Source organism: Streptomyces sp. MUM 2J (assembly GCF_022414535.1).
In the GTDB taxonomy this organism is placed as follows: Bacteria; Actinomycetota; Actinomycetes; order Streptomycetales; family Streptomycetaceae; genus Streptomyces.
Genome location: NZ_JADWYM010000002.1, coordinates 54,887 through 283,745, shown reverse-complemented (window position 1 = coordinate 283,745; position 228,859 = coordinate 54,887). Strand labels below are relative to the sequence as shown.

Genomic DNA, 228,859 nt, shown 5'->3' with positions numbered 1-228,859 from the left:
AGGGGTCCCGGCCGGCGCCGGGGTGTCCGGCGCCGGCGGAGGAAACGCGGTCATCGTCCTGCTCCCTCACAACGTTCCGTGGAAGGTGCGGTTGATGACGTCGAGCTGCTGCTCACGCGTGAGACGGATGAAGTTGACCGCGTAACCGGAGACCCGGATGGTCAGCTGGGGGTACTTCTCGGGGTGCTCCATCGCGTCCTCGAGGGTCGCCCGGTCGAGCACGTTGACGTTCATGTGGAAGCCACCGGCGTCCATGAAGCCGTCCAGTACGCCGGAGAGGTTGGCGATCCGGTCCTGAGGGGTACGCCCCAGTGCCTCGGGCGTGATGGTGTTCGTCAGCGAGATGCCGTCCTCCGCGTCGTCGTAGGAGATCTTGGCGACGGACAGCGCCGAGGCGACGTAGCCGTGCTGGTCGCGGCCGTTCATGGGGTTGGCGCCGGGCGCGAAGGGGGTGCCGGCGCGTCGGCCGTCCGGCGTGTTGCCCGTCTTCTTGCCGTAGACGACGTTGGAGGTGATGGTCAGGACCGACTGGGTGTGCACCGCGTCGCGGTACGTCGGGTGCCGGCGCAGCTTCTCCATGAACTCGTGGACGATCCAGCGGGCGAGGTCGTCGGCCCGGTCGTCGTTGTTGCCGTACGCCGGGTAGTCGCCCTCGACGGCGTAGTCGACGGCGAGGCCGGTGTCGTCGCGGATCACCTTCACGCGGGCGTACCTGATGGCGGACAGCGAGTCGGCGGCGACGGACAGGCCGGCGATGCCACAGGCCATGGTGCGCAGGATCTCGCGATCGTGCAGAGCCATCTCCAAGCGCTCGTAGGCGTACTTGTCGTGCATGTAGTGGATGACGTTCAGCGCGTGGACGTAGGTCTTCGCGAGCCAGTCGAGCATGGCGCCGTAGGCGGCCAGGACGGTGTCGTAGTCGAGGTACTCGTCGGTGATCGGCTCGAAGCCCTCGACGACCGTCTTGCCGGAGATCTCGTCGCGACCGCCGTTGATGGCGTACAGCAGGGCCTTGGCGACGTTGACACGGGCTCCGAAGAACTGCATCTGCCGGCCCGTGGCCATGGCGGAGACACAGCAGGCGATGGCGGTGTCGTCCCCGTACTTGGGACGCATCAGCTCGTCGGACTCGAACTGCAGGGCACTGGTGTCGACGGCGACCCGGGCGGCGTACTCCTTGAACGGCTCGGGCAGGCGCGGGGACCAGAAGACGGTCAGGTTGGGCTCGGGCGCCGGGCCGAGGTTGTAGAGGGTGTGCAGCGCGCGGAAGGTGGTGCGGGTGACCAGGGGGCGCCCGTCCTCGCCGATGCCGGCCATCGACCAGGTGACCCAGGTGGGGTCCCCGGAGTACAGCTCGTTGTACTCCGGGGTGCGCAGGAAGCGCACGATGCGCAGCTTGATGACGAAGTCGTCGATGAGTTCCTGCGCCTGGGACTCGGTGAGCAGGCCACGGTCGATGTCGCGCTGGAGGTAGATGTCGAGGAAGGCGTCGATGCGGCCGATGGACATGGCCGCGCCGTTCTGCTCCTTGACGGCCGCGAGGTAGGCGAAGTAGAGCCACTGGACGGCTTCGCGGCCGGTGCGGGCGGGGCCGGAGATGTCGTAGCCGTAGGAGAGGGCCATGGTCCTGAGTTCTTCGAGGGCCCGGATCTGCTCCCGGGTTTCCTCGCGTTCCTTGATGACCTGCTCCGTGGGCCACTGGGCATCGAGGGAAACCTTGACCGCCTCTTTGGCCGCTATGAGCCGGTCGACGCCGTAGAGGGCGACACGGCGGTAGTCGCCGATGATGCGTCCACGACCGTAGGCGTCGGGCAGCCCGGTGATGATGCCGGAGGAGCGGCAGGCACGGATCTCGGGGGTGTAGGCGTCGAAGACACCGTCGTTGTGGGTCTTGCGGAGCTTGGTGTAGATCTCCCGGACCGCGGGGTCGGGCTCGTACCCGTACGCCCTGAGGGCGTTCTCGACCATGCGCCAGCCGCCGTTGGGCATGATGGCCCGCTTGAGCGGGGCGTCGGTCTGGAGGCCGACGACGAGGTCGAGGTCACGGTCGATGTAGCCGGGCGCGAAGGCGTCGATGCGAGAGGGCGTGCTGACATCGACGTCGTGGACGCCGTGCTCGATCTCGGCGGGGAACATCGCCAGGAGCTTGTTCCAGACCTTGGTGGTGCGCTCGGTGGGCCCGGCGAGGAAGGAGCCGTCCCCTTCGTACGGGGTGTAGTTGGCCCGGACGAAGTCCCGCACGTCGCTGGTGTCGCGCCACAGACCGCCGCGGAAGCCGGTCCAGGCGTCACCCGGCGCCGACGTCTTGTCAGCCGTCTGCTCGGCAGGAGTGACGGTCGTGGTTTCCGCAGGAGTGGCAGTCATGTCCGACACCTTCCGCATCGCTTCACCGGTACGGCCCCATTGCACTCCCGCGCCGAGCGCCACGGGCGCCGCGTTGGTCCCCGATCAGGGCCCGAAGGTCCCGCCCGTGGCCGGCGAGAGGGCCTCCCATATCGCTTGACCTGGCCGTTTCACGTGATCGCCACCCCCTCCTCTGTTTGTGAATTCCTTCACAAGATTTTTGGGCGGTTGTCTGCTGTGCTAGGAGGCATGACGTCCGCTTCGAGCCCGCCGCCTGCGCCGTCCCGTCCGGACACACGTTCCGGTCCACTGCGCAAGCTCACCGCGCCCGGCCGGGACGAATCCCACCGAGTGGCCTCGCCCCTGGAACTCTTCTTCGACCTGTGCTTCGTCGTCGCGATCGCGCAGGCCGTGTCCAGCTCGTGCACGCGCTCGCGGAGGGGCAGGCGGGCGAGGGCATCCTCAACTACGCGATGGTCTTCTTCGCCATCTGGTGGGCCCGGATGAACTTCTCCTGGTTCGCCTCGGCGTACGACAACGACGACACCCTCTACCGGGTCGTCACCCTCGTGCAGATCGCCGGCGTCCTGGTACTGGCGGCGGGGGTGACACAGGCCTTCGACGAACACGACTTCCTGGTGGTCTGGTTCGGGCTACGTGATCATGCGGCTGGCGATGGCGGGCCAGTGGCTGCGGGTCGCGAGATCGGCCCGTGCCGCGGAGAGGGCCATGGCTCTGCGCTACGTCGGCGGCGTGCTGCTGTGTCAGGTGGGCTGGCTGGGCCTGGTGCTCCTTCCCGAACCCGCCCGCCCCTGGCTGTTCCTGGCGATGGCGGCCGCGGAGCTGTGCCTGCCCGTGTACGCGGAGAAGAGCTGCTCCACCTCCTGGCAGCCGCATCACATCGCCGAGCGGTACGGCCTGTTCACCATCATCGTGCTCGGCGAGTCGGTCGCCGCGGCCACGATCGCCGTCAAGTCGGCCGTCGACGAGCACGATGCCCTCGGGGAACTCCTGCCGATCGCAGCCGGCGGCCTGCTGATCGTGTTCTCCGCCTGGTGGATCTACTTCGTGGTTCCCATCCACGGACACCTGCGCTCCAACAAACAGGCGTTCCTGTGGGGCTACGGCCACTACCTGGTCTTCGCCTCCGCGGCCGCGATCGGCGCCGGCCTTGAGGTCGCGGTCGAGCAGACCGTGGGCACGTCGCAGATCTCCACGATGGCCGCGTCGGCCGCGGTGACCCTGCCGACGGCCCTCTACCTGATCAGCGTCTGGGCGCTGCACTCGCGCCATTTCAAGGTCGGCATCACCCAGCAGACGGTGCTGCCGACGACGGCACTGCTCGTCATCTGCTGCACCTTCCTGGGCGACTGGGCGGTTCTGGCAGCAGGCCTGGTCTCGGCGCTCGCCGTGGCGGTGGGGGTGACGTTGACGGCGCGCATGGCGGCCGGGGACGGCGCGAGGCGGCAGGCCGCTCGGGCGGCATGACGCAGCGACCACCAGGCACCGGCGCGCAGCTCTCCGGCCCGCCGTGGTCCGGGCGACACTTCGTCCATGACACTCAATGCTTTGACGGAAGTCGCCGGAGTGCGGGTCGGACATGCGACACGGGCCGGCGGCGGCTGGCTCACCGGCACCACCGTCGTGCTCGCCCCGGAAGGCGGGGCCGTTGCCGCCGTGGACGTGCGTGGAGGCGGTCCCGGCACCAAGGAGACCGACGCCCTCGACCCGCGCAATGTCGTCCAGAAGGTCGAGGCGATCGTACTGACGGGCGGCAGCGCCTACGGACTGGACGCGGCCTCGGGCGTCATGGCGTGGCTGGAGGAGCAGCAGCGGGGGGTGCGGGTCGGTACGGACCCGGCGCACGTCGTTCCGGTGGTGCCCGCCGCCTGTGTCTTCGACCTGGGCCGCGGCGGCAGCTTCCGGGCCAGGCCGGACGCGGCCACCGGGCGCGCGGCGATCGAGGCCGCCGCAGCGAGCGCGCCCGGTTCAGCCGTGCCGGAGGGGTGTGTGGGCGCGGGGACGGGGGCCGTGGTCGGGGCGATGAAGGGGGGCGTCGGCACGGCCGGCAGCGTGCTCGACTCCGGCATCAGCGTCGCGGCGCTGGTGGTGGCCAACGCGGCGGGATCGGTGGCGGATCCGGAGACGGGCGTCCTGTACGGGGAGTTGTTCCAGGGGCGCGTCGCCTACCCGCCGAGGCACGTCCACGAGGCGGCACAACGGCGCCTGGCGGCGGTCGCCCAGAACAACGCGCCCCCTCCGCTCAACACCACACTGGCCGTGGTCGCCACCGACGCGGCACTGTCGAAGGCGCAGGCGCAGAAACTGGCGGGCACGGCGCACGACGGGATCGCGCGCGCCGTGCGGCCGGTGCATCTCCTCCACGACGGAGACACGGTGTTCACGCTGGCAACGGGCACGCGCCCACTCGACGACGGCAGCCCTCTGGCGCTGAACGACCTGCTGGCGGCCGGCGCGGATGTGGTGACACGGGCCATCGTACGCGCCGTGCGCGCCGCCGAGTCGGTGGACGGGGCAGGGGGGTCCTGGCCGTCCTACGAAGAGTTGTACGGCAGTACCGGAGGCTAGGGCGGCGCGAAGGCGCGGTAGCGGCTCCGGGGCGCGACCCGAGGCACCGTCCGGCGATCCGCCCGGGGCGCGTGGGCGGTCGGCCGCTTCCGCACGTGCGGCACGAGTGGTGAGGACGCGTGCGCACCACGTCGCGCCACTGGGGGGGTGAGGTGGGGTGGTGCCACGCGCTGCGCCCCGGCCGAGCGCCGCGCGCCGCGCGCAGCCGGGGCGCAGCGCACCCGGCGACAGACGCGAACCGGAAGCGGCCGGCGCTGATCCGGCCACGCTCCGGCGAGCGGCACGGCGTTGGTCCGGTGGGTGGTCCGGGTGTGGTGCGGCGGCACGCGATTGTCCCGGTTCTGTCACGTGACGCCGTGGACGGCGGGCGGATGGAACCCCTCCGGCCGCCGTTCCCCTCCTTCATCACGAACCGGAGCGGAGAACGCACATCACACGAATATGGAGCAGCTTGTGATAACGCCGGACATAGCAGTGCGGCGCGCATTGGGGGCATGCGCCGTCCTGGCGGTGGGCGCTCTGACCCTGACGGCGTGCGGGGGAAGCGCCACGGCCCAGAGCGGCGACGCGAAGAGCGGCACGGGCGGCTCGAACACCACCAAGACCTCCACGGCGAAGATCGTCATTTCGGCCGAGGACGGTTCGACCGACGCATCGATCAACACGACCGGCGTACGGGTGAGCGACGGCAGGCTCACCGAGGTGAAGATGACGGTGGCCGGGACCGGGCGGTCGGTGGCCGGCTCGATGTCCGCGAACGCCCGTGCGTGGAGGCCCGCGGAGCAGTTGGAGCGGGGGACGAAGTACAGGATCTCCGCGGCGGCGGAGGACGGCGAGGGGCACGCCACAACCGCGAACTCCGCCTTCACGACGGTCACGGCGGAGCACAGCTTCATCGGGACCTACACGCCGGACGGCGGTACGACGGTCGGGGTCGGGATGCCCGTGTCGTTCAAGTTCGACAAGGCCATCAGTGACAGGAAGGCCGTGCAGTCGCACATCACCGTGACCTCCAGCAGCGGGCAGAAGGTGGTCGGGCACTGGTTCGGCGCACAGCGGCTCGACTTCCGGCCCGACACGTACTGGAAGGCCGGCTCTAAGGTCACCATGAAGATCGACCTGGACGGCGTCGAGGGCGCGAACGGCAGCTTCGGGGTACAGAGGAAGACGGTCACCTTCACGATCGGACGGTCGCAGGTGTCGACCGTCGACGCGAACACGCAGACGATGACGGTGGTAAAGGACGGCCGGACCATCAGGACGATCCCGGTCTCGACCGGCAGTGCACAGTTCACCACGTACAACGGGCAGATGGTGATCTCCGAGAAGTTCACCCAGACCGGCATGGACAGCCGGACCGTCGGTCTCGGCAACGCGTACAACATCTCGGACGTGCCGCACGCCATGCGCCTGACGAAGTCGGGCACGTTCATTCACGGCAACTACTGGTACAGGGCGGACAACCCTCCCTTCGGTCGTTACGGCAGCAGCCACGGCTGCGTCGGGCTGAGGGATGTGCGGGGGGCGCAGGGCGACACGCCCGCGAAGTGGTTCTACGACAACTCGCTCGTCGGCGACGTGGTGATCGTGAAGAACTCCGCGGACCGGACCGTGGCGCCCGACAACGGCCTCAACGGGTGGAACATGCCGTGGAACCAATGGATCGCCGGAAGTGCCACATGACTCCTCAGAGTCCCTTCTGACCAGCGGATTCTGCCGGGAGGCCGGGCTGCGCGGGAACTTCCCGCGCAGCCCCCGCGTTTTCTCGGCGCACGTTTTCCCGGTTCCCGGACATGATGTCCTGCCGAGGGACTACGGTATGCACCCACTAGGTGACATGCAGCAACGCCGGGAGAAGCCTTGAGCGTTCCGTACGAGACCGCACCGTACGAACCAGCCGAGTCGCCCGAGTCTCCGGAGGAGCACCTCGCGCGGCTGCTCGGCCGCGCCCTGAACTCCTTCGAGCTGCCCGACGAGACGATACGGCGGCTGGACAGCGCACTCGCGCACGACAGTTCGCTGTACTCCGCCCACCACAGCGCGGGCCTGCACCGGGAGACCTACCGGCACACGTGGCTGCTCGCCGACGGCTCGGCGCTCACCCTGTGGGAACTCGTCCACAACACGACGCGGGGCGGAGAGCCCCAGCACGAGGTGTACGTGGACGAGGAGGAGCTCGGCACGGCGACGGCGCGGCTGCCGTTACCGCCGGACGTCTCCGATTTCGAACTGCCGGTCGTGGTGGAGTTGTCGCCGGTCACCCGGCCACGACACGTGTACGCGCCGGACGACTCCTCCGATCATGCGCGTCGGCTGCTGCGCCGTGCCGAGAACCCGGACCGGCCGGGGGCGGACACGGCGGCGCTGCTGACCACCGCGGTCGCGCACCAGATCACGCAGGCCTTCGGCCGACCGTGCCGCGCGGGTCGCGCCGGGCTGTGCTTCTCGCTCTACGAGCATGCCTTCCTGCTGCGGGACGGGCAGGAGGTCGCGTTCTGGGAGGTCGAGCACACGGTCACCCCGGACGGGCGGCACATGTGCGAGGTGTACCCCAGCGAGGAGGAGGCGCGTGAGGCGATGGAGCGCCGGGCGGCGCAGGTCTCCTGAAGCGGGGCACGCCGGTTTCGGGGACGCTCCGTCTGCGGTCGCCTATGACCTGGGGCTTCGCGAGCGAAACCCGTGCCGACGGCCACCGCCCCCGGCCGGGGCCTCTGCCCCGGAATCGCTCGGGGCGGCAAGGGCGGTGACGGCGAAAGCGCCAGCGCCAGCGGGAACGAGAGACCCCGCGCCGTTCGAACGCGGGGCCTCCCTCTCCCGAGGACCTGGAGCACCGAGCACCGAGCCCCGGGCGCCTCAGGGAACGAGCTCCGGATGCTTGCCCCCGGTCTCACCGGCCCGACCGTCCTCTACGGCCTTCCCGGCGCGCTCGGCCTTCCCGGCGCGCTCGGCGTCCTCGGCGCCGGTGCCGGCGCCGGTTCCCTCCACATGCTGTGCCGGGCGACGCGGCAGCGCGAACATCAGCAGGAAGATGACGGCCATGACCGCGGCGACCCAGACCAGCGCGTGCTGGAAGGCGTGCACGAAGGCGGGCCCCACCTGCTCGGGCCGCAACCGGTCGCCGATCTCGCCGAAGAAGACCACGGACACCAGCCCGAGCCCGAGCGCGTTGCCCATCTGCTGGACGGTGTTGATGAGTCCGGACGCCGATCCGGAGTGCTCACGCGGCACCTCCGACAGCACGGCGTCCGTCAGCGGGGCGACGATCAGTCCCATGCCGGCGCCCATCACCACCAGCGGCAACGCCATCTGCCAGGAGGCGATGCCGAGGCCGTAGCGGTGGGCCTCCCAGATGTAGAGCAGCACGCCCACGGCCATCACCAGCGCGCCCGCCTGCAGCACCCCGCGGCCGAAGCGCGGCACCAGCTTCTGCACCGACATCCCCGCCGCCGTCGACACGGCGAGGGAGAACGGCACGCCGGTCAGCCCGGCGCGCAGAGCGCTCCACCCGAGGCCCACCTGCATGTAGAGCGTCCAGACCAGGAAGAACACCCCGAGCGCCACGCCGAAGACGGTCTGCACGGCGATGCCCGCCGCGAAGCTCTTCACACGGAACAGGGACAGTTCGACCAGCGGCGAACCGTCCCGTGCGGCCTTGCGCCGCTCGTACGCCACGAGCGCTCCGAACACGACGAACGCGCCGGCCATCGAGACGTACCCCCACAGCGGCCAGCCCAGCTCGCGACCGCGAGTCAGCGGGTACAGCAGCATCAGCAGGCCCAGCGTCACCAGGGCGACGCCCACGAGATCCAGCTTCAGGGCGCGTGGGGCCCTGGACTCGGTGATGAACCGGCTGCCGAGGACGAGTCCCGCGATGCCGACGGGCAGGTTGATCAGGAAGATCGGCCGCCAGGCGAGGCCGAAGAGGTCCCACTCCGTCAGCAGGGCGCCCAGCAGCGGTCCGGACACCGCACCCAGTCCGACGACCGCTCCGAACAGCCCGAACACCTTGCCGCGTTCGTGCGCGGGGAAGGTGGCGTGCACGATCGACAGGACCTGGGGGACCATCATCGCTGCCATCGTCCCCTGAAGGATGCGGGAAGCGACCAGCATCTCGGGGTTCGCGGCGAAGCCGCACAGCGCGGAGGCGAGGGTGAACCCGGCGATGCCGGCGAGGAAGAGCCGCTTGCGGCCGTGGATGTCGCCGAGCCGTCCGCCGGTGATGAGACCGGCGGCGAAGGCGAGCGCGTAGCCCGCCGTGATCCACTGGATCTGGCTGAAGGAGGCGCCGGCCTCCCGTTGGATGGACGGGATGGCGATGTTGACGATCGTCACGTCGACGAGGTCCATGAAGGCCGCGGTCATCACGATCGCGAGGGCGAACCAGCGACGCCGGTCACCCGCAGAGGGCGGCGCCGACGCGGCGCCCGGTGCGCTGAGAGAGGTCTCGGTGGAGGTCATGCCCTCACGCTAGGAGCCGACTAGGTCAGATCATGTCCTACTACTGCGGCATGCTCGGACGTATGACGACGGACACCCCGGCCCGGCTCCTGCAACTCCTCTCCCTCCTCCAGACGCCCCGCGAATGGCCGGGCGGCGAGCTTGCCGACCGGCTCGGCGTCTCCCGGCGCACGGTCCGCCGGGACATCGACCGACTGCGGGAGCTCGGTTATCCCGTGCAGGCGACGAAGGGCGCCGACGGCGGGTACCGGCTGGTCGCGGGCAAGGCGATGCCGCCGCTCGTCCTGGACGACGAGGAGGCGGTGGCCATCGCGGTGGGGCTGCGGGCCGGGGCCGGGCACGCGGTGGCGGGCGTCGACGAGGCGTCCGTGCGGGCGCTGGCCAAGCTGGAGCAGGTCCTGCCGTCCCGGCTGCGGCACCGCGTGTCCACCCTCCAGGCCGCGACGACCCCGCTGACCAGCGGGGACGGTCCGAGCATCGCACCCGAGACACTCACCGTGATGGCTTCCGCGGTCGCCGGGCGGGAGCGACTGCGCTTCGCCTACCGGGCGAGGGACGGCGCCGAGTCGCGGCGGGTGTGCGAGCCGTACCGGCTGGTGTCGGCGGGGAAGCGCTGGTACCTCGTCGCGTACGACCTCGACCGCGCCGACTGGCGGACGTTCCGTGTGGACCGGGTGAGCGAGCCGTTCGCGACGGGTGTGCGGTTCGAGCCGAGGGAGCTGCCGACGGGGAGTGCGGCGGAGTTCCTGCGCCGGTCGATGCAGCGTCAGCAGGCCTCCTACGCCTTCGAGGTGACGTTCACAGCGTCCGCGGAGGCGGTGGCGACCCGCGTGCCGGGGTGGCTGGGCGTGCCGGAGCCGGAGGAGGGGGGCGGGTGCAGGCTGCGCGGGGTCGTGGCGGACCAGGTGGAGTGGCTGGCCGTGCGGTTGGCGATGCTCGGGTTCGAGTTCCGGGTACGGGAGCCCGCGGAACTGGTGGATTCCGTGAGGGAGTTGAGCGGGCGGCTGCGCCGGTCCACGGGGGACTGAGCCACGGCGCCGGTGCGGGTCCGGACCCGCAAGGCCGGGGTTCGGACCCGCACGGCCGCGACCGCACGCACCCCACCGGCTGCACGCGGACCCACCCGGTGGACGTGCGCCACCGCGCCGGGTCCTACCGGCCGCGCACGGACCCGACGGATGATCGGCCGACCGTCACCCCGGATCCTCCGCAGCGAACCTTCGTCCCGGCTCCCCCTTCTCGCTCGCCCACCCGTAGCCCACGCTCCCCCTTCGTCTGCACCCTTACGTCTCGTTCCCGCTCCTCCACGTCTCGTCCCCCTTTCCTCCCCCTCTCCCGCAGCCGCCCCCGCCCTCGATCAGCTGCCTCTCTCGTCCTCGCTCAGCGCCACCGCGCCCAGGAATCCACGCACCGCCCCCAGGTTCCGCACCGCCATGTCCGCGGGCCCCTGAGCCCCGGGCCCCTCCGCGGTTCCGGCCGCCCACGCCTCCACGGCGACCCGGACCGCCGCGCCGGCGACGGCTGCGGCGAAGCGGAGGCAGGGTGAGGCGGCCAGGTCGGCGGCAACGTTGTCGTCGCCGTCGGGCGTGGCGTCGGCACCACCGGCGAGCTCGTCGCCCACCATGCCCTGGGCAGCAGCGTCCCCGCTGTCGCCATCGGCCCCGCCCCGCGCCAACACGCCCTGGTTCTCGCCACCGACCGCTCCCAGCCCCACAACCCCCCTGCCGGCACCGCGGGCCAAGCGGTGGGCCAGGACGTCGGCCAACTGGGCCTCGGCGGCGTGGCAGGCCTCGGCCCAGACGCGCCGCAGCGCCGGGCTGGAGTCGGCGAGGCGGATCAGGGTGCGGACCCATTCCCAGGAGGCCGCCGATACCCCGGTACCCGGCGTGAGCGTGTTCCGTGCCGCGTGTTCGAGGGCGTCCGGCGGTGCGAGGTCTGCCGGAGCGTCACGCACGGCGTCCGTCCAGCGCCGGGCGCCCGCCGCGTACAGCGGGGAGACGGCTTCCTCCTTGGCGGCGAAGTAGCGGTAGAAGGTGCGGGGGGCGACACCGGCGGCCTGGGCGATGTCCTCGGCACGGGTGGCCCGCAGGCCGTGGGTGACGAACAGCCGGGCTGCGGCGCGGGCGATCTCCATCCGGGTCGCCGCCTTGCGCCTCTCGGTCAGCGAGCCGGAGGCGGGGCGGGAGGCGGAGGCGGAGGGCGTGCCGCTGGAAGGGGTGGTGCTCATGTTGGGCAGGCTATGCCGATGTGACACAATCTGCCATCCAGCGGGTCACCCCGTGGTTCAGGTACGGGGTGACCCGCTCCTCCGGTCGGCCCGGCCCCATGGGTTCGGCCCGGCAGTCGCACCGGCCTGCCGGCTCCCGCCGATCAAGCCGACGGCGCCCGTCCGTCGCGGGCCACACGCAGAAGAAGCCGGGCCCCGGCACCGGGGGGAGGGCGCCGAAGCCCGGCTCGGGAAAGTCCCGGCACCGGGGGGAGTGCGTCGGGACTTGGCTCTGCCGAGGGGGTCTGCATCCGGGCCGAGTCCCGAACGACCGTTCCCTGAAGTCTTGTTCCCTGGGCAGTATCGGTTGAAGCGACGTTACATCGCCATGTTTGCGCGGGCTTTCGCCACCCCGCGTACGCGGTGACCGCAGGGCGCACACCCCCACCGGGAGGTTCACATCGTCCGGAACCGACCGGAGGCGACCGGTACGGCGCCGCCCGCCCACCGGCCAGACTCCCGGACGACCGCCCCGGTTCGCCACCCGTCGCGCTGCCCGGCGTGCCGGGCGGCGCGACGGGCCGGTGCGTCCCCTCGGCGCCGCCGGGCACCGGCAGGCGGGCGCACCAGCGGCCGTTCCCGTCGTCGGCGGGGTTACGCCGCCGCGTCGAAGCCGGTGTCGCGGGCCAGCTTCTTCAGCTCCAGCAGGGCGTGCTTCTCGATCTGCCGGATCCGCTCGCGCGTCAGCCCGTGCTCCTTGCCGACCTCGGTGAGCGTGCGCTCGCGGCCGTCGTCGATGCCGTACCGCATCTTGATGATCGAGGCAGTGCGCTGGTCGAGTCGGCCGATGAGACCGTCCAGTTCCTCGCTGCGCAGCAGCGTGAGCACCGACTGCTCCGGAGACACCGCGGAGGTGTCCTCCAGCAGGTCGCCGAACTGCGTCTCGCCCTCGTCGTCGACCGACATGTTCAGCGAGACCGGGTCGCGAGCCCAGTCGAGGACGTCGGTGACGCGCTCCGGCGTGGAGCCCAGTTCCGCGGCGATCTCGGCGGGCTCGGGGTCGCGGCCGTTCTCGCGGTTGAACTCGCGCTGGACGCGGCGGATGCGGCCGAGCTCCTCCACGAGGTGGACGGGAAGCCGGATGGTGCGGGACTGGTCGGCTATCGACCGGGTGATCGCCTGGCGGATCCACCAGGTGGCGTACGTCGAGAACTTGAATCCCTTGCGGTAGTCGAACTTCTCGACCGCGCGGACCAGGCCGGCGTTGCCCTCCTGGATCAGGTCCAGCAGCGGCAGACCGCTGCGGGGGTAGCGGCGGGCGACCGCGACGACCAGGCGCAGGTTGGAGCGGATGAAGACCTCCTTGGCCCGTTCGCCCTCGGCGATCACGGCCTCCAACTCCTCGCGGGTGGCATCCGCCGTGGACTCCTCGCAGCCGTCGAGGACCTGCCGCGCGAACACACCCGCCTCGATCATCTGTGACAGCTCGACCTCCTTGGCGGCGTCGAGCAGCGGTGTCCGCGCGATCTCGTCGAGGTACATGCCGACCAGATCGCGGTCGGCGACGGCGCCGGTGGTGCGAACACTGCTTGCCGCGTCAGCCGTCTCGCCGGTGGCGGACTGACGACGGGCGACGGCACGGGTTGCCATGCGTGCTCCCTTGCGATGGTGGGTCAGCGGGTGGTCCTTCGGACGCCGCACACTTGCTCGAGCTCTTCCTCGGTTGCCCCCGAACTCCGTTTCAAGCCCTCTCCGGACTCTCCTCGGGTGCCCTGCATCCGATGGAAACAACGACTGGAATCCGGACAGAATTCCCAACCCGCCCCTCAATTTTTATGATCATGCAGTACCCTGTGCGGCCACACAAGGAGGCGCGATGCCGCCGGAACGCGCAGAGGTGCAGGTCAGGCCGGGGGCCGAGAGCGACCTGGAGGCCCCCACGGACATCTACAACCACTATGTGCGTGAGACGGCCGTCACATTCGACACCGCGGTCCTCACTGCGGAAGAGCGTCGTCCCTGGCTGCTCTCCCACCCGGAAGACGGCCCGTACCGGCTGATGGTTGCCGCGGAGACGGCCCCCGAAGGGAACTCACAGCGGATTCTGGGGTACGCCACATCCAGCCCGTTCCGCGCCAGGCCCGCGTACGCGACCTCCGTGGAGGCGTCCGTCTACCTCCGCCCGGGCGCCGGCGGTCACGGCATCGGCACGCTCCTCTACAAAGCCCTGTTCGAGTCCCTGGCCGACGAGGAGCTGCACCGCGCCTACGCAGGCATCGCCCAGCCGAACGCGGCGTCCGCCCGGCTGCACGAACGCTTCGGCTTCAGGTACGTCGGCACGTACCGCGAGGTGGGCCGGAAGTTCGGCCGGTACTGGGACGTGTCCTGGTACGAGAAGGAGCTCCGGACCGCGGGGGCGTAGAAACCGCCGGGGCACCTGGAGTCGACCGCGGGAACCGGAGCGGGAGGTACCGCTCCCGGGGAGCCCCGACCCCGAGGAGGCACCCCGAGGCGTCCGCGGCCCGGCGGGACCCGCGCCCCGAGGGCCGGGCCGCCGACGTGAGGACTCGGCGCACGCATCGTTCCGGTGCGCTGGAGACCCGGTGGACGGCCGGGCGGCCACCGCGCACCGGCCGGACCCCCTCCCGGCCCCGGCCGGTTCACCCGAACTGCACGGACCGCTTCGCCAGCCCCATCCAGAACCCGTCGATGACCGACCGCTGTTCCGCGAGTTCACCGGCGGCGTCCGCCGCACCCATCGTCACGAACAGGGGCGCGAAGTGCTCGGTGCGCGGGTGGGCCAGGCGCCCGGCCGGGGACTTGCGGGTGAAGTCGAGCAGCGCGTCGGCGTCGCCGTCCTCCAGCGCCCGCCGGCCCCAGTCGTCGAACTCGGCGGACCAGCCCGGCACTCCCTCCCCGGTGTGCCGCAGGGCGGCCAGGTTGTGGGTGAAGAAGCCGGAGCCGACGATCAGCACGCCCTCGTCGCGCAGGGGCGCGAGCCTGCGGCCGATCTCCATGAGCCGCACCGGGTCGAGGGTGGGCATGGAGACCTGGAGGACGGGGATGTCGGCGGCCGGGAACATCTCGACGAGCGGAACGTACGCACCGTGGTCCAGGCCGCGGTCGGGGATGTCCTGGACGGGCATGCCGGGAGCACGCAGCAGCCGGCGCACGGCGTCGGCGAGTGCGGGAGCGCCGGGAGCGGGGTACCGGACCCGGTAGTAGTGCTCGGGGAAGCCCCAGAAGTCGTGGACCAGCGGGACGGCCGTGGTGGCGCCCAGGGCGAGCGGGGCCTCTTCCCAGTGGGCGGAGACCATGAGGATCGCGGTGGGCCGGGGCAGCCGGGCGGCCCAGGCGGAGAGCTGGCCGGGCCAGACGGGGTCGTCGGCGAGGGGCGGAGCGCCGTGACCGAGATAGAGGGCGGGCATGCGCCCACGCGGAACGCGCCCCCCGGGCGCAGGCGCCTCGGGTCCCCGTACCCGCTCCTCGAAGACCTGCTCCTCGGGCACTCGCTCCCGGGGCGTGCGACCCTCGGGCGTGGCGGCGGTCATGGCGGCGGCTCCCTCCGGGTACGCGACGGCTTATTGCTTGAACTCTAAAGCGAATCGACCTCCTCGACTCTAGTCCATTTTGTTTAAACTTCAAGAAGGGCTCTCGTAGAGTGGAGCACATGAACACGGCACCCGACGAGCACCGCTGGCTCACCGACGAGGAGCAGCGCGTCTGGCGCGCCTACCTGCACGCCACCACCCTCCTCGAGGACCATCTCGACCGCCAGCTCCAGCGGGACGCCGGCATGCCCCACGTCTACTACGGCCTGCTCGTCGGTCTCGCCGAGGCACCGCGCCGCCGGCTGCGCATGACCGAGCTGGCCATGCGGGCGAAGATCACCCGCTCCCGCCTCTCCCACGCGATCGCGCGCCTGGAGAAGAACGGCTGGGTCCGCCGCGAGGACTGCCCCTCCGACAAACGGGGCCAGTTCGCGGTGCTGACGGACGCCGGCGAGGAGGTGCTGCACCGCACCGCACCCGGTCACGTGGCGGCCGTGCGCCAGGCCCTGTTCGAGCGGCTCAGCCCCGAACAGCAGCAGGCCCTCGGCGAGATCATGCGGATCGTCGCCGAGGGCCTGGAGCCCCGGGAAGCGGGTGCGGACCTGCCCTGGCTGCGCTGAGCCGCTCACTCGGCGCGACCGGGGCAGGCCCTGGGGGCGTGCGCGGGAAGCGTCCCCTTCCTCCCGCGCGGCCCGGCCCGAAGGGGTGCCGCTCAAGGAGTGCGGCGCGCGCGGCGTACCGCACGAAGACGCACTCGAAGGCGTACCACCCGAGGTGCACGGCCCTGCGGCCACCGTGGGCCGACGGCCGCCGCGGACCTGCGCCCGCGGCAGCGTCACCGCACCTCTCCGGCCTTGCCGGACGCCGTCAGTGGGCGACGACCGGTACGGCCACCTCGTCCTCGGCGCCCTCGCCCGCGCCGGAGGTGATGGTGGTGTCGTCGGGGCGACCGGCGTTGACGAAGGTCACCACGATGGCCGCGGCGAGGACCAGGATGCCGACGGCGAACCAGATGGCGTTGGTGTAGCCGTGCACCATGCCCTCCAGCTGGACCAGCTGCTGCTGGGGCCGGGTGGCTGCGGAGGCGATGTGGTCCTTGATGTAGGACGTGGTCGCGGAGGCGGCGATCGTGTTCAGCAGGGCCGTACCGATCGCGCCGCCGACCTGCTGCGAGGTGTTGACCATCGCGGAGGCGACACCCGCGTCCCGCGGCTCGACCCCGGTGGTGGCCAGGGACATGGCCGGCATGAACGCGGTACCCATGCCCAGACCGAGCAGCAGCATCGCCGGCAGCAGCAGGGCGGCGTACGACGAGCCGATCTCCAGCCGGGTCAGCAGCAGCATGCCGAGCGCGGCGACCAGGAAGCCCGGACCCATCAGCAGCCGTGCCGGGAGGCGGGTCATCAGGCGGGTACCGATCTGGGTGGAACCCGTGATCATGCCCACGATCATCGGCAGGAAGGCGAAGCCGGTCTTGACCGGGGAGTAGCCCTTGACGACCTGGAGGTAGTAGGTCAGGAAGAGGAACAGGCCGAACATGGCGATGATCGCCAGACCCAGCGAGAGGTAGATACCGCCGCGGTTGCGGTCGGTGACCACGCGCAGGGGCAGCAGCGGGGCCCTGACCCTGGACTCCACGAGCACGAAGGTCAGCAGCAGCACCCCGGAGGCGATGAACATGCCGATGGTGACGGAGTCGCTCCAGCCGTCGGACTCGGCGCGGGTGAAGCCGTAGACGAGCGCGACGAGACCGAGGGTGGACAGGACGACGCCGGGTATGTCGAGCGGGGAGCGGTTGCGGCCGCCCGCGGGCTCACGGATGACGAAGTAGGCGCCGGCCGCGGCGATCACGGCGAAGGGGATGTTGACGAAGAACGTCCAGCGCCAGTCGAGGTACTCGGTGAGGAAGCCACCGAGGATCAGGCCCACGGCGCCGCCACCACCGGCGATGGCGCCGTAGATGCCGAACGCCTTGGCACGCTCCTTGGCGTCGGTGAACATCACCGCGAGCAGCGACAGCGCGGCGGGGGCGAGCAGGGCGCCGAACGCACCCTGCAGGGCACGGGCACCGAACATCATCGCGCCGGTCGTCGCGGCACCGCCGAGCGCGGACGCCGCGGCGAAGCCGGTCAGGCCGACGACGAAGGCGCGCTTGCGTCCCCACAGGTCGGCGACCCGACCGCCGAACAGCAGCAGACCGCCGAAGGCGAGGGCGTAGGCCGTGACGACCCACTGGCGGTTGCCGTCGGAGATGCCCAGGTCCTGCTGGGCGGAGGGCAGCGCGATGTTCACGATGGTCGCGTCGAGAACGACCATCAGCTGGGCCAGCGCGATGAAGACGAGCGCTTTCCAGCGGTTGGCGTCACCGGACGCCGCTGGCGCGCCGGGAGCCTTCGAGAGTGCTTCAGACATGGGTGTACCCACTTCGGGACTTCGTGACGGAAGGAACGTGAAGGTCGGGAGGTGTCGGGAGGTGTCGGGAGGTGTCGGGAGGGGACGGTCCGCCCTGGCGGCGGACTGTGGACGTCGGTTGTCGTGACTGCCCCGGTGCCGCGAACTCATCGGTCGGCGCCCACCGGTCACCACGTGCTGGGGCTTGACTGCGTGGACTCGGCCGCTCGGGCTCGACCGCTCGGATGCCGCTGCCCGCGGGCGGTTGCCCGGGGGCGGCGGCCCGACGGTGACGGTTCGCTCACGGCTGCCGGATTCCGGCTGCTCGCGCACGACCGCTCGATCCGAGCCGGTCGGTCCGAAGGGCGCTACGGAGCGCGGCGGGACTGCTCTATCAGGGCTGGCGCAGGTCCTCCACGGTCGGGGCCGTGCCCGGCAGGTCGGAGCGGGCGGGAGCCCGCAGCCCGTCGAGGAACAGCTGCAGATGGCGGTGGGCGAAACGATCGATGCTGAGGCACCCGGTCCCGGCCGGGGGACGGCTCAGCTGGGCGGCGGCGATCAGCACGTCGCCGACGCCCACGTCGGGGCGGAGCTGGCCGGCCGCCTTGGCACGGTCCATGACCTCGGCGACGAGGCCCTCGCACCGTTCACGTACGGCCTCCAGGTCCGGGTGGTTCTGATCGAAGGTGCTGGAGACCATGGGGCACAGCGCGCTGATCCGCTCGTCCGCGACGGCGTGCACGAAGCGCTCCAGGGCCTCGAACGCGTCCCCGGTCTCCGCGAGCGCGGCCTGGGCCGCGGCCACGGTGCGCTCCATGACGGAGCAGACGACCTCGCGGACGAGGGCGTCGCGGTCGGGGAAGTTACGGTAGACCGTGGCGTTGCCGACGCCGGCCCGGCGGGCGATCTCGTCGAGCGGCACGTCGGGGCCGTGCTCGACGAACATCTCCCGGGCGGCGGTGACGATCCGCTCCCGGTTGCGCAGGGCGTCGGCACGTGGCCGGGTCGCCCTGCGGGGCGCGGGAAGGGTGGTCGGCACGGCTTCCTCCACGGTGGGATGGTCGGTGACCGCGATCCGGGGATCGTCTCCCCGTTTCGCTCGGACACAGTTCCAAACGGGGAAAGGATCCCCGGTTATTTCCCCGTTCCGAGATTCTTGATGTGATCCGGCTCACATCACATCCAGGGCCGCCCCACGCCGCATCCCACCACCGCCCTCGCCTCCACCGCCGTCCCCGGGCCCCGGCCGCCTCACCGGCCGCAGGCGCCTCCCCGGACCCCGCCGGGCGCCCGGCACCGCCTCCCCGCCCCGCCGGAACCACCGTCGCAGCCACGCACCGGTGACCCCCGCGGGCCACCGGCCGGGCCCCAGCCACCTGGACGCCGTCCGCGGCGCCCCGGACCCGGCCGCCCCGTGATGGTCCGAAGCCGGGCCTCGCCGCTCCCCGAAGACCCACGATCGGCCCAGGCCAGCGCGCGCACGCGGGCTCCCCGACCGAGGGTGATCGCAAGGGTGCAGCCGGGGAGTGGCGGCTGCCCGGACCGAGAGGCCCCGCATGCAGCCGCAGCCTGAGCGATCCCGGAAACGCCGTCGAATACGCCCACGCCGCGTGGCCGCGTTCGCCTCCGTCTCCGCGCTGACCCTCGCGGTGAGCGCCTCGGCCGGCACCGGGCACCCGACCCCGGACAGCACGCCCGCCGGAGCCGGGCCGGCTGCCGGACTCGCCCACTCCTCGGCACTCGGCCCCTGCATGATCAACGGCGATCCGGCCGTGCAGATGTCGGAGGGCATCCCGACGCTCGGTGGTTACGCCCGGTCGACCGGCACCGTCCACGCCCTCACCGTCATGATCGACTTCCCGGACGCGCCGGGGACGGGCAAGGCACTGGACCGCTACCGCGAATTCCTGCCGCAGACCCGGCAGTGGTTCCGCACCAGTTCCTACGGCCGCCTCGACTACCGCCCCGAGGCCCCCATCACCCACTGGCTGCGCATGCCGAAGCCGTTCCCGGCGTACGGGATAGGCCGCGGCGCCCCCTTCGACCCGGGCTATCGCGAGCTGGTCCAGGACATCGTCTCCGCCGCCGACCCGAATGTGGACTTCCGCTCCTACGACCTCCTGAACGTCCTGGTCACACCGAACGCGGGCCCCTCCGCACTGGACACGGTGCTGTCGGTGACCTTCGCCGGCAACGCCGAGGCGCCCGTCGCCGACGGGGTCCCGGTGGCCAACGCCTCGTTCGTCTACTCCCGCCAGGACGACGGCTCCGGCGCGTACGACCGCACCGGCTACCGGGTCCTGCCGCACGAGAACGGCCACGTCTTCGGCCTGCCCGACCTCTACACCCAGCAGGGCGGAGGCGCGGTCGGCCACTGGGACATCATGAGCGAGGACTGGGGCGCCAACAACGACCTACTGGGCTGGCACAAGTGGAAACTGGGCTGGCTGGACGCCGACCAGGTCGGTTGCGCGACAGCCGAGGGCACGACGGAGTTCACCCTCACGCCGCTCGCCCGACCCGGCGGCCCGAAGCTGGTCTTCGTCCCCTTGGACGGGCGTACCGGCTACGCGCTGGAACTGCGCACCCGCGAGGGCAACGACGAGACGGTGTGCCGGCCCGGCATCCTCATCTACCGGGTCGACGCCGACGTCGACACGGGCCTGGGGCCGGTCACCGTCTACGACTCACAGAAGGACAGCGGCGGCTGCACCCGGAGCCCGAACGTGCAAGCGGAGCTCTCGGACGCCGCGTTCGTCCCCGGCGAGGTCTTCAAGGACCCCCGGCGGAAGATCCGCATCGCGGTGGCCTCGGCGGACCTGACGGGGAACTACCGGGTCCGGGTGACACGCGGGTAGTCCCGCCGGGCGGCGAACCACACCGCCCCCTCCCCGGGACAGCCCCACCCGCGCCGTGCCGCACCCGCCCCGCCCCGGTCGGTTCCGAGCGCCCCCCGGGCCGACAGACTCCGGTATCGCCTCCGACCGGCTCGGCCGCCAGCCCGTGCTGCCGCCCGCGCCGGCGCTCGTCCTCGCCGCCTGCCCGCTGCTCCCGACCGCCTCCGTCGGCAGCCGCGCCGAGCGCGGCACGACTGCCCACCGGGATCGCGGTCGGCGCCGTCGCCTCGGCGGGCATGGCGGCGGTGGCCGATGTCGCCGGCCCAGGACGCGGACGGCTCGCAGCGCTACCGGCCTCCTGCGCCACGGTCTTCGGCACGGGACCCGGCCCCTGCTCTCCGGTGTCCTCTCCGAGATGGCACCCGGACCCACCGGCACCGTCTTCGCCGCGGAGGCCGTACTGCTGACGGGTGCCACGCTGACCAGCTGCGGATGCCGCCCAAACCCCCTCACCCGAACCCAGGCGCCCGGCACAATTCGCAGCCCCGGCACCCGAGACACAGGCCCCGGGGATCACACCGGCACCGAAACGACCGACCCGCTACACTGTCGGCGGTGGCCCGGACCTCACCGGCCTGACCACCGCAACCCTGTCGGCAACAGGCCTGAAGCCCACCGCGCCGCGCTTCGGACCCGCCCTCCGACAGAGCCCCGCCTTCGTAGCTCAGGGGATAGAGCACCGCTCTCCTAAAGCGGGTGTCGCAGGTTCGAATCCTGCCGGGGGCACTGCGCCTGACCAGGCGCGGAGCATCGAACACCCCCTCCGGAATGATCTCCGGAGGGGGTGTTTTCATGTGTGCGGGGACAGATCGGGGACACGGCGCATCCAGCGGGGACGCCAGCCCGCTTCCGCTACGCCGCCGCCTCACCGGACTCGACGGGGCGGATCAGCGGGCGGACGGGCGCCTGCTCGCCGGAATGGGAGCTGGGCTCGACAGCGGTCTCGGCGTCGCCTGAGGCCGCGGACCTGTTCTGCGGGACCGGCTGCGGCCCCGGCGGCCGCCCGTCGTCAGCCGCCCCCTCCTCGCCCTCCTGCTGATTGGCCTTGCGCGGTACGAGCGCCACGGGCGCGTCGGCGGCCTCGAGTTCGAGCTGCGGGAGGACGCTGGTGTACGTGTCGGCGGTGAGCTTGTAGGAGGAGTGACCGAGCAGGACCTGGATGGTCTTCATGTGGACGCCGGCCGCGAGGGAGAGCGTCGCGGCGCAGTGGCGAAGGTCGTGCAGCCTGATCGTCGGAAGGCCGAGCTTCTGAACGAGCCGGTTGAAGACCTGGGAGAGGTACTCCGGGTGGTACGGGCGCCCGTCCTCCCAGGTGAAGACGCGGCCGGAGTCGACGTAGGGGTCGTACTTCTTGGGCTCCTTGCGGTGCTTCTCTTCCCACTCCGCGCGCTCGGTCTGCTGGCGTCGCCGCCAGAACAGCAGGAGTTGGTGCGTCTGGCTGTCGAGGCGGACGGTGCGGGCGCCGCTGTCGCTCTTCGGGGTGTCCTCCCAAACGTCGTAGGAGGCCGCGACGAGCTGTTCGCTGATGTGGACGGTGCCGGCGGTCATGTCGGTCTCGCGCCAGGGCAGGCCGCAGGACTCGCCCCGGCGTGTTCCCCGGAAGACCATGAGGTGGAACATCGGGTAGAGCCGGTGCTCCGCCACGGCGTCGAGGAACGCTCCGGTCTGCTCGGCCGTCCACACCATGACCGGCCCGGGCTTGTCGCCCGTCTCCTGCCAGTGGGCAACGCGTTCGTCGGTCCAGACGAGCGGCTTGGGTGGGGTGTACTTGGGCAGGACAAGGTCTTCGGTCCAGTTCTCGCTGATCAGCTTCTCGGTGTTCTTGGCGTAGTCGAGCGCGGCGCTGAGCTCGTTCTTCATCTTGAGCTGGACGCCGGGGCCGGTGATGTACCGCGGCTTCCTGCGGGCCTGGCGCAGCTTCTCCCTGGCCTCGTTCCAGCGCTGGCGCAGCTCGGGCGGGCGCGGCCTGGCCGCCTGCTTCCAGGCCCGGCGGGCCGCTTCGCACCCGGCCTTCGCCAGGTCGGCGGCGTCCTGGTTAGCGGCGTGCCGCTCGTTGTCGCGCCAGATCTGCTCGAACATCTCCTGGAGGTGCCGTGTGCGCAGGTCGCGCATCTTGAGGTGGCCGAGGTGCGGGACGAAGACCCGGTTGATGTGGTCTTCGTAGGTGCTCCGGGTGGACCGCTTGAGGTCGACTCTCTTGCTGAACCAGCGCAGGAGGAACTGCTCGACGGTCTCGTCCGAGAGGACGTCGACGCCGTCCTGCGCCTGGTCCCAGATCTTCTGCGCCGCCTCCTCAGCCTTCTTCTTGGTGAGGAAGCCGCCCTTGCGAGGTCGGCGCCGCTTGCCCCGGGGCCCCGGCGGCAGCTCAACGTAGTAGTACCAGCTGCCGTGATCACGCTTCCCGAGATCAGGGCAGGCGGAACCCAGCTCCCTCAACTTCGGCTTCCCGTTGGTGCCGAGGACCGGCTCCCCGTCCTCGTTGGCCATCGGCGCCTTGCAGGTGCAGCGCCTGTAGACCGAGCCCTTGAACACATCCCCTCCTGTGTGTCGTGCAAGCAGCCACGCAGGGTGATCATATGTGGAGACAGGAACACTGTCGCCCGATGAATCGAGGCGGCATACGTGCCAGAGAAGCCGGACCGAGTCGGACTTGATCACGAAACTTCGCGGCTGATGATTCAGCGGCCAGCCGAACAGGTGCTGCCACATGTGTGGGAGCAAAACTTGATGATCACATCCGATGGCGTCGAGTGCGATCTTGTTCGGCCGCCCGGTGAGAACTTAGACTGCGTCGGGACTTCCTGGGAGGCGCGGGGGCGGAACAGGAGAGCCTGACCATGCGAGATCGAAACGATCCGGCCACCTCGAACACGACGGCGGCGGTGCACCCATGACGCGGGATGAGGCACTGGCCCTGCCCGTCACGGTCGACGTCCTGACAGCCGGCAAGGCGTTCGGCTTCAGCAGGAACACGACGTACGAGCTGATCAAAGCCGGGGAGTTCCCCGTGCCCGTGCACCCGTACGGCAAAGGCAAGCGCCGGGTGCTGACGTCGGAGCTGTGGGCCGCACTGGGGGTGCACCCGGAGTAGCAGCGGGGCACCCGAGGGGGGAACCTCGTCGGCGCTCACTGAGCACTTTCAGCGAATCCGGCAGCCCGAGCCCGAGGCACTTGTCGCGATGAAGGCCCGTCTCGGCATCTCCGTGACCGGCTGACCCCAAAATTCCCCCACGGGGAGCCCGCCACCGCCACTCAGGGTGGCGAGCTCCTCCTGGTTGTGGTGAATGATGACCTCATAGCGCTTGCCGACAAGGGGGGTAACAGCGATGATACGAAACGACTTCGAGGTCATGATGGAGTTCTTCCGGGCCCGTCTTCGTGAGGATGAAACTGCTGCACGAGCACTGAAGCCTGGCAAGAACCAGGACGTGGCAAGGTTGCGGGACCGGGTCCTCGCCGACGTCGAGGCGAAGCGCAGGCTCATGGACTGGGTGGACGAGTATCCGCGGAGGGCAGAGGACAGCGGGGAGCGCGTCCGCTGGCAGAAGTTGGCCGGGGACTTGGTCGCCGGAATCTCGCGGGACCGCCGTAGCCCAGTGATTTGCGAACTCGTTGCGGCGTACGCCGACCACCCCGATTTCCGGCCTGAGTGGCTGCCGATCGAGGACGAGTGGGAGCTGGACGAGGAGTACGAACCCGGCGCGCACGAGAGCAGCACCCGCAGGCAGGGGCGCACCGTCTGACCCGCAGAGGTACAAGGGCCCGTCACTGAGCGCTTTCAGCGTGGGCACGGATCGGGTGACGCCGGCGTGATGGGGCGGGGGCCGCAACACACGAGGATCCCGTGCCGGTGAGGAAAGTGTTCGACGTCACAACCCACTGGCACAGGAGCCTCATTGGCTCCCTATCCTGCCGCACTCGACCTCCCGCACACCCTGGTCGAGTGGGTCACGATGCTCATCGTCACCCGCGAGACTGACCGGCGATGCAAACTCCGGTTTTTTCGACGCCGACGACGACCATCGACGCCCCACGCAGGCCGCTCATCTGCGATTTCAGCCCCCAGAGCCCTCCAGCCGTCTCCCAACCAGCGATCGCGCCGGTTGTAGGCCAACTGCAAGTTGGCATAATGCGCACTGCAGATCGAACCCAATACGTAAGCAATGGGTGGCAGACTTCACATGTAGGGGTGACAGTGCTGCGCCTTCGCATACCATATGGGTTACACCGGGGGATTTTGGGCTGGAGAGAGTATGAGGGCATACGGCCACGAAACGGACGGAGTGACTGCCGTCCCTGATGAGGCTGCCCACTTGGCGGCGGCAGCCAGGCGTCTTCTCGATGAGAGGAAGACGCTCGCGGAAACCGCGAACTGGATGACGGAGAACGCGGGACCAACGGTCTCCGGTCGACCATGGGCGCCAACGACACTGCGGCGCCGACTGCGCAACCCGGCGATCGCCGGCCTCAAGGAGAACGCCGACGGGGAACTGATCCCGGGCCCGGCCGAGCGGCTGATCGACCGCGAGACGTTCGACGCCCTGCAGGAGCTGTTCAGCGAGAACAGGAAGGGCCAGGGCACCAAGCCGAAGCACGTCCACTACCTGTCGGGCGGACCGGCGACGTGCGGTCTGTGCAGGCAGCCGCTGGTGTCCCGGTCTACAGCGAACGGCGGGCGGGGGTACGTCTGCGAGACCGAGGGCTGCGGGAAGGTGCGGATCTCCGCCGAGCCGCTCGACGAGTACGTCGGAGAGCGAGTGGTCGCCCGCCTGCAAGGTCCGACGCACCTCAAGCGCCTGGCCACACTGCGTGACAAGTACGTCAACGAGGCTCGCGAGGCGGAGCGGTTCCTGAAGGAGCAACTGAGCGACCGCAAGAGCGAGTTGGCGCGCGCCTACGGGGCGATGGAGCTGAACCTGGGCGAGTACAGGACAGCCAAGGCCGCGCTGGAAGGCCGACGCACCGAGGCGATGGCGGCGGTGCGCCGCGGCAAGGCCCTTGAGCAGCTTCCGGAGTTGACCCCCAAGGGTGTTGAGACCTGGTGGCACGAGACCGCCGGACGCGAGCAGCGCCGGAACCTCGTTCAGCTCGTCGTACGGGAAGTGCGCGTGGGACCGGCCACCGTGAGGGGCTCACGGAAGTTCGACGAGGCCCGCTTCGAGATCTTCTGGAGGTGGGAGTAGCAACCGGCAACCGGATCACAGAGGTTCGGCTTGTCGGGTCAGACGCCCTCTGCCTGGACATTTGTTTGCGACTGACGGGTAACCGGCATACGCTGACGATCTCGCTCTCTGTGGAATGCTTCGTCACCGCTTGTGGCGCACCTTGGCGGCGTCCCGTGGGGAGCGAACAGGGGGTGCGGCAGGAGGACGCCTGCGCCATGGCTCAAGGGGAGCAGCATGAACCGGCGCGACTCGTCGCAGGCGGGTAGACGGACCGGCGAGGGTGACATGGACCGGACAGCGGACGACGATCCGCTGGGCAAGGGCGGCTGGCTCGATGAGGAGATCCTCAAGGTGCTGATGGGGGCCGACGTCGAATTTGACCCTGAAGATTTGTGGTCAACATGTGTCGAGGAAGAGTAGAGACGCCTAAGCAAGTCCATTTACCCGTGAGCCCCGACCGTCCACTGCAGGCGGGCGGGGCTCGCTTGGTTCAAGTTCCATCGCGCACGAGGCATTCCCCAGCGATCCGTGATCAAGAATACTTGACGGTCAAGATCGTTTGATCATAGCATTTAGTCATCACCTCACAGGAACCCATCCTGCGAGACCGAGAGTGCGAGGAGTCAGCGACATGAACGTCAGCGAGGCGAACATCGAGGTCATCGCGATCCCGCTCGCGGACATCGAGCCCAACCCGGACCAGCCCCGCAAGTTCTTCGACGAGACCAAGCTGGAGGAGCTGGCAGCCCAGTTCCGCTCGGTCGGCCAGCTCCAGCCGATCGTGGTCCGCCCGGCCGGCGACACGTTCCAGATCGTGATGGGCGAGCGCCGCTGGCGGGCCATGCACCTGGTGGAGGGCGCCACCACCATCGAGGCCAAGGTCGTCTCGAGCGTCGACGACGAGAACGCGTTCATCATGGGCATCTCCGAGAACATCGGCCGCGCGGACATGACCCTCATGGAGGAGGCCCAGGCGTACGCGGACCTGGTCGGGTTCGGATACAAGGCAGAGCGCATCGCGGAGATGTTCGGCAAGACCACCGACTACGTGAAGTGGCGGATGGACCTGCTCAACCTCACCACCGACATCGCGGAACTCGTCGCCGAGGGCAAGATCAAGGCCGACTTCGCCTGGTACCTGTCGAAGCTCACGCCGGCGAACCAGAAGGTGGCCGTCACCCGGTACATGAAGGGCGACTTCAGGACGGAGACCGACGCCTCCACCTTCGCGCAGGCCCTGCGGATGAAGGAGAACCAGGAGGGCTTCTTCTCCGAGAAGGAACTGTCGGACAAGGAGAAGGAGGACAAGGCCAAGGAGCGCAAGCAGGCCAAGTCCAAGGTGGACCAGGTCGAGCGCGCCGGGGCACTCCTGGAGGAGCTGGCGAAGCTCACGCCGACGGAGCTGGCCGAGCTGTTCGAGGGCGAGGTGGGCAAGCAGCTGGACGCGGTGGAGCGGGTGCGGAAGGCGGCGGCCGAGGCGGTGAAGAAGCTGCGGAAGGCGAAGGCGATGTCCGAGGCGAAGCAGCTGACGGTCCGACCGGAGCTGGAAGTCGAGCCCGAGACGGAGGACGCCGAGGTCGAGCAGGAGCCGAGCGAGACCGAGATCGCCGAGGCCGCCGCCGAGGAGCCCTCGAAGACGGAGCTTGAGGCCGCGGCCTGAGCTGACGTTCGATCGTGCGCGACAGCCGGGATCCCGAGGCGGGTCCCGGCTGTTTCGCGTCTCCGGGAGGCCCGGGCGACGCGTGGGCGGCATGGGGTGGTGATGGGGTGCGAGTGGGGTGGACCTCAGCCCGTCGACGATAAAACAATATTGGCGAGCGAGGCCAATTGACGATAGAATGTTATTTGACGATCACTCGCTTCGCATCAGGCGCGGGGGAAGGACAGGGAATGTTAATGACCACGAACGAGGGCGGCACACTGTCGCCCGATCAGGCGGCGGCACTGCTGTGCTCTGGGGTGGTGGCGCCCGGCGGCGGATGGGTTGCGCCCGCCCTCGCCACGAAGATCCCGTGCCGGGTGTGCGGGCGGCGACTGCGGGTGGTCCCGGTACGCGGCACGGACGGCAGCGTCGCAGTGGACGGCGAGGGCTGCCTCGTGTTCGGCTCCGGCAGTGTCTCGCGGGACGCGCTCGGCGTGCGGCTGTGCGACAGCTGCTACGAGCTGGCCGGGTGGGAGAACGCCCACAACGACGAGGGCCACAAGGAAAGGCCGGACCCGGGCTGCCCGCTCTGCGGCGGCACGGAACCGGCGTGAGGGAGGACGATGTTCGAGCTGTTCACGCACAGGTACCAGGGCTTCGAGCCGTCGATGGGCGTACCGGTGCGCATCACCTTGGGTGCGCCACGGTGGACGCTGCCGTACGCACTGGAGCACCAGGTACGGGAGGCCGCGCCGAGCCGCGACTACTTCGGAGCGGCACGGCCGGCGTACGAGACGGCGTATGTGTCCCAACTGGACCGGCATGGGGTGGACTTCTTCGCGTCGCGGTTCCAGGAGATCGCGGTCGCGGCCGGGGATCTGCGGCTGGTGCTGCTGTGCTTCGAGGACTTGGCGAAGCCGGATCAGTGGTGCCATCGACGGATGTTCGCCGCGTGGTGGCAGGAGAAGACCGGGGCGAAGGTGAGGGAACTCGGGCCGCTGGGACCCGGGTACGAGCAAGGGACGTTGCTGTGACCGAGGAGCGCAGGCCCAACTGGGTCGAGATGAGACGGGAGGACTTCGAGGCTCCGCCGCGGTCTAAGCCGGCGCCGCCGGGACAGATGGAGCTGTTCGAGCCCGGGCCCGGGAGAGCGAAGGCGAAGTCGCGACTTCCGGAGGAGTGCCCGATCGGGACGATGAGCCTGCTGGACCTGCTCCAGCCGGACCGGTGACAGTCACCGCGTGGGCCTGACCGCGGCTCCATGCATGTGGCGGGTGCGCGATCGCATCCGCCACATGTGTTGTGACAATACTTCGTCTGATACGGTTCGATTGTTGGCGGGTGATCTTCCCGGATCGGCCCCGCCACGCGCCGGTAGTGCACCTGGCAGCACGCCCCGCCCCCGGTGGGGAGGAGCCCGTTCGAGTCGGGCCCGGCGCTCAAGGACGCGTCCGCACAGGCATGTGGTGCGGAGCCGACCAGCCAAGGAACCACCCCCTCCAGGCGTCCCCCGCGCCTCCTGGTTCCCCGGCGGCCCGGCACGGCAGGACCAGCCCCCTGCCCCTCCGGACCCGCGTCCTTCTCAACCAGATCCGCGCAGGGGAGGCAGCGTTGTTCCACGGCTCGATCCCCGCGGACCTCCGCGCGATCATCCACGAGCACGCCACCACCTGGCGCGGCCAGGCGGAGGACATCTACGTCGGCTGCTCGGGCAACTTCACCATCGAACGCGTCCTGCACGACGCCGGGTTCCAGCTCCACGGCTGCGACGTGCAGCTGTACTCGTCGGCGATCGGCTGGTACCTCGCCGGGCAGGAGCTCCCCATCACGATCCGTCCCGAGTCGGCGGACGAACTCGGCTGGCTGGCCCCGTACATGGACGGCCGGGCCGGCACGCTCGCGGTAGTGCTGCTTGGCTCCCGTTTCTTCCAGTGGCTCGGACGCGGGGACCATCCGTACTACGGCCGGATGCTGGCCGCGTACCGGCAACAGTTCCCGCAGCTGTACGCGAAGACGGTCGCGAAGATCGAGGCGCTGCCACTGCGGCTCGCCTCGTACGCGCCGATGGACGTGAACCAGTGGCTCGCCGAGCAGGTACCGGCCGAGGCCCCGGTCGTCGCCTTCCCTCCGTTCTACGCGGGTGACTACGAGGGCCAGTTCGCGGCCCTGGACAAGCACTTGGACTGGCCGGCACCCGAGTACCCGACGCTGGACGACGCCGCGAAGCAAACCCTGATCGAGCGCATCACCGACCGGCCGCACTGGGTGCTCGGCCTCCACTTCGACGTCGAGGAACTGCGCGGGCACCTACGCGGCCAGGTACAGACGGCCAACCGCGGACTGCCGATCAACGTCTACGCGTCGGTCCCGCGCTCACGGATCGTGCGCCCGAACCAGCGCCTTGAACCGGTGCGCGCACCGCGGCTCGTACCGGGCCGGGAGCTCGGCGGGACACTGACCCTCGCGCCGCTGTCGATGGGGCAGTTCGCGACCCTGCGGTCGCAGTACATGAACCACAACATCCGCCCGGGCACGCCGACGATGGCGCTCGCTGTCCTTGTCGACGGGGTCGTGGTGGGCGCGTTCGCGTTCTCGACGCCGAAGTACGACCCGCACAACGTGTACCTGCTGTCCGACTTCCCAGTCGCGCCGACGTCGTACGGGCGGCTGGCCAAGCTCGTGCTGTACGCGGCGCTGTCGACCGAGGCGCAGTTCCTCGCGCAGCGCGCCATGAACACCCGCCTGACCCGGCTGAACACGACGGCGTTCACGCAGCGGCCTGTGTCGATGAAGTACCGCGGGCTGCTGCGGCTGAACTCGCGCAAGGACTCCGCCGACCCCGCCTACCGCTACCAGCTCGACTACGGCTCCGAGCTGGGCCGCTGGTCGCTGGCCGAAGGGTTCGCGCACTGGAGGAGCAAGCACGGACAGGCCCAGGGACTCAAGGAGCCGACGGAGGAGGAGGAGACGGCGACATGACCCCCGCCCCGCTCAAGCCCCGCATGGTCGAGGGCGACCCGCGCGAGCTGACGCTGCTGGACATCAACGCGCGCTTCATGCGGCACGAGCAGTTCCAGCGCCTGGTCGCGAACATCCGTGACGACGGCGCGCTGACCTCGACGCCGCTCGTGTGGAACGACGCGGAGACCGGCCGTCGCATCGTCCTGTCGGGCAACCACCGCACCAAGGCGGCGATCGAGGTCGGCCTGGAGCGCATCTGGTGGATGGAGATCACCGAACCGCTCCCCCGGCAGCGGCAGATCGCGCTCCAGCTCGCCCACAACGCGATCGCCGGCGAGGACGACCCGGCCACCCTCAAGGCCCTGTACGAGGAGCTGGAGGACGTATCCATGCGCCTCTACTCCGGCCTTGACGACAAGACCCTCGAACTCCTCGACGAGGTCACCGTGCCGAGCCTCGCGGAGGCGAACCTGGACTTCGCGACCGTGCAGATCGTCTTCCTGCCGGACGAGAAGGAGACTGCGGAGAAGGCCCTGGAGGCCGCCCGGAAGGCGGCTTCCGCCGACGCCCGCTGGCTGGCCCACATCGAGCAGTACGAGGGCGTGCTGGACACCCTCGACACGACGAAGGGCGCGCACAACATCGGCAACGTCGCCGCCGCGTTCGCGATCATCCTCGCGGTCGTGGAGCGGCATCTCGGAGCGCTCGCCGAGGGCTGGTACGACCCGGACGAGCAGACCGCCACCCGCAAGGGCACCGCCCCGATCGAGACAGTGCTCGCCACCCGCACCATGCCGGCCGACGCCGCGGCCGTCGTCCAGCGGGCCATCGACCGCATGGAGCGGGACGGCGACATCGAGACGGGGCAGCGGTGGCGGGCCCTGGAGCTGTGGGCCGCCGACTACCTGGCAGGTGCGGCGTGACCCAGCCCGACGTGCGGGTCGGCCAGGTGTGGGCCGACAACGACAAGCGCAGCGAGGGCCGCACCGTACGCGTAGACGAGGTCGACGTCCGCTACGCGCACTGCACGGTCCTCACTTCCGCTACTCCCGGCAGCCGAACCGGGCAGCGGACCCGGATCGCGCTGGAGCGGATGCGGCCGACGAGCACCGGCTACCGGCTGCTGGACGGTGCCCCGTGAACGGGGAGCTGTGCCGCAAGCTGCTCACCGAACGGTACGGGCCACTCGACCGACTGGAGGCCGAGCGCTTCCCGGTGGCCGTCGACCGGGTGGAGCCGGTGACCGGTGCGAGCGAGGAGCAATGGCGACGCAAGGTCCGTGAGATCGCCGCTCAGTACGGCTGGCGGCTCCAGTACCACACGGCGGACTCCCGCCGCTCCGACCCGGGCTGGCCGGACGAGGTCTTCGGGCACCTCGGCCAGCGCCGCACGCTGTTCGTCGAGTTCAAGACCGACACCGGGCGGCTCCGTCCTGCCCAGCGCGAGTGGCTGGCCCATCTGGCCGACAGCGGGTTCGAAGTCGCCGTCTGGCGGCCTCGCGATCTGCGCACCGTACTGCGCGTGCTCGGTCCCGAGCGGCAGCGCGCCACCCTCCCGCCGAACTTCCGGAGGCCCACGCCATGAGCGGCTCACCCGCCGACGAGCTGAACCGGCTCCACGCCGAGATCGACCACCTGACCACGGTCCACCGCACCGCCGCTGGCATGGCCCGGGCCCTGACCGAGCATCTCGCGGACGAGCCGTTCCGCCTCGCCTGCCAGCTCGCCCGCCTCCTCGACGGCGACCTCGAACCCGACGACGTGACTGAAGGAATCGCACAGTGAACCTAGCCAAGGACTCCTCGTCTTGGGAGCGCACGGTCTCCGTCACCCCCCTGCCCGACTCGGTACGCCGCAAGGCCGCCCTCCAGGTCGCCGCCCGCGCATCCGGTCGGAACGAATGCCGCGACCTCCTGGAGCACCTGGGACTGCGGGATCCGGTGTTGCGCAGAATGACGGGATGACCGGCATCGTGGAAGCGCAGTGGCAGAAACTCCTGGCGGCACCGGAAGGGCCGCACTGGCTCAAGGAGAGCTTCGCCGAGCTCGCACAAGCAGCGTACGAGCAGCCGCAGCTCCGAGAGCTCTACCCGTGGACGGGGATGTGGGAGCTGCACTTCAGCAGGTGCACCGAAGCGCCCTTCAGCTGGGACATCCCGTACGCCGGCCCGTCACGCGACGGCGGTTACCGGGTCGACGGGCCATCGCGCAGCGAGCAGGTCGGCGAGGCCGCGACCGCACGCGAGGCGATCGCCATGGTGCTTGAGTACCTGCCTCCCGGCTGCGGCCCGGCCTTCGACGGGAATGCGATGGAACTCGCCGCGTACGAGAGGACGCAGGAATCCAGGTAGGAGCACGACGATCGGATGGCGGACAGCGCCGAGGCATGGGAGCGGCAGTCGGGCGAATCGTCCGCCGCGTGGGAGGCGTTTGCCTGCTATCGCGATCTCGGCCTGTCCCGCAGCATCGGCAAGGTCGCGGAGCGACTGGCGAAGTCCCGCACCCTGATCGAGCGCTGGTCGACGGCCCACCGCTGGGTGCTGCGCGCCGAGGCTTGGGACCGGGAGCAGGACCGGCTCTGGCGCGCCGAGCGGCACCAGGCGGCCCGCGAGGTCGCGCGTCGGCACGCCCGCCTCGCGTCCGCCGCGCAGTCGAAGATCGTCGCCCAGCTTCAGCAGCTCGACCCCTCGCGTCTGAGCCCGTCGGACGTGATCCGCTGGCTGGAGGTCACGATCCGCATCGAGCGCCAGGCATACGGCATGGACCTCGCCGACGTCCCCTCGACGTCCACCGGCCCGCAGACGGCGGACGTCACCGGCCTGACGGACGAGGAACGCCGCGCCCGCATGGAGCAGCTGCGCCGCGAACTGGAGGCCCGCATCGGCACCCTGGGCGGTGAGCCATCGTGACCCTGGACCCGACGGGCCCGCTTCCGGAGCCGGCCGGCATGTCTGACGCCGAGCTGCACGCGGAGATCACCGCGCTGATCGAGGCCGACGCCGCCTCGTCGCGCCGCTGGGCCTGCGACCGCCCCGGCTGCGACGGCCTGCCCCACGAGGGCTGGTTGCACCACCACGCTCGCGCCGCCCAACGCCTCCCGCAGGGGGCCTGGGCGGCCTGGATGATGCTGACGGGCCGAGGCTGGGGGAAGACGAAATCCGCTGCCGAGGCCGTACGCGAGTGGACGAGCACGCCGGGCACGATGATCGCGGTCGTCGCGAAGAACGCCACGCTCGTGAAGGAGATCTGCTTCGAGTCCCCCAAGTCCGGCCTCCTCGCGGTCATCCCGCCCGAGGACATCCGCCGCTACAACCCCGGCAACGGCCTGACCACCCTACGCATGAAGAACGGCTCCGCGATCTACGGCTTCGGCGCCGAGACACCCGACAACCTCCGCGGCTTCGCCTTCGACAAGGGCTGGCTCGACGAGTACGCCGCCTGGAACCGGCACACCGCCCAGTCGGTGTACGACATGCTGTGGTTCTGCCTGCGCGAAGCCCCGACCCCGCAGGTCGTCGTCTCCACCACCCCCAAGCCACTCCCCCACGTCAAGCGCCTCGTCGAGCGCGGCCGCCGCCCTGGGTCCACCGTGATCCTGACCACCGGCCGCACCGAGGACAACCGCGCCAACCTCTCCCCGGCCGCGCTCGCCGAACTCGACTCCGAGTACGGCGGCACCCGCCTCGGCCGCCAGGAACTCAACGGCGTACTCCTCGAGGACGTCGAGGGCGCGCTGTGGAAGCAGTGGATGTTCGAGGTCGAGGGCTTCCGCATCGCCCGCACCACGGTCCCGCCGCTCGACCGCCTGGTCGTCGCCGTCGACCCGGCCGTCACCACCACCGACTCCGCGGACCTGACCGCCTTCACCGTGGCCGGCCGCTCCTACCCGCTGGAGCAGATGTACGGCGACCGCCGCCCCCGCGGCTACGTCCTCCACGCCGAACAGGACCGCCACACCCCGACAGCCGCGATGCGCCGCGCCGCCGCCCTCTACCACGAGCACCAGGCCGACTGCGTGGTCGTCGAGGCCAACAACGGCGGCGACTACCTCCCCGCCCTCCTCGCCGAGGTCGACCCGGCCGTACCGTGCCGCGTCGTCCACGCCACCCGCGGCAAACGCGCCCGCGCCGCCCCGGTCGCGATGCTCTACGAGCAGTCCCGCATCACCCACGCCGGCCCGCCCCGCACGTTCGCAGTGCTGGAGGAGCAGATGACGACGTACGTCGGCGCCTCGGAGGTCCAGGAGAAGTCCCCGGACCTCCTCGACTCCTGCGTCTGGGCGCTTACCGATCTCCTCCTCGACGCGTCGGCTCTCGGAGCTCCCTCACGTCCTTCCGACGGCCGCCTCTCGGGCCGTCGCTGATGTTCTCCGCGCATGCCTTAGGCTGCGCCGCCTTGTAGCGGACTGACCAGGAGTACGACATGCGGCCTTTGCGGAATCTGATCGTCGATACGTGGGGTGCCCTGTCGTACAAGCCGGCGTTCCAGAGGGCCTCGGAGGGCCGTCTCTCGGGGCTCCCTGGGCACGCGGGCGAAACCTGGGTGCCCAAGGCGGACCGCCGACGGCTCGCGGCGTACACGCTCCTCGCCGCGTACGATACGAACCAGGCGGCTGCCCTGCTGGGCGAGGGCGGTGCGGACCGGCGCGAGTACGGGGATCCGGCGCTGATCGTCGACCAGACCTTGACGCACCTCATCGGTGAAACGCAGCAGATCGTCGTCGGCGGCGCGGACGACAGTGAGACGGCGCGGGCGGCCGAGTCCCTGCTGAGGGAGTGGGCGGAACGCGAGCATCTGTGGATGCGGATGCAGCACGCCGAGCGCAACGCTGTCCTGCTTGGCGACACCGTGTACCTCCTGGCGTGGTCACGGGCGAAGGGACGGCCGACTCTGAAGACCATCGACCCGGGTTTCTACTTCCCTTTGTTGTCCGACGACGCCGTCGACTCGGACGAGTACCCGACGCGGGTCCACCTGGCGTGGGAGACACCGGCCGATCCGGCGTCGGGCCGGAAGGGCACGCTGCGCCGTGTCACGTACGAGCTCGGGCCGGTCGATGCCGACTCCGGCGCAGCCCGCGCGTATCCGTGGTCCGCACGGCCCACCGACGTCACCTGCTATCTGACGGACGCCGAGTGGGACCTGGAACAGGTCGACCAGACGGGTGCCATCGACGCGCTCTCGCTACGTCGAGCCCGGTTCCGCACCAACGCGGACGGGGAGGTACTCGACCGGCTTGACCTGCACATCGACTTCATCCCGATCGTCCATGTACCGAACACCATCAACGGCGCCGAGCACTTCGGCCAGTCAACGCTGCTGAAGGCCACGCAGCTCCTCGACGATCTCGGGGCTGCCGACACGGACAGTCAGCGTGCTTCGGCAACCACTGGGTCACCGATCATCGGTCTCTCCGGCGCCCGGCTGCCGGTCGACCGTACTTCGGGCCGGCCACTGCCGGTGCAAGTGGAGCCGGGGATGGTCTGGCCACTCGGGGAGACCGGCCAGCTCACCACGGTGGACACCTCCGCCCAGCTGTCCGAACTCCGCGCCTATGTGGAGGCACTACGCGACCGGCTGTCAGTGGTCACCCGGCTTCCGGCCAGCGTGCTCGGCACCATGGACGCCTCGCAGGCGGCCTCCGGCTACGCAATGCAGCTGAGCTTCGGCCCGCTGGACGCCATGGTCCGCTCCATGCGGCTCGCGCGGGCGGCCAAGTATCCGCTGCTGCTGAAGATGGTGCTGCGCCTCTACCAGGCTGCCGGTGTGCTGCCGCCGGGGCTACAGCCCCCGGCGTCCATCGCCTTCGGCTCCTATCTGCCGAGCGACCAGGCCAGCATCCTCGATCTGGTGGTCAAGGGCGTTACCGCCGGTGTGCTCGCCCTGGAGACAGGAGTGCGCATGCTGGTGGATGCGGGCTTCCCCATCGACGACGCGGCGGAAGAGGTCGCCCGTATCGGAGAGCAGCGCCGCGAGGCGGAGCTCAGGGTCGGCGGGAGCATTAACGAGATGTAGTCGGCCCAAGACCTCGCCCTCCCGGTCCCCGACGGGCGTCACCGCACGAGGCACTGACGGCGCCTGCGCGGCGAGGGTTAGACTCCGCCCGACGCGGGGGCGTCTGGGCGAGGAGTCTGCCCATGACCGTACGAACACGACCGCCGCTGCCGCTCGCACCGCTCGGCTACCGCCGCGACGGCCGTCCCATCTTCCCCATCCTCGGCGCATCCCCCGACGACCCTGGGAACTCGCCAACCGGCGAGACGTCGCCAGAGGGCACTGACACCGCGGTGGTGACCATCCCGCAGGAAGAGCTGTCCCGTCGCTTCGCCCGCGAGAAGGATCAGGGCCGCCGCGCCGGTGTACGCGACCTCCTAGGCCAGCTCGGGTTCGAGTCGGCGAAGGCCCTGCCGGAGTACGTGCAGAGCCAGCGCCAGACCGAGCAACAGGAGAAGGATGCTGAGCAAGCGCGCCTCTCGGAGGTCGAGCGCCGCGAGCAGGCCGCCGCCGAGCGCGAGCGGCAGGCCCAGGAACGCGAGACCGCAGCGGTGGCCCGGGAGCGGGATGCCGCACGCCGCGCTGTCCTGGTCGGCCTGGGCGCCACCGGCACCGAACTGGAGGACGCCGTGGTGCTGCTCAACCGCCTCGCCGACCCCGACGCGGACGACAGCGCGCTGGCCGGGGCAGCCGAGGAACTGAAGGAACGCCGCCCAGAACTCTTCGGCCAGCGGCCTCCGCAGCCGCCGACAGCGCCACCTTCGGGCAGCCCCTCCAACATCCCCGGACGCTCAGGAGCCACCGCGCCCCGCCCCGGCCAGGTCGGCCTGGACATCGCCCGTCGCCGCGGCCACATCAAGAGCGCCTGACCCAGCACGCCTTCGGGGACCGCGCCCCCTCACTTCCTCGCGGACGACGGCACCAACCGGTGACCGTTCGGACTCGCCGCCCGCACAGCCCGACCGGAGGCGCCTGCCGTGGATCTCCAACCGATCACGTACTCCGAGTCCGCCACCGCCGACCGCCCATGGCTGGCGTCCCGGCACGGACTCGACACCCCGCTCACCATCACCCTCGACACCGCCCTGTTCACACAGGGCACCCACTACACCCCGCCCACGCTCGGCCAGCCCCGCAACGTCATGACAGCCGGCATCCCCCTCGGCCGCGTCACCGCCACCGGCCTCTACGGCCCGTGGGACGCGGCCGCCACGGACGGCCGCGCCACCTTCACCGGCGTGCTCCTCGCCGATGTCCCCTTCGCCCCGGGCAGCGGCCGCGCAGGCGCAGCTCTGCTCTGGCACGGCGTGATCGCCACCGCCCACATCCCTGGCGGTCTCGACCCGACCGCCATCACCGCCTCGACCACGCAGATCCACTTCATCTGACCCCGCTGAGGAGCCCAGCTCACCATGCTCGACACCTTGCTGCGCGACATCGACGCGGCCGACCTCAACGCGTTCGCCCGAACCATGACCACCCCGGCCGACTTCGAGCTGAGCCGCACGGTCATGCCCGAACGCCGTCTCAACTCCGTCAAGTTCCGCATCAGGTCCAGCAAGCGGCGCGTGAACGCCGCCAAGTTCCGCGCGTACGACGCCGAGACCGCTGTCGCCCGCCGCCAGGCCGAGAAGATCATCACCGAGGGCATGCTGCCCCCGCTCGGCCAGAAGCTGATCGTCGGCGAACTGGAGCAGATCCTCCTCGACACCACCCGCGGCGCCGACTCCTCCGAGTTCATCGAGCTCCTCTACGACGACATCGAGCGCCACGTCGAGTCGATCCGCAACCGCATGGAGCTTGCCGCCGGCGACCTCCTCGTGGACGGCAAGTTCAGCCTCAACGGTGAGAACGGGCTCACCCTGGAGGCCGACTTCGGCGTCCCGGCCGCCAATATGCCCACGGCCGCCAAGCCCTGGTCCGACCCGACCAGCGACCCCATCGCCGACGAACTGCGCTGGATCGAGTACCTGCGCTCGATCGGCGCCCCGCTCCCGGCCCGCGTCATCACCTCGTTCAAGGCCCGCGCCACGCTCGCCGCGAACGACGCCTACCGGGCGGCGTACTACGGCAGCGTCAACGGCTCCTCCACCCCCACCGCGGTCCTCGCCCCGAACGAGGTCGAGGTTGTACGCGCCCGGTACAACCTGCCCCCGATCACGGTCTACGACGTCCAGATCTCCGTCGATGACGCCTACCAGCGTGTGATCCCCGAGGACCGCTGGATCCTGATCCCCCCGAACCCGGAGTCCTGGGCGGAAACGCAGTACGGCGTCACGGCCGAGTCCCTGGTCCTGTCGGCAGGCTCGAACCCGGCGATCCTCCGCGAGGACGCCCCGGGCATCGTCATCACGTCCGGGCACCAGGACGACCCGGTTCAGGTCTGGACGAAGGGCGCGGCGGTCGCGATGCCCGTCTTGTACGTGCCGGACATCCACATCACGGCGAAGGTCCTGTGATGGCAGCGGCACGGAAGCTCGCGGAGACGGTGTTCGTCAACGATCCGAAGGCGAACGGGACGCTTGTCCTGACCGCAGGGACGGAGATCTCGGACCCAGCGGTCATCCAGCAAATCACCCACCCCGACGCCTGGGAACCCATGGTCGAGGTTCCCCAGAACACGGTGTCCAAGTCGGCTCCGCCAGCCCGTCGCTCGAAGTCCGTCGCGCCGTGACCTTCACTGAGGACGATCTGGCCTATCTACGGTCGGAGCTCGGGGAGATCGACCCTGCGGACCTGGAGCGGCGATTGCGACGGCATGCCTCGGTGACCGACGTTGTCGTCGAGGTTCTCCGAGAGCGCCGTTCCGCTCTTATCGGGGACCCCCTCATGGTCACGGTTCAGGGGGTCTCCACCGTAAACAACTCCGAGAACGTGAAAGCGATCGAACGTCGTGTGACTGAGCTCACAGATGCGACGGCTAAGGGGGGTGAACTCCTGCGACCAGCGACGATGCAGGTTCGCCGCAGCAGGTGAGTGCGGTCTGGAGCCGTGCGCGACTCTCTCGGAGGGGAGCAACTCATGTGGCAGGTGAGGGAGTTTGGCCTCTACCTGTCCCAGTGTAGATGTGACCACTTCACCGGCGGTTGTCAGTGGGGTGGGCTACGTTTTTAGGGACTTGCTCATGCCCGAGTCGACTGGATGGCGACGAGGGCGAACAGGGGAGCAGGTCACACATGAGTGGGCCCGCCGTACAGCCGTCGGGTACCAGGGGAGGAGCATCAGTGCTCCAGCTGTGCATCGTCCGTATCCAGGCCATGTCCATGCTGTACGAGATGCAGAAGGACGGCTCCGGGAACGCAAAGTTCCAGAACCAGATCGACACGGCGCTGAACCTGGCGCTCGGAGAGAAGCGCACCGCTGAGAACGCGGAGTACCTCTGCCGGAACCTGCTCAGGGACGCCCGGCGTACGAGTGACCGTTCCCGGCAGGCAGCGCGTAACGCGGCGGCGGGTCGGCCGCTTGCTGATGCACGGCACCGCAGGCTGGTGGAGCACCGCGCTGATGGGTCCGTGCACGCGGAGATGATCTCCTGCGTGACCCCTGAGGAGCAGGTCATCGCAAATGAGATCATCTCGGATCTTCGCAGCTTCGCAGAGACGATGGGCAGCCACGGGCCGGGCTGCCTCCAGGGAATGCTGATGGGCGAGACGGTGGCGGCTACCGCCAAGGCGGTCGGAGTGTCGAGGGCGACTGTAGAGCGGGCGCGCCGGGCGCTCCGTGACTTTGCCGAGGAGCTGATCGTGCCGCAGTAGCGGGAACTGCGGCACGTACGCCGGCAGAACTTTGATGAGGGCGGGCGGGACCAGGGGACGATGCCTTGGTCCCGCCCCGCTGAACAGTCAGCTAGGGCTGGCCACAACGAACTTGCGGGACCGGCAGGGAGATTGCTCGTAGAGCGCCCCTGGCCGATGAGCAATCGGAGGAGAAAGAACAAGATGAGCGAGAGTAGCAATCAGGCAATTCCGGTGGTGCTTTCGGGACAGGCGCTGCTGAGCCTTCGGGAGTCCGGGCACAACTTCCCCTCAGCTGTTGGCGAAGTCATCGACAACAGCATCGAGGCCAAGGCCAACAACGTTGAGATCCTCACTGAAGTGACGAAGCGTGGCCGCAAGAACGTGATCTCGGAGGTTGCGTTCTTCGATGACGGCCAGGGGATGTCGGGGCACATCCTTCAGCATTACCTCCAGCTCGGATTCTCGACGCGCTTCATGTCGAACGACACGATCGGCAAATTTGGCGTAGGGGCGAAGATGGCCGCACTGAGCGTGGCAACGCGCATCGATGCATGGTCGCGTGTTGCGGAGAGCGACCGCATCATGCACGTCCACTTCGACCTGGACGATGCGCTTGAGACAGAACGCTCCGGGGGCACGGTGGGGATTGCGCCGCCGGACGAGGAGCCGTTGCCAGCCCACTTGGTTCCCTACTTCCCTGAAGGAACCGGAACTTTGGTGAGGTGGTCGGGGATTGACCGAGTCGCAGATAGCCATGGCCGGAATACCAGTGACCACGTCCGGAGCGAGCTCAACAAGGAGCTCTCGCGGATCTTCCGTGAGTTCCTTAAAGGCGGCATCAAGATTGCTGTTGATGGTGTTCCCCTTCGCCCGCACGATCCGACCTTCCGTGCAGAGAACACGTGGGTGGATCACGCTCTGAACGAGGAGAGGCGACGCAGCGCCAAGCAGGACGCCCATTCCGGCGACGTCCACTTCGCCCCGCAGGTCTTCTTTGACGATGAGGTGCTGGTCGAGGGAACTGGGCACAAGATTCAGGTGACCATCACGCTTGCACCACCGGAGGTACTACGGCACAGAGGGTCTGGCGGCGATGCCATGGCAAAGAAGCTGAGGCTGCCCGAGAACGAAGGCGCCGTGAGTTTCCTCCGCCTTGATCGAGAGATCAGCTACACCAATGTGGCGAAACTTTTCCCGGGGGGAGTTGAGACCCCGGACCGGTTTATCGGGTTCGAGGTCAAGTTCACTCCGGAGCTGGACCGCTTGATGGGAGTGCGCAACGTCAAACGAGGTGCGGTTCCGTCCGACGAACTTCGCAAGACCATTCGCGACATTGCCTATCGGGTAATCCCTGGAGCGCGTTTGGAGATTCAGCGTATCTGGGGCGAGCAGAAGCGGGAAAAGGCGGAGCGGTCTGGAGAACATTCGCCCCTGGCTCGGGCGGTGAAGGACGTCAACCGGACGATGAGGAAGTCCCAGATCAAGAGGGTTCCTACCCGGGCTGAAAGGGACATCGCGTACTCTGACTTGGCGAAGGACGCCGGCCATGCGCAAACCGCAGAGGAGAAAGAGGCGTACTTCGAGAACATCAAGGACCTTCCGTTCGTCATCGAAACGGTCGACTTCCCTGGTGGCCAGCTTTTCGAGATCACGCACCTCGGAGACCAGAGCATCATCCGGCTCAATGAGCGGCATACCTTCTACCGGGAGATGTACCAGCCGCTCAAGGAGCTTGCTGGACAGCCGCCGGGCCCAGGAACGGACGGGGATGCCTCTGCCACCGCGAAACGTGCGCTGGAAGCAATCACTCTCTTGATTGTTTCCTACGCGAAGGCAGAGACACAGCACGAGACCCCGGATGACCAGTATGGAGAACTGCGAAAGCATTGGGGCGACTTCACGCAGCTCTTCATGAGCAAGATCAAGGACGTGCTTTAGCCAGGAGACCTGGTGCGGAGCTCAGATGATGCGTTCCACGGACCGCGAGACCCTTCTCCCGTTGCAGGAGAGGAGCCCCGCAAGGGCCATTCGACCTGAAGAGCCAAGGGCCATCCGGCCCTACGGTCCTGTCCCTACGCTGTGCGAAGTAGCATGATCCGGCACTATCGCGAGGTTAAAGAAGAATGTCTGTACAGGGGGCGTCAATGACCGGCGGGACGTGGGGAGATCTGTATCCGTGGATTGCCGAGATCTCAGAGCGTGACCGAGATGAGCTGCGAGGGCTCGCCGACCCTTGCCTCAAATTCGATGAGTCCCCCCGAGAGACGGCGCAGTGGCGCCCCTATCTGGATGATCTGTTTGACGCGCTGGGATTGCTCACTGTCGCGGATGAGGTGCTGAGGCACCGGCCGATAGCGACGCTCGTGCCTTCGCTGCAGGGCGGCGACGTACTGCAGACCTTCCTCTCTGGCCAGGAGTGGTTGACAGAAGCGATCCTTTCGGCGGTTGGCGGATCCTGCGACTTGACGGAAATGAGTCCCGCTCAAATCGAGTCGCCCGTCGGGCTTTCACGTTCTGTAACCACTGAACTAATGGTGACGCTTCTTCGGGTGTCGGCATTTGGAGTGAGCGGAGCGACTCGGGTCGATTTGACGACGCCGCTGGCTGATTGGTTCGACCAGCTCGACGGCAGTGACAAATACTTCCTGCGAACGATTTACGCGGAAGGTGCCCTTCGGTGGCTCGGCGAACCTTCCGTGCGGGAGCGAGCTTTGCGCACCCGGATGATCGATGCTCCCGATAAGATCCTTGACGAATTTGATTCCGCAGCAGAGGGGTCGCTGCGCTATGTGGTCAGCGCATTTGAGGAATCAATTAAGTCTCCCGTCCGCAAGGAAACCTTGCTCGCGCGTCACGCCTGGTTGGGTAGTGATCTCCCGGGCGAGGAGTTCGACGCGCTTGCGCTTCTTCACGGTATGAGGAAATGGTGGAGAAGCCAGGATGGATGGTTCTCGACGCGGACGTTGTCCCGGTTGCAAAGCGAGACGCTCGAGATCTTGGATCTTGAGCAGGGTGAAGTGATGACGCTGCAGACAGCAGATCGGCTGCTGCGCGCGCAGCGAGTCCAACTGCATGCCGAAGATCTCGAGGCATGGCTTGAATATTGCAACACCATGGATAAAAGCAGCGGCTTGGTCTCGCGTTTGGAGCGAGTGGGACCGAGCGAGGAGCTGCAGCCGACGAGCCTCACCTCGCCCGAGGTGCGCACAGCCGCAGCGGGTTCGGTGTCTTCGGCGAAAGTTTCGAGCGGTTCAAGTTCGAGCGGAATGTCGCTGCAGGCTTCCGAGAATATGAATTCAATCATTCGCAGTTGGGCTCGGTCGCAAGGCTACGAGATTGGCGACCGAGGGCGCATCCCTGCTTCAATCCGCGAAGCTTTCGAGGCGGCACTGAGAAGTCCGGATGGGGTGCTGGTTCAGGACGGCAATCGGCTCAACATGCCTGCTCCTCGCATTCAAGAAAATGGGCGTGGGCAATCGGTCGTAGACATTATGATGGCGCTCTCGAAGCTCGCTACGGTGTCATTTCCTGAGGATACACTCGGTTCTCTGCTGCTACGGTCAAGCGAGCTCGAAGGTGAAATTTGCAGCCTAGTTGAGCAGCTACTTTCCGCCACGATAGATCCGCAGAGCGAGACTGGATGGGTGATTCATGAGGGGGCCCCTGAAGAGCTTGATTCTGTTCACCCTTCGGGTTACGTGACATTGAAGGAGAGAGCACTGAAGGCTTTGCAGAGCGCGCAATGCCCTCTCTCTCTGCGGCGTCTAGCGGAAAATATGGAGGGGGACGTGAAAATCAACTCGCTTCGCGTGCAGATCGCAGCGGACGATCGTTTCGTGCGATGCGATGTGGATGCCTGGTCGTTGGCAGACTGGGGAATGCGCCCCTATCGGTCGATCAAGGAGCTCGTCTCTGAAGAGGTTGACCTGGCTGGCGGTGAGATTGCGACCACGGAACTCGTAGATAAGCTCACAACCCAGTTCTCGATCAAGGAGACCACCTTGCGGCAGGTAGTCTCCAGCCCGCCGTTCACTTCGCGTAATGGGACTGTTCGCCGCACCATCGATCTTGATGACCAGCGACCGGCGGGCGAGCAGGCCGAAGGCGAAGGGCACAGTAATCCCTCCGCCGTTGATTTGGTGAGAGATATGGGGCTGGACTTCTGATGACTGAGTCTCAAGGGCTTCGCTCCGCAGGAGTCGAGGGTGAATATCGCAGTGACCGCTGTGACGTGGTCAAAGATTTCTATGTCCCTGCGCTACGGCAGGCTGAGAAGTATGACCGTGCAGTGGGCTACTTCACGGCATCCGTCCTCGCTGTCATCGGCAGGGGGATCGACGAGTTCATTCGGCGCGGCGGACAGATGCGCATCGTGGCATCGCCGTACCTGACCGCGGAGGACATCGCGGAGATTGAGGCTGGGTACGAGCTGCGAGCCGTGATGGAGAAGGCGGCTGTCCGAGACCTGGAGCGGGCTGCGGAAGATCCCCGCGCGGCGCGAGGGCTCGGGAAGCTGGGGCGGCTCGTGGCCGAAGGCCGACTGGACATCAAACTGGCGTACGTTGCGTCAGGTAACCGGGTCGGTATGTACCACGAGAAGATCGGGGTCTTCCGCGACGGTCAGGACCTCGTGGCGTTCAAGGGGAGCGCCAACGAGACGCTGTCCGGGCTGGTCGGGAACTTCGAGTCCATTGAGGTGTTCCGGAGCTGGGACGAGTGGGACCGGGTACGGGCGTTGCGGATCAGTAGGGACTTCGAGGACCTGTGGGAGGACAGGACGTCGATACTGCGCGTCATGCCCTTCACTGAGGCTGCAAAGAAGGTCATCGAACGGACCGCTCTGACGGGGGAGGAAGCAGGCGAAGCGGCAGAGGTTCCCAGCGGCGGGGCCCCGATCGTGGTTTCGCCGGCGGATACCGCTGGCATGTTGACTATCCCCGCAGGGCTCAAGGTCCGTGACTATCAGAAGCAGGCCGTGGGGAACTGGTTCAACGAGAAGGGGCGTGGTCTCCTCCGGATGGCCACAGGGACGGGGAAGACACTCACGGCGCTGTCGGCTGCCGCACAGATGACCAAGGTGCTGCACCAACGGGACGAGCCGCTTCTCACCGTGGTGATCGCTCCCTACCAGCACTTGGTGGACCAGTGGGCCAAGGACATTGAGTGGTTCGGCGTCACTCCGATCATGGCCTACGAATCAACAGCAGGCTGGTTTGGTCGCGCGTCCCACCTCCTGGATGCGCTCGCGCTGAAGGCAGCCCGTGGTGGCGTGATCATCACGACCAACAAGACCTTCGGAGACGCTGCCTTCCAAAGCGTCCTCAACCGCTACAAGGGCCGGCTCCTGCTCATCGCGGATGAAGCTCACAACCTTGGTGCGAGGCACATCAGGACGAAGCTTCCCGAGAACGCAGAGTTCAGGCTCGGCCTGTCCGCCACTCCTGAGCGCTGGTTCGACGATGAAGGCACCGACGCGCTCACGGGGTACTTCGGGGAGATCGTTTTTGAGATGGGCATCGGCGGCGCCATCAAACTGGGCGCGCTGTGCCGCTACACGTACACGCCGGTAGTCGTCGAGCTCGACTCGGAAGAGACCGAGATGTACGTGGAAATCACTACGAAGATCGCTAGGATCATCGCGGCACAGCAGGGTTCGGACCGAGTGGATGAGGACAGTCCTCTTGGCGCGTTGCTCCGGAAGCGATCGAACCTGTTGGGGCATGCGCGGGCCAAGCTGCCTGCGTTGAGGCGGGAGATCGAGAAGCGGGGCGAGGACTGGTACCAGCTCCTCTACTGTGCCGAGGGTCGGCACCCGCTGTCGTATGAGGACGGAGCACCCGAGGAGCCCTCCCAGCTGGATCAAGTGCTGGACCTCGTCGGCAACCGGATGCACATGCCAGCAGCCCGGTACACCGCGGAGACTAAGCGCCCAGAACGCCGGAAGGTGCTCCAACGCTTCGCCGATCGGGAGCTGCAGGCAATTGTGTCGATGCGGTGCCTCGACGAGGGTGTCGATGTTCCCGCAGCCCGGACGGCGTACCTGCTTGCCAGCTCTTCCAACCCGCGCCAGTTCATCCAGCGTCGAGGACGTGTGCTCCGTCAGTCGCCCGGAAAGACAATGGCGGACATTGTGGACTTCATCGTGGTCCCGCCGGAAGAGGCATCCGATCTGCAGCCGGAGAGCGAGCGGAAGATGGTCGCTCGCGAGCTGGCTCGTGTTACTGAATTCGCGCACCTCGCGGACAATGAGGCGGAAACCCTCGATACTCTCCGTCCGCTGCGGCTGCGTTACGACCTGCAAGACATCTGAAAGTCCGAATGTGTGATGGGAGTCCAGGAGTTCTCGTGAGTGAGAAGAAGACTGCTCAGCAGGTGATGGAGCAGCTGTCACCGGACGGCGTCAAGCTCGCCAAGCGTGTGATCGAGTTGGAGCGGGAGAACCTGCACATCAGGAACTCGACACGGGTCGTCGACGAGATAGTGGCTGCAGTGAAGGGACTCATCAAGTGAAGCTCCTCAAGCTCACGCTTGACAATTTCCGGGCGTTCTACGGACGCCAGGTACTCGACCTCGGCGTCGACGAGGGCAAGCCGGCGGTTCTCATCTTCGGCAACAACGGGGCCGGTAAGACAACGCTCCTGAACGCATTCGCCTGGTCTCTGTACGGGAAGTTCTCGGACGATGTCGAGCAACAGCATCGTGTGATCCATGACCAGAAGTGGGCGGAGACAGCGTTGGGTGCGCCTGTCAACGCTTCGGTGGAGCTGAAGTTTGAACACGCTGGGGTCGTCTTCCACGCGCGGCGGGAGGTGGCGACGACTAAGGAAGCGGAGGAGCAGGCCGCAGTCGCGGCGTCGCTCACGCTCACCGAGATCAAGGACGGGGAAAGTAAGACTGTTCCGAACGGGCAGGACCGTATTGAGAAGATCCTTCCCGAAGGTCTGCGCCGGTTCTTCTTCTTCAACGGTGAGCGCATGGAGAAGATGTTCACCGGCGAGGAGAACAACGGTGAGGTCAAGCAGGCCATCAAGACTCTGATGGATCTCGAGCCGATGGAGCGGGCGATCTCGGAGCATCTCCCCGCGGCGGCGAAGCGTTTGGCCAAGGAGATCGCCAAGGGGGGCAACAGCCGTCTTCAGCAGCTGGCGGAGCAGCAGGAGGCGCTGGAGCAGCAGCAGGCGGACGCACGCAAGCAGGCTCTGAAGATCTCCAGGGACACTGCCAGCTACGAGCGGGAGATCCGTGATCTGGAGCGCTCGCTGCGTGACCATGAGGTCTCCAAGCCGCTGCAGAACGCCCGAAAGAAGCTTGAGTGGCAGATCGGGCAGAAGAACGACCTGCTCAAGGAGAGGTACGCGAACAAGCGTGAAATCCTCTCCAAGGGAGGCTTCCTCGCCTTCACGGCCGGCATCGACCAGCAGGTCGTCAACCTGGCTGAGGAGATGAGGCAGAGGCGTGAACTACCGGCCGGAATCCAGCGAGACTTCATCGAAGGGCTGCTCCAGGACGGCGAGTGCATGTGCGGAACCCCCGTCCCGGAGGGCAGCCCCGCCTACGCCGAACTTGACAAGCGCCGGTACAACGCGGGGCTTGCCGACGTCGAGGCGCGCTGGATGTACGTCAGTGGCCAGATGATGCACCTGGGCGACGAACGGCAGAAGCTGCTAGAGAGCCTGAGGCAGGCAGCCGTCGAGATCCAGAACTGCCAGGACGAGATCAAGCGGTTGGAGGAGGAGAAGAGCGACGTCGATCGTCAGCTCCAGGGAGTGAACGAGCAGGACGTTCAGCGCCTTGAGCAGAAGCGCAAGGAATTCGACGAGAAGCGGATCGACGGGCTCACCGAGCACAAGCGGCTTGAGGAATCAATCGCGCGCTTCGATTCTGAGATCGAGAAGGTAAAGCGCCTATTCCGCGGCGCGGAGACGGCGGACGCGGCCTCCCGCAAGGTGCAGCGCCAGGTCAACCTGGTCAACGAGGTGCTGGAAGTCTTCCGCGAAGCACTGGAGCTGAAGACGGAAGAAGTTCGCGAGGAGCTCGATGCGAAGCTCAAGGAAGTCTTCAAGCGCATCTTCCGCAAGTCCTACGTCCCCGAACTTACCGATTCCTTCGACCTGTTGCTGAACTCATCGGCTGGCATCGCTATCCGCAGCACGGGCGAGAACCAGGTGCTCGGACTGTCGTTCGTGGGAGCTGTCTCCGAGGTCGCCCAGCAGATTCACCAGCGCAAGTCCAAGAGCAGCGACGAGATTCTAGGTGAAGGTGGCATCTATCCCGTCGTCATGGATGCACCCTTCGGCAGCCTCGATCTCACGTACCAGGAAGAGATCGCCCAGGCACTGCCCAAGCTGACCTCCCAGATCGTCACGATGCTCTCGAACTCGCAGGCACGTGGCAAGGTGATGGACAACCTGCAGGGATCGGCGACGCGGATGTACGTCCTCCGCAGCGTGACACCACCCGACGCCGGCGACGAGGAAACGATCGAGATCAACAACAGGGCAGTTCCCTTTGTCTCGCACGGCGAGTTCGAACACACCATCCTGGAAGAGGTGACCGTCTGATGGCGCGTGAAGATCGGCTCCGGAGGCCCGCGGAGCACGAACCGTTGATCGGCGCTCTCTCCGGTAAGGACGGCCCGTTCAATGCGATGGTCGACGTGCTGATGTTCTCGGCGCTGCTCGGTCGGAACAAGGGCAAGCGGGAACCTTTTGACAGAGCCGGTGAACCCATCCGTCTTTCGATCATGGAAGGGCGGCAGTACGGCGACGTCCTCATCGACATGGTGGCGGTCGCTGAGACCCCGGATGACCCGAAGATCCTCTCCGACGAACGACAGCCCGAACGGGTAAAGATCTTCGAGGAGTACGCGAACGGCGGCCTCAACTACATCCAGGGCGAGGTCAACGCGAGCGGTGGGCAGAACTATGTGTCCATCATCAGCAATCTGGTGATGGACACGCTGACTGCCCCGGACGAGCACGACAGCGACGTGACGGACCTGCTGAAGGCGACATCCCTGGACTGGTAGCGCCACCCATTACGCACAAGGGGCGGGGAGAGATGGCAGTCGACCGTTCTCTCCCCGCCCCTTGTGCGGTGGGAGTCTTTACGTCAGACCACCGTAGCGACCGAACCCACAAGACCCTCGATGACAGTCAACTCCTTGTGTCCACCGAGGTAGCCGATGCCCCGATGCAGGTGCACCGTCAGTGCCTCTGCGACGTTCTCGTCGGTGGGCTCGTCCCCATCGGCGACGCAGCGTTGCTTGAGCAGTGCCAGGTAGATGTCACCGTGCTGGCCAGCGAAGGTCTTCCAAGACATCTCGACGTTGGAGTCGGTGATGATGTCCTTCACCAAGGGAGTGGAGGGGTCCTTGAGCGAAAGGGCCAGGGCCCAGCGGCACAGGACGTTCCACTGAGTGATGCCCGTGGTCCGCTTCAGCCGGATGAGGCGGTCGCGTGCGGGCTGAGAGAGCCGGACGTTATCAAGCGACATGCTGTGCTCCTGAGCCCCACCAGTAGCCCTCGACGACGCTGGTGGTGAACTCGGTGTCGTCGTGAACCAGGGTGTAGGTGTGGGCGACAGACTTCTTCAGGCGGCCCAACAGGTACTCGTCGATCTCCTCGTCGGTGGACAAGAGGAGGACCTGGTCACTGGCGTGCGGGAAGTATCGGTCCACGAGATGTTCGCGGTGGTGGCTGTCGAGACGACCGAGCGGGGTGTCGATAACGCTGGGGAGGCGGTTACCCGCGACCTTCATCAGCCCCCAGAGAAGGGAGACCGCCAAGAGTTGACGCTCGCCGGCGCTGAGACGGCCCGGGTCGATCGGCTCGCCTTCGGAGTCGGTCAGGGTCAGCCTGAACTTGTCGGTGTCGATGCGGATGTCTTGGACCAGGCCCTGCTTCCGCATGAGCTCCTTGAAACTCTGAAGCATGGCGACTTCGAGTCGGCTGATGTGTCGCTGGAGCAGTGCTTCACCGAAGCGCTCCAGGGTGCCACGAGCCTTCTCGGAGTACTTGATGATCCGCTCGACTTCTTCGGCCTTGACCTTGGTCCGTACGAAGTCGTTGTGGGCTCGCTCGAGGGCGGCGGTGACGTACTCTCGGCGCCGCTTCAGGTCTGCGATTCGCTCGGTGTCGCGGGCGACCGCAGCCTGGATGCGGGCGAACTCCTGGAGCTGCTCCTCACGCGCGATCTGAATGGCCTCTACCCTGCTCTGCTCCGGGACACCGGCCAGCTGCCGGTCCAGCTGGTCCAGCTCTTCGGCGGCGGCAGCAGCAAGCGTTAGGAGTTCCGTAGCCCGCGCCTTGTCTCGTACGAGGACTTCATCCAGCACTGTGAGCTGGGCCAGGGCGTCGCGGGGAAGGCCGAAGTCCACCTTCAGGGCAGTGGACTTGGAGCGCTTGGTCCGGTCTTCCTCCAACTTCCTTATGACTACATCCCGAGCGTCCTCGGGGAGGATGTCGAGCAACCACTGGTCGCGCTGTTCCAGGACGTTGAGGACTTGGCCGGCTTCGGCGGCCGATTGCTCGCGCTTGGCCTGCCTACGTACGTCCTTCAGCTGCGAGCCCATCATCAGCAGGGGAAGCGGGCCGGCGGCGATCTGGTTCAGGGAGGCGCGGAGCTCAGCAAGCCGCTCGACCGCCCGCTTGCGTTCCTGCTCGATCTCGATGCGGCGCTCGAACAGACCGCCGCCTTCCTTCTCAAACTCTCGCTCCAGAAGCTCGAGCGCGCGCTCCGCCTTGCCTAGTTCGACCTTTCGCTGTGCCAGCTCCTGTGCAGCCGCCGCCAGCTCCTCCTGTACGGAGTCACGCTCTCGCTCCTGGGCATGGATGTTGTCCATCAGGTGCTGTTCCTCGTCGGACAGCTTCTGACGCCGCTGGAGCACAAGCAGGTCGGTACGGAGCTGCTGCACAGTGCTTACACCGAGCAGGGAGTGCACTGCTGACTCGATGACCGAAGCCGCGCGCTCGGGATCAGCCAGGGACTCGATCTTCTCGCCGTCGAAGAAGGACAGTGAGGCGACCTCGAGTGGGAGCAGGTCCTCGACATGGTCTGCCCAGCTCTCGCTGAGTAGCTTGCTGAACTTGGTGTCCGGCTGGGCGCGGCGGGCGGGCTTGGCATTGTCGCCGTACTCCTCGTCGACGAAGACATTGAGGAACTCCTTCAACGTCTTGCCGCTTGTGCGCCAGCTGCGCATAACCTTGTAGTAGTGCTCCTTGCCGTCCACCGTGACGGTGAACTCCAGGGTGACCGCGGAGCCTCGGGTGGGATCGCGCTGTCGGTTGATGCTCTCGCGCAGGTAGGTGTCGTACGACTTGCCGCCCCGGCCGCTGCACCTGGCACGCGGGCCGTACAGGGCCAGTTGGATGGCGTCAAGCAGAGTCGTCTTACCGCAGCCGTTCAGACCGCCGATCAGGATAATCGGCTTGTTCTTCTTCACGGTGAGGTCAAGCGACTGCTTGCCCCGGTAGGCCCCGAACTCTTCGAGGGTGATCTTACGCAGGAGCATCGATGTCGGTCTCTTCGTCCAGAGTCGGGTTGGTCGCTACGTCATCGCGCCACTTCTTCTTGCGCTGCGCGAACGAAACGGCGTCGTCGTGATCGTCGTAGAAGCCCTTCTGGACAGCGGCTTCGAGCGCCTTAAAGAGGCCGGAACGCCGTGTCATTGTGCGGTACTTACGCTCGACCGACAGCAGCTCACGCACCATGTCGTAGTGCAGCTCGTCCTCGCCACAGAGCTCCTTGAGGAGTTCCATCTCGTCGGCGCCCATGACGAGCTGTTCGTCGAGCGGGCCGCCAGGGAAGTCCTCGCCGGTGGCCCGCCTATAGATCTGCGGCAGCGTGTCCTCGACCTCGTGCTTGTCGAAGACCCAGATGCGCCGGATCTCGTGCAGCTCGTCGAGAGTGATCAGCTCGATGTTGCGGACGTGCTCGGGGGCGTGGGCTCTGATCCAGGTCTGCGCGGAGAGTAGCTCCTCAAGCCATTCCTGCCGGAACTTCTGAAGGTAGGGACCGTGAACAGCGACATCCTTGCCATCGCTGCGGCGAGTGAAGAGATTCACCTGGCCGTTCATCCGGCGGAAGTCGCGAGCGGCCCTATCGGGCCGCGGGTGGGGCAGCTTCTTGCCGGGCTGGTAGTCAGGGTCTTCCTTGTCTTCCACAAGCCCGAAGGGGGAGTCCAGCTTGTCTCGCAGCTCCAGGAGCGGGAGCATCCACTCCTTCTCATCATCGTTCTGGATCATCGCGCTCATGGACTTGTCCTGCTCAACCAGCGTGCACGTCCAGCAGCCGAAGCGGCTGGAGCCACACGACGGGGTGGTCGAATCGACGACCAGCGGGCACTCGCCGTCGGCGGAAGCGCCCTGGTACATGGTGAGGAGGTCCTGATTGTTGTAGCCCCAGGGATTGGGCTTCTGCATCAGGTACTCCCACACGTCGTCGTTGGTCCAGTCCTCGACGGGGCTGTAGACGAGCGAGTTGGGGAGGTTCGCGTTCGGGGAGAGGCGGTCGCGGACGCGGCGCTTCTCGTGCTTCTCCATCGCGCGGGCCCGGGCCTGGCTCTCGGTCTTGCGGATGCCGAGGACCATGATGGCCTCGCCGTGGGCAGCGACGACGTTGCGGATGAAGGAGTTCGAGGGCTTGATCTTCAGACGCTCGGTGCACCAGCGGAACTTCGGGCGGGGCGCGGGGTAGCCGCGACCGATGAGATTGACCCAGAAGGTGTCCTTGATCTCCGGTGTCAGCCGGTGGGGCTGGATGGGCAGGCCCTGTTCGGCAGCTGCCTTCTCCATGGTCTCCAACGACGTGGTGACCCATGCGGCGACAACGGGGTTCTCGACCAGAGTGTCTGTGCTGATGACATGAACCGGCTTGTTGAGCTTCTCGGCCGGCAATTCCCTGAGGGCTGTCCAGACCAGCTGAAGGACGGCAGTGGAGTCCTTGCCGCCGCTGTAGCCGATAACCCAGGGGACCTCATCCGCGGTGTAGAGCTCGCGGACCTCGTTGGTCAGCTCGGTGGCTACCTCGTCGAGCGAGCGGCCGTCGAACGGCAGCCGCCGGACAGAGGGGATGCCGAGAGGCAGAGGGGTGTTCATGCATCGCCTCGCAGGTACGCGTCTTCCACTCGCCGCTCCTCGGGGCTGAGCCCGAGGCCGAGGTGGTTACGCAGGTAGTTCACGGTCAAGGTCACGTTCTGGTGGCTCTTGGAGACACGGCCGCCGACGATGGCACGTCCCTCCCAGTCGGTATTGGAGCGGGTCCAGTCCACCTTCTTGAGGGGGGTGAGCCGCTTCTTCCACCTGGACGGTGCGGTGGACTCCCTGAGGAGGGAGTTCCCGATGCGCCCGAGGGCGTGCAGGGCGATGCCGTGGCTGTGGATGAAGTCTCGGCGCATCTCGGTGGCAGATAGTGTCCGGTTGCGCACCATCGCCCATTCCGGGAGTGTCTTGTCGATCGCCTCCCAGTATGACTGGGCCAGGTCTGTCGCCTCGCCCGGCTTGACCTCCAGACCCTGGAGAAGCGCTTGGGTGCCGTAGTAAAGGGCGCTCAGGGTAAACATCATCCGGGAGCGGGGCGAGAGATTACTCTTCTCCATCTCGACGTAGCCCTTGAAGACCGTCGACCGGCCCGCCATAACGCGCACGACCTGGGCAGAGGTGTCGCGATGGTCATAGAGGACACCGATGGAGCGAGCCGGGCGGACCGCGTGCTTGTTGAGGTCGGCGAACATCTGCTGTGAGCGGGCCAAGCCAGCGTCATGGAAGAAGACGACAGCGATCGTCTCCTCGCCGAGGTCAGGGTTCTCTTTGAGTGCTAGCTCGATGGCGGCGCGGCGGTGCTGCCCGTCGTTGATCAAGAACCGGGATTCCATGGGGATGCGGAGCTGACCGGTTCGGAAGCCGGTGCCATCGGAGCTATGGCTGTCAAAGTCCATGTCGCCGTCAACGGAGGCGGTCAGGGCACTAAAGACGTAATCGTCTGGATTGTCCAGAATGTACTTGCTGAGAGCGGGGAGCCGTCCCTTGTTGAGGAGGCGCTGAGCCCGCAGCTCAGGGGGCAGTTCATCCTCGTCAAAGATGAAGATCTTGGGGATCAGCCGCAGCGGACACATCGAGACGTAGAACTCTCGACCTGCCTGGATACCGCGGATGGCAGGGAAGGTGTACTCGAACCCTGCGGATGCGCGTGGGGGGACGATTCGGGTCATAGGTGCCACGGCTTCGCTCTCCACTCCGGCAACTTTAACGTACTCACGCTGACTGGCGTCCCTCGTTTGACGTACCAAGGCGTCCTCCTCGTGCGTGCAGGTCACGATGGAGGCAGTGCACGAGATTAAGCGCGCGTTCGCCGCCATCCCGCCGGATTGCCACTCGGCGGGATGACGTACGGCACAGTCGGTGTTGACGGACGCGTCGGCACTCCGCTGCGCGTTAACGCGTTGCGCGTGTACGTTAACCGACTGACGTACACGATGGCAGGGAAACGTCTCAGAAGTGGGTGGCAGTTGTGGTGGCGTATCTAGATGTGGCGGCGACGACCCGCGTCGACCCCCGGGTAGCGGACGTGGTGCTCCACTGGATGACCGAAGACTTCGGGAACGCCGGCAGTCGCACCCATGAGTACGGGACGCGTGCCAAGAAGGCGGTTCAGGAAGCCCGGGCGTTCCTCGCGGGAACAGTCGGTGCCAAGATCGAAGAGGTCATCTTCACGAGTGGGGCGACCGAATCCAACAACATCGCCCTCCTCGGCATGGCGCCGTATGGCGAGAAGCACCAGCGTCGGCACATCATCACCTCTGCCATCGAACACAAGGCGGTCATCGAGCCCCTGCTGCACCTGCAGGGCAAGGGCTTCGAGGTCGACTTCCTTGAGCCTGGGCCGTCTGGCCGGATCACCACTGAGGCCGTGCTCGAGAAGCTGCGCCCGGACACCCTCCTGGTCTCCCTGATGCACGTGAACAACGAGACCGGCGTCATCCAGCCCGTCGCCGAACTCGCCGAGGAGCTACGCAAGACGCCGACCTTCCTTCACGTGGACGCTGCGCAGGGCTACGGGAAGGTTCCGCAGGACCTCAAGGCCCCCATCGACATGATCAGCATCAGCGGCCACAAGATCGGGGCCCCGAAGGGAGTGGGTGCCCTGGTAACCCGCCGCCGCGGCTGGGACAAGGCTCCGCTGGAGCCGATCATGTTCGGAGGTGGCCAGGAGCGGAAGCTTCGCCCTGGCACGCTCCCTGTACCCCTGATCATGGGACTCTACGAGGCGGCGAAGATCTTCCAGGAGGGACAGGCACGCTGGGAGCGAGAGGCTAATGCGATGCGTGAGCGCATGCTCACCGCCCTCGGGAAGACCCGATTCCACATCAACGGTGACGCAGATCACGCCGTGCCACACATCCTGAATGTGACCTTCGACGGGCTCAACGCGGAAGCACTGATCGTACGGCTGAAGGACCAGGTCGCCGTCGCCACGGGTTCGGCGTGCACCAGCGCCTCGTACACGCCGAGTCACGTCCTGACCGCCATGGGTCTGCCGGAGGAAGTGGCCACCAACGGGCTTCGCTTTTCGTGGTTCCCCAGTCAGATCGCCGACTTCGATCCGGAGGACCTCGCGGCGACGATCGCACGGATGCAGCCGGCCGCCTCCGAGTAGATGAAGGTCAGTCTGCTGCGCGGCGCACCAGCCGGTGCCCGCGCAGCTCGCGCCCGCACCTGATCAGCTCGGCTGCCCAGCCGTCCTCGGTGCCGATGAGGTGGGGATTCGCGTAGAGCCCGGCTTTCAGCTCGGACTCGGTGAGGCGGCGGTAACGGGGCACGTCTGGATCGTCGGGTGCGAGAAACTCGTGCTTACGGTGCAGGAGTGGCCGGTTCTTGGACTTCGCGTACGACATGTGGGACGTCTCCAGCGACTGGAGATCCACCATGTACGAGGACTGGATGCGCGGGTGCGGGTCCTTGTCGAAATCCGGGTAGTCGAGCCAAGAGACAGCACGCCCCTGGTGCTTCAGCTTGGCTACCGTCCACTCCTGCGGGCGGCCGGCTGCGATCGAGGCGCAGTGCTCGTACAGCCGTAGCACGGTGGGCATCCGGTCCAGTGCGCGCCGGTGCACGTACAGCGCTGTTGGCGTCACCTTCCCGACCTGCGACGCGTTCATCGCGCCGCGCACGTATCCGTCGTCGCGGAGCTTGAGCAGTAGCCGGTCTGAACGCCGGCAGGCTTCTTTGTACGAGGAGAAGAACGTGCGCACGTCTAGCTGAACGCTGAACGGGAGACTGCTGAAGGGCCCGCGGCCGTTGAACAGTTCGACGGCGAGGAAGAGCAGGGTATTGAGAGTCGTGTGCTTGGCTCCTTCCGAGACCTTCTCGGGGTCGGCGGAGTCGCGAACGAGCCGCTTGAGGTCGTTCGGTTTCAAGTGCGCCAGGAGCTCTGCCACTGGTCGCGGCATTTCTTCGACGCGGGGCTGGCGCCCCCGGCGTTCTACGTGATCGATGACGGCGGCAATAGCCGAGGTCGTGTCCTCAGAGGCCAGCCATTCAGCATCTGGGACGATGCGGTGGGCGAGGTAGCTGAGCCGCGCCGAGTCGTCCTTGAAGGCGTAAACGACGCCGGGGGACGCTGAGACACAGCGAGTGCCGGTGACTTCCTCAACGTAGTCGCGCAGCTCGCTGGCACCAAAGAGGTGCTGGAAAGTCTGCCGACTGGTGATGAGGCCATCTCCGAACTCTTGGCCCCGAACTTTGGACTTCTCCCAGGTGAGTCGTGCGGAGGTGATGAGCACAGTCCTGGCCAACTGCCATGCCCGCATGAGGGTGTTGCGGCGTTCCTCGGGATCCTCGATGACGTTCAGGACGTAGGTGAGGAGCACAACGTCAGCCCGCTCCAGCTTCGTCTCCGGGCGGTAATACGGATCCCAACCGGTGACCCGGCAATCCAACCGCTCGAGCGAGCGCACGTCGCCGCCTCGGCCACATCCGTAGTCGAGGATCGTCCGCTCCGGGCCGAGCTGCCTGTCTGCAAACGCCTGGCGAGCGGGGACAGATAGCGCAGCTCGTCCGATCGCGGTGAGCCGGCGTTCGCTGTTCCAGGTCTGCTGCATGACGTCCTCGCGGGTGCGGGGAGTTGGGACGGTCGCAGAGTAGTGGCAGATGAGGTGCCGTGAAGGCCGATCACCCCAACCGTCAGCGGATCGAGTGGGATGGGCCGCTCTCTGACGATAGGCTCCTGGAGCTCCGGGCTGCAGGTAGAGGCCGAACCATTGCTCGGCCGCCACCGAGCGGGAGCACGCGCGAGCAAACCAATCAGACTGGCTCGTGCAGCGGGAAGTGGCGCAGAGGCGACCTTGACCAATCCCCATGTCGACTGATCCGCTTGGCGAGTTGAGACACGGAGAACTCGGGGGCGGCGTGACCAGAACTGGGTACAGGCGGCGTATGCACACGGGGACAACCCGCATATGAGGCTGCGGCGGGGGGTCGCGATCGCTGTCGTCGCTGGCGGTGGTGCGGTCATCACGATGCTCATCGGGCTCGTCACAAACGCGGTGTCCGAGCAAGCGCGGTGGCCCGGCCTCCTGGGGTGGGTCCAAGAGCACGCCTGGTTCTCGTTCGTCATGCTCGGCGTGGCGCTGGTTGGGATGACCGCCTTGCTTGCCGCGTTGTCGGAGCCCCGGAGGCCCGTACAGAGCACGGAACCGCCACGGCCGGAGGACGAGTCGGGACCTCCGGGGGCCGCGCTCGTGCTGCGGGCGCTGCCGCGGGACACCGCGGCGTTCACGAATCGGGCCGCGGAGCTGGCATCGCTCGTGCGGTCGGTGCGCGTGGCTCAGGAGAGCGGTGACGCTCTGCCCGTGCACGTCATCGACGGGATGCCGGGGGTCGGCAAGACGGCCTTCGCGGTGCGCGCCGGGCACGTCATGGCGGACCAGTTTCCCGACGGGCAGCTCTTCGTCAATCTCAACGGACATACGGCGGGGCGCAGTCCCGTGCAGGCCGGTGAGGCGTTGGCCTCGTTGCTGGCCGCCACGGGGGTGCCCACGGGGCAGATACCCGTGGGGGACGACGCCGGCGCGGTCACGGAGGCTCGGGCCGCTCTGTGGCGGACACGGCTCGCGGGGAAGAAGGCGCTGCTCATCCTCGACAACGCGGCCAGCTACCGGCAGCTGGAGCCCCTGCTCCCGGGAGGGTCCGGCTGTCTGGTGCTGGTGACCAGCAGGAAGCGGCTAGCGGCGCACGAGGAGGTGGTGCTGCCCGTGGAAGCGCTGCCGCTCGATCACGCTGTCGACCTGTTCGTACGGCTCAGCGGACGGCCGGCGGACGCGCTCGGCCAGGACGCGGTCGAGGAGATCGTCGGGCTGTGCGGGCACCTGCCGTTGGGGGTGTCGCTGCTCGCGGCCCGGCTGCGGCACCACCCGTCGTGGAGTGCGGAAGACCTGCGGGAGCGGTTGGTGGCAGCCCGGGACCGGCTGGGCGAGCTGCGCGCCGGAGAACGCGCCGTCGCTGCGACGTTCGAGCTCTCCTACCTGGATCTCGAACCGGAGCGGCAGCGTTTCTTCCGAGGGCTTGGCTTCTACCCTGGGACTGACCTCGATGCGTACGTCGGTGCCGCGCTCGCCTCGGTTTCCATGGCCGAGGCCCGCCGTCAGCTCGACGCGCTCTACGACGCCCACATGATCGACGAACACCCGGGAAGCCGGTACCGGCTTCACGATCTCTTACGCGACTACGCCCGCGGGCTCGCTGACGAGGGAGGCAGCAACATGGAACACGCCCAGGCCGTTCAACGTGTGTGCGCCTACTACCTGGCCGCTCTCGCCGTCGCGAACAGGCACATCCTCCGCCGCGGAGCCGTGGTGCCGGCAGCACCGGACAGCGCCTCGTCCGTGGAGACGCCGCCGATGGAGTCCCGTACCGACGCCCTGGGCTGGCTGGAGAACGAGCGGGCCAATGTCCTTGCCTGTATTCGGCGGGCGAACAGCCTCGCCCTGTACGAGCCGGTGATCCGACTCGCCGCCGCCATGGCCCCGTTCCTGCGGCAGGCCGGCCCCTGGGACCAGGCCGTCGGGCTCCACCGGACCGCGGCCGAGGCGGCCAGGCACACCGGCGACCGGCGGGCACTGGCGGACGCGCTCGCCGAGCTCGGAGTCGTACGGCGCTTCATGGCGGCCTACCCCGAGGCGATCGAGGCGCTGAACGAGGCGGTCGCGCAGTACGACGCCGTCGGCGAGCGGCGCGGCAAGGCCGACGCGCTCAACCAGGCGGGCATCGTCTGGTACCTCACCGCCGACAACGACGCCTCCGCCCGCGCCCAGACCGAGGCACTCGCCCTCTACCGTGAGGTGGACGACCGCCTCGGGCAGGCCAACGCGCTCGCGGACCTCGGCATGGTGCGTCGGCAGACCAGCCGGTTCGACGCCGCCGTGCATGCGCAGAGCGAGGCGCTGTCCATCTACCGGGAGCTCGGCGACCGGTACGGAGAGGCCAACTCCCTACGGGACCTGGGCGTCGTGCACTACCTCATGGGCGAGTACGAGGCCGCGGCGCGGCGCCACCGCGAGGCGTTCGACATCTACGCGGAACTCGACGACCGGGCGCACCAGGCGTACGCCCTCAACGAGCTGGGTGTGGTGCGCAGGCTGACAGGAGACCTCGTCGGGGCGCGAGAGGCCCACGACCAGGCGCTGGAGTACTTCACCGAACTCGGCGAGCGGTTCGGCCGCGCCAACAGCGTCCGCTACCTCGGTGCGCTGGAGCGCGCCTCCGGGAACGCCACGGAGGCGGTCCGGCTGATGGAGGAAGCCCTGAGCGCGTACCGCGATCTCGGCAGCCGCAGTGGCGAGGCCGCCTCGCTGGGCGAGCTGGGCGCGGCCCGCGGGATGGTCGGGGAGCGGGAGGGCGCCGTCGAGGCGTTCCGGAGGGGCCTGGACATCCTGCGTGAGCTGGGTGACCGGTGCGGTGAGGCGGAGGTGCTCAACCACTGGGCCACGCTGCTGCGCACCTCCGGTGATCCGGACGCGGCGCGGGAGCACTTCGGACGGGCCCTGGCGCTGGCACGGGACATTCGCTGTCCGCTGGAGGAGGCACGGGCTCTGGAAGGGATCGGACGCTGCGACTGGATCACGGGCAGGCCGGCCGCCCGGGCCGGGTCCTCGCTGCGTGACGCGGTCGTGGTGTACCGGCGGCTGGGGGTGAGGGCGGCGGCCGAGGAGCTCGAACGGCTACTGGCCTCGCAGGCCGGGTAGTTCTGGTAGTCCGGCAGCTGGCCGGTTTCCGTATCCCGGCGCGGGCGGCGGGCTGCTACGTTTTCGAGCCGTCTGTCGCTTCAACCCGCCGTCGCACGGTGCCGGTCCGACGCCGGCGCCTCCCATCACGAGGAGCGTTGATTGTCGTCACGTACGCCCGTGCTCGCACCGCCCACAACAGGCTTGGTCCGCCCCACGAACGCGCAGGGGAACGATGTCCTGGAACGAGTCGCGGCACGCGTCCAGCAACGGCTCGCAGCCGAGACGTCCAGAGAGGGACACCACGCGGAGGGGCCTCACGCGGCGTCGCTCGTCCTGCCGTGGTGGTTCTGAGCGCTCCTGCTTGATGACGCCCCTCGATGACGCCCCTCGAAGACAGCGCACCCTTCCGGACATTCATCCTCAAGGTCGCGAACCGCTGCAACATCGATTGCGACTACTGCTACGTCTTCAATTCCAAGGACCAGGCGTGGCGGCACCTGCCGGTCCGCATGAGCGTGGACGTGGCCCGGGCTGCCGGCCGACGCATCGGCGAGCACGCAGCGGCGCACGGCCTGCCGTCCGTACACGTCGTGCTGCACGGCGGTGAGCCGCTGCTCGCCGGTCCCCGGCACATGGACGACCTGCTCGGGGCCGTCCGCGGGGCCGTCCCGCCGGGTACGGACGTCCACTTCGAGCTGCAGACCAACGGGACACTTCTCACGAAGGCGTGGCTCGACCTCTTCGAACGGTACGGGGTCGCCGTGGGCGTGAGCCTCGACGGGCCGCCGGTCGCGAACGACCTGCATCGGCTGACACAGGCTGGTCGGTCCAGCGCCGCCTCCGCCGTACGCGGCATCGAACTGCTGCGGTCCCGGCCGCACCTGTTCGCCGGCCTGCTCGCCGTCGTGGATCTGGCCAACGACCCCGCGGAGGTCCACGACTACCTGGCGTCCTTCGAGCCGCCGGTCATCGACTTCGGCCTGCCGCACGCCACCCACGACGACCCGCCGCACCGTGACGACCCCGACAACCTCGACGTGCCGGAGTACGGGCTCTGGATGACCCGCGTGTACGACGCCTGGCTCGCCCGGTCCGAGTACCGGCACAGCGTCCGGATGCTGGAGGACATCGTGGCGCTCAGCTCCGGCGTACGCGGCGCGGTGGAGACGCTCGGTCTGACCCCGCCGACGAGCGTCGTCATCGAGTCCGACGGGACGATCGAGGGCGTGGACACACTGCGGTCCGTCGAGGAGGGCGCCTCCTGGCTCGGGCTCGACGTCTTCGCCCACACCTTCGACGAGGCGTTGCGCCATCCGAAGCTCCAGCACCGGCAGTACGGCAGGGCCGCCCTCGCCGAGAAGTGCCAGAGCTGCCCGCTGCTGGAGGTCTGCGGTGGCGGGTACTTGCCGCACCGCTTCAGCACCGCCCGCGGCTACCGGAACCCCTCCGTCTACTGCGCGGACCTGGAGTACCTCATCCGACATGTCCAGGACTCTCTGCGGCAGCACGGCTGGAACGCGTACGCGTCGGCTGTTCCGCCCCCGGCCGTATAGGAGCACATGCCGTACCGCCGTAAGGGGTTCACACGTTGGAGTGAGAGAGCCGAGCGACCCGAAGCGACCGAGGAACGACGGGAGACAGACACCGATGACCGTGACCATCCGCCCCGCAGAGAAGCGCGACGTCCTGGCGGTGGCCGAACTGATCGAGGAGATCGAGCGGCACTACGGCGCGACCGATTTCCAGCCGCTTGAGGAACGGCGGTCGCAGGTGGAGGAGGCTCTGTTCGGCTCGCCGCCGCTGGCGTCCGCGCTCCTGGTCGAGGACGAGGCCGGCGACATCGTCGGGCTCGCCGCCTACTCCTTCCTCTGGCCGGCCGCGGGCTCCTCGCACTCCCTCTTCCTCAAGGAGCTCTACGTTCGCGACACCCTGCGTCGGCAGGGCGTCGGGGCCAGACTCATGGAGGAACTCCGTAGCCTGGCCGCCGCGCGCCCGGGATGCAGTCGCCTGGAGTGGATGACAGAGCGCGACAATCCGGGAGCCCGGGCCTTCTACAAGGCCCTCGGGTTTGCCGAGTTCAATGGCAAAGTCGTCTATCGCTTCGATAGTGGTACGGCGTGAGGGGACACACGGGCTGTGAAAGAGGAACGGTGCGAGCGATGCGACTGCATCGTCGGGTTGGGGTGTTCCTGTCCGCGTGACGGAGCGGTGCCGCGGTCGCGTGCCTCGTCCCCGGCAAGGGCAGAGTGGCGACGCTTCCCCGCAGACACCATCCTGATCTCGCCCACGCGGTACGCGCACCTGCCGGGCGCCTGCACGCACGTGGAGGAGGAGTACGTCAGGGCTCCTCGGTGGGGCTGGATCCCCGATCCGGCACCTGGGCTCTGGGACCGGCTCAGCAACAACTCCCCGGCGACCGCGACAGCGGGCAACACCGCGCGGACGGCGGTTCGGCGGTGTGAGGAGTGCCAGACGACGCTGTCGTGACCGACTGAGCCCGGTGTGTCATACGGCGACGCCCAGCAGCACGTCGGTCAGACGGTCCGCCGCGTCAGGGCGGCCGAGGGCGCGGGCCTGCACGGCCATCTGCTCTCGGCGCTCCGGTGCGGCCAGGATCGGGGCGACGGCATCGCGCAGGCCCTCGGGAGTGACCGCGTCCTTCAGCAGGGCCACGGCGGCGCCGGCCTGCTGGAGGTGGAGGGCGTTGTGCTCCTGCTCGTTGCCGGCCGAGGTGGCGAGCGGGATGAGCACGGACGGCTTGCCCAGGGCGGTGAGCTCAGCGATCGTCCCGGCGCCGCTGCGGGAGATGACGACGTCGGCGAGGGCCAGGACGTCGGGAAGCTCCGGTCCGACGAAGTCGGTGACGAGGTAGCGGTGCCGGAGGTCATCCGGGAGCTGGGTGGCGTACTGGCGGGACTCCTCGATGGACGTGGCGCCGCACTGGTGGACGACGTTGGCCTGGGTGAGCAGCCAGGGCAGGACGGCGCGGACGGTGGTGTTGATCTGGACCGAGCCCTGGGCGCCGCCGGTGATGTAGACGGTGGGCCGGGTTCGGTCGAAGCCCGTGAGGCCCAGGGCGGCGATGGCCTTGTCAGGTTCGCCGGTCAGGACCTCGGGGCGTACGGGGTTGCCGGTGACCACCGCGGAGGCGCGTACCGAGTCGGGCAGCAGGGGCAGGGTCGACTCGGAGGACACAGCGACGCGGGTCGCGGCCCGGGCCAGGGCGCGGTTGGCCAGCCCGAGGCGGACTGTCTGCTCGTGGATGACGAGCGGGCGGCGGCAGAACTTGGCCGCGAGCCCGACCGGGACGGCGACGTAGCCGCCGGTGGAGAGCACCACGTCGGGCCTGAAGTCGGAGACGATCGAGCGGGCCTGGGCGGCACCGAGTGGGACGCGGCCCATGTCCTTGATGTTCGCCGGGGAGGCCAGCTTGAGCGGGTTGCTGGAGCGGCGGATCTTGCCGGTCGCCACGGTCTTGAACGGGATGCCCTCGCGTTCGGTGACGCGGGCCTCCAGGCCGGTCGCTGTGCCGACCCACAGCACGTCCAGGCCGACGCCCAGGCGGTCGAGCCGGGCGGCTGTGGTGCGGATGGCGGTGAGGGCGGGGTAGGTGTGGCCGCCGGTCCCGCCGCCCGTGACGATCAGCCGGAAGGGCCGGCCCAGGGCGGCGAGACGACGGTCGAGGTCTGCGCTGGTCACGTGCTGGGCGCTTCCGTTCCGGCGGGCGCCGGGGCGGTGCCCGGGCCGGGGGTCATTCGGACGTGCCGGACGATATCAGCCAGCCGCACCTTGGTGAGGAGACGTCCGACGCCCCACGGGGTCGTACCGAACTGACCCATGTACGTGCTGAGGGTGCGCCGCTGTTCCGCGGTGAGGACGAACTCCCGAACCTTTCCCTCCGTAAGGCGGAAGTGGCGGGGATCGCGGATTCCGTCCCGGTGCCGCCCGGCGGCCAGGAGCGCGTCGAGGTCGAACCGCGCCGGCTGCCGGAGTACCTCGGGCGGTTCAGTGCGAAAGACGTCAGCGAGGGTGAGTCGGTGGTACTCGGCGGCCTCGCGTACGAGCGCCTCGATCAGACTGCCGCCGCCCACTCCTACGCCGGCTTCGCGGAGTACGGCGAGGCAAGCGCGGGCGGCAAGGTCGGCGGTGTCGTCCAGCGCCTCGGAGAGGATGCGGGTCCGGTAGGTGTAGAGCAGGTTGTTGCCCAGGTGGCCCTCAATGTACTGGTCGATGTTGCCGGTGGCGTACGACAGGAGGTCGGCTCGCTCTTCCCACAGCTGCTCGTCGGTCTCCGCCGAGAACTCCTTCAGGACAGCGGCCAGGGCCGGGCCGTGGGCCATGGTCCGGGCCCGCTCCAGCCAGGTCATGGGCGAGATCTGGCTGGAGCGCTGGACGGCCAGGAGGACGGCGAACAGCCCGTCGTTGTAGAGGGAGGCCAGGAGCAGGTTCATCACCCGGCACTCGCGGTAGTCCTCGTACGCCATGTCGGGCACGGTCACGCACACCTCGTCCACCTCAGCGGCGCGCAGTTCCTCGCCGAGCACGGTGTACGAGCCGTAGCAGCGCGGCATGACGCGCCACTTGGTGACCAGGCCGTGCTCGCGGCGGTAGGCGTCGGTGCACATCTCACTGCCTGGCAGCAGGGTGAGCTGGAACATGTTGAGCCGGTTGAAACCGGCGTCCACGAGCTGCCGCAGAGTGCCGAGGTGCCTGGCTTTGGAGTCGCCGGGCAGGGCGAGGATGACCTCGCTGTACGTGCCCGTGCCGGCGTCGGCCGCCGCGAGGGCGATCTCCATGAGCTTGGCGGCGTCGATGTTCGTACGGGCGATGTCGCGCAGCACGCCTGGGTCGAGGGACTGGACGGCGCCGGACAGGCTGATCGCGCCTGGGACCTGGGCGACGGCGGACAGGACTCGGTCGCGCTGGTTCTTGCCGGTGGTGACGTTGACGACGCGGGGCCAGCCGTAGAGCTGCTGGCACTCGGCGATCACCCGGCAGGTCTCATGGTCCTCCGGGTACATGCCGAAGTTGCTGTCGGTGATGAGCAGTTCGTTGCGCGCGGTCCCGGCCTCCACGAGCGGCTTCATGCGGCGGCCGATGTAGTGCAGCTCGCTGCGGATGTGCTCGGTGTTCTTCTTGGCGACCTTCTGGAAGTAGGCCGTGCCTTCCTGGCAGAACGTGCACTTGAACGGACAGCCCCGGTTGGTCTGCACGGTGGGGACGAGCTTGCCGTCGAAGAACTCGTCCATCAGGCCGAGCGTGTACGGGGAGGGCACGTCGGACAGGTCGTGGATCCGGGGACGCGGTGGCGGGGCGTACAAGGTTCCGTCGCTGTCCAGGTGGTGCACGCCCGGGAGGCTGCCGCGCACGTCATCGCGGCTCGTGCGGCTGAGGGCGATGAGAAGGTCGGCGAAGGCGGCCTCCCCCTCCCCATCGACGTAGAAGTCCACCCGGCCGGCCAACCGCTCGCGCCAGAACACCGTCTGCTCCGGGAGGCGGAGCGGATAGTGAGGGCCGCCGAAGACGACTGTCGTACGAGGGAACCGCTCCTTGATCAGATCGGCGAAGGCGAGCGACAGCTGGCTGTTCCAGATGTAGTGCGAGAACCCGATCACGTCCGGCGGCCCGTCCTGCTCCAGGGCGGCCGCCAGGACCTCGGGGTATTTGAAGATCCGTACCGGATGGTCCAGTGCCACCCGCGTCGCCGCGTAGGTGGCGATCCCGGCCACCGCCTGCGGCATCGTCTCCGCCGAGATCGCCTGCTGGGTGTACGTGAGGTCCGCCAGCCACACCGTGAGCGTGACCCGCGGCCGCGCGTCCGGTGCCACGATGGGGAGCGGCACCAGCACGGGCGTCGCCGTCATGCCACGACCTCCCGCTCCGCCGTATGCCGCACCTGACCGCGCAGGAAGATCTGCAGCAGGAGCCGGCGCTCGTCCTCGGGCACGTCCTCCTGGCCGCCGCCGAGCGGCTCCCGTCCGTGGCAGCACAGGTGCTGGTTCGCGATGAGCATGTCGCCTCGGCCGAGCAGGAACCGGCGCTGCCCGGTGATCAGCTCGCGCTCCAGGGACCGGGCCGCCTTGATGTAGGGGTCGGCGGGGTCGGCGTCGGCGAGCATCTTGGCCGTGAACCGTACGAAGCCCTCCGTCGGCGGCTGTCCGTCGAGGATCGGGAACGGCTTCCACTCCTCCCCGACGCCCGTCAGCTCGAAGAACGCCCCGTCGACGTACTTCGGATGCGTCAGCAGCTCGGCGTCGGAGTAGCCGAGCCGGTCCACGGCGCGCCGGACCTGCGAGACCAGGCTGTGACCCTGTCCTCTCGGGTCGGGACGGACGCACAACAGGGCGCTGTAGTCCGGCGGGAAGGTGGAGTTCACGACGTCAATGTGCATCGGGTTGTAGCCGGAGCCCGTGGCCCGCATCGGGTCGATGGTGAGGTTGGTGCCCAACGGCTTCCACAGAGGCCAGCGGTCGAAGGCCCGTAGCGGCGTCGCGATCAGGGAGACCAGCGCGGTTACCGCCCGCATGCCGGCCTCCTCGGGACCGGCCGCGTCGAACAGCTCGGCCAGCTCCAGGACCGCGAAGCCCTCACCCTCCGGGGCGTCGAGCAGCCGGTGGCAGGTCGCGGTGAACTCGCCGATGCGAGGGAGCCCGGCCAGCACCACGTGGTACCGCGCTGCGGTCTCGGGCGAGAGCAGCCCGTCGTCGCCGAGCCGCCACTCGGGCAGGTCGGCGGCCCGCTGGGCGAGCTCGGCGACGAGCTCCTTGGGCAGGGCCACGCGGTACTCGGGCACGGAAAGGGGCGTCATGAAGCACTCCTCGTGCTGTAGGGAGGGGTTGGATTCAGGGAGTGGGGCTACGAGCGCAACAGGTTGGTGGGGTCGATGGCGGCCCAGACGGTCAGCAGGACGGGCACGACAAGGACCGCGAACTGGAACCAGCCGAAGCCGTAGCGCTGGAGCAGCCGGAACGGGTGCCGGAGCGCCCAGCGCAATCGGGCGAGCCGTCGCCGACGGAGGATCGTGTCTGTGGGCGTCGAGGTCATCGGCACCTGCGCTTCGATCCGGTCGCGAGCGGAGGGGCGGCTGCCGTCTGTGTGCGAGGGGAGCCGCCCGCGCGGCGCCGCCCCGGATCCGTGTGCGTTCCGGGAGTCGAGACGAACGCCCCGGTCGCGTTCAGCCAGTTCGCGAGCGAGTCCCGATCTTCCTGGTGGAACCAGAGCATCACCATCGACGGCGACACGATCCCCTCGGCCCGCCCCTCCTCGACTGCGGCGAGCGCCCTCGGCCACTCGGGGCGGTCGGCCCGGCTGGAAAGCACCGCCGCCCGGTCGACGAACGTCGCCACGGGGATCCAGCCGCGCTCGTCCACGTACCGGAGCACGCCGCGCAGCCCCTGCTCCGGCGCTGCCGTCGGAACGGCCTCGGGTGAGAGGCACGCGTACACGACGACCCGAGTGCCGGGCGGGACTCGCTGCGGTCGCGCTTCGACCACATCGCTCACGCCGTCCGCCTCCCGTTCTCACGCGAGGACGCGGGCCCGACGGGAAAGACGCACCAGGCGACCGTGCCGTCAGCGGTGAAGCCCCAGCTCCCGTCGAGCTCGTCGACGAGCGCTTTCACCAGCCACAAGCCGCGCCCCCGCTCCGCCCCGACCCCGGCCTGCTGGGGACCGGGTACCGCGGACGGGGAGCGGTCGTCGACCTCCAGACGGACCTGACCGGCCGTGCGCCTCATCCGTAAGCCCACAGTCCTGCCTCGCCCGTGGACGATCGCGTTGCTGACCAGCTCCGAGATCACCACCTCGGCGGAGTCGACACGGCCCTGGGGCACACGGCACACGTTGCGCAGCCATGCCGCCCCGATCCGCCGGGCCTGAGCGACCCGCGAGGCTTCACGTACGAAGGCGACGTCGACGGGCGACGGCGCTATGCGTGCCCCATCCGCGGAAATGGCGCGGGAGCCCGTGAGGCTCGTGGTGAGGATCGAGGAGGGAACCGAGGACACCATCGTCCAGCCCTTCCGGACGTCGGGACTTGGGACCACAAGGCGGGCTGTGAGGCCACGCGTTCGCGGTCACCGAACGATGACGGTGGGCCGACGGACTTTCCTACGGCCCCGATCTGGTCGTTCTGGACCCCGATGAGCCTTGCCGTGGTCTTCTGGGACTTGAGTGCGTCCTGCGGGGCCACGAGGTGGGTAGGTGATCGACAATCGCCGCATACGGGCGCAGGGCCCGGCGGTGTCCATGCGAAGGGGGCACGGTGGGCGACAGACAGCTGACGGTGTTCGGCATGTTGGTGCGGGAACGAGGCTGGGGTTACGCGCGGTTCACCCGCGAGTTCCGGAAGATCTGCACCGACCTGCGCCTGGACGACGTGACCCCGCAGCGCAAGCAGTTCGATCGGTGGCGCCTGGGGCAGATCAAGGGCGTGCCACGCTCTGAGGCGTGCGAGGTCCTCGAGCGCATGTTCCCGGGCTGGACCGCCGAGAAGCTGCTTGTCTTAGCGGAGTCCTCACCGCTTCCTGTGACCGACGACGTCACACCGGCACGCACCGAGGAAGAACAGGAGCACGCGCCTGAAGCGGTGGCGAACGTGCTCTTGGAGGAGGACGAGATGAAGCGGCGAACCCTGATCAGGGGGCTTGTCGTCGGAACGAGTCTTGGCATCACCGAGTCCGCACTGGAGGTCATGGCTGCCGCCCGGCAGCGCATGGACCTGGCGCTGGAATCGTCGGTCATCGGGCCTGCGACCCTGGAGCGCTGGGAGACCACGGCCTTGGAGTACGCGCATGCTTACCAGACCGTGCCGCCGCACCGGCTCCTCGCCGATGTCCTCGCCGACTTCACCGAGGTACAGCGGCTCCTTGAGCAGCGACAGCCCATCCGCTACCGCCGCCGCCTGTGCCGGGTCGCCGCCCAACTCGCGGCGCTGGCAGGGATCTTCGCCTCCGCTCTCGGTGCCCGCCGAGAAGCCCGCGGATGGTTTCACACCGGACGCCTCGCCGCCTCGGAGGCCGGCGACAACCAGCTCGAAGGAGCGCTCACCGTACGCTCGGCCATCGTCTCCCTCTACTACGGGACTCCGGCCTCCGCCCACGAGCAGGCGGCCAGGGCGCGCCACATCCTGGGCGACACCGTCAGCCCCGCCACCACCCGGGGCCTGCTTGTCGAGGCCCGCGCGCTCGCCCGCCTTGGGCGGGGAGACGAGGCTCTGCCGCTGCTGCGCCGGGCCGAGGACGCGTTCGGCCGGCTCACCGCCGAGGACCGCGACGACCCTTCCTTCGGCCACACCGAGCGCCAGTTCCTTTGGCACCTCGGCAACGCGTGGACGCACCTGGGACGCACCGAGGACGCCTGGCAGGTCCAGCGCCGAGCGCTCGACCTGTATCCGCCCACCGAGTACCTCGATCCGACCCTGCTCCGCCTGGACCGCGCGGTGTGCCTCGCGCGGGACGGCGAACCGGAGGAGGCGTACCGCACCGCCGCACAGGCTCTGACGTCGCTGCCGGACGAACATCGCACCGGCATGGTCATGAAGTATGCCACCGACTTCAGCCGTACCGCCGGACACTCCCAGCTCCCCGTCGGCAGGGAGTTCGCCGAGCTGCTGCGGGCCTGAGTGGAGCTACCGACCGGCCACGGGATTGACCAGGGAACCGATGCCGGAGATGCGCACGGCCACCTCATCACCCGGAACGACGGGCCCCACCCCTGCGGGCGTGCCGGTGAGGAGCACGTCCCCCGGTTCCAGGGTGACCGCCGCCGTGATGTACGCCAGCAGGGAGGCGACCGGATGCAGCATCGTGTCCGTCCCGGCTGACTGCCGTTCGGTGCCGTTGACCTCGCAGCGCACGTCGAGCTTCGTCGGGTCGAGGTTGGTGGTGATCCACGGGCCGAGCGGGCAGAACGTGTCGAACGCCTTCGCCCAGGACGGCTGCCCGTCCGCCCGCTGGATGTCCCGGGCGGTCACGTCGTTGGCACAGGTGTAGCCGAAGACGTAGTCCAGTGCTTGCTCGGCGGGGACGTCACGCGCCGTACGGCCGATGACGACGGCGAGCTCGGCCTCGTAGTGCACCTCGCGTGACTGAGCCGGGTAGCGAATCGGCTCTCCGGGGCCGATCACAGCGGACGGCGGCTTGAAGAAGAGCCGGGGTGCGGCTGGCGTGTCGAGGCTCAACTCGGCGATGTGATCGGCGTAGTTCCGGCCGACAGCGACGATCTTCCCGGGCGTGACGGGGGCGAGTAGACGTACGTCCTCGAGGGGGAGGCGGCGGCCGGTGGGCTCCACCGCGCCGCTCAGCGGATCAGCGGTCAGCACTTCCAGGACATCATCGCCATTGGTGGTGGTTATGAGGCGCCCGTGAAGGACGTCCCCCCGCCACTCGAACCTTGCCAGCCGCTGCGATTCACCCGTCAGCCTCATGACTGAACCGTACCTTCGGCCCGGAAGGCTCTGGTTTCCTTGTCACGCAATGGACGCGATCACGGCACCCCTCCCTCGCCGCCTGGTCAGCTCCAGCCATGCGTAGGGTCAGCAGCGTGGATCACCGCATAGAGAAGATCGTGAGCAAGCTGCCCGAGACCCGGGACGTCAACAGCGTGTGGGCAGAGCTGGACCACCGCATGGCTGACGGAGATGTCTCGTTCCTTGGAGACCTTGGGGCGGAACTGGTCCGGCGGTCGGTTTCCGGTTCCGCTCGGGTGTGGCAGTACGAGAGCGTCCTGGACCGCGCGATTCGGCTGTTGGCCCTGGCTCCGGGAGGCAGTGGGGTCGAGCAGCTCCTGCGCGTGGTCAGGGGTGAGGACCGGTCGGCGCGGAAGCGGGCGCGCTATGTGGCGTCCCTGATCGCGTCGGCACAGGACGCCGACGGTCTTCGTCCGCTGTTCCGCGGTGCGCGCTCGGGTGCGGGAGCCTCCGATGAGCTGAGGGCTTGCACGGTTCACGAGCTGGTGGTGAGGGGGTTCGAGCTCGCCGATCTGCCGGAGGCGCTGTACTGGGCTTCCGGCCCGGGGATCGGCCGGCATCCGCTTGCCTGGCTGCCGTTGCGGCGCTCGGTGCTGGAGTCCGGTGCCGACCTGCCCAGCTACTCGGTTCAGGGAAGCACGTCCTCGCTCCCTTTCGGTCCCGTCAACGAGGTCGTCCAGCCCCTTCCATTGCGCTCTGGGCAGTTCGCGGTGCACGAATCGGCAGAGGCCGACCTGAGTTCGGTACCCGCCGCTGTGGCCAACTGGGCTGACGAGTCCAACGGCCGGATCGAGGCTCGCGCATTCGACCTGGAACATCCCCTGGACGAGCCGGACGTACCGCGGGCCCTGCTCGGCCTCGGCCTCGACTGCCTCGCCGGCCACACCCACCGTACGGACTTCTCGGTGGCCCGGTCCACCGCTGGAGCCGCGTGGAGCGTCCTCTTCGCGGCGGCCTCGTCAGGCGGGGCATACAGCCATGGCCTGTACGGTGCCTACGGACGTCTCGCCGCCTGGCGCTCCCTTGGCGGGCTCGCCGGGACGGGGATGGACGCGACGGCCCCGGAGGCCGAGGAGCGCGCTGCCGCGTGCGACTGGTACCGCTTCGGCGCTGCGACTCCCTGGTACCACCACGTTGCCTGGGACATCGGGCTGGCCACCCTGAACCGGGACCGAACCCGGGTCACGTTGCTGGCCGCTACGGACACCGACTGATGCCGCCGCCGGTCGTCGGCGTGAGCCTGAAGGGCTTCCTGGGGCTCGTCGGTTCCCAGCCCAGAAGACGCGCGCGCCGGATGCTGTCAGCGACCTCGGCAGGAAGCACGGGGGTCGTTTCGGCCCCCACCCAGTTGCGGGTGTGAGCGCGGTTTGTCTCGACGATGAGGACCGCACCTGGACGCTCTGCGTGCTCGACGGCGTACGTCATGGACGACCACGCCATCCCCTGACAGTACGTGGGCCGGCCACGCACGTACCAGCGGTACGGCATCCCGTCCACAGAAATGGTGCGTGAACGCTTCTTCGGCAGAGCCATGTTCCCCCTCCTCGTCTGCCGGACGCTATCGGGCGAACGCGGTGTCGGCCCATGGGTTTAGGCTCCGCCGGTGACGACGGCAAATCGCTTCCAGATGACCTTCGACGGGCGCTCGTACGCCCTCACTGTGGGCGGCAGGGACGTCAGCAAGCACGTCGCTGCCGTGGACCTGCACGCTGATGCTCACGATCTGCCACGCGTCGTGCTGCATCTGCGCCCGACCGGGACCTGGCCCGCCGAACTGGATCTCCTCGCTCGGGTCGAGGTCGGCGCGCCCCAGGACCCCGGTCCGGCCGCCGCCGCGTTCCTGGAGGCGCTGGACCCGTTGGAGGTGGAGCGCGCGGCGCTGGCACGGATGGACCTGGAGAACGTTCCGGGCGGCGGGACGGCGGCGGTGATGCGGCAGTTGGTGGAGTGGGCCCGTGGCGCTTGACCTGTCGGGGGTGCGGCGGGTCGTGGAGGGGCTGCTCGACGATGAGCTCCAGCTGTGGCGGGATGCGGACGGGGCAGCCGGCGACGACCTCGACGAGGCGACGGGCGAGCTGCGGCCGGACGGAGCGGCTCCCGTCCTGGTCTGGGAGGGCCTGGGTGCGATCACGCGGCCAGGGCAGCTCGTAGGCGTGCCACCCTTCGGCGGAGCGGTCGCGGCCCTTCCTGCCCCGACCGCGTACCAGGCGCTCCTTCCTCTGTCCCTGCCAGCAGTACAGGTCGATGACGTGGTACGGGTATCGCGCTCGGTGCGGGACGCGCAGTTGACTGACCGCAGGTTTCGCGTCACCGACATCGGTGTTGGGACCTACGCCGTGGTCCGAGTCGTCCAGTTGAAGGCCGTCACGTGATCCTGGCGACCGTGAACGTTTCTGCTGGTCAGCCCACTGAGCACCTCGATCGCTCGTGCTGATGAGATCGGCCGGCTTCCTGCAACCAGCCCACTGAAGGCGCAGTTGTCCCTGGTGATCATCAGGAGTTCATTCGGAAGGAGAGCCGCCTTGGCCATGCAGTACGTCACACGCCTCACCGCCGCCTTCGCCGCGGTAGGAGCCCTCCTCTTAACCTCCCCCACAGCCGCCCACGCCAGTGCTGTCGGCTCGACTCCCGTCCAGACCTTCGAGTACAGCGTGGGGGGCGCGACGATGAAGGTCCCGACCGGCTGCATGTTCACACACATCATCCGGGGAGACGGCAGAAAGATCACGTACCAGAACGCCGGCGTCGACTGCGGGTTCGTCGCCGCGCTCGGCAGCGGCTTCTGCAACTGGCGCATCGACTTCACGTACGCCGACACGAACAACAAGACCTACCGCACTTCGCGCGGCAAGACGCACAGCGAGTGCAAGATCGACCCGATGCGGAACAACCATCCGCAGACGCTGCCTCGTTATGGCAAGGCGTGCGCCCACCTCCACGTCAACGGGGTGCGCCGCGTGAGCCAGTGCCACCACATCACGAAGTGAGTTCGCTCATGACCGAGCAGCAGCAAGAACCGGGGCCGGACCAAGCAGAGGAGACGCGACGTCGGCGGGCCGGGATCGCCGCGTTCCTCGTTGGGCTTGTCGCGACTCTCGCCTTCTTCGCCTTCTTCCCAGGGCTACCTCACGTCATCGACTGGGGCGCCATCCTCGTGTCCCTCGTCGTCGGCGGGCTGGCCCGATGGGCCTGCCAGTCCTGGATGAACAGGTCGGCGAAGAAGACCGAGCGTATGTGACTGCGGCGGTGGAGCCCTTAGGCTCCACCGTGCGCTCCCCGAACCAGCATCCCAACGCCCACCCGGACGCTGCGGCGTTCCGCAACCCGATTGAGCTCGCTGCTGCTCTCACGCGCCTCGGGCCAGCTGTCCGGGCCCGGACGCGGGCGATCACCCGGCACCACGCGATGCTGTTGCGGGTGCGGATCCAGAAGAACGCCTCCGGGCGGCCGGGGCCGAACGTGATCACTGGCCAGTACCGGGCTTCCTGGGACGTGAAGGTGACCGGGGGTGGAGGGCGCATGAGTGCGGTGGTGTTCACGGACGCGCCGCAGTCGCGGCGGTTGGAGTACGGGTTCGTCGGCGTCGATCGGCTTGGAAGAGCGTTCAGGCAGCCGCCGTATCCGCACATCGAGCCCGCCTTTCGGCAGACCGAGCCGGCCTTCCTGGAGGCCCTGCGCAAGGGGGTGCTGCCGCGGTGAGCCCGCCTCGGCTGCCGCTTACGCGAGCGCTCGTCGACGTGCTCGCCGCCGGCACCGGTCGGCCGTGTGGGCTCGGCGTGCTGCCCCGGGGCCCGGATGGGCAGCCCACGGCCTTCCCGTATCTGATCCTCGACAGCCTGCCCGGCGAGTTCTCCGGTCCGTCGTTCGGCGACTGGCAGGCCGACGCGGCGTGGACGTACCAGGCGACGAGCGTTGGCGAGCGGGCCGATCAGGTGCAGTGGCTCGGTGACCGGGTGCGGGTGGTGGTCGCCGGCCGGCTGAGGAACCTCGACGTTCCAGGGATGCGCGTGATCGACCGGGAGTTGACCTACGACGCCGACGGAGAACCGGTTGACGGTTCGCAGGGCAGTATCGTTACCTACGTGCAGCGGTTCACGATCACCGTGACGCCTGCCTGATCCTCTTCTCACCGCGGAGCCACGCGGACGCCCGGCCGACGAGCCCGGCGCAGCACCCTTCTGGGAGTGCCCTGTGGCTCAGCAGCGCTTCATGCGGCGCGGCATCACCAAGATCCTCTGGTTGAAGGATGTCGCCGCCGAGAACATGATCCCCATCCGCGAGGAGATCTCCGCGCCGAACGCGACCGACCTGACCGAGGCGATCAGCGATGTCGACGGCTGGTCGCTGACGAACGAGGCGATCGAGACGCCGGACATGGCGTCGACCTTCTCGTCCTCGATCCCGGGGAACGACAAGGCCGACAACTCCTCGATCACCTTCTACGAGGACCAGCTCAGCGACACCATCGAGACCCTGCTGCCCAAGGGCGCGAGCGGCTTCGTCGTCTTCCTGCGCAAGGGCGATGTCCCCGGGTCGAAGTCGATGGACACCTTCCCTGTGCAGGTTGCGTCCCGCGCCGCGCAGTACAACGCGGGCAACGAGGCGGCGAAGTTCCAGGCGATCTTCTCGATCACGTCCCCGCCGGCGCTGGACGCCGCTGTCCCGGCCGCCTCGACGGGTACCGCCTGATGGCCGCCGGTGGCAAGGGCGCGGTGTCGTGGGAGCGGAAGATGGAGCGGCTGCGCCGCCGCTCGCTTCCAGAGCGCGTTCTTCGGATCTGCGACGACGCAGCGCGGCGCACAGAGTACGACGAGGCCAGGCGGGCCGCCGACCGGGCCCGGCTGCTTGCCGAGAGCGACGCGGACAACGGCGTGTTCGCCGAGCGGGCCCGCCTCGCCGCCGAGCGTTGCGAGGCGGCACGCGAGGCGCTCGACAGGGCATCGGTCTACCTCACCTTCCGCGCGCTGCCGCGCCCGGTCCTCGAGGAGCTCATCCACGCTCATCCGCCGACCGACGAACAGGCCGCCGACGGAGCCGCGTTCAACCCCGACACCTTCCCAGCCGCGCTGATCGCCGCCTCCAGCACGGACGGCATGAGCGACGCCGAGGCGCGCGAGCTCCTCGACTCCTGGTCGACGCCGGACGCGAACGCCCTGTGGGAGGCGGCATGGGAGGTACAACAGGAGGGCCGGGCCGACAAGGCCGCCGACCTGGGAAAAGGCTGACGGCCGACCCGCGGCTGCGGGCCGAGCTGGAGCTGTGCGAGCGGTACGGCATCCCGCACTCGCGGCTCCTCGGCGGGGACGGCCGTTGGAGCGACCTGGACCGGGCCAAGGCCCTGGCCTGGCAGCAGTGGCAGCGCACGCTGTGCCCGGACTGCCGTACGCGAGCGGAGGAGTGGGACCCGGCCAAGGGCGGCCACCAGCACGCGTACGTCACCGACACCATGCGCTGCCCAGGCTGCGAGCTCATCGCACAGGAGCGCGACCAAGTACCCGAGGGCCGCCCCGGCTACGGCATCAAGATCACCCTCCTGCCCCGCCAGGCGTACGACGCGCTGCACGGCGACGACCCGCCGAACGGGCGGTGAGCCAGCCGGATGGCGACGTACAACCTCACCGTCCAGCTGACGGCGCAGGCCAACAGCCTGATCTCCGGGCTGCGTTCGGCCGCCGACGCTGCCCGGGACCTGGGCCGCCGTACGCGCGACCTCGATCGCCGCCTCGCCACGCTCGACGCCTCCAGCCGACGCACCGCCCGGCAGATCGACCTCCTCGGCACCCGTGCCCAGGCCACCGCCACCCGCCTCGGCACCCTCGGCACCCGGGGTGGCCAGACCGGTGACCGCCTGCGCCGCGCGGGCAGCGACGCCGGCGTACTGGAGCGCTCCCTCAAGGGCGCTGGCCGACAGGCGGGCGCGCTCAGCCGCCTCCTTGCCGGAGGGGCGCTCTTCCTGGGCACGGGCCAGTTGGTCGAGGAGGGCAACCGCTACCAGCGGCAGATGAACGTCTTCCAGGCGGTGACCGGTGCCACCGCCGGGCAGATGCAGCGCGCCGCCTGGATGGCCAACCAGCTCGGCAACGACCTGACCCTCCCGACCACCACCGCGGCCGACGCCGCCGAGGCGATGGTGGAACTGGCGAAGGCGGGCTTCCGCACCGACCAGGCCATCTCCGCGACCCGCGCCTCGCTCCAGCTCGCCTCCGCCGCCGGAGTCAACGCCGCAGACTCGGCCCGCTACCTCGGCGACATCATGGACCAGTTCGGCCTCGGTGCCGACCAAGCCGCCCGCGCCGCCGACATCCTGGCCGCCACCGCGAACAACGCCTCCGGCGGCATCATCGACATCTACTACGCCATGCGGTACGCCGGACCTGTCGCCGCCGGCCTCGGCGTCAGCATGGAGGACGCGGCCAGCGCCGTCGGCATGCTCGGCAAGGCCGGCATCCTCGGCCAGACCGCCGGCACCGCGCTGCGCGGCATGATGGCCAACCTCGCCGCGCCAACCAAGGACATGCGCAGAGGGCTGAAGGCCCTCGGCATCGAGGCGTGGGACACCCAGGGCCGGTTCAAGGGACTGCGGTACGTCATCGAGGAGCTGAGCCGCGCCCAGCACGAGATGTCGCAGCAGGACTTCACCGCCGCGGTGAAGAGGGCGATGGGCAAGCCCGCCATGTCCGGCGCCATCGCGCTCGCCCACCAGGGCACCGAGTCCTTCGACGCGCTCAACCTCGCCGTACGCGAGACGGGCGCGGCCGCGCAGATCACCGCCGCCCGCGGCCAGGGCCTGGCGGGCGCGATGACGCTGCTGCGGAAGCAGACGCGGCAGACCGGCCTCGCGCTGTACGACGCGATGGCACCGGGCCTGGAGTACGTGACCCGGCTCATGACGCAGGGCCTGTCGTCCGCGACGCCGTACCTCGTCGCCGCGATCGAGTACGGGCGCGACCTGGCGACCCTCTACGGTCCCGAGCTCAAGCAGCGGGCACAGGAGGGCCTCGGTGGCCTGATCGACGAGGCGGAGCAGCTCCTCGACCCGTTGAAGGCGCTGGGTGGAGAAGCCCTCGCCGACGGGCTGCACCTCCTCATCAACGCGGGCAAGGCCCTGATGACGGTGCTGGCCAACCTGGCGGACGGGCTGAGCCCCATCGGCAGAGCCCTTGCCGACGTGAGTGATGAGTCGGACGGCGCCGCCAACTCCCTGGACGTCGTCGTGATGGTGTTGGACGCCGCGGCTTCCGCGGTCGCGTACCTCTCAGGCGTCCTGGTGCCGATCGGGACGATCATCGGCAGCCTGGTCTCCGGGTTCGGCTCCCTGCCCGGCCCTGTCCAGACGGCGATCCTCGCCATGCTGCTGGCCCGCCGTGTCAGCCCGGTGATGTCCAACCTGGCCTCCACCGTCCGTGGCCGGGTGACCGGGGCGTTCCAGTCCCTCAACCAGCAGATGGCCGTACAGCGCGCTCTGGCCACGGCTTCGGGGCAGGCGGTGACCCGTTACGGGGCGGCCTTCGCAGTCCTGCAGACCCGGGTCCCGGTCATCGGCGCGATGACGGCCTCGTTCCGCTCCGCCTCCACGGCCGGATCCGGCTTCCGGGGCACGCTCAGCGGCATCACCCGGGCCGCCGGCACCGGGCTGACCGGTGCGATGCGCGGTCTGGTCGGAGTCATGGGCGGCCCCTGGGGACTGGCGCTGACCGGTGTCGCCGTCGGGCTCGGCCTTCTCGCCGACCGGCAGCAGAAGGCCGCCGAGAGGGCGGCCGCGCACGAACAGCGGATCAGCGACCTGACCGAGGCGCTGCTCGCCTCCAACGGTGCCATCGACGCCAACGTCCGGGCCCAGGCCGCGAAGTTCCTGATGGACACGAAGACGGCTGACGGAGGCCAGCGCCTGGTCGACGTCATGAAGAACGCGGGCGTCTCGCTGTCCGAGCTCACCGACGCCTACCTCGGGCAGGGCGTGAGCCTGGATGACCTCCAGGGTCGGCTGCAGGCGGTCGCCGACGCGCACGACGACGTGTGGCAGACCAACGAGTTCGGCGACACCTGGCAGGGCTACGACGTCCTGGGCCGCAGAGCGCAGGACGCCGCCGACGCCCTGAACGGCGTCAAGGGAGAGATGGACGAGTCCGTCCAGCGTGCCAAGGACCTCGCCGAAGCTCAGCGCGGCACCGGTCAGGGCGTCACCGCCTACGACAAGCTCAAGGCCGCCGTCGGCTCCCTGGCCGACCGGACGGCGGACGCCGACCAGCGCACCCGCGCGCTCAAGGACGCCCTCGACCTGCTCTCCGGCGGCAGCATCTCGCTCCAGGCCGCCGAGGCACGCGTGAACAGCGCCATCCTCAACGTGAACGAGGCCCTGGACGACGGGATCGACAAGGCCGACGGCTTCGGCAAGGCCCTGTTGAACAACAACGGCACGTTGAACACCACGACCCGCAACGGCCAGCAGCTCTACCAGTCCCTCACGTCCCTGAGCGACGCCGCCGCCGACGCCGCGGTCTCGGCGTACGCACTCGCCCAGCAGAACGGCGCGTCGCTGCCGGAATCCCTGGCCGCCGCCCGCGAGCAGATGGACAAGGCGCGCACGGCCGCGGTCAAGGCCGCCCAGGGCTACGGGCTGACGCGTGAACAGGCGGAGGCGGTCGCGGACAGCCTCGGCCTGCTGCCGTCCAAGGTGTCGCTGCTGCTGGAGACCGAGGGCATGGACTCCACGCTCGCGGATCTCCTCGCCGTGCAGGCCGAGTTCGACCGGCTGCCGAAGTCGACCACGATCCGCGTGGACTCGCTCAGCGAGGACGCCCAGAAGAAGCTGAAGGACCTCGGCTTCACCGTGAAGACCGTCCCCGGCACCCGGGAAATCAAGATCACGGCTCCCACGAAGGGCGCCCGCGGCACCCTGAAGGCGCTCATCGACCAGCTCGCTACGGTCCCCGGCAGCAAGAACGTCAAGGTCAGCGCCGCCACACAGGGGGCTCTCGCCTCCCTGCAGGCGATGCGGGACAAGCTACGCACCACGCCCAACGCGAAGACGGTCACGATCAGCGCGCCCACCGCCGCCGCCCGCCAGGAGCTGGAAGACCTCGGCTTCAAGATCCGCACCCTGCCGGACGGCAAGGCCGAGGTCACGGTGCCGACGCAGCCGCCCCTCACCTCGATCGGCACGATTCAGGGTGCGATCAACAACATCTACGGACGGAACGTCGGCGTTGGCGTCTTCCTCAAGGCCACCTCGTGGGACCAGGACGCCAACGGCATCCCCGACTCCATCCAGGCCCGCGCCGACGGCGCCGTCGTCGACTACTTCGCGAACGGAGGAGTGCGCCGCGAGAACCACGTCGCGCAGATCGCCCCGGCCGGCTCCTGGCGGGTGTGGGCCGAGCCGGAGACCCAGGGCGAGGCGTACGTACCGCTCGCCGTGAGCAAGCGCCCCCGCAGCAAGGCGATCGTCGAGGAGGTCGTCCGGCGCTTCGGCGGCGACGTCACCTGGTACGCGGCCGGCGGCCTGTCCGGCTGGTCCTACGCCCCCTCCGGCGGCGGGAGCGAGCTCGTGTCGGTGTCGTCGATCCGGTCGGACTCCATGCGCACCGTGAAGCGGAAGGGCAAGGAGGTCGAGGTCTTCGACCTGTCGAGGTTCGAGAAGAACCTCGCCAAGGCGGTGCGACGGACCGAGCGGTGGCGCAAGGACCTGCGCACCGTCGCCCGGCGCGCGGGCCAGGACGTGGCCGACGCGCTCGAGGCCATGGGTGAGGACGGCATCGAGCTGACTCACAAGATGGCCACCGGCTCGTCGAAGTACCTCAAGGAGATGGCCTCCGACCTTCAACGGCTGGGCCTGGTCGCGAAGGCGACCCTCGGCGACTTCACCGCCCAGCTCCGCCAGGCCGTGAAGGACCAGAGCGCCTTCGAGCAGAACCTGGCCAGGCTCGCTGCCCTCGGCTACGGCGACCTCGCCGCGCGGCTCGCCGAACAGGGAGACGAGGCAGCGGAGAAGCTGGCCGCCGAGGCCGTGAAGAACCCGAAGCGGGCGCGGCAGGCCAACGACGTGGCGAGGGCGGCCGCCAGGACCCTCGCGGCCGAGGACCTCACGGACCTGCTGACCATCATCAGCGCGATCAGGACGAGCACCACCGGCATCCACAAGGTCGCCGACACAACCGGCCTGGAGGAGGACCGGATTATCGAGGTCGGCAACCTCGGCCAGTCCCGTATCAGGTCCGCGCTCGGCTCCCGCGCGACCATGTTCCTCTCCGACCTTGCGAAGGCCAACAAGGGCCTGGCGTACGCGGACGGCGGCATCTGGGAGCCCGGCGTCTACTCCTCGCCCACCGCGCTGATCAAGTTCGCGGAGGCGAGCACGGGCGGCGAGGCGTTCATCCCGCTCGCGCCGGCCAAGCGCGCGGCGGCCACGGCCGTCCTCACCGACGTGGCCCAGCGCTTCGGGCTCCAGCTCGCCTCGGCCGAAGCCGCCCCCGCGCCCGTACGCACGGTCGACGCCCGCCCGGCAGGGACCGTCCAGGTCGTGTACGTACGCGAGCGACAGCCGCTGATCGGCACGATGCCGGTCACCGTCACCTCGGCGCAGGCCACCCCGCAGCAGATCGGCGCCGAGGTCATGCGCCGCCTCCGCAACGCCCAGAGAGGAGGCCGACTTTGATGCCTGAACTCGCCGAGTGGCAGATCGAGGTCGCCGGTGTCGTCATCGGTCCTGGAACCGACATCCCGGTCGGGGATGTCGAGGGGCTGGGCGTCCCCGAACTCCGTACACAGGATGTGGACAACCCTGCCGGGGATGGTGCCTTCCCCGGCGTCGACCTGTACGGGCCGCGTACGGTCCGCATCGAGGCGGGCATCCGTACGCCGGGCGATCCAGCACGCGCTCTCGACCTGCTCGCCCGCCTCCACCGCGCGGCCGACGACCCAGCAGTGCGTACGGGCCCCGGAGCGCAGACGGTACTGCGGCTGCGCTGGCCGGGCCGCACGACGCGCCGCCTGTACGGGCGGCTGCGCCGCGTCGAGGCCACCAGCACGGCGAGCACGCTGCACGGCTGGATCCCGCTCGACATCGAGTTCGCCGCGCTCGACCCGCGCTTCCACGCCGACGACGCCTCCGCGTTGACGCTGGCCCTGTCCACCGACGGCTTGGGCGGTCTCCGCGCGCCGCTGGTGGCCCCGCTGACGACCGGCGTGGCGATCCCCGACGAGCGGCGCGGCCGGGTCCACAACGACGGCGACCTGCCGGCCTGGCCGTCTCTGCGGATCATCGGCCCGTGCAGCAATCCCCGTATCCGGCACGTGCAGTCCGGCCGGGTGCTGGAGCTGGCCGTCTCGCTCAAGACCGGCGAGTACGTCGACATCGAGACCCGCCCCGGCACCCGCTGGGCGCTGAAGAACGGCACTGGCAACCTCGCCCCCGCCCTGTCGGCGGCCTCCCGCCTCGACACGTTCACCATCCCGCCCGGCAGCAGCGAGCTGTGGTGGACCGCCCGCGACTACACCGGCGCCACCCGCCTGGCCGTGACCTGGCGAGCCGCCTACGCCGCCCTGTGAACCGTCTGCGAACCGAAGGATTCCCATGACGCTGATCAACCCGCCCCTGCTCACCCACGGAGGCACCCACGAGGCCAGGGCCTTCCGCATGATGGTCCGCGACCTCGCCCGCGGCTCCCAGGGCGTGACCGAGGGCGACGACCTCAAGGTCCGGCAGCTGTCCACGCCGACGGCTGGTGTGCGCGTCGCGGACGGCTCCGCCGTCATCCGCGGCGCCACGTGGGGCCAAGGTTCCTACACGCAGTACAACGTCGGCTACGCCGTCGTGCCTGTCGCGCCGACCGCCGCCAGCCCCCGCTCCGACCTGGTCTGCCTGCGCGTAGAAGACCCGGAGTACGAGGGCACCCGGGACCCGGAGACCGACGAGATCGGCTACTTCCACGTCGTCAGCAACGTGTCGGCCACGACCACGGGTGTGCCGTCCGGGATGACCGCGATCCCGCTCGCCCGCCTGGACATCCCGGCCAACACCACGGTCATCACAGACTCGATGATCAAGGACGTGCGCCGGATCGCGAACCCGCGCCGGGAGCGGACGCTGTACACCTCCTTCCCCACCGCGCTGAGCACCCTCGGGTACTCCGACAACAAGTGGCACACCTGGCCGAGCGCGGCCCGCTGGAGCGTCCGCGTACCGTCCTGGGCCACCAATGCCAAGGTCATTGTGACGGTGGCTGGGCTGCGGGAAAGCGCCTCCAACGTCTTCGCCCAGATGCGAGGGGTCCTCGGCACCGACCTGGGCCAGGGCACCGTCGTCGACGACAACCAGGGCAAAGGGATCCGACGCATCAACGTGATCGTCGCGGACAACATCAGCGTCTCACCGGCGATGCGCGGCACCACCCAGCCGCTGTACCTGCAGACGTACATGTACAGGTCCGAGACCGGCGACATCCACGTCGACAGCGGCACAAGCCTGATCTCGGACGTGGAGTTCACCGAGGGTGTGGTGTGAGCCGACGTGCCCACGTACCGGTACCGCACCTGGCACGCCCTGACCGGCAAGCCGCTGACCGCCGATCTCCCGCTCTCCGAGGTCGAGTTCGGCCTGTCCCTCAACGCGGCGGGTGACTTCTCCGGCCGGCTCTCTCCCCGTCTCGCCCACCTGCTGCCGACGCAGCTGGATCCCGGCAACACGCTGCTCACCGTCGAACGGGACAACGCCCTGCTGTGGGGCGGCCTCATCTGGCGCGCCGAACCCGAAGGCGCCGCCTACCCGATCGAGGCCGCGGGGTGGGGCAGCTACCTGCACCGCCGCCATGACGTCCACGGCAACCTGAACGGGCGCGGCCCGTACGTCAACGCCGACCCGTGCCAGGTCATCCGCGACACCTGGGCCTACGCCCAGTCCCAGCCCGACGGGAACCTCGGCGTCACCGTGGACCCGGTCACCAGCCGGGCGAAGGCCGGCAGCCCGGCCGAGGCGTACCGCACGGACTGGTGGGAGGCGCCGGTCCTCGGCTCCGTCATCGACGACATGACACAGATCGAGGGCGGCCCGGAGTGGACCGAGGCCACCGACTGGTCCAACGACCGGCCCGTGGGACGAATCCGGCTCGGCTGGCCCCGCCTGGGCACCCGCCGCACCGACATCTCCTTCGCCAGCGGCGTCAACGCGGCCGCCACCGTCCCGGTGACCTACGACGCCGACTCCTACGCCCAAGTCGTCATCGCCCTCGGCGCCGGCGAGGGCCGGGGCCGTCGCCGCGCCATCGACGCCATCCGCAACGGACGCCTCCGCCTGGAGCACGTCCTGGAGGTTCCCGCGGAGAAGGGCAACGACCGGCTCGCCGCCCGCGCCCGCACCGAACGCACCGCCCGCCAGATCCTCGGCGAGATCACCGAGATCGAGCTCATCGACCACCCAGCGGCCCCGGTCGGCTCCTGGCAGATCGGCGACGACATCCGCGTCACCCTCCACGACCAGTGGACCGATTACGACGGCTGGTGCCGCGTCACCGGCTGGACCCTGCGCCCGCCACAGGGCGACGACCCCGAGCGCATCACCCTCACCCTCGCCCGCGCCGACCGCTTCACCTACGGGAGCTGACTCACGTGGCCAACGACCTGGCACGGCTGGCGGCCCGCATCGCCGACCTCGAGCGCCGCTTCGCCCAGCGGACCCGAACCTCCCAACTCGCCTACTCCTCCATCGAGAACGGCGCGCTCGACGTGTACGACGAGAACGGCTCGCTGCGTGCCGTCATCGGCCAGCAGCCGGACGGCACCACCGCAGTCAACATCGTCAACGCTCCGCCACCACCCACCCCGAGCCAGCCCACCGTCACCCCGGTCCTCGGAGGCGTGTCGGCAACATGGGAAGGGAGCTTCACCGACGCACCCGCGCCGCCGCTGGACTTCGCCCGTATCGAGGTCCACGCCACGACGCTCGACAACTTCATCCCCACGGCGGCCACCCTGCGCGGCACGTTCGAGTCCCCGCTCGGCAGCACCCTGACCATCCCCACAGACCAGCCGCTGTACGTCCGCATCCTGGCCCGCAACACCTCCGGCACCGCCTCCGCCCCATCCGCCCAGAGCGGGCCGGTCGGCCCGGCACCGGTCGTCGCCCAGGAGGTCCTCGACGGCATCGTCGACGAAACCGCGCTCGCCGACAACGCCGTCTCCCAGGCCAAGCTGCGGATCGGCGCGGTGGGCCATAACCAGCTCGCCATCGGCACCGGCAACCTCATGCCCGACCCCTCCTTCGAGGGCGCCTTCACCGAACAGCTCGTCGCCGCCTCCTCCGAGTGGCAGCTCGCCGAGGGCAACAACTCCCCCCGCGGCCTGCGGGTCGACGGCACCAGCGGTGAGCCGACATCCCGGAGTCTGCCGATCACCGAGCTGGCCGTCTCGCCGGGGGACCGATTCTTCCTCGCCTTCGACTACCGCGCCTCAGCCGACTGGGCCGGGGACTCCCTCCGCCTCTACCTGCGCTGGCAGGACGCGGCCGGCACGGTGCTCGGCTACGGCACGGCGATCGCCACCCCCACCCCGGGCGCCGACTGGGCCACCATCAGCCAGCAGGTCCAGGCCCCGGCCGGGACCGTGGCCGCCACCGTATGGCTGCAGAGCTTCCAAGCCACCGTCGGCACCGCAGACTTCGACAACGCCCAGGTCCGCACCGTCATCGGCGCGGGCATGGTGCTGGCCGAGTCCATCGGCACCCTGGAGCTGGCCGCGGAGTCCGTGACCGGCGAGAAGATCGTGGCTGGCACCATCACGGCCCGGGAGGTCAAGGCGCTGTCCCTGACCGGCGACGAGATCGCCACCAACACCCTCACCGCGCGCCACATCGCCGCAGGCTCACTGTCAGCGTCCCGGCTGGCGATCGGCACCACCGGCAACCTGGTCGGGGACCCCTCCTACGAGACCGGCGTCATCGCCGCCGCCCTGGCCAACCAGGACCCGGAGATCTACGCCATCGAGGACGGCGGCAACAACTCCGCGAAGTGCCTGCGCATCACCCCGGCCGCCGGCACGTACCGGTGGCTGCAGCACGCCACGTCCCCGATGCTGCCCGGAGACCGCTACTGGATCGGCGCCGACTACAAGACGACCACCGACTTCACCGGCGCCAGCGTGAAGTTCTTCCTGGGCTTCTACGACGAGTCCGGAACACGCCTCGGCTCGGACGGCATCGTCGTGTCCGCCCCCGTCGCCGACGGCACCTGGCAGCGCATCTCCAAGATCATCACCATCCCGGCCAACGCCACCCAGGGCAACGTACGCATCGGGGTCGACGGCAACGGCAACGAGGCCACCACCGGCAGCGCCTATTTCGACAACCTCGAATGCCGCGCCGTGCTCTCCACCCCCGGCGGCGGGCCCGCGCCGAACTGTCCCCGCAGGGACTGCGCCTGTACGACGCGTCGGGCGACGAGGCCGTCTCACTGACCACCGGCACCCCGAACTACCTCACCCTGACGAACAACGGCACCGCCGTCGCCACCATCGACCAGGACGGCAACACCGGCGTCGGCGACCTCTCCGTCGCGGGCAGGCTCATCATCGCCGGCGACCCGATCGAGACCTACCTGTCCGGCTTCGCCCGCGGCCTGGTCGCCATCGACTACCAGGCGACCTCCGTCACCGCGGGCACAACGGACTACGGCTTCGTCGAGCTGTCCTTCGACGCCGACACCAGCCGCATGTACCGCGTCGTCCTGGACTGCTACGCCGACCCCTCCGCGTCCGGCGGCGAGCTCGTCCTCGCCCTGAAGGACGGCGGACCGAGCACCCCGTCGATCTCCTCACCGCAGATCCAGTCCGCGATCTACCCCCTGCCCACGGCCGGCTATCGGCGCATCCACCTGGAGACCATCCGCTCCGGCGCGGCCTTCGGCGCCGGACTGCACCGCCTGCTGGTCACCTTCCGCTGCCGCTACGGCCCCGACGGCCAGACCGTGCGCCTGTTCGGCGGCTCCAACCACCCGGGCGTGATGTACATCGAGGACCTGGGCCCGTACGTCCCGGAGACCGGCCAGTACAACACGGGCGGCGGCACTACGACACCGCCAAAGAAGACCTACACCAAGACCTACAACGCGAGCTGGTCCGGCTCCTACGCCAACCGCGGCTCGTACAACTCGTACTACGGCAACAAGTGCCTGCAGGGCTACTACAGCTCCACCAACGGCATGCAGGCGAGCCTGATCGGCTTCCCCTCCGCACTCGCCACCGACCTGTCCGGCGCCACCATCCAGAAGGCCGAGATCTACCTCTACTTCGACCACTGGTACTACAACAGCGGCGGCAAGGCGGTCGTCAAGGCCCACAAGCACACATCCCGTCCATCGACGTTCAGCTCGGACAGCGAGGCGAAGACGATCAGCTGGGGCAAGAACGTCGGCAAGTGGGTCGACATCACTTCGGTCTTCGACAGCACGTCCTGGCGCGGCATCGCCCTGGACCCGAACAACTCCGACAAGACCTACTACGGCCGTGCTCAAGGCGTCGGCCAGACCTACCCGCCCAAGCTCCGGGTCACGTACACGAAGTAGCGCAGCGATTGCAGCAGGCGACCTGCATCTGACCGACCACCGTATCCACGGCCGTCGGCCGCGACGCGGGAGAACTCGGTGAAGGCAGCCGTCGACATTTGGTAGAAGCCTGTCTCAGGACGCCTTGGCCGTCGGCGCTTCGCCGCGCTCGACCTGTTGGGCTCGCGCCACCTGCATACGACTCACCGAATTGAGGATCTTCGGATCCGGGGCTTCGCCAGCATCGCTGTTGATGTTGACCATCAGCACCACCGAGCCCGCTCGCACGACGATGGTGGCGCTGCAGGCACGCTCAGTGATGCATCCGCTCCTCGCGAACGCCTGATCTGCCCCAACGATCGAGGTCGGGCGCGTCGCATCGCCGTACTGCGCCTTGAACTCGCTGAACCCTGCCATGGCATCCGCCGTACCCGAGTACGAACTGATGCTGAACCCGACGGCGCCGTCGAGATCCGGCGCCCTGTAGCCGGTCCGTCCGAATGCCAGGCGTCCACTCTCACCTGTGTCGTTGAAGAGTCGAGGCTCCCCCGCCGTCTCCCATCCAGGCGGCACGGCGTCCGGCGTTGGAAGAGCTTTCGCGATCTCCTCCTTGTAGAGGATCACGCGGGCTGTCTCAGCGGAAGTCGCCTTTGGCGCGGGCTTGCTGCTGTTATCGCGGCCATCGCCACTACAGCCGGTCGTGAGGGCGATCCCGACGGCGAGTACCACCCCTACCGGCCAACGCTTCTTCCTCATCAAGACTCCGATCCACTGAGACGTGATCAAGGCTCGCACAGATGGACCATGGTGACACTCGCAACCATGTGTCCCTGGAGATCAGTTGGGATAGGCTCCAGACGCTCTGGTGACCCTCCACCCGAGCCGGACGCAGCAGCACCGCGCGTCTGCCCCCGAGGGACCGTCAGGTGGCTCCTGGTCGGCACGCAGCACGGAGGCGCGGGGGAGAAGGCGTCCCACCGTGGCCCAGCCACTGTCCGCAGACCAGTTCCTCGCCGTCCTGAAGAAGTCCGGCGTCCGCGTCGTCGAGCACGGCAGCTGGCGCACTCACAACCGAGACCACAAGGGCGCCTGGGGCCCGGTCCACGGCGTCATGATTCACCACACCGGCCCGTACTCCACCGAGGCCGGCATGGTGGAGCTCTGCCGCACCGGGTACACCTCGCTGCCCGGTCCGCTGTGCCACGGGGTTATCGACCGCTCCGGCACCGTGCACCTCGTCGGCTACGGCCGCACCAACCACGCCGGGGCCGGCGACGACGACGTCCTGAGGGCCGTCATCGCCGAGCAGCCCCTGCCGCCGGACAACGAGGCCAACACGGACGGCAACGCGCGCTTCTACGGCTTCGAGTGCATCAACACCGGCGGCGGCCAGGCGTGGCCGCCGACCCAGCTCGATGCCATGCACAAGGTCAGCGCCGCCCTGTGCCAGGCGCACGGCTGGACCGCGCCCTCGGTCATCGCCCACAAGGAGTGGCAGCCCGGCAAGCCGGACCCCGCCGGCATCGCGATGGACGAGTTCCGCGACGCCGTCGCCGACCTCCTCGACGGCAAGCCGACGAGCCCGAAGCCCGCGGACGACAAGCCGACGTACGCCCCGTTCCCCGGCCCTGCCTACTTCCGCACCGGCCGGCGCTCCGCCCTGATCACGGCAATGGGCAAGAGGCTCGTGGCAGAGGGGTGCAGCAGGTACGCCAAGGGCCCCGGCCCGCGCTGGACCGACGCCGACCGCCGCTCATACGCCGCGTGGCAGCGCAAGCTCGGCTTCTCCGGCGACGACGCCGACGGCATCCCGGGCCCTACCAGCTGGGCCAAGCTCCGAGTCCCCAAGCCCTGATCCCCACGTCGAGAGGTTCCTCCACCCCATGGCCACTTCCAGCCGCACCCCCAAGCTCCTCGCCGACATCGGCGAGCGCGCCGTCCTCACGTACATCGAGGCGTTCCTGGGTCTCCTCCTCGCGTCCGGCACGACCAACGTCGTCACCCTGTCGGCGCTCGAGTCAGCGGCCATCGCCGCGATCCCCGCGGGCCTCGCCGTACTCAAGGGCGCCGTCGGCTCGCTGCTCGGCCGCCCCGGGACGGCCTCGTGGCTCCCCGCCAAGACCGACCCCGCCTCCACCACCATCAACTGACCACAGGAGCAGCCGCCATGCCCGACGGAGAGATCGCCCTGGAGCTCGCCGAACTCCGCCGCGCCCTCGAAGTCGGGCTCGCGCGCATCGACGGCCAACTCGCCCTCCTGGTCCAGCGTTCCGACCAGATCGACAAGGACGTCGAGGAGCTCGACGCCCGCGTCACCGCCCTCGAACGAACCCGCTGGCCGCTCCCCACCATCAGCACCCTCACGGGCCTCGCCGCTCTGGGCGTCGCCCTCTGGTCGGCGGCAGGCCGCTGACGGCTCCGGATCACAGAGCAGCGCGGAGAAGACGGAGAACGAATTGACCACGCCCGACCTGATCTGGGCCGCCCTGCTCGCGCTCGGCGCCGCCTACGAACTGCTCGCCCTGGCCGACAACAAGGGCGGCAACACCCTGTCCGAGCGCGTCCGCGCGTGGTTCCGTGTCCACACCCGCCCGGGCCGCGCGATCTTCGCGATCGCCTGGACAGGCTTCGCCACATGGTTCCTCGTCCACATCCTGGCCTGAGCCCGATCGAGGCCGATTCGGGCTACGTCAGTAGCTGTCCATGTTGCGGGTCGTAGCAGACAAGCCCCATGGACGCGGCGACGTTCGCGGCGTACTCCCTGGCCTCGGCCGCCATGCTGTAGCGCATTGGGAAGTAGATCAACGGCCCACTGGCTTCGTTGATGAGCGGACCGGTCGACCAGGGCGAGACGTCATCCTCGTCCTCGGTCAGATCGGGCCACCGGTCAAGAAGAGCCGCGACGTACGCCGATATGGCGGGGGTCGGTGGAACCTCCTCGTCGGAGGCCACGTACTGGGCGTAGAGCGAGTCGAACAGTCTGCCAGCGGCTTCGTCATCGGCGGGAGGAGCGCCCTCCCACACCGCGAGGTCGTAACTCATGCCGGCACTCTGTCATTCGGCACCGACAGTCGACCGCCGCGCCTGCGGACGCGGCAGCGCCCCGGGCAGAGTGCGAGTCAGATCCCGGGGCGCTGTTCCACAAAGGAAAGAGGGCCCAAGCCTAGAGTGCGGCGCGCATCCCGACAACAGCGCTTCCGCCGGCACCGGCCGTGCTGTCAGTGGCACCGGATAGCGTCCGGCCATGGCAGACGCGTACACGACCCTGTGGACCAATGACCTGTGCAAGGCCCTCATCGGCGGCGGCTTCGCGGGCGAGCGGCTGAGCGTGCTGTTCGGCGGACCTCATCAGTCACTGCCCAGCTTCATGCGCGCCGGGGTCAGGCCGGGTGATCGGGTCTACCCGGTACGGGTCTTCCGCAAGCGGATGTGGGTGCTCGGGTCCATGGAGGTCGGCCGCGTGCTGGAGTACGACACGGTCGGCGACCACCTACCCATGGAGGACTACCTCCGGCTGATCCACTGGAAGCCACTGAAGGCAGGCTGTGCCACCGAGGTCGTGGTCGGCCCGCCCGGAACTCCGCTCACCTTCGACACACCTGTCCCTGGCGATGTCCTCTCCGAGCTGGCCTACCGGTCACGACGAGGTGAGCGGCGGATCAAGCACGTCGTCGACGGAGAGCTGCTGCGCGCCGTCAGCGTGCACGGGATCTATCGTCTCGCCCCGGAGTCGGCCCAGGCCCTGGAGGCACTCGTCGGCGGCCGAACGGTCCTGTCGTAGCCCTTACCGCCCCGATCAAGGTTGTCCGGCTAAGCAACTATGCTTGACGCATCAAGTTCGTTATATCTGCGTAGGCACGGAGGCGTCGTGGCGAAGAAGCGGTTCCCCTATCTCCTGGGGCACGCGGAGATCGCGTTCCTCTACGGAGTGGAGCGGCAGACCTCGCAGCTCTGGAAGACGCGCGGCGTGCTGGGAGAGCCGGACACCGTCGTCTCCGGCAACCCGTACTGGCTGCTGCCCACCGTCCTCGGACTGTCCGAGGACGGCAGCCGGGAGGTCGACGCCCAGCGGTTGAAGGAGTACAAGGCAGGCATCGCCGGCGGATACCAGGTCGACGACCCCGCTGGCCTTCCGGAGATCGTCGGCCTAAAGGAGATCCCCTGGATCTTCGGCAAGAAGTACATGGACGTCTACCAGTGGCGGGTACGCAAGAGCTTCGCCCCTGAGGACGCCATGATCTCCGGATCGCCGCTGTGGCTGCTGGAGACCGTCCTCGCGGACGCCCAGCAGCGCGGGCGCGCCACGGTCCAGGAGGGGATCGACCGGATTCGGGCGGGGGAACGCGAGCAGATCAAGCCCCGCGGTCGGAAGCCCTCGGCAGAGCCGAAGGCGGCACCGCCGCCGCTGCCGGCGGCGCGCACCTTCACATCGGGTGAGCACACAGCGGACGACGTGGCCGCGTTCGCGGCCGAGCTCCTGAACGCAGGCTTCTCCATGACCGTGCGGCCCAAGCGGTAAGCCCCCACTGGCCGTTCCACCGCTGGTGTGGCCGTGAGCCCAGAACAGGCTGCTCCCCCGGTCCAGAAGCGGAAGCCCCGGCGGCGGGTCCGCCCCACCACACCACCGGCCGCCCCATCCGTAAGCCGAACTCGCGCCCCCGAGCGCGCATTCCACAGCCGATACCTCTAGGGTTGGCGGCAACATATGTCCAGACGGTACACAGACATACATGGGGGTGAGGCACGTGTACCGACAGCCAGAGCTGCCGCTAGACATAACCGAGCGCGAGCGGCAGCCGGATATCCAGCCTCAAGGTGGCCCGACGCTCGACGAGCGGTTCGACGACTTCCACACCTCGCACCCATGGATTCTCGAGGCGCTAGAGGAGCTCACAGCCCAGTGGGTCGACGCCGGCGGCGGGCGCATCGGCGTCAAGGCCCTGTTCGAGCAGCTTCGCTGGTCGTCGCCGCGCATCTCGAGCGGCGAGCCGTTCCGACTGAACAACAACTTCACGTCGCGCTACGCGCGCCTGCTGTGCGCGCGACACCCGGAGTGGGCCGGCGTGTTCCAGCTGCGCAGCCTGCGCACGAGCGATGGCGGCCGATATCTCACACTTGACGATCACGATCAAGTGAAATAGATTTTGATTAACTTCAATTGATCGCAACATGTGTTGCGACAATTGCAGGTCTTCTAAGGGGACGATGTGCTTGGAGGGGATGTGGCCGACACTCCGGTCACCTGGCTCGCGATTCGCGAAGACCAGAAGGCGTTCGAGGACCAGCAGTTGCGCGCGCTGCGCGCGGCGTTCCCGGATCTGGTGGAGGCCAGTCCGGCGCAGCTGGGGATCTTCTTCCACTACTGCAAGGCGTCCGGGCTCGACCCGTTCGGCCGGCAGATCTACATGATCAAGCGCAAGTCGCGCGGCGAGATCCGCTGGACCATCCAGACCGGTATCGACGGCTACCGGCTGATCGCACGCCGGGCCGCCGACCGCGCCGGGGAATCCAGCGCGTACGAGGACTTCGTCTGGTACGACGCCGACGGCGGCGAGCACACGGTGTGACTGCGTGACGAGCCCCCGGCCGCGTGCAAGGCCGTCATCTGGCGAGGCGACGCCCGCTTCCCCGCCGTCGCGCACTGGCGGGAGTACGCGCCGAAGGTGTGGGACTACGAGGCCCAGGAGTACAAGCTCGGCGGGCTGTGGCCGCAGATGCCGGCCAGCCAGTTGGGCAAGGTCGCGGAAGCGCTCGCCCTGCGCCGGGCCTGCCCCGCCGACCTGTCCGGCCTCCACGTGGACGAGGAGATGCACGCGGCCGACGCGGCGGAGTCCCGCGAGCGGGTCCAGGCCGCCGCCACACGGCTGAGGAACGGAAGCGCGGAACAACCGGAGCAGTCTCAGCGGGCGGGCACGGAGTCCTCGTCCGGCGATGTGGTCGAGGGTGAGGTCGTCGTCGACGACGACAACGGCGAGGCGGCATCGAACACCGCATCGACACCGGTGAGCAAGACGTCGCCGCCCGTCGATCCGCGCGCCGAACTGGACAAGGCACGCGGCGAGGTTCAGCATCTGGCCAGCCGACTCGGCATGGGCTTCGACGCCGTCAACGAGCGGTGCTTCGACGATTTCGGCGTCTCCTACCAGGACGCCGGCGCCGAGCATCTGCGCGCCCTCCTCGACGCGCTCCGGCCGGAAGGTGGGGCCAGCAACAACGCCTCCTCCCAGGACGGTCCGGAGGCCGAGGCCCCTGCCACGCGCCGCCGCGCCGCCCCGGCCAAGAAGACGGCGCCGAGAAAGGCCGCCGCGAAGAAGGCGACGACGCGGAAGAGCACCGCCAAGAAGACCACGGCCGACAAGTCCTCCCGGGGCAAGGCCGCCGCCGACTCGGCTCAGTAGCCCTCCCGCCCGCCATGCCGGGCGAGCAGACCACCCAACAGAGTGCGAGATCATCATGACCACCGACAGCACCACCGAAAGCGTCGGCGTCCCGGTACCCGACCTGTGGAAGGGCGCGCATCGCGACGACCGCGCCCGGCCCCGGTCGCGGCAGCGCCTCCTCGGCCCCTCCTCGATCGGCCTGTGCAGACGCCGGGCCGCCTACGAGGTCCACGGCACCTGGCCGACGGACCTCGCCGACAACATGCACGCCGCGATCCTGGGCACCTGGCTGCACGAGGGCATCCTCCGCGTCCTGCGGGAGCAGTACGGTGCCTGGACCGAGTTGGAGCTGACCGACGGCGTGATCCTCGGCCACGCCGACGCCTACTGGGCGCCGGGACACGTGTACCGCCAGGCCGAGCGGCACGACACCCCCACGGCCTCCGGCGATGTGGGCGTCGTGGAGGACGTGAAGACCAAGAGCACCCGGGCCCTCGACGTCGTCGTCCGTCAAGGGCCCAGCCAGGCCGAGTGGTTCCAGGTCCACCTGTACGCGCACCTGCTGCGCACCGGCGGCCTCAAGGACCATCCCGACCTCCCAACCGGTGAACCGCTGCCGGTCGACGTCGTACGGCTGCGGTACGTCGGTCGCGAGTACGGACAGGTCGTCGTCCACCAGCGCGCATACGACGAGGACGCCACGAAGCAGGCCCTGGCGTGGGCCGAGGACGTCCTGGCGAGCACCGAGCCGGACGCGATGCCGCGCGACCTGGACGGCCCTGGCCTATCGATCATCTGCGACAACTGCCCGTTCAAGACGGCGTGCTGGAACCTCGACCGGCTCGCCGACGACCGCGCTCCGCAGACGATCCTCGCCGAGGACACCGCGGCCATCACCGAGGCCCTCCGCGCCTACGCCGACGCCGCCGAGGTGGAGAGCGCCGCGAAGAAGCGCAAGGCCAAGGCCCGCAAGATGCTGGACGCCGCCGACGCCGGCACGTACGGCGTCTTCAAGTTGTCCTGGTCCGGCGGCAGCCCACGACCGCCCACGCCCGACCCCGAGGCGATGATCCGCGTCCTCGAGGGCCTCGGCATCGACATCCCGCTGCGGCCCGGCGGGCGGACCTCGCGCACCATCGGCGTCTCCCGCCTTCCTGAGGCCGGCTGACGACGCACCGCGTACCCCGGGGCCGCCCGCACTTGAGTACCGGCCGTGGTGGCCCCGGTCTCACCTACACCTGCTCATCGGACACACCCTTGGAGGGGGAACCATGTCCACACCCATGTCCCGCGAGCACCTCGCGGGCATCCCGGACGGCCCGGTGCCGACCGCCGACCCGGCCGAACCGCCTCACCCGCTGACCGCAGACCTCATTCGGCAGCGCCTGACCGACTCGCTCACCGCCGCCTGGCCGCGCATGGCGTACGCGGACCATGTCGCGGATGTCGCCGACTCCGCCATGAGCGTCGTCCTGCCGCTCACCACCCAGCTGGGGAACGAGGTGTCCCGCTGGCAGTCCGAGGTCGCCCAGGCCCTCGCCGACCGCGACCGCGCACGCGCCGCCGCGGTTGTCCTGGAGCAGATCACCGCCGAGGCCGCCCGCCTCCTGCGCGTCGGCCTGCCGGGACAGGCCCTCGCCGTTCTGGAGAGCGACGGCCGGCCCCTCGGCCCGTGCGGCGTCCCGTCCTTCATCGACGACACACCGCGCGCCCGGTCCGCCGGCTACAGGGGCGCTCACCACGACCCTGACCGCGGCCGCGACCTGGACGAGGAGTGAGCGTGCCCATCGCCTCCGCGCCCCGGCCACACGCCGTGGCGTCCGCGTACGTCATCAGGGGCACCGACCCCGCGCGCGAGCCCACCCGGCGCGTCTACGTCAGCACCACGGCCACGGGCGTACCCGGCATGGACTTCCTGGCGGTCGAGCGGGTCGTCAACGGAGACCTTCCGCTCCCCACTCTCAACGAGGCCGAGCAGGAACTCGCGGCGCGGCTCATGACCCGGGCGGAGCTGACGGCGAACGAGATCGCCGAGCGCCTCCGGGTGGAACCTCGCACCGTCACCCGCTGGCGTGCGGCCTGGAAGAGGAAAGGGGAAGGCAGTTGAGCATCGAGGCCATGGCCTGGGCCTTTCGACAGAACATCCCCAAGCCGGGCGCGAAGCTGGTGCTGCTCGCGCTGTGCGACTTTGCCGACGAGGCATGGTCCTGCTTCCCCGGGCAGGCCACCCTGGCGGCCAAGACGAGTCAGGGGGAGCGCACCGTTCGCCGGCATCTGGAGTGGTTGGAGGAGGAGGGGTTCATCGTCTCGCACGCCCGGTTCTCGGAGGGGCGCCGCACCAGCAACCGCTACACGATCCACGCTCCTCGTGCCCAGACGCCACCGCCGTCCTCCTCACCGGCGCGCGGCTCCGGCCCCCCGGCGCCGAAGGCGGCGAGGGGCGGGAAGCAGGGCAGCGGAAAGCGGACGAAGCAGGCGGCCAAAACGGCCACCGGCCAATCTGACCAGTGGCCAGATTCGGCGGGAGAACCGGCCAAACTGGCCGGGGAACCGTCAGAGAACCACCAGAGAAACAACCCCCTACCCCCGGCGGACGGTGACGGCCGCCACGGGACAGGCGGCTGCGCGGCACACCCGGACTCCCCTGCTGCCAACTGCCGTTCCTGCGGCACCAGCCCGCGCGCCCGGCGCGCTGCCGCCGTCGCCAGAGAGAAGCGCGAGAAGGACCAGCGCGCCCGGGACCGGGACCGCCGTTGGTTCGAGGAGCAGCGGGAGCGTCGCACCCGCGCCGCGGAACTCGAAGCTCAAGGTGCCGTGGACAGGCCGCGTCAGGCCGCACGTGAGGCCATCAGGCGCGATCGCCCAGAGGAGCCAAACCGCGATAAACGACACTTGACGCAAGATGATCAAGATTGATAAAATGTTATCATTGTCACCAATCAGCTCCACCCCCGAAGGAGTAAGCCAGTGTTTCACCAACTCACCGCCGACGAACGGCGGGCACTCACCGACAGGCTCACCGCTCGCGGCATCACGCCTCGCCAGCTCACGCAGGCACAAGAGCTGGCGCGCACGATGAGCGAGACCCTGGCCCGCGCCTACGGCGAGGTGATCGGGCGCCGAGTGACCCCGGTGGAGTTCACCACCGACGTCCTCGGAGTCGAGGGTGCCGGCCGGCTCGTCGCCTGCGCCCTGCGTGAGATCACCGGCCAGCCGGACCTGTACCGGGACGCCTAACCGGTCCCACCTCCTTCGCGCACCCACGACATGTGTGGTGACAGACATCTGATGCCAACCCATCCAGGCTGGCCGTCCTGACCAGAGTGCGAGGAACCCAATGAGCAGCATCCCCATGTCCGACATCGCCGCGATAGTGGTCGCCGCCCGCGTGCAGGGCTCGCCGGCCCTCCGTACCGCCCCGGACGGCAGACCCGTACGCGTCCTGACACTGCGCGGCACCCGCCCCGGAGAGCTGTACGACTTCACGCTCGACGACGGTCACCGTCGGTGGTGCCTGGAGTCCGTCAGCCACGCGAGCGGCTTCGACATGCACGGCCGCACGCTCGGCAAGCGCCTGTCGGCCCGGCTGAACGCCCTGCACGGCACCGCGGCCGAGCACTTCGGCCAGCGGTCCCCGGCGCTCCCGTAACGCCACGCCCATCACGGGCCCCGGGAGCGCCGGGGCCCGGCATCCACGAAGGAGAGAGCAAAGTGGACCAGCCCATCCAGCCCACCCGCGAGCAGTTACTGCACACCGAAGCCGCCAAGTACGGCATCGCTCCGGACGTGATCGACCGCGCGGTCAGCGTCATCGCCGCTGTCCAGCGCCGCGATCGCGACGAGTTCCGCAAGAACTACGGCGGAGAGATGACGCCGGACCAGTGGCTCGCCGCCTACGGCGTCTCCGGCTTCAGGGAACTGTGCGCCCACGCGGCCCGCCAGGCCGGTCTGGGCGACGACGACGTCGACGTGATCGTGCGCATCGTCTCCGCGGTGGCCCCCGCGCCCGAGCAGCACGACGATGACCGCCCCATCCAGTTCTGGGCCCGCCCCCTCACCGACCCCGAGGAGGCGACGTTCCCCGCGTACCGCGTCAGCTACGAGGCCCCCGGGGCCGACAGCACCCCCGGCTTCGACTGGTCCGGCACTCTGCTGCGCCGCACTCTGCGCGAAGCCGTCCGGCGCGGCCAGGGTGCCGCGAGCCTTGAGGAGGCGACCGGCGTCGTCGTCTTCACGGACGGGGATCTGCCCGGCGCGTACGTCGCGCGTCCGGCCCCGGGGCACACCCAGCCCACGTGTGCCCGCTGCCAACAGTGGGAGCGGGAGCACACGCTGCACGAACGCTTCGGCTCCTGCGAGCGGTTCGTCGCCTCGGCGGCCCAGCTCAGCGCGGTCGGTACCCCGTAGCGCCACGCCCCCTCCCGGGGCCGCGCCGGTGCGAGCGGCCGCGGCCCCGGGAGGGTCCTCCCCATTCCCTTCGCACACAAAGGAGTCCCCGCATGTCCCGAACAGCATGGCGCGTGGGCGGCGCGCAGCGGCAGGGCCGCCGCGAAGTCCAGGCGGACGCGTTCTCCGTCGGCGGCGACCGGGCCACCGGCCGTATCGCCGTGGCTGTCACCGACGGAATCGGCGACACCTCGGCTGCGGCAGACGCCGCCGAGCTCACCGCCGGCGCGGCCGCCACCACCGCGCTCGCGTCCACACCCGAACTCGGCTGCCTCGGTGCCCGCAGCAAGCTCGCCGCCAGCGGCGTCACCGCGGACGCATCCATCGTCACCGCGCTGTTCGACCCGGCCCACAGCCGTATCCGGATCGCCTGGGCCGGGCTGTGCCGCGTCTATGCCCTCACCACCGACGGTGAGCTCCAGCGCGCCACGTACGACCACTCGCTCGGCGAGCGCATCCGCCATCACTCCGCGCAGAGCGGCCCGTTGCCGATGTACGACCGCAAGGTCACGCGCACCGTCGCCCGCCATGAGTTCGTGACCACGTCCCTGCCCGCGCGCGGCACCGCCAGCGTCCTGCTGTGCACCGACGGCGTAAGCCAGAACGTCACCGACCAGACCACCATCGCCGCGCTCCTGTGCGACGACCCGTACAACGGCGCCGAACTCCTCGCGGCCGCCGCCGGCATCGACGGGCCGGACAACGCGACCGCCATCGTCCTGCGTCGCAGCGCCTGTTGATCGACCCAACACACATCAAGGAGGCACTTCCATGGATGACGAGCGACTTCGACCCACTCAGCTTCCGCTCAACGATCTCGCGACCGCCTACGTCCAGGCGGGCCAGACGCTCTTCCTCGCGATCCTCGACGACATCGCCGCCCGAGTACGCCTGGCCCACCCCGAGGCCGCCTACCTGGAGATCGACATCGACGCCGACGGCGACGTCGAGCTGCACGGCATCTGGAGCGCCCAGAAGTCCGCGATCGGCACCTGCCGCTTCTTGTACGACCCGCACGACGACCCGGAGCAGGAGTGGCGGGACGGGCCGCTGGACCTCGACGAACTCGTCGACGACCTCGGCCGCGCACTGACCGGCTCGTTCCTCCACCACTGGGGCGTCGTCGAGCCGCACCCCGTCTACGAGCACCGTGACCGGCGCTGGCTCGTCCTCCCGTCGGCGGATCGCGCCGCCACCGTCGCCGCGATCGTCCGCGGTCACGTCCCCGACGCCGAATCGCTGATCTGCCGCTTCGCGGAACGCGGCGAACGCATCGCCGTCGGCTTCGAGCAGGTCACGCTCAGCGGCGGCGGGACGATCAGCGTCCCGTGCCCTCTCTGCTCCCCGGAGACCGAGGACGGCCCGTGGCCGCGCGACGTCTCCCACGAGCTGGCCCGCGTCCTCGGCCAGCTCTACGCCCTGCCGCACCTGCGCGGCCGCCACCTCACCCCGTGTGTCGACATCACCGCCGAACACGAGGGACAGCTGTGGCAGCTCGTCTTCCCGTACCGCGACCACAAGAAGGGAGCCGAATCGTCATGACCAGCAGCGAAGCTCCACGGACCATCGACGCCCGGCGCCACCTCGAACGCGCCGTCCGCATGGTGGACCAGGCCCAGGAACGGTACGAGGTCGCGATGCTCGACTTCGTCGCCGCGCGCCTCGTCGAGGCGTGCCCGGAGACCACGCACATCACCTTCGTCCACGTCACCGCCGACGGCGTGATCGAGCTGGACGGTCTGTGGGCGACCCGCGAAGACAGCACGGAGGAGCTGATCCTGGACGTACGCCGGGACAGCGGGATCACCGCGGTCGATCCCGGTGAGATCGGCGACGACCTCACGTACTCCCTCGACCGGCTGAACTCGGTCGCCTGGAGTGCCGTACGCCCCGAGCCCCTGCCCGGCAAACGCTGGGTGCTCGATATCCCGCCCGTCGACCGTGCCGCGCGCATCGCCGATCTCGTCCGCGCGCACCACCCCGACGCGGACCTGCTCACTGTCGACCTCTCGCCCATGCGGCCCCGCGTGGCCGGCGTGACCACGGTCGGCACCACGGGCGTCAGTGCCACGGTCCACGCCGAGCCCGACCGGCCGCTGTGGCCTGAGGAGACCGGCCGGATCATCCGCGGGCTCATCTGGCAGATCCGCTCCCTGCCGCACCTGCGGGCGCGATACCTGACGCGGGTCGGCGGCCCGTCGGAGGAGACCGCGTACCTGCTGCTCCCGCAGACCGAGACCGGCGAGGAGAAAGGAGTGTCATGCCCCTGACCATCGAGCACACGCCCGCGCCCGCCGTCCCCGCCGTACACGCCCAGACGATCGCCGCGAACGTGCTGCAGACCTGGCCGATGACCATCGGCCTGACCATCGAGTACGCCGCCCACCACGACCAGGGCCCGCACGGTGCCGTCACCTTCGCCGTCGTACGCGCCCGGGAGACGTGGCCGAGCCCGGCGCTGATCCGCTGCGACGGCTACGGCCACATCGCCCGCGGCTGCGAGCACCCCCGCCCCGACGGGCAACCCTGCTGGCACCCGTCGGCGCCACACCTCTCCCTGCGCGACCAGGGCCTGTGCGCGCGGCACCTGCCGCCGCTCGCCGTCCACGACTGGGGCAGGCACCCCGAGCAGCCGCTCTACGGCCGCGTCGCCCGCGTCGAGCCGGACGGCACGGTCGCCGTCGCCTTTATGGGCGGCGAGCTCACCCTCCACGTAGGCCAGGTGCCCCGCGTCCCTCCGCACATCGCCGAGGAGCTCGACCGAGGCCCTCTCCACGGTCCTGTGCACCTGATCGACGACTAGCCACAGGCCTCCGGCGCCGTGTGCGAGACGGCAACCGGAGCCAGCCGACAACTCCCATCCACAATCGAAAGAGAGTCGTTCAGCATGAGCGGTCACGCCGTGATCACCGTCAGTTTCACCAGATCCGTGTACGCGCACGAGCTGCGCGCCGGCGACGTGTTCGCCTTCCCGGACGCGCCGAGCACCCCGCTCGCCGTGGCGGGTGTCAAGAAGACCGTCCTCTCCTCCGAGCTCGTCCTGCTCGCCCTGGCCCTTCCCGGTCGCACCGAGCCGATGCACCTCCCGGCCCGCACACCGGTCCGGGTCCTCCGTATGGTCCGCCGCGTCTCCCTGACCTGCCTGCTGTGTCGCAGGAGCCAGGACGTCGAGCTCGACCTCCCCCACGACGGCGAACCCCTCTCGTTCGTCTGTGCCGACCACGCCCCCGCCCCGGACCAGGAGGCCGAGTGATGGCGCTCCACTACCTCAGCGCCGTTCAACTCCTGCGCCGCGCCGACGAGGAGAAGGCCCGGGCCCTGTACGCGGACGTCATCAAGGCCCTCGAACAGCGCTGCACGGACGTCGGCGTGGACTGGTGCGGCAACGAGCTGAACATCACCGTCCAGCTCACCAACGACGGCGAGCAGTACATCGCGATCGCCGGCCGCTACTCGCTCCCCTGGCACGACGACCGCAGCGAGATCGGCGGCTGGAAGGCCGTGCACATCGACAACACCTTCGGCACGGCCAAGGTCATCTACGACACCACGACCGACGAGGACGAGCCGCCCGGCGACATGTCCCTCGAACCCCTCGCCGAGGAGGTCGGGGCGTACGTCGGCGGCTGGCGCGCCGAGCACGGATAGCCCCAGCCCACCCGCACCACCTCACGCCAGGGGGCCGAGCCCGCGGCAATGGCCGGCCCCCTACCCCACTCATGCCTGAATCACGAGAAAGGACACCCTCGTGCTCACCTTCACCGTCGGCAGCGGCCCCGCCCTCGAGGTCGCCGAATACGCCGACTTCGACACCGGTCAGGCCGTCTACCGCGTCACCGGCATCGGCGCCTTCACCCTCGGCTGGGACCCCGACCACCACCCCGAGGCCGACCAGGACCCAATGGAGGAGATCCTCCACGTCGCGTACGGCAGCGGGCCGCTCGGCTTCCAGATGGACGAGGCACCGGTGCTGTTCGGCCTCACCCTGGCCGGCACCGAGTCCTTCACCCGCACCGCCCTCGTCTCGGGCGACCTGCGGCTGCGCCCGTACCGCCTCATCATCAGCGCCCCCATCCGTGCCCCGAAGGGCACGGCGCGCCGGGCCACCGCCATCGTGTCCGCGCTGGCTCGGCACTGGCTGGCCCAGCCCTGGGCCCCGGAACTGCGCCGCGCCCACGAACACCACTGCGCGCCCAGTTCCCTGCACCGGTACGGCGGACTCATCGCGCAGCACGAGGAGCGCATGCGACGCCTCCGCGAGGACCACGCCTACTACATCCAGTGCGCCGAACGTGCCACGACGATCCTGCAGGCGGGCCCCGTCCCCGCCCCCGAGGGCGCCCCACCACACCCGTTCACGTCGCCGGACACGACGACCGATTCGGCGGGGCGGTGAGCGCCGTGGCCCAGTTCGACCTGTTCGGCGAGGTGGAGCAGAAGCTCGAAGAGCGCGCCAAGCGGCGCGAGGAGAAAGCCGCCAAGCCACCCAAGCCACGCCCCACCCCCGCCTCGCGCCGTCAGCACCGCGCCTTCCCGGGCGACCCGCACCGGCACGCCATGGAAGTCGCCGAGAACGTCATCGCCGCCTGGTTCAGCCACTACGGCGGCAACCGCATGGACGTCCCGCTCGGCACCATCGCCGCGCTCTCCTTCTTCCGGGAACCGCTCGTCAGCGACTGGCTCCTCACCCTCGAACCGGCCCAGCTCCCACCGCTCCTACGGGAGATCTGGGGCGTCCAGTGGATGGCCCGCCCCGACCTCATCGAGGTCGCGCGTCCCCTGCACGACTGGGTGGAGGAGGGCCCCGACGAGTACCAACTGCGTGCCGTCCAGGCCGTCATCCACACCGCGATCTACAACGGGCTGTTCGACCTCACCGCGAGCGACGACGCTTATGAGCGGTCGGAGGCCGACGTCCTCAGCCCCCTGCTCACGGGCCTGCGCCACAAGAGCGACAAGAAGTGGCGCGGCGAGTACCACACCCCACCGTCAGTCTCCGACCTGATGGCCGAGATCCTCATCAGCGGTCCCGACCATGGCCGCACCATCCGCGAACCGGCCCTCGGCAGCGGCGGCATGTTCCGCTCCGTCGCCCAGACCCTGCGCCATCACGGCCTCAACCCGCACGACTACACGTGGCTCGGCAACGACATCGACCGCCTCGCCGCCGCCTGCGCCGCAGTCAACGCGATCACCTGGGACCTCGGCCCCAAGACCGCCATCTGGTGCGCCAACACCCTCGCCACCGAGGACGCCGGCCTCACCGAGGCCCTGGCCGAGCGCACCGCGGTCATCAAGCACCGCAACGCCGTCGTGGAACAGGCCCTGTTCGAACGGAAGGCCCGACGGCTGCTCGGTGCCCTCGACCAGCTCTTCGAAGGAGCCGCGGCGTGACCGTTGTCTCTGCCCCTCACCACACCACCAGGAAGGACGATTCATGAGCCCGACGAAACCAACCGCACACAAGACCTCGGACGCACCGAAGAAACAGCGAGTCTTCCCCGCGGACTTCGCCGAGTTCGTCGCCGCGACCGCCGCCGCGCTCGGCGACGGCTGGGCCGTCGACACCGACGACAAACCCCATCCCGGGCCGTCCGCGTACCTCGCCCACCCCGACGGCCGCCGCATCGGCATCAAGCACCTCTGGCGAGGCGAGGCCGTCCAGACCTGGGCGCTCAACGTGCCGCCCCGCGAGTTCGAGGAGGGTGACCGCGACACCGAGTCGTACGCCGACAGCCTCAAGCACCTCTCCGCTGGCATCCGTTACAACGTCGGCGTCTGCTTCACCGCCAACCCGCCCGCCACGACGGCGGCACAGAGGATTCGTGCCCGGCTGCTGCCGGCATTCGACGGCGAGCGCCCACCGCTGCGCGCCTTCCCTAAGAAGACTCCCCGCCGTGCTCCAGGCGCTGAGAAGAACCCGGCAGCCGCCAACGCGCCGACGAGCGGCGACACGCCCAAGCCAGAGCAAGCGACCACTACCAAGAAGGCCCCGGCGAAGCCCCCACGCCCCACAGCCAAGAAGACACAGACGCCCGCGAAGGCCACCGAACCGAAGAAGCGGACGCCAGCACCCCGGTCACGCCGCGCCACGACGACGGCCAAGGCGACGAAGGCGCAGGACGCCGAGGCGAAGAAGTCGAAGCCGACCGAAGCCGCAACCAGTAACTGATCAGCCCCGGGTGCGGGGCGGTCCAGTGACCGCCCCGCACCCGCATCCCGTGGGAGAATCTGAGAACTGTCATGACACAACTCGACCTCTTCGGAGAGAAGCAGGCCGCTACGGACCGCAGGTCCGCCCGCGAGGCCGAACGCGACGCCCGAGCCGCCCGCCACGCCGCCTATCGCGAATCCTTGAAGATCGACTGCTGTACGGGCAAGCCCATCCCGCTCGACGAGCGCGGCTGCCCGCAGTACCGCTGCGGACGCTGCGGCGCCCTGGCCTTCGCCGGCACCTTCGCCTTCAACCACGACTGCGGCTGGGCCGGCTGCTACGCCGACACCGAACCCACCCGCGGTACCGGCAAGACGACCCACGACATCGGCCTCTCCGCCTACCGGCACGACAACCGGCACCACCCCCACTGCGCCCGCCCTGGGTGCGGCCACGCACGCGGCGTCCACCAGAGCGTTCCGCGCACCGCGCCCGAGGACTCCAACTGCTACGAGTACTGCGGCTGCCGGGGCTACCTCGCACCCGTCCCCGCCGAGACCCGCGAGGAGGCCGGCAGTGCTCACCGCTGAACAGCTCGCCGCCATCGCCGCCCTGCGAGACAAGACCGTCCCGGGCCCCTGGGGCGTCATCAGGATCGACATCGAGGAAGGCGTGACCAGCTTCCTCATCGCCGACAGCAACGACGACCGCGTCGCCTCCGTCGACGTCGTGCACGAGGGAGACCCCGAAGCTCTGGCCGGCGCCGAGGCGGACGCCCAGTTCATCGCCGAGAGCCGCACCGTCGTCGATCTCCTCCTGGACGAGATTGGCGAGCTCCGTACCCAGCTCGCCCACGGCCAACGTCCCAGCGCAGCCCGTACCAGGGCCGCCAAGGTTGACCGGATCCATACGGTCGCAGGAAAGCCGCAAAGCGGGAAATAGCGGGCAACTACTGATGCCCGCTCACCGCCAGGCGACCAGAGACCTCGGTGACACGTCCCGATAGCACCAAGGGCGGCCCCGGACGCCACGCCCCGGGCTGCCCTTCCGCTTTGCCAGCGTTCCGTCGCATCGAGGTCGGCGCTGCGAGACCTGTGCCGGGATGGCCTGAATGTCGGTTGATGGCGTGCAACCAGTGATGAAACGGTGATGCAGCGTCACCAATGAGGCGCTTCACATCCACTCCTCGCTGACCACGTTGGGAGAACAGAGGGGAACACATGATTCTCAACGCTTCCGCCAAGGCGGCACTGTCTACTGCTGCTGCCATATCGGTCCTGCTGATTCCGGCAGCCGGTTCCGCGTCCGCCACGTCGTCCTCCGCCTCCGGGGAGACCGTCACGGAGGCGGCCGAAAGCTTCGACGCCAAGTGCAGGAGCAACAGCCGCAACTACATCCTGAAGAAGTACTATCGAGGGCCCCAGTTCTTCACCCTTCGCTGCGGCACAAGCACGTGGGGCTGGAAGCACATCAAGCAGCGGCACGGCTGGAACAGCACGATGGACCGGAAGATAAGCACCGCCATCTTCTCCGGGGACCCCAATGGCCGCGGCGGTTACTCCACCTACGCCAATCAGTGCCCGCGAGTGGAGAAGTTCCGCACCATCATCGGCACCCCGGCCGGGACCAATGATCTTCTGACGGCCTATAAGGTCGATCAGCCGGCCGCCGCCAGCGCTGCTTTCTGCTAGACCACACCTTGGGGCGCGGGTCGAGGTGAAAGGAGGTTCGTCCCTGTGGAGGAACAGACACCGGCCGAACAGGCCCTGAGTCGCTCGTACGTCACCGCTGACGGACTCCGCTTCGACGTCATGAAAATGTCGGTCGAGCACCATCCGGATCGCAGCGCGACGCTGACGTACTGGCTGACCGTGAGCCGCCAAGGCCACCCGGACGAACACTGGGTGGTCACTCTGCCCTGGCACGACAAATCCTGGGTGGACGTGCTCACCTCGCCCGCGCCCCCTCCCGACCGACTGGGGCACCTCGTGCACCTCGTCCATGCCCATCTGGAAGAGTGGTGGGACACGAAGGGGCATAACCGGCAGTCGGCGAAGATGGGACGGCGACTCACCTGACTTCTCGCAGGCACGGATACGAACCCGCGCCGCGAAGGGCAAGCGGTGCTCACGGAACCGAATCAGCCGTCCGGTCAGGGTGTTGCAGCCACGCAGGCCAGCGTCCGTCCCCGAACCGCCTCGGCGGGGACAGGACGGGGACATGAGGGACCGTCGGGGACACAGCGGGGACGTAGTGCGTGGGAGGGCACGGGAGCGATCGGGACTGTCCAGGACGCGACAGGAGTGGAATCCGCGCAGGTCAGACACCGTAAGCAGGGCCAACTGACCACGCTCCCGGCGTCCGGCCTGGTCAGCGCCGCCTGCCACCCGAGCGGGCCAAAAGCGATCTTGGCTTTCTCCTAAAGCGGGTGTCGCAGGTTCGAATCCTGCCGGGGGCACAGAGAGAAGGGCCAGCTCAGGAGGGGTTTCTTCCCAGGCTGGCCCTCCGCCGTTTCAGGGGCCGTGCCACATACATGCCACTACGGGTCCGCAGGGTCCTTCTCGGACGGGTCCGTGGCCGCTCCCCCGCCGTCGCGGATCACGGCCCCGAGCCGGTCGGCGATGGCCCGGTCACGGTCACTGGTCATGTGCTGGTGGACCAGCGCGGCCCGGGAGCTGCTGTGGCCCATCCGCGTCATCAGCCCCCGCGTGCTGGCTCCGGCCGTCGAGGCCGGCGTGTTGCCCGTGTGCCGAAGCTCGTGGAAGTGCAGCGCGACCGAGATGCCCGCGGCCTTCCGCGCCTTGGCCCGGTCGTCCCGGAAGTTGCTTCGCCGCAGCAGCCCTCCCTGCGGTCCGACGAAGACGTGCCCGTCGCGGCCAGGAGCGGTGAAGTGCTCCACGTGATGCGCGACCGCGTCGAGCCAGGGGCCGGACGGGAGCCGCCGGACCGACTCGAAGCTCCACCGCCTCCCCTGCTTGTCGGCCATCAGGCGGCCCTCCGCAGCGAGCCGCGGCGTTCACCGATCGGCTGAACCGTATGGGCGTCGCTGAACGCACTCAGCGGGCTCTCGGGGATGCGGACGCGCCGACCGACCTGGCGCACCGATTCCGCAGACGTCGAGCGCTCTGGAGCCTTCGGACAGCACGGCGCTCGTCCGGGAGCCGCCCTCTGGAGCCCGTGGGCACACGGACCCGCAGCTCGGTGCGGGCGCGGTGCCGGGACTCGATGCCGCCACGGCGGTGGGCGGGGAAGTCTTCCCCGCCCGGGGCAGACGGCGGGCCGAAGGGCCCGGAGGACTCCGGAGTGTGGCCGGAAGCGGATCGGAAGCAGATCGGTTCTGGCCACGGAAGCGGTCGCGCTGGTCGCATCGGAGGCGTCAACCGCCACTTCGCGAAGCGCCGTCCACCGTCGGCCCGCGGCGGGCCCGTCGCGCACGCACATCCCGTACGGGCCGCCGTGAGGGCGGCCGGGTCGGGCGCGCTGCACTGCCGTGACCTCTGGAGAACCCGATGACCGACCCAGGGCTGACGCCGCCCGCCGCACGTCCCGACCCACCGTCCTCCCACCGTTCGCCGCCCTCCTACGGCGCCCCGGGGCTGATACCTCCGAGCGGCCCCACCCGAACCTGGGGGCTCGTGGTCGTCGCCACACCCCTGGTGCTCACCCTGCTCTTGGCCCTGGTCGGCAGCCTGGCCGACGACTCCTCAGCCGGGTCGTCCACCTCATCCAGCTCGTCCAGCTCATCCAGCTCATCCAGCTCGTCCGGGTCGTCCGGGTCGTCCGGGTCGTCCGGGTCCGGCTCCTTCGACTCGGGCCTCTTCGGCTGGGATCGCCTCGGCTCCGCCGGCGGAGGCACAGCCGAGCAGCCGACCCGCACCGCATCGGCGACGGCGCCCGCATGGCCGTACGGGGACACACCTGTACCGGACGTCTCCAGCACCCCCGAGGCGACCTCGGCCGACGGCTACGGGGACGACGGCCACACACGTCCGGCGGACACCGCCACCGGTATCCCGACCGTGAACGCGACCGGCGGGCCGAGGGATGTCGTCACCGCCTACTTCGCGGCGATCAACGCCCGCGAATACCGGACCGCGTGGGACCTGGGCGGCAAGAACCTCGACTCCAGCTACGACGGTTTCGTCGCGGGCTACGCCTCCACGGAGCGGGACACCATCCGCATCGTGTCCGTACGGGGCGCGGAAGTGCGGCTGATCATCGACGCCCTTCAGACGGACGGCACGACGCGCTCCTACGACACCACCTACACCGTCCACGGCGGTGTGATCACCAGCGGCACAGGCACCCAGACCGACTGACACCCTCCGGGCGTGCCCGGAGGGGTTCGCCCGCATGAGCGGAGCGCTGAACCACCATGACCACACGGACACTCGTCCCCCATCCGCCCGGTCCGCCACCGCAGGAGCCGCCCGAACAACGCAAGTACGCGCGCACCAGAGCCACCCGGCTGCTGTCCGCAGGCACCTACCTCGATCCCGGTTACCGGCGCGCCGTCATCCGGGAACTGCTGACGCAAAGATTCCGGGTCGTCGCGCCCTCCTACGGCTACGACGCCGTGTCGGTCCTCGCCCACGCCCTCGCCGCGCGCCGACTGCATCGCATCCAGTGGGCGAGCGCGGCCGGCACGATGGCCGTGATCCAGTTGCTGATCGGCAACGGAGTGCTCAGCCCGTCCTTCGGTTTCATCATGCTCTGCTGGGCGCCGTGGGCAGCGGCCTACATGCGCCGGCTCGTGACCCTGCACATCCTGATGACCCGGCTCAGGGAGACCGGCCCGGACGGTGGCTTCGACGGTGCCTGCCCGTCGCACGCCAAGCTGACCGCCGAACTCGCCCACAAGATCGACCGCGAGCAGGCCGGCCGCGAGGGCCTGGTCTTCTACGGCGGCTTCCGGCCCTTCGTCGGCGCGGGCCGGCCGCTGCGCAACTGGTCCAACGCGCAGTTGCTGCTCGGCGCCCCGAAGACACGGATCATGGCGCGCAAGAGTGAGGACGGCTCACCGCCCGACCTCGACACCATCGAGCGCAGGCAGGTCGTCCCGTTCACCGTGGACGAGATCACCGGCGAAGTCGCCGCCCGGATGGCCGCCGATCTCCGCGACGAGACCCGCCACGACGAGCGGATCGACGGGCTGACCGTCGAGCGGCGCCGCTACACCACCGCGATCCGCACCGACGACCGCTCCAAGGGCGACGGCTGGTCCGAACTGCCGAGTGTCGACGACCTGCCCGACATCCACTGGCGGGAGGACTACGACGCGGCCCGCGAATACCTGTGCGTGCGGGTCGGGTCGTGGAACGAGGAGCTGGTGACCTCGATCTTCGTCGGGTTCGACATCAAGGGCAACACGCTGCACACCGAGTTCTACACCTACACGCTCAGGCCGCTCGTGGAGGACTTCCACCTCGTGGACGCGTTGCCCGCTTCCGTCGACCGGCGCCTGGCGGTGCGGGTGGCGTGGGACATGTTCACGGCCCTGGGCCGCTGGGGGACCATGCTGTGCCTGCTGCCGCTGTTGCTGATCCCGGAGCGGTTCCTGCCGGCCTGGGCGGTCCGGTGGACCCGGCCCTGGCGGGCCACGAGGGCCAGGCGGGAGACCGCCGAGGTACTGCTGGCGGACGAGGTGACGGACACCAGCGAGTTCCGGCTCGGCCGGTACGTCAACCGCTGGCTCAACTGCGGCGCGCTGGCCAGCATCAGGGAACTGGCCACCAGCGAGACCTACCACCACTTCTTCCAGGAGGCCGACGCGAAGAAGTACATGAAGATCGTCGAGCGTCGACTGCTCAAGAACGTCCGCGCGTTCCTGGACGAGCACGACGTGGATCTCGTCGAGCACGACCGTGCGCAGACCAACATCCTGCTGGGCGACAACAGCCAGAACGTCTTCGGCGGCCAGAACAGCGGCTTCGGCTACAACTACCAGCCCTCGGGCGCTGGTTCATCAGGAGAGGCAGGCAAGTGACCATGGGCGACGGCCACACCTTCGGTGACAACAACCAGAACGTCTTCGGCGGCCAGAACAGCGGCTTCGGGTACCACGTCCACAACACCCCGCAGCAGCCCCGGCCGTCCGTCGAGCAGGAAGCGGCACGCGCCGCTCAGGCATGCGCGGACTACGGCCGCAGCCGGAGCGTCTTCGTCGTCCACGGCCGCGACGAGAAGGTCCGCGGGGCGATGTTCGGGCTGCTGCGCCGACTGGACCTGCGTCCACTGGAGTGGGAGCGTCTGGTGCGGGCCACCGGGGGCACCGCACCGTTCCTCGGCGCGGTGGTCGAGAAGGCGCTGTCGCAGGCGCAGGCTGCGCTCGTGCTGCTCACCCCGGACGACGTCGCCAAGCTCCACCCCCACCTGCTGGGCGACAACGAGCCGGTCCACGAGACCCAGTTGACCGGTCAGCCCCGACAGAACGTGCTGATCGAGCTGGGCATGGCGCTGATGGCCTATCCCGAGCGCACGATCATCGTGCAGGTCGGCCAGGTGCGGCCCGCTGCGGACCTCGCGGGCCGCAACGTGATCCACTTCGACGGCTCCGAGACCGCTGTCTCGAAGATCGTCGAACGGCTCAAGGGAGCGGAGTGCGACCTCGACGACACCCGGCCGGACTGGCGTGACATCTCGCACTTCAGGAATCTGGCGGCCTACCGCCGACTGCCCTGACGGTCCGTGGGGACCCGGGGCGTTCCGGACGTCGGGACCGGGGCGGTCCGGGAGCAGCCCGGGGAAGCGCTCCTGACCGGGGGAACCGAGCCCATCCGTTCTGCCACCGGCCGCCGGCCCTGCGGGCGCCGGTGGCCGGTGGCCCGCCCCCTTGCCCGGCGGGCCGCGTTGGAGACAACCGGGGCGGGAAGGAGACAACCGGTCGGGGGCCGTGAGGCTGCCGACAACCGGTCGGGGGGCCGTGAGGCCGCAGGCCTTCCGCCCTCCGCGGGCCGCGTCGGCTGATGCGCGTACGCCGCCGGGACCGCACGGACCCTAGCGATCCGAACCCGACGCCAGAGCGTCCAGGAACGCGGCCAGTTCGCGCATGTTGATGCTCTCCAGTTCCTCGGGTCGTATCACCACGCGCAGTTCACGGCAGATCGCGCCTTCCCGGGAGCGGGCCACGAAGGACATCAGGATCAGCCGGAGCAGGCTGTCCCGGTCGAGATGGCCGAGCCGTGCCAGCCCGGAGCCGACCAACGGCATCGCCACCCGCTCCAGTTGCGCGTCGGTGCGCAGCGCGTCCCACAGCCCGCCCAGGCCCCGCCACAGGTCCTCCACACCGGAGGCGGCGACATAGTCGTTGCCGATCCGGCTGTAGGCCACGCCGAACACCAGCCGCGGCCGGGTGCCCAGCACCGCGACCGTGCCGATCGGGTAGCGGGCGAGCTTGCCGAGCGGTTTGTCCGCCCGCTCCTCACGTGCGACGGGCTCGACGGAGGAGAGTGCCGCGCTCAGCTCCGCGTCCAGGCGGGGCACGTCGCCGCCGTATCGGCGCTCCAGCAGTTGCGCCTGAACGCTGTCGCCGTTGATGACCCGGCCGCCCGCCGACAGGGTGTCGAAGGTGTCGCAGAACCCGACGACGAGGTGGGCCGGCTGGTCGAACACGTCGCCCGCCTCCACGACCACTGTCATGTCGGGCCGCCGGAACACCTGCTGCACCCGGTCTGCCGGGCGGGCCCGCAGCAGCCCCCAGCCCAGGCACGCCCCCACCGACAGCCCGACGACCGCGCCGGAACCGATGTGCGGCACGAACGGGCCCACGACCTGAAGCACGGCGGACAGCCCGCCGAACGCCGCCATCGTGTCGCGGACGAAGACCTGCCGGGCACGTCGCGTGCCACGCGGCAGTCGCCGGAAGGAGAGGAGGCGGAGGCGGCCCGGCCGCCGTCGCGGGCGCGGCCGGGGCTGCGGCCGGGAGGAGTCCGGCAAGCCTGCCGGGCGCATCGGGTCGAGAGCACCGGAATCACCCGAACACACTGCTGCCCCAGGAACTGATGGTAATCTTACCGTCACGAAACAGTGACGCAGAGTGACGCACAACCGCCGGGGGGCGACGCGGATGGCCACTGCGAGAGCGCGTATCGGAGTGAAGGTACTGGGCCCGGTCCAGCTCGAAGTCGACGGGGTTCCGGTCCGGCTGACGCCGCTGACCGTACGGCTGCTGGTCCGCCTGGTGGCGGCCGAGGGCGAAGCGGTGCCGGTGCGGCAACTGCGTCGCGACGTGTGGGGGCTCGTGGACGAGCCGCGCCACCTGGACCAACGCAACCGCAACGAGGTCCAGAAACGGGTCCTGGAGCTGCGTCGGGCGCTGGCCCCCGGCCAGGACGGCGCCGGAACGACCATCCTGCGCACCGAGCAGCAGGTCACCGTGCAGGGCCCGGAAACCGCCTACCGCCTGATCCTGCGGCCCGAGGAACTGGACAGCGCGTGTTTCACCGCGATCGTCAACGACGCCCTGCTCGCTCCTCCGGCCACCGCCGCGCACCGGCTGGCCGAGGCCCTGTCCCTGGTGCGCGGCCGACCACTGGCCGAGGTGAACGGCGAAGGATTCGCGGCGCCGTTCATCCGCCGCCTGACCACCCTCCAGGAGACCGCCAGACGTGAGCTGATCCGTGTTCAACGGGATTTGGGACGTCCCGAACTCGCCCTGCCGATCGCCGAACTCATCGCCCACGAGCACCCCGACGACCCCGAGGCCGGGCGTGTCCTCGATGCCCTTCGCGCGGAACTCCGCGCCCGGCACGGGGACGAACTGCTCCGGCACCGGGTTCCGTTGCCGGGCCAGCGGGCCGATGTGGTGCTGGTGCGCGGCGACTTGTTCGACCAGGTGGACTGCAACCTGGTGATCGGGTTCTCCGACACCTTCGACACGGAGTCCGCCGAGGATCTCGTGATCAGCCGTGAGAGCGTGCAGAGCCAGCTCGTCGACCGGCTGTTCGCCGGGCAGCGCCGCCTGCTGGACGACAGACTGCGGGCGGGACTGCGCAAGACGAAGGCGGTCGGCACCGAGAGCGCGCGGTCCAAGCCGCTGGGCCGGCGGGTGCGTTATCCGGTGGGCACCACCGTGGTGGTGCCCATCGACGGCCGCCGGGTGTTCGCCACCGCCTATTCGCGGCTCGGCAACGACCTGGTGGCCAGGTCCAGCGACCGTGATCTGCGGCTGAGTCTGGAGAACCTGTGGGCCTCGGTGGCGGTTCATGGCCTGTTCAAGCCGGTGGCCGTCCCGCTGATCGGATCCGGGCTGGCCCGTGTCACCGATCTGGACCGGGGCCAACTGGTCGCCCTGATCGTGGACTCGTTCATCGACGCGTGCCGCCGCTACCCCGCCCTGACCCCCGAGCTGCGGCTCGTCATCCGCCCCCAGGAACTGGCCCGGACCGACCTGACCCCGGTGGAACAGCGCTTCCAGGACCTGGTGCTCGGCCCGGGCGCGGCGGACTGACGGCGAGAGCGAGGCCGGGCGGGGGCTCGGACGTGCCCCCCGGGCCAACGGGCTGCTCCGCATCTCCCGGCTCCCCCTTCGCGGCATCTCCCGCCGTCCACGCCACGTGCCGCTTCGCCCGGCCTCACCGCCGTCCACGAGACCACCCCGAACGCTTCCGCCGGTACCCGGCAACCGCTTCCGATCCGATTCCGACGGGCCATCCCGCGGTGCGCGCCGCGGCCACGGACCCCGGTCCTGAGGCTCGGCGGGTTCGCCGCGCGGCGGGCCGGTGCGCACGTGCGGCTCGGCGGCGGCAGCCGGCAGGAAGGGATTCCGACCCGCGCGAGGTCAGGACCGGCCGCCGTCCGGCGCGGTTCGGAGCCGCACCCGGTGATCAGGCGAGGCCGGTCCTGCGCTGGGGGCGCCGTGCCGTGAGGGCGGCCCGGGGCGCCGGGTCCAGGTGTTCCTGGTCCTGCGGCGGCATACGGTCGTGTAGCCGACGGCGGCAAGGACCAGCGGGCCGGCGGCGACCGCGGCTACGGCGCCGGCGCCGATGCCGCGCAAACCGCCGCAGTGCGCCGGTACATCGCGCCTGCCTCGCTTCCCGGGAGGGGGGTCAGCCGGCCTTGGGCGGCACGAGCATGTGTTCACGGCCAAGGGTGGTGGAGGTGTCGGTGCAGAGGGTGGTCTCGCCGTCCGACCAGCGCACGATCACCTCCCGGTGGGAGCCGCCGGTGCAGTCGCCGCCGGCGATGACGTTGGCGTCCTTCCAGGTGGTGGAGTTCGTGAGCCCATATCCGCACACACCTGTGGGGTGACCACTTCTGGTCGCCTTCGTACTTCGCCGCCTCGTGCGGCGGCGCACCGCTGGAGATCATCAAGGAGTACATCGAGAACCAGAAGCGACCTGGCTGAGGTCAACAGCGCAGACTCGTGCACACCTGCGGGTCAGAGCGATCCAGAGAAGCTCCTCCCCGGCGTGAACACCCGGAGTTCCGCGCTGGACCAAGCTGAACGAGCAAGAGGTGCGACGATGGTACTTCCAGGACAGTTGGAAGAGCTCGGCGGCGCTGAACGCCCGGGGTGGGGACCTGAGCCCGGCGATCCGAATCGGTCGGAGTCCAGTCGCCGGGCGACCACGGCACGCATCGCCGGCAAGCGAGGCCGGCCGTACAGCCGGGTTCGGTCGCACTCGGCCCGGCAGTCGAACTCGGAACCGCGCAGGCAGAGGAATGTCGGAATTCATCGGCGCAACACTGAAGGATCAGGCTGCGAGCGAGCATCACGCCGGCTACCGATTGGAACGACTGCTCGGACACGGGGGTCAGGCAACGGTCTTCCTGGCGAAGGATCTCGACCCGGCCACGACAGACGAAGTCGTCGCCGCGAAGATTTTCTTCGGCATGCAGCAGACCTTCGAGAAACAGCTGTTCGCCAAAGAGGCACATCGGGCGGTTCGCCTGCGGCACCCCAATATTCTGGGGACCTACAGCTACGGGCAGCACGGAGTGATGGAGAGGAACGGCGGCGAGGGCATACGGGTTCGGGCGCCGTACATGATCGCCGAATACGCCAACGGCGGCTCGTGTGCGGATCTCGCCCGTGTCGCTCCCCGCAGGGCGGTCGAGTTGGCGGAGCAGATCTCGGCAGGCGTCGCCGCAGCCCACATGCGTGGCGTTGTGCACCTCGACCTGAAGCCGCCCAATGTCCTTCTCCATGACGGCCAGGTGAAGGTGGCCGACTTCGGCATCTCCCGAAGCCTGCATACTCACATGTCCACGCACCCGGTCATCGGCACACCACCGTTCATGGCCCCCGAGCAGTGGCAGGGCGGAAAGCGGGTGAGCGACCGAACAGACACCTACGCCACGGCCGTCATGACCTACCTGTTCCTGACCGGAGCGTTTCCCTACGCCGCGAGCACCGCCACCGAATACCTCAATGCGCATTGCTTCGAACCCCCGATACCGCTGCCCGACCTCGGCCTCCCGAGTGATGTCGCCACGCCCGAGCTTCTTGCGCTCTGGCCCGCAATAGCCGAAGGCCTCGCGAAGGACCCCGAGGAACGACCGGCCATTTCGGGCCTCAGCTCCCTGCTTCGGCAGGCGTTCGAGGAAGCCGCTGCCCGGCAGAGGGATGCCGCACCCCAGTACATCGATCTCGGCTCCGGGGTGGCTGGACCGCAGAACCCCGAGGCGGAGGCAGACATTCACAGCCTCCCCACCGCGGTAGCTCCAGGAAGAAACGCTCGGGCCGAGAAAGACGGGGCGTTTTCGCGTGTACGTGCACTTCTGCGCAGGCGCATCTCGGTCGTTTCCGGCGCCGTGGTCGTGGCAGCGGTCGCCAGCGGCGTCGCCTATGGTGCATTCCACGGTGGATCCTCGTCCCGAACACCCGCTCCCCCGTCGTCAGTGCCGCACAGCAGCCATCGTCCGGACGCCGCTCCCGTCGCGGACGCCTCCGAAAGCACGTCGGCTTCTGCCGCAATCACGCCCTCGTCGGTCACCGCTCCGGGAACCGTTTCCGACGGTCCGAGCAACTGCCCGTCGGGTGACACGCGGGTCAATCTGATGCCCGGCGTCGAGCATCCGGTCTACGGGTGCTCGCCCCCGGAGAGTCCGACACCGACGCCGACACCGAGTGAGAACCCCAGCTCAAGCTTCTCTTGCTCCGTATCGCCGACCAGGACGACCTACTGCACTTGGCGCTGAGGCCCCGCCGGACGCCGCGTGCGGTTCCCAGGGCGAGGGGCGCGGACAGCCGGGGGCATCGGGCGGTCGGCCCACCGAGAGGCCCACGGCACCGCCGGCATGCCCGCGGCCGGTGCCCCGGCCGGCCGGCGCGGCGGGGGCGAGGACGTGCGGCGGTGCCCTGGTCGCACGGGCGCAGGAATGAGTACGGGTGCTCATGCCCGGGTGCGGCGCCGGACGGACCATGGAGGCATGGGAAAACGGGGAACACAGCTGTCCGCCGCCGTCCTGCTGGTGGCGGCCGTGCCGGTCGCCGTGTGGGGGCTGATGGGGCAACAGAACGCGCAGGGGCTACCGCCCTCCGAGCTGGACCACGCGTTCCGGCCGCCGGATGTCTCCGACGGTACGGCCGCGGTGCTCGGGGCCGTCGCCGTCGTCCTGGGTGTCCTCGGCGCGGCGCTCCTCCTGCGGGCGGGGCCGCACGGAGGTCTCGACAGCCGCTGGTGGGCGGTGCTCGGGCCGCTCATGGTGGCGGGGGCGCTGGCGGGTGTGGGCCTGAGGGTGCTGACCGCGGGTGTGATCGGCGCCAACATCGGGGCGGGCCTGGTGATCCTGGCCGGCGGTCCGGTGATCGGCGGGCTGCTGCTGTGGGCGCTGGTGCGGGGCGTGTGGTTGGCCCGGGAGCGCTCCCGGCGTTGAGTGCCAGGCGGTCTTCGAAGGACCAGCCGCCGGGTTCCGCCCGTGCCGGCCGCCCCGGTCCCCGGGAGGGCGAGGCGGCCGGCGTCACGGGTGTCGTTCTGCCGCGGGCGGTCAGCCCTGGGCGGCTGCCGCGTCCGTTGCCGCGTCCGTCTTGCCCTTCAGCGACGTCACGATCTGCGCGGCGAGCTTCTTCGCGCTCGCGGCGCCGTTGTCGGCGCCGTCCGTGGAGAGCACGGTGACCACGGCGGTGCCCACCCGGGCGGCGATCAGCGTGGTGCCGCTCTCCCAGGCGGAGTCGGTGAGGGTGATCGTGTAGGTCTCGTCACCGATCCCGCCCTTGGCGGCGCCGGTGACCTTGACCGTGCTGGCGGGGTCGGTCTCGTGGTAGGTCGGGCACGCGGCGACGACCGCCGCCAGGCCCTTCATCACGTCGGCCGCCGTGTCGCCGCGGTAGACGTCGATCTCCTGGTCGAGTTCGGCGGAGGTGGCGTCGTTGATGAACCCCGACTGCGCGAACGAGACGCCCTCGATGCCGGTGAGGTCCACCCAGCCCGTGTATCCGAGGTGGGTGCAGTCGGGCTTGGCGGCGCTCTTGGTGGCCGGCGCCCGGTAGTGGGCTCCGGTGTCCCGGGTGAGGTCGGCCTGGGCGGCGAAGCCGGAGGGGAAGTACGAGGCCGGGGCCAGGACCTTCTTCAGCTCCGTGCCCCTCAGCAGGCCGGCGTTGGGGTTCTCGACGGCGGGCGCGGACGACGGACTGCCGGAAGCGGCGGCGCCGGTGGCACCGGAGGAGCCGGAGGGGCCGCAGGCGGCGAGGGCCAGCGGGAGTGCCGCGAGGGTGAACGCCTTGAGGGCGCGGGACGGGAGACGCATCGAAGTCCTTCGGATCAGTGCCGGGTGGGGCGCCCTGTGAGCGGCCCGTGGGGACTCTATGGAGGCCGGAGAACAAACCGGTGACCTTTTGCCCATGTGCGCGTCAAGATCTTTTCCCGGTTGGGCACAGGACGGGCGTGTCGGGTGGCGGCGGGCCGGGTACCGGGGGCCTTACCCTCCGCTCCGCCCGGGCCAGGAGGACCGTCGTGGCCGCCGACACCGCCGCCATCGTGGTCATCGCCGTCGCCGCCGAGGTGAACTGGGCGGCGGTGCCCGCCAGGGTGGCGCTCGCGCCCTGGCGGGTGAGCATGCCGGCGGAGTGCAGGCCGAGGGCGTGCCCGGTCAGCTCGCGGGGGGTGAGGGACAGGGCCGCCGGGACCGCGGCGAGCGCGGTCCGCGGGCGTATCCGGTCGGTGCGGTATCTGAGGACGGCGGCGGGGGATGCGACGGTGGAGGCGGCGAACGGGGCCGACACCCTGCGGCGTTAGCATCCGCGCATGACGACTACGGACGAGAGCTTTCCCCTGGACGTGGAGATAGCGGCCCTGACCGGCGGTTCCGCCGCCCTCAAGCAGTACGCGGGCCGGGTCGTGCTGGTGGTGAACGTGGCCTCCCGGTGCGGCCTGACGCCCCAGTACGCGGGGCTGGAGCGGTTGCAGCAGCGCTACGCGGAGCGGGGTTTCACGGTGCTCGGCGTGCCGTGCAACCAGTTCCTCGGGCAGGAGCCCGGCAGCGCCGGTGAGATCGCCGAGTTCTGTTCGGCGACCTACGGCGTGAGCTTCCCGATGACGGAGAAGATCGAGGTCAACGGGGACGGGCGGCACCCGCTGTACGAGCGGCTGACGGGTTTCGCCGATGCCGAGGGGCACAGCGGTGACATCCGCTGGAACTTCGAGAAGTTCCTGATCGGGACCGGCGGCCGGGTCGTCGCCCGGTTCTCCCCGCAGACCGAGCCGGAGGCGGCCGAGGTGCTCGCCGCGATCGAGGCGCAGCTCGCCCCGCCCGCCTGACGGGCGCTCGCCCCTGCCCCGGGACGGGCCACCCCGCGCCCAGCAGGCGATCATCCCCTTCCCGGGGCAGGGCACCCCGCGTCCGGCGGGCGTTGGCTGCCCCTGCCCCCCGGGAAGGGGCACCGCTCGCCCGACGGGTGTTGACCTTGCCCCTGGGACAGGGCGGAAGGTCCCAGCGACCGGGCGGACGGCGCCCGGTCACGGAGGATGAGGGCGTGGACGACGACCTGCTCACCATCGGCGCGTTCGCGGCGCGGGCCCGGCTGTCGGCCAAGGCTCTCAGGATGTACGACCGGCTCGGTCTGCTCGCCCCCGCGCGCGTCGATCCCGCCAGCGGTTACCGGTACTACCGGGTCGGCCAGATCGAACGGGCCCGCACGATCGCGCTGCTGCGGCAGCTCGACATGCCGCTGGCCGTCGTCGCCGAGGTCCTGGCGGCGGACGGGCCGGAGGGGGCCGAGCGGCTCACCGCGTACTGGGCGGACGCCGAGGCGCGGTTCGCGGCGCGGCGCACGCTCGCCGAGTTCCTCCGTGGACGGCTGTCGGGAAGGAACTCCGAGATGTACGAGAAGTTCACGGTCAACACGGTGGAGGTACCCGCCCAGGTGGTGATCGCCGAGAAGCGGCACACGCTGGCGGACGAGTTGCCGGCGTGGATCGGGGCGTCGCTGGGCCGGCTGGAAGCGGCGGCGCGGGAGTGCGGCGGGGTGGCCGGCGCGCCGTTCGTCGTGTACCACGCGGAGGTGTCCACGGAGAGCGACGGGCCCGCCGAGTCGTGCGTTCCCGTCGCCGACGAGACCGCGGCGCGGGCGTGGGCGCGGGCTCAGGGGAGGTCGTGGCAGACGGCGGTGCGCGTCGAGCCGGCCCGGCGGCTGGCGTACACCCGCATCACCAAGGCGCAGGTGGCCCATCCGCAGATCCTCGCGGCCTTCGAAGCGGTGGAGGCGTGGATGAAGGAGCGGGGCCTGTCCTGTGACGGACCGTGCCGGGAGGTGTACTTCGCCGACTGGGACACGGCCGGTCCGGACGACCCGGTGTGCGACGTGGCCTTCCCGGTCAGGTGAGGGTGGGCTGAGCACGGGCGAGCCCTCTCGGCGAGGACGGCGGCTGGTCGAGAGGGCTCTTCCCGTGGTGCTTATGGAGTTGTCGCCGGCCCCGGGGGCCGGCCGGGCGGGTGGCGAGTCCCAGACAGACCCGCCCCCTACGCCTTGACCGATGCGACAAAGGCGTTCCAGGCCTCGGCGGGGAAGGACAGAGTGGGGCCCTGGGGAACCTTCGAGTCCCGTACGGCCATGGCCGCCACGACCGGCGACTTGATCTCGACGCACGCGCCGTTGCCCGTGGAGTAGGAGGACTTGGTCCACGTGTCCGTGACGCCCTGACGAATTGCCATTTTTGCTCCGTGTTGCCTGTCGATGAGTTGCTGTGTTTGCGCCAACCTTGTTGCTCGATGGCGTGATCGACGCTACTCGCCAACATCGGCTTACGAAGCGACTATTCACTCGTTGGACGGCATATTCCAGATGAGACTTCCATCCCGGCCGGGTGAGGGTGTACCATTCGGCCGCTCTTGGCCGGGACGGCGTCCTTTCAGCGGGCGTACTCCTTCGCGATGTCCGCGATGGTCTGGCGGGACTGGTCCACGTTCAGGGCCTGGGCGCGCAGGTGCTCGTACATCACGCTGTACTTCTGGACGTCGTTCGCCTTCTCCAGGTACAGGTCGCTGGTGACGCCCTCGATGTAGACGACGCTGGAGTCGGCCGCGTCGGGGAACTCCAGGATCGCGTACTGGCCGTTGAGGCCGGGGTGGGCGCCCATGTCGAAGGGGATGACCTGCACGGTGACGTGGGGCAGCTGCGACTGCTCCACCAGGTGCTCCAGCTGCTCCCGCATCAGGGCCTTGTTGCCGACCACGCGGCGCAGCGCCGCCTCGTCCAGGACCGTCCACAGCCGCAGCGGGTTCTCGGGGGCGGTGATTCGTTCCTGCCGCCGCATCCGGACCTGCACACGCTTCTCGATGTCCGCGGGCGCGGTCTCCGGCAGCGCGCCCGCGATGAGCGCCTCGGCGTACTGCCGGGTCTGCAGGAGACCGGGGACGACCTGCGGGTCGTACACCCTGAGACTCGCCGCGTCCGTCTCCAGGCCGATGTAGACGCTGTAGGGGATGTCGCCGAAGGTGTGCCACCAGCCCTGCTGGCGGGAGTCCTTGGCCATCTGCATCAGCGACTCGACGATGCGCTGGTCCTCGACCTCGTAGACGTTGCACAGGTCGCGCACGTCGCGCTGGCTGATGCTGCGCCGCCCGTTCTCCAGGCGGCTGATCTTCGACTGGGACACGAGCAGCCGTTCGGCGACCTCCTCGGCCGTCATGCCCTTGAGCTCGCGCAGCCTGCGCAGCTCCTGGCCCAGCCGGCGCCGCCTGACAGTGGGATTGACATTGGACGCCACGGGACGTGCACCTCCGGCTGCGTGCCTGTACTCGGTTGTACCTGCGACTTTGCGTATCTGCTGCTGAGCAGACTGCCACCAAGGTGCTTATTACCGCTGGGAAACAGGGGATATGCGGCTGAAGTGTCCCGGACATGCGTCCGCGCGGGACGATACGGCCACGCCCTGACGGACATGGTGCCGTACCGCCCCGCGCGGGACGCGCGGCTCCCGAACGGGTCTTGCGGTGCGACGCGGCGCCGGCCGACGGCACGTGATGCCTGGCGGCGCCGCTGGTGCGCAGGTGGTGCGGATCGTACGGGTCGCGCCGAGGCGTGCCGGCGGTACCAGGTCGTGCCGGAGCGCGCCGGAGCGCGCCCGCTGTGGTACTGCGGCTCAGCTGGCCACGGCGCGCACCATCGATCCGCGGTGCGGCTGTGCCGGAACACCGCGGGCGGGTTCCGCCGACGGCCTGCCTCCGCCGGGGGCCTGGCGTCCGGCCGGACCGCGGCGCGGCTGCGCCGCCGCACCGTTCTGGACGTCCATCACGGCGTGCGCGACGAGGCCGCCCATCGGGTCGTGCCTGATGAGGTCCCGCAGCCGGGAGCGGGACGAGCGTCCCTCGTTGCCCGGGTACAGGTGCTTGCCGAGACCGACCGCGTGGGCCAGCGCGGCGAGCGCGGCGGTGCGAGGGTCCGGCGGAACGCCGGTCCGGATCGCCGAATCCAGCCGGGCCCTGATCTCCCGGCTGATCGCCGTGTCCGTCGCCTGGTAGCGCGTCGTCGGCAGCACCCCGCACATCTGGCCGGCTACGGCGTGCACCATGCCGCACCGCTCCAGATGCGAGAGGTAGGTCTGGCGGAGGCCCAGTCGTGGCCCTCCGATCCAGTGAACGGCCCGTACCGGAGCGCCGCGCCTTCGCAGCAGCTCCAACGCGCAGTCCAATGTCGGATCTCCTGTCGGCCGTGGGACCACCACGGCGATACGATCCCCGTCAGGGGCTATCCGTCCGGCCAGCGCCAGCTCCACTAGCTGCGCTCCGGCCAGACCGAGGTCGAGCGACTGCGGCTGTGCAGTGGTGCCCGTGGCCGGGTCCAGTGCCAGCAGCAGAAGCTCCTCCGGAAGTGTTCTGCGGCTCCTGCCCATCCATGCCTCCCCGCGTGGATGAATGACAGGGTGACCCCTCTCACATTGGTCTGTCGAGGGTGCGTGACCTGTTTGTAAGGGAACCGGCAGGTATGTCGTTCTCGTCTACCACAGGGGCCAAGCCCTCACACAGGACACTGGTACATGGTTCGGACAGTTCCATGAAGCTGTTCCGGGCGGCGGTTCACGGTTGGGTTCGGAAGCGCGCCAAGGCGTGCGGCGCATGGAGGAGGCATCGGTGGCGGGCGAGTCCCCCGACAGGTCGAAGCAGCGCGAGTCGTCGGCAGAACCGACGCCGGGGAGCGCGCTTCCGGTTCCCGAGGCCCGGGGCGAGGAGCGCCGTGGGACCCGCGAGACCCGCGACCCGCGGCTCGCCATGTCCCGCGAGGACGCGGCGCCCGCGGCGCCCCTGGTGCCCGCGACGGCGCGTGGTGGCGTGGACACGGCCACGCAGGTCCTCTCGGCGCGGGACCTGGCACCGGGCGCCGGGGACCCCGCCGGGGACGTGGCGTCCGGCACTGCCGGGGGCGCAGGGTCCGCCGCCGGGGACGACTCCGACGCCGAGGAGACCCCCGAGGACGGAAAACCCTCCGAGGGCGGGGAGCCCTCCGGCGACGGCACTGCGTCGCGGGGCGACGCGGCGAACACGCAGGGCGACGAACGGCTGCGGTCGGCCGTCGCCCAGTGGATTGCATCGGCGAACGGCACCACCCCGAAGGCGGGCTCGGACACCGGGACCCCGGGGAAGGGGCGTGACGCCGGGAACGCCGAGGTCCGCGGGAGCGAGGCGGCCCACGACGCCACCGACCAGGACCCCGGGCAGCAGGACTCGGGGCAGCGGGACTCGGGGCAGCAGGGCTCCGAGGGACAGGCGGAGAGCAAGGAGCAGGGCGGGGACCGGGCCGGCGGCCGGGTCGGCGCCGGCCGTCCGGCGGACGACACCGCGGACACCGCGGACACCGCGGACACCGCGGACGCCGAGGCGTCCGAACGGCGGGACCGGTCCGACGAGCCCCAGGAGACCAGCGAACCCGAGAGGTCGCAGGGGTCAGAGGAGACCGGGGCGTCCGGCGGGGACCGGCAGGAGGCCACCGGCACCGCGGACTCCGGCACCGGTGCCGTTCCTCTCCCCGCCGGTGAACCCGACCGGGACGAGGCAGGCCGGACCGAGGCCGGCGAGGCCGACGCCGAGGCCGAAGGGCCGACCACCGACGACCGTCCCCACACGGACGAGGACGCCGACGCCGCCCGCTCCGGCACCGCCGACGACGACGAGCCCACCGGCGACGACGCCGACGGGGAGGCCGACGACCGCACGGGTCGTGCCGAGGGGGACACCGGCACCGAGGGCGAAGACGACGACCGCAGCACCGGCACGGGCACGGGCAAGGCCGTGGACCAGCCGACCACCATGCTCAAGCTCGACCGGCCCGTCCGGCCCGACGTGGACCAGCCGACCACCATGCTCAAGCTGGGCGAGACCGGCCAGCAGGGCGAGCGGGGCGGGCAGGGCGGCGAGCGCACCAGCAAGTTCGTCGCACTCAAGCCCCTCGACGAGCCCGCCTCCCGCACACCTCCGGCCTCGGCCCGGCCGCAGGCCGAGCCGCCCGCCGCGGACGCCACCAAGGCCCTGCTCCGGGTCGGTCCGGAGCGCACCACCCGGCAGCCTCTTCCGCCGAAGCCGCCGCTGGACCTGCTGGCGGAGCTGACGAACACCCCGCCGCCCCCGCAGACGCCGCTGCGCACGCTGGCGCGCCGGGTCAAGATCTGGACACCGCTGGTGCTGCTGCTGGTGATCGCCTTCGCGGTCGTGCAGGTGATGCGCCCGCTGCCCGCGCCCGCCCTCACGCTCACCGCGCAGGACACCTACACCTTCGAGGGCGACACGCTGAGCCTGCCGTGGCCGGACGAGGGCCAGGGCTGGATCGCCGTCGACGGCGTCGGGACGATGGACCACTTCGGGGACCAGAAGCCGGTGGCCATCGGCTCGGTCGCCAAGACCATGACGGCGTACCTCATCCTGCGGGACCATCCGCTGAAGCCGGGGCAGGAGGGCCCGAAGATCGAGGTCGACGCGAAGGCGGAGAAGGAGGGCGGCTACGACAAGGACGGCGAGTCCACGCTCAACACCGTCAAGGCCGGTGACTTCCTCACGGAGAAGCAGGCCCTGTCGGCCGTCATGATCCCTTCCGCCAACAACATCGCGCGGCTGCTGGCGCGCTGGGACGCGGGTTCGGAGGAGGCGTTCGTCGAGAAGATGAACGCCGCCGCGCGGGACCTGGGGATGACCGGCACGACCTACACGGACCCCTCGGGCCTGAAGGAGACCACCGTGTCCACGGCCGAGGACCAGGTGAAGCTCGGCCGGGCGGTGGTCAGGAACCCGGCCCTGGTCGCCATCACGAGTGCGGCCAGCTGGACCGACCCCTCCGGCCACTACTGGAGCAACTACAACGAGCTGCCGTACCGCATCGGCGCGATCGGCATCAAGACCGGCAGCACCACGGCGGCCGGCGGCAACCTGCTCTTCGCCTCCCGCAAGGAGGTCGACGGGCAGACGGTCACCGTCGTCGGCGCGATCCTCGGCCAGAACAAGCCGACGATCCTCAAGACGGTGAACGAGGTCAGCAAGACCGCGCTGCTCGCCGCCCAGTCCGCGCTGACCCCGGCGAAGATCGTGAAGAAGGGCGACGTCGTCGGCTACGTCGACGACGGCCTCGGCGGCCGTACGCCCGTCGTCATCACCCAGGACGTCACGGCGGTCGGCTGGGCCGGCATGCGGGTGAAGCTTTCCTTCGTCGCGGGCGAGATCCCGCACACGGCCGGGGCGGGCACCACGGTCGGCACGCTGACGGTCGGCGACGGCGGGGCCGGCAGCGCCGTGAAGGTGCCGGTCGCGCTGCAGAAGGATCTGGCCGAGCCGGGCTTCGCGGACAAGCTGACCCGCCTCGGCTGAACCCCGCGACGCACCCCGGCGCCGGGCGCCGGGGTGCGTGCTAGCGTCACGAAACAGCACAGGTCGAAGCCGACGTAGACGGAGCGCGGCCGAGAAGAGAAGACAGGACACGGGGAGTGCCTTCAGGTGGCCACTGCGGAGCCGAAACGCGCCGACGACACCGGTCCGGGCCCTGGAGGCGGCCCGCGAATACAGCTCTCCGAGCCGCACGGTCGGGGGACGACCGTCAACGGCGAGCGGAGCGGCCACCCGGGTGAAGCGGGTGCGCTGGGTGCCCCGGACGAAGCGGACGGGGCGGCCGGCTCTGACGGCCCGCGGGATCCGGGGGGTCCCGGCGGCCGTCCGCGATCGGCGTTCCTGCCCCTGCGCGAGCGGTTGCTGCGGTACCCCGTGCTGTCCGTCACCGGGCTCGCCGGGGTCCTCCACATCGTCTGGTTCTTCACCTTCGCGAACAGCGGCGGCGACCTGGCGGCGCAGGACGCGTGGGCCGAGTTCGTCGGCCGGCACCCTGACTCGGCCTACAACCTGGCCTGGTACGGCGGCATGCACCCGGTGTCGTACAGCGTGGTCTCGCCGTATCTGATGTCGGTGCTCGGCGTGCGCACGACGATGATGATCGCGGGGACGGTGTCGGCCGGGCTGCTGACCACGATCCTGATCCGCAGCCGGGTAGTGCGCAATCCGCTGTGGGCGTCGCTCGCGGGCGTCTTCGCCCTGCTCTGCAACGCGATCTCGGGCCGTGTCACCTTCGGGCTGGGCACGATGTTCGCGCTGGGCGCGGTCGCCTCCGTCTTCTGCTGGCCCTACCGCTGGCGGTACAGGCGGTGGGCGAAGGCGCTGTGCGCGGCCTCGCTGGCCGGGTTGTCCACCTTGTCGTCGCCGGTGGCGGGCCTGTTCGTGGGCCTGGTCGCGGTGGCGCTGTTCCTGCAGAAGCGGCGGCCGGGCGCGTGGGCGCTGGGGCTGGTGCCGAGTGCCATCGTCGCCATGTCGGCGCTGCTGTTCCCCTTCTCCGGTACGCAGCCGATGTCGTTCGGCTCGGCGGCGCTGCCGCTGCTGTACGCCGGGATCGTCTTCTACGTGGCCCCGCGCGGGTGGCGGACGGTGCGGACCACGGCCGCGGTGTACGGGTTGTCGGTGCTGCTGGTGTGGCTGATCAGCTCCCAGATCGGCTCCAACATCACCCGGCTGGCGATGCTGTTCGCCGGTGTTGCGCTGATCGCGGCGCTTCCGTTCGCAGTGCCGCGCTCCCGCAAGTGGTACCTCATCGTGGTGGCCTTCACCGGGTTCGTCGGGTGGATCGGCTTCAAGACGGTCGACGACATCGTGCACACCGCGCCCGCCGCGTCCTGGTCACGCGAGGTGGCCCCGCTCGTCAACCAGCTGCAGAAGGTCGGCGCGGAGAAGGGCCGTGTCGAGGTGGTCCCGGCCCGTTCGCACCGCGAGGCCTCCGCGCTCGCCCCGTACGTCAACCTGGCCCGCGGCTGGAACCGGCAGGCCGACATGGAGCGCAACCCGCTCTTCTACGACGACACCCTCAACTCCGCCAACTACCACGAGTGGCTCCAGCGGTGGGCCGTGCACTTCGTGGTGCTGCCGAAGGACGAGCCGGACGGCGACGGCGGTCAGCGCGAGCGGCAGCTGGTGCAGCGCGGGCTGCCGTACCTGAAGCAGATCTGGAGCGACGCCCAGTGGCAGCTGTTCGAGATGACCGACCCGAAGCCGCTCGCCGAGCCGAACGCGGTGGTGACGCGGGCCGAGCAGGGCGAGTGGACGATGCAGGTGTCCGAGCCGGGACGCATCCTCGTCCGCATCCCGTACTCGCCGTGGCTGAGCATCGTCGACGCCGAGGGCAAGAAGCTGAGGGCGCCGCAGGAGACGGAGGCCTCCAGGAACCGTCCCGAGGGCACGCCGAAGACGTACACCAACGTCAACGGCTGTCTGACGGAGACGGAGGAGGACGCCCAGGGCGACCGGTGGACACTGCTGGTGGCGCCGAAGGCGGGGACGTACCGGCTGGCGGCTCCGTACACGGTGCCACGGGGCACTCCGTGTCCCGACGAGCTGAAGTGACCGCGCCACTCCGCGGCGCATGGGCCGTGCCGCCGCGCCGCATCTGAGCCTGCGGCGCGGCCACGCCCGACCGTGCACGGCCCGGCCCCGCGGGCCGGTCAGGCCCGCGGATACCGCGTCAGCCACCCCGGCGACGCCCCGCCCGGCCCGTGCAGGGCCGGGCCCTGGGTCATCTCCATGGCGAAGTCGTCGGCGAGTTCCAGCATCGTGGGACGGCCCTCCAGCTCGGCCAGCCAGGCCGGCGGGAGGGCCGTCTCGCCGTGCAGGGCGCCGAGGAGACCGCCGGTGAGCGCGGCGGCAGGGGCGGAGGGGCCGTCCTGGTTGACCGCGAGCCGCAGTCCGTGCCGGACGTCCTCGCCGACGAGGGCGCAGTAGACAGCGGCGGCGAGCAGCCCGTCCGCGGTGCCGCCCCCGGCGAGTTCGGCCACCCGGGCCGGGCCGGGAATCCCCTGCCGCACGGCGCCCAGCGCGTGCTGGAGGGCGTCCGCCACGGGCTCGTGCCCCGGCCGCTGCCCGAGCAGGGCGAGGGCGTGCTGCACGGCGGCGTCGAGGTCCTCGCCGCGGGCCAGACCGTGCACGATCAGCGCGTACGCGCCCGCCGACAGGCAGGCCACCGGGTGTCCGTGGGTGTGGGTGGCGGACTCGACGGCGAGCTGGACGACGAGGTGCGGCTCCCAGCCGACGAGCAGCCCGAAGGGCGCGGAACGGGCGGCGGGCTCGGGCCCGTCGGCGCCGGGGTTCTTGGGCGCGTCCAGGGTGCCCATGTGGTCGTCGCCGAGGCCGAGCAGCAACGGGCGGGACGGATCACGGCGGGCGTACAGCCACTCCTCACGGGCGAGCCACCCGTCGTCCTTGCGCCGTTCGTCGGGCCCCCAGTCCCGCTGGGTGGCGGCCCACCGCAGATACGCCCGGTGCAGGTCGGTCGGCGGGTGCCAGGCCCCGGTGTCGCGGCGGACCTGGGCCCGGATCAGCCCGTCGACCGTGAAGAGGGTCAGCTGGGTGAGGTGCGTGACGGCGCCGCGCCGCCCGTACGCCGGTACGAGGTCCACGACGCCCTCCGGGCCGCACGTCTCGCGGATCTCCTCCACCCGCAGGCCGTCGACCGGCGCGCCCAGCGCGTCCCCGACGGCCGCGCCCAGCAGGGTGCCCCGCACCCGGCTCCGGAAGTCCTGCTGCTCGGTCCGCCCCCAGACGACCCCGGTTGCCGCACCCACCATGTCCTCCCCCGGGCACCGTCCGTACGTACGACGCCAGCACTGTAATCGAACGACAACGGTCGATCGGGGGCGCAACGGTGCACGGAGCGGGGAGAGAGCGGTCGCAGGTGACCGGAAAGCGATCTTCGGCGGTGGTGCCGGTCCACGTCCGGACGAGCCGGGCACGAGGGGGCGCCGGCCGGTGGTGGCTCAATGCCCACCCACGGTTCACAGGGGTGCGGTAAATGATCTGCATGACCACCCCCACCCCCCGCATAGTCCCGCTGGCGGCCGGTGTCCTGACGGGCACGCTGGCGCTCTACATCACCCTCGTGGCGTTCGGGAACATCACCGACTTCGGCACCAACCAGGCGTTCGTGCAGCATGTTCTGGCCATGGACACCACGTTCCGGGACGAGGACCTGATGTGGCGCGCCATCACGGGCAGGGGCCTCCAGAACGCCGCGTACGTCGCGATCATCGTCTGGGAGACCGTGGCCGCGGTCGTGCTGATCGCCGGGACCTGGTTCTGGGCACGCGCCGAGCACGGCCGGGCCCGGCGGCTGTCCAGCTACGGGCTGCTCATGCTGATGCTGCTCTTCGGCGCCGGGTTCATCGCGATCGGCGGCGAGTGGTTCGCGATGTGGCAGTCGAAGGCCTGGAACGGCCTGGCCGCGGCCACTCGGATCTTCCTGATCAGTGGGGTGGTCCTGCTCGTGAACCACCTGCCGTCCGGACAGGTCCGCGACGGGCTCGACGGCCGGGAGGGGCGTCGCGACCCCGGCGAACACGGCGGACGCGACCGGGGAGTCAGCCCCTAGGCGACGACCGCGACCGTCGTCCCCGTCGTCGCGAACGCCCACAGCGCCTGGCCGTCGGGCTCGCCCATCCGTATGCCACCCGTCCTGGCCCCCGGGGTCGGGGCGGGCGGGGAGGAGCCGTCGAGGGCGTTGGAGAAGGCTATGGACAGTCCCGACCGGGCCGTGAAGTAGACGATGTGCTCGACCGGCACGCCGTCGAAACCGGTCGTCGTCTCCCGTCGGCTGGAGACGGTGTAGGTGCCGGGCTCGGGGCTGACCGTGCCCGGCCAGACGGTGAAGGTGCGGCGCTGCGCGTCGCTCGCGTCGATCAGCCAGACCCGCTTGCTGCCGAGCGAGTAGACGATGCGGCGGCCGGTGCCGGAGCCGTCCGGCACCTTCACCATGGTCGGTGTCGGGGCCGGACGAGCCCCCGGGGACGCCGACGCCCGTGCGTTGGGGCGGGTGGACACCGCCGCGGGCTTCGGGCCGTGGTCGGCCTGGACCGCCAGGGCCGCGACCGCGGCGACCGCACCCGCGGTCAGGCCGGTGACCCAGGCCCACGAGGGAAGCCGTCGGGCAGGCACGGGCACGCATCTCCTCAGTCTCCGGCCCCCGGTTCCGGACGACACCGAGGGTCGGATCATCGTACTGTGCGGGCCGTGCTCGGCCTTCCTCAGTCCAGCACCGGCAGCAGCTCCGGCAGATGCCCGTCCGACGCCCGCGCGGCCCGCTGCCGCTCCTGCGGCACCTCGCCGTACAGCGTCGTCCGAGGCCGGGCCGGGCGGCCCGCGGCCTCGGCGACCGCGACGAGGTCCCGCACCGACTTGTAGGAGCCGTAGGACGAGCCCGCCATCCGCGAGATCGTCTCCTCCATCAGCGTGCCGCCCAGGTCGTTCGCACCGGAGCGGAGCATCTCCGCCGCACCCTCCGCGCCCAGCTTGACCCAACTGGTCTGGATGTTCGGGATGTGCGGGTGGAGCAGCAGCCGCGCCATCGCCGTGACCGCCCGGTTGTCCCGCATCGTCGGGCCGGGCCGGGCGATGCCGGCCAGGTACACCGGCGCGTTCGTGTGGACGAACGGAAGCGTCACGAACTCGGTGAACCCGCCCGTGCGCTGCTGGATCCCGGCGAGCGTCCGCAGATGGCCCAGCCAGTGCCGGGGCTGGTCGACGTGGCCGTACATCATCGTCGACGAGGAGCGGATGCCCAGTTCGTGGGCGGTCTCGACGACCTCGACCCAGGTCGCCGCGGGCAGCTTGCCCTTGGTGAGCACCCAGCGGACCTCGTCGTCGAGGATCTCCGCCGCCGTTCCGGGGATCGTGTCGAGGCCGGCCTCCCGGGCCGCGGAGAGCCACTCGCGCAGGGACATCCCGGTGCGCGTGGCGCCGTTGACCACCTCCATCGGCGAGAACGCGTGGACGTGCATCCCCGGCACCCTCTCCTTCACCGCCCTGGCGATGTCGAAGTAGGCCGTGCCCGGCAGGTCCGGGTGGATGCCGCCCTGCATGCACACCTCGACCGCACCGACGTCCCACGCCTGCCGGGCCCGGTCGGCCACCTGCTCCAGGGAGAGGGTGTAGGCGTCCGCGTCGCTGCGGCGCTGCGCGAAGGCGCAGAAACGGCAGCCCGTGTAGCAGACGTTGGTGAAGTTGATGTTCCGGGTGACGATGTACGTCACGTCGTCGCCGACCGCGGACCTGCGCACGTCGTCCGCGACCCGGCACAGGGCGTCCAGCGCCGGGCCGTCCGCGTGCAGCAGCGCCAGCGCCTCGTCGTCGGTCAGCCGTGTCGGGTCGTCGGCCGCGGTGCGCAGCGCCGCCCGCACGTCGGCGTCGATGCGCTCGGGCGCCATACCGGGCACGGCCGCCTCGCGCAGCGCCTCCCAGTCGCCGTACACCTCGTCGAAGTCGTCGCGCCGGTCGGACGTGCGGCCCTCGGTGTCGATCGAGCGGTGCAGGTCCGTGCGCCCGGTCGCGGTGAAGACCTCCTCCGGCTCCTGCCACGGCCGGCCCTCGACCACCGCGTCCGGGAGGGCCAGCCCCGTCTCCGGGTCGGCCAGTGCCGCGACGTGCGGGCGCAGCCGCGGGTCCAGCCACGGCTCGCCCCGGCGGACGAACTCCGGGTACACGCACAGCCGTTCGCGCAGCTCGAAGCCGGCCGCCGCGGATCGGGCCGCCAGCTGCTCGATCTGCGGCCAGGGGCGCTCCGGGTTGACGTGGTCGATGGTCAGTGGCGAGACCCCGCCCCAGTCGTCGATGCCCGCCCCGATCAGCCGCCCGTACGCGTCGTCGACGAGGTTCGGCGGCGCCTGGAGGCAGGCGCCCGGGCCCATGACGTGGCGGGCGACCGCGACCGTGGCGACCAGTTCGTCCAGTTCCGCGTCGGGTGCGCCGCGCATCGCCGTGTCGGGTTTGGCGCGGAAGTTCTGGATGATCAGTTCCTGGAGGCCGTGGTGGGCGCGGGCCACCCGGCGCAACGCGAACAGCGACTCGGCGCGCTCCTCGTAGGTCTCGCCGATGCCGATGAGGAGTCCGGAGGTGAAGGGGACCGAGGAGCGGCCGGCGTCCTCCAGGACGCGCAGGCGCACGGCCGGCTCCTTGTCGGGGGAGCCGTGGTGGGGGCCGCCGGGCTCCGACCAGAGCCGTTCGGCGGTCGTCTCCAGCATCATGCCCATGGACGGGGCGACGGGCTTGAGCCGCTGGAAGTCCGTCCAGGTCATGACGCCCGGGTTGAGGTGGGGCAGCAGGCCCGTCTCCTCCAGGATGCGGATCGAGACGGCGCGGACGTAGGCGATGGTGTCGTCGTAGCCGTGCGCGTCGAGCCACTCGCGCGCCTCCGGCCACCGGTCCTCCGGCTTGTCGCCGAGGGTGATCAGCGCTTCCTTGCAGCCGAGGGCGGCGCCCTTGCGGGCGATGTCCAGCACCTCGTCGGGGGACATGAACATGCCGTGCCCGGCCCGGCGCAGCTTGCCGGGGACGGTGACGAAGGTGCAGTAGTGGCACGTGTCCCGGCACAGCCGGGTCAGCGGGACGAACACGCTCTTGGAGTAGGTGATGACGCCGGGGCGGCCGGCGGCCCGGAGCCCCGCGTCCCGCACCCGGGCGGCGGACGCCGCGAGGTCGGCGAGGTGCTCGCCACGGGCCTGGAGCAGGACCGCCGCCTCGGAGACATCGAGGGCGACACCGTCACGGGCGCGTTTGAGAGCGCGACGCATGGAGTTCTCGGTCGGGCCGGTTCCGGAGGCCGCGGAAGTCGTCATCCTTCGAGCATACGAGCGCACTGATCGTTTCCGCCGGGCCGCCCGGCGGCACCGCCCGGACCGCGAACCGTCGCACAACGCGCTTTCCGGCCCTCACCTGGCCCGGCCCTGCCGATCCGCTGCCCCCACCCTGTCACTGCGCTGACGCTCCCCTGCGCGACCCTGCGGATTCCCTGCCGGTCCCCTTTCCGGGGCTCTGCCGGTCCCCCGCCTCCTCCGTCCCGGCACGCTGCCGAGCCCGCTCCGGCGGCCTGCCGGTGGACCGCGGTACGGCTGCCGCACGCCGCAGCGGACCCCCGGCCCCTCCCCCGCGCCTCCCCGCGCCTCCCCGCGCGTCCCCGTGGCCCTCCCGCCCTCCTGTCGGATCCCCTGCGGATCGCCTGCCGCTCTCCGGCCAATTCCCTCTCCTTATACGGCAGTTCACGGTCACCGAGCAGGATGGTGAGCGCACGTCCGCCCCGCGTCACCTCCCCGCGGGCACCCCGTCCCGTCCCTCGCGGCACCCGGGAGCAGCAGCATGTGCGAGGACCGCCCCGGCGGCACCGGCCTCGGCCGGCGCGCCCTGTTCGTGACGGGTGCCGCCGCCGCGCTTACGTTGGGAGGCGTGAGCTTCGCTTCCGCCTCAGCAGGCGAGCAGGAGACCAGGACCGTGCGCGGCACGCTGCCCGCGGGGTCCCCTGACTTCGTGTACGTGCCCGTCGAAGTCCCGGCGGGAGTGCGGGAGATCAAGGTCGCCTACACCTACGACAGACCCTCCGTGCCGGCCGGCACCCCGGGCAACGCCCTCGACATCGGTCTCTTCGACCAGCGGGGCACCGGCCTCGGCGGCCACGGCTTCCGCGGCTGGTCGGGCGGGGCCCGCACGGAGTTCTTCGTGCGGGCCGACGACGCCACCCCCGGCTACCTGCCGGGCCCGGTGCAGGAGGGCACCTGGTACATCGCACTCGGCCCTTACACGGTGGCCCCGCAGGGCCTGTCGTACGAGCTGACCGTCACGCTCGCGTACGGCCCACCCGGCGAGACGCCCGCGCCGTCGTACCCGCCGGAGCGGGCCGGGGGGCGCGGGCGGGCCTGGTACCGGGGGGACTGCCATCTGCACTCCTGGCACTCCGACGGCCGCCGCACCCCCGCGGGGATCGCGCACCTCGCCCGGGCGGCCGGGCTGGACTTCGTCAACAGCTCCGAGCACAACACCCACTCGGCGCACGCGCACTGGGCCGACGCGGCCGGGGACGACCTGCTGGTGATGCTGGGCGAGGAGGTCACCACGCGCAACGGTCACATGGTCGCCGTCGGTACCGATCCGGGCACCTTCGTCGACTGGCGCTACCGGGCCCGCGACGGCGTGTTCGGCCGGTTCGCCCGCCGGGTCCGGCAGGCCGGCGGGCTCGTCGTACCGGCCCATCCGCACGCACCCTGCGTCGGCTGCGCCTGGAAGTTCGGCTTCGCCGAGGCGGACGCGGTGGAGGTCTGGAACGGTCCGTACACCCCGGACGACGAGATGGCGCTCGCCCACTGGGACGCCCTGCTCGTCGCCTCCGTACGGGCAGGCCGGGAGGGCCGGGAGGGCCGGGAGGGCCGGGGCTGGCTGCCGGCGATGGGGAGCAGCGACGCGCACCGCGATCCGGACACCGTCGGACTGCCCCAGACCGTGGTCCTGGCCGACGACCTGACGCGACGGGCCGTCCTGGAGGGCATCCGCGCCGGCCGCTCCTATGTCGCCGAGTCCGGCAGGGTCGCGCTGTCCTTCTCCGCGAGCGGAGGGCGCGGTGAGCACGCCGGCATCGGGGAGCGGCTGGAAGTGGCCCGGGACAGCCCGGTCACCGTCCGGCTGGAGGTCGCCGGCGCCCCGCGCTGCACCGTCCGCCTCGTCACCGATCAGGGCGTGCTGTTCACCGGCGGCCCATTGCCGGTTTCCGGCTCCGGCACGGTGGAGTGGCGTACGACGCCGTCGTACGCGGCCTACGTCCGCGCCGAGGTGCGGCACGAGACGGCCCTCGGGCCGCTGCCCGGGGCCATGGCGGCGTTCACCAATCCGATCTTCCTCGGGCGCCGTTGACAGGCGGCTCAGCGGACCCTGACGGTGGACGTGACGCCCGGGCCGGGACGGCGTCGGGGACCATGGAGCCAGGTGGCGGCGCCCGCGGCACCGCCCGACCCACCACGAGGAGTCCCAGAGCAGATGCCCCACCCCGCCGACCTCAGGTTCCGCGCGACCACCGCCTTCCAGCGCCGGATCGTCAACCCCGTGACGCGCCGCCTGCCGCTGCAGACGGTCCTGGAGACCACCGGCCGCGTCTCCGGCCTGCCCCGGCCGACGCCGGTCGGCGGGCGCCGGGTGGGTGACTCCTTCTGGCTGGTGTCGGAGTTCGGCGAACGGTCGCAGTACGTGCGCAACATCGAGGCCGACCCCCGGGTGCGGGTGCGCATCCGGGGCCGCTGGCACACCGGCACCGCCCGGCTGCTGCCCGACGACGACCCGGTGGCGCGGCTGCGGAAGCTGCCGCGACTCAACAGCGCGGCCGTGCGGTCCCTCGGGACGCGGCTGCTGACGGTACGGGTCGACCTGGACCGGTGATGCCCCGTCAGCTCGGCTCCGTGCTCCGGAGCGGCGGCGGGGAGCCGACGGGGGACGAGGTGGCTCGCGGGGGCGCGACGGCCGCGACCGGACCGCGGGCGGTGGTGTGCGGGCGGGGCGTACGAGGTGTGCGGGCTCCGTGGCCCGAGGGGCCGCGGCCTGTGATCGGCGTCTCGCCCGGCTGACGGGTCGGCCCGGGACAAGGCAGACTGACAGGGTTGCTCAGGTTGTCTAGGGGGACGGCGATGGACGGAGTACCGCGAGTGCCGGAGCAGGGGCGTTCCGACACCGGGGCGGCGCACAGCGGGCCTTCCGCGCAGCCGGAACCGTCGGGTGCCGACGGGCAGGGGCCCTCGGCCGAGCTTCGTTTCTTCGTGCTCGGCCCGGTGCGCGCCCGGCGCGGCGAGGAGGAGTTGCCGTCCGGCTCTCCGCAGCAACGCGCTTTGCTCGCCGCGCTGCTGCTCCGCGAGGGACGGACGGTCACGGCCGCCGAGCTGATCGACGCCCTGTGGGGCGATGAGCCGCCGCAACAGGCGCTGGCGGCGATCCGCACCTACGCGTCCCGGCTGCGCAAGGCACTGGACGCCAGCGTCCTGGTGAGCGAGTCCGGCGGCTACGCGGTCCGCGGGCTGGCGGACGGGGCGCTCGACCTCGGCGTGGCGCAGGGGCTGGCCGCGGAGGCGGACAAGGCGCGCACCGGCGGCGCCCTGAACCACGCGCGGGAGGCGCTGGACCGGGCGCTGTCCCTGTGGGACGGCGAGGCCCTGGCCGGCGTGCCGGGCCCGTACGCCGACACCCAACGGGTGCGGCTGGAGGAGTGGCGGCTGCAACTCCTCCAATCCCGCCTGGACATGGACCTGGAGCAGGGCTGCCACGCGGAGGCCGTCTCCGAACTGACGGCCCTGACGGCGGCGCACCCCCTGCGGGAGCGGCTGCGCGAGCTGCTGATGCTGGCCCTCTACCGCAGCGGCCGACAGGCGGAGGCCCTGGCGGTCTACGCCGACACGCGGCGCCTGCTGGCGGAGGAACTCGGCGTCGACCCGCAGCCCGGTCTGCGCGAGCTGCAGGAGCGGATCCTGCGGGCGGACCCCGGGCTGGCGGAACCGTCCACGTCGGCTCCCGAGCCGTCCGCGGTCCGGGTGCGTCCCGCGCAACTCCCGGCGACCGTACCGGACTTCACCGGGCGGGCGGCGTTCGTCCGCGACCTGGGCGAGACGCTGTCGTCGGCCGGGGGCCGGGTCATGGCGGTGTCCGCGCTGGCCGGCATCGGAGGTGTGGGCAAGACGACGCTGGCGGTGCATGTGGCGCACCGGGCGCGGGCGTCCTTCCCGGACGGTCAGCTGTACGTCGACCTCCAGGGCGCCGGACCCCGGGCGGCGGACCCGGAGACGGTCCTGGGTTCCTTCCTGCGGGCGCTGGGCACGGCGGACTCGGCGATCCCGGACACCCTGGAGGAGCGCGCGGCGCTGTACCGGTCCGTGCTGGACGGCCGGCGGGTGCTGGTGCTGCTGGACAACGCCAGGGACGCGGCGCAGGTCCGTCCGCTGCTGCCGGGCACCGAAGGGTGCGCGACGCTGGTGACGTCCCGGGTACGGATGGTGGACCTGGCGGGGGCCCATCTGGTCGACCTGGACGTGATGTCCCCCGACGAGGCGCTCGCGCTCTTCACCCGGATCGTGGGCGAGGAGCGGGTGGGGTCGGAGCGGAAGGCCGCGCTGGACGTGGTGGCGGCGTGCGGTTTCCTGCCGCTGGCGATCCGCATCGCCGCGTCCCGGCTGGCGTCGCGGCGCACGTGGACGGTGTCGGTACTCGCGGCCAAGCTGGCGGACGAACGGCGGCGGCTGGACGAGCTGCAGGCCGGGGACCTGGCGGTGAAGGCGACGTTCGAGCTGGGCTACGGCGCGCTGGACGGGGCCCAGGCACGGGCGTTCCGGCTGCTGGGGCTGGCCGACGGCCCGGACATCTCGCTGGCTGCCGCCGCCGCGGTGCTGGACCTGGACACGGAGGAGACCGAGGACCTCCTGGAGTCCCTGGTGGACACCTCGCTGCTGGAGTCGGCGGCTCCGGGGCGGTACCGGTTCCACGACCTGGTGCGGCTGTACGCGCGGGCCTGCGCCGAGCGGGACGAGAGGCCGCCGAGCGAACGGGAGGCGGCGCTCTCCCGGGTGCTGGACTTCTATCTGGCCACGGCGGCCCGGGTGTACGCGATCGAGCGGCCCGGGGACCGGACCGTGGAGCACCTCGAACACGGCGGTCAGCGGGGGCCGGAGTTCGCCGACGCGTCCCAGGCGCTGGACTGGCTGCACGCCGAGGCGGACTGCCTGCTGGCCTGTGCCCAGCAGTCGCTGAAGGGGGCGACGCTGCGACGGGCGGTGGACCTGCTCCTGGCCGCCAAGGACCTGGCCGAGTCGGGGGCGAGTTCCCGCCGGTACGAGACGGCCACGCTGGCGGCCTGCGACGCCGCGCGGGCCGCGGGCGACGCGCACGCGGAGGGGCGGGCCCGGGTCACGCTGACGCAGGTGCTCAGCAACGCGGGCCGGTTCGAGTCCGCGGAGGTGGAGGCCCGTCGGGCGATGACGCTGGCGGAGGCGTCCCGGGACCCGTGGACCACCGGCAACGCCCCCAACGAGCTGGGGATCATCGCCAACTGCACCAACCGCTACGCCGACGGCGAGTTCCACCTGATGAAGGCGATCGAGGCGTTCCGGGCCGACGGCAACCGGCCGGGTGAGGCGAGCGCGCTGTGCAACCTCTCCCGGGTCCTGGCGCCGATGGGCCACCTGTCCCGCGCGGTCGAACTCGCGCGTGAGGGCACGGAGATCTACGACGAGCTGGGGCTGATCGTGCGTCTGGCGAACGCGCGCTACGCCCTGGGGATCGTCCTGACCCAGTCCGGGCGGCTCGCCGAGGCGATGGATGAACTGACCCAGGCCGTCCAGACGTTCGCGGAGAACCGGCAGCGGCTCTGGGAGGGCACGACCCACTTCCGCATCGCCCAGGTGCACCTGCGGGCGCGCCGGCCGGCGCAGGCGGCGCAGCACGCCGAGCAGGCCCTGGCGACGGGCTGCATCGGGGGTGACTGGATGCGGGGCAACGCGCTCACCCTCCTGGGCAAGTCGCTGATCGCGCTGGGCCAGTCGGACCGCGCGCGTGCCTGCTGGCAGGAGGCACTGGCCGTCTACGACGCCTCCTCGGCGCCGGAGGCGGAAGAGGTGCGCGGCCTGCTGGCGCCCCTCACGGCGGCCTGAGGTCCCGAACCGGCGTTCATCGAACGTTTATGACGCCCTGCCAGACTCGGTACGTCGATTCGTCCCGTCGGGGGGCGGGCGGATCGGCGCGGGCCTCGACGCTACTGTGAGCGCCCCGGAACGCCTGTTCGGCGACCCGCGGGGGAGTTGCCGAACAGGCGCTCCGCCCGATGAGCCTGTCATCCACGGGAGTTTTGATCATGAGCGACGCTACGAAGGACGACGCGGCGGCGTCCGGCGGCCAGGGCCACGCCCTCGGCGGCGAGGACGACGTGGAGGCCGTCACCACCATGGACAGCCACTCGCCGGCACCGCCGAGCGACGGCACCTTCACCACCATGGACAGCCACTCGCCGATACCGCCGAGCGACGGCACCTTCACCACCATGGACAGCCACTCGCCCACACCGCCCGCTCTGGATCTCGACGGCACCAGGTAGGACTCGGTCCGACAGGGGTGATCGGCCGCGGCGGCGCGGAGGGAAGCCGCCGCGGCCGAGGTGTGTCCGGAAACGGACCGCCCGGGAGAGCGCGGCGCAGGGTGCCTGCGGCGAGGGCGGTCTGCCGTGCGGTGCGCGGCGGGCCACCGGGCCCGGTTCGGGGGGCGCCGGTACGACCGGCGGCCGGGCGCGCGGCTGACGGCAGCCGTCCGGAACCCTTCATCCGCAGCGCCCGGCACGACGGCCGTACCGGAGCCCCGCGCGGACGGGGCCGGGTCAGGGCGTGCGCGCGGTCCCCGTCCCCTTCTCCGCGTCCAGTGCGTACACGCAGCGGTCCTTGCTGCACGCGTACACCACACCGTCCCTGACCACCGGTGAGCCGGTGATCTCGCCTCCGGTGGCCAGCTTCCAGCGCAGCCGGCCGTCGTCGGCCTTGAGCGTGTAGAGGAGATGGTCGGTGGAGCCGAAGTGGATGCGGCCCTCGGCCACGGTGGGCGCGCCCACGATGTCGCCGCCCGCCTGGAAGCGCCACTTCGGGGTGCCGGTGACCGCGTCCAGGGTGTAGAGGCCGCGACCGCTGCCGACGTGCACATGACCCGCGGCGACCAGTACCGGCTCGATCGAGGCCCGGGACTCGGTCGCGATGCGCCAGCGGTCGCGGCCGTCGGTCGCGTCGAGGGCGTAGACGGTGCCGAGGTAGTCGGCCAGGTACACGCCGCCACCGGTCACCGCGGGACCGGGGACGAAGGCGGGCGGCGAGAGGAAGACCGCGGGCGCCTCGAAGTGCCAGCGCACCCTGCCGCTCGCCACGTCCACGGCGAGGACGCGGGTGCCGGCGGAGACGTAGACGTAGCCGTCCGGCGCCGGGTGGACACGGACGGGCACACCGCCGCAGGAGGCGGCGTCGCCGATCGGGTAGGACCAGCGCTCGTCGCCGGTACGGGCCTCCAGGGCACGCAGGCGGGCGTCCTGCCAGACGTACACCGTGCCGTCGTGCAGCGCAGGGCCCGCCTCCGGGGACTCGAAGTCGGTCTGCGCCCCGGTGAGCTCCCACAGCTTCTGCCCGGTCGACGCCTCCCATGCCTGCACACCGCCACCGCGGGCGCCGGTGACGACGGTTCCGTGCTCGGCCTTCAGCGAGTACACCCAGGCGTCCGTCTGGAACCGCCACAGGTCGCCGCCCTCGCGGGCGTCGAGGGCGAACAGCGTCGGCCCGTCGGAGGCGTGGATGCGGCCGTCCGCGACCGCCATGGACCAGGCCACGTCCCGGGTCTTGAAGCGGCGCCGGCCGGTGGCCACGTCCAGGGCGTGGACCTCGAACGACGTGACGTAGACGAGATCGCCGGAGACCGCCGGGGTGCCCCACACGTCGTTGGACATGCGGAACCGCCAGGGTCGCCAGCCGCTCTGCTGCTCCGGGGGCGCAGGTGGGGGGTTGGGTGCGCCGGGGTCCGGGCCGACGACACCGGGGCGCGCCTTGGACCAGGAGGCCGCGAGGGCGGTCTCCGGCCGGGGTGCGCCGACGGCGGCGGCGCGGACGTCGGCGACGCGTGGGCCGGGCCCGATCGGGACGGCGGCGCCGGCCAGCCGCACGGGGCCGTTGTCCAGGGCTCCGACGGGCGCGGCCGGGTGGGCGGGGACGGCGGGCGCGTGCGAGGGCGGGGGTGGCACGGCGGGCAGCCCGGGGCCGGCTCCCGCTCCGCCCCGGCCGCCGCTGCGCGGGCCCGCGGGCGCCGGTCTGGCGGCCGGCCGGCCGCCGCGACGGGCCTCGATGAGGCCGACGGCCTTCTCCGGCAGCCACGCCGACGCCGTACCGCTGTCGTCGGAGCCGGAGCCGAACAGGTGCGGTGCGAGTTGGGCCTGGAGGTCGGCGGGGGTGGGGCGGCCCGCGGCCTCCATCTGCATGCAGGACTCGATCAGCGGGCGCAGCTCCTCGGGAAGCCCTTCGAGGTTCGGGCCCTCCCTGAGCAGCATGAAGACCGTCTCGACCGGATTTGCGCCGTGGAAGGGCGGGTGGCCGGTGGCCGCGAAGACCAGCATGGAGGCGAGGGAGAAGACATCGCTGGCGCCCGTGACGCTGCGGGAGTCCTTCGCCTGCTCGGGGGACATGTAGGCGGGCGTGCCGACGGCGACGTTCGTCATCGTCAGACGTGTGTTCGAAACACCGGAGGCGATACCGAAGTCGATCACCCGCGGGCCGTCCTCCACCACGAGGACGTTGGACGGCTTCAGGTCGCGGTGGACCAGTCCGGCGCCGTGGATGGACTGCAGGGCCTCGGCCACGCCCGCCGCCAGCCAGCGCACCGCCTGGGCCGGAAGCGGCCCGCAGTCGTTGATTATCTCCTCGAGCGAGGGCGCGGGGACGTACGCGGTGGCCAGCCACGGCACGGCGGCGCGAGGATCGGCGTCGACCACGGCGGCCGTGTAGAAGCCGGAGACCGCACGGGCCGCCTCCACCTCGCGGGTGAAGCGGACCCGGAACAGCTGGTCCTCGGCCAGCTCCGTGCGGACGGTCTTGATCGCCACGCGCCGGCCGGACGCCGAGCGCGCGAGATAGACCAGCCCCATGCCGCCGGCCCCCAGCCGTCCCAGCACCTCGAACGGCCCGATGCGCCGAGGATCGTGCTGCGTCAGCTGATCCACCACTTGCCTGCCACCTCCCCGTACGAGCCGCGCCATCCACGTATGGACGCGGCCGAAGTGCAGCGTCTCACCACCGCACCGCCGCGGCGGCACGCACCCCGATTCTTCCTGGCCGGAGCGCCGGTTGCGAACCGGGGGACAACAGGGGTGTCTCGCTCCATTTCATGACAGATCCACCGGATCGTGCCTTTGCCCACCCTCCGTCCGGCGCTCCAGCACCGCGAACGACGCCCCCTGATTGTCCGTGACGACGGCCACCGTCCCGTACGACGCCTCGAAGGGACCCGCCTGCAGCCGCCCGCCGAGCCGCAGCACCGTGGCGACGGCGTCCTCGCAGTCCTCGACACCGAAGTGGACGACGAAGTGGGGCGGCATCTCGGCCGGGAAGACGTCGGCGACCGGCGCCCGGCCGAAGTCGGGACGGGCGTTGGGGCCGAAGAGGGCGTCACGGAAGAGGCCGCCGTAGAAGGTGTTGACGACGGAGGTGTCACGGGCGTACAGCTGCGCCCAGGCGAAGGCGCCCACCTCGTGGCGCCGGCCGAAGCCGGGATGGCTGCCGGGCTGCCACAGCCCGAAGACCGCGCCCTCGGGGTCCGTCGCCAGAGCGGAACTGCCCAGCTCACCGACCGGCAGTGGGGCGGTGACGAGCTGCCCGCCGGCGGCGAGGATGCGCCGTGAGGTGGCCTCCGCGTCCGGGGCGGCGAAGTAGACCGTCCACACGGTGGGCAGGCGGCCGTCCGCCTTGTGCGCGAGCGCGGCGACGGGCTCGCCGTCCAGGCGGGCCCACACGGTGGAGCCGTACGCGTCCTCGTAGGTCCACCCGAAGAGCTCACCGTAGAAGCGCTTGCCCGCCTCCACGTCCGGCAGCTGCGCGTCCACCCAGCAGGGGACGCCCTCTCCGTATGCGGATGCCCTGTTTTCGGCCATAGCGCCAAAGTAGCGGCCGGGCCCACACCCCGCAGACCAGGCACACCAGCCTCCCAGCCCCCATGCACCCCATTTGCAGTCGGCCAAATCGCGCTCCGATCACCCGTCGGTAAGCTGACGGCATGACAGGACAAGTGCGTACCGTCGACGGCCGCGTGGCCGGTCGACGTGGGCAGGCGACCCGGCAGAAGCTGCTCGACTGCCTCAGCGAGATGCTCAGCTCCTCCCCCTACCGGGACGTCAAGGTCATCGATGTCGCCCGCAAGGCGGGCACGTCGCCCGCGACCTTCTACCAGTACTTTCCGGACGTCGAGGGTGCCGTCCTGGAGATCGCCGAGGAGACGGCCGCCGAGGGCGCCGGTCTGTCCGAACTGGTCGAGGACCGGTCCTGGGTGGGCAAGGCGGGCTGGCAGTCCGCCCAGGAACTCGTCGACGGCTTCCTGGACTTCTGGAAGAAGAACGACGCGATCCTGCGCGTGGTCGATCTCGGCGCCGCCGAGGGCGACAAGCGCTTCTACAAGATCCGCATGAAGATCCTCAACGCGGTGAACGGCCCCCTCACCGAGGCCGTCGCCGCACTCCAGGCCAAGGGCCGGATCGACAAGGATGTGAACCCCGGGGCGATCGCCGGTTCGCTCGTCGCGATGCTCGCGGCGGTCGCCTCGCATCAGAAGGGGTTCTCGGCATGGGGCGTCAAGCAGGCTGAACTCAAGCCCAACCTGGCGCTGTTGGTGCACCTCGGCGTGACGGGGAAGAAGCCCACGAAGTAACCACGACCGACACCCGCGCGCCGGCGCCCGGAGCCAGCCTGCTCCCCCGCAATGCCGAATCCTGTCTCACAGGCGGTGGTTCCCTCACGGGACCGCCGCCTGTCGCGCATCCGGGGCGCTACGCGGGCAGCGGCCGATCCTGCACCACGTGCTTCATCACCAGCGTGGACGTCAGCCGCTGCACGCCCGGCAGGGCGGCGAGCCGCTCGTCGTACAGCCGCTGATAGGCGGCGAGGTCGGCGGCGACGACCCGCAGCAGGTAGTCCGGCTCGCCGAACAGCCGCTGCGCCTCCACCACCTCGTCCACCTCGCCGAGCGCCCGCTCGAACTCGACGACGGTCTCCCGGTCCTCCTGCCGCATCGAGACGAAGACCAGCGCCTCGAAGTTCAGCCCGACGGCCGCCGGGTCCACCAGCGCCCGGTATCCGCTGATCGCGCCGGACCGCTCCAACTCGCGCAGCCGCCGGTGGCAGGGCGAGACACTCAGCCGCACCCGCGACGCCAGCTCCGTCACGGTCAGCCGCCCGTCCTGTTGCAGCTCGGCAAGAATCTTCCGGTCCACGTCGTCCATGGGCAAGATTCTCCCCCCTCATGCCCCTCAGGGAAGAAACTTCAGGAACACTTTCGGCCACATCGCGCCTAATGTCCCCTCCATGGACTCGGGAACGCTGATCTCTTTCCTCGCCGTGGACCTCCTGCTGGTCTGCGTGCCGGGCGCCGACTGGGCGTACGCCATCGCCGCCGGGCTGCGCGGCCGGTCGGTCACGGTGGCGGTGGCGGGCCTGGTCTCCGGCTATGCGCTGCACACGGCGCTGGCCGCGGCGGGGCTCTCCGTGCTGGTGGCCGGGTCGCCCCGGCTGCTGACCGCGCTGACGGTGGCGGGGGCGGCTTACCTGCTGTGGCTGGGGTGGGGCGTGCTGCGCCGGCCGAGTGTCCCCGGGGCGGGCGAGGCACCCGCGGCGGACGGCTCCCGTGTCCTGCTGCGCGGCGCCGCGATCAGCGGCCTGAACCCGAAGGGCCTGCTCCTCCACCTGTCCGTGCTGCCGCAGTTCCTCACTCTGCGCGGCGCGCATCTGCCGTTGCCCGTCCAGACGGGCATCCTCGGTCTGCTGAACATGGCGTGCTGCACGGCCGTCTACCTCACGGTCGGGCTCCTGGCCCGCGGCGTCCTCGGCGCCCGCCCGGCCGCGGCCCGTGCGGTGACCCGCACCTCCGGCGCGGCGATGCTCGGGGTCGGCGCGCTGCTGCTGGTGGAGCGCCTGGCGACCCTGTGACCACCCTCCGCCACCGGCCCACCGCACCGGCGACGGAACGCCCGGCCCGCCCGGGCCCGCCCGGGCCCGGGCGGGGCGGACACCGCCGGGCCGGTGCGGGCATTCCGGTACCGCATGCCGGAACGGCACCTGCCGCCCGGGGGCGGAGACCGGAGCCGGACAATCGGGGAATGGGTACCGACCTTCACGAGCTGCTGCGGTCACTGCGGGTGTGGGATCCGGAGGTGACGTCCCTGCCCGGCTTCGACCCGGCGGCGGCACCCGACGACCCGCTCGACCTGTTCGCCCGCTGGCTGGCCAAGGCGGCGACGGCCGGGCAGCCGGAACCGCACACCATGTCACTGGCCACGGCGGACGACGAGGGCCGCGCGGACGTGCGGACCGTGATGTTGCACGGCGCGGACGCCGACGGCTGGGCGTTCGCCACGCACGCCAGCAGCCGCAAGGGCCGTCAGCTGGCCGGACGGCCGTATGCCGCGCTCGGCTTCTACTGGCCGCTCCTGGGACGTCAGGTGCGGGTGCGCGGGCCGGTGGCCGTGGCCTCGGCCGAGGAGGCGCAGGCCGACCTGCACGTCCGGTCGACCGGGGCACTGGCCGCCGCGCTCACCGGACGCCAGAGCGAACGACTCGGCTCCGTGGAGGAGCTGCGGCTCGCCTCGCAGGCCGCCTGGGAGCGGGCCCGGCGGGAACCGGACGCCCAGGCACCGACCTGGACGCTGTACCGGGTGCGCGCGGAGGAGGTCGAGTTCTTCCAGGGCGACGCATCGCGCCGGCACGTCCGGCTGGCCTATCGGCGGACGGGGAACGACGGCTGGCACCGGGAGCTGCTGTGGCCCTGAGGGACCGCCGCCCCCGCACCACTCGCGGACACCCGCCTCGGCTCCCGCCCGGCGGGCGGCCGGGAGCGGGGGCGCGGCGACCGGCGCCGCCGGCCGTTCCCCACCGCTCCGCAACCAGGACCTCTACGACACAAGTCCCACACACTTCTCCCCCACCCGTGATCAATCCGCAACCAATTCCGGTCTTGACCGAGACCCATCAACCTGTTGGGTGATTACGCTCGCGCACATGGCCGACTCCACAGCGTCCGCACGCCCCACGCCCCCTGCCGCCCGCCCCGTCCACGTCATCGGCGGCGGACCCGGCGGACTGGCCGTCGCGTACGCGCTGCGGGCGCGCGGCGTCCGGGCCGTCGTACTGGAGAAGTCCGACCGCGTGGGGGCGTCCTGGCGGGGCCACTACGACCGGCTCCACCTGCACACCACACGCCGGCTCTCGGCCCTTCCGGGGCTTGCGATACCCCGTCGCTTCGGGCGCTGGGTGTCCAGGGACGACGTGGTGCGCTACCTGGAGAGGTACGCCGAGCACCACGAGCTGGAGATCGTCACCGGGGTCGAGGTCACACGGGTCGACCGCTCCCCCGACGGCACCGGGTGGCTGCTGCACGCCACCGGCGGCCGGGAGCTGACGGGGGCCGCGGTCGTCGTCGCCACCGGCTACAACCACACGCCCCGGGTCCCCGACTGGCCCGGCCGCGCCGGGTTCACCGGCGAGTTCCTCCACGCCTCCGCCTACCGCAACGCCCAGCCCTACGCCGGCCGGGACGTCCTCGTCGTCGGTGCCGGCAACACCGGCGCCGAGATCGCCGTGGACCTGGTGGAGGGCGGCGCCGCACGGGTGCGGCTCGCCGTGCGGACCGCACCGCACATCGTGCGCCGCTCGACCGCCGGCTGGGCCGCCCAGTACTCGGGCGTGCTGGCCCGGCGCCTGCCGGTGCCACTCGTCGACCGGCTGGCCAGGCCCCTGGCGCGGCTCAGCGTGCCCGACCTGTCCGCGCACGGTCTGCCCCGCCCCGAGACCGGCCTGTACAGCCGGGTCACCGAGGGCGCCGTCCCGGTACAGGACGTCGGCCTCGTCGATGCCGTCCGCCGGGGGCGGGTGGAGGTCGTGGCCGCCGTCGACGGCTTCGAGGACGGCAAGGTCGCTCTCGCCGACGGCACCCGGATCGGGCCGGACGCCGTCATCGCCGCCACCGGCTACGTCCGCGCCCTGGAGGGCCTCGTCGGCCACCTCGGCGTCCTGGACGGCCGGGGCAGACCGGTCGTGCACGGCGCCCGCACTCCGGCCGGCGCGCCGGACCTGTTCTTCACCGGTTTCACCAACCCCATCAGCGGGATGCTCCGCGAACTGGCCATCGACGCGGGGAAGATCGCGAAGACGATCGCCGGGGACGCCGACGGACGGGTGTCACAGCTGCCGGTCTGACCCCCCGCGGCGGCCCACGCCCCCGCCGTCCAGGCTGCTCTGACGCAGCATCAGGCCGCCTGGTCCGCGGACGGTCCGCGGACCTCACGCCACCGCGCGGGCCGTGGCCGCCGGCCCGCGCCGGATCACCAGCGCCATCAGCGCGGCGGCGGCGCACAGCGCGCCGGACGCGTACCAGACGACGTCGTAGGAACCGAGGGCGTCCCGGGCGACGCCGCCGAGCCAGGCCACCGCCGCCGCGCCCACCTGGTGCGAGGCGAGCACCCAGCCGAAGACGATCGCGCTGTCCTCGCCGTAGTGCGCGCGGCACAGGGCCAGCGTGGGCGGGACCGTGGCGACCCAGTCGAGGCCGTAGAAGACGATGAAGAAGACCATCGGCGGGTGGACGGCCGGGGCGAGCAGCATCGGCAGGAACAGCAGCGCGACGCCGCGCAGCGCGTAGTACACGGCCAGCAGGCGGCGCGGCTCGAAGCGGTCGGTGAACCAGCCGGAGGCGACCGTGCCGGCCACGTCGAACACCCCGACCACGGCCAGGAGCGAGGCAGCGGCCGTGACGGGCATGCCGTGGTCGTGGGCCGCGGGCACGAAGTGGGTTTGGACCAGGCCGTTGGTGGAGGCGCCGCAGATCGCGAACGTGCCGGCCAGCAACCAGAAGGGGCCGGTGCGCGCGGCCGACAGCAGCACGGTCACCGCACGGCGCGCGGCACCCCGCACCGGCTCCGGCCCGGGCACGAACGCGGGGGCTCCGTACGGCCTCAGACCCACGTCCGCGGGATGGTCGCGCAGCAGCAGCCAGACGAACGGCACCACGGCGAGGGCGGCGAGCGCCACGGTGACGGCCGCCGGACGCCAGTCGTACTCCTCCACCATCCACGACAGCAGCGGCAGGAAGATCAGCTGGCCGGACGCCGAGGCGGCGGTCAGTATGCCGCTGACCAGGCCCCGGCGCTCGGTGAACCAGCGGTTGGTGACGGTCGCCGCGAAGGCCAGGGCCATCGAACCGGATCCCAGGCCCACCAGCACGCCCCAGCACAGCAGCAGTTGCCAGGCCGAGGTCATCCACACCGTCAGCCCCGAGCCGAGCGCGATCACCGTCAGGGCCACGGCGACCACCCGCCGGATCCCGAACCGGTCCATCAGCGCGGCCGCGAACGGGGCGGTGAGGCCGTAGAGAGCGAGGTTGACGGAGACGGCGGCCCCGATCGTGCCGCGCGACCAGCCGTACTCCAGGTGCAACGGATCGATCAGCAGTCCCGGCAGGGAACGGAAGGCGGCCGCGCCGATGATCGTGACGAACGTCACGGCGGCGACGAACCACGCCCGGTGGATGCGGGCGGGGCGGTGGAAGGACTCCACGGGCAGGGGTGCGGGTTCGGTCGTCTGCGTCACACCCGGAGCCTCCGGTGTGCGGCTCCCACGATCGAGTGGCCCGGAGGACAGTATTCACTAGGATCGGGCCATGGACGCAGCCGAGGAGTACCGCCCGCACCGTGTCGCCGTCCTCGCCCTCGACGGACTGCTCCCGTTCGAACTGGGCATTCCCCACCGGATCTTCGGCCGGCCGCGGGACGCCGGGGGGCGACGCCTGTACGAGGTCCTGACCTGCTCGGTCAGGCCGCCCGGGCCGGTGCGGACCGACGCCGACTTCACCGTGCACGCCCCGCACGGCCCCGAGGCGCTCGCCACCGCCGACACGGTGATCGTCCCGGCGTCCCACGAACTCGGTCCTGTCCACGAGGAGGGCGTGCTGACCGGCGACCTCGCCGCCGCACTCGCCCTGATCCGGCCCGGCACCCGTCTCGCCTCGATCTGCACCGGCTCCTACGTCCTGGCCGCGGCCGGACTCCTCGACGGCCGCCCGGCCACCACCCACTGGGCCAACGCCGCCCACTTCAGGCGGCTGTTCCCGAAGGTCGAGGTGGACCCGGACGTGCTGTTCGTCGACGACGGCGACGTGCTGACCTCGGCGGGCGTGGCGGCCGGCATCGACCTGTGCCTGCACATCCTGCGCCGCGACCACGGCACGGCCGTCGCCAACGACGTCGCCCGCGCCACGGTCGTACCGCCGCACCGCGACGGCGGGCAGGCGCAGTACGTCAACCGGCCGGTACCCGACCCGCAGCAGACGACCACGGCGCACGCGCGCGCGTGGGCGCTCGGCCGGCTCCACGAGCCGATCCAGCTGCGCGACATGGCGGGGCGGGAGTCCATGTCCGTCCGCACCTTCACCCGCCGCTTCCGAGAGGAAACCGGTGTCAGCCCCGGCCGGTGGCTCACCCGGCAGCGCGTCGAACGGGCCCGGCACCTGCTGGAGTCCACCGGCCTGTCCGTCGATCAGGTGGCCCGGGACGCCGGTTTCGGCACGGCGCAGTCGATGCGGCAGCACCTGCAGGCGGCGGTCGGGGTGACGCCGACGGTCTACCGGCGCACCTTCCGCGCCCGCGACGCCGCCTGAGCCACCGGCTGACGTGCCGCGAAGAGTTGTCCACAGCCTGTGGAGAGACGTCCCGGCGCGGCTCTCCCGCCGCCCGCGCCGCCCGACCGATCCACCGGGGGTGCACAATGCGGGCACCCCTCGCGAACGTCCCCCGAACAGTCGGGCCGACGGCGCACCGCTCCGCCCCGAGCGCGACACGCACGCCGCCGGCCGACTCCGGCGTACCCGCCCCGACTTCCCTCCGCCCCGAGCGCCCCTGGAGGGAACGGACGCCGTCCGCGACCCACACTCGCCGAGGGCTCCCGTCACCGGAACCCTCGTCGTCCCCTCGCGGCGAATCGCTGCCCACAAGCGTGATCAAACGGACACGTCACGTCAACAGCCGAAAGGAGGTTCATGACTTACGTCCGATTTGTCACAGGCGCGCACGGAAGCACGGTGCGGGCGCACACCGGGCACCGGCACCGCCGCGTCGTCGCCGTCTGCCACCGTGCCCCGATCCGGGCGCGGGGACGGTCACCCGCCCGGTGGGCTCACACCGCTTCGTACGCCAGGTCGCCGTAGGGCGAAACGGAGGCTCCGCAGCCCTTCCCGAGCTCCTGCTGAGCGGTACACCGGTCGAGTTCACACCAGACGCGCTTGCCCGTCCCCTCGGGGCTCCAGCCCCACCGGTCGGCCAGGCCGTCCACCAGGGCCAGGCCCCGGCCGCCGGTCGCGTCGCCGTCCACGCACCGGGGCACCGGCGCGCGACCACTGCCGTCGGCGACCTCCACGCGCACGGGGGCCGACTCGGCCGCCACCCCGGGCAGGGACAGCCGCAGCACGGCCGGACGACCGGTGTGCACCACGGCGTTGGTGACAAGTTCGGAGACGAGGAGGATCAGCGTCTCGGCGAGCGGGTCGTCGGCCCCTATGCCCGACCCGGCGATCCGCGAGCGGGCCCACCTCCGGGCCCGGCCCACTTCCGTGGGGTCGGGCCGGACCTCCAGCTGCACCTGTAGCACCTGCACCGCTCACACCATCCGAACCGGCGGACACATGGACGCGCGCCACGCGAGCACCACGACGACGAGGGCCACGATCGTAGCCATTTTCTGCATGACCAGGACAACGGCCGGAGCCCGGGTCACGGAACGTGAAACCCTTGCAGGACAGCTTGATTGACGTACAGTCACCCCAACAAGCGCTTCGGGCATATTCCAGCGCGAAGGAGTACCCGTGCGGCATACTGTGCGACGCTCACTGCGGGGAGTCGAACAGGCGACACCGGCATGGCTCGTACCGGGAACCACTCGCATCCCACACAAGGTACCGGAGGGTGCCACCGACTCCGGTTGGTGACGAGTCACGTGAAGGACACAACCCGGTATCGACATCATGTGACGCTCCGTGACATCGCTATGCCACATTCCGCGACATGTACGCGAGTCACCCTCCGGTGCCACGCCTGGGCGCCCGCCCCGGCCTGCGCCCGCGGGGCCGTCACCGGCCGCGCCCTGCGGACAGGGCGGCACCGTCGGGCCATGAGGTCACTCGGGCACCGTGAAGTAGCGGGCGAAGGCGGTGACGACCTGCTCCTCCTCCACCGCGCCGTCGCCGTCGGTGTCGAGGGAGGCCGCGGCCGCGCGCGCCACGCCCTCCTGGACACCGAGGATCCTCAGCACGCGCGCGACACCGTCGACGCCGGCCGCTTGGGGGCCGTGACCGTCGGAGCCGGCGAGGGCGAGGGCGGCGTGCACGAACGGGCGGGCGATGCCGGCGAAGCGCTCCGGGTTGTCCCGCAGCCGCTTGACCGCGCCGGTGACGAACTCCTCGCGGGTGATGCGCTGGTCACCGTCCCGGTCCGCCATGCCCGCCATGCCCTGCCAGAACGCCTCGGCTCCCGTGTACAGGGCCTGCCCCCGGTCGGAGCGGGCGGTCACGCCGAACTCGGCGAGCAGTGCCCTGGCCGCGGAGCTGAAGTCCTCGCGATCGATCCAGCCGTTGCCGTTCTGGTCGAAGGTGGCGAACCGGGCGGCGATCCTGCGTTCGTACTCGCTGCTGACCATGTCTTCTCGGGCCGCCTTACGTCACGTCGTGGGGGTGCGTACGACTGCGAGCGTAGGGCGACGGCGGCCGGACCCGGAACGCGAGGAGAGCACCTGTGCCGGGAACGGGGACGTTCCGGGACAGCGCTGTGGCAGTGCAACACGCAGACCGGGCCTCACGCCGACAGGGGCGGGACCTCCTCGGTGACCGCGTCGGCGAGTTCGGCGTGCACGTCGAACAGCCGGCGCACACCGAGGGCCCCGAAGACCCGGTTGACGTGGGAGCCCTCGACCGATCCCCCGTCCGGCAGCACCAGCCGCAGCACGCCCCGGCAGGAACGCAGCAGACGGCGGGCGGCGATGAGGACGCCGACGCCGCTGGAGTCGCAGAAGTGCACCCCGGAGAGATCCAGGACGAGACGGTGCCGGCCGTCCGCGACGGCATCGTGCACCCGCTGCCGCAGCACCGGGGACGTCAGCAGGTCCAGTTCTCCCGACACGTGGAGCACGGCCCATGCGCCCCGCTCGCCGTCGGTCACCTTGAACGTCACCACCACGTCCTTCGCTCATCAAGCGGAGGCAGCCCCTACGCTTCCTTGCAGCGCGGCTGCCCACCGGCCGTTCCCTGAAACCCGGGATGCAAAACGGCGATCGATCAACAAGGGGCTTGTTTCAGTCACCCCCGATCCTGTTCGATCGACTCTGATCGGAAGGCGAGGGGGTAGGCGACCGGCCGGGGCGAAAACTCCGGATGCGTCCCTTACCACCTCCGGAACGGCAGGGGGCGCACATTGACACAAAGGGGCGTGCGCTGTCGGACGTGCCGACTACATTCGAGGAGACGGCAGGCACACGCTGGACCGGGGCTACGGGCACGGGGAGGAGGCCGCGTGGTGAGGAAGGACACACCGCAGCGCTGGGACCGCAGGATGCAGCAGCGGCTCGCCCGCGGCGAGGCCGCCGCCCTGGGCGAGCTGTACGACCGGTTCGCCTCACTCGTGCACAGCCTCGCCCACCGCGTCCTGGACGACGAGCGCGCCGCCGACAGCGTCACGCGCGAGGTCTTCGCCCACGTCTGGGAGCACCCCGACGCCTACGACCCCAAGAAGGGCCCACTGCGCACCTGGGTCGCCGCGCTGGCCCACCGGCTCGCCGTGCAGCGCCTGCGCGCCACCGAGACCGCCGCGCTCGCCCGGGGCGACCACGGCTCCCCCGAGGACCTGGAGCGCAACGTCCGCCACGCCGCCGTGGCCGCCCGCGCCGACTACATCGTCCAGTCCATGCCCGCCCCGCTGCGCGCGGCCCTGGAACTGGCCTACTTCCAGCGCCGCGACTACCGCCAGACCGCGGTCGACCTGGGCGTCACCGAGGACGAGGCCCGCCGCCGCCTCCGCCTGGGCCTGCAACTGCTGTCCACCGCCCACGACACCGCGGCGCCCGGCGCCCCGCCGGAGTACGGGGGTGCGGTGTGAGCGAGGCGGACCGCTACGAGGACGACGAGCGGCGCGACGGGCGCGAGCAGCCCGGGGAACACGGCCCGCGGGAACGGCCGACACCGCACGAGGAGTACGGCACCGCCGGCACGAGCGGCCCGGACGCCGGGAACCCCGGGAGCCACGGCACCGCCGTCCCACCCCCAAGACCGGAGCCGCGCATACCGATGCCCCGGGTCTCCGTCGAGGACAGCGGGCGGCCGCTGCCGGCACCGGCCGCCGCCGGACCGCCGCAGCTGGCGCACGGCGTGCTGAAGTCGCTGCTGGGGGCGTGGGCGCTGGCCGCCTGCTCCGCCGAGGAGACCGCGGCCGTGGAGGAGCACCTCGGCACCTGCGGCGTCTGCGCGGACGAGGCCCGGCGCCTGCGCGAGGCCGTCGGTCTGCTCCAGCGCTCCGAGAGCCTCGACCTCGATCCCGCGCTGCGCACCCGCGTCCTGGAGGGCTGCCTGAACCGGCGTCCGCCGCGCATCCCGGTGCCGGGCTGGGCGACGGCGTACGACGCGGAGACCGCGCGCCTGGACGCGTTGCTCCAGGACTTCGGGGACGGCGAGTGGCACGCGCCGGTGCGCCTGCGCTGGTTCGACGGCGACGCGGCGACCAGCCGCGGCACGACCGTCGCCGGGGTCATCGCGCATCTGCTGGCGGTCGACGGGCTGGTCGCCTCGGCACTCGGGCTGGACGATCCCCTGGACGGCGCCGCCGCAGGGGCCCGCACCCCGACCGAGCGTACGGAGGCCTTCTGGCGCGTCGCGCAGGTCCCGCCCACGCGCACGGTACGCGGGCCGTGGCGGGAGCAGAGCCACGCCATCGTGCGGGCGGCGGGGTTCACGGGCAGCGGTGCCGGGACGGTGGGCGTCTCCTACGGCGACGTGGAACTACCCATGCGGGACGCGATGCTGGACCGCGCCTTCGAGTGCTGGGTGCACGCGGAGGACATCGCGGAGGCCGTGGACTATCCCTACGAGCCGCCCGCGCCCCGCCATCTGCACCACATGATCGATCTGGCCGCCCGGATGCTGCCGGCGGTGCTCGCGGCCCGCCGGCGGGCCGGGCGCGCCTCCCCCTACCCGGGCCGGCACCTGGTCACGGCAGGTGATCCGGGCCGCAGCCTGCGGCTGGAGATCGAGGGCCTGGGCGGCGGCGAGTGGCTCGTCCCGCTTGACTCCCCGGCCGCGGTCGGCTCCGCGGAACGCGAGGTCGCCCATGTCGCCCTGGACGGCGTCGAGTTCTGCCGCGTGGCAGCGGGCCACGTGCCGCCGGCCGAAGCGGCGGCCGGGCAGGCCGGCGACCGCGACGCGATCAGGGACGTGCTCTTCGCCGCGGCGTCCTTGAGCCGGCTCTAGGGGGTGTCCCGGGCGGCGCCCGTCAGGCGAAGACGACCGTGCGGCGCCCGTTGAGCAGGATCCTCCGCTCGGCGTGCCACTTCACGGCCCGCGCCAGCGCCTGGCACTCCACGTCGCGGCCGACCGCCACGAGCTGGTCGGGGGTCACGTCGTGGCCGACCCGCTCGACCTCCTGCTCGATGATCGGCCCCTCGTCCAGGTCGGCCGTCACGTAGTGGGCGGTCGCGCCGATGAGCTTCACACCGCGCGTGTGCGCCTGGTGGTAGGGCTTGGCGCCCTTGAAGCTCGGCAGGAAGGAGTGGTGGATGTTGATGATCCGCCCCGAGAGCTGCTTGCACAGGTCGTCGGAGAGGACCTGCATGTAGCGGGCGAGGACGACCAGTTCGACGTTCCTCTCGCGGACGATCTCCAGCAGCCGCGCCTCGGCCTCGGGCTTGTTGTCCCTCGTCACCGGGATGTGGTGGAAGGGAATGTCATAAGAGGCCACGAGCTCGGCGAAGTCGGTGTGGTTGGACACCACAGCCGCGATCTCCACCGGCAGCGCGCCGATACGAGCCCGGAAGAGCAGGTCGTTCAGGCAGTGGCCGAACCTGCTGACCATCAGCACGATGCGCATCTTCTCGTCGGCCCGGTGGATCTGCCACTCCATGTGGAAGGAGTCACCGATCGCCGCGAAGCTGGCCCGCAGCTTGTCGACGGACACCGGCGCCTCGGCCGAGAAGTGGACGCGCATGAAGAACAGCCCCGTGTCGTGGTCGCCGAACTGCTGACTGTCCTCGATGTTGCAACCGGTCATGAACAGGTAGCTCGACACGGCGTGCACGATGCCCTGCTTGTCGGGGCAGGAGAGCGTCAGGACGTACTGTTCGGCCGGTGCCGCGGCCCGGAGGGACTGCTCGTTCATGCAGCACAGGGTCTCATGCCCCGCGGCGCCCGGGGAGCGCCGTCCGTTACGCGGACCCGGTCAGGATCCGCAGCACGTCGAGGCTGCTCGGCGGCGAGTCCGGGTCCTCCCCGTCGCCGGCGGAGAGGCGTATGTGGGCGTCACGCGCCGCCCGGACCGCCTCCGGCCAGGCCGGGTGTTCGAGGTAGGCGGTGACCGGCGCGTCCGGGCCGACCTGGTGCACGATCCGCAGGACGCGGAGCACCGCGGTGTCGACGAGCGCCGCCTCCTGCGAGTCGCGGAAGATCGTGCCGACGTACTTCTCGGCGGACCAGTGGTCCAGCCACGTGTCCTCGACCAGCCGGTACACGGCGTCGGTCACGTCACCGTACCCTTCCACACCGGCCAGCCAGACGTCCCTCTGGAACGCCGGGTCGGAGAGCATGTGCAGCGCCGAGCGCACATTGCTGCGCCAGCGCCACCATGGCATGTCGTTCACAGGCATGCCGCCCATGGTGGAGGAGCGACGGCCGCGACGGGAAGAGTTCTCCGGAGCTTGCACAGTCGTCGATCGTACGATCCGCGACCCGCGGCGCTCCACGGCCCCCGCAATTCACCTCCACGTCACCATCCGTTGACCATGGGTCACTCCCGGGTTAGGGATGTGCCGGAATCGTGCAGGGACATGACCGGCAGGCGATGCACGCGCAGCACGTCCCTCCCCCCTTCGACCCGCCCCGTCACCAGAGCCGTCGCCAGAGCCGCGGGAGCGGCACTGGCCCTCACCCCCTTCATCGCCGGATGCGGGATCGTCCCCGGCGCCACGGGGGGCTCCGGGGACGATCCGATCAAGGTCATGACGTGGGCACCGATGGACTCCGAAGTCGGCAGCAAGCCCGGAATGCCCGCTTTCGCCCAGGCGTACGAGCGGTGGATCAACGCACACGGCGGCATGAACGGCCACAAGCTCAAGGTCCTGGTCTGCGACGAGCACAACGACAGTGTCGGCGCCGCGAAGTGCGCGCGCCGCGCGGTCCGGGAACATGTCGTCGCCGTCGTCGGCTCCTACAGCCAGTACGCGGACTCCTTCTTCCCTCCCCTGGAGGGTGCCGGCATCCCCTACATAGGCGGATACGGCGTCACCACCGCCGAGTTCACCAGCCCGCTGTCCTACCCCGTCAACGGCGGCCAGCCCGCGCTCCTGGCCGGTCTCGGCCGCAAGCTGGCCACCGGCTGCGGGCCGGTGACCCTGGTGCGCCCCGACTCCATCGCGGGGGACGAGCTGCCCCCGCTGCTCGACTCGGGCCTGAAGGCCGGCCGGCACGCCGTGGCCGGCGACCAGCGGGCCGCCGAGGACGCCACCGAGTACTCGGCCCAGTCGAAGAAGGCCCTGGAGCAGGCCGGCACCGAGTCCGGCAAGGAGGGCTGTGTGGTGCCGGCGCTCGGCGACCGCACCAGCACGTTCATGGACTCCTTCCGGCGCGTCCGCAAGGGCTACCCGGACGTGCGGGCCGCCACCGTGCTCGGCAGCGTCGACCAGACCGTGATCGACGCCTCCGGCGGCAAGTCGGGCCCCTACGAGGGGGCGTACATCACCGGCTGGTACCCCGTCGCGAGCGATCCGCGCTGGGACGGGATGAAGAAGGTGATCAAGGAGCAGGCGTTCCTCGACAACCGCATCGACCCCGCCGACGCCGGCGTGCAGACGACGTTCATCGCCTACAGCGTCTTCAAGCGGGCGGTGGACCGGCTGGGCGACCGGGAGGTGACGGCCGTCAGCGTCCGCCAGACCCTCGACAAGGACGTCACGGTCGACACGGGCGGCCTCACCCCGCCACTGCACTGGGAGTTCGCGGCCAAGCTCGCCTCGGTCGGCTTCCCCCGCCTGGTCAACGCCAACGTGACGCTCCAGGTGGTACGGAAGGGCCGGCTGGTGGCGGCCGAGAAGGGCTTCGTGGACGTCACCCGGACCCTGCTCGACGCCGACCTGAACTAGGGGGGGCGCCGCGCGCTTCGGGGATCCCACCCGCCCCGCGGCGCCCGGCACGCCGCCGGGCGAGCCGGGGCGCGGGGTGGCCGGGGCGCGGCTCCGCCCCCCGCGCTGCCGCACGGGGTCGCCGCGGCCTCCCGGCGGGCCCCGCCGGTCACCCCACCGGGTGTGCGGCCGGCCCCATCCGCCGGCCGCGGGGGTTCACAGCTGGGTCGCCTGACGCTGGGTCAGCCCGTACTTCCCCGCGATCACGTTCCACAGCTCGGAGGCCGTCTTCTTCTGCGTGCTGGCGGTGCCGCTGGCGCGGTTGCCCGCCTGCGTCTGCCCCGTGGAGCGGGCATGGCCCTTCTTGCACAGCTTGCCCTGGTCGCCGGCGACCTCGTCGGCCCACGCGGCGTAGTGGTTGTCGGCCGACGCGGACGCCTTCCACCCGTTGGTGAGGGCACCGGTCAGCGCGGCGTGCTCGGGCAGCCTGCCGACCTGGAGCGCGCCGAGCCTGGTCACCAGGTCGGTGCGCTGCTCGGCCGCGGCACGCAGGTCGGCGGCGGCCTGGCCGAGGTTGCGGCAGTCCTTCACATCGGCCACCGCCTTGATCACGGCGGCCCGGCTGCTGCCGCTGTCCGCGAGCAGCTTGTCCAGCGCGACCGCCTGCTGCTCGGCCGGATCGGCGGCGGGCGAGGGGGCGCCGGTGGTCGCGGACGCACTGGCGGCGACGTTCGCACTGCCGTCCCCCTTGCCGTCGTCACCGCCGGAGCTGCCGAGCATCGCGCCGGCGCCGACGCCGAGCACGGCGATCCCGACGCCGATCGCCGCGATCAGGGGCCACCGCGAACCGGTGCCGCCGCCTCGGCGCCGCTCGTCGCCCCCGTCGTCGTCCCTCCCGGGACGCGACGGGATGAACGCGGGCTGCGCGGCGTACCCGGGCTCCTCCTGCCGGACGCGGGGCATCTGCTGGGTCGCGCCGGCCGGGCCGTCGCCCCCGGGTCCGTTGCGGAAGAGGTTGTCGAACTCGACGGGCGGCTGCCGGTCCGCCTCTCCCGGCATGCCGCCGTAAGGCGGCGCCGGCGCGTCCGGCTGCGCGGGGACCGGCGCGATGTACTGCGTCGCCTCCGCGTCGGCACCGGCCGCGGGCGGTGCGGCCCGGCCGGGGGTCCGCGTCGGGTCGGCACCCGCCTCGGGCGGGAGGGCGCCAGGGCCGACGGGAGGTATGAAGCGGGTGGCCGCCTCGTCGGGGACGGTGTGCGGAGCGTGCGCCCCGGGCGCGCCGTACGCGCCCTGCGGGGGGTGAGCACCGTGCGCGGACGGTGCCGCGACCGGCGGAAGGAACTGCGTCGCCCCCTCGGCGGCTCCCGGCGCGGGCGGGTGCGCCGGCACGTCGGTGTGCGGCGGATACGGAGTGGCTCCCCCGGCGGCCGCCGGCAGGTGCGCGCTCGGGCCGCCGGCGGGTGCCCCGTAGCCGTTGCCCGCGGTGCCGCCGGCCCCGTGCGCGGGGTATGCGGGCGGGTAGCCGTACGCCGGGGACGGCCCGGCCGACGCCTGCGGTGCACCCGGGTACCCGTACCCCGGTGCCTGCGGCCCGTCCGGGCCGCCGTACGCAGGGGGGTGTCCGACCTCGGGGGGCAGCGGGCCGGCGCCGGACGGCGCCGGGGTGGCGGACCAGGACTGGGCGGGCTGCTGCCACCCCTGGTCGGCCTGCGGCTGCTGGTGCTGGTGGTGCTGCTGGTCGGCCTGCGGCTGCTGGTGCTGACCGGGTCCCCACGGGCTGCCCCAGGCCTGGCCGCCCGACGGAGCGGTGCCGGGGGCACCGCCCTGGCCACCGTACGGATCGGGCTGTGGGCCGGCGGGGTGAGGGGCCTGCTGCCCGCCCCCGTGCGGGTCCGGCAGCAGGGGCGCACCGCCGTCGGAGGGCAGCACGACGCCTTCGCGCGCGGGCCGCTGCGCCGAGGGCTCCTCGCCCTGTCCACTCTGCGTCACCGGGACTCCTACGAATGGGGGACCTTCGGGATCGTCGGGTCACGCTACCGGGTCCCCTGAGCCGGGTGCTACGCAGCTCAGAACACCGCCTCCTTCCCTGTGACCGCGGTAACACGCGCCTGTGGACGGCCGGTGCCGCTTCGTCAACCCACCGTGTCCCGCACCGTCATGCGGCCGCGCGAAGGTCCAGTCGCGCGCCGAACTCCCGCACCACCGGCTCGTCGCGGAAGGGCTCCAACCTCTGCTGGAAGTCCTCCAGATACTCGGCTCCCCGGTTGGAGCGGAGGGTTTCGAGGAGTTCCACGGCCTTCAGGCCGGTGCTGCAGGCCTGTTCGATCTCCCGCTGCTGGGCCTGCGCCGTGGCGAGCAGGACGTAGCCGATGGCCCGCCGGCGGGCGCGGGACTCGGGGTGCCCGGCCAGGGACTGCTCCGCGCAGCGGGCCGCGGAGTCGGCCTGCCCGAGGTCGCGATGGCAGTGCGCCAACTCATCGGCCAGATAGGCCTCGTCGAAGTGGGCGATCCACGCCGGATCGTCGCCGGAGGCCGGGTCGACGGCCTCCATGGCGTCCACCGCGCGCCCGGCCGCGGCGTGGGCGGAGCGCACGTCGCCGAGAAGGGCGTGGCCCCGGGCTTCCGCGGCGTGGAACATCGCCTCCGCGCGCGGTGTGACGCGCCCGCGCGCCCCTTCCTGCGCGGCACGCGCCAACTGCGCGATCTCCCGCGGGTTTCCGAGCTGTGCGGCCAGGTGGCTCATGGAGGCGGCGAGGACGTAGCCGCCGTAACCGCGGTCGCCGGCCGCCTGCGCGAGCCGCAGCGACTGGATGTAGTAGCGCTGGGCGAGACCCGGTTGCCCGGTGTCGACGGCCATGTATCCGGCGAGTTCGGTCAACCGGGCGACCGCGGCGAACAGTTCGCGGCCCACACCCTCGCGGTAGGACCCGGCCAGCAGACCGGAGACGACGCTGTTGAGATAGTGCACGACCACCGGCCGCACGTGCCCGCTGCCGTACTGGTGGTCCAGATCGACCAGCGCGCGCGTCATGGCCTTCACGGCGGCCACGTCGGCCTGGCCCACCCGCGGGCCCGCCGCGCGCGCCACCTGGCCGTCCGGCGAGGAGATGAGCCAGTCGCGGCTCGGTTCGACGAGCGCGGAGGCGGCGACGGACGAGCCGGACAGGAAGTCGCGGCGCCCGACGTCGCTGCGCCACAGCTCGCAGACCTGCTCGATGGCGCCCAGGACCGTCGGCGAGAACTGCAGGCCGACGCCCGAGGCGAGGTTCTTGCCGTTGGCCATGCCGATCTCGTCGATCGTGACCGTTCGGCCCAGCTTGCGGCCCAGCGCCTCGGCGATGATCGCCGGAGCGCGTCCCCGCGGTTGCTGCCCGCGCAGCCAGCGCGCCACGGAGGTCTTGTCGTACCGCAGGTCGAGGCCGTGCTCGGCACCGCACATGTTGACCCGGCGGGCCAGCCCCGCGTTCGAGCAACCGGCTTCCTGGATGAGCGCCTGCAGCCGTTCGTTCGGCTGCCGCGCGACGAGAGGCCTTGCGGCCATGGCATAACCCCCTGTGGCTGCGGTGCCTGCCCACGCACCGGGTTGACGAGTCTTCCGCGACCGAACCCCTCACGTTCCGGCGTGGAGAATCCGGCCGTGAAGATCAATGCCCCGCCGACTTGTCGAAAATGCACGTCATGCGCGGCATGTTGAGGATTGCTGGGGTAACAGCACAACCGTGCCCCCCGCATGGCTACCCGCTCGCGCCGTCAATCCCTCCGCGCGCCCCCACCTGTGCACCCATGCGCCCCGGACGCGGAATCGATGCTCCTCCCCCGCGCGCGGTCGCAGCCGTAACTCCAGGTGGGTGCGGGAGTTGTGTTCCACGTGGAAGAGACGATCCCGGGCACCGAAGCCGCACAGATTCCGAAGCAGCGCGGGGAATCGCTGCTGGAGACCGCCGTTCGCTACGCAGAGGAGCGCCACTGGGACGTGTTCCCCGGCACCTGGCTGGAAGCCGTCGACGGGGTGCAGCGCTGCTCCTGCGACGACGCCGGGTGTGCCGCACCCGGGGCGCACCCGGCCCGCGCCGACTGGGCGACGCAGGCGACGGGCAGCGCGACCGTCGCCCGCCGGATGTGGCAGAAGCAGCCGGCGGCGTCGATCCTGCTGCCGACCGGGCGCACGTTCGACGCGCTCTCCGTGCCGGAGACGGCCGGGTTCCTCGCGCTGGCCCGTATGGAGCGGATGGAGCTGACGCTGGGGCCGGTGACGCTCACCCCGGACCGGCGGATGTTCTTCTTCGTACTGCCGGGCGCGACGGCGAAGGTGGGTGAGCTGGTGCGCAAGATCGGCTGGGCGCTCTCCTCCCTGGACCTGGTCGCGCTGGGCGAGGGCTCCTACGTGACCGCCCCGCCGACGCGCTACGGCTCCCGCGGCGCGGTGCAGTGGGCCCGGCGGCCGACTCCGGCGAACCGGTGGCTGCCGGACGCCGAGGAGTTGATCTCGCCGCTCGCCTACGCGTGCGGGCGGGACCGCTGACGGACGCCGCCGGTTCGCACACACCCGCGCCCTCGGGGGCGGGCGTGCCCGGGGCGTGTTCCCGGGCTGCCACCCGCGCCCTGCGGGCGGCAGCCCGGTCGTAGGGTTGCCCCATGACGGAGGGAATCTCAGCGGCCGGCCCGGCTGCCGTACGCGTGCAGGGGCTCTGGAAGCGGTTCGGGCAGCAGGTCGCGGTGGCCGGGATCGACCTGGAGCTGCCGGCCGGGCGGTTCGTCGGCCTCGTCGGACCGAACGGTGCCGGGAAGACCACCACGCTGTCGATGGTGACCGGACTGCTGCGGCCCGACCAGGGCGTCGTCGAGGTCGTCGGCCGCGACGTGTGGCGGGACCCGGTCGCCGTCAAGGCCCGCATCGGCGTGCTGCCGGAGGGCCTCCGGCTCTTCGAGCGTCTCTCCGGAAGTGAACTCCTGTCCTACACAGGGCGGTTGCGCGGCCTGCCCGGCGCCGAGGTCGACAAACGTGCCGCGCAGCTCCTCGACGTCCTCGACCTCGCCGGGGCCCGGCACAAGCTGGTCGTCGACTACTCGACCGGCATGCGCAAGAAGATCGGGCTCGCCGCGGCTCTCCTCCACAATCCCGAAGTGCTCTTCCTCGACGAGCCGTTCGAGGGCGTCGACCCGGTCTCCGCGCAGACCATCCGGGGCGTCCTGGAGCGGTACACCGCCTCGGGCGCCACCGTCGTCTTCTCCTCCCACGTGATGGAACTGGTCGAGTCCCTGTGCGACTGGGTGGCCGTCATGGCCGCCGGCCGGATCCGCGCCCAGGGCCCCCTCGCCGAGGTGCGCGGCGACGCGCCCTCGCTGCAGCAGGCGTTCCTGCAGCTGGTCGGCGCGAGCGGCCGGGACGCCGGCTCCGACCTCGACTGGCTCGGCGGCGGGGCGGCGCGATGAGCGTCACCACCGTCGTCGTACGGCTGAAGCTGTCGCTGCTGCGCAACGGGTTGCGGCAGTCCGGCGGGCGGCGCGCCGCGTACGTGGCCTCCGCGGTCGTCGCTCTGCTCTTCGCCGCCCTGCAGTTGGTCGGCCTGATCGCCCTGCGCGGGCACGCGCACGCCGATGCGCTGGTGGTGCTGCTGGCAGCGGTGCTCGGGCTGGGGTGGGCGGTGATGCCGCTGTTCTTCCCCGGCGGGGACGAGACGCTGGACCCGACGCGGCTGGTGATGCTGCCGCTGCGGCCCCGCCCGCTGGTCCGCGCCCTGCTCGCGGCCTCGCTGGTCGGGATCGGACCGCTGTTCACGCTGCTGCTGCTGACGGGGTCCGCGATCGCGGTGGCGCACGGGACGGCGGCCGGCACCGTCGCGGTCCTCGCCGTCCCGGTCGCCCTGCTGCTGTGCGTCGCGCTGGCCCGGGCGGTCGCCGCCGCCAACATCCGGCTGCTGACCAGCCGCCGGGGACGCGACCTGGCCGTGCTGAGCGGGCTGGTGATCGCGGTCGGGGTCCAGGTCGTCAACTTCGGTGCCCAGCGGCTGGGTTCGGCCGGTCTCGGGCAGCTGGACCCGGTCACGGACGTGCTGCGCTGGGTTCCCCCGGCGGCCGCGGTCGGTGCGGTGCACTCGGTGAGCGACGGCTCGTACGCCGCCGCCACCGTACAACTGGTGCTGTGCGCGGTCGCGTTGGCGGCACTGGTGGCGGTGTGGGCGCGCAGCCTGGAGCGGCTGATGACCGCACCCGACGGCTCGACGCTCCGGGCCGCCGAGCCGTCCGGGCGGGAACGGCGATCGGCACGCGGCTGGGGGCGGCTGCTGCCCGCCGGGCGTACCGGCACCGTGATGGGGCGCTCCCTGCGCTACGTCTGGCGGGATCCGAAGACGAAGGCGGCCTGGGTGACCTCCCTCGCCATCGGCCTGATCGTGCCCGTGTTCAACGCCGTGCAGGGCACCGGGACCGTCTACTTCGCCTGCTTCGCCGCCGGGATGCTCGGCATCCAGATGTACAACCAGTTCGGGCAGGACACGTCCGCGTTCTGGATGGTCGCGATGACGATCTCCTCGCCGCGGGACGCCTATGTGGAGCTGCGCGCGCGGGCGCTGGCCCTGCTGGTGATCACCCTTCCGTACGCGACACTCGTGACCGTCGTGACGACGGCGCTGCTCGGCGCCTGGGCGCGGCTGCCGGAGGTGCTGGGCCTGTCGTTCGCGCTGCTGGGCGCGATGCTGGCGACCGGCGCGTGGACGTCGGCCCGGTTCCCCTACTCGATCCCGCAGGAGGGCCACAGGAACGTGGCGCCCGGGCAGGCCGGGCTGGCCTGGATCTCGATCTTCGGCGGGATGGTGTCGGCGGCGCTGCTGTGCGCGCCCGTGATCGCCGCCACGGTCTGGCTGCACGCCGGCGCGGACGCCGACGCCTTCGGCTGGCTGCTGCTGCCGGGCGGCGCCGGGTACGGGGCCGTGCTCACCGTGCTCGGCCTGCGGCTCGCGGCACCGCGCACGGCGGCACGGCTGCCGGAGATCCTCACGGCGGTCAGCAAGGGGTGAGGCGGCCGAGCGGCCCGCCGGTGTCCGGCGGGCCGGCACGACGCCGCCCGCCGGCGGGCTCCGACGGGCACCCGCCGGGGCCGGGACGGTGCGGGCCGGAGGGCGGCCCGGCCGGAGGGCGGCCGGGGCTCAGGGGGCGAGCACCGCGTCCAGGAACGGCTCGATCGCCGTCCGCCAGGCCTCCGGCTGGTCGTAGTGGACGAGATGTCCGGCGTCGGCCACCTCCGCGTACTGGCCGCGGGGCAGGACGCGGACCATCTCCTGCGCCTCCGCGCGCCCCAGCTCGCCGTCCAGGCCGCGCACGACGAGGGTGGGGCAGCGGACCTGGGCGAGCTCCTCCCAGTGCGCGTCGTACACCCAGGTCTCGCGGGAGCGGAGCATCTGGTCGGGTTCGAAGACGGGGCGCCAGCCGTCGGGGGACTCGTGCATGACCTCGGCGTAGAACTCACCGCGGGCCGGGTTCGGGCGCTCCACCCAGGGGTCGTCCTCGCCGAACCACTTGCGGACGTCGGCGAGGGTGGCGAAGGGCAGGGGCCACGACTTGAACCAGTCGGCCCACTCGCGCTGCGAGGCGGCCCCGAGCGCGGAGGCCCGCATGTCGCAGATGACCAGGCCGCACACCAGGTCGGGGCGCCGCGCGGCGAGCTGCCAGGCGGTCAGCGCCCCCATCGCGTGGCCGATCAGGACGGCCGGGGCGAGGCCGAGCTGTTCGAGGGCGGCCTCGGCGTCCTCGACGTAGGCCTCCCGGGTGAAGGCGGCCTGCGGGGGCTTGCCGCTCTGGCCGTGGCCGCGCTGGTCGAGGGCGATCGCGCGGTGCCGTTCGGAGAGCCATCGGGCGGTGGACGCCCAGTGGGAGGCACGGCCCATCAAGCCGTGGAGTAACAGCACGCCCGGGGAGCGGTCGTGGTCGCCGGGGCCGATGCCCGGGTCGCCGGCGCGGGTGCCGTCGGCCACCCGCTGCTCCGGCAGGAGCGCCGCCGGTTCGCCCTTGGGAGGGTCGCCGAACTCCCAGGCCGCGAGGCGTACGCCGCCCGCCCCGGTCACATCGATGCGCCGCGCCATGGTCCTGGCACCCCCTAGCTCCGCGCTGCCGCTTGCCGTCGTACCGCCGTGCCCTGTCGCCGTCGTGCCGTGTGCTGCGCCTCGCGCTCGCGCATCCCGTGCGGGCCGTGCTCTGCCGCACACACATCCTGTGCAGCGCGCGTTCCGCTCGGCCTGTCACTCGCAGACTATCGAATGCGCATTCGAAAACTGCTCTCTCCGCGGGCAACACCCCTCGTTCGAGTGACCTCGCTCAAGGAATGATCGCCGCCGCCGAGGGGAGATCTTCAACGGGAGGCGGACCGCTCGGGGAAACCGGTCCGAGGGGGATGACCTTGAGAGCTCGGGGCTCCGGGTCACGACAGGGGAGGACAGGCCCCGGCGCCGCACGGCGTCGGGGCCCTCCACTCGTCCGCGGCGCATTCCCCGCCCCCTCTCGGCCTCTGCCTCACCCGAGCCCGGTCGTACGCATCACGCGACAGCCTCGCACGCGAAGGGCGTCGGCGCTGCCATTCGGCACACCGAATCCTGCCGCAGCCGCACACCGGAGGACGTCACAACTGACGCACGCGCCCCACGAGTTGACTCACCCGGACTCCGCCGCACCGCCCGCCGCGGAATCAGCGCTTGGCGACGAACACATGGGAGGCGATGTCCACCGCCAGCTCGGCGGCCTCGCCACCGCTGCCCACCAGCACTCCGCCGGGCGACTCGGTCACGCTCACCACCGAGCCGGGCTGCACGCCCGCCCGCCGCAGCGTGTACATCAGCTGTGCATCCGTCTGGATCGGTTCGCCGATCCGGCGGACGACGACCGTCTTGCCGTCCGCGCCCGGGTCCAGCTCGGAGAGCGACACCATGCCCTCGTCCAGGAACGGATCGGCACCGTCCTTCTCACCCAGCTCCTCCAGGCCCGGGATCGGATTGCCGTACGGCGACTCGGTCGGGTGCCGCAGCAGCTCCAGCACGCGGCGCTCGACCGCCTCGCTCATCACGTGCTCCCAGCGGCAGGCCTCGGCGTGCACCTGCTCCCACTCCAGGCCGATCACGTCGACGAGCAGGCACTCCGCCAGCCGGTGCTTGCGCATCACCCGCGTCGCCAGCCGGCGCCCCTCGCCGGTGAGCTCCAGGTGCCGGTCGGTGGCCACGGACACCAGGCCGTCACGCTCCATACGGGCCACCGTCTGGCTGACCGTGGGACCGCTCTGGTCGAGCCGCTCGGCGATCCGGGCACGCATGGGGACCACACCTTCCTCCTCCAGCTCGAGGATGGTGCGGAGATACATCTCCGTGGTGTCGATCAGTCCGGACATACGTGCCCCTTGATGAGATCTGCCGAAGGCTCGACGGCACCTCGGCGCGTGCGCTGGCCCTGCCATCAATTCTGCCGGATACCACCGACAACCGTGCCGCGGCGCCCGAACCGGGGACCCGCCGGGCGGGCGGCGCACACCGCCGGGCCGCCCCCCGCCGTATTGACACCGCACTGGTCCAGACCGCACCGTGATCCGCGACACGGACCGCACAGCGCGAAGGAGCCCCGCGGATGAGCGACCAGTTGGCCGACCAGTTCTTCGACGCCGCGATCGGCCTCCTGCAACGCGTCCGCGACGAGGAGCGCGGCACCATCCGGGCGGCCGGCGCGCTCCTCGCCGACACCGTCGCCGCGGGCGGCCGGTTGTTCGCCTTCGGCGCCGGCCACTCCTCCCTCGCCGCCCAGGACGTCGTCTACCGCGCCGGAGGCCTCGCCCTGATGAACCTGCTCGCCGTCCCCGGGGTCGTGGGCGTCGACGTCATGCCGGCCACCCTCGGATCGGCCCTGGAGCGGGTCGACGGCCTCGCCTCCGCCGTCCTGGACAGCTCGCCGCTGCGCGCGGGCGACGCCCTGGTGATCGTCTCCCTCTCCGGCCGCAACGCCCTGCCCGTGGAGATGGCGGTGAACGCCCGTGCGCTCGGCGTGCGGGTCATCGGCGTGACGTCGGTGGCGTACGCGGGGGAGACGAAGTCCCGGCACACCTCGGGCACGTTCCTGAAGGACCACTGCGACGTCGTGCTCGACTCGAAGATCGCGGTCGGCGACGCGGAGCTCAGCCTCGACACCGTCCCCGCCCCCTTCGCCCCCGCGTCCACCGTCGTCACCTCCGCCCTCCTCCAGGCGGTCGTCGCGACGGCCGCCGGTGCCCTGGCGGACCGCGGTGTCGAGCCCCCGCTCCTGCGGTCGGGCAACGTCGACGGCGGCCACGACTGGAACCGCAAGGTGATCGAGCAGTACGGGGACCGGATCTTCTACCGGAACTGACGCCCGGCGCCACCACCGCCCCGGCTCCGGCTCCCAAACCACCGGAGCGACACGGCCGGGCGAGGACCGGCCTGCCCCACCCGGAGCCGCTCGCACCGCCCGTGCGACGCGCCCGGCCGGGCGGCCCGGGGCGCGGGTCAGGGACCGGCGGGACCGGCAGCCGCGCCCGACGTTGCCGCCAGGTCCAGCGCGGCGGCGATGCGGGCCGCCACGTCCTCCGCGTACGCCGTGTCGGACCGCTCGAAGCCGCTGCGCCCGCCGCCGCGCAGGAACGTCACGACGCCGAGCGTCCGGCCCCGGCTGCGCAGCACCGTGCACAGCGCGTGCACGGTGTCCGCCGGCCACTGGCGGGACAGCGCCCACTCCCGCGCCTCCTCGCCCGACGCCGACCCGGCGCCGGTCCGCACCGACCCGGCACGCTGCACGCACTGGAGCGCCGGATGCCCCGCGCCGTACCGGACGGGCAGGCCGGATCCGTCGTCCAGTAGCAGGCTCGGGCCGGGCGGTCCGGACGGGGTGGCCGCGGCCCGGACGAGGCGGACCGGCCCGGCGGCGTCGGCGTCCGACAGCGCGCCGCCGACCACGCGGTCGATCACCGCGTGGTCGGCGAAACCGGCGAGCGCGAAGTCCAGGTGCACGGTGGCGGCCTCCGCCGGGTCCTCGCACTCCGCCGCGGCCCGCGCCGCCCGGTGCGACTGGTTCGTGCGGAACCGCAGGACCGCCGCCTCCTGCTCGGCCCGCTTGGACGCGGTGACGTCCTGGAACATCCAGCCGACCCCGAGCGGCACCGGCTCCTCCGCGAGCGGCGAGGCCAGCCGCAGGAAACCGCACCGCCAGCAGCGGCGCCGGTCCCCCTCCGGAGTGCGCACCGCCACCCAGACCTCCGCGGGCGCGGGCGGCGCACCATCGGCGAGCACATGGGTGAGGGCGTTCTCCAGTTCCTCCACGCCCTGGGAGAGCAGGTCCCCGAGCGGGCGGCCCAGGACGGCCGAGCGTCCCGTGCCGAGCAGCCGGGCGGCGTGCGCGTTGACGACGGCGGGCCGCAGGTCGGCGTCGACCAGGACCACCCCCCAGCCGGCGTCCTCCAGCAGCGCCTCACTGAGCGCGATGGACCGCTCCAGGTCGATCTGGGCGTGCACCTCGCTGAAGGCGCAGTACACCCCGGCGGGCTTGCCGTCGGGACCACGCACCGCCGCGGACTGGGTGCGCACCAGCACCCGGCCGCCGTCCTTGGTGAGCAGGGCGAACTCGTGCACCCCCCGTCCCGGCGCGTGCATCGCGGACAGCAGCCGCCCCTCGACCTCCTCGGCGTCGGCGCTGCGCACCGCCCACCCGGCCAGGCCCTGCCGCCCCACCGCCTCGGCCGCGCTCCAGCCGAGGATCCGCTCGGCCTCGCGGTTCCAGTGCGTGACGACGCCGTCGGCGTCGAAGGCGCACAGGGCCGCGTCCATGCCGTCCAGAAGCGCGGCGAGGAGATCCGCCCCGTCCCGCTCGGGCGGCTCCGGGTCGTCCGGACCCAGCTCGTCCGTCGTCCCACTACGCCGGGAAGCACTCACCTGGACCCCCTGCAGGCTGCGTCCGCGGTTACGGCGCGTCGGTTCGTTCACTGGTCATCATTCAACTCGAACGTGACACAGCCCACACGGGGTTCCCGCAAGATTGCAGGAATCGTTGTACGGCGGAAACGCGGCGTGTACGGCTGGTCACGCGGTCCCGGCCGCCGGCGCGGGGTCCGGCCGGAGGTCGACCCGCGTGTCGTTCCCGCCGTCCCGCACGTAGCGCTCGACCTCGGTGGAGCCGCGCAGCTCGGCGAACCGCAGCCCGTCGCTGTTCGCCGCCAGCACGCACGTCCCGATCACCCGGGCCCCCTGTGCGCGTGCGTGGGCGAGGCCGTCGTCGCACAGCGCCGTCCCGATGCCCCGGCGGGTCCGCGCGCGCTCCCGTCCGGAGCCCTCCGCACGGATCCGGAGGACCCGAACCGGCGGATCCGGAAAAAAGTGGTTGAAGCGCGGCCGGTCGGGTTCCTAGGGTGGCGAGCACACGAGAAGGGAGGTGGTTCGGCAGATGTATGGAAACCGGACGCGTGAGGTGGCTGCGGGCTAGCGGTCCGTCACCACACCAGTGCGGTGCCGGACCAGCACGTGACAGACGCGTGCAGCCGGCCCGATCCCAGCAGTCACCCGACCCGCGAGTCGCCGGTACGTCCGGCCGGCCCCTCCCCAGGAGGGCCGGACTCGCGGGTCGTCTGCGTTCTCCGGAGGCGCGGTACGCCGGTGCCGCGACCACGGCACGACACGGGGCGGTGGGCCCCGTGTACACCGCCACGGCATCACACACGGCTGATGGGCCCGGCGGGACGCCGTACCGGCGGGCGGCGGTGTCCCGCCTACGGCTACTGCTCGGTGAGGTCCGCGTAGCCGTCGACGTCGCGGGGGCTGCGCGGGCCCGGACCGACGTAGCGGGCGGTGGGGCGGACCAGGCGGCCGGTGCGCTTCTGCTCCAGGATGTGCGCCGACCAGCCCGCCGTCCGGGCGCAGGTGAACATGGACGTGAACATGTGCGCCGGGACCTCGGCGAAGTCCAGGACGATCGCCGCCCAGAACTCGACGTTGGTGGCGAGGACGCGGTCGGGGCGGCGGTTGTGCAGCTCCGCCAGGGCCGCCTTCTCCAGGGCCTCGGCGACCTCGTACCGGGGGGCGCCGAGTTCGCGGGCGGTGCGGCGCAGGACGCGGGCCCTGGGGTCCTCGGCACGGTAGACGCGGTGGCCGAAGCCCATGAGGCGTTCGCCGCGGTCCAGGGCGTTCTTGACGTAGGCGTCGGCGTCGCCGGTGTGCTCGATCTCCTCGATCATGCCGAGGACGCGGGAGGGGGCGCCGCCGTGCAGCGGGCCGGACATCGCACCCACGGCGCCCGACAGGGCTGCCGCGACGTCCGCGCCGGTGGAGGCGATGACGCGCGCGGTGAAGGTGGAGGCGTTCATGCCGTGCTCGGCGGCGGAGGTCCAGTAGGCGTCCACGGCGGCGACGTGCTTGGGGTCGGGCTCGCCCCGCCAGCGGATCATGAAGCGTTCGACGACGGAGCTCGCCTTGTCGATCTCACGCTGCGGGACCATGGGCAGGCCCTGGCCGCGGGCGGACTGGGCGACGTAGGACAGGGCCATGACGGCGGCGCGGGCGAGGTCCGCGCGGGCCTGGGCCCCGTCGATGTCCAGCAGCGGTTTGAGACCCCACACGGGCGCCAGCATCGCGAGCGCGGACTGCACGTCGACGCGGATGTCACCGGAGTGGACGGGAATGGGGAACGGCTCCGCGGGCGGCAGGCCCGGGTTGAACGCACCGTCGACCAGCAGGCCCCAGACGTTGCCGAAGGAGACGTGGCCGACCAGGTCCTCGATGTCGATGCCGCGGTACCGGAGGGCGCCGCCTTTCTTGTCGGGTTCGGCGATTTCCGTCTCGAACGCGACGACTCCCTCGAGTCCGGGTACGAAGTCGGACATCAGGCGGCTCCTCATGATGTGTGCGACGGATCGTGGGGGTGGGACGGATCGTGTAGGGGTGTGGGACGCGACCTCCGCGGTCTGGACCGATGTGGGGTGGAGCGGCTCGGGTGCCGGGTGGTTGGCCGTGTGATGCCCGGTCCGATGGGGGGTCATCCCCACTGTCACCCCGCGGGGCGGCATCAGCACCATATCCCCGAGTGCCAGATCTGGGCAGCTTTCGCGGCACTCAGTGCCACCATACGTTCCGGACCGGTCTGCGGAACGGGGACCCGGCGAGGACCTGGTATGCGGCAAGATGACCGCGTGACCGACCCAGACGACCGCCCCCTCGATCCGACCGACTCCCTCGCTCCGGACCCCGCCTCGATGCGCAAGCAGTACCGGGCCGAGGGCCTGACCGAGTCCGAGCTGGCCGCCACCCCGGTGGAGCAGTTCGCGCGCTGGTTCCAGCAGGCCGCGACGGAAGCCCACCTGTTCGAGCCGAACGCGATGATCGTCTCCACGGCGGACGCCGAGGGACGGCCCGGCTCGCGCACGGTGCTGCTGAAGCACTTCGACGAACAGGGTTTCGTCTTCTACACCAACTACGGCTCCCGAAAGGCGCGTGACCTGGCGGAGAACCCGCACGTGTCCCTGCTGTTCCCCTGGCACGCGATGGCCCGGCAGGTGATCGTGCAGGGCGTGGCGCGGCGGACCGGGCGGGACGAGACGGCCGCCTACTTCCGCTCCCGGCCGCACGGCTCGCAGCTGGGCGCGTGGGCGAGTGCGCAGTCCCGTGTGATCACCTCGCGTACGGAGGTCGACGCCGCGTACGCGGAACTGGCGGCCCGCTACCCGGAGGGCGAGCAGGTGCCGGTGCCGCCGCACTGGGGCGGCTTCCGGGTGGCGCCGCAGCAGGTGGAGTTCTGGCAGGGCCGGGCGAACCGGCTGCACGACCGGCTGCGGTACACGGTGGAGCAGGACGGGACCTGGCGGGTGGAGCGGCTGAGCCCCTGAGCCCGCGGCCCCGTCGGGGCCGGACCCGCACCCGGACCGTGCGGCGGCCGTCCAGGACCCGGGAGGGGCGGGGGCTCAAGCCGTCGGTGGGCTCCGGCCGGTCCCGGAACTCCGGGGCCGAGTGGGCGAAGGCGAAGCAGCCGTGCCCGCGGTGACCGTGGCCACCGGCGCCGGCCGGGCAGGGCCCGTCAGCCCAGCGCCGCGTCCAGCAGTCGGGCCCACTGCGCCACGACCGGGTCCCGGCGGGCCCGGTCGTCGGTGAGGAGGTTGGCCAGGCCCAGTCCGCGGGCCATGTCCATCAGTCCCTGCACGGTCTCGCGGACGCCGGGGCGGGACTCGTCGGCGCCCAGCAGCTCCACGGCGATGCGGTGGGTCTCGCGGCCCACGTGGGCCTCCAGCTCCGTGACGCGCGGACGCAGCTGCTCCTCGTCGCAGGCGGCGACCCACAGGTGGAGTGCGGCGCGGAAGAGGGGACCGGTGTAGAGGTCGACGAGCGCGGCGACGACGGCGCGGCGGTCGCCGGCCTGCGCACCCTGCGGGAACAGGGCACGCAGAGCCAGCGAGCGCTCCTCGGCGACGTACTCCACGGCCGCCGTGAACAGGTCCTCCCGGGTCGGGAAGTGGTGCTGGGCCGCACCGCGGGAGACGCCGGCGCGTTCGGCGACGACGGAGACGGTGGAGCCCGCCCAGCCGTGTTCGGCGAGGCAGGCCACCGCGGCCTCCAGCAACCGCTGCCGGGTGGCACGGCTGCGGTCCTGCTTGGGGAGGCGATCGCCTTCTACTGTGCTCGCAGCACCCATACCGGATCCCGTCGTTCTAGGAAGGCCGTCATCCCCTCGCCGGCCTGCGGGGAGGAGAACAGCCGGGCCGAGAGCGCGGTCAGGTCGGCCGCGTCCCGATCGAATGCTTCCAGCACCCTAGCCGTGAGCAGCGCCTTCGTCTCGGCCAGGCCCTGGGGGGAGGCCCGGCGCAGGCCGTCCAGAACGGGTTCCAGGGTCACGTCGACGTCCTCGCCCTCCGCCGTCAGCAGGCCGACGCGGACCGCTTCGGACGCGGTGAAGCGCTCACCGGTGAGGTAGTAGCGGGCCAGGGCGCGGGGGTCGGCGCGCGGGAGGATCGGCAGGGAGATCACCGCGGGGGCCACGCCGATGCGGACCTCGGTGAAGGCGAAGGTGGCCTGCCGGGACGCCGCCGCCATGTCGCAGGCCGCGAGCAGGCCGAGGCCGCCCGCGCGGACATGACCGGTGATCCTCGCGACGACGGGCTTGCGCAGTTCGACGATCTGCCGCAGCAGCGCCACCAGTGCGTCCGGCGCGGGCGGGTCCCGCAGGTCGGCGCCCGCGCAGAAGGTGTTCCCGGTGTGGGTGAGGACGACGGCGCGGACGTCGCCGTCCTTGCCGCAGTCGGCGAGGGCGTCGGCGAGGGCGGTGACGAGGGCGGCGGACAGCGCGTTGCGGGTGTCCGGGGAGTCGAGGCTGAGGGTTTCCACGCCCCGGTCACGGGTGCGGCCGACGAGGGTCATGACGTGTGCTCCCTGAGCTGCCGGCGCAGGATCTTGCCTGAGGTGGCCCGCGGGACGGTGTGGACGAAGGTGACCTGGCGTATCCGTTTGTAGGGGGCGACGCGTTCGGCGACGTACATCATGACCTCCCCTTCGGACAGGCCGTCGGACTCCGGCTGGCGCACGACGTAGGCGCGCGGGATCTCGGTGCCCTGGTCGCCGGGGACGCCGATGACGGCGGCATCGGCGATGCCGGGGTGGGTGAGCAGGAGGGCCTCCAGTTCGGCGGGGGCGACCTGGAAGCCCTTGTACTTGATGAGTTCCTTGACCCGGTCGACGACGAAGAGCCAGCCGTCCTCGTCGACGTGGCCGACGTCCCCCGTGTGCAGCCAGCCGTCGGGGTCGATCATCGCGGCGGTGGCGTCGGGGCGGCCGAGGTAGCCCTTCATGACCTGGGGGCCCCGGATGAGGATCTCGCCGGGCTCGCCGGTGCCGAGGTCCTTGCCGGAGTCGTCGAGGGAGACGATGCGCATCTCGGTGCCGGCGATGAGCCGGCCGACGGTGCCCGCGGGGGCCCGGTGCATGGCATCGAGGGGGACGACGTGGGTGCCGGGGGACAGCTCGGTCATACCGTAGGCCTGGCCGACGGGCGGCAGGCCCAGCCGCCGCGAGCAGGCGGCGGCGAGCTGGGCGTCCAGCGGCGCGGCGGCGCTGACGACGTACTTCAGCGACGACAGGTCGTACTGCGCGACGAGCGGGTGCTTGGCGAGCGCCAGGACGATCGGCGGAGCCACGTACAGGCCGGTGATGCGGTGTTCCTGGATGGCCGCGAGGAACGTCTCCAGATCGAAGCGGGGCAGGACGACGACGGTGGCGCCTTGGCGCAGGGGCGCGTTCATGAGGGCGGTCAGGCCGTAGATGTGGAAGAAGGGCAGTACGGCGAGGATGCGGTCGCCGGGGCCGGCGGTGATCGCCGGCGCGAGCTGGGCGAGGTTGGTGGCGATCTGCCGGTGGGTGAGCATCACGCCCTTGGGGATGCCGGTCGTCCCCGACGAGTACGGCAGGACGGCCACGTCCCCGGCGGGGTCGATGCGGACGTCCGGCTCGGGGGCGGCGCTCGCCAGCATGTCGATCAGTGAGCGGTGCCCGGGCGCGCTGTCGCAGACGAAGATCTCCTCGATGCCGCCGGCGAGTTCGGCGGCCCGCCGCGCGGCCTGGAGCAGCGGGGAGACGGTGACGATCCAGCGGGCCGCGGAGTCCTTCAGCTGCTTGGCGAACTCCTCCGGTGTGGCGAGGGGGTGGACGGTGGTGACGCAGGCGCCGGCGCGGGTGGCGGCGTAGAAGGCGGTCGGGAAGGCGATCGTGTTGGGGCTGTGCAGGGCGAGCACGTCGCCCTTGCGGACGCCGGCCTCGGCGAGCGCGGCGGCGACGCGCCGGTGGAACCGGTCCACCTGCTCGTAGCCGAGTGTGGTGCCGTCGGTGCCGTCGATCAGGGCAGGTGCGTCCCCGAACTCGGCGGCGCGGCCCAGAACGGCCTCGTGGATGGGCAGTTCGACGGCCGGGACGTCTGCGTACTCGCTGCGGAACACGGTTCCTCCTCGCACGGCGGTGTGCCGGATCAGTACGACTTCGGCAGACCCAGGGTCTGGTGGGAGACGTAGTTGAGAATCATCTCCCGGCTCACCGGGGCAATACGAGCCACGCGGGCGGCCGTTATCAACGACGCCAGGCCGAACTCGCGCGTGAGGCCGTTTCCGCCGAGGGTGTGCACGGCCTGGTCGACGGCCTTCACGCAGGCCTCCCCGGCCGCGTACTTGGCCATGTTGGCCGCCTCGCCGGCGCCGGAGTCGTCCCCCGCGTCGTAGAGGTGGGCCGCCTTCTGCATCATCAGGCGGGCCAGTTCCAGGTCGATGTGCGCCTGCGCCAGCGGGTGGGCGATGGCCTGGTGCGCGCCGATGGGCGTCTTCCACACGGTCCGTTCACGCGCGTAGTCGAGGGCGCGGGCGAGTGCGTGGCGTCCCATGCCGATCGCGAACGCGGCCGTCATGATCCGCTCCGGGTTCAGCCCGGCGAACAGTTGCAGCAGACCCGCGTCCTCGTCGCCGACGAGTGCGTCGGCGGGCAGCCGTACGTCGTCCAGGACCAGCTCGAACTGCTTCTCCGCGGCGGTGAGTTCCATGTCGATGGGACGCCGGGTGAAGCCCTCGGCATCGCGCGGGACGATGAACAGGCAGGGCTTGAGGCGGCCGGTGCGGGAGTCCTCGGTGCGGCCGACGATGAGGGTGGCGTCGGCGATGTCCACGCCGGAGACGAAGACCTTCCGGCCGGTGAGCAGCCAGTCGCCGCTGTCGGGGTCGCGGCGGGCGGTGGTGGTGATGCGGTGGCTGTTGGACCCGGCGTCCGGCTCGGTGATGCCGAAGGCCATGGTGCGGGTGCCGTCGGCGAGGCCGGGGAGCCAGGCCTGCCGCTGCGCCTCGGTGCCGAAGCGGGCGATCACGTTGCCGCAGATGGCGGGGGAGACCACCAACATGAGCAGGGGGCAGCCGGCCGCGCCGAGTTCCTCCAGGACGAGGGCGAGTTCGGTGATGCCGCCGCCCCCGCCGCCGTAGGCGTCGGGCAGGTTGACTCCGAGGTAGCCGAGCTTGCCGGCCTCCTGCCAGAGCTCGGTGGGGTGGCGGCCTTCCGCGACGGTCCGGGTGATGTAGTCGCGGCCGTAGCGGTTGCCGAGGGCCGACACGGCGGATCGGAGGGCTTTGTGCTCGTCGGACTCGATGTGCGTGGTCATGGGTCTCCTCCGGGCTGCGGGTTGGGTGGGGTGGCTCGCGGGAGGTCCGTGGTGCGGCGGAGCGGTGGTGCCTCGGATCGGCGGAGCCGCCGCGGGGCGGCGGGCCGGCTGGGCCGCGGGGCCTCGGGTCGGGGGCCCCGCCGCCCTCAGCCGGGGTCGACGACCGCCAGCAGCGCGCCGACCGTGACCTGCTGGCCGGGCACGGCGTGCAGGGCGGTGAGCGTTCCGGTCGTGGGTGCCGAGATCCGGTGCTGCATCTTCATCGCTTCGAGCCACACGATCGGTTCGCCGGACCGGACACTCGATCCGGTGACGAGACCGTCGGCGACCTTGACGACCGTGCCCGGCATGGGCGCGAGCAGGGAACCGGGGGCGTGCTGGGCGGCCGGGTCGGAGAAGCGGGGCAGGGCGGTGAGGCGGTCCGCATTGACGTGGACCTCGGCGCCCTCGTCGCCCTCGGCGCCCTCGTCGCCCTCGTCGCCGTAGCGCGCCACCTCGTAGCGGCGCCGCACGCCGTCGACGTCGAGGACGACCAGGCGGGCGCCGGCGTGCACGACGCGCACGCCGGGGGTCTCGGTGGTGAAGCCCGTCCGGGTGTGGAGGTAGCGCACCTCATGCACCTCTCCCGCCATCGCGTACCGCTTGACCTGCGGCTGGGACGGCAGGTTGCGCCAGCCGCCGAAGCGGGAGCGGCCATGGGCGTCGGCGAGGGCGGCGGCCAGGGGGGCGTGCGGATCGGGAGCGGGCGCCGTCAGGTCGGCGAGATGGCGGTCGTAGAAGCCGGTGTCCATGCGGGCGGCGGCGAACTCCTCGTGCCGCAGGGACCGCACCAGCAGGTCGCGGTTGGTGACCGGGCCGTGGACGGCCGCCCGTTCAAGAGCGCCGGCGAGTCTGCGCAGTGCCTCGCCGCGGGTGGGGGCGTGCGCGACGACCTTGGCGAGCATCGGGTCGTAGTGGACGCCGATGCCGTCGCCGTCGGCGTACCCGGTGTCCAGGCGCACGCCCTCCGGTACGGCGAGGTGGTGCAGGGTGCCGGTCTGCGGGGCCCAGTCGCGGGCCGGGTCCTCGGCGTACAGGCGGGCCTCGATCGCGTGGCCGCGCGCGGGGGGCGGTGCGTCGGCCAGGGCGTGGCCCTCGGCGACGCGGATCTGCTCGGCGACGAGGTCGAGGCCGAAGACCGCCTCGGTGACGGGATGCTCGACCTGGAGGCGGGTGTTCATCTCCAGGAAGTGGGCGCGGCCGTCGGCGACGAGGAACTCGACGGTGCCCGCGCCGATGTAGGAGACGGCGCGCGCGGCGCGCACGGCCAGCGCGTGCAGCTCGCGTTCGAGCCCCGCGCTCAGGCCGGGCGCGGGCGCCTCCTCGATCACCTTCTGGTGCCGGCGCTGGAGGGAGCAGTCACGGGTGCCCAGCGCCCACACCGTGCCGTGCGTGTCGGCGAGGATCTGCACCTCGACGTGGCGGCCGTCGACGACGTACGGCTCGACGAACACCTCTCCGTCACCGAAGGCGCTCGCCGCCTCGGCGCGCGCGCCCTCCAGCGCGGCGCCGAGCTCCTCCAGGCGGCGCACGACGCGCATCCCGCGCCCCCCGCCGCCCGCGGCCGCCTTCACCAGTACCGGCAGATCGGCCTCGGTGACCTCGCCCAGGGGCTCGATCCCCATGAGTTCCTTCGCCCTGGTCTTGGACGCCATCTCCTCGATCGCCCGCGGGGGCGGTCCGATCCAGACCAGCCCCGCGTCCCGCACGGCGCGCGCGAAGTCGGCGTTCTCGGAGAGGAAGCCGTACCCGGGGTGCACGGCGTCGGCACCGGCGGCGAGCGCCGCCTTCACGATCAGGTCGGCCCGCAGGTACGTCTCCGCGGGCGTCGCCCCGGGCAGCCGCACCGCCTCGTCCGCCACGCGTGTGTGCAGGGCGTCGCCGTCGGCGTCCGCATACACGGCCACCGTCCGGATGCCCAGCTCACGGCAGGTGCGGAAGATCCGGCAGGCGATCTCGCCGCGGTTGGCCACCAGCACGGTCGCAATCATGTGGATCCCTCACATCCGGAAGACGCCGAAGCCACCGCGGGCGCCCTCGTAGGGCGCCGTGTGGAGGGCGGACAGGCACAGTCCGAGGACGGTGCGGGTGTCGCGCGGGTCGATGACGCCGTCGTCGTACAGCCGCCCGGACAGGAACATCGGCAGCGACTCGGACTCGATCTGCTGCTCCACCATGGCGCGCAGCGCGGCGTCGGCCTCCTCGTCGTACGGCTGCCCCTTCGCGGCGGCCGACTGCCGGGCGACGATGGACAGCACGCCGGCGAGCTGCTGCGGGCCCATGACCGCCGACTTGGCGCTGGGCCAGGCGAACAGGAAGCGCGGGTCGTAGGCCCGCCCGCACATGCCGTAGTGCCCGGCGCCGTAGGAGGCGCCCATGAGCACCGACAGGTGGGGGACGCGCGAGTTGCTCACCGCGTTGATCATCATCGCGCCGTGCTTGATGATGCCGCCCTGTTCGTACTCCCTGCCGACCATGTAGCCGGTGGTGTTGTGCAGGAACAGCAGCGGGATGTCCCGCTGGTTGGCGAGCTGGATGAACTGGGCGGCCTTCTGTGACTCCTCGCTGAACAGCACGCCCCGGGCGTTCGCCAGGATGCCGACCGGGTAGCCGTGCAGTGCCGCCCAGCCCGTGCACAGGCTCGTCCCGTACAGCGGCTTGAACTCGTCGAAGTCGGAGCCGTCGACGAGGCGGGCGACGACCTCGCGCGGGTCGAAGGGGGTCTTCAGATCACCGGGGACGATGCCGAGGAGCTCCTCCTCGGCGTACTTGGGCGGTTCGGCGGGGGGCGGGTCGCCGTACGCCTTGCGGTGGTTGAGGCGGGCGACGACCCGGCGTGCCTGCCGCAGGGCGTCCGGTTCGTCGACGGCGAAGTAGTCGGCGAGGCCCGACACGCGCGCGTGCATGTCGGCACCGCCGAGGGACTCGTCGTCGCTCTCCTCCCCCGTCGCCATCTTCACCAGCGGCGGTCCGCCGAGGAACACCTTCGCCCGCTCCTTGACCATGATCACGTGGTCGGACATGCCGGGGACATAGGCGCCTCCGGCGGTGGAGTTGCCGAAGACGACGGCGATCGTGGGGATACCGGCCGCCGACAGCCGGGTCAGGTCGCGGAAGATCGCGCCGCCCGGGATGAAGATCTCCTTCTGGGAGGGCAGGTCGGCACCGCCGGACTCCACGAGGCTGATGCAGGGCAGCCGGTTGGTCAGGGCGATGTCGTTGGCGCGCAGGGCCTTCTTCAGCGACCAGGGGTTGCTGGCGCCGCCGCGGACCGTCGGGTCGTTGGCGGTGACCAGGCACTCCACGCCCTCGACGGTCCCGATACCGGTGACCAGAGAGGCGCCGACGGTGTGGTCGCTGCCCCAGGCTGCCAGCGGCGACAGCTCCAGGAACGGCGTGTCGGGATCGAGGAGCAGCTCGATCCGCTCGCGGGCGAGGAGCTTGCCGCGCCCGCGGTGCCGTTCGACGTACTTCCCGCCGCCGCCCGCGAGGACCTTGGCGTGCTCGGCGGACAGCTCGTCGAGCTTGGCCAGCATCGCCTCGCGGTGGGCCCGGTAGTCGGTGCCCGCGGTGTCCAGGGTGGAGGTCAGGACGGTCACAGCAGAACCTCCGGGATGTCCAGGTGGCGGGCGCGCAGCCATTCGCCGAGTGCCTTGGCCTGCGGGTCGAAGCGGTGCCGGGCGGCGACGCCGGCGCCGAGCAGGCCCTCGACGGTGAAGTTCACGGCGCGCAGGTTCGGCAGGACGTGCCGGGTGACGGGCAGGTCCCGGCTCTCGGGGATCAGCTGCCGGAACCGGTCGGCGGTCAGCTCGTGCACGAGCCACCGCCACGCCTGCTCGGACCGCACCCACACCCCGACGTTGGCGTCTCCGCCCTTGTCGCCGCTGCGGGCCCCGGCGACCAGGCCGAGCGGTGCGCGGCGCACCGGTCCCGGCGGCAGGGGCGCGGGCGGCGCGGGCTCCGGCACGGCGTCGAGCGGGCGGGTCCCGCGGGGCGGGGCCACCGCGACGCGGCTCCCGTCGGGGAGGACCGCGAGGTGCGCGACGGCGTCCTGGGGGACGCTCGCCGTCTCGAAGACGCCGTACGGCGAGCCCTTCCCGGGCGGCGCGAGCACGTGGAAGCCGGGGTAGCTCGCGAGCGCCAGCTCCACGGCCGCCCCGCTCAGCGCCCGCCCGACGGCCACCTGGTCCGGGTCGCGCACGACGAGCCGCAGCAGGGCGCTCGCGGTCTCCTCGGTGTCGGCGTCGGGCCGGTCGGTGCGGGCGAGCGTCCAGCGGGCCTCGGCGACCTTGCCGAGGGCCCCCTCCATCTGCGCCCGCACCAGCTCGGCCTTCGCCTCGACGTCCAGGCCGGTGAGGACGAAGACGACCTCGTTGCGGAAGCCGCCGAGGCGGTTGACGCCGACCTTGAGCGTCGGTGGCGGGGCCTCGCCGCGCACACCCCCGACGCGCACCCGGTCGGGGCCCTCCTGGCTCAGCCGTACGGTGTCCAGCCGGGCGGTGACGTCGGGCCCGGCGTACCGGGCGCCGGCCGTCTCGTACAGCAGCTGGGCGGTGACCGTGCCGACGTCGACGAGACCGCCGGTGCCGGGGTGCTTGGTGATGACGCTGCTGCCGTCGGCGTGGATCTCGGCGAGCGGGAAGCCGGGGCGGCGTACGTCGGCGCCCCGGAAGAAGGCGTAGTTGCCGCCGGTGGCCTGCGCGCCGCACTCCAGCACGTGCCCGGCGACGACGGCGCCCGCGAGCGGGTCGTGGTCCGCCGGAACCCACCCGAAGTGGGCGGCGGCCGGCCCGGTGACCAGCGCCGCGTCCGTCACCCGCCCGGTCACCACCACGTCGGCGCCCCCGCGCAGGCAGGCGGCGATGCCGAAGCCCCCGAGGTAGGCGTGTGCGGCGAGCGCACCCGGGTGGGCGCCGTGCAGGTCGTCGCCCTCGACGTGGGCCACGCGCACGGGGATGCCGAGCCGGTCGGCCAGCTCCCGTACGGCGTCGGCGAGTCCCGCCGGGTTGAGGCCGCCGGCGTTGGCGACGATCCGCACGCCGCGCTCGTGCGCCAGGCCGAGGCATTCCTCCAGCTGACGCAGGAAGGTGCGGGCGTACCCGGCGGCGGGTTCCTTGAGCCGGTCCCGGGCCAGGATGAGCATGGTCAGCTCGGCGAGGTAGTCACCGGTGAGGACGTCCAGGTCGCCACCGGTGAGCATCTCGCGCAGGGCGTCGAAGCGGTCGCCGTAGAAGCCGGAGGCGTTGCCGACGCGGAGGGGTTCGCCCGGGGCGGGGCTCATCGCGGGCCCCTGTCCACGGGGCCGCCGGCCTCCTGCGGGGCACGCCCGCCGCCCGGCGGCCCCGCGAAGGCCTGGGCGATGTCCAGCCAGCGGTCGGCGTCCGGGCCCTCGGCGGTCAGGGCGAGGTCGGTGCGGTGGGCGCGCTGGGTGACCAGCAGGCAGAAGTCGAGGGCGGGCCCGCTGACGCGCTGGGGGGCGTCCTCGGGGCCGTACGCCCACAGCTCGCCGGAGGGGGCGAGCAGTTCGACGCGGAAGGGGTCGGCGGGAACGGGCAGGCCGTGGACGCCGTGGGCGAAGTCGCGGGTGCGGACGCCGAGGCGGGCGATGTGCCGCAGGCGGTCGGTGGGGGCGCGGGTGACGCCGAGCGCGTCGGCGACGTCCTGGCCGTGCGCCCAGGTCTCCATCATGCGGGCGGTGGCCATGGAGGCGGTGGACATCGGCGGGCCGTACCAGGGGAACCGGGCGCCGGGTGGGGCCTCGCGGAGCGCCCGGTCGAGCGCGGCCCGGCCGTCCCGCCAGCTCGTGAGCAGTTCGGCGGGCGGGAGGAGCGCGTACTCCTCGGCGCCGTCGTCGACGAAGCGGTCGGGGGCGGCGAGGGCCTTCTCCACCAGCGCGTGGAAGCCGTCCTGGTCGGTGACGGCCAGCAGGGCGGAACGGTCGGTCCAGGCGAGGTGGGCGATCTGGTGGGCGATGCTCCAGCCGGGGGCCGGGGTGGCAAGGGCCCACTGCTCGGAAGTCAACTCCCCTACCAGAAAGTCGAGTTCGGCGCTCTCGGCGCGCAGGTCGTCGATCACGGGCGTCGGATCTGACATGGGGGGAGCATGGCAGCGGAGCCATAAACAATCAAGCATGCTTGCATGATTTCTTCGCGGGCCGCGACGGGCCACAACAGACCACGTCCGGCCATGCCCACGTCCGCCTCGTCCGCGTCCGGCCGCAGCCACGGCGCCCGCGGCACCGGCCGGCCCTCCGGCGCCCCCGCGCGCTCAGCCCTCCCGCGCGCCGCGCCCGCCCGGAGTGCCGCGCCCGGAGCTTCCGCTCAGACCTCCACGGCGCCCTTCGCCCGGGCCACCTGCGTGCGCACCGCTCCCATGCTCGCCGCGATGACGAGCGCGATGGCGACGCTCTGCGCGGCGGACAGCGCCTGCCCCAGGACCAGGAAGCCGGCGGTCGCGGCGACGGCGGGCTCCAGGCTCATCAGGACCGCGAAGGTGGGTGCGGGCAGGCGCCGCAGGGCGAGGAGTTCGAGGGTGTAGGGCAGCACGGAGGACAGCAGGGCCACCGCGGCACCCAGCCCCAGTGTCACCGGGTCGACGAGCCTGCCGCCGGCCCCCGCGACACCCAGCGGCAGGAAGAGCAGCGCACCCACCGCCATGGCCAGCGCCAGCCCGTCCGCCTGCGGGAACCGCCGGCCGGTGCGGGCGCTGAAGACGATGTACGCCGCCCACATGGCGCCCGCGCCCAGCGCGAAGGCGACACCGGCGGGGTCGAGGTCGGAGAAGCCCCCGCCGCCGAGCAGGAAGACGCCGGTGAGGGCGAGCCCGGCCCACAGCACGTTGATGGCGCGGCGGGTGGTCAGGACGGAGAGTGCCAGCGGGCCGAGGACCTCCAGCGTGACCGCCGGGCCCAGCGGGATGCGGGCGACGGACTGGTAGAAGAGGCCGTTCATCGCGGCCATGGTGACCCCGAAGACGATCACGGTGCCCCAGTCGGTGCGGGAGTGCCCACGCAGCCGGGGCCGGCACACCACGAGCAGCACCACCGCCGCCACCAGCAGCCGCAGGGCCACGACACCGAGCGCGCCGGCCCGCGGTATCAGGGTGACCGCCAGCGCCCCGCCGAACTGCACCGAGACACCGCCGGCCAGCACCAGGCCGACGGGGCCGAGGGAACCGCCCCGGTGGCGGCCCGGCGTGCCGGCCGGTGCGGGGGCGGGGTGGGTCGCGGTCTGCGCGGCGGTGGGGGCTGCGGCGTCGGGGGAGGTCACGGGCTGTCCAGGTGCTCGGCTCGAAGATCGTCCATCATGATGCACTTCCCGGTCCAGAGTAATGGACCAAGTCGGCGACCGGAACCCGGGCCCGCCCCGTCGGCGCCGCCCACCTTCCCCCTGGGCACCGCCCCTCCCCGTCCCGGCGGCGCCCGGTGGCCGTCCGAACGAGGCAACGGGGAAGCAGGTGGACGTCCCGGCGGCGCCGGGGCCGGGCCCGCCCCGGCGGCCACACCCGCTCTCCGCCGCTCCCGGTCGCGTCCTCAGCCGCCCGCCGTCGCGCCCCCCGCAGCGTCTCCCGCCCCGACATCCCCTCGCAGTGCCTGCGCCAGCACCTCGGCCAGATGCCGCCCCCGCGCCCCCGCCAGCTGCTGAAGCTGCGTCCGGCAGGAGAAACCGTCGGCCAGGAGCACCGCGTCCGGCGCGGCGTCCCGTACCGCCGGCAGGAGCTGCTCCTGCGCGCACGCCCGCGAGACGTCGAAGTGCCCCTTCTCGAAGCCGAAGTTGCCGGCCAGTCCGCAGCAGCCGCCGGTCAGGTCGCCGGTGAGGCCGGCGGCCTCGCGCAGCCGCCGGTCTGCCGCGTCGCCGAGGACCGCGTGCTGGTGGCAGTGGGTCTGGCCGGCCACCGGGCGGTCGACACGGGGCGGGGTCCAGCCGGGCGCGTGCCGCTCCAGGGTCTCCGCGAAGGTCAGCACGCGGGCGGCCAGGCGGGCGGCGCGCGGGTCGTCGTGGAGCAGCTCCGGCAGGTCGGTGCGCAGGGCCGCCGCGCAGCTGGGCTCCAGGACGACGACCGGGGCGGCCGTCTCCAGCACCGGTTCCATCAGGTCGAGGGTGCGCCGCAGGACCGTCCGGGCGCGATCGAGCTGACCCGTGGAGACGTACGTCAGCCCGCAGCAGACGCGGCCCCGGCCCCGCAGCAGCGACACCGGGTCGAGGGCCACCGTCCGGCCGTCGCCCACGGGCGGGCGCCCGAGATGCACGGTCGGCGGGAGCGCCACCCGCAGTCCCGCCGCCTCCAGTACGCGGACGGCCGCACGCCCCACCGACGGCGAGAAGTACTCGGTGAAGGTGTCCGGCCACAGGACGACCAGGTCACCGCCGTCCGCCGGGCCCCGCGGGCCGCGCCGCTCCCACCACCGGCTGAACGTCCGGCCCGCCAGCCGTGGGATCCCCCGCTCCGGCGCGATCCCCCCGGCCCGCTTCGCCGCCCACGCCAGCGGCGGTACGGCGGCCAGGGCGTTCACGAGCCGTGCCGTGCGCGTCCGCGCCACCCGGCGCAACCACACCGGCAGCCACCCCAGCGCGTAGTGGGCCGCCGGGCGGCGGCGCCCGGCGTAGTGGTGGTGCAGGAACTCCGCCTTGTAGGTGGCCATGTCGACCTCGACGGGGCAGTCGGAGCGGCACCCCTTGCAGGACAGGCACAGGTCGAGTGCGTCACGCACCTCCGCCGAGTGCCACCCGTCGGTCACCAGTTCCCCGGCGAGCATCTCGTGCAGCAGCCGGGCGCGTCCGCGCGTGGAGTGTTCCTCCCGCCCCGTCACGCGGTACGACGGGCACATCACGGTGGGCCCGGACACCGTCTCCGTACGGCACTTGGCGACGCCCACGCAACGACGTACCGCCGCCGAGAAGTCGCCACGGTCGGCCGGGTATCCGAAGGCCACCTCCACCGGCTCGCGCGGCAGGACGGCGAAGCGGAGGTTCGCGTCCAGGGGGGCCGGGCGCACCAGCACACCGGGGTTGAGCAGGTCGTCCGGGTCCCAGAGCGCCTTCGCCCGCTCGAACAGGGCCACCGTCTGCGCGCCGTACATCCGCGGCAGCAGCTCCGAGCGCGCCAGCCCGTCCCCGTGCTCCCCCGACAGCGAGCCGCCGTGCGCCACCACCAGCTCGGCCAGTTCCCCCGAGAAACGCCGGTAGTGGGCCACACCCGCCGCGGTCACCAGGTCGAAGTCGACGCGGACGTGGATGCAGCCGTCGCCGAAGTGGCCGTAGGGGGTGCCGCGCAGGCCGTGGGCGGCCAGCAGGGCGCGGAAGTCCCGCAGATAGGCGCCGAGTCGCGCGGGCGGCACCGCGCAGTCCTCCCAGCCCGGCCAGGCCTCCGTGCCGTCCGGCATCCGGGTCGCCGTGCCCGCCGCGTCCTCGCGGATCCGCCACAGTGCGCGCTGCGCCGCCGGGTCGGTGACGACCGCCGCGTCGAGGACGTCGGCCGAGCGGACGATCGTCTCGGCGCGCGCGCGTGCCTCGTCCGCCGACTCCCCTCCGGTCTCCACGAACAGCCAGGCCCCGCCGCGGGGCAGCGACACCGCCGACGGCACCAGGTCGGCCGCCATGCCCTCCACCGTCAACGGCCCGTGCGCCAGCAGCCCGGCCGCCGCCTGCGCCGCCGCGCTCTCGTCGGTGTACCCCAGCACCGCGAGCGCCCGCGCGGGGGGCGCCTCCACGAGCCGCACCACCGCCTGCGTCAGCACGGCCAGCGTCCCCTCGCTGCCGCAGAAGGAGCGGGCCACGTCGGCGCCGTTCTCGGGCAGCAGCGCGTCCAGGGCGTATCCGGAGATGCGGCGGGGCAGTCCGGGGAAGCCGGTGCGCAGCCGGGCCAGGTTCCCCTCGGCCAGCTCCCGCAGGCCGTCCGGTGCACCCGCCCACTCCCGCCCGAGGCGCAGCCGCCTCCCCCGCGCGGTGATCACGTCCAGCCCGGCCACGCTGTCCGCGGTCGTCCCCCAGGCCACCGAGTGCGCACCGCAGGAGTTGTTGCCGACCATCCCGCCGAGCGTGCACCGGCTGTGTGTGGAGGGGTCCGGGCCGAACCGCAGGCCGTACGGGGCGGCGGCCTCCTGGAGCCGGTCCAGGACGAGCCCGGGCTGGACGACGGCCGTGCGGGCCTGCGGGTCCAGCCGCAGCAGGCGGTTCATGTGCCGGGTGAAGTCCAGCACGACGCCCGTCCCCGTGGCCTGGCCCGCGATCGACGTACCCGCGCCCCGCGCGACCACCGGCACCCCGCGCGCCCGGCACGCCTCCAGCACCGCGGCCACGTCGTCGGCGTCGCGCGGGGCCACCACACCCAGCGGGACGCGCCGGTGGTTGGACGCGTCCATCGTGGTCAGCGCCCGTGCGGTGACACCGAAGTCCACCTCGCCCCGGACGGTGCCGCGCAGTTCTGCCTCCAGATCCGTCATGCCCTCCAGCATGCATCCGGCCACCGTCCGTCACCACGGCCCCGCGCGTCCCCGCCCGGCCCGCGTCCGCCCGTCACCGCGAGCCGTCTCACGGCCGCCTCCTCGCCGCCTTCCCCACCGCCCCCCGCCACCTCTCCGGGGCCGTCCCACCGCCCTCTCCCGGCGCTCCGCCTCCCGCCGCACGCCCTCTTCCACCCCCCGCCCGCTTCGTAGTTCCCCACACGTTCGGGCACCCGCGGACTCGTCTCATCCGACGGACACGTTTCGTTCGGGTTTCTTCGAGGGGATACGCTCCGCTCGTGGCTGAGATCCAGATTCCTGCTGACATCAAGCCCGCGGACGGTCGATTCGGCGCGGGCCCCTCCAAGGTGCGGGTGGAGGCGCTGGACGCCCTGGCCGCCACGGGTACGTCCCTGCTCGGCACCTCCCACCGCCAGGCCCCCGTCAAGAACCTGGTCGGTCAGGTCCGCGAGGGCGTCCGCGAGCTGTTCGCGCTGCCCGAGGGCTACGAGGTCGTCCTCGGCAACGGGGGCTCCACCGCGTTCTGGGACATCGCGACCCACGGCCTGATCGAGAACAAGTCGCAGCACCTCGCCTTCGGCGAGTTCAGCTCCAAGTTCGCCAAGGCGGCCAAGCTGGCCCCGTGGCTCGCCGAGCCCACCGTCATCGCCGCCGACCCGGGCACGCACCCCGAGGCACGGGCCGAAGCGGGCGTGGACGTCTACGCGTTCACCCACAACGAGACCTCGACCGGCGTCGCCATGCCGATCAAGCGGGTCCAGGGCGCCGACGCGGGCGCGCTGGTCCTCGTCGACGCCACGTCCGGCGCGGGCGGCCTCCCGGTCGACGTCGCCGAGACCGACGTCTACTACTTCGCCCCGCAGAAGTCCTTCGCCTCCGACGGCGGCCTGTGGATCGGCGTGTTCTCCCCGGCCGCTATCGAGCGCGCCGAGCGGGTCCACGCCTCCGGCCGCCACGTCCCGGAGTTCTTCTCCCTGCCGACGGCGATCGACAACTCCCGCAAGAACCAGACGTACAACACCCCGGCCCTCGCCACCCTCTTCCTGCTGAACCAGCAGCTCGAGTGGATCAACGGCCAGGGCGGGCTCGGCTGGGCCACCGCGCGGACGAAGGACTCCTCCGGCCGTCTGTACGCCTGGGCGGAGGAGTCCAAGTACGCGACCCCGTTCGTCACCGACCCGGCCAAGCGCTCCCAGGTCATCGGCACGATCGACTTCTCGGACGAGATCGACGCCGCCGCCGTCGCCAAGGTCCTGCGCGCCAACGGCATCGTCGACACCGAGCCGTACCGCAAGCTCGGCCGCAACCAGTTGCGCATCGCGATGTTCCCGGCGATCGACCCGGCGGACGTCGAGGCGCTGACGAAGTGCGTCGACCACGTGATCGAGCGCCTCTGAGCGCTGCTTCCCCGGGTTCACCCCGGGGACTTCCCGGAATCCTCCGGGAGCTTTCCCGGACTTCCCCCGGGCTTCCCCGACGGGGGCGACACGGCGTGTCGCCCCCGTCGGCCTTCTCCGCGCCCCGCACGCACCCGGCCGGCCTCCGGACCCGACTGAAGAAACCGTTCCCCCCGCACACCGGCCACGGTCGGCCCGCGTGCCCCGCCTTCGCCGCCGGTCGCACGCGCGCCCTTCACCGCATTGCGCCGACGGGGTGACCTCGGCCAAGTTCGCACAAATATCGCCCCATATGACCGATAAGCACGCTGTGCGCTTCTACGATGCGGCGAGTGCCCGGTGGCCGGGACCGATCCGTACCGCTGCACCGGCCCCGGCTTCCGGCTTCCGACCCCAGCAGGTGGAACTGTGAGATCGAAGATCCGTAACTGGCGCGGCTGGGCCGCCGCAGGCACGCTGCTCGCTGTCGTCACGACCACGGCCGCGACCGCCCCCGCCGCCGACTCCGGCCAGCACCTCGGCCCCGAGATCACGGCGATCATGCACAAGCCCGGCTACGAGTACGCGCGGTGGGGGGTGACGGAGACGGACCTGGAGACCGGCCGGGTCATCCACGCGATGGGCGCCGGGCAGTTCTTCATCCCCGGTTCGGCGGAGAAGCTGTTCAGCGTCTCCGGCGCCTGGCACACCCTCGGCGGGGACCACCGGTTCACCACGCCGGTCCAGGCCCTGGGGCGGCGGCACGGCGGAGTCCTCACCGGCGACCTCGCCCTCGTCGCTCAGGGCGACCTCACCATGGGCGGGCGCACCGCGCCCGACGGCAGCGTCTCGTACACCAGCATCGACCACACCTACGCCAACAGCCTCCCCGGTGCCACGCTCACCCCGGAGGACCCGCTCGCCGGGATCAACGACCTCGCCGCCCAGGTGCGCCGCTCGGGCATCACCGAGGTGCGCGGCGACGTCATCGTGGACGACCGCGTCTTCACGCCGCCCGCGCTCGACCCCCGCCCGTACCCGCTGATCATCAACGACAACGTGATCGACCTGCTGACCACGCCGACCCGGCCGGGCCGCCCCGCCCGGCTGTCCTGGCGCCCGCAGGTCGCGCCGTACCAGGTGACCTCGACGGTGAGGACGGTGGCGGCGGGCGGCACGACCGACATCGAGGTGTCGGCCTCCGACGACGGCACCCGGATCACCCTCTCCGGCACGATCGCCGCCGACGCGCAGCCGACGCTGCGGATCTCCGCGGTACAGGACCCCGCCGCCTTCGGGCGCACGGCCCTGATCGAGGCCCTCGGCCGGGCGGGCGTGAAGGTCACCGCCGCGGCGACCGGCCCCAACCCGGAGGGCGAGCTGCCACCGAGCCCGATCGGCGGCCGGCGGGTGGCCGCGTACGTCTCACCGGTGTACGCCGAGTACGCCAAGCTGATCCTGAAGGTCAGTCACAACCTGGGCGCCAACCTGGCCCTGTGCAACATGGCCGTCACCACCGGAAGCCACGACTGCACGGACGGCTTCCCGGTGCTCAGGTCCTTCCTGAAGCGGGCCGGCGTGGACCCCGGGCAGATCCAGCTCGCGGACGGCCGGGGCGGCGACCCCGTCGACCGGGCCACGCCCGTCGCCCTGGAGCAGATGCTGCACTACTGGCAGGGCACCCCGGACGCGGACCGGTTCCGGCTCGCCCTGCCGATCCTGGGCGTGGACGGCAGCCTGTCGGCCTCCTGCACCGACTGCCCCGCCAAGGGCAAGGTGTTCGCCAAGACGGGCACGGTCGTCGGCTTCGACACCCTCAACCAGCGCTTCGCGGTGGGCGGGCAGACCCTGGCCGGCTACCTGGAGGCGGCGGACGGCCGTCTGCACACCTTCTTCGTCGGCGTCAACGGCGCTTCGACCCCGGACATCCAGGGCGTGTTCGGCGTCGCCGACGACGTCAACTCGATCGCCGCGCTGCTCCAGGAGCAGGCCGCGCGCGGCGATGACCACGGGCACGGCCACGGCCACGGCCACGCGGGCAGGCGCGCGGGCGGCACGGCCTGACCGCGGAGGACCACGCACACGAGGGGCGCCCGCTGGCCGGGCGCCCCTCGGCACGTCCCGGGAGGTCGTGCGGCTCACGCTGGGCACTCGCCGCCGTCACGCGCCCCCCGGATACGCCGGTGAAGCCGCCTCGACGTTCGCGAGGTGCCCTCCGGCGGGGTGCCGGGCCCGAGGACGTCGTCGCTGCGCGGGACGGGAGGTCCGTCACCCCCGGCGGAAAAGCCTGCGCAGGCCGAACAGGGCCACACACGCGACGGCGACGATGATCGCGCCGTTCCTGAAGCCGTCACCGCCGCCCTCCCCGGCCGACGCGCCACCCGCACCCTCCTGGGCCCGGCGCGAGGCGGTGCCCCCGCCCGGCGCGCCCGGCGCGTCCTCGGCCACCACCCCGCTGTCGGCCCCCTCGCTGCCGTAGAGCAGCTTGCTGCCGTCGGCCGAGTAGGTGACGGACTCGCCCTGCCGTTGCAGCGGCACGTTCAGTCGCTCGATCTTCTTGAGGTCGCCGCCGTTCCAGTCGTAGAGGATCCCGCCGAAGTACCCGCGCACGGCCAGCCGGTCGCCGTCGGGTGACAACGCGGCGTCGGTGGCCCACAGGTCGACGGCGGCGACGGGCCGGAAGATGTTGGCGCCCGACGTCGACAGGCGGGCGGGGCCCTCGTAGAGGTGGCCGCCGTCCTCCTTCTTGTCGACGATGTAGACCCGACCGGTCTTCGGGTGGACGACCAGCGACTCGGCGTCCCGGGGGCCGTCGGAGTACCTCACCACGTACTGGGTGGCGCGCACCGTGGCGTCCCTCAGCTCCTTGGGCTCGGGCAGCTCGTACACCCACACGTACGGCCACCGGCCGCCGAAGTTGTCGCCGATGTCACCGACCCAGATGTGGTTGTCCGGCCCGATGGAGATGGCCTCCACGTCCCGGGGGGAGCCGATGCCGGTGAGGGTCAGGGTGGCGACGGTGCGGCCGGTGGCGCCGTCCACGGCGTAGAGGTACGGGCCGTCGTCGCTGTCGTTGTGCGTCCAGAAGATCCCGGGGTGCAGGCGGGAGGCGGCGAGCCCGCTGGACTCGGTGATGCGGGGGTCCTTCACCGTGAAGCCCTCGTCCCCGTCGGCGGCGGCCGCGGACGGGGCGGAGAGAGCCCCCAGGAGCAGGGCCGAGGTCAGCAGGGCGAAGGGTCGGCGCATGCGTCAAGCCTGCCACTCCGGACGCGGGTTCGGCGGGCGGGGCAGGGTGGGCGCGGCGGCCGGGACAGGACGGATCGTCCGCCGGGGGCGCGGCGGGGCGGGTTCGGCGGCAGGCCGCCGGCGGCGTGGCAGGCCTCACATCCCCCGGCCGGGCCCGATCCTCCGGCGATCCCCCATGATGAGCGGATGCTCAGGTTGATGCCCGTCGGTGACTCGATGACGATCGGCAGCGCGGGCGAACACACATGGCGCTACCGCATGTGGCAGCACCTGTGCGCAACGTACGGCGGCCCCTTCACACTGGTCGGCACCCGCGAGGCACTGCACGACAAGGCCACGGACACCGACTCGTCGTACGCGTACGCCGACCCCGGTTTCCCCCGTTCCCACCTGGCGGGCTGGGGCGAGGGCTGGCTGCACATGGCCGACGTGGTCGAGGACGCCGTGCGCACCTGCCGCGCCGACGTCCTGCTGGTCTCGCTCGGCCTGATCGACCTGGGCTTCTACACCGACCCCGGGCAGACGGCGGACAACGTCCGGCGCTTCGTCGCCGCGGCCCGGACCGCCAACCCGCGGGTGCGGATGGTGATCCTGCCGGTGATCCCCAACATCCGGGCGGAGGCCGACCCGACGTTCGCGGCACACGTGACCCGCTTCAACGAACTCCTCGCCAAGACGATCGCCGACCTCGACGCCCCCGGCTCCCCCCTGCTCGCCGCCTCACCACCGCCGTCGTACGACCTCCACACCGACACCTACGACGGCACCCACCCGAACGCGCTCGGCGAGCACCGGATCGCCGAAGCCTTCGCAACGGCCCTGCACCAGGCATGGGACCTGGGCGGGCCGTACACCGCGTGACCGCGCCCGGGTCGGCTGCGCGGGACCGGGCTGCCGAACCGCCCGCACCCGCCGCGCCCCAGGGCGGCTGCCCCACCCCCGGTCATCCGCCGGTCACCCGGCCCACCACCTCCCTCAGCAGCTCCCCCCGCACGAAGGGCACCGCCGCCGACGGCTCCGACCGCCACACCAGCGGCCAGGTCACCCCCGACAGCGCCGGGACGCCGACGTAGGCACGGCGCCCGTCACCGCGCGTCAGCGTCCGCACCCCCGGCGGCCAGCGGAAGCCGGACGCGGTGTCCGGCGGCAGCAGGAAGTACATGTTCCGCTCGCCCGCGATCTCCTGGACGACCGGCCCGGCGGCGAACCCGGTCGCCAACAGCAGCTCCCAGGCGACCCGTTCACTCACGGCGCCGCGCAGACGTACGGCGTCGAAGTGGATGCCCGCGTGGCGCAGGGCGTGACCGGAGGCGGGGATCCAGGTGGGAATCCAGGGGGCAGCAATTCTCTCGTACATGCCGCAGATGCTTCAGGACGGTCACATACTGTGACCAGGGCTGCGCAAGGTCCGTGCGCGGCTGTGCGGTTGAGGAGGCGGTTGTGCACTTCGGTGATCGGGGGTCGGAGGTCTTCGGAGCGCTGCTCAAACTCCACCGGGAGCGGGCCGGAATGACGCAGGAGGCGCTCGGCCAGCATGTGGGCTACTCCAAGTCACAGGTGGCAATGGTGGAAAGAGGGGAGCGCATCCCGAAGGGGCAGTTCGTCCGCGTGGCCGATCAGGTACTTGGTGCACAAGGTGCACTGCAAGTAGTGGCAGAGAAAGCGTTCGGCACAAGCGGACAACCTCCCTGGACCGAGGACTACCTGGTGGAGGAGAGGAAGGCTGCCGCCCTTCACGTGTACCAGACACACCTGGTCCCCGGGTCGCTGCAGACCGAGGCGTACGCACGGGCGGTCTTCGCCTCGAACCGGTGGCCAACCTTCGACGACGAGGAGGTGGAAAGCCGCGTCGCCTCACGCCTGGGGCGCCAGCAGCTGTTCGAGCGAAAGGTACCGCCACACGTCAGCTACGTCATGGAAGAGAGCACACTGACCCGCCCGTTGGGCGGCAAAGCCACTCTCAAGGAACAGTTGGACCGCATCCTGGCCATCGGGCGGCTACGGCACGTCGAGATCCAAGTCATGCCGCACAAACGGGAGGTGCACGCCGGGCTCAATGGCAGCATGATCCTGCTGGAGACCGTCGAGCGATGTCAGCTCGCCTACGTCGAGGGGCACCGTGGCGGGTACTTCGTCAGTGAACAGCCTGATCTGGCAGACCTGTTCGGCAAATATGGCACCCTGCGAGCGCAGGCCCTCACCCCGGAGGAGTCCGCAAGGCTGATCGAAGAGGTGGCAGAGAAGCTATGAGCACGGACATCGTCTGGTTCAAGAGCAGCTACAGCGACAGCGAGGGCGAATGCGTTGATATCGCGCTGGAATGGTCCAAGAGCAGCCACAGCGGCAGCGAGGGCGAATGCCTGGAGATAGCCCTCTCCCGCACCGCCCTCCACATCCGCGACTCCAAGACCCCCACCGCCCGCACCATCGCCGTCAGCCCCGCTGCCTGGTCCGCCTTCCTCCCGCGCGTCCGTGCCACAGGGGACGCCGCTCCCGCTTCCGGCTGACCGGCGCCCGGAGGTCGGGAGCCGCCGTCCCGGCGGTGGAGCGGCGGCTGCCCGGGCGCGACGGCCCGACGGCTCACCAGGCGAAGGCCTCCGGGGACGGGCCCGGGCCCGGGAAGATCTCGTCCAGGCCGGCCAGGACCTCGTCGCCCAGCTCCAGACCCACGGCGCGGATCGCCGATTCCAGCTGCTCGACCGTGCGGGGGCCGACGATCGGGCCGGTGACACCGGGCCGGGTCAGCAGCCAGGCGAGGGCGGTCTCGCCGGGTTCGAGGCCGTGCTTGCCGAGGAGGTCCTCGTACGCCTGGATCCGTTCGCGGATCGCGGTGTCGGCGAGGGCGTCAGCGGCACGTCCGCTCGCGCGGCGTCCACCCTCGGCCTCCTTCCTGATCACACCGCCGAGCAGCCCGCCGTGCAACGGCGACCAGGGGATGACGCCGAGCCCGTACTCCTGCGCGGCCGGGATGACCTCCATCTCGGCGCGCCGCTCGGCCAGGTTGTAGAGGCACTGCTCGCTGACGAGGCCGATGGTGCCGCCACGGCGGGCAGCGACCTCGTTGGCCTGGGCGATCTTGTACCCGGGGAAGTTCGAGGAGCCGACGTAGAGGATCTTCCCCTGCTGTACCAGGACGTCGACGGCCTGCCAGATCTCCTCGAAGGGAGTGCGGCGGTCGATGTGATGGAACTGGTAGAGGTCGATGTGGTCGGTCTGCAGCCGCTTGAGGCTCGCGTCGACCGCCCGGCGGATGTTCAGCGCGGAGAGCTTGTCGTGGTTCGGCCACGCCTCCCCGTCCCGGGCCATGTTTCCGTACACCTTGGTGGCGAGGACGACCTTGTCGCGCCGGTCGCCGCCCTTCGCGAACCAGTTCCCGATGATCGTCTCGGTACGGCCCTTGTCCTCGCCCCACCCGTAGACGTTCGCCGTGTCGAAGAAGTTCAGCCCCGCGTCGAGCGCCGCGTCCATGATCGCGTGACTGGTGGCCTCGTCGGTCTGAGGTCCGAAGTTCATCGTGCCGAGGACGAGTCGGCTGACTTTGAGTCCGGTGCGTCCGAGCTGCGTGTACTTCATGAAGCATCAGCCAACGCCTTCGAGCCCGCTCGAAGCAAGCGCGTCCCGCACCCACCCGACGCCGGGCTCGGGAGATGCATCACGACTCTTATCCTCAATTCTCCCTCAGATGATCACTGGAATCATCACCTCCACCACATCTTTGACGTAGGTTCAACGCATCCGACTGCCGAAATGGCAGTCCCCACCGGATAGGCATCGCGTGAACCCACGACTTTGCGCCACCGTTGTCTCCTCAACAACAATCCTGCTGTGCGCAGCCCTGACCGGCCCCGCGCTGGCCGCTGACGAAACGCCCATTCCCTCGACGTCGGTGGTGGACTCGATCGTCAATACCGCACCACCGGAAGAGCCAGAGGAAGAGGTCACAGAAATACCGGACGGTCCTGTCGACGAACCAGCAGACGACCCGACTTATCCGGGCAAGCCTGAGCCGGAGAACTCGCCCGACGCCGTGGACTGCAGCCCAGCTCACGCCGTCTACGTGCCCACCAGCCAGGGGAAGCAGTTCCACCAGGGTGTCGGGCCGACCAACGCCAATTACAACGCCACGTCCAGAACCGCCAGGTCGACCTTCACCTCCGAGGTGACTGGTGAGGTGGGTGTCTCCGTCAGCGGTGATCTGGAGACCTCGGTCAACACCATGCTCGTCAAGATCAAGGCCAAGTTCAACGTCACCGTGTCGGCGAAACTCACGGCCAAGCTGGGTAATTCGATCTCCGTGGACACTCCGTCGCACAAGACCACACACGCCAGGTACGGCGTCTGGCGACTCAAGCACATGGGAAAGAGCTACATGCTCCATCAGAACTGCACGACCTCCCCTGTGCACAAGGTCGTCAGCTACTCCCCCTACCGGGTCGGCTGGTATCTGTGGGAAGGCTGAGGGTCATCACAACAGCAGGTGTGCTGTCCGCCGTCCTCACACTGCCCGGCTGCACCAGCGCCCAGGACGACGCCGCGCACTCCACCCACACGCCCATGCCGGGTGCCTCATCCTCGCCGTCAGGAACCCCGGCATCCGACCGCGCCGAGAACGTTGCCGGGGAGACCGTGGCCAAGGCGCCGGTCCTTCCCGCAGGAGAAGTGGTCGCACAGACAGCGAACGCCAGCGGCAACCAAGAGATGGAAATCCGGGGCGGGATCAAGGCTGGCGCACTATCGGTCCTGGTGAACTGCCAGGGCGAAGGAAAGCTGACCGTCTCAGTGGATCCCGTCGGTCTGAGCTTTCCCCTTGAATGCGTGGACGGGGAGGTCAGCAGCACCTTCAACCAACTGGATCTGAAGACCAACCGCACACACGGAACGGTGAGGGTGAACGCCCCGTCCCGCGTCCGATGGGCAATCACCGTCGGACGGTAGGCGTGCGGAGCCGCAGCGCAGCAGGTGGCTGGCTCCGCCCCGCACCGCTGCGGCTCCGTGCTGCGTCGCCGTGATCAAGCTGTCGGGTGCCCCTGATCAACGAGGGCGCCCCGCCGGGGATCTGCGAGGTTCTCCGGCTTATGGCATCGGTCACGGCGGCCGGTTTCGGCCCGGCCTTGGGCCCGTGCAGATCCTCGCGGGCCTGGGGCCGTGTCGGATGTCGTACCCGGAGGCCCTCGCACGGCAGTCGCCGCCGGGCGGTGCCGGCGGGCGGTCTACCTCCTGACTGCCGCGGCCGCGATCACCACCACGAACATCAGCACGAGCGCGCCGGCCATGATCCGGTTCCGGGTCTTCGGGTCCACGGGAAAAAGCCTAACCGGCGCCACCGAGTGGCCAGCGCGCGACCGCCTCGTAGCGGGGCTGCTCGCCCGGCGTCCCCGAGCGCGGCGGGTGGCTGCGGACCAGGGCCAGGTCGCGCACCGTCCAGGCGCGGCCGGAGAACTCGCGCAGCACCTCGACATGCGCCCGCACGTCCACCGCGGTGCGGCTGCGTGCGAGCGTCAGGTGAGCCCTGTAGCGGCGGTGCTCCTCCCGTGCCAGGCCCGCCCTGCGCGCCGCGGACTCGGACCGTGAGGCCAGCAGCCGCAGGGCCGCCAGGTCGCCGTCGGCGCCGGCCCACAGCGCCCTGCCGCGCCCGAACTGGCCGCCGCCGCTCAGCGCGAGCGGAAAGGGGCCCGTGCGGTGGGCGGCCCGCTCCAGCCGGGCCGACAGCTCGGAGACGACGACGTCGTCGACCTCACCGTAGAAGGCGAGGGTGACGTGCCAGCCGGGGCGGCCGGTCCAGCGCAGGGCGTCGGCACCGGGGAGCTGCCTCAGCGCGGCCACGGCGGCGGCGAGCTCCTCTACGGCGGCGGCCGGCGGGAGCACGGCGGCGAAGAGTCTCATGACTCGATGGTCCCTCCGTGCGCGCGTGCGTGGGAGCGCCTACCGCTTCTCCGTCTCCTGGTCCCGGGTGGTCCCTCCGTGCGCGCGTGCGTGGGAGGTGTCGCGGCACCCGCGGGGGATCCGGGACAGGATCCGGGTCCCCCGGGAGCCCTCACACCGCCACCGGCTCCTCCCGCCGCTCGCGCGGGACGAAGCGGACGTGCGGGTGGCCGCCGTTCCAGCCGACCGACAGGCGCAGGCCGCCGACCCGGGCCAGGGCGAGGCCGATGCCCGCGGCGGCGAGGACGGAGATCGCGCCGCCGACGGCGAGGCCCGCCCGGACGCCGTAGGCGTCGGTGATCCATCCGGCGATGGGCGCGCCGACCGGCGAGCCGCCCATGAACACCATCATGTACAGGGCCATGACCCGGCCGCGCATGGCCGGGTCGGTCGCCATCTGAACGCTGGTGTTGGCAGTGACGTTGACGGTCATGCCGAACATCCCGATCGGGGCCATGAGCAGGGCGAACAGCCACAGTGACGGGGCAAGGGCGGCGACCGCCTCCAGGGCGCCGAAGGTCATGGCCGCCGCGATCAGGACCCGCATCCGCGCGGTGCCGCGCCGCGCGGCGAGCAGGGCACCGGCGAGGGAGCCGACGGCCATGAGGGTGTTGAAGAGGCTGTAGGTGCCGGCTCCGGCGTGGAAGACGTCGTCGGCGAAGGCGGACAGGTAGACCGGGAAGTTGAAGCCGAACGTGCCGATGAAGCCCACCAGGGTGATCGTCCAGATGAGTTCCGGGCGCCCGGCGACGTAGCGCAGGCCTTCACGCAGCTGTCCCTTTCCGCGCGGGGCGCGGTCGACGACGTGCAGTTCACGGGCCCGCATCAGCAGCAGGCCGGTGATGGGGGCGAGGAAGGACAGGCCGTTGAAGAGGAACGCCCAGCCGGTGCCCACGCCGGTGATCATCAGGCCGGCGACGGCGGGGCCGACGAGGCGGGCGGACTGGAAGTTCGCGGAGTTGAGGCTGACGGCGTTCTGCAGCTGGTCGGGTCCGACCATCTCGGAGACGAAGGACTGGCGGGCCGGGTTGTCGACGACCGTGGCGAGGCCGGCGAGGAACGCGGCGAGGTAGACGTGCCAGACCTGGACGAGCCCGGTGAGGGTCAGTGCGGCCAGCGCCAGGCCCGTGGCGGCCATGGCGGACTGGGTGAACAGCAGCGTGCGGCGCTTGGGCAGGCGGTCGACGAGGACCCCGCCGTAGAGCCCGAACAGGAGCATCGGCAGGAACTGCAGGGCGGTGGTGACACCGACGGCGGTGGCCGAGCCGGTGAGGCTGAGCACCAGCCAGTCCTGGGCGATGCGCTGCATCCAGGTACCGGTGTTGGAGACGACCTGGCCGACGAAGAAGAGGCGGTAGTTCCTGATCTTCAGCGAGCTGAACATCGAGGAGGTGCGGGAGGTGGAGGTAGGGGGGACGGTCGGTGCGGGTGCGGAAGGTGCTCCGGATCCCGGACTCAAAAGGCTTCGCCTCCTAGCGCGACGTACTTACAGGTGTGCGAGCTTCTCCAGGACGGGGGCGGCGGCGCGGAGTTTCTCCCACTCGTCCTCGTCGAGGTCCTCGACCAGGGTGGCCAGGAAGGCGTTCCGCTTGCGGCGGCTCTCGGCGAGCATCACCTCGGCCTGTTCGGTCTTGGTGACGACCTTCTGGCGCCGGTCCTCGGGGTGCGGCTCCAGCTTGACGAGCCCCTTGGATTCGAGCAACGCGACGATGCGGGTCATCGACGGCGGCTGGACGTGCTCCTTGCGGGCGAGTTCACCGGGGGTGGCCTGGCCGCAGAGGGACAGCGTGCCGAGCACCGACATCTCGGTGGGGCTGAGGGACTCGTCGACGCGCTGGTGCTTGAGCCGACGGGACAGCCGCATCACGGCGGAGCGCAGGGAGTTCACGGCGGCAGCGTCGTCGCCATGGGTGAGGTCCGGCATGTTCTTTAACCTAACTCATTACTCTGACTAACGACCACTCGGGGCGGGGGTGATGCCCGTGACGCTGACCACTGACGCATCGCTTCACTCATATGGGTGATCAAAGAGCGGAACGTGACACACCGGCCCGAACGCTGCCGCGACCCTCATGGGCATGGGGACCACTGTGCTCAGCCTGCGGATAGACGGGGAGCTGCTCGAAAGGCTCCGGGACCACGCGGCCAAGAGAGGAATGAGCGTCCAGGACTATGTCGTCCGGACGCTCGTTCGGGATGACTTCGACGAGCGGTTCCAGTCCGCCGTCGAGGAGACGGAGAAGTTCTACGGGGTCACCTGAGGCACGGGGTCACCCCGGGCACGGGCGGCCCCCACACGGGACCACGGGTGCCGGGCGCAGCGGGCGCACCCGCGGCCGCCGCACCCGCCTGACCGTCACGGCAGACCGCCGTCCCCGCCAGACCTCCGCTCCGCCGAGCCTCCGGCTCACAGCAGGCCGAGAGCCGGCATCAGGTAGGAGAAGGCGAACACCGCCGAGACCACGTACATCGCCACCGGGACCTCCCGGGCCCGGCCGGCCGCCAGGCGCAGCACCGTGAAGGTGATGAAGCCCATGCCGATGCCGTTGGTGATCGAGTAGGTGAACGGCATCATCAGCATGGTCACGAACGCCGGTATCGCGAGCGTGTGATCGGCCCAGTCGATCTCCTTGACCGAACCGGCCAGGATCAGGAAGCCGACCGCGACCAGGGCGGGGGTGGCCGCCTGGGACGGGACCATCGTGGCGACGGGCGTCAGGAACAGGGCCGCACCGAACAGCGCGCCGGTGACCACGTTGGCGAAACCGGTGCGCGCGCCCTCGCCGACACCCGCCGTGGACTCCACGAAGCAGGTGGTGGCCGAGGAGGAGCTGGCACCGCCCGCGGCGACGGCGAAACCGTCGACGAACAGGACCTTGTTGATGCCGGGCATATGACCCTGGGCATCGGTGAGCTCGGCCTCGTCGGAGACGCCCATGATCGTGCCCATGGCGTCGAAGAAGCAGGAGAGCAGGACGGTGAACACGAACAGGAAGCCGGTCAGCACACCGACCTTGCCGAAGCCGCCGAACAGGCTGACCTGCCCGACCAGGCCGAAGTCGGGCGTGGCGACCGGGTTGCCGGGCCAGTGGGGCGTCGTCAGGCCCCAGGAGGGCACCGTCGCCACGGCGTCGATGATCGCCGCGAGGACCGTCATCGTGACGATCGAGATGAGGATCCCCCCGGACACCTTGCGCACGATGAGCGCCAGCGTGAGCAGGACACCGAGCACGAAGACGAGCACCGGCCAGCCGTTGAGGTGACCGTCGCCGCCGAGCTGGAGCGGGACCGTGGTGTGAGCGGCGTCCGGGATGCGGCTGACGAAGCCGGAGTCGACCAGGCCGATCAGCATGATGAACAGGCCGATACCGATCGAGATGGCCTTGCGCAGGCTGAACGGCACGGCGTTCATGACGCGTTCACGCAGGCCGGAGGCGACGAGGAGCATCACGACGAAGCCCGCCAGGATCACCATGCCCATGGCGTCCGGCCAGGACATGCGCGGGGCGAGCTGGAGCGCGACGACCGAGTTCACACCCAGGCCGGCGGCGAGCGCGATCGGTACGTTGCCGATGACGCCCATCAGCAGCGTGGTGAAGGCCGCCGTCAGAGCGGTGGCCGTGACCAGCTGGCCGTTGTCGAGCTGGTGACCGTACATGTCCTTCGCGCTGCCCAGGATGATCGGGTTCAGCACGATGATGTACGCCATCGCGAAGAAGGTGGCGAAGCCGCCCCGGACCTCGCGCGCCAGGGTGCTGCCGCGCTCCGAGATCTTGAAGTAGCGGTCGAGGGCGCCGTGGGCGGGCGCCTTGCCCGGCTGCTCGGGCGCGGGGACCTTGGCGGGGGCCGAGGTGGGCATTGATACGTTCCTACGAACAGAAGTGGACTGAGGCAAAGGGTTTCAGTATGAACATATGGGTTCCTTGATTACCATCTCCGCGCGTAGACCCCTTCGGAGCACGCGTCCCGCCCCGAAGACCCCGGTCGCGGCCCGTCCGGATCCGCCGCCTCGTAAGCTGTGCGCATGGCGAAGTGGACCCCCAAGCACGAGGCGCCGGAGCCCCTGGAGGGCCCCGTGGTCGCCACCATCACCGGCGGCACGATCGTCTGGTTCGTCCTCTTCCTCGTCCAGCTGCCCTTCTACGGCTGGTACGACGACCACGGCCACACCTGGTGGCTGTGGACCTGCCTGGCCGGCGGCGGCCTCGGCCTGATCGGCATCTGGTACGTCCGCAAGCGCGACGCCGCCCTCAAGCGGGCGGCCGCGGCGGCCCGCACGGAGACGACCACCGCCTGAGCGCCCCGGAGGGGCACGGAACACACGGAACACGGGGGACTCTCCCCCGGGCTCCCCCGTGCCGCGACCGGGCCCGGGAGGAACCCGCCCGGTGCACGAGCCCCCACGCGCCTCCTACCGGCGCAGCATTCCCCCTCCTCCCCAAGTCGGATTCTGCGGGTACTCGGCGGGTGAAGCCGCACATCCGCACGTACCGTCGAATGCATGACGCACATCGACGCGGGCGCGGACCTGGACGCCGGGCACCCCCTCCCGGTCCCGTCGGTGCCGGCGGGCGGTCTCACGGCCGCGCAGGTCGCCGAACGGGTGGCACGCGGCGAGGTCAACGACGTCCCGGTGCGCAGCAGCCGGTCCCTCGCCGAGATCGTCCGGGCGAACGTCTTCACCCGGTTCAACGCCATCATCGGCGTGCTGTGGCTGATCATGCTGGTCGTCGCGCCGATCCAGGACAGCCTGTTCGGCTTCGTGATCATCGCGAACACCGGCATCGGCATCGTCCAGGAGTGGCGGGCGAAGAAGACCCTCGACTCCCTCGCCGTGATCGGCGAGGCCCGGCCCACCGTGCGCCGCGCGGGGGTCGCCGTCGCCGTCGCCACCTCCGAGATCGTGCTCGGCGACCTCATCGAGATCGGACCCGGCGACAAGGTCGTGGTCGACGGCAGGTGCGTGGAGGCCGACGGGCTGGAGATCGACGAGTCGCTGCTCACCGGCGAGGCCGACCCGGTCGTCAAACACCCCGGCGACCCCGTCATGTCCGGCAGCTTCGTCGTCGCGGGCGGCGGCGCGTTCCAGGCCACCAAGGTCGGCCGCGAAGCCTACGCCGCCCAGCTCGCCGAGGAGGCGTCCCGGTTCACGCTCGTCCACTCCGAGCTGCGCACCGGCATCTCGACCATCCTCAAGTACGTCACCTGGATGATGGTGCCGACCGCGATCGGCCTCGTCATCAGCCAGCTCGTCGTCAAGGAACACGGTCTGAAGAACTCCGTCGCCCGCACCGTCGGCGGCATCGTCCCCATGGTCCCGGAAGGGCTCGTCCTCCTCACCTCCGTCGCCTTCGCGATAGGGGTCATACGGCTGGGCCGCCGTCAGTGCCTGGTGCAGGAACTGCCCGCCATCGAAGGACTCGCCCGCGTCGACACCGTCTGCCTGGACAAGACCGGCACCCTCACCGAGGGCGGCATGGACGTCACCGGCCTGCGCCTGCTCAAGGACGGCGACGAGGCCGACGTGCGCAAGGCCCTCGGCGCGCTCGGCGAGTCCGACCCCCACCCGAACGCCTCCCTCCGGGCGATCATCGACGCCTACCCCGACAGCGACGAATGGCGCTGCACCGAGTCCCTGCCGTTCTCCTCCGCCCGCAAGTACAGCGGTGCCTCCTTCAGCGAGGGCGACGGCGAGTCCAGCACCTGGCTGCTCGGCGCGCCCGACGTGCTGCTGCCCGCCGATGACCCGGCCCTCGCCGACACCGAGCAGCTCAACCGGCAGGGCCTGCGGGTCCTCCTCCTGGCCCGGGCGGCGCGCGACCTGGACGACCCCGAGGTGGCCCGCGGTGCCCGCCCCTCCGCACTGATCGTCCTGGAACAGCGGCTGCGCCCCGACGCCGCCGACACGCTGCGCTACTTCGCCGAGCAGAACGTCCACGCCAAGGTCATCTCCGGCGACAACGCCGTGTCCGTCTCCGCCGTCGCCGCCAAGGTCGGCCTGACCGGAACGGCCGTGGACGCGCGCCGGCTGCCCACCGACCGGGAGGGCATGGCCCGGGAACTCGACGACGCCACCGTCTTCGGGCGGGTCACCCCGCAGCAGAAGCGGGACATGGTCGGCGCGCTCCAGTCGCGCGGGCACACGGTCGCCATGACCGGGGACGGCGTCAACGACGTCCTCGCGCTGAAGGACGCCGACATCGGTGTCGCCATGGGCTCCGGTTCCGAGGCGACCCGGGCCGTCGCGCAGATCGTGCTCCTCGACAACAGCTTCGCCACCCTGCCGTCGGTGGTCGGCGAGGGCCGGCGGGTCATCGGCAACATCACCCGCGTGGCCACGCTGTTCCTGGTGAAGACGGCGTACTCGGTACTGCTGGCGCTGCTGGTGGTGTTCTGGCAGGTCCCGTACCCGTTCCTGCCCCGGCACCTGACCCTGCTGTCCACCCTCACCATCGGGGTGCCCGCCTTCTTCCTCGCCCTCGCCCCCAACAAGGAACGGGCCCGGCCCCACTTCGTCCGGCGGGTCATGCGGTACGCGATCCCGGGCGGCGTGGTCGCCGGGACCGCCACGTTCGTCACCTACCTGATCGCCCGCCACCACTACACCGGCTCGGGCTCACTGGGCGCCGAGACCAGCGCGGCCACCCTCACCCTGTTCCTGATCTCGATGTGGGTGCTGGCGATCATCGCCCGCCCCTACACCTGGTGGCGGGTGACGCTGGTGGCCACGATGGGCGGCGCGTTCCTTCTCGTCCTCGCCGTACCGTGGCTCCAGCACTTCTTCGCGCTCAAGCTGGTCGGGGTGCAGATGCCGTGGACCGCGGTGGGCATCGCCGTGGCGGGGGCGGTCACCCTGGAGTACCTGTGGCGGTGGGTGGGCCGGCGCTTCCCGACGTGAGCACCGCCCGCGTCCCGGGGTGAGCGCCCCGCCGCGGAGGGCCGGGACCCGGCGGCGGCCGACCGCGGCGCCGGGACGGCCGGTCGCGCGGTTCCCCTCGCCCCTCCCCGGGTGACCGCCCTCGGGGCCCGGGGCCCGGGGCCGTGGGCCGGGCCCCGGGCACGGGAAGCGTGGCGCGCCGGAGGTGTCGGGCGGGGCGTCAGTCGAACCAGCGGTCGCGGGCCAGCTCCCGGGTGCGTGAGGGGTCCTCCAGCAGGGCCGCCACCTCGAAACGGCGCGGCCACTGGCCCGCCGCCCAGGCGAGACCGGCGGCGACGCCCTCCAGGGTGGCCGCGTGCAGGACGCCGTCGTCGGTGAGCCTCCAGTCGATGCCGACGCCGTCGACGACGAGTTCCTCGTGCTCGACGTAGGTGTCCGGCGTGCGCGGGCCGAGCAGCACGCGCACCGCCTCGGGTACGTCGTGCTCGGCGCCCTCGGAGGTGACCTCGCCGGTGACGGACTCGCTCAGCCGGCGCACCTGGAACAGGTCAGCCAGCTCCGCGGCCCGCGACGGGCGGACCGGCAGCAGCGGCACGCCCTCGGTGAACGGCAGCAGGTCCGGCGAGTCGACGACCACCGCGTCGGCCGCGTCCACCACCCGCACCTCGCCGTCGACCACGGCCCGCAGGTCGTCCGGCAGGGTCACCTGCTCGGGGTCCAGCTCGGCCAGCGCACCGTACAGGCCGTGCAGCTGGGCGGCCGTCACCGTGCGCTCCGGGTCGGCGAGGCGGTCCAGCAGCTCGGCCGCGCCGCCCGGCTCGTCCAGCAGGGCCGCCACCGACGTCCGCACGCCCAGCGCCCGCAGCACCTGCTCGTCGCCGAAGCCGGTGGCGTCCGCCTCGTCGTACAGGCCGCGCAGCAGCGGGTCGCCTCCGGCGGCCAGCAGGCCGGCGGGGCGGCGGCCGTCGAGGACCGGGTGCCCGCGCAGCCACCAGGCGGTGTAGGACCGTACGACCTCGTGCGTGCCGTCGGGCAGCAGGATGCGCACGGGCTGCACGACGGCGTCCCGCAGGGGCGGCTGCGACAGCAGCGGGAGCACCCGCGGCCAGTGGTCGTCGTCGACGAGGTCCAGGTCGCGCACGGCGACCAGCTCGGTCGCGACCGGAGGCACGGGGCTGTCGGGGAAGCGGTCGAGGATGTCCTCGCACCACACGTCGACCGCGTCCAGCAGACCGGGGTCGTCGGTCTCGGCGAAGTCGCCCTCGCGCGGCTCCAGTTCGTCCGGGTCGAGGACGACATCGGTGGCGCGGACCAGTGCGAAGCCCGCCAGCACGCCGCAGGCGGCCAGAGGCTGTTCGCCCCACCGGTCGGCCAGCTCGGTGTCCACGCAGGCGAGTTCGCCCTCGCGCATCACCCGGTGGAACGCGCTGCCCGGCAGGACCAGCTCGCCCGCCGGGGCCGGTTCGCCGTCCTCGTCGGGCAGGGCGAGTGCGCCCAGCCAGGGCTCGTCACCGGGCTCCAGGCCCGCGTCACGCACCAGGGCGAGGACGGTGTCGGCGAGTTCCTCGGCGTCGGGGGTGTCCTCGTCCCAGGCGCCGGCGTCGTCGTCGAGGGACGCCGCGACCGCGGCCCGCACCTGCGGCGTGGTCAGCACCGCGCGCGGGGTGGCGGGCAGCGCGCCGAGCTTCTCCAGCAGCGGGTGGACGGCATCCGGATGGGCGACCTTCAGGCCGAGCCGGGCGAGGACACCGAGGTCGGTCCCGGCGCCGTCGGGGGTGGGCAGCAGCACCTGCCGGGGACCGATGGTGGTACGGGCCTGCCCGGTGCCGAACGCCTGCGCGGGCCCCCCGGCGAGCGGTACCGGCAGTCCGGACAGCCGGTCCGGGTCGACTCCGGCGAGGCTGTCGTAGAGCCGCCGCCACCAGGCCGGGTCCTTCTCCAGCCCGGCCAGCCGGTCGACGGCGTCGGTGAGCGGGACACGGGCCACGCCCAGGGTGCGCAGTTCGGCCCGGCGTTCCAGGCCGGCGGGCAGCAGGGTGGGCAGGACCTCGGCGAGGACCCGCACGGTCTCGGCGCCCGCGCCCTCCACGACCTCCGCGTCCCGGGGCCGCAGCGACTCGGGCAGCTCCTCGTGGCCCTCGGCGGGCTCGGCGGCCGGCGGCAGGAAGGACGTGCGCGGGAGACGGTCGAGGATCGCCTGCCGCAGCGCCCCGTCCAGCTCGCCCCGGCCCAGGGCACCGGGGACGAGGTCGAGGGCACCGGCGGTCACCGGCCGCCAGTCGGCGAGGAGGCCGGCATAGGCGTCGGCGGCGCGCTGCACCAGGAAGTCGGTCAGCGGGCCGGCGGCGGCGTGCCGGCGGGTGGAGTCCAGCGGGAAGGACGCGATGAGCAGAGCGGGCACCCCGAGCGGCTCGTCGCTGGGGGTCGGGGCGTGTACGACGGGACTGGTGCGGGGCCGGGCCGGGCCGCCGTCCGCGTCGACGGGCACGGCCCAGGTCAGCGACCAGTGCGGGCGCAGGCGCTCCTCCACCGGCCGGCCGGCCAGCAGGTCGGGCGTGAGCGGGCCGTGCGCGGAGGCGGTGCGCCAGCCCGTGGTGCCGTCTCGGGAGTCCTCGACGACGGTCAGCGCGCCCTCGGTGCGGCGGCTCAGGGTGCGGACCTCGCCGCCCAGGTCGACGACGACCTCGTCGAGGCCGGGCAGGGCGAGCAGGAGGGCGTCGTCGACGGCGGCCAGGAGGCGCTCGACGAGGTCGGCGGCTGCCGCGTCGCGCAGCGGGAGGACGACGACGGTGTCGTAGGGGTCGGGGGCGGTGCCCTCGGCGGCGAACGGCAGACGCAGCAGCGGCACGTGACCGTCGCGGCGGCGGATCTCGTCGCCCAGGCCCGGGCTGTGCCGGGCCGTCTCGTCGGCCAGGTCGCGGGCCTCGGCCAGCGACCAGCGCACACCGCCGTGACGGCCGAGGACCGCGGGTTCGTCGGTGACGGACAGGACCGCGGCGAAGCCGACACCGAAACGTCCCACCGCCTGCTGCGTGGAGTCCCGCTTCGCGGAGGCGCGCAGCGTGGCCAGCGACTCGACGCCTGCCGCGTCCAGCGGGGCCCCGGTGTTCGCGGCGGCCAGGACGCCGTCGCGGAGGGTGAGACGGAAGCGGCCGGGCACGCCGGCGCGGGCGGCGGCGTCGGCGGCGTTCTGCGCGAGTTCCACGACGAGCCGGTCCCGGTATCCGCCGAGGACGAGTTCCTCCTCGGCGTTGGCGTCCTCCCGGAACCGGGCGGGGCTGGTGGCCCAGGCATCCAGTACGCCCCGCCGCAGACGCGCCGTGCCGAAAGGGTCCGCGCCCTCGGCAGCGGGCCGCACGAACTTGCTCACGTTCACTCCACTCCGTCAGAGGTGAGCACGAAGGTACCGCGCCCCTCCCCGCCCTCCGGGAGGTCCGCCCCGAGGGGGCCGGGCGCCCGCCCCCGTCCGCGGCGTCAGGAGTGGCCCAGCTCCGCCGACTCCTCGTCCGCGACGGCCGGTACCGAGCCCGAGTCCGGGGCCGGACGGAGCGGGAAGGGGTCCACCTTCGTCTCGTCGATCACCGGCGCGGCCGGCTGCGGCGGCTTCGGCATGACCGCGGCCTCGGAGTGGCCGCCGCAGCCGTAGGCGAGGGAGACCACCCGGCCGTCGGCCGGGGAGAACTCGTTCGCGCACACCCCGAACGCCTGCCCCAGGGATCCACCGATCGGGTTCAGGAAGCCGCAGCTGACACAGGTCGCGGGAGCCGCCTGCGCCATCGGGGTCTTCGGGCCGTAGGACTCCTCCCAGCGGTCCGCGGCGGTGTGCAGGCCGTACCGGGACAGCACCCGCGCACGGCGCATGCCCAGCTCCTCCGCGACCGCCGCGATCGAGCCGCGCGCGGGCACCGTGGTGAGGCGGGCGGGCGGACCCTGGGTGACCTCGGCGTCCTCGGCCTCGGCCAGTTCCGCCATGTCCTCGGAGACGGCCGACGTCGGAACCGGCTCCTCCCCGCCGGTGAAGCCCGGCTCCAGCCGCAGGTCCTCCGCGTCGGTGGGCAGCAGATCGCCGGGCCCCATGTCACCGGGGCGCAGCCGCTCGCTCCACGGCACCCACTCGGGCGCCAGGACCGCGTCAGGGCCGGGCAGCAGGACGACCTCGTCCAGCGTGACGATCTTGGCGCGGGAGGCGCGGGCCACCGTGACGGCCCAGCGCCAGCCCCGGTAGCCGGGTTCCTTGCACTCGAAGAAGTGCGTGACCACGCGGTCGCCCTCGGAGACCAGGCCCGCATGCTCGCCGACGACGCCGGGTGCGGCCGCCTCCTCGGCTGCGGAGCGGGCGAGGTCGACGGCCTCGGCGCACAGGCGGTCGGGGGTGCGGCTTCGCGTGCTCGCTGCGCTCACAGGTATCGCTTCTCTCCAGTACGCCGTCTTCCGGGTGCGGGTGCCTCCGGCGGCGGGGCCGACGGAGCGGACCGCTGGACCGCTTCGACGTCTGCGCACGCTCGCGCTCGGGCGCACCTCACCATCCATTCTGCGGGATGGCCGAGATACGCACGCTACCTGTTCACCGGCGCTGGGCCTACATCGACGTCGGAAACTGCGGGCCCATACGTGCGCCGAGGGCACTATCGACGCCTCACTCGGGGCACTATGACGAGGTGGCAACCGCGAAGTCCCCCCAAGGAGCCACCGGCACCGGTGGCTCCAAAGGCAGCAAGGGGAGCAGCCGAGGCGGCGGTCCGGGCCGATTCCGGGGGGCCGTCCGCGTGGTCGGGCGTGCCCTGCACTTCCCGGTGACCGGAACCGCACGCGGCATCCGCAGGGCCACACACGCGCACGGCGCCGGCGAGTCGGGGCTGGGCAAGCTGATCGAGCTGCACGGCGTGAACGGCGCCGGCGACGTCATGATCACGGTGGCGCTCGCCTCGACGGTGTTCTTCTCCGTGCCGACCGACGAGGCCCGCGGCCGGGTCGCGCTGTACCTGGCGATCACCATGGCACCGTTCACGGTGCTCGCGCCGGTGATCGGCCCACTCCTGGACCGCCTGCCGCACGGTCGCCGCGCCGCGATGGCCGGTGCGATGCTGGCGCGGGCGCTGCTGGCGCTGGTGCTGTCCGGCGCGGTCGTCTCCGGCAGTCTGGAGCTGTACCCGGCGGCCCTCGGCGTGCTCGTGGCGTCGAAGGCGTACGGCGTGGTCAGAAGCGCCGTCGTGCCCCGGCTGCTGCCACCGAAGATCTCCCTGGTGAAGGCCAACTCGCGGGTCACGCTCGGTGGGCTGCTCGCCACCGGTGTGGCGGCGCCCATCGGGGCCGGGCTCCAGGCGATCGGGCCGCGCTGGCCGCTGTACGGGGCGTTCGTGCTCTTCATCGTGGGGATGTTCCTGTCCTTCTCGCTGCCGCCGAAGGTCGACTCCGCCAAGGGCGAGGACACCGCGCTGCTCGCCGCGGACGAGGGCCATCTGCACGGACCGCACCGGCAGCCGGTGAAACGGCCCGGCCTGAGGACGGTCGGCCCGGCCGTCACCCACGCGCTCGCCGCGAACGCCTCGATCCGCTGCCTGACCGGCTTCCTGATCTTCTTCCTGGCGTTCCTGCTGCGCGAGCATCCGCTGACCGGACAGAGCGCGGCCGTGTCGCTGGGCATGGTCGCGGTCGCCGCGGGCGCCGGCAACGCGCTGGGCACGGCGGTGGGCGCGTGGTTCAGGTCGCGCGCGCCGGAGATCATCATCGTGACGGTGCTGGCCGTGGTGCTGGCCGCGGCGATCACGGCCGCGGTGTTGTTCGGGGCACTCCTGGTGGCGTGCCTCGCGGCGGTCGCCGGGTTCGCACAGGCGCTGGCGAAGCTGTCGCTGGACGCGCTGATCCAGCGCGACGTGCCGGAACAGGTGCGGACCTCGGCGTTCGCGCGGTCGGAGACGCTGCTGCAGATGTCGTGGGTGTTCGGTGGCGCGGTCGGCATCGTGATGCCGCTGAACGGCCCCCTGGGGCTGTCGGTGGGCGCCGCGATCGTGGGGATCGGCTGGCTGACGACCGTGCGCGGGCTGCTGTCCTCGGCACGCCACGGAGGGGCCGCGCGAGCGCGAGTGGCGTAACGAACCGGGCACGCCGCCCCCCGCGTGGTGGGTCCGCGCCGCCTGCCCGATAGCCTTCGGCCATGACCATGCTGCATTCCGTCGTGCGACGCCGCCGCGCCGTCGCCGTTGCCGGCGCCGTTTCCGCCGGACTGCTCCTGCTGTCCGCCTGCGACAAGCCGACACCGATCGCCACGATCACCATCGGCCGGAGCTCGGTCAGCTCCGAGGCCGTCTGCTACAACGACGGCGATCCGCTGGACGCCAAGACGCTCGCGGACTGCGCGACGCAGAAGAACGACGTGAAGTCGATCGATCTGGGCCAGGACCAGGCGATCCGTGTGGGCGTCGACCCCGACATCGCGGACAACGGCTGGACGATCCTCGTCAACGGCCAGCAGTTCGCCGACTACAGCAACAACACCTACCGCTCCATCCCGGGCAGCGTGTTCTTCAACATGCAGTACGGCACCCAGGGCGAGACCAACACGATCTCCATCCGTGAGGGCGAGAAGCAAGCCAAGGGAATCTGGACGTTCAAGCTGAAGAAGGCCTACTGACCGGGGTCTGTCCGATGCGTGTCCTCGTCGCCACCGCGGTTCCCGCCGAGCGGGACGCGGTGGCGCGCGCGTTCCCGGGCCCGGTGGAGCGGCTTGAGCGGCCCGGCGTGGACCTGGTGCGGACCGGCGGTGTGTGCGACCTGATCGCCGCGGGCGTCGGCCCCGCCCGGGCCGCCGCCTCCACCGCCGCCGCGCTCAGCGCCGCCGCCCTCGGGGGCGCCCCCTACCGTCTCGTCGTCTGCGCCGGGATCGGCGGAGGGTTCCAGCCGGAGGCACCCGTCGGCTCGCTCGTCGTCTCCCGCGCGATCACCGCGGCCGACCTCGGTGCCGAGACCGGCGACGGCTTCGTGCCCGTCACCGAACTGGGATTCGGCCGGGTGACGCATGTGCCGCCGCGCGCGCTGGTCGGGGAGGCCGTCCGGGCGACCGGCGCCCGCCCCGGCACCGTCCTCACCGTCTCCACGGTGACCGGGACCGCCGCGCGCGCCGCCGGCCTGCGCGCCCGGCACCCGGACGCGCTCGCCGAGGGCATGGAAGGCTTCGGCGTGGCCGAGGCGGCCGTCGCCCAGCACGTGCCCGTGCTGGAGATCCGCGCGGTGTCCAACCCGGTGGGCCCGCGGGACCGCGCCGCCTGGCGCATCGGGGAGGCCCTCGCCGCCCTCACCGAAGCCTTCGAGAAACTCACGCCCGTCCTCCTGGCCTCCTGGTGAGAGGTGGGAGAGAGGTGGAACCAATGACCAGTGAGCCCGCGTCGTCCCTGCGGATCGCGTACTCCCCCTGCCCCAACGACACCTTCGTCTTCGACGCCCTCGCCCACGGCCGCGTCCCGGGCGCGCCCGCGCTGGACGTGACGTTCGCGGACATCGACGTCACCAACGGCATGGCCGAACGTGGCGAGTTCGACGTACTGAAAGTGTCGTACGCGGTCCTGCCGTACGTGCTCGACGACTACGCGCTGCTGCCGTGCGGAGGCGCGCTGGGCCGGGGCTGCGGGCCGCTGGTGCTGACCCGGGAGGCGGGGCTCGACCTCACCGGCCGCACGGTCGCCGTGCCCGGCGAGAGGTCGACGGCCTACCTGCTGTTCCGGCTCTGGGCGGCCGACGTCGTGCCCGGCGGGGTCGGTGAGATCGTCGTGATGCCGTTCCACGAGATCATGCCGGCCGTGCGGGACGGGGAGGTCGACGCGGGACTCGTGATCCACGAGGCGCGTTTCACCTACCGGAACTACGGCCTGCACAAACTCGCCGACATGGGCGAGCACTGGGAGAGGACCACCGGGCTGGCCATCCCGCTGGGCGCCATCGTCGCCCGGCGGTCGCTCGGCGGGGACATGCTGAAGCGACTCGCCGACGCGATCCGCACCTCCGTGCGAGCGGCCTGGGACGACCCCGAGGCGTCCCGGCCCTACGTCATGGAACACGCCCAGGAGATGGACCCGGCCGTCGCCGACCAGCACATCGGGCTGTACGTCAACGAGTTCACCGCCGAGCTCGGCGAGAACGGCTACGCCGCCGTGCGTGGGCTGCTGACCCGTGCGGCGGCCGAGGGACTGCTGCCGCCGCTCGGCCCGGACGCACTCGACTTCCCCTGAGCACCGGGGCCGGGTCAGACGTCCAGCTGGTCGGCGACCGCGCGGAGCAGACCGGCGACCTTCTTCCCGGCCGCCTTCTCGGGATAGCGGCCCCGCTCCAGCGTCTGCGTGACGTTCTCCAGCAGGGTCGTCAGGTCCTGCACGATGGAGGCCAGCTCGTCCGGCTTCTTGCGCTGCGCGGCGGCCACCGACGGGGTCGGGTCGAGCAGCACCACCGACAGCGCCTGGTCACCGCGCTGCCCGGCCACGACACCGAACTCCACCCGCTGTCCCGGCTTGAGCGTCTCGACTCCGGCGGGGAGGACCGAAGAATGCACGAAGACGTCGCCGCCGTCGTCGCGGGAGAGAAAGCCGAAGCCCTTCTCACTGTTGAACCACTTGACCTTGCCAGTCGGCAAAGCACACGCTCCCTCGATCCGTCCCGGACTGGCCGGACGCCGTTTGAACTGCCGTTGAGACAGCCTACCGGGGGTCTCTCCAGCGGAACATGCCTTAAAACGGCACCGTGCCCCTATCGGCGCCCGTGTGGCGGGATAGGGACTCAGGATGAGTCAGGGAAGCGTGACTGTTACCCGATGCGCCGGCAGAGGAGCGCGCGGGAGACGCCAAGAGCCCTGGCAATGACACTGGCACTTCTCCTCCTTCCCCCGACGCGCCCCGGCCGCAGCCGAGAGGCCTTCCGTGACGCCGGTGGGGCGTCCACCGAAACGCCCCCCGAGCCTTGGCCGCCTACGGTCCGGCACGGATGCACCTGCCCTCAGGGAACGCCCGAACTCGGCCATGACCTCGATGTCTTGGAGCATGGACCGTCCGTCCGGCGAAGCTGGTCCATGCCGGCGAGGGCGCCGGTGGGCACCTCGAAGCCGACCCCACGCCCCCCGAGAGCATCCACCGTCGCCGCCGGGCCCATGAAGGAGCGGGCGAATCCGTCCGCCTTCCGGACGCAGCGGAATTCCCCTCACGCGTGCGGCCGAGAGCCTCATCGCGTTCCGGCCCGTCGGCGTCTTACCGGATGTCGTACCCGTGAAGATCCGGGACAGTCGATCCCCAGCAGCAGGGCAGGCCGAATTAGCGAACAATCCGAGAAAGGGAAAAGGTCGTACCAACGGCACCGAGCGGTGGGTGGGCCGGTCCACGCCGGCCGCGACGACCACGTCGAACTCATCGGCCCGGGACGTCAGCCACCCGCCCGGCCCGGGAAATCAGCCACCCGCGCCCGGGCCGTTCGAAGGGGGTCATGGACCCGTGACGTCCGTGTCCTCAGCCTCGCCCACCAGCAATCCGGACCGGTGCGGAGGGCCGAGGTGGTGCCGGACCGCGCCACGCCGCCGCTCGACGGACCTGGAGCCGTCCGCGTCGGCCGACCGGTGGAGACAGGCGAGGCGACGAAGGTGGGGCTGCACGGCGAGAGGGTGGCGCTCCGTGTGCTCAACCGACCTGCTCGACTGTGCCCGTCGGCACATCGAGATCCTCGGGGCGGAAGACGGGACGCTGCCCGGTCGTTCCTTCGGGCAGGGAACTACCCTGGTCCGGTGCGTGACGAAACCCAACCGAATTCCACCGCACCCGGTGATCGGCTGATCCGTGCCGGTGCGATCGTCTTCTTCATCGGTGCCGTGGCCACCCTGGTCACCGTGGCGCCTCTGCTCCTCGGAACGGCGCCCTTTCCGACGTACATGTTCGGTCTGAGCATGCTCATGGCCGTCGGATTCCTGCTCGCCGGAGCCGGCATAATGCGGTCGATCGCTGCCGGACGGCGTCAGGCGCGCACCGGTTCCGGAGCGTCCAGGTAGGCCGAAAGCCACCCCGGGAAGTCGCCGAGCCCGCCGAGGACGACGTCTGCGCCGGCCGCGCGCAGTTCCTCGGGCGCGCACGGCCCGCTCGCCACCGCCACCGACAGCGCGCCCGCCGCCCGCGCCCCGCGCACGTCGCCCACGTGGTCGCCGACGTACACGCCGGCGCCGTGCTCGCGCAGCGCCTCCGCCTTCCGCTCGGCCCACAGGTCGCCGATGAGGGCGTCGGCGTCGATGCCCAGGTGCTCCAGGTGGAGTCCGGCGCTCGGCTCGTGCTTGGCGGTGACCACGATCGCCCGCCCGCCGGCCGCCCGCACCGCCGCGATCGCCTCCCGGGCGCCGGGCATCGCAAGCGTGGGCGGAACGGCCTTCTCCGGGTAGAGCTGCCGGTAGAGGGCGGCCATCGCCTCGATCCGCTCCGCGGGGAACCACTGCGCCAGCTCGTCGGTGAGCGGCGGCCCCAGGCGCGTGACCGCGAGGTCGGCGTCGATGTACGTCCCGGTCAGCTCGGACAGTGCCAGGTAGCAGGCGCGGATGCCGGGGCGGGAGTCGATCAGGGTCATGTCGAGGTCGAATCCGACCACCGGGGCGCGCGACGTCATGCGGTCATTGTGCCGTGCCGGCCTCCCCCACCCTCCGCCCGGTTCCGGGCGGAGGGGCGGTCCGGACCCGGCCGCACGGCCTCACGCCGGGGGCCGCCGCTGCGAGCGCCACACGAGGAACACCGCGGACAGCACCGCCGCGCCCCGCACCACCCACGGCCAGGTCTCGGCGATCGCGCCGCTCATCTGCCCGTCGGCGACCGGTTCGCCCCAGCGGCCCTCGGCGCGGCCCCACAGCCACACCACGCCCGACGTCAGCGCCAGACCCGGCAGGATCACGACGGCCCACTTGGTCTCGGCGTCGCTCAGCCGCCGCGAGGCCCAGGCGATCAGCCAGCCGGCCAGCAGCGCGACCAGGTTCCCCAGCACCGCGCCCACGACGAGGCTCCCGGCGGCGAGCAGCAGCAGAGGGTTGCTCCAGCGGCGCGCGGTGAGCACGGCGAGGCGGCGGCGACCGGCCGCCGCCGGCTCGGCCTGAGAAACCGCCCCGTCCGCCGCCGGATCCACCCGCGGCTCCCCGGACGGCCTCTCCGGGGACTTCCCCGGGGAGTTCCCCGAGGGCGGCGGCCTGAGCAGCTCCGGGATCTCCACGCCACCGACGAACCCGGGCACCTCGTCCGCGGGCCCGCCCTCCACCCGCCACCAGTCGGGCTGCACGGCACTGGTCCCGCCGAGTTCGTGCGCACCCGCCAGGTGCGGCGGCGACGGCGCGCCGGAGCGCGGAGCCGGAGCCTGCGGCTCGGCCGGACGCGGACGCGGCACCCCACGCCACAGGCCCCTGGGCCCCGCCTCCTTCGGCTCCTTCGCCCCCGCCGCCCTGCGCCCGTCGTCCCGCTGCACGGGGACGGCGGCCGGTGGCGGCTGCACGGGCACGCCGCGCCCCGCCCCACCGTCCGAGGCCGCCGTGACCACGTCGTCCGGGCTGCCGAGGCGGTCCAGGATGCGGCGCACCGCGGCAGGACTGTCGACGGCGGCCTTCGCCCGGTGCCGGTCGATCTCGTCCCGCAGCTGCGACACGAGCCGCATGCGCGTGGCCGACGGCAACTGCCGCTGCTGCGCCACGTCACCGACCCGGCTCAGGTACTCGTAGACGACCTTGTCGCTCTCGATCCCCACGGGGAGGACGCTATCGTTCCCACGCCGCCCCGTGCCGGACGACGACCCTCCACCGACGCACCCACCCGCTACCGTGGGTCGGATGAGCAGCCCGGCCACTCCGCCCCGCTCCCTCGCGGAAGCACTCCGCGGGCGCGACGACGCCTCCCTGGCCGCGCTCCTGCGCAGCCGCCCCGACCTCGTCACGCCCGTCCCCACCGACCTCACGCAGCTGGCGACGCGTGCCGGCACGCGGGCCAGCGTCGTGCGCGCCCTGGACCGGCTGGACCGGTTCACCCTCCAGACGGCCCAGGCACTGGCCGTGGCCACGGATCCGGCCTCGTACACGGACCTGCTGGGCCTCATGGCCGGCGACGCAGGCGACCCGGAGGTGGCCGCCGCGCTGCCGCACGCGCTGCACCAGCTGCGCGAGCAGGCACTGGTGTGGGGCGGCGACGATCGGCTGCGGCTGGTGCGCACGGCGCGGGAGCTGCTCGCCCCCTCCCCGCAGCACCCGTCGCCGACCGGGCTCGGCCCGGCCGCCGCGGAGGCGGCGGCCGGCATGTCGCCGGGACGGATCCAGGAGATCGTGACGACGGCGGGGCTGCCGACCACGCATGACGGTGTCTCCGCGGTCACCGCGCTCACCGGTCTGTTCACCGACCGGGGACGGATGACGGCACTGCTCGCCGGCGCGCCCGAGGAGGCGCGCGAGGTGCTGACCCGGCTGATGTGGGGCCCGCCCTACGGGCAGGTCACCGCCGACCCGGCAGCCCATCTGCGCTGGCTGCTGGACCGCGGGCTGCTGCTGCCGACGGCACCCGGGACGGTCGTCCTGCCCCGCGAGGTCGCCCTGCACCTGCGCGCCGGGCGGGCGCACCGCACACCGGAGCCGCTGCCACCGGCGGTGGAGACGGGTACCGCCCACCGCCCGGAGACTGTGGACTCCACCGCCGCCGGCCAGGCACTGACGGCGCTCGCCACCGTCGAGGAACTGCTCAAGGACTGGGACGAGGGCGGCCCGGCCGTGCTGCGGGCCGGCGGGCTGAGCGTGCGGGACCTGAAGCGGACCGCGGTCGCCCTCGACGTGCCCGAGCCGACGGCCGCCTTCTGGGTGGAACTGGCGTACGCGGCGGGCCTGATCGCCTCCGACGGCGAAGCCGACGAGCGGTACGCGGCCACCCCGGCCTACGACGAGTGGCTGGCACTGCCCGCACCGGAACGCTGGGCCCGTCTGGTGACGCCGTGGCTGACGGCGACCCGCACCCCGGGACTGGTCGGCGGACGCGACGCCAAGGAGCGCACCCTGTCCGCGCTCGGCCCCGGACTGGACCGTTCCGCGGCGCCGGAGGTGCGGCACCGGGTCCTGACCCTGCTCGCCGCACTGCCGCAGGGCTCCGCCCCGCACCCCGAGTCCGTGCTGGCCCGGCTGCACTGGGAACGCCCCCAGCGCCGCGAGGAGGACCTGCGCACCCGGCTCGCCCGGGCGACGCTCACGGAGGCGGAGCTGCTCGGCGTGACCGGGCGGGGCGCGCTGTCCGCCCACGGGCGGGCGCTGCTGGGCCTGCCCGCGCCGGCGGCGCGGCCGGACGGGGACGCGGCGGGCGAGCCGTCCGGCCCCGGCGACAAGCTGCCCGTGCACCACCACCGCAGGCCCGCCCCCGCGGCACCGCTCTCCGCCGCCGCCCGGGCCGACGCCGCGGCCGCCGCCGCCCGGCTGCTCGCCCCGCTGCTGCCGGAACCGCTCGACCACGTGCTCCTCCAGGCCGACCTGACCGCCGTGGCCCCGGGCCCGCTGCAGCGCCCGCTCGCCAACGTGCTCGGCATGCTCGCCGACATCGAGTCCAAGGGCGGCGCGACGGTCTACCGGTTCACACCGGCCTCGGTGCGGCGCGCCCTGGACGCCGGGCGCAGCGCGGCCGAGCTGCAGGACTTCCTCACCACGCACTCGCGCACCCCGGTGCCGCAGCCGCTCGCCTACCTGATCGACGACGTGGCCCGCCGCCACGGCCGGCTGCGGGTGGGCGCGGCCTCGGCGTACGTCCGCTGCGACGACGACGCCCTGCTGAACGAGATCCTGGCCGACAAGCGTGCCACCGGCCTGCGCCTGCGCCGCCTCGCACCGACGGTGCTGGCCGCCCAGGCGGATCCGGCGACCCTGCTGGAGGGGCTGCGGGCCATGGGCTTCGCACCCGCCGCCGAATCGGCGGAGGGCGATGTGCTGGTCACCCGTCCCGGCGCCCACCGCACCCCGCCCCGCACCCCGCCCGAGCCGGTGCCGGACGGCCCGCCGGTCCCCGACGCGGCCCTGCTCGGCGCCGCGATCCGCGCGATCCGCGCGGGCGACCTGGCCTCCACCACCCCGCGCAAGCCGTCGGGACCCCCGCCGGCCTCCGGCGAGCTGCCGCGCACCTCGGCCGCGGAGACCCTCGCCACCCTCCAGGCCGCCGTGCTGACCGGCGAGGCGGTGTGGATCGGCTACGTCAACGCCGAGGGCGGCGCCAGCCAGCGCGTCATCGCGCCCGTGCGGGTCGAGGGCGGCTTCGTGACGGCGTACGACCACACGGCCGACGAGGTCCGTACCCTCCCGCTGCACCGGATCACGGGCGTGGCGGAACTGGCGGACGACTGACCCCGGTGCGGCGGACGACTGACCCCGGTCCGGGCGGCGGGCGCGGGTCCGGACGCCGGGCCGGGCGCGGGCCCGGGCGGTTGGGGCACACAGCGTTGGGCCTTCTCTTGGGCTGATCACTGACGGCAGTGATCGACGGCCCCTACGCCATCATTGCCGCCATCAAGTCCGCTCGTCGAAGCTGCCGCCAGCGTCCAAGAGCGCGCGAGCCAAGGCCGCGCGGGTCGCCGCGACCGACGGGTGGTCGACTCCGAGCACTTCCATCTGTTCGGGCAGGAGAACGGAGAGCTCGCCCGCCGCTCGTTCGGCGTCGCCCGCGGCTGTTCGCCATCGTCCTAGGTTCAGCCGGGTGGACAAGGTGTGTGGATGCTCCGGTCCAAGCACTCGCAACCGGTCGGCGAGTAGATCCTCCAACAGGGTGACCGCCGGCTGCGGGTCTCCGCGCCGACCCGTCCACTCCGCGATGCCGGCCCGGGTAGCGTAGGTGTCCGGACTGTCAGGATCGTCCTCCAGTTGGACGGCCAGCAGATCGTTCAGTGCGTTCAAGGCGCCGTCAACATCGCCGAGTTCGCCTCGGTGGCGCATCGCCGTCGCGCGGCGTCAGCCCTGGTTGTCAGCCGCCTCGGCCTCCTGTCCGCTCTCCTTCGCCGCTGCCGCCCGCCGCATGTGCCCCTCCTCGCCGAAGTACACCGACAGACGCGACGTGTCCAGCTTCTTGCCGCCACGCCGCGCGGGTGCCACCTCCACGTAGCCGCCCGCGTTCAACAGCAGATCTCGCTTACCAGCCACGTCCGAGCGCTTCCACTGCTCGGCGTGCGTCTCGCCGGTCGGCTCCGCCTTCACGCCGCCCGGCTTCGCCGTTCGCTGTCTCTCCTTCAGGGTCGCCAGTCGCTCTTCCAGCTTGGCGTACTGCTCCGCGTACCGGATCGCTCCGTCGTCGCCCTTGAACAGGCCCCGGTCGTAGCGATCCTTTTGCGGGTCGGCCAGCGCTTCCTCGGCCTGCCTGATCTGCGGGCGGAAGTCCTCGCCGGCCTCCTGGACCATCCGCATCACGGCAAGGTGCCCGTACTTCGCGAGGAACTGCTCGGTGACGTGCTCCTCGGTGGTCACCCCCGCCACGGTCGGCCCGTAGCACTTCACGCCCGGCTTCTCCTCCCCCTTGGCCGCCCGCTGGCGGTACTTCAGCGGGCCGATGCACCGGTACCGAAGCTGACCGTTGCGCCCGCTGAAGGTGTACATGCGCTCTCCGCAGACTCCGCAGTGCATGATGCCGCGCAGCAGCGACGTCCCCTCCCGGCGCTTCTCACCGGGATTGGCCCGGCGCGCCAACTCGTTCTGGAGCGCCTGCCAGGTGTCCTTGTCGAGGATCGGCGGGCGGTTGACCAGGGGCAGGCCGTCCGTCCGCAGGATCGGCTTTCCGTCCTCGATGACCTGGCCGAGCAACTGGGGGTTGCCCAGCAAGCTCCGCAGCGTCGTCGTGTACCACTGCTTGGAGTCGCTGCGTTTGCCCGTGGTCTGGCGTGAGGAGTGGCCGGGCGACGGGACGCCCTCCTTGTTGAGATCGTTGATGATCTGCATGAGCGAGTCCTTGGCCAGGATCCGCTCCACGATCCGCTTGATCGTCTCGGCCTCGTCCTCGTTGACCGCGAGGACCTTGCCCTCCCCGTTGGGGTTGGGGACGACCATGTACCCGTACGGGACCCGACCGCCGGTGTAGCGGCCCTCGCGGCGCAGGTGCTCGTGCGCGCTGGACACCCGCATCCCGATGGTGTCGGACTCCAGCTCGGCGAAGACCGCGATGACCTTCGCCATGGCCCGGCCCATGGACGACGTGAGGTCGAACGGCTCCGTCGCCGACGCGAGCGCCACGTTCTGGTGCTCGGCGAGTCGCATGATCTCCGCGAAGTCGACCGTCGAGCGCGCAAGCCGGTCGATCTTGAAGAACACGATCACGTCCAGCTCGGCGAGTTTGGTCAGGATGCGTTGCAGTCCCGGCCGGTCGAGCCCACGCGAGAAGCCCGAGACGTCGATGTCCTCCTCGGCGGCCACGACCTCCCAGCCGCGTGCCTCGCACAACGCTTCACAGGCCGCGCGCTGGCGTTCCGGCGAAGTCGTCTCGTCGGTTTCGCGCGATAGGCGAACATAGATAGCGGCGCGCATCCCCGGCGCGCTGGCCGGGACGCCCTTCCGGCGTCGGGCACGGGGCATAGCCCGTGCTGTGACAGGCGTTGTTTCTGTCACGAGACGACCCTATCTGCGGAGGTATGTGTGTCCTGCCTAATCGTCCAGTCGGACAAGACGCTGCTCCTGGAGGTCGACCACGAGCAGGCCGACGCGTGCCGTCGCGCCATCGCGCCCTTCGCGGAACTGGAGCGGGCACCCGAGCACATCCACACCTACCGGGTGACACCCCTCGGGCTGTGGAACGCGCGGGCGGCCGGCCACGACGCCGAGCAGGTGGTGGACGCGCTGGTGCAGTACAGCCGCTACCCCGTGCCGCACGCGTTGCTCGTCGACGTCGCCGAGACGATGGACCGCTACGGGCGGCTCAGTCTGCTGAAGCATCCGGCGCACGGGCTGGTGCTGGCCAGCACCGACCGGCCGGTGCTGGAGGAGGTGCTGCGCTCCAAGCGGGTGGCCCCGCTGGTCGGCGCGCGGATCGACCCGGACACCGTCGTCGTGCACCCGTCCGAACGCGGCCAGATCAAGCAGACCCTGCTCAAGCTGGGCTGGCCCGCGGAGGACCTCGCCGGGTACGTCGACGGCGAGGCCCACCCCATCGAGCTGCACGAGGACGGCTGGGCCCTGCGGCCGTACCAGAAGCAGGCGGTGGAGAACTTCTGGCACGGCGGGTCCGGTGTGGTCGTCCTGCCCTGTGGCGCGGGCAAGACGCTGGTCGGGGCCGGGGCGATGTCACAGGCCAAGTCGACGACGCTGATCCTCGTCACCAACACGGTCTCGGCGCGGCAGTGGAAGCACGAGCTGGTGAGGCGGACGTCGCTGACCGAGGACGAGATCGGCGAGTACAGCGGCACGCGGAAGGAGATCCGGCCCGTCACCATCGCCACGTACCAGGTGCTGACGACGCGGCGCAAGGGCGTCTACCCGCATCTGGAGCTGTTCGACTCCCGGGACTGGGGTCTGATCGTCTACGACGAGGTGCACCTGCTGCCCGCCCCCGTCTTCAAGTTCACCGCCGATCTCCAGGCCCGCCGCCGCCTCGGCCTGACCGCGACGCTGGTGCGGGAGGACGGGCGGGAGTCCGACGTCTTCTCCCTGATCGGTCCGAAGCGGTTCGACGCGCCGTGGAAGGAGATCGAGGCGCAGGGCTACATCGCGCCCGCCGACTGCGTCGAGGTCCGGGTGAACCTGACCGACTCCGAGCGGCTCGCGTACGCGACGGCCGAGACGGAGGAGAAGTACCGCTTCTGTGCGACGACGGACACCAAGCGGAAGGTCACCGAGGCGATCGTCCGCCGGTTCGCGGGCCAGCAGATCCTCGTCATCGGCCAGTACATCGACCAGCTGGACGAGCTGGGGGAGCATCTCGGCGCGCCGGTGATCAAGGGCGAGACCTCCAACGCGCAGCGGGAGAAGCTCTTCGACGCGTTCCGGGAGGGCGAGATCAGCGTCCTGGTCGTGTCGAAGGTCGCCAACTTCTCCATCGACCTGCCGGAGGCCACGGTCGCCGTCCAGGTGTCGGGCACCTTCGGCTCCCGCCAGGAGGAGGCCCAGCGCCTGGGCCGGGTGCTGCGTCCGAAGTCCGACGGCCACCAGGCCCACTTCTACTCCGTGGTGGCCCGGGACACCATCGACCAGGACTTCGCCGCGCACCGGCAGCGGTTCCTGGCGGAGCAGGGGTACGCCTACCGGATCGTGGACGCGGACGAGCTGCTGGCCGGGGAGGTGTGAGGGCGGCGGGAACGCCGCAGGCCAGGGAGCTGTTCCTGGCGGGGAGGTGCGGGACACCCGGTGCCGGATCGCGGCGGCGGGATGATCGCCGACGGCAGCGCGGAGGCAGCGGCGGCCCGGCGCGGTGGACCGGCCGGCGTCGTGGCCGGGGCAGCACCCGGCGGCCGGCGGGGCGCTGGGGCATGCCGGACGGCGGCGCCGCGCCGGGGTCACTCAGGGCGCCCTCGGCGCCGTACGCCCGCCTCCTCCCCGTACTCGCCCAGGACGATCACGTCGAACGCGGCGCGGACGAAGACCCGGACGGCGCGCAGGGCGTCGCCCAGGGGGTGGCGGTGGGTCCCGACGACAGAGGTGGCGCCGGTCGGACGGACGGGCTCGGGGGCGGGGGACAGGGTCGCTGCACTCATGTCTCCATGGTGGTATTTCCGACATAAGGACCGCATCGGTCCGGGGGATGCTCCGGCCCCGGTGATTCCCCGGGGCGGTCCGGCCCGCGTCCCCTAGGGGCCGACGGCCCGTGCGGGCCGGGAAATACGCTGGCCGCGCCTTCCGCCCGTCGCCTAGAATCTCCGCTCTTGCCCGCCTCCCTTCACCGGAGCGCCGCCGCCCGGTCGGTAACCGGACGGTCCCAGAAGTCGTCCCCCGTCACCCCCCGTGACAGGCCTTCCGGAGGCACCCCCTTGTCCACGCCCGCCGCCGCGACCACCGCCGCGCCCTTTGACGACCCGCTCGCGCGCGAGCGAGCCCACCTGGCCTCCTCACGTGCCGCTCTGCGGGCGATGCGCGAGGACGTCGAGGCGCTCGACATCAGCGACGTGACCGCGAACTGGGTGAACGCCAAGGCGCTGGCCCACCAGATCGACGAGCGGATCAAGGCCCTGGCCGACCTCAGCGGCACGCCCCTGTTCTTCGGCCGGCTCGACTACCTGCACGCACCCGGCGCGGAGCAGGCCGAGGGGGCCCGGGGCGAGCGCTTCTACATCGGGCGCCGTCACGTGCACGACGCCGAGGGCGATCCGATGGTGATCGACTGGCGTGCGCCGGTGTCGCAGCCGTTCTACCGGGCGTCGAAGAAGGACCCGATGGACGTCGGGCTGCGCCGCCGTTTCGGCTACACCGGCGGCGAGCTCACGGCGTACGAGGACGAGCACCTGTCCGACCCGGGGGAGGCGGCCCGTACCAGCAAGCTGCTCCAGCAGGAGATCGAACGTCCGCGGGTCGGCCCGATGCGGGACATCGTCGCCACCATCCAGCCCGAGCAGGACGAGATCGTGCGGTCGGGGCTGGGCGGCACGGTGTGTGTGCAGGGCGGCCCGGGGACCGGGAAGACCGCGGTCGGTCTGCACCGGGTGGCCTACCTCCTCTACGCCCACCGGGAGCGGCTGGCCCGCACCGGCACGCTCGTCATCGGGCCGAACCGGTCCTTCCTTCACTACATCGAGCAGGTCCTGCCGGCGCTGGGCGAGTTGAGCGTGCAGCAGGCCACGGTCGACGACCTGGTGGCGCACGTGGAGGTGCGCGGTACGGACGGGGCCGCCGCGGCGCTCGTCAAGGGCGACGCCCGGATGGCCGAGGTGCTCAGGAGGGCGCTGCGCTCGCACGTGGCCCTGCCGACCGAGCCGGTCGTCGTGGTGCGCGGTTCGCGGCGGTGGCGGGTTCCGGCCTGCGAACTGGAGGAGATCGTCCGCGAGTTGCTCGACCGCGACATCCGCTACGGTGCCGCCCGCGAGGCCCTGCCGCAGCGTATCGCGCACGCCGTGCTGGTGCAGATGGAGCGCTCGGGCGAGGCGCCGGACGACCGGGTGCAGGACGCGGTGGCCCGCAACAGCGCGGTGAAGGCGGCGGTGAAGGCCCTGTGGCCGGCCGTCGACCCGGCGAAGCTCGTGCTGCGCCTGCTGACGGACGCGGCGTTCCTCGCCGAGCACGCGCGGGGGGTGCTCGGCGAGGACGAGCAGAAGGCCGTCCTCTGGGCGAGGCCGGCGCGGAGCGTGAGGTCGGCGAAGTGGTCGGCGGCGGACGCCGTCCTCGTCGACGAGGCGGCCGACCTGGTCCGGCGCACGCACTCCCTGGGGCACGTGGTGCTCGACGAGGCGCAGGATCTGTCTCCCATGCAGTACCGGGCGGTGGGCCGTCGCTGCACCACCGGTTCGGCGACCGTCCTCGGCGATCTGGCGCAGGGCACCACGCCCTGGGCGACGCGGAGCTGGAGTGAGGCACTGGCCCACCTGGGCAAGTCGGACGCGGTGGTGGAGGAGCTGACGGCGGGCTTCCGTGTCCCCACCGACGTCATCGCCTACGCCTCCCGCCTGCTGCCGCACATCGCCCCGGGGCTCGCGCCGGTGGCCTCGGTCCGTGAGAACCCGGGGTTCTTCGACCTGCGCACCGTGGCGGAGACCGCCGACGTGGTCGCCGCCTGCGCGGAGCTGCTCCGCAACGAGGGCTCGACCGGCCTGATCGCGGCCGACGCCCGGGTCCCGGCACTCGCCGCGGCCCTGACGGCGGCGGGGATCGGGTATCTGGCTCCGGGTGAGGAGACGACCGAGCTGACCCGGCTGACCCTGGTCCCGGCGTCCCTGGCCAAGGGCCTGGAGTACGACTATGTCGTTCTCGACGAACCGCAGGCGGTGGTGGACGGCGAACCGGACGAGCGCACCGGCCTGCGTCGCCTGTACGTGGCCCTCACCCGAGCGGTGTCCGGGCTGGTCGTGACGCACGCGGCGCCGCTGCCGCCTCAACTGGCCTGACGGCCACCGCGGTTCCGGCACGCCGCCGCAGCACCGGCCCGGACCCCGGTGGCACCCGGCGGCACCCACCGGGCGCCGGGGGCGCCGGCGTCGGGCGGGTCGCACGCCCCGTGCGGTGCGGGACCGGTCGGGTCAGGCGACCGGGGTGCCCGCGTCCAGCGCCTGCCGCCACTCCTCGACCGCCTGCGCCGAGACCGGGCCCGCCCAGCCGCCCGGTCGCGCGGCTCCGCCGATGTGGAAGCCGTCGATCCCGGCGGCCGCCAGGTACGGCACATGGTCCAGCCGCAGCCCGCCGCCCACCAGGATCTGCGGCTCGTACCCCGGCTCCCCGCGCAGCCGGGCCTCCGCGAGCAGGGTGGGGAGCCCGTCGTCGACGCCGTCGGCGGACCCGGCCGTCAGATAGGTGTCCAGCCCGGGCAGTCCGTCGAGCGCCTTGCGCAGCGCGTCCCGGTCGGCGGCGCGGTCTATGGCGCGGTGGAAGGTCCAGCGGCACCCTTCCAGCACCGAGACGACCTGCTCGACGGCCGCCAGGTCCACCGCGCCGTCGGCGTCCAGGAATCCGAGCACGAACTCCTCGGCCCCGGCGGCCCTCAGCTCCCCGGCGACGCCCGCGAGCCGTGGGACGTCCCCGGCGGCGAAGCCGTCCGCCAGCCGCAGCATCACACGCAGGCCGATGTCGACCGCGGCACGGATCCCGGCGAAGGTCACCACGGACGGGGTGAGCCCGTCGGCGGCCATGTCGGCGACCAGCTCCAGCCGGTCCGCACCTCCGGCCTGCGCGGCGACCGCGTCCTCGACGTCGAGTGCGATCACCTCCAGGACTGCACGCTTGCTCATGGGACCCCATTCATGGTCGTCGACGGCGGCTACAGGTCTAGTCCAATTCAAGAGTACGCCCGCACCCCGCGCCACAGGCCCCACCCTCCGCGCCCGGCCGCGGACATGTCGCCCCCTTACGGCCGCACGCGGCGCCGGAACCCGCGCCCCGGCGCGGGTCGCACCGGCGGCACAATGTCCGCATGGCCGACCTCGACGCCCTGCGCGCACGCTTCGCCCGCACCCTGCTCGACGCACGGGACCGGGCCTCCGGCCCCGATCCGTCGCCCTACGCCGACGACCTGCTCGCCCGCTGGCAGGAGCCGCAGCGCCACTACCACACGCTCACGCACCTCACCGCGGTCCTGGACCACATCGACGTGCTGGCGGGGTACGCCGCCGACACCGGCGCCGTGCGCCTGGCGGCCTGGTTCCACGACGCGGTCTACCTGCCCGACCGGTCCGAGAACGAGGAACGCTCCGCCCGCCTCGCCGAACGCGCCCTGGCCGAGGCCGGGGTGCCACGGGCGAGGACCGACGAGGTCGCCCGCCTGGTCCGGCTCACCGTCACCCACGACCCCGCCGACGACGACCGCGACGGCCAGGTCCTGTGCGACGCCGACCTGGCGATCCTCGCCGCGCCGCCGGCCGCGTACGCCGCCTACACCGCGGCGGTGCGCGAGGAGTACCACTTCGTGCCGAGCGACCTCTTCCGCTCCGGCCGCGCCGCGATCCTGCGCCAACTCCTGGACCTGCCACGGTTGTTCAGGACTCCGTACGGTCAGGAGAACTGGGCCGCGACCGCCCGCCGCAACCTCACCGCCGAGCTGGAAATGCTGTCGCCCTGACCGAGGGGGCCCGCCTACGCTGCCCGCATGCGCATCGTGGGCGGAGATCAGGTGGAGCAGGCCGTCGGGAGCTGCCTGGAGACCTTGCGGCCGGCGGCGGGCCGGGACTGGGACGGGGTCCGGGCCGGCCGGCTGGAATGGAGCTGCCGGCACACGGCCGAGCACATCGCGAGCGATCTCATCGCCTACGCGGGCCAGTTGGCGGGCCGGGTGCAGAACCGGTACGCCCCCTTCGAGATCACCTTCGACGGCAGCGAGGACGGCCTCGAACCGGCCGACAACGCGGACGTCCTGGAGGTGATCGCGACGACCGGCGCCCTGCTCGCCGCGGCCGTGCGCACCGCGCCCCGCGAGGCCCGCGCCTTCCACCCGTTCCCCTTCCGCGGCGCGGACCGCGCCGGCTTCGCCGCGATGGGCGTCACGGAAGTGCTGCTGCACACGCACGACATCGCCGAAGGGCTCGGCCTGGCCTACGAGCCGCCCGCCGGACTCGCCGAGGACGTCCTCACCCACCTCTTCCCGCACGTCCGGCCCGGCCCCGCCGCCTGGCCCACCCTGCTGTGGGCCACCGGCCGCGCCGACCTGCCCGACCGCGCCCCCGTCACCCGGTGGCACTGGTACCTGCCCCCCGTCGTCCCCGCCGGCCGCCTCACCCTGCACGGCGTCACCCCGGCCGCCGCCCGCGACCTGGTCCTCGGCGGCGACGGCGGCTTCGCCTGGGTCGAGGACGGCCCGTTCCAGGGCACCCGCGACGCCGCCGGCATGGTCGTCAAGACGTACGAGGCGGGCGTACACCGCCCGGAGTGGGGGCTCTTCGTCCTGGTGCGGGAGGAGGACGGGCGGGCCGTCGGCGGCATGGGATTCCACGGCGCACCCGACGACGAGCAGCGGGCCGAGGTCGGCTACGACCTCGCCGAGTCCGCCCGCGGCCACGGCTACGCGAGCGAGGCGCTCACGGCGCTCGCCGACTGGGCACTGGAGCGGGACGGCGTACGGCTGCTGTGCGCCGCCATCGACGACGGCAACGGCGCCTCGCAGGGGGTGGCGGAGCGGGCCGGATTCACCCGGGTGACGGTGGAGGAGGAACGGACGGCCCGCGAACAGCACGACCTGGAACCGGGGCTGCGGTTGTACGTGCGCCGCCGGTGACGGCTCCGCCGCACCGGCCGCGAGGGGCGCGCCCGTCCGCGGCGCCCCCCGCCGGCACCTCCTCCTCGAAGTGCCGGGGCGCCGCGCGGAGGGCGCCGCGCGGCCGGCTCAACGGGCGTCCTGCGCCGCGCCGGGTGTCCCGCCGGGGACGGCGCGGCGCTTGCGCCGGCGCAGCCCGGCACCGTGCAGCAGCCGGACCACCTCCCGGCTGCTCACCTCCACCGCGCCCGCGCCCACCGCGTCGGCGTACCGGTGGGAGGGGATGTCGTAGTGGTCGCGTTCGAAGGCCCGCGGCGGCACGCCCAACCGGGCGGCGAAGGCGTGCAGTTCGCCGTAGGAGCTGTCGCTGACCAGGTGCGACCAGAGGCGGCCGTGCCCCGGCCAGCTGGGCGGATCGATGTAGACGGTCACGACGGGGGCGCCCCGCCGACCGCCCCGCCCAGCGATCCCACCGCGGCGACCTTCACACCCGCCTGGTGACACACCCAGTGCGGGTCGGGCCCCAGTTCCGGCTCGACCTCCAGGGCGTGCGGATCGCCGGCGCCGCAGACCGGGCACAGCGGCCAGCGGCCGTACCGGTCCAGCAGGGCGTCCTGCACGTCCTGGGCGACCAGCCCCGCGACGAAACCGGCGCCCTCCGGCCACTGCTCGACCCACCAGCGCCGCTGGGCGACGGACTCCTCCACCAGCGAGACCACGTCCGCCTCGGCGACCTCGTGCGCGACGAGATCGGCGAGCACCAGGGCGCGCGCCGCGTGCAGGGCCTGTTCCAGGGGGCTGACGGGATCCATCCCCCCATTGTGCGCGCTCTTGACCCCGACCCGAGCCGAAAATACCTTTCAGGAGTGACCCGGGACGTGAAGGAAATTTTCGGCGGCGCGCTGACCTCCAAGGTGCGCACGCTCGCCCCCACGATGACCCGCTCCGTGCAGCGCGTCGCCGAGGCCGTCGCGAACGACCCCGCCGGCTGCGCCGCCCTCACGGTCACCGGCCTCGCCGAAC

213 protein-coding genes, 2 tRNA genes and 5 pseudogenes (2 of these 220 cut by a window edge) are annotated in these 228,859 nt (G+C 71.2%); 141 read left to right on the top strand and 79 right to left on the bottom strand.

All coding sequences use genetic code 11. From position 1 onward, the window contains the following. Positions 1-54 carry the beginning of a pyruvate formate-lyase-activating protein gene (gene pflA / locus I3F54_RS03210; protein WP_240117006.1) on the bottom strand. The gene continues 777 nt to the left of window position 1, outside the view, so the window shows 54 of its 831 coding nt (coding positions 1-54); its start codon is at positions 52-54; the stop codon falls past the left edge of the window. 12 nt (positions 55-66) lie between these two features. Continuing rightward, the gene (pflB, locus tag I3F54_RS03205) at positions 67-2,364 is read right to left on the bottom strand and encodes a formate C-acetyltransferase (protein WP_240117005.1); all 2,298 of its coding nucleotides are present in this window, start codon (positions 2,362-2,364) and stop codon (positions 67-69) included. Between the two features lie 228 nt (positions 2,365-2,592). Between pflB and I3F54_RS03200 the strand changes: the two are divergent. The 4 genes and pseudogenes from I3F54_RS03200 to I3F54_RS03185 all read left to right on the top strand — a co-directional run bounded on the left by I3F54_RS03200 (position 2,593) and on the right by I3F54_RS03185 (position 7,539). After that, a pseudogene (locus I3F54_RS03200) lies at positions 2,593-3,831 on the top strand (low temperature requirement protein A). A gap of 66 nt (positions 3,832-3,897) precedes the next feature. Further along, a complete protein-coding gene (locus I3F54_RS03195; RefSeq protein ID WP_240117004.1) occupies positions 3,898-4,932 on the top strand; it encodes a P1 family peptidase in 1,035 nt (344 codons plus the stop codon). A 453-nt stretch (positions 4,933-5,385) separates the two neighbouring features. After that, complete coding sequence (locus I3F54_RS03190; protein WP_240117064.1) at positions 5,386-6,615, top strand: Ig-like domain-containing protein; 1,230 nt, start codon at positions 5,386-5,388, stop codon at positions 6,613-6,615. Positions 6,616-6,792: 177 nt separating this feature from the next. Beyond that, positions 6,793-7,539, top strand: a complete 747-nt coding sequence (locus tag I3F54_RS03185; protein WP_240117003.1) for a DUF6227 family protein — start codon at positions 6,793-6,795, stop codon at positions 7,537-7,539. Between the two features lie 246 nt (positions 7,540-7,785). Here the strand turns inward: I3F54_RS03185 and I3F54_RS03180 are convergent, their stop codons facing one another. Next, positions 7,786-9,390, bottom strand: coding sequence for an MFS transporter (locus I3F54_RS03180; RefSeq protein WP_240117002.1), 1,605 nt, complete (start codon positions 9,388-9,390; stop codon positions 7,786-7,788). Positions 9,391-9,452: 62 nt separating this feature from the next. Here I3F54_RS03180 and I3F54_RS03175 point away from each other — a divergent pair, with 62 nt between their 5' ends. Then, complete coding sequence (locus I3F54_RS03175) at positions 9,453-10,418, top strand: YafY family protein (RefSeq protein WP_240117001.1); 966 nt, start codon at positions 9,453-9,455, stop codon at positions 10,416-10,418. 329 nt (positions 10,419-10,747) lie between these two features. On the opposite strand, the gene I3F54_RS03170 is transcribed toward I3F54_RS03175, so the two are convergent. Both I3F54_RS03170 and I3F54_RS03165 read right to left on the bottom strand, forming a co-directional pair. Beyond that, positions 10,748-11,617 carry a TetR/AcrR family transcriptional regulator gene (locus I3F54_RS03170; protein WP_240117000.1) on the bottom strand — a complete coding sequence of 290 codons (870 nt, stop codon included), beginning with the start codon at positions 11,615-11,617 and terminating at the stop codon, positions 10,748-10,750. Positions 11,618-12,250: 633 nt separating this feature from the next. Then, positions 12,251-13,246: a sigma-70 family RNA polymerase sigma factor gene (locus tag I3F54_RS03165; protein ID WP_240116999.1), complete on the bottom strand. Its 996-nt coding sequence runs from the start codon at positions 13,244-13,246 to the stop codon at positions 12,251-12,253. Positions 13,247-13,472: 226 nt separating this feature from the next. Here I3F54_RS03165 and I3F54_RS03160 point away from each other — a divergent pair, with 226 nt between their 5' ends. Next, positions 13,473-14,018: a GNAT family N-acetyltransferase gene (locus tag I3F54_RS03160; protein WP_240116998.1), complete on the top strand. Its 546-nt coding sequence runs from the start codon at positions 13,473-13,475 to the stop codon at positions 14,016-14,018. 238 nt (positions 14,019-14,256) lie between these two features. On the opposite strand, the gene I3F54_RS03155 is transcribed toward I3F54_RS03160, so the two are convergent. Beyond that, positions 14,257-15,024, bottom strand: a complete 768-nt coding sequence (locus I3F54_RS03155; protein WP_240117063.1) for a dioxygenase — start codon at positions 15,022-15,024, stop codon at positions 14,257-14,259. Between the two features lie 242 nt (positions 15,025-15,266). On the opposite strand from I3F54_RS03155, the gene I3F54_RS03150 reads away from it, so the two are divergent. Continuing rightward, positions 15,267-15,767: a MarR family winged helix-turn-helix transcriptional regulator gene (locus I3F54_RS03150; protein WP_240116997.1), complete on the top strand. Its 501-nt coding sequence runs from the start codon at positions 15,267-15,269 to the stop codon at positions 15,765-15,767. A gap of 247 nt (positions 15,768-16,014) precedes the next feature. Here the strand turns inward: I3F54_RS03150 and I3F54_RS03145 are convergent, their stop codons facing one another. Further along, positions 16,015-17,559: an MFS transporter gene (locus tag I3F54_RS03145; protein ID WP_240116996.1), complete on the bottom strand. Its 1,545-nt coding sequence runs from the start codon at positions 17,557-17,559 to the stop codon at positions 16,015-16,017. Between the two features lie 373 nt (positions 17,560-17,932). Continuing rightward, on the bottom strand, positions 17,933-18,589 hold the full coding sequence (locus I3F54_RS03140) for a TetR/AcrR family transcriptional regulator (RefSeq protein WP_374205842.1): 657 nt from the start codon (positions 18,587-18,589) through the stop codon (positions 17,933-17,935). Between the two features lie 505 nt (positions 18,590-19,094). Here I3F54_RS03140 and I3F54_RS03135 point away from each other — a divergent pair. Further along, complete coding sequence (locus I3F54_RS03135; RefSeq protein ID WP_240116995.1) at positions 19,095-20,396, top strand: M6 family metalloprotease domain-containing protein; 1,302 nt, start codon at positions 19,095-19,097, stop codon at positions 20,394-20,396. Between the two features lie 692 nt (positions 20,397-21,088). Further along, a tRNA-Arg gene (locus I3F54_RS03130) sits at positions 21,089-21,161 on the top strand. A 126-nt stretch (positions 21,162-21,287) separates the two neighbouring features. Here I3F54_RS03130 and I3F54_RS03125 read toward each other — a convergent pair. Next, complete coding sequence (locus tag I3F54_RS03125; protein WP_240116994.1) at positions 21,288-22,967, bottom strand: tyrosine-type recombinase/integrase; 1,680 nt, start codon at positions 22,965-22,967, stop codon at positions 21,288-21,290. A 358-nt stretch (positions 22,968-23,325) separates the two neighbouring features. Between I3F54_RS03125 and I3F54_RS03120 the strand changes: the two genes are divergently transcribed. Beyond that, positions 23,326-23,526, top strand: a complete 201-nt coding sequence (locus I3F54_RS03120) for an AlpA family transcriptional regulator (RefSeq protein WP_240116993.1) — start codon at positions 23,326-23,328, stop codon at positions 23,524-23,526. 48 nt (positions 23,527-23,574) lie between these two features. Here I3F54_RS03120 and I3F54_RS03115 read toward each other — a convergent pair whose 3' ends face one another. After that, positions 23,575-23,787: a hypothetical protein gene (locus tag I3F54_RS03115; protein ID WP_240117067.1), complete on the bottom strand. Its 213-nt coding sequence runs from the start codon at positions 23,785-23,787 to the stop codon at positions 23,575-23,577. Here I3F54_RS03115 and I3F54_RS03110 point away from each other — a divergent pair. The 31 genes and pseudogenes from I3F54_RS03110 (at position 23,762) to I3F54_RS02960 (ending at position 48,960) form a co-directional block, all read left to right on the top strand. Next, the gene (locus tag I3F54_RS03110; RefSeq protein WP_308373050.1) at positions 23,762-24,178 is read left to right on the top strand and encodes a DUF6221 family protein; all 417 of its coding nucleotides are present in this window, start codon (positions 23,762-23,764) and stop codon (positions 24,176-24,178) included. The two genes, I3F54_RS03115 and I3F54_RS03110, sit on opposite strands and share 26 nt — an antisense overlap. Positions 24,179-24,331: 153 nt before the next feature. Further along, positions 24,332-24,430: pseudogene (locus tag I3F54_RS03105) on the top strand (IS5/IS1182 family transposase); the annotation flags it as partial. Positions 24,431-24,652: 222 nt separating this feature from the next. Further along, a complete protein-coding gene (locus I3F54_RS03100) occupies positions 24,653-25,618 on the top strand; it encodes a recombinase family protein (RefSeq protein WP_308373048.1) in 966 nt (321 codons plus the stop codon). Positions 25,619-25,834: 216 nt separating this feature from the next. Further along, positions 25,835-26,020, top strand: coding sequence for a hypothetical protein (locus I3F54_RS03095; protein ID WP_240116991.1), 186 nt, complete (start codon positions 25,835-25,837; stop codon positions 26,018-26,020). 211 nt (positions 26,021-26,231) lie between these two features. Beyond that, complete coding sequence (locus I3F54_RS03090) at positions 26,232-27,260, top strand: ParB/RepB/Spo0J family partition protein (RefSeq protein ID WP_240116990.1); 1,029 nt, start codon at positions 26,232-26,234, stop codon at positions 27,258-27,260. A 236-nt stretch (positions 27,261-27,496) separates the two neighbouring features. Further along, positions 27,497-27,856 (top strand): hypothetical protein, encoded by a 360-nt coding sequence (locus tag I3F54_RS03085; RefSeq protein WP_240116989.1) that lies wholly within the window; start codon positions 27,497-27,499, stop codon positions 27,854-27,856. Between the two features lie 9 nt (positions 27,857-27,865). Further along, complete coding sequence (locus tag I3F54_RS03080) at positions 27,866-28,276, top strand: hypothetical protein (protein ID WP_240116988.1); 411 nt, start codon at positions 27,866-27,868, stop codon at positions 28,274-28,276. Further along, complete coding sequence (locus I3F54_RS03075; protein WP_240116987.1) at positions 28,273-28,473, top strand: hypothetical protein; 201 nt, start codon at positions 28,273-28,275, stop codon at positions 28,471-28,473. Before I3F54_RS03080 ends, I3F54_RS03075 begins: the two co-directional genes overlap by 4 nt. 137 nt (positions 28,474-28,610) lie before the next feature. Next, a tRNA-Gly gene (locus I3F54_RS03070) sits at positions 28,611-28,682 on the top strand. A gap of 171 nt (positions 28,683-28,853) precedes the next feature. Next, positions 28,854-30,221 (top strand): hypothetical protein, encoded by a 1,368-nt coding sequence (locus tag I3F54_RS03065; RefSeq protein WP_240116986.1) that lies wholly within the window; start codon positions 28,854-28,856, stop codon positions 30,219-30,221. Continuing rightward, positions 30,218-31,126, top strand: coding sequence for a ParB/Srx family N-terminal domain-containing protein (locus I3F54_RS03060; RefSeq protein ID WP_240116985.1), 909 nt, complete (start codon positions 30,218-30,220; stop codon positions 31,124-31,126). Before I3F54_RS03065 ends, I3F54_RS03060 begins: the two co-directional genes overlap by 4 nt. Continuing rightward, positions 31,123-31,344, top strand: a complete 222-nt coding sequence (locus I3F54_RS32315; RefSeq protein WP_240116984.1) for a hypothetical protein — start codon at positions 31,123-31,125, stop codon at positions 31,342-31,344. The genes I3F54_RS03060 and I3F54_RS32315 overlap by 4 nt, the downstream gene beginning before the upstream one ends. Beyond that, positions 31,341-31,787: a VRR-NUC domain-containing protein gene (locus I3F54_RS03050; RefSeq protein ID WP_240116983.1), complete on the top strand. Its 447-nt coding sequence runs from the start codon at positions 31,341-31,343 to the stop codon at positions 31,785-31,787. The genes I3F54_RS32315 and I3F54_RS03050 overlap by 4 nt, the downstream gene beginning before the upstream one ends. After that, the gene (locus I3F54_RS03045; protein WP_240116982.1) at positions 31,784-31,987 is read left to right on the top strand and encodes a hypothetical protein; all 204 of its coding nucleotides are present in this window, start codon (positions 31,784-31,786) and stop codon (positions 31,985-31,987) included. Before I3F54_RS03050 ends, I3F54_RS03045 begins: the two co-directional genes overlap by 4 nt. After that, positions 31,984-32,166 carry a hypothetical protein gene (locus I3F54_RS03040; RefSeq protein ID WP_240116981.1) on the top strand — a complete coding sequence of 61 codons (183 nt, stop codon included), beginning with the start codon at positions 31,984-31,986 and terminating at the stop codon, positions 32,164-32,166. The genes I3F54_RS03045 and I3F54_RS03040 overlap by 4 nt, the downstream gene beginning before the upstream one ends. Next, complete coding sequence (locus I3F54_RS03035; RefSeq protein WP_240116980.1) at positions 32,163-32,552, top strand: DUF6193 family natural product biosynthesis protein; 390 nt, start codon at positions 32,163-32,165, stop codon at positions 32,550-32,552. Before I3F54_RS03040 ends, I3F54_RS03035 begins: the two co-directional genes overlap by 4 nt. 15 nt (positions 32,553-32,567) lie before the next feature. Next, a complete protein-coding gene (locus I3F54_RS03030) occupies positions 32,568-33,110 on the top strand; it encodes a hypothetical protein (RefSeq protein ID WP_240116979.1) in 543 nt (180 codons plus the stop codon). 38 nt (positions 33,111-33,148) lie between these two features. Continuing rightward, the gene (locus I3F54_RS03025; RefSeq protein ID WP_240116978.1) at positions 33,149-34,564 is read left to right on the top strand and encodes a terminase large subunit domain-containing protein; all 1,416 of its coding nucleotides are present in this window, start codon (positions 33,149-33,151) and stop codon (positions 34,562-34,564) included. A 59-nt stretch (positions 34,565-34,623) separates the two neighbouring features. After that, positions 34,624-36,216: a hypothetical protein gene (locus tag I3F54_RS03020; protein WP_240116977.1), complete on the top strand. Its 1,593-nt coding sequence runs from the start codon at positions 34,624-34,626 to the stop codon at positions 36,214-36,216. 122 nt (positions 36,217-36,338) lie between these two features. After that, positions 36,339-37,064 carry a hypothetical protein gene (locus I3F54_RS03015; protein ID WP_240116976.1) on the top strand — a complete coding sequence of 242 codons (726 nt, stop codon included), beginning with the start codon at positions 36,339-36,341 and terminating at the stop codon, positions 37,062-37,064. A gap of 108 nt (positions 37,065-37,172) precedes the next feature. Then, a complete protein-coding gene (locus I3F54_RS03010) occupies positions 37,173-37,583 on the top strand; it encodes a head decoration protein (protein ID WP_240116975.1) in 411 nt (136 codons plus the stop codon). A gap of 24 nt (positions 37,584-37,607) precedes the next feature. Then, positions 37,608-38,654 carry a major capsid protein gene (locus tag I3F54_RS03005; protein WP_240116974.1) on the top strand — a complete coding sequence of 349 codons (1,047 nt, stop codon included), beginning with the start codon at positions 37,608-37,610 and terminating at the stop codon, positions 38,652-38,654. Then, positions 38,654-38,869 carry a hypothetical protein gene (locus I3F54_RS03000; protein WP_240116973.1) on the top strand — a complete coding sequence of 72 codons (216 nt, stop codon included), beginning with the start codon at positions 38,654-38,656 and terminating at the stop codon, positions 38,867-38,869. The genes I3F54_RS03005 and I3F54_RS03000 overlap by 1 nt, the downstream gene beginning before the upstream one ends. Further along, positions 38,866-39,171, top strand: coding sequence for a hypothetical protein (locus I3F54_RS02995; protein WP_240116972.1), 306 nt, complete (start codon positions 38,866-38,868; stop codon positions 39,169-39,171). Before I3F54_RS03000 ends, I3F54_RS02995 begins: the two co-directional genes overlap by 4 nt. 248 nt (positions 39,172-39,419) lie before the next feature. Next, on the top strand, positions 39,420-39,950 hold the full coding sequence (locus I3F54_RS02990; RefSeq protein ID WP_240116971.1) for a hypothetical protein: 531 nt from the start codon (positions 39,420-39,422) through the stop codon (positions 39,948-39,950). 183 nt (positions 39,951-40,133) lie between these two features. Continuing rightward, positions 40,134-41,870, top strand: a complete 1,737-nt coding sequence (locus I3F54_RS02985) for an ATP-binding protein (protein WP_240116970.1) — start codon at positions 40,134-40,136, stop codon at positions 41,868-41,870. Positions 41,871-42,055: 185 nt separating this feature from the next. Further along, positions 42,056-43,321, top strand: a pseudogene (locus I3F54_RS32310) (histone-like nucleoid-structuring protein Lsr2); the annotation flags it as partial. A gap of 899 nt (positions 43,322-44,220) precedes the next feature. Beyond that, positions 44,221-46,242 (top strand): DNA phosphorothioation system restriction enzyme, encoded by a 2,022-nt coding sequence (locus tag I3F54_RS02975; protein WP_240116968.1) that lies wholly within the window; start codon positions 44,221-44,223, stop codon positions 46,240-46,242. A gap of 35 nt (positions 46,243-46,277) precedes the next feature. Then, positions 46,278-46,442 (top strand): hypothetical protein, encoded by a 165-nt coding sequence (locus I3F54_RS02970; RefSeq protein ID WP_240116967.1) that lies wholly within the window; start codon positions 46,278-46,280, stop codon positions 46,440-46,442. Continuing rightward, a complete protein-coding gene (locus I3F54_RS02965; protein ID WP_240116966.1) occupies positions 46,439-48,493 on the top strand; it encodes an AAA family ATPase in 2,055 nt (684 codons plus the stop codon). Before I3F54_RS02970 ends, I3F54_RS02965 begins: the two co-directional genes overlap by 4 nt. Beyond that, positions 48,493-48,960 carry a DNA phosphorothioation-associated protein 4 gene (locus tag I3F54_RS02960; protein ID WP_240116965.1) on the top strand — a complete coding sequence of 156 codons (468 nt, stop codon included), beginning with the start codon at positions 48,493-48,495 and terminating at the stop codon, positions 48,958-48,960. Before I3F54_RS02965 ends, I3F54_RS02960 begins: the two co-directional genes overlap by 1 nt. An 83-nt stretch (positions 48,961-49,043) precedes the next feature. Here I3F54_RS02960 and dndE read toward each other — a convergent pair whose 3' ends face one another. The 4 genes from dndE to dndB are packed head-to-tail and all read right to left on the bottom strand — an operon-like array spanning position 49,044 to position 54,165. Beyond that, positions 49,044-49,427 (bottom strand): DNA sulfur modification protein DndE, encoded by a 384-nt coding sequence (gene dndE, locus I3F54_RS02955; RefSeq protein WP_240116964.1) that lies wholly within the window; start codon positions 49,425-49,427, stop codon positions 49,044-49,046. Further along, the gene (dndD, locus tag I3F54_RS02950; RefSeq protein WP_240116963.1) at positions 49,417-51,444 is read right to left on the bottom strand and encodes a DNA sulfur modification protein DndD; all 2,028 of its coding nucleotides are present in this window, start codon (positions 51,442-51,444) and stop codon (positions 49,417-49,419) included. The genes dndE and dndD overlap by 11 nt, the downstream gene beginning before the upstream one ends. Then, a complete protein-coding gene (gene dndC, locus I3F54_RS02945) occupies positions 51,431-53,029 on the bottom strand; it encodes a DNA phosphorothioation system sulfurtransferase DndC (RefSeq protein WP_240116962.1) in 1,599 nt (532 codons plus the stop codon). Before dndC ends, dndD begins: the two co-directional genes overlap by 14 nt. Further along, a complete protein-coding gene (gene dndB / locus I3F54_RS02940) occupies positions 53,026-54,165 on the bottom strand; it encodes a DNA sulfur modification protein DndB (protein ID WP_240116961.1) in 1,140 nt (379 codons plus the stop codon). Before dndB ends, dndC begins: the two co-directional genes overlap by 4 nt. Before the next feature lie 266 nt (positions 54,166-54,431). On the opposite strand from dndB, the gene dndA reads away from it, so the two are divergent. Next, on the top strand, positions 54,432-55,586 hold the full coding sequence (gene dndA, locus I3F54_RS02935; RefSeq protein ID WP_240116960.1) for a cysteine desulfurase DndA: 1,155 nt from the start codon (positions 54,432-54,434) through the stop codon (positions 55,584-55,586). A gap of 7 nt (positions 55,587-55,593) precedes the next feature. On the opposite strand, the gene I3F54_RS02930 is transcribed toward dndA, so the two are convergent. Continuing rightward, positions 55,594-57,030 (bottom strand): DNA phosphorothioation-associated putative methyltransferase, encoded by a 1,437-nt coding sequence (locus I3F54_RS02930; protein WP_240116959.1) that lies wholly within the window; start codon positions 57,028-57,030, stop codon positions 55,594-55,596. 357 nt (positions 57,031-57,387) lie between these two features. Here I3F54_RS02930 and haaT point away from each other — a divergent pair, with 357 nt between their 5' ends. The 4 genes from haaT to haaN all read left to right on the top strand — a co-directional run bounded on the left by haaT (position 57,388) and on the right by haaN (position 62,274). Next, complete coding sequence (gene haaT, locus I3F54_RS02925) at positions 57,388-60,171, top strand: cyclophane-containing RiPP biosynthesis TPR protein HaaT (protein ID WP_275675617.1); 2,784 nt, start codon at positions 57,388-57,390, stop codon at positions 60,169-60,171. A gap of 141 nt (positions 60,172-60,312) precedes the next feature. After that, positions 60,313-60,504 (top strand): HaaA family cyclophane-containing RiPP peptide, encoded by a 192-nt coding sequence (gene haaA / locus I3F54_RS32305; protein ID WP_308373047.1) that lies wholly within the window; start codon positions 60,313-60,315, stop codon positions 60,502-60,504. Between the two features lie 26 nt (positions 60,505-60,530). Further along, a complete protein-coding gene (locus tag I3F54_RS02920; RefSeq protein WP_240116957.1) occupies positions 60,531-61,706 on the top strand; it encodes an FxsB family cyclophane-forming radical SAM/SPASM peptide maturase in 1,176 nt (391 codons plus the stop codon). 94 nt (positions 61,707-61,800) lie between these two features. Then, positions 61,801-62,274: a cyclophane-containing RiPP N-acetyltransferase HaaN gene (gene haaN, locus I3F54_RS02915; RefSeq protein ID WP_240116956.1), complete on the top strand. Its 474-nt coding sequence runs from the start codon at positions 61,801-61,803 to the stop codon at positions 62,272-62,274. A gap of 384 nt (positions 62,275-62,658) precedes the next feature. Here the strand turns inward: haaN and murG are convergent, their stop codons facing one another. The 6 genes from murG to I3F54_RS02885 are packed head-to-tail and all read right to left on the bottom strand — an operon-like array spanning position 62,659 to position 68,161. Beyond that, complete coding sequence (murG, locus tag I3F54_RS02910; protein WP_240116955.1) at positions 62,659-63,852, bottom strand: undecaprenyldiphospho-muramoylpentapeptide beta-N-acetylglucosaminyltransferase; 1,194 nt, start codon at positions 63,850-63,852, stop codon at positions 62,659-62,661. Next, the gene (locus I3F54_RS02905; protein WP_240116954.1) at positions 63,849-66,017 is read right to left on the bottom strand and encodes a B12-binding domain-containing radical SAM protein; all 2,169 of its coding nucleotides are present in this window, start codon (positions 66,015-66,017) and stop codon (positions 63,849-63,851) included. Before I3F54_RS02905 ends, murG begins: the two co-directional genes overlap by 4 nt. Continuing rightward, a complete protein-coding gene (locus tag I3F54_RS02900) occupies positions 66,014-66,961 on the bottom strand; it encodes a TauD/TfdA family dioxygenase (RefSeq protein WP_240116953.1) in 948 nt (315 codons plus the stop codon). The genes I3F54_RS02905 and I3F54_RS02900 overlap by 4 nt, the downstream gene beginning before the upstream one ends. Before the next feature lie 47 nt (positions 66,962-67,008). Next, positions 67,009-67,197, bottom strand: coding sequence for a hypothetical protein (locus tag I3F54_RS02895; RefSeq protein ID WP_240116952.1), 189 nt, complete (start codon positions 67,195-67,197; stop codon positions 67,009-67,011). Continuing rightward, positions 67,194-67,655, bottom strand: a complete 462-nt coding sequence (locus tag I3F54_RS02890) for a hypothetical protein (RefSeq protein WP_240116951.1) — start codon at positions 67,653-67,655, stop codon at positions 67,194-67,196. The genes I3F54_RS02895 and I3F54_RS02890 overlap by 4 nt, the downstream gene beginning before the upstream one ends. Then, on the bottom strand, positions 67,652-68,161 hold the full coding sequence (locus tag I3F54_RS02885) for an ATP-binding protein (RefSeq protein ID WP_275675616.1): 510 nt from the start codon (positions 68,159-68,161) through the stop codon (positions 67,652-67,654). The genes I3F54_RS02890 and I3F54_RS02885 overlap by 4 nt, the downstream gene beginning before the upstream one ends. A 254-nt stretch (positions 68,162-68,415) precedes the next feature. On the opposite strand from I3F54_RS02885, the gene I3F54_RS02880 reads away from it, so the two are divergent. Beyond that, positions 68,416-69,774, top strand: a complete 1,359-nt coding sequence (locus tag I3F54_RS02880) for a hypothetical protein (protein WP_240116949.1) — start codon at positions 68,416-68,418, stop codon at positions 69,772-69,774. Between the two features lie 6 nt (positions 69,775-69,780). Here I3F54_RS02880 and I3F54_RS02875 read toward each other — a convergent pair whose 3' ends face one another. Further along, entirely contained in the window at positions 69,781-70,578 is a 798-nt protein-coding gene (locus I3F54_RS02875; RefSeq protein WP_240116948.1) for a fumarylacetoacetate hydrolase family protein, read from the bottom strand. 116 nt (positions 70,579-70,694) lie between these two features. Here I3F54_RS02875 and I3F54_RS02870 point away from each other — a divergent pair, with 116 nt between their 5' ends. The 16 genes from I3F54_RS02870 to I3F54_RS02795 all read left to right on the top strand — a co-directional run bounded on the left by I3F54_RS02870 (position 70,695) and on the right by I3F54_RS02795 (position 87,170). Further along, positions 70,695-71,834, top strand: a complete 1,140-nt coding sequence (locus I3F54_RS02870; RefSeq protein ID WP_240116947.1) for a DUF6183 family protein — start codon at positions 70,695-70,697, stop codon at positions 71,832-71,834. Between the two features lie 389 nt (positions 71,835-72,223). Further along, positions 72,224-72,586 (top strand): hypothetical protein, encoded by a 363-nt coding sequence (locus tag I3F54_RS02865; RefSeq protein ID WP_240116946.1) that lies wholly within the window; start codon positions 72,224-72,226, stop codon positions 72,584-72,586. After that, complete coding sequence (locus tag I3F54_RS02860) at positions 72,576-72,992, top strand: DUF6093 family protein (protein WP_240116945.1); 417 nt, start codon at positions 72,576-72,578, stop codon at positions 72,990-72,992. The genes I3F54_RS02865 and I3F54_RS02860 overlap by 11 nt, the downstream gene beginning before the upstream one ends. A 156-nt stretch (positions 72,993-73,148) precedes the next feature. Continuing rightward, positions 73,149-73,607, top strand: a complete 459-nt coding sequence (locus tag I3F54_RS02855; RefSeq protein ID WP_240116944.1) for a hypothetical protein — start codon at positions 73,149-73,151, stop codon at positions 73,605-73,607. 8 nt (positions 73,608-73,615) lie between these two features. After that, positions 73,616-73,858 carry a hypothetical protein gene (locus I3F54_RS02850; RefSeq protein ID WP_240116943.1) on the top strand — a complete coding sequence of 81 codons (243 nt, stop codon included), beginning with the start codon at positions 73,616-73,618 and terminating at the stop codon, positions 73,856-73,858. Then, positions 73,855-74,319: an HK97 gp10 family phage protein gene (locus tag I3F54_RS02845; protein ID WP_240116942.1), complete on the top strand. Its 465-nt coding sequence runs from the start codon at positions 73,855-73,857 to the stop codon at positions 74,317-74,319. The genes I3F54_RS02850 and I3F54_RS02845 overlap by 4 nt, the downstream gene beginning before the upstream one ends. Beyond that, a complete protein-coding gene (locus I3F54_RS02840; RefSeq protein WP_240116941.1) occupies positions 74,316-74,738 on the top strand; it encodes a hypothetical protein in 423 nt (140 codons plus the stop codon). The genes I3F54_RS02845 and I3F54_RS02840 overlap by 4 nt, the downstream gene beginning before the upstream one ends. Before the next feature lie 73 nt (positions 74,739-74,811). Then, positions 74,812-75,309, top strand: coding sequence for a hypothetical protein (locus tag I3F54_RS02835; protein WP_240116940.1), 498 nt, complete (start codon positions 74,812-74,814; stop codon positions 75,307-75,309). Beyond that, entirely contained in the window at positions 75,309-75,845 is a 537-nt protein-coding gene (locus tag I3F54_RS02830) for a hypothetical protein (protein WP_240116939.1), read from the top strand. The genes I3F54_RS02835 and I3F54_RS02830 overlap by 1 nt, the downstream gene beginning before the upstream one ends. Continuing rightward, a complete protein-coding gene (locus tag I3F54_RS02825; RefSeq protein WP_240116938.1) occupies positions 75,788-76,210 on the top strand; it encodes a hypothetical protein in 423 nt (140 codons plus the stop codon). Before I3F54_RS02830 ends, I3F54_RS02825 begins: the two co-directional genes overlap by 58 nt. 9 nt (positions 76,211-76,219) lie before the next feature. Then, entirely contained in the window at positions 76,220-81,274 is a 5,055-nt protein-coding gene (locus I3F54_RS02820; protein WP_240116937.1) for a phage tail tape measure protein, read from the top strand. Then, entirely contained in the window at positions 81,274-82,167 is an 894-nt protein-coding gene (locus I3F54_RS02815; protein ID WP_240116936.1) for a phage tail family protein, read from the top strand. The genes I3F54_RS02820 and I3F54_RS02815 overlap by 1 nt, the downstream gene beginning before the upstream one ends. Before the next feature lie 25 nt (positions 82,168-82,192). Continuing rightward, positions 82,193-83,122: a hypothetical protein gene (locus I3F54_RS02810; RefSeq protein WP_240116935.1), complete on the top strand. Its 930-nt coding sequence runs from the start codon at positions 82,193-82,195 to the stop codon at positions 83,120-83,122. A gap of 6 nt (positions 83,123-83,128) precedes the next feature. Then, positions 83,129-84,217, top strand: a complete 1,089-nt coding sequence (locus tag I3F54_RS02805; protein WP_240116934.1) for a hypothetical protein — start codon at positions 83,129-83,131, stop codon at positions 84,215-84,217. Between the two features lie 5 nt (positions 84,218-84,222). Next, positions 84,223-86,064 carry a hypothetical protein gene (locus I3F54_RS02800; RefSeq protein WP_240116933.1) on the top strand — a complete coding sequence of 614 codons (1,842 nt, stop codon included), beginning with the start codon at positions 84,223-84,225 and terminating at the stop codon, positions 86,062-86,064. Then, positions 85,962-87,170, top strand: a complete 1,209-nt coding sequence (locus tag I3F54_RS02795) for a hypothetical protein (protein WP_240116932.1) — start codon at positions 85,962-85,964, stop codon at positions 87,168-87,170. The genes I3F54_RS02800 and I3F54_RS02795 overlap by 103 nt, the downstream gene beginning before the upstream one ends. Positions 87,171-87,284: 114 nt before the next feature. Here the strand turns inward: I3F54_RS02795 and I3F54_RS02790 are convergent, their stop codons facing one another. Then, positions 87,285-87,773: a hypothetical protein gene (locus tag I3F54_RS02790; RefSeq protein WP_240116931.1), complete on the bottom strand. Its 489-nt coding sequence runs from the start codon at positions 87,771-87,773 to the stop codon at positions 87,285-87,287. A gap of 355 nt (positions 87,774-88,128) precedes the next feature. On the opposite strand from I3F54_RS02790, the gene I3F54_RS02785 reads away from it, so the two are divergent. From I3F54_RS02785 to I3F54_RS02770, 4 genes are read left to right on the top strand one after another with little or no spacing between them, the layout of a single operon-like run. Beyond that, positions 88,129-89,004, top strand: coding sequence for a peptidoglycan-binding protein (locus tag I3F54_RS02785; protein ID WP_240116930.1), 876 nt, complete (start codon positions 88,129-88,131; stop codon positions 89,002-89,004). 28 nt (positions 89,005-89,032) lie between these two features. Next, entirely contained in the window at positions 89,033-89,299 is a 267-nt protein-coding gene (locus I3F54_RS02780; RefSeq protein WP_240116929.1) for a hypothetical protein, read from the top strand. Positions 89,300-89,316: 17 nt separating this feature from the next. Then, positions 89,317-89,562, top strand: coding sequence for a hypothetical protein (locus I3F54_RS02775; protein ID WP_236244211.1), 246 nt, complete (start codon positions 89,317-89,319; stop codon positions 89,560-89,562). Between the two features lie 43 nt (positions 89,563-89,605). Continuing rightward, a complete protein-coding gene (locus I3F54_RS02770; RefSeq protein WP_240116928.1) occupies positions 89,606-89,812 on the top strand; it encodes a hypothetical protein in 207 nt (68 codons plus the stop codon). 22 nt (positions 89,813-89,834) lie between these two features. Here the strand turns inward: I3F54_RS02770 and I3F54_RS02765 are convergent, their stop codons facing one another. After that, positions 89,835-90,191, bottom strand: a complete 357-nt coding sequence (locus I3F54_RS02765; RefSeq protein WP_240116927.1) for a hypothetical protein — start codon at positions 90,189-90,191, stop codon at positions 89,835-89,837. 202 nt (positions 90,192-90,393) lie between these two features. Here I3F54_RS02765 and I3F54_RS02760 point away from each other — a divergent pair, with 202 nt between their 5' ends. The 24 genes and pseudogenes from I3F54_RS02760 (at position 90,394) to I3F54_RS02645 (ending at position 106,207) form a co-directional block, all read left to right on the top strand. Then, positions 90,394-90,930, top strand: coding sequence for a hypothetical protein (locus I3F54_RS02760; RefSeq protein ID WP_240116926.1), 537 nt, complete (start codon positions 90,394-90,396; stop codon positions 90,928-90,930). Between the two features lie 87 nt (positions 90,931-91,017). Beyond that, on the top strand, positions 91,018-91,668 hold the full coding sequence (locus tag I3F54_RS02755) for a hypothetical protein (RefSeq protein ID WP_240116925.1): 651 nt from the start codon (positions 91,018-91,020) through the stop codon (positions 91,666-91,668). A 226-nt stretch (positions 91,669-91,894) separates the two neighbouring features. Then, positions 91,895-92,290, top strand: coding sequence for a hypothetical protein (locus I3F54_RS02750; RefSeq protein ID WP_240116924.1), 396 nt, complete (start codon positions 91,895-91,897; stop codon positions 92,288-92,290). A 66-nt stretch (positions 92,291-92,356) separates the two neighbouring features. Continuing rightward, positions 92,357-93,547 (top strand): annotated as a pseudogene (locus tag I3F54_RS02745) (recombinase RecT). Positions 93,548-93,602: 55 nt separating this feature from the next. Further along, positions 93,603-94,697, top strand: a complete 1,095-nt coding sequence (locus I3F54_RS02740; protein ID WP_240116923.1) for a PD-(D/E)XK nuclease family protein — start codon at positions 93,603-93,605, stop codon at positions 94,695-94,697. A gap of 103 nt (positions 94,698-94,800) precedes the next feature. Next, positions 94,801-95,307 (top strand): hypothetical protein, encoded by a 507-nt coding sequence (locus I3F54_RS02735; protein WP_240116922.1) that lies wholly within the window; start codon positions 94,801-94,803, stop codon positions 95,305-95,307. Between the two features lie 2 nt (positions 95,308-95,309). Next, positions 95,310-95,636 (top strand): helix-turn-helix domain-containing protein, encoded by a 327-nt coding sequence (locus I3F54_RS32300; RefSeq protein WP_240116921.1) that lies wholly within the window; start codon positions 95,310-95,312, stop codon positions 95,634-95,636. Further along, on the top strand, positions 95,633-96,445 hold the full coding sequence (locus tag I3F54_RS02725; protein WP_240116920.1) for a helix-turn-helix domain-containing protein: 813 nt from the start codon (positions 95,633-95,635) through the stop codon (positions 96,443-96,445). The genes I3F54_RS32300 and I3F54_RS02725 overlap by 4 nt, the downstream gene beginning before the upstream one ends. Before the next feature lie 51 nt (positions 96,446-96,496). Continuing rightward, positions 96,497-96,766, top strand: a complete 270-nt coding sequence (locus I3F54_RS02720) for a hypothetical protein (RefSeq protein WP_240116919.1) — start codon at positions 96,497-96,499, stop codon at positions 96,764-96,766. A gap of 100 nt (positions 96,767-96,866) precedes the next feature. Then, a complete protein-coding gene (locus tag I3F54_RS02715; RefSeq protein WP_240116918.1) occupies positions 96,867-97,178 on the top strand; it encodes a hypothetical protein in 312 nt (103 codons plus the stop codon). 62 nt (positions 97,179-97,240) lie between these two features. After that, positions 97,241-97,936 carry a hypothetical protein gene (locus I3F54_RS02710; protein WP_240116917.1) on the top strand — a complete coding sequence of 232 codons (696 nt, stop codon included), beginning with the start codon at positions 97,241-97,243 and terminating at the stop codon, positions 97,934-97,936. 92 nt (positions 97,937-98,028) lie between these two features. Then, positions 98,029-98,715 carry a hypothetical protein gene (locus tag I3F54_RS02705; RefSeq protein ID WP_240116916.1) on the top strand — a complete coding sequence of 229 codons (687 nt, stop codon included), beginning with the start codon at positions 98,029-98,031 and terminating at the stop codon, positions 98,713-98,715. 31 nt (positions 98,716-98,746) lie between these two features. Continuing rightward, positions 98,747-99,517 carry a hypothetical protein gene (locus I3F54_RS02700; RefSeq protein WP_240116915.1) on the top strand — a complete coding sequence of 257 codons (771 nt, stop codon included), beginning with the start codon at positions 98,747-98,749 and terminating at the stop codon, positions 99,515-99,517. Further along, the gene (locus I3F54_RS02695) at positions 99,514-100,245 is read left to right on the top strand and encodes a hypothetical protein (protein WP_240116914.1); all 732 of its coding nucleotides are present in this window, start codon (positions 99,514-99,516) and stop codon (positions 100,243-100,245) included. Before I3F54_RS02700 ends, I3F54_RS02695 begins: the two co-directional genes overlap by 4 nt. Beyond that, positions 100,236-100,778, top strand: a complete 543-nt coding sequence (locus tag I3F54_RS02690) for a hypothetical protein (RefSeq protein WP_240116913.1) — start codon at positions 100,236-100,238, stop codon at positions 100,776-100,778. The genes I3F54_RS02695 and I3F54_RS02690 overlap by 10 nt, the downstream gene beginning before the upstream one ends. An 84-nt stretch (positions 100,779-100,862) precedes the next feature. Next, positions 100,863-101,228, top strand: a complete 366-nt coding sequence (locus I3F54_RS02685; protein ID WP_240116912.1) for a hypothetical protein — start codon at positions 100,863-100,865, stop codon at positions 101,226-101,228. Then, the gene (locus I3F54_RS02680) at positions 101,228-101,623 is read left to right on the top strand and encodes a hypothetical protein (protein WP_240116911.1); all 396 of its coding nucleotides are present in this window, start codon (positions 101,228-101,230) and stop codon (positions 101,621-101,623) included. Before I3F54_RS02685 ends, I3F54_RS02680 begins: the two co-directional genes overlap by 1 nt. 100 nt (positions 101,624-101,723) lie before the next feature. Beyond that, positions 101,724-102,371: a hypothetical protein gene (locus I3F54_RS02675; RefSeq protein ID WP_240116910.1), complete on the top strand. Its 648-nt coding sequence runs from the start codon at positions 101,724-101,726 to the stop codon at positions 102,369-102,371. Between the two features lie 5 nt (positions 102,372-102,376). Continuing rightward, positions 102,377-103,369, top strand: coding sequence for an N-6 DNA methylase (locus I3F54_RS02670; RefSeq protein WP_240116909.1), 993 nt, complete (start codon positions 102,377-102,379; stop codon positions 103,367-103,369). A gap of 43 nt (positions 103,370-103,412) precedes the next feature. After that, positions 103,413-104,147: a hypothetical protein gene (locus I3F54_RS02665; protein WP_240116908.1), complete on the top strand. Its 735-nt coding sequence runs from the start codon at positions 103,413-103,415 to the stop codon at positions 104,145-104,147. 71 nt (positions 104,148-104,218) lie between these two features. Beyond that, on the top strand, positions 104,219-104,719 hold the full coding sequence (locus I3F54_RS02660) for a hypothetical protein (RefSeq protein ID WP_240116907.1): 501 nt from the start codon (positions 104,219-104,221) through the stop codon (positions 104,717-104,719). Beyond that, complete coding sequence (locus I3F54_RS02655) at positions 104,706-105,071, top strand: hypothetical protein (protein ID WP_240116906.1); 366 nt, start codon at positions 104,706-104,708, stop codon at positions 105,069-105,071. Before I3F54_RS02660 ends, I3F54_RS02655 begins: the two co-directional genes overlap by 14 nt. A gap of 278 nt (positions 105,072-105,349) precedes the next feature. Next, positions 105,350-105,820, top strand: coding sequence for a hypothetical protein (locus I3F54_RS02650; protein WP_240116905.1), 471 nt, complete (start codon positions 105,350-105,352; stop codon positions 105,818-105,820). 45 nt (positions 105,821-105,865) lie between these two features. Next, positions 105,866-106,207: a hypothetical protein gene (locus tag I3F54_RS02645; RefSeq protein ID WP_240116904.1), complete on the top strand. Its 342-nt coding sequence runs from the start codon at positions 105,866-105,868 to the stop codon at positions 106,205-106,207. Between the two features lie 461 nt (positions 106,208-106,668). Here I3F54_RS02645 and I3F54_RS02640 read toward each other — a convergent pair whose 3' ends face one another. Next, positions 106,669-107,115: a tyrosine-type recombinase/integrase gene (locus tag I3F54_RS02640; protein WP_240116903.1), complete on the bottom strand. Its 447-nt coding sequence runs from the start codon at positions 107,113-107,115 to the stop codon at positions 106,669-106,671. A 523-nt stretch (positions 107,116-107,638) separates the two neighbouring features. On the opposite strand from I3F54_RS02640, the gene I3F54_RS02635 reads away from it, so the two are divergent. Genes I3F54_RS02635 through I3F54_RS02625 form a run of 3 tightly spaced genes read left to right on the top strand, consistent with a single transcriptional unit; the run spans position 107,639 to position 110,810 of the window. Beyond that, positions 107,639-108,448: a hypothetical protein gene (locus I3F54_RS02635; RefSeq protein ID WP_240116902.1), complete on the top strand. Its 810-nt coding sequence runs from the start codon at positions 107,639-107,641 to the stop codon at positions 108,446-108,448. 56 nt (positions 108,449-108,504) lie between these two features. Further along, a complete protein-coding gene (locus I3F54_RS02630; protein WP_240116901.1) occupies positions 108,505-110,115 on the top strand; it encodes a hypothetical protein in 1,611 nt (536 codons plus the stop codon). A gap of 2 nt (positions 110,116-110,117) precedes the next feature. Then, positions 110,118-110,810 (top strand): TIR domain-containing protein, encoded by a 693-nt coding sequence (locus I3F54_RS02625; RefSeq protein WP_240117060.1) that lies wholly within the window; start codon positions 110,118-110,120, stop codon positions 110,808-110,810. Between the two features lie 315 nt (positions 110,811-111,125). On the opposite strand, the gene I3F54_RS02620 is transcribed toward I3F54_RS02625, so the two are convergent. Beyond that, entirely contained in the window at positions 111,126-111,935 is an 810-nt protein-coding gene (locus I3F54_RS02620; RefSeq protein WP_240116900.1) for a macro domain-containing protein, read from the bottom strand. A gap of 259 nt (positions 111,936-112,194) precedes the next feature. Here I3F54_RS02620 and I3F54_RS02615 point away from each other — a divergent pair, with 259 nt between their 5' ends. Next, entirely contained in the window at positions 112,195-113,577 is a 1,383-nt protein-coding gene (locus I3F54_RS02615) for a macro domain-containing protein (protein WP_240116899.1), read from the top strand. A gap of 598 nt (positions 113,578-114,175) precedes the next feature. On the opposite strand, the gene I3F54_RS02610 is transcribed toward I3F54_RS02615, so the two are convergent. Then, the gene (locus I3F54_RS02610) at positions 114,176-114,364 is read right to left on the bottom strand and encodes a hypothetical protein (RefSeq protein WP_240116898.1); all 189 of its coding nucleotides are present in this window, start codon (positions 114,362-114,364) and stop codon (positions 114,176-114,178) included. Positions 114,365-114,375: 11 nt separating this feature from the next. On the opposite strand from I3F54_RS02610, the pseudogene I3F54_RS02605 reads away from it, so the two are divergent. From I3F54_RS02605 to I3F54_RS02595, 3 genes and pseudogenes are all read left to right on the top strand, one after another. After that, a pseudogene (locus I3F54_RS02605) lies at positions 114,376-114,474 on the top strand (transposase); the annotation flags it as partial. 317 nt (positions 114,475-114,791) lie between these two features. Beyond that, complete coding sequence (locus I3F54_RS02600) at positions 114,792-116,270, top strand: serine/threonine-protein kinase (protein ID WP_240116897.1); 1,479 nt, start codon at positions 114,792-114,794, stop codon at positions 116,268-116,270. Between the two features lie 231 nt (positions 116,271-116,501). Next, positions 116,502-116,948 (top strand): hypothetical protein, encoded by a 447-nt coding sequence (locus I3F54_RS02595; protein WP_240116896.1) that lies wholly within the window; start codon positions 116,502-116,504, stop codon positions 116,946-116,948. A gap of 111 nt (positions 116,949-117,059) precedes the next feature. Here the strand turns inward: I3F54_RS02595 and I3F54_RS02590 are convergent, their stop codons facing one another. Both I3F54_RS02590 and I3F54_RS02585 read right to left on the bottom strand, forming a co-directional pair. Beyond that, a complete protein-coding gene (locus I3F54_RS02590) occupies positions 117,060-117,818 on the bottom strand; it encodes a hypothetical protein (RefSeq protein ID WP_240116895.1) in 759 nt (252 codons plus the stop codon). Positions 117,819-117,921: 103 nt separating this feature from the next. Then, on the bottom strand, positions 117,922-118,293 hold the full coding sequence (locus tag I3F54_RS02585) for a hypothetical protein (RefSeq protein WP_374205841.1): 372 nt from the start codon (positions 118,291-118,293) through the stop codon (positions 117,922-117,924). 22 nt (positions 118,294-118,315) lie between these two features. Between I3F54_RS02585 and I3F54_RS02580 the strand changes: the two genes are divergently transcribed. Together I3F54_RS02580 and I3F54_RS02575 are read left to right on the top strand one after the other, a co-directional pair. Continuing rightward, positions 118,316-118,828, top strand: a complete 513-nt coding sequence (locus I3F54_RS02580) for a glutathione peroxidase (RefSeq protein ID WP_240116894.1) — start codon at positions 118,316-118,318, stop codon at positions 118,826-118,828. A 215-nt stretch (positions 118,829-119,043) separates the two neighbouring features. After that, positions 119,044-119,892 carry a MerR family transcriptional regulator gene (locus I3F54_RS02575; RefSeq protein WP_240116893.1) on the top strand — a complete coding sequence of 283 codons (849 nt, stop codon included), beginning with the start codon at positions 119,044-119,046 and terminating at the stop codon, positions 119,890-119,892. Positions 119,893-120,029: 137 nt separating this feature from the next. Here I3F54_RS02575 and I3F54_RS02570 read toward each other — a convergent pair whose 3' ends face one another. The 3 genes from I3F54_RS02570 to I3F54_RS02560 all read right to left on the bottom strand — a co-directional run bounded on the left by I3F54_RS02570 (position 120,030) and on the right by I3F54_RS02560 (position 122,401). Further along, positions 120,030-120,221, bottom strand: coding sequence for a DUF397 domain-containing protein (locus I3F54_RS02570; protein ID WP_240116892.1), 192 nt, complete (start codon positions 120,219-120,221; stop codon positions 120,030-120,032). 197 nt (positions 120,222-120,418) lie between these two features. Then, positions 120,419-121,276, bottom strand: coding sequence for a helix-turn-helix transcriptional regulator (locus tag I3F54_RS02565; RefSeq protein ID WP_240116891.1), 858 nt, complete (start codon positions 121,274-121,276; stop codon positions 120,419-120,421). 375 nt (positions 121,277-121,651) lie between these two features. Continuing rightward, a complete protein-coding gene (locus I3F54_RS02560) occupies positions 121,652-122,401 on the bottom strand; it encodes a GPP34 family phosphoprotein (RefSeq protein ID WP_240116890.1) in 750 nt (249 codons plus the stop codon). A gap of 223 nt (positions 122,402-122,624) precedes the next feature. On the opposite strand from I3F54_RS02560, the gene I3F54_RS02555 reads away from it, so the two are divergent. Both I3F54_RS02555 and I3F54_RS02550 read left to right on the top strand, forming a co-directional pair. Then, positions 122,625-125,357, top strand: a complete 2,733-nt coding sequence (locus I3F54_RS02555) for a D-alanyl-D-alanine carboxypeptidase (RefSeq protein WP_240116889.1) — start codon at positions 122,625-122,627, stop codon at positions 125,355-125,357. Between the two features lie 126 nt (positions 125,358-125,483). After that, positions 125,484-127,427, top strand: a complete 1,944-nt coding sequence (locus I3F54_RS02550; RefSeq protein WP_240116888.1) for an MFS transporter — start codon at positions 125,484-125,486, stop codon at positions 127,425-127,427. Between the two features lie 98 nt (positions 127,428-127,525). On the opposite strand, the gene I3F54_RS02545 is transcribed toward I3F54_RS02550, so the two are convergent. Beyond that, positions 127,526-128,641, bottom strand: a complete 1,116-nt coding sequence (locus I3F54_RS02545; RefSeq protein ID WP_240117059.1) for an ADP-ribosylglycohydrolase family protein — start codon at positions 128,639-128,641, stop codon at positions 127,526-127,528. 236 nt (positions 128,642-128,877) lie between these two features. Here I3F54_RS02545 and I3F54_RS02540 point away from each other — a divergent pair, with 236 nt between their 5' ends. Further along, entirely contained in the window at positions 128,878-129,444 is a 567-nt protein-coding gene (locus I3F54_RS02540; RefSeq protein WP_374205840.1) for a DUF2165 domain-containing protein, read from the top strand. Here the strand turns inward: I3F54_RS02540 and I3F54_RS02535 are convergent. Both I3F54_RS02535 and I3F54_RS02530 read right to left on the bottom strand, forming a co-directional pair. After that, on the bottom strand, positions 129,441-130,013 hold the full coding sequence (locus tag I3F54_RS02535; RefSeq protein WP_240116886.1) for a L,D-transpeptidase: 573 nt from the start codon (positions 130,011-130,013) through the stop codon (positions 129,441-129,443). The two genes, I3F54_RS02540 and I3F54_RS02535, sit on opposite strands and share 4 nt — an antisense overlap. 83 nt (positions 130,014-130,096) lie before the next feature. Beyond that, complete coding sequence (locus I3F54_RS02530) at positions 130,097-132,682, bottom strand: bifunctional FO biosynthesis protein CofGH (RefSeq protein ID WP_240116885.1); 2,586 nt, start codon at positions 132,680-132,682, stop codon at positions 130,097-130,099. Positions 132,683-133,199: 517 nt separating this feature from the next. Here I3F54_RS02530 and I3F54_RS02525 point away from each other — a divergent pair. The 4 genes from I3F54_RS02525 to I3F54_RS32295 all read left to right on the top strand — a co-directional run bounded on the left by I3F54_RS02525 (position 133,200) and on the right by I3F54_RS32295 (position 138,948). Next, entirely contained in the window at positions 133,200-134,741 is a 1,542-nt protein-coding gene (locus I3F54_RS02525; RefSeq protein ID WP_240116884.1) for a CehA/McbA family metallohydrolase, read from the top strand. A 123-nt stretch (positions 134,742-134,864) separates the two neighbouring features. After that, positions 134,865-135,260, top strand: a complete 396-nt coding sequence (locus I3F54_RS02520; protein ID WP_240116883.1) for a nitroreductase/quinone reductase family protein — start codon at positions 134,865-134,867, stop codon at positions 135,258-135,260. Between the two features lie 245 nt (positions 135,261-135,505). After that, positions 135,506-138,508 (top strand): BTAD domain-containing putative transcriptional regulator, encoded by a 3,003-nt coding sequence (locus I3F54_RS02515; protein ID WP_240116882.1) that lies wholly within the window; start codon positions 135,506-135,508, stop codon positions 138,506-138,508. A 200-nt stretch (positions 138,509-138,708) separates the two neighbouring features. Next, complete coding sequence (locus I3F54_RS32295; RefSeq protein WP_308373039.1) at positions 138,709-138,948, top strand: sigma-like protein; 240 nt, start codon at positions 138,709-138,711, stop codon at positions 138,946-138,948. A 276-nt stretch (positions 138,949-139,224) separates the two neighbouring features. Here the strand turns inward: I3F54_RS32295 and I3F54_RS02505 are convergent, their stop codons facing one another. Together I3F54_RS02505 and I3F54_RS02500 are read right to left on the bottom strand one after the other, a co-directional pair. Further along, entirely contained in the window at positions 139,225-141,594 is a 2,370-nt protein-coding gene (locus I3F54_RS02505) for a PQQ-binding-like beta-propeller repeat protein (protein WP_240116881.1), read from the bottom strand. Positions 141,595-141,753: 159 nt separating this feature from the next. Beyond that, positions 141,754-142,518, bottom strand: a complete 765-nt coding sequence (locus tag I3F54_RS02500) for a VOC family protein (protein ID WP_240116880.1) — start codon at positions 142,516-142,518, stop codon at positions 141,754-141,756. Positions 142,519-142,640: 122 nt separating this feature from the next. On the opposite strand from I3F54_RS02500, the gene I3F54_RS02495 reads away from it, so the two are divergent. Next, complete coding sequence (locus I3F54_RS02495; RefSeq protein ID WP_240116879.1) at positions 142,641-143,288, top strand: TetR family transcriptional regulator; 648 nt, start codon at positions 142,641-142,643, stop codon at positions 143,286-143,288. 118 nt (positions 143,289-143,406) lie between these two features. Here I3F54_RS02495 and I3F54_RS02490 read toward each other — a convergent pair whose 3' ends face one another. Continuing rightward, positions 143,407-143,859, bottom strand: a complete 453-nt coding sequence (locus I3F54_RS02490; protein WP_240116878.1) for an Lrp/AsnC family transcriptional regulator — start codon at positions 143,857-143,859, stop codon at positions 143,407-143,409. Positions 143,860-143,941: 82 nt separating this feature from the next. Between I3F54_RS02490 and I3F54_RS02485 the strand changes: the two genes are divergently transcribed. The 3 genes from I3F54_RS02485 (at position 143,942) to I3F54_RS02475 (ending at position 146,827) form a co-directional block, all read left to right on the top strand. After that, entirely contained in the window at positions 143,942-144,562 is a 621-nt protein-coding gene (locus I3F54_RS02485) for a LysE family translocator (RefSeq protein WP_240116877.1), read from the top strand. Between the two features lie 170 nt (positions 144,563-144,732). After that, positions 144,733-145,401, top strand: coding sequence for a pyridoxal 5'-phosphate synthase (locus I3F54_RS02480; RefSeq protein WP_240116876.1), 669 nt, complete (start codon positions 144,733-144,735; stop codon positions 145,399-145,401). A 229-nt stretch (positions 145,402-145,630) separates the two neighbouring features. Beyond that, on the top strand, positions 145,631-146,827 hold the full coding sequence (locus I3F54_RS02475; RefSeq protein WP_240116875.1) for an NAD(P)/FAD-dependent oxidoreductase: 1,197 nt from the start codon (positions 145,631-145,633) through the stop codon (positions 146,825-146,827). An 84-nt stretch (positions 146,828-146,911) separates the two neighbouring features. On the opposite strand, the gene I3F54_RS02470 is transcribed toward I3F54_RS02475, so the two are convergent. Next, a complete protein-coding gene (locus I3F54_RS02470) occupies positions 146,912-148,216 on the bottom strand; it encodes an MFS transporter (RefSeq protein WP_240116874.1) in 1,305 nt (434 codons plus the stop codon). Between the two features lie 70 nt (positions 148,217-148,286). Here I3F54_RS02470 and I3F54_RS02465 point away from each other — a divergent pair, with 70 nt between their 5' ends. Beyond that, on the top strand, positions 148,287-149,282 hold the full coding sequence (locus tag I3F54_RS02465; RefSeq protein ID WP_240116873.1) for a GlxA family transcriptional regulator: 996 nt from the start codon (positions 148,287-148,289) through the stop codon (positions 149,280-149,282). Between the two features lie 515 nt (positions 149,283-149,797). Here the strand turns inward: I3F54_RS02465 and I3F54_RS02460 are convergent. The 3 genes from I3F54_RS02460 to I3F54_RS02450 all read right to left on the bottom strand — a co-directional run bounded on the left by I3F54_RS02460 (position 149,798) and on the right by I3F54_RS02450 (position 151,848). After that, positions 149,798-150,259, bottom strand: coding sequence for an ATP-binding protein (locus I3F54_RS02460; protein WP_240117057.1), 462 nt, complete (start codon positions 150,257-150,259; stop codon positions 149,798-149,800). A gap of 534 nt (positions 150,260-150,793) precedes the next feature. After that, the gene (locus I3F54_RS02455) at positions 150,794-151,312 is read right to left on the bottom strand and encodes an EF-hand domain-containing protein (protein WP_240116872.1); all 519 of its coding nucleotides are present in this window, start codon (positions 151,310-151,312) and stop codon (positions 150,794-150,796) included. A 155-nt stretch (positions 151,313-151,467) separates the two neighbouring features. Then, on the bottom strand, positions 151,468-151,848 hold the full coding sequence (locus I3F54_RS02450) for an STAS domain-containing protein (RefSeq protein WP_240116871.1): 381 nt from the start codon (positions 151,846-151,848) through the stop codon (positions 151,468-151,470). A gap of 333 nt (positions 151,849-152,181) precedes the next feature. Here I3F54_RS02450 and I3F54_RS02445 point away from each other — a divergent pair, with 333 nt between their 5' ends. Next, a complete protein-coding gene (locus I3F54_RS02445) occupies positions 152,182-152,763 on the top strand; it encodes a sigma-70 family RNA polymerase sigma factor (RefSeq protein WP_240116870.1) in 582 nt (193 codons plus the stop codon). After that, entirely contained in the window at positions 152,760-154,127 is a 1,368-nt protein-coding gene (locus tag I3F54_RS02440; RefSeq protein WP_240116869.1) for a zf-HC2 domain-containing protein, read from the top strand. The genes I3F54_RS02445 and I3F54_RS02440 overlap by 4 nt, the downstream gene beginning before the upstream one ends. 22 nt (positions 154,128-154,149) lie before the next feature. On the opposite strand, the gene purU is transcribed toward I3F54_RS02440, so the two are convergent. Next, a complete protein-coding gene (gene purU, locus I3F54_RS02435) occupies positions 154,150-155,031 on the bottom strand; it encodes a formyltetrahydrofolate deformylase (RefSeq protein WP_240116868.1) in 882 nt (293 codons plus the stop codon). Between the two features lie 46 nt (positions 155,032-155,077). After that, positions 155,078-155,524 (bottom strand): hypothetical protein, encoded by a 447-nt coding sequence (locus tag I3F54_RS02430; protein ID WP_240117056.1) that lies wholly within the window; start codon positions 155,522-155,524, stop codon positions 155,078-155,080. Positions 155,525-155,695: 171 nt separating this feature from the next. Here I3F54_RS02430 and I3F54_RS02425 point away from each other — a divergent pair, with 171 nt between their 5' ends. Beyond that, complete coding sequence (locus I3F54_RS02425) at positions 155,696-157,006, top strand: ABC transporter substrate-binding protein (RefSeq protein WP_240116867.1); 1,311 nt, start codon at positions 155,696-155,698, stop codon at positions 157,004-157,006. 195 nt (positions 157,007-157,201) lie between these two features. Here I3F54_RS02425 and I3F54_RS02420 read toward each other — a convergent pair whose 3' ends face one another. Both I3F54_RS02420 and I3F54_RS02415 read right to left on the bottom strand, forming a co-directional pair. Next, positions 157,202-158,974: a hypothetical protein gene (locus I3F54_RS02420; protein WP_240116866.1), complete on the bottom strand. Its 1,773-nt coding sequence runs from the start codon at positions 158,972-158,974 to the stop codon at positions 157,202-157,204. 166 nt (positions 158,975-159,140) lie between these two features. Continuing rightward, on the bottom strand, positions 159,141-160,526 hold the full coding sequence (locus I3F54_RS02415; protein WP_240116865.1) for a transcriptional regulator: 1,386 nt from the start codon (positions 160,524-160,526) through the stop codon (positions 159,141-159,143). Positions 160,527-160,844: 318 nt separating this feature from the next. On the opposite strand from I3F54_RS02415, the gene I3F54_RS02410 reads away from it, so the two are divergent. The 3 genes from I3F54_RS02410 to I3F54_RS02400 all read left to right on the top strand — a co-directional run bounded on the left by I3F54_RS02410 (position 160,845) and on the right by I3F54_RS02400 (position 164,001). After that, positions 160,845-161,507 carry a bifunctional DNA primase/polymerase gene (locus tag I3F54_RS02410; RefSeq protein ID WP_240116864.1) on the top strand — a complete coding sequence of 221 codons (663 nt, stop codon included), beginning with the start codon at positions 160,845-160,847 and terminating at the stop codon, positions 161,505-161,507. 113 nt (positions 161,508-161,620) lie between these two features. Beyond that, on the top strand, positions 161,621-162,418 hold the full coding sequence (locus I3F54_RS02405) for an ABC transporter ATP-binding protein (protein WP_240116863.1): 798 nt from the start codon (positions 161,621-161,623) through the stop codon (positions 162,416-162,418). After that, positions 162,415-164,001 carry a transporter gene (locus I3F54_RS02400; protein WP_240116862.1) on the top strand — a complete coding sequence of 529 codons (1,587 nt, stop codon included), beginning with the start codon at positions 162,415-162,417 and terminating at the stop codon, positions 163,999-164,001. Before I3F54_RS02405 ends, I3F54_RS02400 begins: the two co-directional genes overlap by 4 nt. 129 nt (positions 164,002-164,130) lie before the next feature. On the opposite strand, the gene I3F54_RS02395 is transcribed toward I3F54_RS02400, so the two are convergent. Next, positions 164,131-165,063 (bottom strand): alpha/beta fold hydrolase, encoded by a 933-nt coding sequence (locus I3F54_RS02395; protein WP_240116861.1) that lies wholly within the window; start codon positions 165,061-165,063, stop codon positions 164,131-164,133. A gap of 599 nt (positions 165,064-165,662) precedes the next feature. Further along, positions 165,663-166,355 (bottom strand): metal-dependent transcriptional regulator, encoded by a 693-nt coding sequence (locus I3F54_RS02390; RefSeq protein ID WP_240116860.1) that lies wholly within the window; start codon positions 166,353-166,355, stop codon positions 165,663-165,665. A gap of 233 nt (positions 166,356-166,588) precedes the next feature. On the opposite strand from I3F54_RS02390, the gene I3F54_RS02385 reads away from it, so the two are divergent. Beyond that, positions 166,589-167,341, top strand: a complete 753-nt coding sequence (locus tag I3F54_RS02385; RefSeq protein ID WP_240116859.1) for an SIS domain-containing protein — start codon at positions 166,589-166,591, stop codon at positions 167,339-167,341. A gap of 137 nt (positions 167,342-167,478) precedes the next feature. Here I3F54_RS02385 and I3F54_RS02380 read toward each other — a convergent pair whose 3' ends face one another. From I3F54_RS02380 to I3F54_RS02370, 3 genes are all read right to left on the bottom strand, one after another. Next, a complete protein-coding gene (locus I3F54_RS02380) occupies positions 167,479-168,897 on the bottom strand; it encodes a PAS domain-containing protein (protein ID WP_240116858.1) in 1,419 nt (472 codons plus the stop codon). 147 nt (positions 168,898-169,044) lie between these two features. Then, entirely contained in the window at positions 169,045-169,200 is a 156-nt protein-coding gene (locus tag I3F54_RS02375; RefSeq protein WP_308373032.1) for a hypothetical protein, read from the bottom strand. A gap of 533 nt (positions 169,201-169,733) precedes the next feature. Beyond that, positions 169,734-170,837: a citrate synthase 2 gene (locus tag I3F54_RS02370; protein ID WP_240116857.1), complete on the bottom strand. Its 1,104-nt coding sequence runs from the start codon at positions 170,835-170,837 to the stop codon at positions 169,734-169,736. A 288-nt stretch (positions 170,838-171,125) separates the two neighbouring features. On the opposite strand from I3F54_RS02370, the gene pdxH reads away from it, so the two are divergent. Then, on the top strand, positions 171,126-171,836 hold the full coding sequence (gene pdxH / locus I3F54_RS02365; RefSeq protein WP_240116856.1) for a pyridoxamine 5'-phosphate oxidase: 711 nt from the start codon (positions 171,126-171,128) through the stop codon (positions 171,834-171,836). Between the two features lie 188 nt (positions 171,837-172,024). Here the strand turns inward: pdxH and I3F54_RS02360 are convergent, their stop codons facing one another. From I3F54_RS02360 to I3F54_RS02315, 10 genes are all read right to left on the bottom strand, one after another. Next, positions 172,025-172,636, bottom strand: a complete 612-nt coding sequence (locus I3F54_RS02360; protein ID WP_240116855.1) for a TetR/AcrR family transcriptional regulator — start codon at positions 172,634-172,636, stop codon at positions 172,025-172,027. Beyond that, positions 172,615-173,358, bottom strand: a complete 744-nt coding sequence (locus I3F54_RS02355; RefSeq protein WP_240116854.1) for an enoyl-CoA hydratase family protein — start codon at positions 173,356-173,358, stop codon at positions 172,615-172,617. The genes I3F54_RS02360 and I3F54_RS02355 overlap by 22 nt, the downstream gene beginning before the upstream one ends. Continuing rightward, positions 173,355-174,926 (bottom strand): 4-coumarate--CoA ligase family protein, encoded by a 1,572-nt coding sequence (locus I3F54_RS02350; protein WP_240116853.1) that lies wholly within the window; start codon positions 174,924-174,926, stop codon positions 173,355-173,357. The genes I3F54_RS02355 and I3F54_RS02350 overlap by 4 nt, the downstream gene beginning before the upstream one ends. A 29-nt stretch (positions 174,927-174,955) precedes the next feature. Next, entirely contained in the window at positions 174,956-176,122 is a 1,167-nt protein-coding gene (locus tag I3F54_RS02345) for an acyl-CoA dehydrogenase family protein (protein WP_240116852.1), read from the bottom strand. Positions 176,123-176,268: 146 nt separating this feature from the next. Next, a complete protein-coding gene (locus I3F54_RS02340) occupies positions 176,269-178,152 on the bottom strand; it encodes a biotin carboxylase N-terminal domain-containing protein (RefSeq protein WP_240116851.1) in 1,884 nt (627 codons plus the stop codon). Positions 178,153-178,161: 9 nt separating this feature from the next. After that, positions 178,162-179,760 (bottom strand): carboxyl transferase domain-containing protein, encoded by a 1,599-nt coding sequence (locus I3F54_RS02335; RefSeq protein WP_240116850.1) that lies wholly within the window; start codon positions 179,758-179,760, stop codon positions 178,162-178,164. Beyond that, on the bottom strand, positions 179,757-181,442 hold the full coding sequence (locus I3F54_RS02330; protein WP_240116849.1) for an acyclic terpene utilization AtuA family protein: 1,686 nt from the start codon (positions 181,440-181,442) through the stop codon (positions 179,757-179,759). Before I3F54_RS02330 ends, I3F54_RS02335 begins: the two co-directional genes overlap by 4 nt. Beyond that, positions 181,439-182,254 (bottom strand): TIGR03084 family metal-binding protein, encoded by an 816-nt coding sequence (locus tag I3F54_RS02325; protein WP_240116848.1) that lies wholly within the window; start codon positions 182,252-182,254, stop codon positions 181,439-181,441. The genes I3F54_RS02330 and I3F54_RS02325 overlap by 4 nt, the downstream gene beginning before the upstream one ends. A gap of 227 nt (positions 182,255-182,481) precedes the next feature. Further along, the gene (locus I3F54_RS02320; RefSeq protein WP_240116847.1) at positions 182,482-183,429 is read right to left on the bottom strand and encodes a DMT family transporter; all 948 of its coding nucleotides are present in this window, start codon (positions 183,427-183,429) and stop codon (positions 182,482-182,484) included. 263 nt (positions 183,430-183,692) lie between these two features. Then, positions 183,693-186,602: an FAD-binding and (Fe-S)-binding domain-containing protein gene (locus I3F54_RS02315; protein WP_240116846.1), complete on the bottom strand. Its 2,910-nt coding sequence runs from the start codon at positions 186,600-186,602 to the stop codon at positions 183,693-183,695. Between the two features lie 299 nt (positions 186,603-186,901). Between I3F54_RS02315 and serC the strand changes: the two genes are divergently transcribed. Together serC and dacB are read left to right on the top strand one after the other, a co-directional pair. Then, positions 186,902-188,020, top strand: coding sequence for a phosphoserine transaminase (gene serC / locus I3F54_RS02310; RefSeq protein ID WP_240116845.1), 1,119 nt, complete (start codon positions 186,902-186,904; stop codon positions 188,018-188,020). Between the two features lie 408 nt (positions 188,021-188,428). Continuing rightward, the gene (gene dacB / locus I3F54_RS02305; RefSeq protein WP_240116844.1) at positions 188,429-190,063 is read left to right on the top strand and encodes a D-alanyl-D-alanine carboxypeptidase/D-alanyl-D-alanine-endopeptidase; all 1,635 of its coding nucleotides are present in this window, start codon (positions 188,429-188,431) and stop codon (positions 190,061-190,063) included. Between the two features lie 204 nt (positions 190,064-190,267). Here the strand turns inward: dacB and I3F54_RS02300 are convergent, their stop codons facing one another. Beyond that, positions 190,268-191,245, bottom strand: coding sequence for a WD40 repeat domain-containing protein (locus I3F54_RS02300; protein WP_240116843.1), 978 nt, complete (start codon positions 191,243-191,245; stop codon positions 190,268-190,270). 186 nt (positions 191,246-191,431) lie between these two features. Here I3F54_RS02300 and I3F54_RS02295 point away from each other — a divergent pair, with 186 nt between their 5' ends. Next, on the top strand, positions 191,432-192,106 hold the full coding sequence (locus I3F54_RS02295) for an SGNH/GDSL hydrolase family protein (RefSeq protein ID WP_240116842.1): 675 nt from the start codon (positions 191,432-191,434) through the stop codon (positions 192,104-192,106). An 82-nt stretch (positions 192,107-192,188) separates the two neighbouring features. Here I3F54_RS02295 and I3F54_RS02290 read toward each other — a convergent pair whose 3' ends face one another. Next, a complete protein-coding gene (locus I3F54_RS02290) occupies positions 192,189-192,602 on the bottom strand; it encodes a hypothetical protein (RefSeq protein WP_240116841.1) in 414 nt (137 codons plus the stop codon). A gap of 83 nt (positions 192,603-192,685) precedes the next feature. Here I3F54_RS02290 and I3F54_RS02285 point away from each other — a divergent pair, with 83 nt between their 5' ends. Then, entirely contained in the window at positions 192,686-193,495 is an 810-nt protein-coding gene (locus tag I3F54_RS02285) for a helix-turn-helix transcriptional regulator (protein WP_240116840.1), read from the top strand. Continuing rightward, entirely contained in the window at positions 193,492-193,752 is a 261-nt protein-coding gene (locus tag I3F54_RS02280; RefSeq protein WP_240116839.1) for a DUF397 domain-containing protein, read from the top strand. The genes I3F54_RS02285 and I3F54_RS02280 overlap by 4 nt, the downstream gene beginning before the upstream one ends. Positions 193,753-193,825: 73 nt before the next feature. Here I3F54_RS02280 and I3F54_RS02275 read toward each other — a convergent pair whose 3' ends face one another. Then, positions 193,826-194,818 carry an aldo/keto reductase gene (locus I3F54_RS02275; RefSeq protein ID WP_240116838.1) on the bottom strand — a complete coding sequence of 331 codons (993 nt, stop codon included), beginning with the start codon at positions 194,816-194,818 and terminating at the stop codon, positions 193,826-193,828. Positions 194,819-195,302: 484 nt separating this feature from the next. On the opposite strand from I3F54_RS02275, the gene I3F54_RS02270 reads away from it, so the two are divergent. After that, positions 195,303-195,704, top strand: a complete 402-nt coding sequence (locus I3F54_RS02270; RefSeq protein WP_240116837.1) for a hypothetical protein — start codon at positions 195,303-195,305, stop codon at positions 195,702-195,704. A 20-nt stretch (positions 195,705-195,724) separates the two neighbouring features. Continuing rightward, positions 195,725-196,180, top strand: coding sequence for a hypothetical protein (locus I3F54_RS02265; RefSeq protein ID WP_240116836.1), 456 nt, complete (start codon positions 195,725-195,727; stop codon positions 196,178-196,180). A gap of 375 nt (positions 196,181-196,555) precedes the next feature. Here I3F54_RS02265 and thpR read toward each other — a convergent pair whose 3' ends face one another. The 3 genes from thpR to I3F54_RS02250 all read right to left on the bottom strand — a co-directional run bounded on the left by thpR (position 196,556) and on the right by I3F54_RS02250 (position 199,091). Then, a complete protein-coding gene (thpR, locus tag I3F54_RS02260; protein ID WP_240116835.1) occupies positions 196,556-197,128 on the bottom strand; it encodes an RNA 2',3'-cyclic phosphodiesterase in 573 nt (190 codons plus the stop codon). A 151-nt stretch (positions 197,129-197,279) separates the two neighbouring features. Further along, complete coding sequence (locus I3F54_RS02255; protein WP_240116834.1) at positions 197,280-198,551, bottom strand: MFS transporter; 1,272 nt, start codon at positions 198,549-198,551, stop codon at positions 197,280-197,282. 102 nt (positions 198,552-198,653) lie between these two features. After that, positions 198,654-199,091, bottom strand: a complete 438-nt coding sequence (locus I3F54_RS02250; RefSeq protein WP_240116833.1) for a MarR family winged helix-turn-helix transcriptional regulator — start codon at positions 199,089-199,091, stop codon at positions 198,654-198,656. 148 nt (positions 199,092-199,239) lie between these two features. On the opposite strand from I3F54_RS02250, the gene I3F54_RS02245 reads away from it, so the two are divergent. Further along, the gene (locus I3F54_RS02245; protein WP_240116832.1) at positions 199,240-199,428 is read left to right on the top strand and encodes a BrnA antitoxin family protein; all 189 of its coding nucleotides are present in this window, start codon (positions 199,240-199,242) and stop codon (positions 199,426-199,428) included. Between the two features lie 146 nt (positions 199,429-199,574). Here the strand turns inward: I3F54_RS02245 and I3F54_RS02240 are convergent, their stop codons facing one another. Beyond that, the gene (locus I3F54_RS02240) at positions 199,575-201,026 is read right to left on the bottom strand and encodes an NCS2 family permease (RefSeq protein WP_240116831.1); all 1,452 of its coding nucleotides are present in this window, start codon (positions 201,024-201,026) and stop codon (positions 199,575-199,577) included. Between the two features lie 165 nt (positions 201,027-201,191). Between I3F54_RS02240 and I3F54_RS02235 the strand changes: the two genes are divergently transcribed. Both I3F54_RS02235 and I3F54_RS02230 read left to right on the top strand, forming a co-directional pair. Beyond that, positions 201,192-201,464 carry a DUF2530 domain-containing protein gene (locus I3F54_RS02235; RefSeq protein WP_240116830.1) on the top strand — a complete coding sequence of 91 codons (273 nt, stop codon included), beginning with the start codon at positions 201,192-201,194 and terminating at the stop codon, positions 201,462-201,464. A 204-nt stretch (positions 201,465-201,668) separates the two neighbouring features. Continuing rightward, positions 201,669-204,065, top strand: coding sequence for an HAD-IC family P-type ATPase (locus tag I3F54_RS02230; protein WP_240116829.1), 2,397 nt, complete (start codon positions 201,669-201,671; stop codon positions 204,063-204,065). Positions 204,066-204,264: 199 nt separating this feature from the next. On the opposite strand, the gene I3F54_RS02225 is transcribed toward I3F54_RS02230, so the two are convergent. Both I3F54_RS02225 and I3F54_RS02220 read right to left on the bottom strand, forming a co-directional pair. Beyond that, positions 204,265-207,414: a sacsin N-terminal ATP-binding-like domain-containing protein gene (locus I3F54_RS02225; RefSeq protein ID WP_240116828.1), complete on the bottom strand. Its 3,150-nt coding sequence runs from the start codon at positions 207,412-207,414 to the stop codon at positions 204,265-204,267. Between the two features lie 104 nt (positions 207,415-207,518). Then, a complete protein-coding gene (locus I3F54_RS02220; RefSeq protein WP_240116827.1) occupies positions 207,519-208,445 on the bottom strand; it encodes a DUF3027 domain-containing protein in 927 nt (308 codons plus the stop codon). A 257-nt stretch (positions 208,446-208,702) separates the two neighbouring features. Between I3F54_RS02220 and I3F54_RS02215 the strand changes: the two genes are divergently transcribed. The 4 genes from I3F54_RS02215 to I3F54_RS02200 all read left to right on the top strand — a co-directional run bounded on the left by I3F54_RS02215 (position 208,703) and on the right by I3F54_RS02200 (position 212,266). Beyond that, positions 208,703-210,136, top strand: a complete 1,434-nt coding sequence (locus I3F54_RS02215) for an MFS transporter (protein ID WP_240116826.1) — start codon at positions 208,703-208,705, stop codon at positions 210,134-210,136. 62 nt (positions 210,137-210,198) lie between these two features. Further along, positions 210,199-210,675 carry a DUF2771 domain-containing protein gene (locus tag I3F54_RS02210; protein WP_240116825.1) on the top strand — a complete coding sequence of 159 codons (477 nt, stop codon included), beginning with the start codon at positions 210,199-210,201 and terminating at the stop codon, positions 210,673-210,675. Between the two features lie 14 nt (positions 210,676-210,689). Beyond that, a complete protein-coding gene (locus I3F54_RS02205) occupies positions 210,690-211,385 on the top strand; it encodes a futalosine hydrolase (protein ID WP_240116824.1) in 696 nt (231 codons plus the stop codon). 23 nt (positions 211,386-211,408) lie between these two features. After that, a complete protein-coding gene (locus I3F54_RS02200; RefSeq protein WP_240116823.1) occupies positions 211,409-212,266 on the top strand; it encodes a 1,4-dihydroxy-6-naphthoate synthase in 858 nt (285 codons plus the stop codon). Positions 212,267-212,280: 14 nt separating this feature from the next. Here I3F54_RS02200 and I3F54_RS31990 read toward each other — a convergent pair whose 3' ends face one another. After that, positions 212,281-212,664 carry a cold-shock protein gene (locus I3F54_RS31990; protein WP_205383233.1) on the bottom strand — a complete coding sequence of 128 codons (384 nt, stop codon included), beginning with the start codon at positions 212,662-212,664 and terminating at the stop codon, positions 212,281-212,283. Between the two features lie 1,134 nt (positions 212,665-213,798). Here I3F54_RS31990 and I3F54_RS02190 point away from each other — a divergent pair. Continuing rightward, positions 213,799-214,059 carry a hypothetical protein gene (locus I3F54_RS02190; RefSeq protein WP_240116822.1) on the top strand — a complete coding sequence of 87 codons (261 nt, stop codon included), beginning with the start codon at positions 213,799-213,801 and terminating at the stop codon, positions 214,057-214,059. On the opposite strand, the gene I3F54_RS02185 is transcribed toward I3F54_RS02190, so the two are convergent. Next, complete coding sequence (locus tag I3F54_RS02185; protein WP_240116821.1) at positions 214,026-214,661, bottom strand: HAD family hydrolase; 636 nt, start codon at positions 214,659-214,661, stop codon at positions 214,026-214,028. The genes I3F54_RS02190 and I3F54_RS02185 overlap by 34 nt on opposite strands. 81 nt (positions 214,662-214,742) lie before the next feature. After that, on the bottom strand, positions 214,743-215,777 hold the full coding sequence (locus I3F54_RS02180) for a hypothetical protein (protein WP_240116820.1): 1,035 nt from the start codon (positions 215,775-215,777) through the stop codon (positions 214,743-214,745). A gap of 82 nt (positions 215,778-215,859) precedes the next feature. On the opposite strand from I3F54_RS02180, the gene I3F54_RS02175 reads away from it, so the two are divergent. Beyond that, entirely contained in the window at positions 215,860-218,388 is a 2,529-nt protein-coding gene (locus tag I3F54_RS02175; protein WP_240116819.1) for a helicase C-terminal domain-containing protein, read from the top strand. A 162-nt stretch (positions 218,389-218,550) separates the two neighbouring features. On the opposite strand, the gene I3F54_RS02170 is transcribed toward I3F54_RS02175, so the two are convergent. Further along, positions 218,551-218,934, bottom strand: a complete 384-nt coding sequence (locus tag I3F54_RS02170) for a tetratricopeptide repeat protein (protein WP_240116818.1) — start codon at positions 218,932-218,934, stop codon at positions 218,551-218,553. 54 nt (positions 218,935-218,988) lie between these two features. Beyond that, entirely contained in the window at positions 218,989-220,548 is a 1,560-nt protein-coding gene (locus I3F54_RS02165) for a recombinase family protein (RefSeq protein WP_240116817.1), read from the bottom strand. A 108-nt stretch (positions 220,549-220,656) separates the two neighbouring features. Between I3F54_RS02165 and I3F54_RS02160 the strand changes: the two genes are divergently transcribed. After that, positions 220,657-222,300: a DNA repair helicase XPB gene (locus I3F54_RS02160; protein WP_240116816.1), complete on the top strand. Its 1,644-nt coding sequence runs from the start codon at positions 220,657-220,659 to the stop codon at positions 222,298-222,300. Positions 222,301-222,509: 209 nt separating this feature from the next. Here the strand turns inward: I3F54_RS02160 and I3F54_RS02155 are convergent, their stop codons facing one another. Continuing rightward, the gene (locus I3F54_RS02155; RefSeq protein ID WP_240116815.1) at positions 222,510-222,707 is read right to left on the bottom strand and encodes a hypothetical protein; all 198 of its coding nucleotides are present in this window, start codon (positions 222,705-222,707) and stop codon (positions 222,510-222,512) included. A 273-nt stretch (positions 222,708-222,980) separates the two neighbouring features. Between I3F54_RS02155 and I3F54_RS02150 the strand changes: the two genes are divergently transcribed. Beyond that, a complete protein-coding gene (locus tag I3F54_RS02150) occupies positions 222,981-225,044 on the top strand; it encodes a UvrD-helicase domain-containing protein (protein ID WP_240116814.1) in 2,064 nt (687 codons plus the stop codon). Between the two features lie 132 nt (positions 225,045-225,176). Here I3F54_RS02150 and I3F54_RS02145 read toward each other — a convergent pair whose 3' ends face one another. After that, a complete protein-coding gene (locus I3F54_RS02145; RefSeq protein ID WP_240116813.1) occupies positions 225,177-225,881 on the bottom strand; it encodes a copper homeostasis protein CutC in 705 nt (234 codons plus the stop codon). Positions 225,882-226,063: 182 nt separating this feature from the next. On the opposite strand from I3F54_RS02145, the gene I3F54_RS02140 reads away from it, so the two are divergent. Next, a complete protein-coding gene (locus I3F54_RS02140) occupies positions 226,064-226,708 on the top strand; it encodes a hypothetical protein (protein ID WP_240116812.1) in 645 nt (214 codons plus the stop codon). 27 nt (positions 226,709-226,735) lie between these two features. Further along, the gene (locus tag I3F54_RS02135) at positions 226,736-227,857 is read left to right on the top strand and encodes a GNAT family N-acetyltransferase (RefSeq protein ID WP_240116811.1); all 1,122 of its coding nucleotides are present in this window, start codon (positions 226,736-226,738) and stop codon (positions 227,855-227,857) included. A gap of 108 nt (positions 227,858-227,965) precedes the next feature. Here the strand turns inward: I3F54_RS02135 and I3F54_RS02130 are convergent, their stop codons facing one another. Together I3F54_RS02130 and I3F54_RS02125 are read right to left on the bottom strand one after the other, a co-directional pair. Further along, positions 227,966-228,268 carry a DUF4031 domain-containing protein gene (locus tag I3F54_RS02130; protein WP_240116810.1) on the bottom strand — a complete coding sequence of 101 codons (303 nt, stop codon included), beginning with the start codon at positions 228,266-228,268 and terminating at the stop codon, positions 227,966-227,968. After that, positions 228,265-228,648 (bottom strand): hypothetical protein, encoded by a 384-nt coding sequence (locus I3F54_RS02125; protein ID WP_240116809.1) that lies wholly within the window; start codon positions 228,646-228,648, stop codon positions 228,265-228,267. The genes I3F54_RS02130 and I3F54_RS02125 overlap by 4 nt, the downstream gene beginning before the upstream one ends. 54 nt (positions 228,649-228,702) lie before the next feature. Between I3F54_RS02125 and I3F54_RS02120 the strand changes: the two genes are divergently transcribed. Then, positions 228,703-228,859: the 5' portion of a MurR/RpiR family transcriptional regulator gene (locus tag I3F54_RS02120; RefSeq protein WP_240116808.1), read on the top strand. The gene runs 731 nt beyond the window's last position; 157 of the gene's 888 nt are visible here — the first part of the coding sequence; it begins with the start codon at positions 228,703-228,705; the stop codon falls past the right edge of the window.

Coding starts and splice junctions, on each gene's coding strand:
- pflB (WP_240117005.1), bottom strand. CDS start 2,364: ATGACTGCCACTCCTGCGGAAACCACGACCGTCACTCCTGCCGAGCAG.
- I3F54_RS03195 (WP_240117004.1), top strand. CDS start 3,898: ATGACACTCAATGCTTTGACGGAAGTCGCCGGAGTGCGGGTCGGACAT.
- I3F54_RS03180 (WP_240117002.1), bottom strand. CDS start 9,390: ATGACCTCCACCGAGACCTCTCTCAGCGCACCGGGCGCCGCGTCGGCG.
- I3F54_RS03175 (WP_240117001.1), top strand. CDS start 9,453: ATGACGACGGACACCCCGGCCCGGCTCCTGCAACTCCTCTCCCTCCTC.
- I3F54_RS03170 (WP_240117000.1), bottom strand. CDS start 11,617: ATGAGCACCACCCCTTCCAGCGGCACGCCCTCCGCCTCCGCCTCCCGC.
- I3F54_RS03165 (WP_240116999.1), bottom strand. CDS start 13,246: ATGGCAACCCGTGCCGTCGCCCGTCGTCAGTCCGCCACCGGCGAGACG.
- I3F54_RS03160 (WP_240116998.1), top strand. CDS start 13,473: ATGCCGCCGGAACGCGCAGAGGTGCAGGTCAGGCCGGGGGCCGAGAGC.
- I3F54_RS03155 (WP_240117063.1), bottom strand. CDS start 15,024: ATGCCCGCCCTCTATCTCGGTCACGGCGCTCCGCCCCTCGCCGACGAC.
- I3F54_RS03150 (WP_240116997.1), top strand. CDS start 15,267: ATGAACACGGCACCCGACGAGCACCGCTGGCTCACCGACGAGGAGCAG.
- I3F54_RS03145 (WP_240116996.1), bottom strand. CDS start 17,559: ATGTCTGAAGCACTCTCGAAGGCTCCCGGCGCGCCAGCGGCGTCCGGT.
- I3F54_RS03135 (WP_240116995.1), top strand. CDS start 19,095: ATGCAGCCGCAGCCTGAGCGATCCCGGAAACGCCGTCGAATACGCCCA.
- I3F54_RS03120 (WP_240116993.1), top strand. CDS start 23,326: ATGACGCGGGATGAGGCACTGGCCCTGCCCGTCACGGTCGACGTCCTG.
- I3F54_RS03110 (WP_308373050.1), top strand. CDS start 23,762: ATGATACGAAACGACTTCGAGGTCATGATGGAGTTCTTCCGGGCCCGT.
- I3F54_RS03115 (WP_240117067.1), bottom strand. CDS start 23,787: ATGACCTCGAAGTCGTTTCGTATCATCGCTGTTACCCCCCTTGTCGGC.
- I3F54_RS03100 (WP_308373048.1), top strand. CDS start 24,653: ATGGGTTACACCGGGGGATTTTGGGCTGGAGAGAGTATGAGGGCATAC.
- I3F54_RS03095 (WP_240116991.1), top strand. CDS start 25,835: ATGAACCGGCGCGACTCGTCGCAGGCGGGTAGACGGACCGGCGAGGGT.
- I3F54_RS03090 (WP_240116990.1), top strand. CDS start 26,232: ATGAACGTCAGCGAGGCGAACATCGAGGTCATCGCGATCCCGCTCGCG.
- I3F54_RS03085 (WP_240116989.1), top strand. CDS start 27,497: ATGACCACGAACGAGGGCGGCACACTGTCGCCCGATCAGGCGGCGGCA.
- I3F54_RS03080 (WP_240116988.1), top strand. CDS start 27,866: ATGTTCGAGCTGTTCACGCACAGGTACCAGGGCTTCGAGCCGTCGATG.
- I3F54_RS03060 (WP_240116985.1), top strand. CDS start 30,218: ATGACCCCCGCCCCGCTCAAGCCCCGCATGGTCGAGGGCGACCCGCGC.
- I3F54_RS03045 (WP_240116982.1), top strand. CDS start 31,784: ATGAGCGGCTCACCCGCCGACGAGCTGAACCGGCTCCACGCCGAGATC.
- I3F54_RS03035 (WP_240116980.1), top strand. CDS start 32,163: ATGACCGGCATCGTGGAAGCGCAGTGGCAGAAACTCCTGGCGGCACCG.
- I3F54_RS03030 (WP_240116979.1), top strand. CDS start 32,568: ATGGCGGACAGCGCCGAGGCATGGGAGCGGCAGTCGGGCGAATCGTCC.
- I3F54_RS03025 (WP_240116978.1), top strand. CDS start 33,149: ATGTCTGACGCCGAGCTGCACGCGGAGATCACCGCGCTGATCGAGGCC.
- I3F54_RS03020 (WP_240116977.1), top strand. CDS start 34,624: ATGCGGCCTTTGCGGAATCTGATCGTCGATACGTGGGGTGCCCTGTCG.
- I3F54_RS03015 (WP_240116976.1), top strand. CDS start 36,339: ATGACCGTACGAACACGACCGCCGCTGCCGCTCGCACCGCTCGGCTAC.
- I3F54_RS03005 (WP_240116974.1), top strand. CDS start 37,608: ATGCTCGACACCTTGCTGCGCGACATCGACGCGGCCGACCTCAACGCG.
- I3F54_RS03000 (WP_240116973.1), top strand. CDS start 38,654: ATGGCAGCGGCACGGAAGCTCGCGGAGACGGTGTTCGTCAACGATCCG.
- I3F54_RS02985 (WP_240116970.1), top strand. CDS start 40,134: ATGAGCGAGAGTAGCAATCAGGCAATTCCGGTGGTGCTTTCGGGACAG.
- I3F54_RS02960 (WP_240116965.1), top strand. CDS start 48,493: ATGGCGCGTGAAGATCGGCTCCGGAGGCCCGCGGAGCACGAACCGTTG.
- dndE (WP_240116964.1), bottom strand. CDS start 49,427: ATGTCGCTTGATAACGTCCGGCTCTCTCAGCCCGCACGCGACCGCCTC.
- dndD (WP_240116963.1), bottom strand. CDS start 51,444: ATGCTCCTGCGTAAGATCACCCTCGAAGAGTTCGGGGCCTACCGGGGC.
- dndC (WP_240116962.1), bottom strand. CDS start 53,029: ATGAACACCCCTCTGCCTCTCGGCATCCCCTCTGTCCGGCGGCTGCCG.
- I3F54_RS02930 (WP_240116959.1), bottom strand. CDS start 57,030: ATGCAGCAGACCTGGAACAGCGAACGCCGGCTCACCGCGATCGGACGA.
- haaT (WP_275675617.1), top strand. CDS start 57,388: ATGAGGCTGCGGCGGGGGGTCGCGATCGCTGTCGTCGCTGGCGGTGGT.
- I3F54_RS02920 (WP_240116957.1), top strand. CDS start 60,531: ATGACGCCCCTCGAAGACAGCGCACCCTTCCGGACATTCATCCTCAAG.
- haaN (WP_240116956.1), top strand. CDS start 61,801: ATGACCGTGACCATCCGCCCCGCAGAGAAGCGCGACGTCCTGGCGGTG.
- I3F54_RS02905 (WP_240116954.1), bottom strand. CDS start 66,017: ATGACGGCGACGCCCGTGCTGGTGCCGCTCCCCATCGTGGCACCGGAC.
- I3F54_RS02900 (WP_240116953.1), bottom strand. CDS start 66,961: ATGACGCCCCTTTCCGTGCCCGAGTACCGCGTGGCCCTGCCCAAGGAG.
- I3F54_RS02895 (WP_240116952.1), bottom strand. CDS start 67,197: ATGACCTCGACGCCCACAGACACGATCCTCCGTCGGCGACGGCTCGCC.
- I3F54_RS02885 (WP_275675616.1), bottom strand. CDS start 68,161: ATGGTGTCCTCGGTTCCCTCCTCGATCCTCACCACGAGCCTCACGGGC.
- I3F54_RS02875 (WP_240116948.1), bottom strand. CDS start 70,578: ATGAGGCTGACGGGTGAATCGCAGCGGCTGGCAAGGTTCGAGTGGCGG.
- I3F54_RS02855 (WP_240116944.1), top strand. CDS start 73,149: ATGCAGTACGTCACACGCCTCACCGCCGCCTTCGCCGCGGTAGGAGCC.
- I3F54_RS02850 (WP_240116943.1), top strand. CDS start 73,616: ATGACCGAGCAGCAGCAAGAACCGGGGCCGGACCAAGCAGAGGAGACG.
- I3F54_RS02830 (WP_240116939.1), top strand. CDS start 75,309: ATGGCCGCCGGTGGCAAGGGCGCGGTGTCGTGGGAGCGGAAGATGGAG.
- I3F54_RS02825 (WP_240116938.1), top strand. CDS start 75,788: ATGGGAGGTACAACAGGAGGGCCGGGCCGACAAGGCCGCCGACCTGGG.
- I3F54_RS02820 (WP_240116937.1), top strand. CDS start 76,220: ATGGCGACGTACAACCTCACCGTCCAGCTGACGGCGCAGGCCAACAGC.
- I3F54_RS02815 (WP_240116936.1), top strand. CDS start 81,274: ATGCCTGAACTCGCCGAGTGGCAGATCGAGGTCGCCGGTGTCGTCATC.
- I3F54_RS02810 (WP_240116935.1), top strand. CDS start 82,193: ATGACGCTGATCAACCCGCCCCTGCTCACCCACGGAGGCACCCACGAG.
- I3F54_RS02795 (WP_240116932.1), top strand. CDS start 85,962: ATGCCGCGCCGTGCTCTCCACCCCCGGCGGCGGGCCCGCGCCGAACTG.
- I3F54_RS02780 (WP_240116929.1), top strand. CDS start 89,033: ATGGCCACTTCCAGCCGCACCCCCAAGCTCCTCGCCGACATCGGCGAG.
- I3F54_RS02775 (WP_236244211.1), top strand. CDS start 89,317: ATGCCCGACGGAGAGATCGCCCTGGAGCTCGCCGAACTCCGCCGCGCC.
- I3F54_RS02765 (WP_240116927.1), bottom strand. CDS start 90,191: ATGAGTTACGACCTCGCGGTGTGGGAGGGCGCTCCTCCCGCCGATGAC.
- I3F54_RS02760 (WP_240116926.1), top strand. CDS start 90,394: ATGGCAGACGCGTACACGACCCTGTGGACCAATGACCTGTGCAAGGCC.
- I3F54_RS02740 (WP_240116923.1), top strand. CDS start 93,603: ATGACCACCGACAGCACCACCGAAAGCGTCGGCGTCCCGGTACCCGAC.
- I3F54_RS02735 (WP_240116922.1), top strand. CDS start 94,801: ATGTCCACACCCATGTCCCGCGAGCACCTCGCGGGCATCCCGGACGGC.
- I3F54_RS02715 (WP_240116918.1), top strand. CDS start 96,867: ATGAGCAGCATCCCCATGTCCGACATCGCCGCGATAGTGGTCGCCGCC.
- I3F54_RS02705 (WP_240116916.1), top strand. CDS start 98,029: ATGTCCCGAACAGCATGGCGCGTGGGCGGCGCGCAGCGGCAGGGCCGC.
- I3F54_RS02700 (WP_240116915.1), top strand. CDS start 98,747: ATGGATGACGAGCGACTTCGACCCACTCAGCTTCCGCTCAACGATCTC.
- I3F54_RS02695 (WP_240116914.1), top strand. CDS start 99,514: ATGACCAGCAGCGAAGCTCCACGGACCATCGACGCCCGGCGCCACCTC.
- I3F54_RS02690 (WP_240116913.1), top strand. CDS start 100,236: ATGCCCCTGACCATCGAGCACACGCCCGCGCCCGCCGTCCCCGCCGTA.
- I3F54_RS02685 (WP_240116912.1), top strand. CDS start 100,863: ATGAGCGGTCACGCCGTGATCACCGTCAGTTTCACCAGATCCGTGTAC.
- I3F54_RS02680 (WP_240116911.1), top strand. CDS start 101,228: ATGGCGCTCCACTACCTCAGCGCCGTTCAACTCCTGCGCCGCGCCGAC.
- I3F54_RS02665 (WP_240116908.1), top strand. CDS start 103,413: ATGAGCCCGACGAAACCAACCGCACACAAGACCTCGGACGCACCGAAG.
- I3F54_RS02660 (WP_240116907.1), top strand. CDS start 104,219: ATGACACAACTCGACCTCTTCGGAGAGAAGCAGGCCGCTACGGACCGC.
- I3F54_RS02650 (WP_240116905.1), top strand. CDS start 105,350: ATGATTCTCAACGCTTCCGCCAAGGCGGCACTGTCTACTGCTGCTGCC.
- I3F54_RS02640 (WP_240116903.1), bottom strand. CDS start 107,115: ATGGCCGACAAGCAGGGGAGGCGGTGGAGCTTCGAGTCGGTCCGGCGG.
- I3F54_RS02635 (WP_240116902.1), top strand. CDS start 107,639: ATGACCGACCCAGGGCTGACGCCGCCCGCCGCACGTCCCGACCCACCG.
- I3F54_RS02630 (WP_240116901.1), top strand. CDS start 108,505: ATGACCACACGGACACTCGTCCCCCATCCGCCCGGTCCGCCACCGCAG.
- I3F54_RS02625 (WP_240117060.1), top strand. CDS start 110,118: ATGGGCGACGGCCACACCTTCGGTGACAACAACCAGAACGTCTTCGGC.
- I3F54_RS02620 (WP_240116900.1), bottom strand. CDS start 111,935: ATGGCGGCGTTCGGCGGGCTGTCCGCCGTGCTTCAGGTCGTGGGCCCG.
- I3F54_RS02615 (WP_240116899.1), top strand. CDS start 112,195: ATGGCCACTGCGAGAGCGCGTATCGGAGTGAAGGTACTGGGCCCGGTC.
- I3F54_RS02600 (WP_240116897.1), top strand. CDS start 114,792: ATGTCGGAATTCATCGGCGCAACACTGAAGGATCAGGCTGCGAGCGAG.
- I3F54_RS02595 (WP_240116896.1), top strand. CDS start 116,502: ATGGGAAAACGGGGAACACAGCTGTCCGCCGCCGTCCTGCTGGTGGCG.
- I3F54_RS02590 (WP_240116895.1), bottom strand. CDS start 117,818: ATGCGTCTCCCGTCCCGCGCCCTCAAGGCGTTCACCCTCGCGGCACTC.
- I3F54_RS02580 (WP_240116894.1), top strand. CDS start 118,316: ATGACGACTACGGACGAGAGCTTTCCCCTGGACGTGGAGATAGCGGCC.
- I3F54_RS02570 (WP_240116892.1), bottom strand. CDS start 120,221: ATGGCAATTCGTCAGGGCGTCACGGACACGTGGACCAAGTCCTCCTAC.
- I3F54_RS02560 (WP_240116890.1), bottom strand. CDS start 122,401: ATGGGCAGGAGCCGCAGAACACTTCCGGAGGAGCTTCTGCTGCTGGCA.
- I3F54_RS02555 (WP_240116889.1), top strand. CDS start 122,625: ATGGAGGAGGCATCGGTGGCGGGCGAGTCCCCCGACAGGTCGAAGCAG.
- I3F54_RS02540 (WP_374205840.1), top strand. CDS start 128,878: ATGACCACCCCCACCCCCCGCATAGTCCCGCTGGCGGCCGGTGTCCTG.
- I3F54_RS02530 (WP_240116885.1), bottom strand. CDS start 132,682: ATGACGACTTCCGCGGCCTCCGGAACCGGCCCGACCGAGAACTCCATG.
- I3F54_RS02525 (WP_240116884.1), top strand. CDS start 133,200: ATGTGCGAGGACCGCCCCGGCGGCACCGGCCTCGGCCGGCGCGCCCTG.
- I3F54_RS02520 (WP_240116883.1), top strand. CDS start 134,865: ATGCCCCACCCCGCCGACCTCAGGTTCCGCGCGACCACCGCCTTCCAG.
- I3F54_RS02515 (WP_240116882.1), top strand. CDS start 135,506: ATGGACGGAGTACCGCGAGTGCCGGAGCAGGGGCGTTCCGACACCGGG.
- I3F54_RS32295 (WP_308373039.1), top strand. CDS start 138,709: ATGAGCGACGCTACGAAGGACGACGCGGCGGCGTCCGGCGGCCAGGGC.
- I3F54_RS02500 (WP_240116880.1), bottom strand. CDS start 142,518: ATGGCCGAAAACAGGGCATCCGCATACGGAGAGGGCGTCCCCTGCTGG.
- I3F54_RS02495 (WP_240116879.1), top strand. CDS start 142,641: ATGACAGGACAAGTGCGTACCGTCGACGGCCGCGTGGCCGGTCGACGT.
- I3F54_RS02490 (WP_240116878.1), bottom strand. CDS start 143,859: ATGGACGACGTGGACCGGAAGATTCTTGCCGAGCTGCAACAGGACGGG.
- I3F54_RS02485 (WP_240116877.1), top strand. CDS start 143,942: ATGGACTCGGGAACGCTGATCTCTTTCCTCGCCGTGGACCTCCTGCTG.
- I3F54_RS02480 (WP_240116876.1), top strand. CDS start 144,733: ATGGGTACCGACCTTCACGAGCTGCTGCGGTCACTGCGGGTGTGGGAT.
- I3F54_RS02475 (WP_240116875.1), top strand. CDS start 145,631: ATGGCCGACTCCACAGCGTCCGCACGCCCCACGCCCCCTGCCGCCCGC.
- I3F54_RS02465 (WP_240116873.1), top strand. CDS start 148,287: ATGGACGCAGCCGAGGAGTACCGCCCGCACCGTGTCGCCGTCCTCGCC.
- I3F54_RS02455 (WP_240116872.1), bottom strand. CDS start 151,312: ATGGTCAGCAGCGAGTACGAACGCAGGATCGCCGCCCGGTTCGCCACC.
- purU (WP_240116868.1), bottom strand. CDS start 155,031: ATGAACGAGCAGTCCCTCCGGGCCGCGGCACCGGCCGAACAGTACGTC.
- I3F54_RS02430 (WP_240117056.1), bottom strand. CDS start 155,524: ATGGGCGGCATGCCTGTGAACGACATGCCATGGTGGCGCTGGCGCAGC.
- I3F54_RS02425 (WP_240116867.1), top strand. CDS start 155,696: ATGACCGGCAGGCGATGCACGCGCAGCACGTCCCTCCCCCCTTCGACC.
- I3F54_RS02415 (WP_240116865.1), bottom strand. CDS start 160,526: ATGGCCGCAAGGCCTCTCGTCGCGCGGCAGCCGAACGAACGGCTGCAG.
- I3F54_RS02405 (WP_240116863.1), top strand. CDS start 161,621: ATGACGGAGGGAATCTCAGCGGCCGGCCCGGCTGCCGTACGCGTGCAG.
- I3F54_RS02400 (WP_240116862.1), top strand. CDS start 162,415: ATGAGCGTCACCACCGTCGTCGTACGGCTGAAGCTGTCGCTGCTGCGC.
- I3F54_RS02395 (WP_240116861.1), bottom strand. CDS start 165,063: ATGGCGCGGCGCATCGATGTGACCGGGGCGGGCGGCGTACGCCTCGCG.
- I3F54_RS02390 (WP_240116860.1), bottom strand. CDS start 166,355: ATGTCCGGACTGATCGACACCACGGAGATGTATCTCCGCACCATCCTC.
- I3F54_RS02385 (WP_240116859.1), top strand. CDS start 166,589: ATGAGCGACCAGTTGGCCGACCAGTTCTTCGACGCCGCGATCGGCCTC.
- I3F54_RS02370 (WP_240116857.1), bottom strand. CDS start 170,837: ATGTCCGACTTCGTACCCGGACTCGAGGGAGTCGTCGCGTTCGAGACG.
- pdxH (WP_240116856.1), top strand. CDS start 171,126: ATGCGGCAAGATGACCGCGTGACCGACCCAGACGACCGCCCCCTCGAT.
- I3F54_RS02360 (WP_240116855.1), bottom strand. CDS start 172,636: ATGGGTGCTGCGAGCACAGTAGAAGGCGATCGCCTCCCCAAGCAGGAC.
- I3F54_RS02355 (WP_240116854.1), bottom strand. CDS start 173,358: ATGACCCTCGTCGGCCGCACCCGTGACCGGGGCGTGGAAACCCTCAGC.
- I3F54_RS02345 (WP_240116852.1), bottom strand. CDS start 176,122: ATGACCACGCACATCGAGTCCGACGAGCACAAAGCCCTCCGATCCGCC.
- I3F54_RS02340 (WP_240116851.1), bottom strand. CDS start 178,152: ATGATTGCGACCGTGCTGGTGGCCAACCGCGGCGAGATCGCCTGCCGG.
- I3F54_RS02330 (WP_240116849.1), bottom strand. CDS start 181,442: ATGAGCCCCGCCCCGGGCGAACCCCTCCGCGTCGGCAACGCCTCCGGC.
- I3F54_RS02325 (WP_240116848.1), bottom strand. CDS start 182,254: ATGTCAGATCCGACGCCCGTGATCGACGACCTGCGCGCCGAGAGCGCC.
- I3F54_RS02315 (WP_240116846.1), bottom strand. CDS start 186,602: ATGACGGATCTGGAGGCAGAACTGCGCGGCACCGTCCGGGGCGAGGTG.
- I3F54_RS02300 (WP_240116843.1), bottom strand. CDS start 191,245: ATGCGCCGACCCTTCGCCCTGCTGACCTCGGCCCTGCTCCTGGGGGCT.
- I3F54_RS02295 (WP_240116842.1), top strand. CDS start 191,432: ATGCTCAGGTTGATGCCCGTCGGTGACTCGATGACGATCGGCAGCGCG.
- I3F54_RS02290 (WP_240116841.1), bottom strand. CDS start 192,602: ATGTACGAGAGAATTGCTGCCCCCTGGATTCCCACCTGGATCCCCGCC.
- I3F54_RS02280 (WP_240116839.1), top strand. CDS start 193,492: ATGAGCACGGACATCGTCTGGTTCAAGAGCAGCTACAGCGACAGCGAG.
- I3F54_RS02275 (WP_240116838.1), bottom strand. CDS start 194,818: ATGAAGTACACGCAGCTCGGACGCACCGGACTCAAAGTCAGCCGACTC.
- thpR (WP_240116835.1), bottom strand. CDS start 197,128: ATGAGACTCTTCGCCGCCGTGCTCCCGCCGGCCGCCGCCGTAGAGGAG.
- I3F54_RS02255 (WP_240116834.1), bottom strand. CDS start 198,551: ATGTTCAGCTCGCTGAAGATCAGGAACTACCGCCTCTTCTTCGTCGGC.
- I3F54_RS02250 (WP_240116833.1), bottom strand. CDS start 199,091: ATGCCGGACCTCACCCATGGCGACGACGCTGCCGCCGTGAACTCCCTG.
- I3F54_RS02245 (WP_240116832.1), top strand. CDS start 199,240: ATGGGCATGGGGACCACTGTGCTCAGCCTGCGGATAGACGGGGAGCTG.
- I3F54_RS02240 (WP_240116831.1), bottom strand. CDS start 201,026: ATGCCCACCTCGGCCCCCGCCAAGGTCCCCGCGCCCGAGCAGCCGGGC.
- I3F54_RS02235 (WP_240116830.1), top strand. CDS start 201,192: ATGGCGAAGTGGACCCCCAAGCACGAGGCGCCGGAGCCCCTGGAGGGC.
- I3F54_RS02230 (WP_240116829.1), top strand. CDS start 201,669: ATGACGCACATCGACGCGGGCGCGGACCTGGACGCCGGGCACCCCCTC.
- I3F54_RS02210 (WP_240116825.1), top strand. CDS start 210,199: ATGACCATGCTGCATTCCGTCGTGCGACGCCGCCGCGCCGTCGCCGTT.
- I3F54_RS02205 (WP_240116824.1), top strand. CDS start 210,690: ATGCGTGTCCTCGTCGCCACCGCGGTTCCCGCCGAGCGGGACGCGGTG.
- I3F54_RS02200 (WP_240116823.1), top strand. CDS start 211,409: ATGACCAGTGAGCCCGCGTCGTCCCTGCGGATCGCGTACTCCCCCTGC.
- I3F54_RS02185 (WP_240116821.1), bottom strand. CDS start 214,661: ATGACGTCGCGCGCCCCGGTGGTCGGATTCGACCTCGACATGACCCTG.
- I3F54_RS02175 (WP_240116819.1), top strand. CDS start 215,860: ATGAGCAGCCCGGCCACTCCGCCCCGCTCCCTCGCGGAAGCACTCCGC.
- I3F54_RS02165 (WP_240116817.1), bottom strand. CDS start 220,548: ATGCGCGCCGCTATCTATGTTCGCCTATCGCGCGAAACCGACGAGACG.
- I3F54_RS02155 (WP_240116815.1), bottom strand. CDS start 222,707: ATGAGTGCAGCGACCCTGTCCCCCGCCCCCGAGCCCGTCCGTCCGACC.
- I3F54_RS02145 (WP_240116813.1), bottom strand. CDS start 225,881: ATGAGCAAGCGTGCAGTCCTGGAGGTGATCGCACTCGACGTCGAGGAC.
- I3F54_RS02140 (WP_240116812.1), top strand. CDS start 226,064: ATGGCCGACCTCGACGCCCTGCGCGCACGCTTCGCCCGCACCCTGCTC.
- I3F54_RS02135 (WP_240116811.1), top strand. CDS start 226,736: ATGCGCATCGTGGGCGGAGATCAGGTGGAGCAGGCCGTCGGGAGCTGC.
- I3F54_RS02125 (WP_240116809.1), bottom strand. CDS start 228,648: ATGGATCCCGTCAGCCCCCTGGAACAGGCCCTGCACGCGGCGCGCGCC.